Source organism: Bradyrhizobium sp. BRP19, assembly GCF_020194195.1.
Taxonomy (GTDB): domain Bacteria; phylum Pseudomonadota; class Alphaproteobacteria; order Rhizobiales; family Xanthobacteraceae; genus Bradyrhizobium; species Bradyrhizobium yuanmingense.
The window spans coordinates 336,693-562,576 of sequence record NZ_JADYVZ010000003.1; the positions used below are offsets into that span (position 1 = coordinate 336,693).

General features: G+C 65.0%; 218 protein-coding genes and 1 other RNA gene (2 of these 219 cut by a window edge). 79 read left to right on the forward strand and 140 right to left on the reverse strand.

All coding sequences use genetic code 11. The features are described from left to right. A protein-coding gene (locus tag I6F36_RS11870) for a carbohydrate ABC transporter permease (RefSeq protein WP_035998760.1) crosses the window boundary here: on the forward strand, window positions 1–740 show its 3' portion. Its footprint begins 112 nt before the window's first position; only the last 740 of its 852 coding nucleotides appear in the window; its start codon lies beyond the left edge, outside the window; the stop codon is at window positions 738–740. Between the two features lie 96 nt (window positions 741–836). Here I6F36_RS11870 and I6F36_RS11875 read toward each other — a convergent pair whose 3' ends face one another. The 5 genes from I6F36_RS11875 to I6F36_RS11895 all read right to left on the reverse strand — a co-directional run bounded on the left by I6F36_RS11875 (window position 837) and on the right by I6F36_RS11895 (window position 8,202). Next, entirely contained in the window at window positions 837–1,649 is an 813-nt protein-coding gene (locus I6F36_RS11875; RefSeq protein WP_225171486.1) for an ABC transporter permease, read from the reverse strand. A 4-nt stretch (window positions 1,650–1,653) separates the two neighbouring features. Continuing rightward, the gene (locus I6F36_RS11880; RefSeq protein WP_225112931.1) at window positions 1,654–2,568 is read right to left on the reverse strand and encodes an ABC transporter permease; all 915 of its coding nucleotides are present in this window, start codon (window positions 2,566–2,568) and stop codon (window positions 1,654–1,656) included. Then, on the reverse strand, window positions 2,565–3,737 hold the full coding sequence (locus I6F36_RS11885; protein ID WP_225112932.1) for an ABC transporter ATP-binding protein: 1,173 nt from the start codon (window positions 3,735–3,737) through the stop codon (window positions 2,565–2,567). Before I6F36_RS11885 ends, I6F36_RS11880 begins: the two co-directional genes overlap by 4 nt. A gap of 169 nt (window positions 3,738–3,906) precedes the next feature. After that, complete coding sequence (locus I6F36_RS11890; protein WP_225112933.1) at window positions 3,907–5,379, reverse strand: glycerol-3-phosphate dehydrogenase; 1,473 nt, start codon at window positions 5,377–5,379, stop codon at window positions 3,907–3,909. A 138-nt stretch (window positions 5,380–5,517) separates the two neighbouring features. Beyond that, the gene (locus tag I6F36_RS11895; RefSeq protein ID WP_225126277.1) at window positions 5,518–8,202 is read right to left on the reverse strand and encodes an EAL domain-containing protein; all 2,685 of its coding nucleotides are present in this window, start codon (window positions 8,200–8,202) and stop codon (window positions 5,518–5,520) included. Window positions 8,203–8,404: 202 nt separating this feature from the next. On the opposite strand from I6F36_RS11895, the gene I6F36_RS11900 reads away from it, so the two are divergent. Further along, complete coding sequence (locus tag I6F36_RS11900; protein ID WP_036021966.1) at window positions 8,405–9,529, forward strand: NAD(P)/FAD-dependent oxidoreductase; 1,125 nt, start codon at window positions 8,405–8,407, stop codon at window positions 9,527–9,529. Window positions 9,530–9,675: 146 nt separating this feature from the next. On the opposite strand, the gene I6F36_RS11905 is transcribed toward I6F36_RS11900, so the two are convergent. After that, a complete protein-coding gene (locus tag I6F36_RS11905) occupies window positions 9,676–9,858 on the reverse strand; it encodes a YdcH family protein (RefSeq protein ID WP_008546178.1) in 183 nt (60 codons plus the stop codon). A gap of 330 nt (window positions 9,859–10,188) precedes the next feature. Here I6F36_RS11905 and I6F36_RS11910 point away from each other — a divergent pair, with 330 nt between their 5' ends. The 3 genes from I6F36_RS11910 to I6F36_RS11920 all read left to right on the forward strand — a co-directional run bounded on the left by I6F36_RS11910 (window position 10,189) and on the right by I6F36_RS11920 (window position 11,019). Continuing rightward, a complete protein-coding gene (locus I6F36_RS11910) occupies window positions 10,189–10,395 on the forward strand; it encodes a YdcH family protein (protein ID WP_008546179.1) in 207 nt (68 codons plus the stop codon). Window positions 10,396–10,526: 131 nt separating this feature from the next. After that, on the forward strand, window positions 10,527–10,745 hold the full coding sequence (locus I6F36_RS11915) for a hypothetical protein (RefSeq protein ID WP_035998725.1): 219 nt from the start codon (window positions 10,527–10,529) through the stop codon (window positions 10,743–10,745). 22 nt (window positions 10,746–10,767) lie between these two features. Next, on the forward strand, window positions 10,768–11,019 hold the full coding sequence (locus tag I6F36_RS11920; RefSeq protein WP_036021965.1) for a hypothetical protein: 252 nt from the start codon (window positions 10,768–10,770) through the stop codon (window positions 11,017–11,019). Window position 11,020: 1 nt separating this feature from the next. Here the strand turns inward: I6F36_RS11920 and I6F36_RS11925 are convergent, their stop codons facing one another. After that, window positions 11,021–11,728 carry a GGDEF domain-containing protein gene (locus tag I6F36_RS11925; protein ID WP_225112934.1) on the reverse strand — a complete coding sequence of 236 codons (708 nt, stop codon included), beginning with the start codon at window positions 11,726–11,728 and terminating at the stop codon, window positions 11,021–11,023. A gap of 142 nt (window positions 11,729–11,870) precedes the next feature. Here I6F36_RS11925 and purE point away from each other — a divergent pair, with 142 nt between their 5' ends. After that, window positions 11,871–12,359, forward strand: coding sequence for a 5-(carboxyamino)imidazole ribonucleotide mutase (gene purE, locus I6F36_RS11930; RefSeq protein ID WP_036021962.1), 489 nt, complete (start codon window positions 11,871–11,873; stop codon window positions 12,357–12,359). Next, window positions 12,356–13,462, forward strand: coding sequence for a 5-(carboxyamino)imidazole ribonucleotide synthase (locus tag I6F36_RS11935; RefSeq protein ID WP_036021959.1), 1,107 nt, complete (start codon window positions 12,356–12,358; stop codon window positions 13,460–13,462). Before purE ends, I6F36_RS11935 begins: the two co-directional genes overlap by 4 nt. Window positions 13,463–13,504: 42 nt before the next feature. Here the strand turns inward: I6F36_RS11935 and aqpZ are convergent, their stop codons facing one another. Beyond that, complete coding sequence (gene aqpZ, locus I6F36_RS11940) at window positions 13,505–14,227, reverse strand: aquaporin Z (RefSeq protein ID WP_035998714.1); 723 nt, start codon at window positions 14,225–14,227, stop codon at window positions 13,505–13,507. 259 nt (window positions 14,228–14,486) lie between these two features. Between aqpZ and rpsU the strand changes: the two genes are divergently transcribed. Both rpsU and I6F36_RS11950 read left to right on the forward strand, forming a co-directional pair. Continuing rightward, the gene (rpsU, locus tag I6F36_RS11945; RefSeq protein ID WP_008546194.1) at window positions 14,487–14,783 is read left to right on the forward strand and encodes a 30S ribosomal protein S21; all 297 of its coding nucleotides are present in this window, start codon (window positions 14,487–14,489) and stop codon (window positions 14,781–14,783) included. Window positions 14,784–14,884: 101 nt separating this feature from the next. Beyond that, window positions 14,885–15,535, forward strand: coding sequence for a tetratricopeptide repeat protein (locus I6F36_RS11950; protein WP_225171487.1), 651 nt, complete (start codon window positions 14,885–14,887; stop codon window positions 15,533–15,535). A 26-nt stretch (window positions 15,536–15,561) separates the two neighbouring features. Here I6F36_RS11950 and I6F36_RS11955 read toward each other — a convergent pair whose 3' ends face one another. The 12 genes from I6F36_RS11955 to I6F36_RS12010 form a co-directional block, all read right to left on the reverse strand. Next, window positions 15,562–16,467 carry a hypothetical protein gene (locus I6F36_RS11955; protein WP_036021950.1) on the reverse strand — a complete coding sequence of 302 codons (906 nt, stop codon included), beginning with the start codon at window positions 16,465–16,467 and terminating at the stop codon, window positions 15,562–15,564. Window positions 16,468–16,560: 93 nt separating this feature from the next. Then, the gene (locus I6F36_RS11960; protein WP_035998690.1) at window positions 16,561–16,845 is read right to left on the reverse strand and encodes a cupin domain-containing protein; all 285 of its coding nucleotides are present in this window, start codon (window positions 16,843–16,845) and stop codon (window positions 16,561–16,563) included. A gap of 12 nt (window positions 16,846–16,857) precedes the next feature. Beyond that, window positions 16,858–17,955, reverse strand: coding sequence for a calcium:proton antiporter (locus tag I6F36_RS11965; protein ID WP_225171488.1), 1,098 nt, complete (start codon window positions 17,953–17,955; stop codon window positions 16,858–16,860). A 48-nt stretch (window positions 17,956–18,003) separates the two neighbouring features. Then, window positions 18,004–19,431 (reverse strand): sodium:proton antiporter, encoded by a 1,428-nt coding sequence (locus I6F36_RS11970; RefSeq protein ID WP_225139249.1) that lies wholly within the window; start codon window positions 19,429–19,431, stop codon window positions 18,004–18,006. Between the two features lie 4 nt (window positions 19,432–19,435). Continuing rightward, on the reverse strand, window positions 19,436–20,233 hold the full coding sequence (locus tag I6F36_RS11975) for an alpha/beta hydrolase (RefSeq protein ID WP_035998702.1): 798 nt from the start codon (window positions 20,231–20,233) through the stop codon (window positions 19,436–19,438). A 211-nt stretch (window positions 20,234–20,444) separates the two neighbouring features. Next, window positions 20,445–21,842, reverse strand: coding sequence for an NAD(P)(+) transhydrogenase (Re/Si-specific) subunit beta (locus tag I6F36_RS11980; RefSeq protein WP_225171489.1), 1,398 nt, complete (start codon window positions 21,840–21,842; stop codon window positions 20,445–20,447). Between the two features lie 39 nt (window positions 21,843–21,881). Then, window positions 21,882–22,199 (reverse strand): proton-translocating transhydrogenase family protein, encoded by a 318-nt coding sequence (locus I6F36_RS11985; RefSeq protein ID WP_035998681.1) that lies wholly within the window; start codon window positions 22,197–22,199, stop codon window positions 21,882–21,884. Window positions 22,200–22,211: 12 nt separating this feature from the next. After that, window positions 22,212–23,339, reverse strand: coding sequence for a Re/Si-specific NAD(P)(+) transhydrogenase subunit alpha (locus I6F36_RS11990; RefSeq protein ID WP_036021943.1), 1,128 nt, complete (start codon window positions 23,337–23,339; stop codon window positions 22,212–22,214). 140 nt (window positions 23,340–23,479) lie between these two features. Further along, window positions 23,480–23,632: an aa3-type cytochrome c oxidase subunit IV gene (locus tag I6F36_RS11995; RefSeq protein ID WP_035998674.1), complete on the reverse strand. Its 153-nt coding sequence runs from the start codon at window positions 23,630–23,632 to the stop codon at window positions 23,480–23,482. A 97-nt stretch (window positions 23,633–23,729) separates the two neighbouring features. Beyond that, window positions 23,730–24,125: a type II toxin-antitoxin system death-on-curing family toxin gene (locus I6F36_RS12000; RefSeq protein WP_074447732.1), complete on the reverse strand. Its 396-nt coding sequence runs from the start codon at window positions 24,123–24,125 to the stop codon at window positions 23,730–23,732. Between the two features lie 12 nt (window positions 24,126–24,137). After that, the gene (locus I6F36_RS12005; protein ID WP_035998672.1) at window positions 24,138–24,362 is read right to left on the reverse strand and encodes an AbrB family transcriptional regulator; all 225 of its coding nucleotides are present in this window, start codon (window positions 24,360–24,362) and stop codon (window positions 24,138–24,140) included. 81 nt (window positions 24,363–24,443) lie between these two features. After that, a complete protein-coding gene (locus tag I6F36_RS12010) occupies window positions 24,444–26,381 on the reverse strand; it encodes a M3 family oligoendopeptidase (RefSeq protein WP_225126286.1) in 1,938 nt (645 codons plus the stop codon). Window positions 26,382–26,508: 127 nt separating this feature from the next. Between I6F36_RS12010 and I6F36_RS12020 the strand changes: the two genes are divergently transcribed. From I6F36_RS12020 to I6F36_RS12030, 3 genes are all read left to right on the forward strand, one after another. Further along, complete coding sequence (locus I6F36_RS12020; RefSeq protein WP_057028054.1) at window positions 26,509–28,005, forward strand: sigma-54 dependent transcriptional regulator; 1,497 nt, start codon at window positions 26,509–26,511, stop codon at window positions 28,003–28,005. Between the two features lie 347 nt (window positions 28,006–28,352). Further along, window positions 28,353–30,521: a murein L,D-transpeptidase gene (locus I6F36_RS12025; protein WP_225126291.1), complete on the forward strand. Its 2,169-nt coding sequence runs from the start codon at window positions 28,353–28,355 to the stop codon at window positions 30,519–30,521. A gap of 284 nt (window positions 30,522–30,805) precedes the next feature. After that, complete coding sequence (locus tag I6F36_RS12030; protein ID WP_225126293.1) at window positions 30,806–32,398, forward strand: DUF882 domain-containing protein; 1,593 nt, start codon at window positions 30,806–30,808, stop codon at window positions 32,396–32,398. Between the two features lie 49 nt (window positions 32,399–32,447). Here I6F36_RS12030 and I6F36_RS12035 read toward each other — a convergent pair whose 3' ends face one another. The 3 genes from I6F36_RS12035 to I6F36_RS12045 form a co-directional block, all read right to left on the reverse strand. Next, window positions 32,448–34,214 (reverse strand): adenylate/guanylate cyclase domain-containing protein, encoded by a 1,767-nt coding sequence (locus tag I6F36_RS12035; protein WP_035998656.1) that lies wholly within the window; start codon window positions 34,212–34,214, stop codon window positions 32,448–32,450. Window positions 34,215–34,300: 86 nt separating this feature from the next. Then, the gene (locus tag I6F36_RS12040) at window positions 34,301–34,573 is read right to left on the reverse strand and encodes a DUF2312 domain-containing protein (protein WP_018641571.1); all 273 of its coding nucleotides are present in this window, start codon (window positions 34,571–34,573) and stop codon (window positions 34,301–34,303) included. A gap of 195 nt (window positions 34,574–34,768) precedes the next feature. Continuing rightward, window positions 34,769–35,074, reverse strand: a complete 306-nt coding sequence (locus I6F36_RS12045; protein WP_035998652.1) for a DUF1244 domain-containing protein — start codon at window positions 35,072–35,074, stop codon at window positions 34,769–34,771. Window positions 35,075–35,227: 153 nt separating this feature from the next. Here I6F36_RS12045 and I6F36_RS12050 point away from each other — a divergent pair, with 153 nt between their 5' ends. From I6F36_RS12050 to I6F36_RS12060, 3 genes are all read left to right on the forward strand, one after another. Next, on the forward strand, window positions 35,228–35,809 hold the full coding sequence (locus I6F36_RS12050) for a DUF1036 domain-containing protein (protein ID WP_035998649.1): 582 nt from the start codon (window positions 35,228–35,230) through the stop codon (window positions 35,807–35,809). Next, the gene (gene pyk, locus I6F36_RS12055) at window positions 35,806–37,242 is read left to right on the forward strand and encodes a pyruvate kinase (protein WP_036021924.1); all 1,437 of its coding nucleotides are present in this window, start codon (window positions 35,806–35,808) and stop codon (window positions 37,240–37,242) included. Before I6F36_RS12050 ends, pyk begins: the two co-directional genes overlap by 4 nt. A gap of 247 nt (window positions 37,243–37,489) precedes the next feature. Beyond that, window positions 37,490–38,398, forward strand: coding sequence for a DMT family transporter (locus I6F36_RS12060; RefSeq protein ID WP_225126295.1), 909 nt, complete (start codon window positions 37,490–37,492; stop codon window positions 38,396–38,398). A gap of 33 nt (window positions 38,399–38,431) precedes the next feature. On the opposite strand, the gene I6F36_RS12065 is transcribed toward I6F36_RS12060, so the two are convergent. Then, on the reverse strand, window positions 38,432–39,112 hold the full coding sequence (locus I6F36_RS12065) for a TetR/AcrR family transcriptional regulator (protein ID WP_057028549.1): 681 nt from the start codon (window positions 39,110–39,112) through the stop codon (window positions 38,432–38,434). 441 nt (window positions 39,113–39,553) lie between these two features. Here I6F36_RS12065 and I6F36_RS12070 point away from each other — a divergent pair, with 441 nt between their 5' ends. After that, entirely contained in the window at window positions 39,554–41,146 is a 1,593-nt protein-coding gene (locus I6F36_RS12070) for a glycosyltransferase 87 family protein (protein ID WP_225171490.1), read from the forward strand. Between the two features lie 74 nt (window positions 41,147–41,220). Next, a complete protein-coding gene (locus tag I6F36_RS12075; RefSeq protein ID WP_225126299.1) occupies window positions 41,221–42,453 on the forward strand; it encodes a glycosyltransferase family 87 protein in 1,233 nt (410 codons plus the stop codon). Between the two features lie 54 nt (window positions 42,454–42,507). Here I6F36_RS12075 and I6F36_RS12080 read toward each other — a convergent pair whose 3' ends face one another. Then, entirely contained in the window at window positions 42,508–43,737 is a 1,230-nt protein-coding gene (locus I6F36_RS12080; protein WP_225171491.1) for a glycosyltransferase family 87 protein, read from the reverse strand. 168 nt (window positions 43,738–43,905) lie between these two features. Beyond that, a complete protein-coding gene (locus tag I6F36_RS12085; protein ID WP_128264172.1) occupies window positions 43,906–44,070 on the reverse strand; it encodes a Flp family type IVb pilin in 165 nt (54 codons plus the stop codon). A gap of 297 nt (window positions 44,071–44,367) precedes the next feature. Between I6F36_RS12085 and I6F36_RS12090 the strand changes: the two genes are divergently transcribed. The 3 genes from I6F36_RS12090 to I6F36_RS12100 all read left to right on the forward strand — a co-directional run bounded on the left by I6F36_RS12090 (window position 44,368) and on the right by I6F36_RS12100 (window position 48,525). Then, window positions 44,368–45,858 carry a hypothetical protein gene (locus tag I6F36_RS12090; RefSeq protein WP_225171492.1) on the forward strand — a complete coding sequence of 497 codons (1,491 nt, stop codon included), beginning with the start codon at window positions 44,368–44,370 and terminating at the stop codon, window positions 45,856–45,858. Between the two features lie 110 nt (window positions 45,859–45,968). After that, window positions 45,969–47,465: a hypothetical protein gene (locus I6F36_RS12095; protein WP_225171493.1), complete on the forward strand. Its 1,497-nt coding sequence runs from the start codon at window positions 45,969–45,971 to the stop codon at window positions 47,463–47,465. Window positions 47,466–47,529: 64 nt separating this feature from the next. Then, window positions 47,530–48,525, forward strand: coding sequence for a glycosyltransferase family 2 protein (locus I6F36_RS12100; RefSeq protein ID WP_225171494.1), 996 nt, complete (start codon window positions 47,530–47,532; stop codon window positions 48,523–48,525). Between the two features lie 64 nt (window positions 48,526–48,589). Here the strand turns inward: I6F36_RS12100 and I6F36_RS12105 are convergent, their stop codons facing one another. From I6F36_RS12105 to tolQ, 14 genes are all read right to left on the reverse strand, one after another. Then, a complete protein-coding gene (locus I6F36_RS12105) occupies window positions 48,590–50,029 on the reverse strand; it encodes a hypothetical protein (RefSeq protein ID WP_109142505.1) in 1,440 nt (479 codons plus the stop codon). Between the two features lie 121 nt (window positions 50,030–50,150). Further along, window positions 50,151–51,383 carry an APC family permease gene (locus tag I6F36_RS12110; protein WP_225171495.1) on the reverse strand — a complete coding sequence of 411 codons (1,233 nt, stop codon included), beginning with the start codon at window positions 51,381–51,383 and terminating at the stop codon, window positions 50,151–50,153. Window positions 51,384–51,392: 9 nt separating this feature from the next. Further along, complete coding sequence (locus tag I6F36_RS12115; RefSeq protein WP_225171496.1) at window positions 51,393–52,232, reverse strand: universal stress protein; 840 nt, start codon at window positions 52,230–52,232, stop codon at window positions 51,393–51,395. Between the two features lie 251 nt (window positions 52,233–52,483). Continuing rightward, a complete protein-coding gene (gene ftsH / locus I6F36_RS12120; RefSeq protein ID WP_035998585.1) occupies window positions 52,484–54,406 on the reverse strand; it encodes an ATP-dependent zinc metalloprotease FtsH in 1,923 nt (640 codons plus the stop codon). A gap of 276 nt (window positions 54,407–54,682) precedes the next feature. Next, window positions 54,683–55,738 carry a tRNA lysidine(34) synthetase TilS gene (gene tilS, locus I6F36_RS12125; protein WP_035998583.1) on the reverse strand — a complete coding sequence of 352 codons (1,056 nt, stop codon included), beginning with the start codon at window positions 55,736–55,738 and terminating at the stop codon, window positions 54,683–54,685. Between the two features lie 66 nt (window positions 55,739–55,804). Then, complete coding sequence (gene ybgF / locus I6F36_RS12130) at window positions 55,805–56,887, reverse strand: tol-pal system protein YbgF (protein ID WP_109142503.1); 1,083 nt, start codon at window positions 56,885–56,887, stop codon at window positions 55,805–55,807. A 207-nt stretch (window positions 56,888–57,094) separates the two neighbouring features. Further along, window positions 57,095–57,583 carry a peptidoglycan-associated lipoprotein Pal gene (pal, locus tag I6F36_RS12135; RefSeq protein ID WP_035998574.1) on the reverse strand — a complete coding sequence of 163 codons (489 nt, stop codon included), beginning with the start codon at window positions 57,581–57,583 and terminating at the stop codon, window positions 57,095–57,097. Window positions 57,584–57,827: 244 nt separating this feature from the next. Further along, window positions 57,828–58,589: a hypothetical protein gene (locus tag I6F36_RS12140; protein ID WP_035998571.1), complete on the reverse strand. Its 762-nt coding sequence runs from the start codon at window positions 58,587–58,589 to the stop codon at window positions 57,828–57,830. A gap of 167 nt (window positions 58,590–58,756) precedes the next feature. Further along, the gene (locus I6F36_RS12145; protein ID WP_036021865.1) at window positions 58,757–61,078 is read right to left on the reverse strand and encodes a bifunctional diguanylate cyclase/phosphodiesterase; all 2,322 of its coding nucleotides are present in this window, start codon (window positions 61,076–61,078) and stop codon (window positions 58,757–58,759) included. A gap of 36 nt (window positions 61,079–61,114) precedes the next feature. Further along, window positions 61,115–61,258 carry a hypothetical protein gene (locus tag I6F36_RS12150; RefSeq protein ID WP_193760487.1) on the reverse strand — a complete coding sequence of 48 codons (144 nt, stop codon included), beginning with the start codon at window positions 61,256–61,258 and terminating at the stop codon, window positions 61,115–61,117. Between the two features lie 78 nt (window positions 61,259–61,336). Continuing rightward, window positions 61,337–62,683, reverse strand: a complete 1,347-nt coding sequence (tolB, locus tag I6F36_RS12155) for a Tol-Pal system beta propeller repeat protein TolB (protein WP_225171497.1) — start codon at window positions 62,681–62,683, stop codon at window positions 61,337–61,339. Between the two features lie 30 nt (window positions 62,684–62,713). Continuing rightward, a complete protein-coding gene (locus I6F36_RS12160) occupies window positions 62,714–63,673 on the reverse strand; it encodes a protein TolA (protein ID WP_225171498.1) in 960 nt (319 codons plus the stop codon). Window positions 63,674–63,677: 4 nt separating this feature from the next. Continuing rightward, window positions 63,678–64,130, reverse strand: a complete 453-nt coding sequence (gene tolR / locus I6F36_RS12165) for a protein TolR (RefSeq protein WP_036021864.1) — start codon at window positions 64,128–64,130, stop codon at window positions 63,678–63,680. A gap of 43 nt (window positions 64,131–64,173) precedes the next feature. Beyond that, window positions 64,174–64,890 (reverse strand): protein TolQ, encoded by a 717-nt coding sequence (tolQ, locus tag I6F36_RS12170; RefSeq protein ID WP_008546343.1) that lies wholly within the window; start codon window positions 64,888–64,890, stop codon window positions 64,174–64,176. A gap of 421 nt (window positions 64,891–65,311) precedes the next feature. On the opposite strand from tolQ, the gene I6F36_RS12175 reads away from it, so the two are divergent. Further along, a complete protein-coding gene (locus I6F36_RS12175) occupies window positions 65,312–65,830 on the forward strand; it encodes a DUF2231 domain-containing protein (RefSeq protein ID WP_035998550.1) in 519 nt (172 codons plus the stop codon). A 7-nt stretch (window positions 65,831–65,837) separates the two neighbouring features. On the opposite strand, the gene I6F36_RS12180 is transcribed toward I6F36_RS12175, so the two are convergent. Next, window positions 65,838–66,608, reverse strand: coding sequence for a DapH/DapD/GlmU-related protein (locus I6F36_RS12180; RefSeq protein ID WP_225126320.1), 771 nt, complete (start codon window positions 66,606–66,608; stop codon window positions 65,838–65,840). A gap of 255 nt (window positions 66,609–66,863) precedes the next feature. On the opposite strand from I6F36_RS12180, the gene I6F36_RS12185 reads away from it, so the two are divergent. Continuing rightward, window positions 66,864–68,027, forward strand: a complete 1,164-nt coding sequence (locus I6F36_RS12185; RefSeq protein WP_057028073.1) for a fatty acid desaturase — start codon at window positions 66,864–66,866, stop codon at window positions 68,025–68,027. A gap of 33 nt (window positions 68,028–68,060) precedes the next feature. On the opposite strand, the gene I6F36_RS39675 is transcribed toward I6F36_RS12185, so the two are convergent. From I6F36_RS39675 to I6F36_RS12210, 6 genes are all read right to left on the reverse strand, one after another. Continuing rightward, window positions 68,061–68,195, reverse strand: coding sequence for a hypothetical protein (locus tag I6F36_RS39675; RefSeq protein WP_271542926.1), 135 nt, complete (start codon window positions 68,193–68,195; stop codon window positions 68,061–68,063). Further along, entirely contained in the window at window positions 68,192–68,449 is a 258-nt protein-coding gene (locus I6F36_RS12190) for a hypothetical protein (protein WP_057028074.1), read from the reverse strand. The genes I6F36_RS39675 and I6F36_RS12190 overlap by 4 nt, the downstream gene beginning before the upstream one ends. Window positions 68,450–68,703: 254 nt before the next feature. Next, window positions 68,704–69,195: a DUF2852 domain-containing protein gene (locus tag I6F36_RS12195; protein ID WP_035998538.1), complete on the reverse strand. Its 492-nt coding sequence runs from the start codon at window positions 69,193–69,195 to the stop codon at window positions 68,704–68,706. A gap of 121 nt (window positions 69,196–69,316) precedes the next feature. Continuing rightward, complete coding sequence (locus I6F36_RS12200; RefSeq protein WP_057028075.1) at window positions 69,317–70,057, reverse strand: TetR/AcrR family transcriptional regulator; 741 nt, start codon at window positions 70,055–70,057, stop codon at window positions 69,317–69,319. Between the two features lie 212 nt (window positions 70,058–70,269). Then, window positions 70,270–70,635 carry a YciI family protein gene (locus I6F36_RS12205; RefSeq protein WP_036021849.1) on the reverse strand — a complete coding sequence of 122 codons (366 nt, stop codon included), beginning with the start codon at window positions 70,633–70,635 and terminating at the stop codon, window positions 70,270–70,272. A 48-nt stretch (window positions 70,636–70,683) separates the two neighbouring features. Continuing rightward, on the reverse strand, window positions 70,684–71,088 hold the full coding sequence (locus I6F36_RS12210; RefSeq protein ID WP_035998515.1) for a YciI family protein: 405 nt from the start codon (window positions 71,086–71,088) through the stop codon (window positions 70,684–70,686). 416 nt (window positions 71,089–71,504) lie between these two features. Here I6F36_RS12210 and I6F36_RS12215 point away from each other — a divergent pair, with 416 nt between their 5' ends. The 4 genes from I6F36_RS12215 (at window position 71,505) to I6F36_RS12230 (ending at window position 75,557) form a co-directional block, all read left to right on the forward strand. Beyond that, entirely contained in the window at window positions 71,505–73,169 is a 1,665-nt protein-coding gene (locus tag I6F36_RS12215) for a PAS domain-containing methyl-accepting chemotaxis protein (RefSeq protein WP_225126322.1), read from the forward strand. Between the two features lie 300 nt (window positions 73,170–73,469). Beyond that, a complete protein-coding gene (locus tag I6F36_RS12220; RefSeq protein ID WP_225126324.1) occupies window positions 73,470–74,258 on the forward strand; it encodes an SDR family NAD(P)-dependent oxidoreductase in 789 nt (262 codons plus the stop codon). Between the two features lie 114 nt (window positions 74,259–74,372). After that, window positions 74,373–74,810, forward strand: coding sequence for a hypothetical protein (locus tag I6F36_RS12225; protein ID WP_035998510.1), 438 nt, complete (start codon window positions 74,373–74,375; stop codon window positions 74,808–74,810). 396 nt (window positions 74,811–75,206) lie between these two features. Beyond that, complete coding sequence (locus tag I6F36_RS12230; protein WP_036041329.1) at window positions 75,207–75,557, forward strand: hypothetical protein; 351 nt, start codon at window positions 75,207–75,209, stop codon at window positions 75,555–75,557. A gap of 197 nt (window positions 75,558–75,754) precedes the next feature. Here I6F36_RS12230 and I6F36_RS12235 read toward each other — a convergent pair whose 3' ends face one another. The 4 genes from I6F36_RS12235 to I6F36_RS12250 all read right to left on the reverse strand — a co-directional run bounded on the left by I6F36_RS12235 (window position 75,755) and on the right by I6F36_RS12250 (window position 78,508). Further along, window positions 75,755–76,168, reverse strand: a complete 414-nt coding sequence (locus I6F36_RS12235) for a VOC family protein (protein ID WP_035998505.1) — start codon at window positions 76,166–76,168, stop codon at window positions 75,755–75,757. 30 nt (window positions 76,169–76,198) lie between these two features. After that, entirely contained in the window at window positions 76,199–76,738 is a 540-nt protein-coding gene (kdpF, locus tag I6F36_RS12240) for a K(+)-transporting ATPase subunit F (protein WP_225141147.1), read from the reverse strand. Window positions 76,739–76,856: 118 nt separating this feature from the next. Further along, entirely contained in the window at window positions 76,857–78,143 is a 1,287-nt protein-coding gene (locus tag I6F36_RS12245) for an RNA polymerase sigma factor (RefSeq protein WP_225139268.1), read from the reverse strand. Continuing rightward, window positions 78,140–78,508, reverse strand: a complete 369-nt coding sequence (locus tag I6F36_RS12250) for a YciI family protein (protein ID WP_035998498.1) — start codon at window positions 78,506–78,508, stop codon at window positions 78,140–78,142. Before I6F36_RS12250 ends, I6F36_RS12245 begins: the two co-directional genes overlap by 4 nt. A 140-nt stretch (window positions 78,509–78,648) precedes the next feature. Between I6F36_RS12250 and I6F36_RS12255 the strand changes: the two genes are divergently transcribed. Further along, on the forward strand, window positions 78,649–79,614 hold the full coding sequence (locus I6F36_RS12255) for a glyoxylate/hydroxypyruvate reductase A (RefSeq protein ID WP_225139269.1): 966 nt from the start codon (window positions 78,649–78,651) through the stop codon (window positions 79,612–79,614). Between the two features lie 15 nt (window positions 79,615–79,629). On the opposite strand, the gene I6F36_RS12260 is transcribed toward I6F36_RS12255, so the two are convergent. Continuing rightward, the gene (locus I6F36_RS12260) at window positions 79,630–80,310 is read right to left on the reverse strand and encodes a TetR/AcrR family transcriptional regulator (RefSeq protein ID WP_225139270.1); all 681 of its coding nucleotides are present in this window, start codon (window positions 80,308–80,310) and stop codon (window positions 79,630–79,632) included. Between the two features lie 106 nt (window positions 80,311–80,416). Between I6F36_RS12260 and I6F36_RS12265 the strand changes: the two genes are divergently transcribed. Further along, window positions 80,417–81,061 (forward strand): glutathione binding-like protein, encoded by a 645-nt coding sequence (locus I6F36_RS12265; protein ID WP_225139271.1) that lies wholly within the window; start codon window positions 80,417–80,419, stop codon window positions 81,059–81,061. 36 nt (window positions 81,062–81,097) lie between these two features. Here I6F36_RS12265 and I6F36_RS12270 read toward each other — a convergent pair whose 3' ends face one another. The 12 genes from I6F36_RS12270 to I6F36_RS12325 all read right to left on the reverse strand — a co-directional run bounded on the left by I6F36_RS12270 (window position 81,098) and on the right by I6F36_RS12325 (window position 96,258). Then, window positions 81,098–81,865, reverse strand: coding sequence for an ABC transporter substrate-binding protein (locus I6F36_RS12270; RefSeq protein ID WP_225139272.1), 768 nt, complete (start codon window positions 81,863–81,865; stop codon window positions 81,098–81,100). 17 nt (window positions 81,866–81,882) lie between these two features. Next, window positions 81,883–82,197, reverse strand: coding sequence for a cytochrome c (locus I6F36_RS12275; protein WP_225112963.1), 315 nt, complete (start codon window positions 82,195–82,197; stop codon window positions 81,883–81,885). Window positions 82,198–82,311: 114 nt separating this feature from the next. Continuing rightward, complete coding sequence (locus I6F36_RS12280) at window positions 82,312–84,030, reverse strand: PQQ-binding-like beta-propeller repeat protein (RefSeq protein ID WP_035998486.1); 1,719 nt, start codon at window positions 84,028–84,030, stop codon at window positions 82,312–82,314. A gap of 323 nt (window positions 84,031–84,353) precedes the next feature. Next, window positions 84,354–85,658 (reverse strand): TRAP transporter large permease, encoded by a 1,305-nt coding sequence (locus I6F36_RS12285; protein ID WP_225126333.1) that lies wholly within the window; start codon window positions 85,656–85,658, stop codon window positions 84,354–84,356. A 31-nt stretch (window positions 85,659–85,689) separates the two neighbouring features. Beyond that, window positions 85,690–86,283 (reverse strand): TRAP transporter small permease, encoded by a 594-nt coding sequence (locus I6F36_RS12290; protein ID WP_225126335.1) that lies wholly within the window; start codon window positions 86,281–86,283, stop codon window positions 85,690–85,692. Window positions 86,284–86,292: 9 nt separating this feature from the next. Further along, window positions 86,293–87,291, reverse strand: a complete 999-nt coding sequence (locus tag I6F36_RS12295) for a TRAP transporter substrate-binding protein (RefSeq protein ID WP_225126337.1) — start codon at window positions 87,289–87,291, stop codon at window positions 86,293–86,295. Between the two features lie 33 nt (window positions 87,292–87,324). Next, on the reverse strand, window positions 87,325–88,983 hold the full coding sequence (locus tag I6F36_RS12300; RefSeq protein ID WP_225126338.1) for a hydantoinase B/oxoprolinase family protein: 1,659 nt from the start codon (window positions 88,981–88,983) through the stop codon (window positions 87,325–87,327). A gap of 2 nt (window positions 88,984–88,985) precedes the next feature. Next, complete coding sequence (locus I6F36_RS12305; RefSeq protein ID WP_035998471.1) at window positions 88,986–91,070, reverse strand: hydantoinase/oxoprolinase family protein; 2,085 nt, start codon at window positions 91,068–91,070, stop codon at window positions 88,986–88,988. A gap of 140 nt (window positions 91,071–91,210) precedes the next feature. Next, a complete protein-coding gene (locus tag I6F36_RS12310; protein ID WP_225171499.1) occupies window positions 91,211–92,032 on the reverse strand; it encodes an NAD-dependent protein deacetylase in 822 nt (273 codons plus the stop codon). Window positions 92,033–92,106: 74 nt separating this feature from the next. After that, window positions 92,107–93,906 (reverse strand): cation:proton antiporter, encoded by a 1,800-nt coding sequence (locus I6F36_RS12315; RefSeq protein ID WP_035998463.1) that lies wholly within the window; start codon window positions 93,904–93,906, stop codon window positions 92,107–92,109. Window positions 93,907–94,037: 131 nt separating this feature from the next. Next, entirely contained in the window at window positions 94,038–94,874 is an 837-nt protein-coding gene (locus I6F36_RS12320; RefSeq protein WP_225171500.1) for a glucose 1-dehydrogenase, read from the reverse strand. A gap of 70 nt (window positions 94,875–94,944) precedes the next feature. Then, window positions 94,945–96,258, reverse strand: a complete 1,314-nt coding sequence (locus I6F36_RS12325; RefSeq protein WP_225171501.1) for a solute carrier family 23 protein — start codon at window positions 96,256–96,258, stop codon at window positions 94,945–94,947. 126 nt (window positions 96,259–96,384) lie between these two features. Between I6F36_RS12325 and I6F36_RS12330 the strand changes: the two genes are divergently transcribed. Continuing rightward, complete coding sequence (locus I6F36_RS12330; RefSeq protein ID WP_109142485.1) at window positions 96,385–97,719, forward strand: dicarboxylate/amino acid:cation symporter; 1,335 nt, start codon at window positions 96,385–96,387, stop codon at window positions 97,717–97,719. A 192-nt stretch (window positions 97,720–97,911) separates the two neighbouring features. Here the strand turns inward: I6F36_RS12330 and I6F36_RS12335 are convergent, their stop codons facing one another. The 10 genes from I6F36_RS12335 to I6F36_RS12380 form a co-directional block, all read right to left on the reverse strand. After that, window positions 97,912–99,525: an ABC-F family ATP-binding cassette domain-containing protein gene (locus I6F36_RS12335; RefSeq protein WP_225112967.1), complete on the reverse strand. Its 1,614-nt coding sequence runs from the start codon at window positions 99,523–99,525 to the stop codon at window positions 97,912–97,914. A 172-nt stretch (window positions 99,526–99,697) separates the two neighbouring features. Continuing rightward, entirely contained in the window at window positions 99,698–100,045 is a 348-nt protein-coding gene (locus I6F36_RS12340) for a RidA family protein (RefSeq protein ID WP_028138431.1), read from the reverse strand. A gap of 13 nt (window positions 100,046–100,058) precedes the next feature. After that, complete coding sequence (locus I6F36_RS12345) at window positions 100,059–101,180, reverse strand: FAD-binding oxidoreductase (protein WP_225171502.1); 1,122 nt, start codon at window positions 101,178–101,180, stop codon at window positions 100,059–100,061. After that, window positions 101,177–102,595: an NAD(P)/FAD-dependent oxidoreductase gene (locus I6F36_RS12350; RefSeq protein ID WP_225171503.1), complete on the reverse strand. Its 1,419-nt coding sequence runs from the start codon at window positions 102,593–102,595 to the stop codon at window positions 101,177–101,179. The genes I6F36_RS12345 and I6F36_RS12350 overlap by 4 nt, the downstream gene beginning before the upstream one ends. Next, the gene (locus I6F36_RS12355; protein ID WP_025034065.1) at window positions 102,592–102,888 is read right to left on the reverse strand and encodes a (2Fe-2S)-binding protein; all 297 of its coding nucleotides are present in this window, start codon (window positions 102,886–102,888) and stop codon (window positions 102,592–102,594) included. Before I6F36_RS12355 ends, I6F36_RS12350 begins: the two co-directional genes overlap by 4 nt. Before the next feature lie 31 nt (window positions 102,889–102,919). Further along, window positions 102,920–104,056 (reverse strand): FAD-binding oxidoreductase, encoded by a 1,137-nt coding sequence (locus I6F36_RS12360; RefSeq protein WP_109142480.1) that lies wholly within the window; start codon window positions 104,054–104,056, stop codon window positions 102,920–102,922. 8 nt (window positions 104,057–104,064) lie between these two features. Next, window positions 104,065–104,871, reverse strand: a complete 807-nt coding sequence (locus I6F36_RS12365; protein ID WP_109142479.1) for an ABC transporter permease — start codon at window positions 104,869–104,871, stop codon at window positions 104,065–104,067. Beyond that, window positions 104,868–105,743 carry an ABC transporter permease gene (locus I6F36_RS12370; RefSeq protein WP_225151200.1) on the reverse strand — a complete coding sequence of 292 codons (876 nt, stop codon included), beginning with the start codon at window positions 105,741–105,743 and terminating at the stop codon, window positions 104,868–104,870. Before I6F36_RS12370 ends, I6F36_RS12365 begins: the two co-directional genes overlap by 4 nt. Then, on the reverse strand, window positions 105,740–106,780 hold the full coding sequence (locus I6F36_RS12375; protein WP_035998437.1) for an ABC transporter ATP-binding protein: 1,041 nt from the start codon (window positions 106,778–106,780) through the stop codon (window positions 105,740–105,742). Before I6F36_RS12375 ends, I6F36_RS12370 begins: the two co-directional genes overlap by 4 nt. Window positions 106,781–106,803: 23 nt before the next feature. Continuing rightward, window positions 106,804–107,838 (reverse strand): ABC transporter substrate-binding protein, encoded by a 1,035-nt coding sequence (locus I6F36_RS12380; RefSeq protein WP_035998434.1) that lies wholly within the window; start codon window positions 107,836–107,838, stop codon window positions 106,804–106,806. 276 nt (window positions 107,839–108,114) lie between these two features. On the opposite strand from I6F36_RS12380, the gene I6F36_RS12385 reads away from it, so the two are divergent. Next, on the forward strand, window positions 108,115–109,035 hold the full coding sequence (locus I6F36_RS12385; RefSeq protein ID WP_225126351.1) for a LysR substrate-binding domain-containing protein: 921 nt from the start codon (window positions 108,115–108,117) through the stop codon (window positions 109,033–109,035). On the opposite strand, the gene I6F36_RS12390 is transcribed toward I6F36_RS12385, so the two are convergent. Genes I6F36_RS12390 through I6F36_RS12425 form a run of 8 tightly spaced genes read right to left on the reverse strand, consistent with a single transcriptional unit; the run spans window position 109,025 to window position 117,117 of the window. Next, window positions 109,025–110,398, reverse strand: coding sequence for an amidohydrolase family protein (locus I6F36_RS12390; protein WP_225171504.1), 1,374 nt, complete (start codon window positions 110,396–110,398; stop codon window positions 109,025–109,027). The genes I6F36_RS12385 and I6F36_RS12390 overlap by 11 nt on opposite strands. Further along, the gene (locus I6F36_RS12395; protein ID WP_225171505.1) at window positions 110,395–111,978 is read right to left on the reverse strand and encodes an ABC transporter substrate-binding protein; all 1,584 of its coding nucleotides are present in this window, start codon (window positions 111,976–111,978) and stop codon (window positions 110,395–110,397) included. Before I6F36_RS12395 ends, I6F36_RS12390 begins: the two co-directional genes overlap by 4 nt. Further along, on the reverse strand, window positions 111,978–112,862 hold the full coding sequence (locus I6F36_RS12400) for a polysaccharide deacetylase (protein ID WP_225171506.1): 885 nt from the start codon (window positions 112,860–112,862) through the stop codon (window positions 111,978–111,980). The genes I6F36_RS12395 and I6F36_RS12400 overlap by 1 nt, the downstream gene beginning before the upstream one ends. After that, the gene (locus I6F36_RS12405; protein ID WP_035998422.1) at window positions 112,849–113,664 is read right to left on the reverse strand and encodes an ABC transporter substrate-binding protein; all 816 of its coding nucleotides are present in this window, start codon (window positions 113,662–113,664) and stop codon (window positions 112,849–112,851) included. The genes I6F36_RS12400 and I6F36_RS12405 overlap by 14 nt, the downstream gene beginning before the upstream one ends. 16 nt (window positions 113,665–113,680) lie before the next feature. Next, window positions 113,681–114,445 (reverse strand): amino acid ABC transporter ATP-binding protein, encoded by a 765-nt coding sequence (locus I6F36_RS12410; protein WP_057028105.1) that lies wholly within the window; start codon window positions 114,443–114,445, stop codon window positions 113,681–113,683. Continuing rightward, window positions 114,442–115,299 (reverse strand): amino acid ABC transporter permease, encoded by an 858-nt coding sequence (locus I6F36_RS12415; protein ID WP_036021759.1) that lies wholly within the window; start codon window positions 115,297–115,299, stop codon window positions 114,442–114,444. The genes I6F36_RS12410 and I6F36_RS12415 overlap by 4 nt, the downstream gene beginning before the upstream one ends. After that, window positions 115,296–116,123, reverse strand: coding sequence for an ABC transporter substrate-binding protein (locus I6F36_RS12420; RefSeq protein ID WP_225136341.1), 828 nt, complete (start codon window positions 116,121–116,123; stop codon window positions 115,296–115,298). The genes I6F36_RS12415 and I6F36_RS12420 overlap by 4 nt, the downstream gene beginning before the upstream one ends. 37 nt (window positions 116,124–116,160) lie before the next feature. Then, window positions 116,161–117,117: an N-carbamoyl-D-amino-acid hydrolase gene (locus I6F36_RS12425; protein WP_225171507.1), complete on the reverse strand. Its 957-nt coding sequence runs from the start codon at window positions 117,115–117,117 to the stop codon at window positions 116,161–116,163. A 151-nt stretch (window positions 117,118–117,268) separates the two neighbouring features. Here I6F36_RS12425 and I6F36_RS12430 point away from each other — a divergent pair, with 151 nt between their 5' ends. Beyond that, the gene (locus tag I6F36_RS12430; protein ID WP_225171508.1) at window positions 117,269–118,195 is read left to right on the forward strand and encodes a LysR family transcriptional regulator; all 927 of its coding nucleotides are present in this window, start codon (window positions 117,269–117,271) and stop codon (window positions 118,193–118,195) included. A 28-nt stretch (window positions 118,196–118,223) separates the two neighbouring features. After that, entirely contained in the window at window positions 118,224–118,931 is a 708-nt protein-coding gene (locus tag I6F36_RS12435) for a type 1 glutamine amidotransferase (protein WP_225151187.1), read from the forward strand. Between the two features lie 194 nt (window positions 118,932–119,125). Here I6F36_RS12435 and I6F36_RS12440 read toward each other — a convergent pair whose 3' ends face one another. The 7 genes from I6F36_RS12440 to I6F36_RS12470 form a co-directional block, all read right to left on the reverse strand. Then, window positions 119,126–119,593 carry a nuclear transport factor 2 family protein gene (locus I6F36_RS12440; protein ID WP_036021747.1) on the reverse strand — a complete coding sequence of 156 codons (468 nt, stop codon included), beginning with the start codon at window positions 119,591–119,593 and terminating at the stop codon, window positions 119,126–119,128. Window positions 119,594–119,671: 78 nt separating this feature from the next. Then, window positions 119,672–120,121, reverse strand: coding sequence for a tol-pal system-associated acyl-CoA thioesterase (gene ybgC / locus I6F36_RS12445; RefSeq protein ID WP_225171509.1), 450 nt, complete (start codon window positions 120,119–120,121; stop codon window positions 119,672–119,674). Window positions 120,122–120,189: 68 nt separating this feature from the next. Then, a complete protein-coding gene (locus I6F36_RS12450) occupies window positions 120,190–121,110 on the reverse strand; it encodes a metallophosphoesterase (protein ID WP_225171510.1) in 921 nt (306 codons plus the stop codon). A gap of 128 nt (window positions 121,111–121,238) precedes the next feature. Further along, window positions 121,239–122,273, reverse strand: a complete 1,035-nt coding sequence (gene ruvB / locus I6F36_RS12455) for a Holliday junction branch migration DNA helicase RuvB (protein ID WP_157283837.1) — start codon at window positions 122,271–122,273, stop codon at window positions 121,239–121,241. A gap of 155 nt (window positions 122,274–122,428) precedes the next feature. Next, on the reverse strand, window positions 122,429–123,046 hold the full coding sequence (ruvA, locus tag I6F36_RS12460; RefSeq protein WP_035998377.1) for a Holliday junction branch migration protein RuvA: 618 nt from the start codon (window positions 123,044–123,046) through the stop codon (window positions 122,429–122,431). Beyond that, the gene (gene ruvC / locus I6F36_RS12465) at window positions 123,043–123,570 is read right to left on the reverse strand and encodes a crossover junction endodeoxyribonuclease RuvC (RefSeq protein WP_225112981.1); all 528 of its coding nucleotides are present in this window, start codon (window positions 123,568–123,570) and stop codon (window positions 123,043–123,045) included. Before ruvC ends, ruvA begins: the two co-directional genes overlap by 4 nt. A 79-nt stretch (window positions 123,571–123,649) precedes the next feature. After that, complete coding sequence (locus I6F36_RS12470; protein WP_035998371.1) at window positions 123,650–124,396, reverse strand: YebC/PmpR family DNA-binding transcriptional regulator; 747 nt, start codon at window positions 124,394–124,396, stop codon at window positions 123,650–123,652. Window positions 124,397–124,611: 215 nt separating this feature from the next. Between I6F36_RS12470 and I6F36_RS12475 the strand changes: the two genes are divergently transcribed. The 4 genes from I6F36_RS12475 to I6F36_RS12490 all read left to right on the forward strand — a co-directional run bounded on the left by I6F36_RS12475 (window position 124,612) and on the right by I6F36_RS12490 (window position 130,036). Next, window positions 124,612–126,360, forward strand: coding sequence for a methyl-accepting chemotaxis protein (locus I6F36_RS12475; protein ID WP_225171511.1), 1,749 nt, complete (start codon window positions 124,612–124,614; stop codon window positions 126,358–126,360). A gap of 140 nt (window positions 126,361–126,500) precedes the next feature. Further along, the gene (locus I6F36_RS12480; RefSeq protein WP_225171512.1) at window positions 126,501–127,925 is read left to right on the forward strand and encodes a methyl-accepting chemotaxis protein; all 1,425 of its coding nucleotides are present in this window, start codon (window positions 126,501–126,503) and stop codon (window positions 127,923–127,925) included. A 282-nt stretch (window positions 127,926–128,207) separates the two neighbouring features. Beyond that, a complete protein-coding gene (locus I6F36_RS12485; protein ID WP_225171513.1) occupies window positions 128,208–129,344 on the forward strand; it encodes a DSD1 family PLP-dependent enzyme in 1,137 nt (378 codons plus the stop codon). A 104-nt stretch (window positions 129,345–129,448) separates the two neighbouring features. Continuing rightward, complete coding sequence (locus tag I6F36_RS12490) at window positions 129,449–130,036, forward strand: N-acetyltransferase (protein ID WP_085971997.1); 588 nt, start codon at window positions 129,449–129,451, stop codon at window positions 130,034–130,036. A 163-nt stretch (window positions 130,037–130,199) separates the two neighbouring features. Here I6F36_RS12490 and I6F36_RS12495 read toward each other — a convergent pair whose 3' ends face one another. The 5 genes from I6F36_RS12495 to I6F36_RS12515 all read right to left on the reverse strand — a co-directional run bounded on the left by I6F36_RS12495 (window position 130,200) and on the right by I6F36_RS12515 (window position 132,883). Then, window positions 130,200–131,024, reverse strand: a complete 825-nt coding sequence (locus tag I6F36_RS12495; protein ID WP_225171514.1) for a TIGR00282 family metallophosphoesterase — start codon at window positions 131,022–131,024, stop codon at window positions 130,200–130,202. Beyond that, window positions 131,002–131,598, reverse strand: a complete 597-nt coding sequence (locus tag I6F36_RS12500) for a 5-formyltetrahydrofolate cyclo-ligase (protein WP_225171515.1) — start codon at window positions 131,596–131,598, stop codon at window positions 131,002–131,004. Before I6F36_RS12500 ends, I6F36_RS12495 begins: the two co-directional genes overlap by 23 nt. A 170-nt stretch (window positions 131,599–131,768) precedes the next feature. Continuing rightward, window positions 131,769–131,929: non-coding RNA, 6S RNA (gene ssrS / locus I6F36_RS12505), on the reverse strand. Window positions 131,930–132,212: 283 nt separating this feature from the next. Beyond that, a complete protein-coding gene (locus tag I6F36_RS12510) occupies window positions 132,213–132,596 on the reverse strand; it encodes a cell division protein ZapA (protein ID WP_035998340.1) in 384 nt (127 codons plus the stop codon). Next, window positions 132,593–132,883: a DUF4164 domain-containing protein gene (locus I6F36_RS12515; RefSeq protein ID WP_011084341.1), complete on the reverse strand. Its 291-nt coding sequence runs from the start codon at window positions 132,881–132,883 to the stop codon at window positions 132,593–132,595. The genes I6F36_RS12510 and I6F36_RS12515 overlap by 4 nt, the downstream gene beginning before the upstream one ends. Before the next feature lie 398 nt (window positions 132,884–133,281). On the opposite strand from I6F36_RS12515, the gene tkt reads away from it, so the two are divergent. From tkt to I6F36_RS12555, 8 genes are all read left to right on the forward strand, one after another. Continuing rightward, window positions 133,282–135,267, forward strand: a complete 1,986-nt coding sequence (gene tkt, locus I6F36_RS12520; protein ID WP_225171516.1) for a transketolase — start codon at window positions 133,282–133,284, stop codon at window positions 135,265–135,267. Window positions 135,268–135,417: 150 nt separating this feature from the next. Further along, window positions 135,418–136,425, forward strand: coding sequence for a type I glyceraldehyde-3-phosphate dehydrogenase (gene gap, locus I6F36_RS12525; RefSeq protein WP_035998321.1), 1,008 nt, complete (start codon window positions 135,418–135,420; stop codon window positions 136,423–136,425). Window positions 136,426–136,607: 182 nt separating this feature from the next. Then, the gene (pgk, locus tag I6F36_RS12530) at window positions 136,608–137,804 is read left to right on the forward strand and encodes a phosphoglycerate kinase (protein ID WP_109142460.1); all 1,197 of its coding nucleotides are present in this window, start codon (window positions 136,608–136,610) and stop codon (window positions 137,802–137,804) included. Between the two features lie 39 nt (window positions 137,805–137,843). Then, the gene (gene fba, locus I6F36_RS12535) at window positions 137,844–138,911 is read left to right on the forward strand and encodes a class II fructose-bisphosphate aldolase (protein ID WP_035998315.1); all 1,068 of its coding nucleotides are present in this window, start codon (window positions 137,844–137,846) and stop codon (window positions 138,909–138,911) included. 218 nt (window positions 138,912–139,129) lie between these two features. Beyond that, entirely contained in the window at window positions 139,130–140,155 is a 1,026-nt protein-coding gene (locus I6F36_RS12540) for a class I fructose-bisphosphate aldolase (protein ID WP_225171517.1), read from the forward strand. A 3-nt stretch (window positions 140,156–140,158) separates the two neighbouring features. Then, window positions 140,159–140,863, forward strand: a complete 705-nt coding sequence (locus I6F36_RS12545) for a thiamine phosphate synthase (RefSeq protein ID WP_225171518.1) — start codon at window positions 140,159–140,161, stop codon at window positions 140,861–140,863. 8 nt (window positions 140,864–140,871) lie between these two features. Beyond that, window positions 140,872–141,945 (forward strand): tetratricopeptide repeat protein, encoded by a 1,074-nt coding sequence (locus tag I6F36_RS12550; protein ID WP_225171519.1) that lies wholly within the window; start codon window positions 140,872–140,874, stop codon window positions 141,943–141,945. Between the two features lie 85 nt (window positions 141,946–142,030). Next, window positions 142,031–142,822, forward strand: a complete 792-nt coding sequence (locus I6F36_RS12555; RefSeq protein ID WP_225111697.1) for an inositol monophosphatase family protein — start codon at window positions 142,031–142,033, stop codon at window positions 142,820–142,822. Between the two features lie 143 nt (window positions 142,823–142,965). On the opposite strand, the gene I6F36_RS12560 is transcribed toward I6F36_RS12555, so the two are convergent. The 3 genes from I6F36_RS12560 to I6F36_RS12570 form a co-directional block, all read right to left on the reverse strand. Beyond that, complete coding sequence (locus I6F36_RS12560; protein ID WP_035998301.1) at window positions 142,966–146,127, reverse strand: multidrug efflux RND transporter permease subunit; 3,162 nt, start codon at window positions 146,125–146,127, stop codon at window positions 142,966–142,968. Window positions 146,128–146,311: 184 nt separating this feature from the next. After that, on the reverse strand, window positions 146,312–147,469 hold the full coding sequence (locus tag I6F36_RS12565) for an efflux RND transporter periplasmic adaptor subunit (protein ID WP_035998298.1): 1,158 nt from the start codon (window positions 147,467–147,469) through the stop codon (window positions 146,312–146,314). A 266-nt stretch (window positions 147,470–147,735) separates the two neighbouring features. Next, window positions 147,736–148,755, reverse strand: a complete 1,020-nt coding sequence (locus tag I6F36_RS12570; protein WP_035998295.1) for a cyclopropane-fatty-acyl-phospholipid synthase family protein — start codon at window positions 148,753–148,755, stop codon at window positions 147,736–147,738. Between the two features lie 168 nt (window positions 148,756–148,923). Between I6F36_RS12570 and I6F36_RS12575 the strand changes: the two genes are divergently transcribed. The 3 genes from I6F36_RS12575 (at window position 148,924) to I6F36_RS12585 (ending at window position 151,559) form a co-directional block, all read left to right on the forward strand. Further along, window positions 148,924–149,937, forward strand: a complete 1,014-nt coding sequence (locus I6F36_RS12575; protein ID WP_036021706.1) for a hypothetical protein — start codon at window positions 148,924–148,926, stop codon at window positions 149,935–149,937. Window positions 149,938–150,084: 147 nt separating this feature from the next. Next, window positions 150,085–151,113, forward strand: coding sequence for a peptidoglycan -binding protein (locus I6F36_RS12580; RefSeq protein WP_036021776.1), 1,029 nt, complete (start codon window positions 150,085–150,087; stop codon window positions 151,111–151,113). Then, a complete protein-coding gene (locus I6F36_RS12585; protein WP_225126377.1) occupies window positions 151,113–151,559 on the forward strand; it encodes a GNAT family N-acetyltransferase in 447 nt (148 codons plus the stop codon). The genes I6F36_RS12580 and I6F36_RS12585 overlap by 1 nt, the downstream gene beginning before the upstream one ends. Before the next feature lie 31 nt (window positions 151,560–151,590). Here the strand turns inward: I6F36_RS12585 and I6F36_RS12590 are convergent, their stop codons facing one another. Next, window positions 151,591–153,441 (reverse strand): ABC transporter ATP-binding protein/permease, encoded by a 1,851-nt coding sequence (locus I6F36_RS12590; protein WP_225171520.1) that lies wholly within the window; start codon window positions 153,439–153,441, stop codon window positions 151,591–151,593. Between the two features lie 197 nt (window positions 153,442–153,638). Between I6F36_RS12590 and rpmE the strand changes: the two genes are divergently transcribed. Next, window positions 153,639–153,866 carry a 50S ribosomal protein L31 gene (gene rpmE, locus I6F36_RS12595; RefSeq protein ID WP_027573780.1) on the forward strand — a complete coding sequence of 76 codons (228 nt, stop codon included), beginning with the start codon at window positions 153,639–153,641 and terminating at the stop codon, window positions 153,864–153,866. Window positions 153,867–154,071: 205 nt separating this feature from the next. Here rpmE and I6F36_RS12600 read toward each other — a convergent pair whose 3' ends face one another. Together I6F36_RS12600 and I6F36_RS12605 are read right to left on the reverse strand one after the other, a co-directional pair. Next, entirely contained in the window at window positions 154,072–154,581 is a 510-nt protein-coding gene (locus tag I6F36_RS12600) for a DUF1465 family protein (RefSeq protein WP_035998279.1), read from the reverse strand. Window positions 154,582–155,056: 475 nt separating this feature from the next. Further along, on the reverse strand, window positions 155,057–155,248 hold the full coding sequence (locus I6F36_RS12605) for a DUF1192 domain-containing protein (RefSeq protein ID WP_036021698.1): 192 nt from the start codon (window positions 155,246–155,248) through the stop codon (window positions 155,057–155,059). 119 nt (window positions 155,249–155,367) lie between these two features. Here I6F36_RS12605 and I6F36_RS12610 point away from each other — a divergent pair, with 119 nt between their 5' ends. Both I6F36_RS12610 and I6F36_RS12615 read left to right on the forward strand, forming a co-directional pair. Further along, window positions 155,368–156,366 (forward strand): NAD(P)H-quinone oxidoreductase, encoded by a 999-nt coding sequence (locus I6F36_RS12610; RefSeq protein ID WP_225171521.1) that lies wholly within the window; start codon window positions 155,368–155,370, stop codon window positions 156,364–156,366. A 153-nt stretch (window positions 156,367–156,519) separates the two neighbouring features. After that, window positions 156,520–159,396, forward strand: a complete 2,877-nt coding sequence (locus I6F36_RS12615) for an EAL domain-containing protein (RefSeq protein WP_035998272.1) — start codon at window positions 156,520–156,522, stop codon at window positions 159,394–159,396. A 159-nt stretch (window positions 159,397–159,555) separates the two neighbouring features. Here the strand turns inward: I6F36_RS12615 and I6F36_RS12620 are convergent, their stop codons facing one another. Then, a complete protein-coding gene (locus I6F36_RS12620) occupies window positions 159,556–159,819 on the reverse strand; it encodes a hypothetical protein (protein ID WP_035998268.1) in 264 nt (87 codons plus the stop codon). A gap of 143 nt (window positions 159,820–159,962) precedes the next feature. On the opposite strand from I6F36_RS12620, the gene I6F36_RS12625 reads away from it, so the two are divergent. After that, window positions 159,963–161,459, forward strand: a complete 1,497-nt coding sequence (locus I6F36_RS12625; RefSeq protein WP_225171522.1) for a diguanylate cyclase — start codon at window positions 159,963–159,965, stop codon at window positions 161,457–161,459. Window positions 161,460–161,571: 112 nt separating this feature from the next. Here I6F36_RS12625 and I6F36_RS12630 read toward each other — a convergent pair whose 3' ends face one another. After that, the gene (locus I6F36_RS12630; RefSeq protein ID WP_109142449.1) at window positions 161,572–162,447 is read right to left on the reverse strand and encodes a UTP--glucose-1-phosphate uridylyltransferase; all 876 of its coding nucleotides are present in this window, start codon (window positions 162,445–162,447) and stop codon (window positions 161,572–161,574) included. Between the two features lie 199 nt (window positions 162,448–162,646). Between I6F36_RS12630 and I6F36_RS12635 the strand changes: the two genes are divergently transcribed. Continuing rightward, entirely contained in the window at window positions 162,647–164,032 is a 1,386-nt protein-coding gene (locus I6F36_RS12635) for a lytic murein transglycosylase (protein WP_225171523.1), read from the forward strand. A gap of 162 nt (window positions 164,033–164,194) precedes the next feature. Further along, window positions 164,195–165,919 (forward strand): DUF459 domain-containing protein, encoded by a 1,725-nt coding sequence (locus tag I6F36_RS12640; RefSeq protein WP_225171524.1) that lies wholly within the window; start codon window positions 164,195–164,197, stop codon window positions 165,917–165,919. 163 nt (window positions 165,920–166,082) lie between these two features. On the opposite strand, the gene I6F36_RS12645 is transcribed toward I6F36_RS12640, so the two are convergent. After that, a complete protein-coding gene (locus I6F36_RS12645; protein ID WP_035998251.1) occupies window positions 166,083–166,457 on the reverse strand; it encodes a CsbD family protein in 375 nt (124 codons plus the stop codon). A 64-nt stretch (window positions 166,458–166,521) separates the two neighbouring features. Continuing rightward, entirely contained in the window at window positions 166,522–167,259 is a 738-nt protein-coding gene (locus tag I6F36_RS12650; protein ID WP_225126391.1) for an SDR family NAD(P)-dependent oxidoreductase, read from the reverse strand. A gap of 100 nt (window positions 167,260–167,359) precedes the next feature. On the opposite strand from I6F36_RS12650, the gene I6F36_RS12655 reads away from it, so the two are divergent. Together I6F36_RS12655 and I6F36_RS12660 are read left to right on the forward strand one after the other, a co-directional pair. Continuing rightward, entirely contained in the window at window positions 167,360–168,139 is a 780-nt protein-coding gene (locus I6F36_RS12655; protein ID WP_225171525.1) for an SDR family NAD(P)-dependent oxidoreductase, read from the forward strand. 96 nt (window positions 168,140–168,235) lie between these two features. Beyond that, window positions 168,236–169,123: a TauD/TfdA family dioxygenase gene (locus I6F36_RS12660; RefSeq protein ID WP_035998242.1), complete on the forward strand. Its 888-nt coding sequence runs from the start codon at window positions 168,236–168,238 to the stop codon at window positions 169,121–169,123. Between the two features lie 152 nt (window positions 169,124–169,275). On the opposite strand, the gene I6F36_RS12665 is transcribed toward I6F36_RS12660, so the two are convergent. Next, the gene (locus I6F36_RS12665) at window positions 169,276–169,920 is read right to left on the reverse strand and encodes a YqgE/AlgH family protein (protein WP_036021679.1); all 645 of its coding nucleotides are present in this window, start codon (window positions 169,918–169,920) and stop codon (window positions 169,276–169,278) included. Window positions 169,921–170,062: 142 nt separating this feature from the next. Here I6F36_RS12665 and I6F36_RS12670 point away from each other — a divergent pair, with 142 nt between their 5' ends. Then, entirely contained in the window at window positions 170,063–170,902 is an 840-nt protein-coding gene (locus I6F36_RS12670) for a protein-disulfide reductase DsbD domain-containing protein (protein WP_035998237.1), read from the forward strand. Between the two features lie 85 nt (window positions 170,903–170,987). Further along, window positions 170,988–172,346, forward strand: coding sequence for a flippase (locus tag I6F36_RS12675; protein WP_225171526.1), 1,359 nt, complete (start codon window positions 170,988–170,990; stop codon window positions 172,344–172,346). Window positions 172,347–172,502: 156 nt separating this feature from the next. Here the strand turns inward: I6F36_RS12675 and I6F36_RS12680 are convergent, their stop codons facing one another. From I6F36_RS12680 to cysG, 12 genes are all read right to left on the reverse strand, one after another. Next, window positions 172,503–173,291 carry a 3-hydroxybutyrate dehydrogenase gene (locus I6F36_RS12680; RefSeq protein WP_057028138.1) on the reverse strand — a complete coding sequence of 263 codons (789 nt, stop codon included), beginning with the start codon at window positions 173,289–173,291 and terminating at the stop codon, window positions 172,503–172,505. A gap of 1 nt (window position 173,292) precedes the next feature. Beyond that, entirely contained in the window at window positions 173,293–174,468 is a 1,176-nt protein-coding gene (locus tag I6F36_RS12685; protein WP_035998231.1) for a patatin-like phospholipase family protein, read from the reverse strand. A gap of 79 nt (window positions 174,469–174,547) precedes the next feature. After that, window positions 174,548–175,051, reverse strand: a complete 504-nt coding sequence (locus I6F36_RS12690) for a CAP domain-containing protein (protein ID WP_035998228.1) — start codon at window positions 175,049–175,051, stop codon at window positions 174,548–174,550. A 108-nt stretch (window positions 175,052–175,159) separates the two neighbouring features. Beyond that, the gene (locus I6F36_RS12695) at window positions 175,160–176,194 is read right to left on the reverse strand and encodes a sulfate ABC transporter ATP-binding protein (RefSeq protein ID WP_225171527.1); all 1,035 of its coding nucleotides are present in this window, start codon (window positions 176,192–176,194) and stop codon (window positions 175,160–175,162) included. After that, on the reverse strand, window positions 176,184–177,095 hold the full coding sequence (gene cysW / locus I6F36_RS12700; protein WP_225149272.1) for a sulfate ABC transporter permease subunit CysW: 912 nt from the start codon (window positions 177,093–177,095) through the stop codon (window positions 176,184–176,186). The genes I6F36_RS12695 and cysW overlap by 11 nt, the downstream gene beginning before the upstream one ends. 9 nt (window positions 177,096–177,104) lie before the next feature. Next, complete coding sequence (cysT, locus tag I6F36_RS12705; RefSeq protein ID WP_074447692.1) at window positions 177,105–177,941, reverse strand: sulfate ABC transporter permease subunit CysT; 837 nt, start codon at window positions 177,939–177,941, stop codon at window positions 177,105–177,107. A 37-nt stretch (window positions 177,942–177,978) separates the two neighbouring features. After that, a complete protein-coding gene (locus tag I6F36_RS12710) occupies window positions 177,979–178,980 on the reverse strand; it encodes a sulfate ABC transporter substrate-binding protein (RefSeq protein ID WP_225146403.1) in 1,002 nt (333 codons plus the stop codon). Between the two features lie 120 nt (window positions 178,981–179,100). After that, the gene (locus I6F36_RS12715) at window positions 179,101–179,826 is read right to left on the reverse strand and encodes a phosphoadenylyl-sulfate reductase (RefSeq protein ID WP_225171528.1); all 726 of its coding nucleotides are present in this window, start codon (window positions 179,824–179,826) and stop codon (window positions 179,101–179,103) included. Continuing rightward, window positions 179,823–180,338 (reverse strand): DUF934 domain-containing protein, encoded by a 516-nt coding sequence (locus tag I6F36_RS12720; protein WP_225171529.1) that lies wholly within the window; start codon window positions 180,336–180,338, stop codon window positions 179,823–179,825. The genes I6F36_RS12715 and I6F36_RS12720 overlap by 4 nt, the downstream gene beginning before the upstream one ends. Continuing rightward, on the reverse strand, window positions 180,325–181,980 hold the full coding sequence (locus tag I6F36_RS12725) for a nitrite/sulfite reductase (protein WP_225171530.1): 1,656 nt from the start codon (window positions 181,978–181,980) through the stop codon (window positions 180,325–180,327). Before I6F36_RS12725 ends, I6F36_RS12720 begins: the two co-directional genes overlap by 14 nt. 11 nt (window positions 181,981–181,991) lie before the next feature. Next, complete coding sequence (locus I6F36_RS12730) at window positions 181,992–182,309, reverse strand: DUF2849 domain-containing protein (protein WP_036021663.1); 318 nt, start codon at window positions 182,307–182,309, stop codon at window positions 181,992–181,994. Further along, window positions 182,306–183,730, reverse strand: coding sequence for a siroheme synthase CysG (gene cysG / locus I6F36_RS12735; protein ID WP_225171531.1), 1,425 nt, complete (start codon window positions 183,728–183,730; stop codon window positions 182,306–182,308). Before cysG ends, I6F36_RS12730 begins: the two co-directional genes overlap by 4 nt. A gap of 244 nt (window positions 183,731–183,974) precedes the next feature. On the opposite strand from cysG, the gene cysD reads away from it, so the two are divergent. The 4 genes from cysD (at window position 183,975) to I6F36_RS12755 (ending at window position 189,615) form a co-directional block, all read left to right on the forward strand. Continuing rightward, window positions 183,975–184,769 (forward strand): sulfate adenylyltransferase subunit CysD, encoded by a 795-nt coding sequence (gene cysD, locus I6F36_RS12740; protein ID WP_035998209.1) that lies wholly within the window; start codon window positions 183,975–183,977, stop codon window positions 184,767–184,769. A gap of 14 nt (window positions 184,770–184,783) precedes the next feature. Further along, window positions 184,784–186,700: an adenylyl-sulfate kinase gene (cysC, locus tag I6F36_RS12745; RefSeq protein ID WP_225171532.1), complete on the forward strand. Its 1,917-nt coding sequence runs from the start codon at window positions 184,784–184,786 to the stop codon at window positions 186,698–186,700. 354 nt (window positions 186,701–187,054) lie between these two features. After that, on the forward strand, window positions 187,055–189,220 hold the full coding sequence (locus tag I6F36_RS12750; protein ID WP_225126400.1) for a malate synthase G: 2,166 nt from the start codon (window positions 187,055–187,057) through the stop codon (window positions 189,218–189,220). A gap of 194 nt (window positions 189,221–189,414) precedes the next feature. Continuing rightward, window positions 189,415–189,615 (forward strand): CsbD family protein, encoded by a 201-nt coding sequence (locus I6F36_RS12755; protein ID WP_008546815.1) that lies wholly within the window; start codon window positions 189,415–189,417, stop codon window positions 189,613–189,615. A gap of 129 nt (window positions 189,616–189,744) precedes the next feature. Here the strand turns inward: I6F36_RS12755 and I6F36_RS12760 are convergent, their stop codons facing one another. The 3 genes from I6F36_RS12760 to I6F36_RS12770 form a co-directional block, all read right to left on the reverse strand. Continuing rightward, window positions 189,745–189,900 (reverse strand): Thivi_2564 family membrane protein, encoded by a 156-nt coding sequence (locus I6F36_RS12760; protein WP_008546817.1) that lies wholly within the window; start codon window positions 189,898–189,900, stop codon window positions 189,745–189,747. A gap of 164 nt (window positions 189,901–190,064) precedes the next feature. Further along, complete coding sequence (locus I6F36_RS12765; protein WP_225171533.1) at window positions 190,065–190,715, reverse strand: DUF2865 domain-containing protein; 651 nt, start codon at window positions 190,713–190,715, stop codon at window positions 190,065–190,067. A 13-nt stretch (window positions 190,716–190,728) separates the two neighbouring features. Then, a complete protein-coding gene (locus I6F36_RS12770) occupies window positions 190,729–191,544 on the reverse strand; it encodes a L,D-transpeptidase (protein WP_035998178.1) in 816 nt (271 codons plus the stop codon). Window positions 191,545–191,752: 208 nt separating this feature from the next. Here I6F36_RS12770 and I6F36_RS12775 point away from each other — a divergent pair, with 208 nt between their 5' ends. The 5 genes from I6F36_RS12775 to I6F36_RS12795 all read left to right on the forward strand — a co-directional run bounded on the left by I6F36_RS12775 (window position 191,753) and on the right by I6F36_RS12795 (window position 195,894). Continuing rightward, a complete protein-coding gene (locus I6F36_RS12775) occupies window positions 191,753–192,865 on the forward strand; it encodes an AI-2E family transporter (RefSeq protein WP_035998174.1) in 1,113 nt (370 codons plus the stop codon). Between the two features lie 78 nt (window positions 192,866–192,943). Then, window positions 192,944–193,315 carry a YqjD family protein gene (locus I6F36_RS12780; protein WP_225171534.1) on the forward strand — a complete coding sequence of 124 codons (372 nt, stop codon included), beginning with the start codon at window positions 192,944–192,946 and terminating at the stop codon, window positions 193,313–193,315. Between the two features lie 88 nt (window positions 193,316–193,403). Further along, window positions 193,404–193,859 carry a hypothetical protein gene (locus I6F36_RS12785; protein ID WP_057028148.1) on the forward strand — a complete coding sequence of 152 codons (456 nt, stop codon included), beginning with the start codon at window positions 193,404–193,406 and terminating at the stop codon, window positions 193,857–193,859. A gap of 187 nt (window positions 193,860–194,046) precedes the next feature. Beyond that, entirely contained in the window at window positions 194,047–195,195 is a 1,149-nt protein-coding gene (locus I6F36_RS12790) for an OpgC domain-containing protein (protein ID WP_225171535.1), read from the forward strand. Window positions 195,196–195,285: 90 nt separating this feature from the next. Further along, window positions 195,286–195,894 carry a TetR/AcrR family transcriptional regulator gene (locus tag I6F36_RS12795; protein ID WP_197424438.1) on the forward strand — a complete coding sequence of 203 codons (609 nt, stop codon included), beginning with the start codon at window positions 195,286–195,288 and terminating at the stop codon, window positions 195,892–195,894. On the opposite strand, the gene I6F36_RS12800 is transcribed toward I6F36_RS12795, so the two are convergent. The 15 genes from I6F36_RS12800 to urtA all read right to left on the reverse strand — a co-directional run bounded on the left by I6F36_RS12800 (window position 195,891) and on the right by urtA (window position 209,878). Beyond that, the gene (locus tag I6F36_RS12800; RefSeq protein ID WP_225171536.1) at window positions 195,891–197,549 is read right to left on the reverse strand and encodes an HWE histidine kinase domain-containing protein; all 1,659 of its coding nucleotides are present in this window, start codon (window positions 197,547–197,549) and stop codon (window positions 195,891–195,893) included. The genes I6F36_RS12795 and I6F36_RS12800 overlap by 4 nt on opposite strands. 299 nt (window positions 197,550–197,848) lie before the next feature. After that, window positions 197,849–198,472, reverse strand: a complete 624-nt coding sequence (gene ureG, locus I6F36_RS12805; RefSeq protein ID WP_025033975.1) for an urease accessory protein UreG — start codon at window positions 198,470–198,472, stop codon at window positions 197,849–197,851. A gap of 39 nt (window positions 198,473–198,511) precedes the next feature. Further along, window positions 198,512–199,240, reverse strand: a complete 729-nt coding sequence (locus tag I6F36_RS12810) for an urease accessory protein UreF (RefSeq protein ID WP_109142435.1) — start codon at window positions 199,238–199,240, stop codon at window positions 198,512–198,514. Then, complete coding sequence (locus tag I6F36_RS12815; protein ID WP_225171537.1) at window positions 199,221–199,832, reverse strand: urease accessory protein UreE; 612 nt, start codon at window positions 199,830–199,832, stop codon at window positions 199,221–199,223. The genes I6F36_RS12810 and I6F36_RS12815 overlap by 20 nt, the downstream gene beginning before the upstream one ends. Window positions 199,833–199,845: 13 nt before the next feature. Further along, complete coding sequence (locus I6F36_RS12820) at window positions 199,846–200,145, reverse strand: putative quinol monooxygenase (protein ID WP_035998129.1); 300 nt, start codon at window positions 200,143–200,145, stop codon at window positions 199,846–199,848. A 128-nt stretch (window positions 200,146–200,273) separates the two neighbouring features. After that, window positions 200,274–201,989: an urease subunit alpha gene (ureC, locus tag I6F36_RS12825; protein ID WP_225171538.1), complete on the reverse strand. Its 1,716-nt coding sequence runs from the start codon at window positions 201,987–201,989 to the stop codon at window positions 200,274–200,276. A gap of 34 nt (window positions 201,990–202,023) precedes the next feature. Further along, window positions 202,024–202,563, reverse strand: a complete 540-nt coding sequence (locus I6F36_RS12830) for an HD domain-containing protein (protein WP_225127141.1) — start codon at window positions 202,561–202,563, stop codon at window positions 202,024–202,026. A 57-nt stretch (window positions 202,564–202,620) separates the two neighbouring features. Then, window positions 202,621–202,926 (reverse strand): urease subunit beta, encoded by a 306-nt coding sequence (locus tag I6F36_RS12835; RefSeq protein WP_026202067.1) that lies wholly within the window; start codon window positions 202,924–202,926, stop codon window positions 202,621–202,623. A gap of 9 nt (window positions 202,927–202,935) precedes the next feature. Next, window positions 202,936–203,238, reverse strand: coding sequence for an urease subunit gamma (locus tag I6F36_RS12840; protein WP_007605424.1), 303 nt, complete (start codon window positions 203,236–203,238; stop codon window positions 202,936–202,938). Window positions 203,239–203,276: 38 nt separating this feature from the next. After that, window positions 203,277–204,107, reverse strand: a complete 831-nt coding sequence (locus I6F36_RS12845) for an urease accessory protein UreD (protein ID WP_225171539.1) — start codon at window positions 204,105–204,107, stop codon at window positions 203,277–203,279. Window positions 204,108–204,145: 38 nt separating this feature from the next. Continuing rightward, window positions 204,146–204,841, reverse strand: coding sequence for an urea ABC transporter ATP-binding subunit UrtE (gene urtE, locus I6F36_RS12850; protein WP_035998115.1), 696 nt, complete (start codon window positions 204,839–204,841; stop codon window positions 204,146–204,148). A gap of 88 nt (window positions 204,842–204,929) precedes the next feature. Beyond that, window positions 204,930–205,691 carry an urea ABC transporter ATP-binding protein UrtD gene (gene urtD / locus I6F36_RS12855; protein ID WP_036021617.1) on the reverse strand — a complete coding sequence of 254 codons (762 nt, stop codon included), beginning with the start codon at window positions 205,689–205,691 and terminating at the stop codon, window positions 204,930–204,932. 6 nt (window positions 205,692–205,697) lie between these two features. Further along, window positions 205,698–206,867: an urea ABC transporter permease subunit UrtC gene (gene urtC / locus I6F36_RS12860; protein ID WP_225171540.1), complete on the reverse strand. Its 1,170-nt coding sequence runs from the start codon at window positions 206,865–206,867 to the stop codon at window positions 205,698–205,700. Next, on the reverse strand, window positions 206,864–208,471 hold the full coding sequence (gene urtB / locus I6F36_RS12865) for an urea ABC transporter permease subunit UrtB (protein ID WP_035998106.1): 1,608 nt from the start codon (window positions 208,469–208,471) through the stop codon (window positions 206,864–206,866). The genes urtC and urtB overlap by 4 nt, the downstream gene beginning before the upstream one ends. An 84-nt stretch (window positions 208,472–208,555) precedes the next feature. Beyond that, window positions 208,556–209,878 carry an urea ABC transporter substrate-binding protein gene (gene urtA / locus I6F36_RS12870; protein ID WP_035998103.1) on the reverse strand — a complete coding sequence of 441 codons (1,323 nt, stop codon included), beginning with the start codon at window positions 209,876–209,878 and terminating at the stop codon, window positions 208,556–208,558. Between the two features lie 480 nt (window positions 209,879–210,358). Between urtA and I6F36_RS12875 the strand changes: the two genes are divergently transcribed. The 3 genes from I6F36_RS12875 to I6F36_RS12885 all read left to right on the forward strand — a co-directional run bounded on the left by I6F36_RS12875 (window position 210,359) and on the right by I6F36_RS12885 (window position 212,724). Beyond that, window positions 210,359–211,942: a DEAD/DEAH box helicase gene (locus I6F36_RS12875; protein ID WP_225171541.1), complete on the forward strand. Its 1,584-nt coding sequence runs from the start codon at window positions 210,359–210,361 to the stop codon at window positions 211,940–211,942. A 23-nt stretch (window positions 211,943–211,965) separates the two neighbouring features. After that, window positions 211,966–212,253, forward strand: coding sequence for a translation initiation factor IF-1 (infA, locus tag I6F36_RS12880; protein ID WP_035998101.1), 288 nt, complete (start codon window positions 211,966–211,968; stop codon window positions 212,251–212,253). A 258-nt stretch (window positions 212,254–212,511) separates the two neighbouring features. Then, a complete protein-coding gene (locus I6F36_RS12885; RefSeq protein ID WP_035998097.1) occupies window positions 212,512–212,724 on the forward strand; it encodes a cold-shock protein in 213 nt (70 codons plus the stop codon). A gap of 93 nt (window positions 212,725–212,817) precedes the next feature. Here the strand turns inward: I6F36_RS12885 and I6F36_RS12890 are convergent, their stop codons facing one another. The 4 genes from I6F36_RS12890 to I6F36_RS12905 all read right to left on the reverse strand — a co-directional run bounded on the left by I6F36_RS12890 (window position 212,818) and on the right by I6F36_RS12905 (window position 215,824). Then, window positions 212,818–213,432, reverse strand: coding sequence for a TadE/TadG family type IV pilus assembly protein (locus tag I6F36_RS12890; protein ID WP_036036873.1), 615 nt, complete (start codon window positions 213,430–213,432; stop codon window positions 212,818–212,820). A 23-nt stretch (window positions 213,433–213,455) separates the two neighbouring features. Further along, complete coding sequence (locus I6F36_RS12895; protein WP_036021610.1) at window positions 213,456–214,037, reverse strand: TadE/TadG family type IV pilus assembly protein; 582 nt, start codon at window positions 214,035–214,037, stop codon at window positions 213,456–213,458. Window positions 214,038–214,242: 205 nt separating this feature from the next. Continuing rightward, window positions 214,243–214,746 carry a pilus assembly protein N-terminal domain-containing protein gene (locus I6F36_RS12900; RefSeq protein ID WP_057028157.1) on the reverse strand — a complete coding sequence of 168 codons (504 nt, stop codon included), beginning with the start codon at window positions 214,744–214,746 and terminating at the stop codon, window positions 214,243–214,245. A gap of 250 nt (window positions 214,747–214,996) precedes the next feature. Further along, window positions 214,997–215,824 (reverse strand): sterol desaturase family protein, encoded by an 828-nt coding sequence (locus tag I6F36_RS12905; RefSeq protein WP_225171542.1) that lies wholly within the window; start codon window positions 215,822–215,824, stop codon window positions 214,997–214,999. 272 nt (window positions 215,825–216,096) lie between these two features. Between I6F36_RS12905 and I6F36_RS12910 the strand changes: the two genes are divergently transcribed. From I6F36_RS12910 to I6F36_RS12955, 10 genes are all read left to right on the forward strand, one after another. Next, on the forward strand, window positions 216,097–216,261 hold the full coding sequence (locus I6F36_RS12910; protein ID WP_025033956.1) for a Flp family type IVb pilin: 165 nt from the start codon (window positions 216,097–216,099) through the stop codon (window positions 216,259–216,261). A gap of 77 nt (window positions 216,262–216,338) precedes the next feature. Continuing rightward, a complete protein-coding gene (locus tag I6F36_RS12915; protein ID WP_225111714.1) occupies window positions 216,339–216,479 on the forward strand; it encodes a hypothetical protein in 141 nt (46 codons plus the stop codon). 122 nt (window positions 216,480–216,601) lie between these two features. Continuing rightward, window positions 216,602–217,126 (forward strand): prepilin peptidase, encoded by a 525-nt coding sequence (locus I6F36_RS12920; protein WP_036021607.1) that lies wholly within the window; start codon window positions 216,602–216,604, stop codon window positions 217,124–217,126. A gap of 129 nt (window positions 217,127–217,255) precedes the next feature. Next, window positions 217,256–218,053 (forward strand): Flp pilus assembly protein CpaB, encoded by a 798-nt coding sequence (cpaB, locus tag I6F36_RS12925; RefSeq protein WP_036021604.1) that lies wholly within the window; start codon window positions 217,256–217,258, stop codon window positions 218,051–218,053. Next, a complete protein-coding gene (locus tag I6F36_RS12930) occupies window positions 218,050–219,540 on the forward strand; it encodes a type II and III secretion system protein family protein (protein WP_085974449.1) in 1,491 nt (496 codons plus the stop codon). Before cpaB ends, I6F36_RS12930 begins: the two co-directional genes overlap by 4 nt. Window positions 219,541–219,560: 20 nt before the next feature. Next, window positions 219,561–220,295: a CpaD family pilus assembly protein gene (locus I6F36_RS12935; RefSeq protein WP_225139315.1), complete on the forward strand. Its 735-nt coding sequence runs from the start codon at window positions 219,561–219,563 to the stop codon at window positions 220,293–220,295. Beyond that, complete coding sequence (locus tag I6F36_RS12940; RefSeq protein ID WP_035998070.1) at window positions 220,292–221,560, forward strand: AAA family ATPase; 1,269 nt, start codon at window positions 220,292–220,294, stop codon at window positions 221,558–221,560. Before I6F36_RS12935 ends, I6F36_RS12940 begins: the two co-directional genes overlap by 4 nt. Before the next feature lie 21 nt (window positions 221,561–221,581). Next, the gene (locus I6F36_RS12945; protein ID WP_035998067.1) at window positions 221,582–223,051 is read left to right on the forward strand and encodes a CpaF family protein; all 1,470 of its coding nucleotides are present in this window, start codon (window positions 221,582–221,584) and stop codon (window positions 223,049–223,051) included. A gap of 16 nt (window positions 223,052–223,067) precedes the next feature. Continuing rightward, the gene (locus tag I6F36_RS12950) at window positions 223,068–224,045 is read left to right on the forward strand and encodes a type II secretion system F family protein (protein ID WP_057028159.1); all 978 of its coding nucleotides are present in this window, start codon (window positions 223,068–223,070) and stop codon (window positions 224,043–224,045) included. Window positions 224,046–224,054: 9 nt separating this feature from the next. Beyond that, window positions 224,055–225,029 carry a type II secretion system F family protein gene (locus I6F36_RS12955; RefSeq protein WP_036021591.1) on the forward strand — a complete coding sequence of 325 codons (975 nt, stop codon included), beginning with the start codon at window positions 224,055–224,057 and terminating at the stop codon, window positions 225,027–225,029. A 48-nt stretch (window positions 225,030–225,077) separates the two neighbouring features. Here the strand turns inward: I6F36_RS12955 and I6F36_RS12960 are convergent, their stop codons facing one another. Next, window positions 225,078–225,884: the 3' portion of a tetratricopeptide repeat protein gene (locus tag I6F36_RS12960; RefSeq protein WP_036021589.1), read on the reverse strand. 21 nt of this gene lie beyond the right edge of the window; only the last 807 of its 828 coding nucleotides appear in the window; the start codon falls outside the window, past its right edge; its stop codon occupies window positions 225,078–225,080.

The following is a 225,884-nucleotide window of genomic DNA, read 5'->3' on the forward strand; positions in this document are numbered from 1 at the left end:
TCTCCCCGAAGGAGGACGCGTTCTCGGGCAAGCTGTGGCCGGACCATCCGACGCTGCACAACTTCGAAATCGTGTTCAAGCAGCAGCACTACTTCCTGCGCGACTTCTACGCCCAGTTCTGGAATTCGACGCTGATCGCAGTCTCCGTGGGCGTGCTCACGCTGTTCATCGCGACCGCCGCGGCGTTCGCGATTTCGCGATTGAAGGTGCCGGGCGGCCGCGCCGTGCTGAACCTCGCGCTCTTCACCTATTTCATTCCCGCGGCGTTTCTCGCCGTGCCGATGTATCGCACGATGGGCAATTACGGCCTGCTCAACAATCACTGGTCGCTGATCCTGGCCATGGTGACGATCGCCTCGCCTTACGCGATCTGGGTGCTGAAGCAGGCCTCGGACAAGCTGCCGGTGGAGCTGGACGAGGCCGCGGTGATGGACGGCGCCACCACGCTGCAGATCTTCCGCCTGGTCTATTTGCCGCTGATGATGCCCTCGCTGGTCGCGATCGGCACCTATGCGGTGCTGCTGGCCTGGAACGAGTATCTCTACGCGTTCCTGCTGCTGTCGAACGACCGCGACATCACCCTTCCCGTCGCGCTCGGCAACTTCCTCGCCGCCGACGACTCGCCGTGGGAGCTGCTGATGACGACGGGCTTCATCTACGCGCTGCCGCCGGCCGCGGTCTATTACGCCTTCCGCCGCTACATGGTGGGCGGGCTCACGGCGGGTGCGGTGAAGTCGTAAGCTCTTCTTTCGTCATTGCGAGCGAAGCGAAGCAATCCAGACTACCTCCAGACTGGATTGCTTCGTCGCAAGAACTCCTCGCAATGACAGCAGAGCCTACAGCGGCGCAGCGCTCTCACCTCGCGAGCTCGACAGCTTCGAGGCGAGCGAGGCAATGACGATGACGACCGCGATCAGCGCGATCACCAGCGTGCAGATCGCGTTGATCTCGGGCTTCACGCCGAGCCGCACCTCCGAATAGATACGGATCGGCAGCGTCGCCGAGCCTGGGCCGGTGGTGAAGCTCGCGATCACGAGGTCGTCGAGCGACAGCGTGAACGCCAGTATCCAGCCGGCGACGATTGCAGGGGCGATCAGCGGCAGCGTTGCGGCAACGAACGCACCGACGGGATTGCAGCCGAGATCCATCGCCGCCTCCTCCAGCGAGCGATCGAGCGAGCCGAGGCGCGACTGCACGACCACCGTGACGAAGCACATGGTGAGCGTGGTGTGGGCGATCGTCACCGTCCAGAAACCGCGCTCGGCGTTCAGCGCAACGAACAGCAAGAGCAGCGACAATCCGGTGATCACCTCCGGCATCACCAGCGGTGCGTAGAGCATGCCTGAGAACAGGGTGCGACCACGAAAGCGTTCACCGCGCGACAGCGCCACCGCTGCGAGCGTGCCGAGCAGCGTCGCGATCGTCGCGGAGGCGACAGCGACCCGCAGGCTCATCCAGGCCGCCTCGATCATGGCGCGATCGTTGAACAACTCATGATACCAGCGCAGCGACCAGCCGCCCCACACCGTCACCAGGCGCGAAGCGTTGAAGGAATAGAGAACGAGGATCAGGATCGGCAAATAGAGGAACGCCAGCCCCAGCGCGAGCGAGGCGATGTTGAAGCGGGACAGGCGGAAGACCTTGCGCATCGCGCTACCTTCCCTGTTCCAGCTGCCGCTTCTGCAGCCGCTCGTACAGCAAGAGCGGCACCAGCAGCACGACCAGCAGCACGATCGCGGCAGCCGAGGCAACCGGCCAGTCCTTGTTGGTGAAGAATTCGAGCCACAGGGTCTGGCCGATCATCAGCGAATTGGAGCCGGCCAGAAGGTCGGGAATGACGAACTCGCCGACGATCGGGATGAAGCACAAGAGCACGCCGGCGCCGACGCCGGGCAGCGACAGCGGGAAGGTGACGAGCCAGAACACCTGCCAGGGCGGCGCGCCGAGATCGGCAGCCGCTTCCTCCAGCACCGGCTCCATCTTGGCGAGCGTCGCGTAGAGCGGCAGGATCATGAACGGCAGATAGGAATAGACGATGCCGATATACATCGCGGTGTCGGTGGAGAGCCACACTACGGGCTGGCTGACCAGATGCAGCGCCAGCAGGACCTGGTTCAGCAGGCCGTCGTGCTGGAGGATGTTGATCCAGGCGTAGATGCGGATCAGGAACGAGGTCCAAAACGGCACGATCACCAGCACCATCGCCACCGCCTGCCAGCGCTGCGGCAGCCGCGCCATCCCGTAGGCGATGGGATAGCCGATCAGGAGCAGTAGCGCGGTGGCCGTGAGGGCGACGGTGAGGCTGCGGACATAGGCGAAGACGTAAATGTCGTCGGAGGCGAGCAGCTTGAAATTGTCGACCGAGAGCGCAGCGAACGCTGCCTTCAGCGCGTCCCATCCCGCCGTGAGGTCGAACACCGGCTCGTAAGGCGGCTGCGCGATCGCGGTCTGCGACAGGCTGATCTTGAGCACGAAGCCGAACGGCACCAGGAAGAACAGCACCATCCAGACATAGGGCGCGATGGCCGCGAAGCGCGCCGGCTTTGCGAAGATGCGGCGCGAGCTCATGATTGCAGCACCACGCAATCGTCGGGCGTGAACCAGGCGACGACATGCTGGTTCAGGCTGTAGGCGTCGACGTCCAGCCGCGCGCTGTTAGCGACCGACGCCTGCAGCATCCCGCCGGTGTCGAGCTTCACCTTATAGGTGGTGGTGCCGCCGAGATAGCAGATGTCCGCGATCACGCCCTCGAGGGTGTTGATCGCCGTCTCACGACCGGCCTCGTTGGCCGGGCCGCGGCGCGACAGCTTGACCTTCTCGGGGCGGATCGCGACCGCCAGTTTTCCGGTGCCGACCGCCTCACGCGGCTCGGCCACCACCAGCGCCCCCGCATCGCGCGTGCCGATGACCAGACGACGACCGTCGCGCAATTTTGACTCGCCGTCGAACAGGTTGACGTCGCCGACGAACTCGGCGATCCAGCGCGAGCGCGGCGCCTCATAGAGCTCGCGGGGGTTCGCGACCTGGGCGAGCCTGCCTGATTTCATCACGCCGATCCGGCTCGCCATCGTCATCGCCTCCTCCTGGTCGTGGGTGACGATGATGAAGGTCATGCCGAGCCGCCGCTGCAGCTCCATCAGCTCGGCTTGCGTGTTTTCGCGAAGCTTCTTGTCGAGGGCTGCGAGCGGCTCGTCGAGCAGCAGGAGCTGAGGGCGGCGCGCCAATGCGCGGGCGAGCGCCACGCGCTGGCGCTGACCGCCGGACAACTGGTCCGGCTTGCGCTTCTCCAATCCCTCGAGCTTGACCAGCGCCACCATCTCCGCGACGCGCGTGGCGATGTCGGCACGCGGCATGCCGGCGCGCTTCAGGCCGAAGGCAATGTTGTCGCGTACCGACAGATGCGGGAACAGCGCATAGTTCTGGAACATCATGTTGATCGGGCGGTCGTGCGGCAGCGCCTGCGCGATATCCTTGCCGCCGAGCAGAATACGCCCCTCGTCCGGCGCCTCGAAGCCCGCGAGCATGCGCAAGAGCGTGGTCTTGCCGCAGCCGCTCGGGCCGAGCAGCGCGAAGAACTCGCCGGCCTTGATATCGAGCGACACGCCGTCGACGGCGCGGAACGTGCCAAAGGTCTTGGCGACGCCCTCGATGCGCAGCAGCGGCTGGCCGGCCGCCGGACATGCGTCTCCGCCAGCCGGTTCAGCCGCAACGTTCATCCCGGGCAATTCTTCCGCCATGGTCCCTGCCAACCCCGATTCCGCCGCACGCTAGCGGCCGATCGTGTTTAGCTCAACCGGTTCGGGGAAAACTTACATCGCGCCGCCGTAGCCCGGATGGAGCGAAGCGGAATCCGGGGCTGTTCGCCGGCGCAGAGACTCTCCCGGATTTCGCTTCGCTCCATCCGGGCTACACCAGTGACCGGCTCAGATCCGCCATGAACGCCGCCAGCGCCTCACGGTCCGCCGCAGGCATTGTCAGGCCCAGCTTGGAACGGCGCCACAGAACGTCATCCGGAAAACGCGCCCACTCGCAGGTCATGAGATATCGCACCTCCGCGCCGGTCAGTTCGGGACCGAAGGCTGGGCCAAGCTCTTTGCGCGTCCTTGCTTCACCGAGCACGGCCGCCAATCGCGAGCCGTAGGCCGCGACCAGGCGCTGGGCTTCCGGCTCGGACAGAAAGCGCCAGCGCTCGCGTGCGAGGTCGACCTCGGTGTCGAAACGATCCCAGGCGAAATCTCCACCTGGCAGCGCTGCGCCGGCGGTCCAGGGCGGCGACATCGGATAGAACGGCGTCAGCCTCGTCACCGCCCGCTCGGCGCGCCGGCGCGCGGTGGTGAGGTCGCCGCCGAACATCGTGATCAGCGGTGCCTTGCGCCGGCGCGCGTGGAACAGGGTTGTGCCCTCGCGTTGCCGCGCGGACGCCGGTCTCAGATTGACGCCGCAGACCGCCCGGACCACGTCGGTCGGGGCGACGCGCTCGCGGAAGTAGCGGCTCGCCGCTTCGCAGAGATAACCGACATCGGCCCCTCGCACCGCCACGATGGCGGGGTCGCCGGTGAAATCGTGCGTGACTGTGCCGATCAGCGTGAACGCGCGCTCAAACGGGCTTGCGAAGATCAGTCGGCCGTCGCTGTTCTGGAACACGTAGACATTGTCTGAATCGAACAGCCTGGGCACGATGATCTGGCTCATCTGCATGGCCGTCGCGGCGGGCTGCGGCTGGCGCAGGACGGTCTCCGCGACGATCGAGGTCCAGCCGCCACTGGTATTGGCCAGCGCCCTTGCTGTAACGGAGCGGCGGTGGCCGCGATCGACCACGGCGAGCCGCCAGATGTCGGTTCGGTCGGCACGTACGCAGCGCGCCCCGGTCCGGATCGTCGCACCACGCTCGGCGGCGTCCAGCGCCGTGAGCACGACAAGCCGGGAATCGTCGACGATACAGTCCGAATATTCGAACGCCGTGCCGAACGGGCGCTTCAGCGCGTTGCCGACCGGGTGATGGGTGATATCGAGGGTCGTCGATCCAGGCAGGCCGCTCCGGCCGGCGAGGACGTCATAAAGAAACAGGCCGGCCCGCAGCAGCCACGGCGGACGCTCGTCCACATGTGCAGGAATCACGAAACGCATCGGCCGCACCAGATGCGGCGCGATGGCGAGCCAGGTCCGGCGCTCGGCCAGTGCCCGGCGCACCCGCCAAAAGCCGCGGCGCTCCCGCACCGAGAGATCGCCGTGGATCAGCCGCGGTGTGGCCGACGACGCCGCGCCGCCGAGATCGCCCTGCTCGAACAGGATCACCCGCAGGCCGCGGCCCGCCGCATCGCGGGCGAGGCTGACGCCGTTCAGGCCGCCGCCGATGATCGCGAGGTCGTAATCCGCCATGAAGCCGTCGAATGGGAGCGAAGCACTCCCATCCACTAGAGCGATTTCCGTTCCGATGAAATCGGAACGGTGGCTCTAGATTCATATTCTGACGCGTTTTCTTGACGCGAGCCGCTGTCCACTTCGCTCGAAAACGCTCTAACCGGTCTTCAGCGCAAGCTCCATGGCTTCGGCGCGGCCGACGAGCCCGGCATATTTGCCGATCGGCAACGGCTTGCCGAGCAGATAGCCCTGCACCCCGTCACAGCCTTCCTTGGCGAGGAAGGCGAGCTGGTCGAGCGTCTCGACGCCCTCGGCGATGATCGACATTTCGAGGCCGTGGCCGAGGTCGATGACGGCGCGCACGATCGCCGCCGATTGCGGGTTGCGGCCGAGATTGATGATGAAGGCGCGGTCGATCTTGATCTTGTCGAACGGGAACGCCTGGAGATAGCTCAGCGAAGAATAGCCGCTGCCGAAATCGTCCATGGAGATGCGCACGCCGAGCGCCTTCAGGCGGCGCAGCAGCGCAAGGCCGCGATCGAAATCCTCGATCAGAACACCTTCGGTGATCTCGAGCTCGAGCCGGCCGGGTGCGAGGCCCGTCTCGATCAGGATCGAATGGACGAGGCCGACCACGTCGCCGTGCATGAACTGCGCCGGCGACAGATTGACCGCGACCTGCAGCGGCTTCGGCCAGGACGCCGCCTCGCGGCAGGCCTCGCGCAGGATCCACTCGCCCATCTCGACGATGAGGCCGCTCTCCTCGGCGATGGGAATGAATTCGGCCGGCGAAACCTGGCCGCGCACCGGATGCTGCCAGCGCGCCAGCGCCTCGAAGCCGATGATCTCGCTCTCGGCGACGCTGTGGCCCGCGGCCCCCTGCGGCTGGAAGGCGAGCGAGAGCTCGCCGTTCTTGACCGCCATGGAGAGGTCCTGGTGCAGCACGCGGCGGTCGCGGATCTGCTGGTCCATCTCGGGCTGGTAGAGGCTGATCGTGCCGCGCGACTTCTGCTTGGCGCGGAACAGCGCCGCGCCGGCATTGGCGAGCAGCGAGGCGCCATCGGTGCCATTGTGGGGAAAGACCGACATGCCCGTGGTGATGCCGGCGCGGACCGGGCGGCCGTCGATCTGGAAGTCCCTCGCGACAGCTTCGCCGATCTGCTGCGCCAGCGCGAGGCCCGCCTCGGGCTGCTTGCCGTCGATGATCAGGCCGAACTCGTCCCCGGACAGGCGCGCCACCACGCCGCCGCGTGCGGAATCCTGCAGCCGATGGGCGACCTCGATCAGGAGCTTGTCGCCCAGCGCATGGCCGAAGACGTCGTTGACCTCCTTGAGGCCGTCGAGGTCGACGCAGAGCACGGCGAACTCCTCGTCCGTGCCCTCGCAAGCCTCGATCATCTGAGTCAGCGCCTGCAGGAAGGCCGCGCGATTCGGCAGATCGGTGAGGCCGTCGTGATAGGCCATGTGCGCCATGCGCGACTCGGTCTGCCGGCGGTCGGTGACATCCTCGTGGGTCTTGATCAGATATTGCGGCTCGCCGGCATCATTGACCACGGTGGCGCGGCGGGTGAGGAACAGCCGCAGGCCGTTCTTGGTAGAGATCGGATGCTCCTCGGTGATCATCCCGCGCTTCTTGATCGCGGCCTCGTCGCGCGCGACGATCAGCCTGGCTTCCTTGGCGTTGAAGATGTCGGACGCGGTCAGGCCGGTGGCTTCCTCGCGCCTGCGGTTGAGGATCGTCTCCGCGCTGCGGTTGGCGAGCAGATAGCGGCCGTCCTTGACCTGCTCCACGATCAGCGCAACCGGGATGTTGTCGACCACGAGCTCGAGGAACTTCTTGGTGCTCTCCAGCTCCTGCGACAGCGAGCGGCGGTCGGTGATGTCCTCGAACAGGATGAGCAGAAATTCGGGCTTGTTGCTCTCGTTGCGGACCACGATCCGGATCGAGGCGACCATGCGCCGCGCGCCGGCACGATCCACCTCGAACTCATTGCGGTGCTGGCCATCCGGCGAATTGAGCGCGGCCTGGTCAGCGGCCTCGATGCTGGCCGCCGAGGCCGACGCAAACAGCTCCCGTGCATTCCTGCCGACGGCGAAGTCCCGCGACAATCCCCAGAACTTCTCATAGGCGCTGTTGGCGAAGATGTAGCAGCCGTCCTCGATGTTCTTGGCCGCCACGCAGGCCGGCACATGATCGAGCACCGATTCCAGGAACTGCTTGGTGGAGGCGAGCTGCCGCGACAGGTTGCGCTGCTCGGTGACGTCGAGATGGGTCGCCACCGAGCCGCCGTTCGGCAACACGAAATACTTCACCAGGATAGCCCGTCCGTCCGGCAGTTCCGTGGTCAGGCCATTGGCGCTCGATGCCTTCCGGTAAAATTCGTCATCGGTGACGCCGAGCACTCCGCGCTCGCGGCGCAGCCTCAGGATGTCGCAACCGGTCATGTTGGGCCGGAGGTCGGATCGCGTCAGGCCATAGATCTCGAGATAGCGGTCATTGCAGAAGATGACGCGGCGCTGCGCATCCGTCATCACCACACCCTGGTTGAGGTTGTTCATGGCGGAGGAGATGAAGGCGTTGCGACGCAGCTGCAAACGGCTGGACCGGCGCAGCGAGGAATGGATCCACAGCCCGATCGCGGCGAGGAACGAGCAGACCACGATGCCCGCGATGAGGGCTTCCCAGATCACGCCGGGATCAAGCCTGGTGAGATCGCCCGGAACGGCAAGGCTGTCCGATGCCGCAAAGGCGCGCGCAGGCGCGCCCGTAACGGCCAGGCATAGGAGGGCGTGCACAGCAATCCAAAGCGTGCTGCCCACGTGCCAGTTCTTCTCAGCCATCAGCCACCCGCGATTTCAACGTCGGATTGTCTGGCTTCGCGGGTTTGGATCGGGTAAACGCCTGTGGGCACAACAGAATAATGTGACATAAAATGCGGCAATTGCCCTGACATGATAAACGACTTCTTAACGGAAGCCCCGCCTGCGCCGCCGCATCCGGACCGTGCGCCACCGGTGCTTCCAACTGGTATCCTGCACAACCATGGATAGGGTCGATTGCGTCGTCATCGGAGCCGGCGTGGTCGGGCTCGCGGTGGCCCGGAAGCTCGCCCAGGCCGGGCGCGAGGTGATCGTGCTGGAGGAAGCCGAGGCGATCGGCACCGTCACCTCCTCGCGCAACAGCGAGGTGATCCATGCCGGCATCTACTACCGGGCCGGGAGCTGGATGGCGCGCATGTGCGTGGCAGGCAAGCACGCGCTGTACCGCTACTGCGCCGAGCGCGGCATCCCGCACAAAAATTGCGGCAAGCTGATCGTCGCGACCAGCCCGAAGGAGACCGAGAAGCTGCAATCGATCAAGGCGCATGCCGAGGCCAACGGCGTGCTCGACATGCAGCTGCTCTCGGGCGAGGCCGCACGCGCGCTGGAGCCGGCGCTCGCCTGCGACGCCGCGCTGCTGTCACCGTCGACGGGCATCATCGACAGCCATTCCTACATGCTCTCGCTGCGCGGCGAAGCCGAGGACGCCGGCGCAGCTTTCGCGTTTCACACCCCGCTGATCCGTGCCAAGGCGGCGGCCGGCCTCATCGAGATCGATGCCGGCGGCGAGGCACCGATGACGCTGCAATGCAGCCTCCTCGTCAACGCCGCGGGGCTGTCGGCAACGCATGTGGCGCGCAGCATCGACGGCATGCCGCTGGACCGGATTCCGCCGGCCTATCTCGCCAAGGGAAACTACTTCAGCTGCAACGCCAGGGCGCCGTTCTCGCGCCTGATCTATCCGGTGCCCGAGCCCGGCGGCCTGGGCGTGCACCTGACGCTGGACATGGCAGGACAGGCGCGCTTCGGGCCTGACGTCGAATGGATCGAGACGATCGACTACGAGGTCGATCCGTCACGCGCCGAGCGCTTCTATCCCGCGATCCGCAAATACTGGCCGACGCTGCCTGACGGCGCGCTGATGCCGAGCTATTCGGGCATCCGCCCGAAGATCGTGCCGCCGGCCGTGGCCACGCAGGATTTCTTGATGCAGGGCCCGCGCGATCACGGCGTTGCAGGCCTGATCAATCTGTTCGGCATCGAATCGCCGGGACTGACGTCCTCGCTCGCGATCGCCGATCACGTCGCCGAGCTCGCAGATATCGACAGTGTTTCGAGAAGCGGATAGGTGTGCGCGTCGAGAGCCACGGGTCCAAGCAAGAGTGAGCGCCGCACAACCGTGTTGCACGGTACACACCTTGCAGCAGGGATGAGCACGGATGCTCTCATCCCTGCGTGAAGGACGTGATCAACTCTACACTGTCACGGGGGTTACTAGTGGAGCGTGTCGCCAGATTGCTTCAGACGCTCGATCTGGTCCTTGACCATCAACTTCCGGCGCTTCAACTCAACAATTTGCAGGTCGTCTGTTGAAAGGTGCACGAGAGCTTCGTGCAATTCGTTTTCGAGAAGTTTGTGCTTCCGTTCCAATTCAACGAGATGTGCCTGAATTGTCATTCGAAACCTCCTCGGTAGGGTTGAACCTTTAGGATTCGATCCGGACAACCAAGTCTACATCACCGATTCGTCCTGTCGATGGGTATCCGTCGTTGCAGCGTCATTTTTGAAAGTTCATATGTAACGAAGCGTGACTAAGGGAACCACGCCGGAAAAATCCATGATATCAATACGCCGACGCACCGCCGCAGCTCCCTGCAGAAATATGTTGCTGGAGATCGGGGACGAGGGATCGCAGATCGCTTGCGATCACGCGGCGCAAGGACGATAATTTCCACAGGGCATCCACAGCCCGGATCTCACGCCTATCGGTTTTCGGCCACCGCAGACATGACCAATGAAGATGAGCGTGAGCTCGAAGCCGAGCTCACCCGGTTGCAGCAGGAACACCGAGATCTCGATGCGGCGATCGATGCATTGCATCAATCGCCCGCCCCCGACCTGTTGCGGTTACAGCGCCTGAAGAAGCGCAAGCTGTTGTTGCGCGACCGCATCGCGTTCATCGAAGACCAGATCACCCCCGACATCATCGCCTGACCGTGAGCCGGTCTTGCGCGGCGCCCCGCCGCTTCCGAATCCGCTTGACTCAATAAGAACAAAATAGGAACATTCGCGGGCGCCCCAACACCTCAGAGAACGCTCAAGGACAACACACGAGGACAACGCAGATGTCGGCAACCGCCCTTTTCGACAACAGCCATTACGAACAGGCCTGCGATCAGGCGATCGCGATGTGCGACGGCAATCTGCGCAGCACCATCAAGGCGCTGATCATGGCCAACGAATATCTGGAAGCCGAGCTGGAGGAATTGCAGGCGGCGATTTCAGCCGGCTGCATTCCGGAGATCTCGCGCAGCAAGATGCGGAGCAAGAGCAGCGCCGCATAATCTTCAACCTTGGAGCAACGCCATGTCGGATGTGACCTATTACGTTGCAATGCCCTTCTTGATCGATGACGACGGATCACCCGTCGCAGGCGCTGCAGAGGAGTGTCAGTCCTCGACGGCGGCGCTGCGACGCGCAGAGATGCTGGCGCGCGGCGCCGGCCATATCGGCGCGATCGCGTTCAGCCGCAGCGGCGATCCCATGACCGGCGAATTCGGCGACGCGACGCTGCTGCGCAAGTTCGGCAACGTGCCGGAAGATCTTGCCACCCTCTAGACTAGCGCTCGCCGCCGACCAGCCTGATCCGCGGCTCGTGCCGGCGGCTCGCCTTGCGCACATACATGGCGGCATCCGCCTCCTCCAGGGCGCGGCCTGCAGCGGATTGCGGACCGAGCAGCGCGACGCCGGCCGAGGCGCCCGCGGCCACGTGCTGGCCGCGAAAAACGAATGACAATTCGTCGATCGCCTGCTCCAAGGCCGCAGCCTTGACCTTCGCATCGGTCTCGCTGAGATTCCAGAGCAGCAGCGCGAACTCGTCGCCCCCGAGCCGGCCGACCACGTCGGAGGCGCGGATCTGTCGCGTCAGCGTGGCGACAATCGCCTTGAGCACCTCATCGCCGGCGGCATGACCGAAGGAATCGTTGATCGGCTTCAGCCGATCGACGTCGAGCACGATCAGCGCCCCGCTGGCGCGGTAGCGCTTCATATAGGCGATGGCGCGCGCGAGCTCGCGCTCGAAACCGCGCCGGTTGGGAATCCCGAGCAGGAAATCGGTATCGGCGGCCGCCTCGAGCTCCGAGATCCGCAACAGGGCCGCCTTGAGCTTGCTCCTGAGGCCGCGGATGATCGCCTTGCCGTCATCGGCAGCCGGCGCTCTGCGCAAGGCCGGTTTGGCCGCGCGGCTCGAAACGGCTTTGGATCGGGCGGCGCTCATGTTCCGGCCCTTTCTGGCCTTCGCAGGGCTCGCCCTTTTCGGTTTCTTCATGGGCATCGTGCTCAATGAAGGCTTGCGGGGATTCACCAAGACAGGATAGTGGATTCCCTTCTCCTTGCCACCGCCTTGCGAGCCGCCGGCCGGAATCATTAATCTGGCCTATCTCTCTGTTTTTCTGGGCACAATTGACGTCATGACCGCGCCGATCGCCATCATCATGGGAAGCCAGTCGGACTGGGACACGATGCGGCACGCCGCCGACACGCTTGACGCGCTCGGCATTGCTGCCGACAGCCGCATCGTCTCGGCCCACCGCACGCCCGACCGGCTGTTCGCATTCGCCAAGGGTGCCAAGGCCGCAGGCTACAAGATTATCATCGCCGGCGCCGGTGGCGCGGCCCATCTGCCCGGCATGGCGGCGGCGCTGACGGAACTCCCTGTGTTTGGTGTTCCCGTCGAATCCAAGACGCTCAGGGGCGTCGATTCGCTCTATTCGATCGTCCAGATGCCCGCGGGCATTCCGGTCGGCACCCTCGCCATCGGCAAGGCCGGCGCGATCAATGCCGCGCTGCTGGCAGCCGCCGTGCTGGCATTGTCCGACCCCGCCCTGTCGGATCGCCTCGCCGCCTGGCGCAAGGCCCAGACCGAGGCGGTCGCCGAGCGGCCGGAGGACAAGGCGTGACGGACACCAGGCACGTGAAGCTGAAGCCCGGTGACACCATCGGAATCCTCGGCGGCGGACAATTGGGCCGGATGCTTGCCATGGCCGCGGCGCGACTCGGCCTGCGCTGCCAGGTGTTCTCGCCCGATCCGGATTCACCGGCCTTCGACGTCGTGCTGAACGCGACCTGCGCCGAATATGCCGACGTCGAGGCGCTCGAATTGTTCGCGCATGATGTCGACGTCATCACCTACGAATTCGAGAACGTGCCGGCGGCAGCCGCGCTGGTATTGGACGCGCGCCGCCCGGTGCTGCCCAACCGCAAGATCCTCGAGACGACCCAGGACCGGCTCGCCGAGAAGGATTTCGTGACGAAGCTCGGGATCGGCACTGCCGCCTACGCCGACGTCACCTCCGTCTCCTCGCTGCGCGAGGCGATCGCCAGGATCGGCCTTCCAGCGGTGCTGAAAACCCGCCGCTTCGGCTATGACGGCAAGGGCCAGGCCATCATCCGCGAGGGCGACGACATCGCGAAGGTGTGGACCAGCCTCGCCACCAAATCGGCGATCCTGGAGGCCTTCGTGCCCTACGAGCGCGAGATCTCCGTGATCGCCGCGCGCGCGGCCACGGGCGAGGTCGAGTGCTTCGACGTCACCGAGAACGAGCACCGCGACCACATCCTGAAGATATCGCGTGCGCCCGCGCCGATTCCTGACGCGCTCGCCGAGGAGGCGCGCAGCATCGCGAGCAAAATCGCAAGCGCGCTCGACTATGTCGGCGTGCTCGCGGTCGAGATGTTCGTGCTGGCAGGCGGCACCGGACCGAAGGTGCTGGTCAACGAGATCGCGCCGCGCGTGCACAATTCCGGGCACTGGACGCTCGACGGCGCCTCCGTCTCACAGTTCGAGCAGCACATCCGCGCCATCGCCGGCTGGCCGCTCGGCAAGCCGGTGCGCCACGGCGAGGTCGTCACCATGACCAACCTGATCGGCGACGAGATCAACGATTACGAAAAGTGGCTGAGCGTGCCGGGCGCGACCGTGCACATCTACGGCAAGGGCGCGCCGCGCCCCGGCCGCAAGATGGGCCACGTGACAGAAGTCAGGCCGCCCCGGGACAAGTGACGGGATCGCAGCAAGAGCTGCAATCCCGCCGGGTGATTGTGACTACGCCGTCTTCACGCCCGCAACGACGCCGCTGGGCTCCTCGCTGAGCCAGCGATAGATCACCCCGCCGAGCGCGCCGCCGATCAGCGGCGCGACCCAGAACAGCCACAGCTGCGACAGCGCCCAGCCGCCGACGAACAACGCCGGGCCGGTGCTGCGCGCCGGGTTCACCGAGGTGTTGGTGACGGGAATGCTGACGAGGTGGATCATCACCAGCGCGAGCCCGATCGCCAGCGGAGCGAAACCCGCCGGCGCGCGCCCATGGGTCGCCCCCATGATGATGAACAGGAACATCATGGTCATCACCACCTCGGTGAGGAAGCCGGCCATCATGCTGTACTGACCGGGCGAATGCGCGCCATAGCCGTTGGAGGCGAAGCCCTTGCTGACGTCGAAGCCGGGCGCCCCACTCGCAATGACATAGAGCAGCGATGCGGCGACAATCGCGCCCGCCACCTGGGCGATCACATAAGGCAGGATCTGGCCGGCCGGAAAGCGGCCGCCTGCGGCGAGACCGACCGTGACGGCCGGATTCAGATGGCACCCGGAGATGTGGCCGATCGCGTAGGCCATGGTGACGACGCTCAATCCGAAAGCCAGGGACACGCCGACCAACCCGATCCCGACCTGCGGGAAGCCGGCGGCGATCACCGCGCTTCCGCAGCCCGCGAATGTCAGCCAGAAGGTGCCGATGGCTTCGGCAGCATATTTTTTGATGTCCATTGTAGTCCCTCATTGCAAAGATTCCGGAACAAAGCTCCGGTGCGGCCCCGTCCTCGGCGCCAAATCGCCCAAATCGGGGCCGCATGGAGGTATTTTCGCCGCATTTAATGGCCGAACTTGGCCCGAAAATCCGCTTGGCCGGTGGACATCTGCGGTTTTGTCTGATACATCCGCGCGCTCAAGGTTAAGGGCTTGCGCGTTTCGCCATCCCCTTTGACTTACCAGAATTCAAATCCGATCCACCTGAAGAGGATGCCGCGTGCAGGTTCTCGTTCGCGATAACAATGTTGATCAAGCCCTCAAGGCGCTGAAGAAGAAGATGCAGCGCGAGGGAATTTTCCGCGAGATGAAGCTCCGCGGTCATTACGAGAAGCCCTCCGAGAAGAAGGCCCGCGAAAAGGCCGAGGCCGTGCGCCGCGCGCGCAAGCTGGCCCGCAAGAAGCTGCAGCGCGAAGGCCTGCTGCCGATGAAGCCGAAGCCGGTGTTCGGCGCCGGCCCGGGCGGTGATCGCGGCGGTCGTGGCGGCCCCGGTGCAGGTCCGCGCGGACCGCGCTGAGCCGATTCAGCAAGACTTTAGTTTTCGATGACGCGGGCCCCGGGCCCGCGTTATTGTTTTGAGGACTTGTCGGATCAAGCTCTAGCGCGAGCCAACCGTAGATGGCCTCCCCTTTCTCCCAGCGCGGCCTTCCGCGACGGCGCCGGATCTGGCAGCCGCCGCTCGCGGCGGCCCTGACGGGGATCGTGCTGGGCGGCTGCTCGTTCGATCTGGGATCACTGATGCCGGAGAAGGACAAGCCGCAGGAGGCCCCCAAGGCCGCCGCGCCGGCCGAGAGCGCGGTGAGCGCCGGCAACGTCACCGAAGCCCAGGCCCATACCGCGAAGGCTCAGTCTCTGGCGAAGTCAGGCGAGGCCGCGGCAGCGCTCGACGAGTTCAATCGCGCGATCGGCCTCGATCCCTACAATGCGCAGGCGCTCTATGGCCGCGCCCTGATCTACCAGGGCAACAACCAGCACGACTTCGCGATCGCCGATTTCAGCGCCGCCAGCGGACTCAACCCGCAAAAGGCCGAGCCGCTGCTGGGCCGCGCCAACAGCTATCTCGCGCTCGGCAAGGTCAAGGAGGCCACAGCCGATCTCGACGAAGCCTCCGAGGCCGATCCGAACAATGCCCAGGTCTGGACCGCGCGCGGTCAGGTCTATGAGCGCTTGGGCGACAAAGCCAAGGCGGCGGCGTCCTACACCAAGGCGGTTGCGCTTCGTCCACGCGACGAACCCGCTCGCAGCGGTCTCGCCCGCGTCGGCGGCTGACGGTTTGGCGGAGGCTGAGCGGAGTTCTAGTCGGGCGTGGCGCTCTTGGGCAGAACGGCGTTGAACATCGACTTCATGCCCGACAGCATCTCGTCGGCGACATTGGTCTTCTTCGGCCGCGGCAGGGCGGCGCCCGCATCGGCACGCAGGTCGAGCGGCGGTGCGATGACCGGCACGGGAATGTCGGCCGGCGGCGTCACCCGATTAGGATCATCGTTGCCGATCGAGGCCGTGTAGGGCGGATTGGAGCCCCCATTGCCATAGGCCTCGGGTGAGGGCGTCGAGACATTGATCGGCGGCGGCAGCGGACGGACTGGAGACGGCTCCACATTCACGACACGCGGAGCCTCCGGCGTGCGGGCGGCGTCCCGCACCGCAGGCTCAGCCGGCTTGGTCTCCGACGCGCGAGCCTCGGCAGGCTTGGTTTCCGACGACCTGGCCTCGGCAGCCTTGCCCTCGGGCGACTTGCGCAGGCGCTCGATCGCAGCACGCGCCAGATCGTTGGCGTCGGGAGCCGCGGAAGCCGCCGTCGGGGCCGAATTGGCCTCAACCACGGGAGCAGAAGCCGCCGGTGCGGATTTCGCCGCGGCCTTGTCGCGGGCAGAGGGACGTCCGCGCGGACCGGTGTCAGCGGGAGCGACGTCTGCGGCCTTGGTCTCGGCGGCCGGCGGATGATCGACCGGCTTCTCGACCGCCGCCTTATCCGTCACGCTCTTCTCGGGGATGCCCTTGGCCTTGACGCCGGAGGCGGGAAGGTTGGCGGTATCGGTGGGTTTGCCGTCGCTGCCGGTCTGGGCAGGCGCGGTCACGGCGGCTGGGGTGTCGGCGGCCGGCTTGGCGTTGATGTAATGATTGACGATGTAGGCCCCGATGATCGTCGCGAGCACCGAGGGGAAAATATCCATCGAAATTTTTGCGAGGTATTTCAGCATTCCGACCACACTCCCCGCGCGACCTGATGCGGGAACTTTAGGGCATTGTGAGGGATCAACTGCGACGGATCGATGGCAAACGGTGGCGCGACCCTAGCGTTTCAGCTCAATTTCAAGGAACACGATCTCAGTTGAGGTTTCGTTAAGTACGTCATGCTGGACGCCGGCCTTGCGGAAATAGGATTTCCCGGCGGCAAGCTGCGCCTTGGACCTTTCGCCATTGGGCGCGACGATGGTCATCTCGCCGGCGGCGAGCGGAACGATCACATAGTCCATGCCATGGGTGTGATGGCCGGTGGCGCTGCCGGGGGCAAGCCGCCATTCCGTCACCCGGACCTCTTCGTTGTCGACCTGAACCTCGGACTGGGCGGCAAGCACCGGGAGCTCCTTCTAGGGTACGAAAACCATGAACACGTAGACGGCAAATACCACCATATGCACCAGGCCGAACAGGACATTGGTCCTGCCCGTGCCGAAGGTCAGCATGCTCAGGAAGAAGGTCAGCAGCAGGAGCACGCTGCCCTGGGCGCCGAGGCCGAGCTCGAGCTCCTTGTCGAGCGCGTAAGTGGCGACGCCGACGGCAGGAATGGTCAGGCCGATGGTCGCCAGCGACGATCCCAGAGCGAGGTTGATGCTCTTCTGGAGGTCGTTCTGGCGGGCCGCCGAGACGGCCGCGACGCCTTCCGGCATCAGGATCAGAAGCGCGACCAGAAGCCCGGCAAAGGCCGGCGGCGCGCCAATCTTGGCCGCGACGGCGTCGACCACCAGCGAGAATTTCTTGGAGAGCAGCACGACCGCCAGCAGCGCGATCAGCAGCAGCACGACGCTGAGCACCAGCATCCTGCCCGACAGATGCACCTCGCCGCTGCCGGCGTACGCCCGCTCGTGGACGAAGTAATCCTTGTGCAGGACCGTCTGGGTGTAGAGAAACACCGCATAGAGCGCCAGCGTGACCACGTCGACGAAGCCGAGCTGGACCGCCGAATAGACAGGCCCCGGCGTGGTGGTGGTGTAGTTCGGCAGGATCAGCGTGATGGTCGCGAGCGCGAACAGGACGCTGAGATAGACGTTGGCGCCGGAGAGCTGAAAACCCTGCTCGCGATAGCGCAGGCCGCCGATGAAGATGCAGAGCCCGACGAGGCCGTTGCAGACGATCATGACCACGGCGAACACGGTGTCGCGCGCCAGTGCCGGGGCAGGCTTGTCGCCCAGCATGATCGTGGTGATCAGCGCGACCTCGATGATGGTCACCGAGAGCGTCAGCACCAGCGTGCCGTAGGGTTCGCCGACCCGCTCCGCGATCACCTCGGCATGATGAACCGCCGCGAACACCGTGCCGAACAGGATGACCAGAAGGACGACGGTGAAGAGAAGACCGCCAAACGACAGCGTGAAGACGTGATCCGTGGCGCTGACGGCTGCGAACAACAGCAGGGCCAGCGCCGGAAAGACCCAGGCCGACCGGGGCATCGGATCATGCGCGCTCATCATCGGCTCCAACTACGAAAGCGAGCAATAGCAAATCGGCCGGCGGATTCAATGCCAGTGCAGGATCGGTGCGACCGGCAGGAACGTCAGCAACAGGAACAGCGGGATCAGCACGGCGCCGGCGCGCAGGAGATAACCGAAGAAGCTCGGCATCGCGACGCCGTTCTCGCGGGCGATGCTGCTCACCATGAAGTTCGGCGCGTTGCCGATATAGGTGAGTGCTCCCATGTAGACCGCTCCCATGGAGATCGAGGCGAGCGTGCCCGAGAGCTGATGCATCAGCACCTGCGGATTGCCGCCGGCGAGCTCGAAGAACAGCAGATAGGTCGGCGCATTGTCGAGGAACGCGGACATCAGGCCGGTGAACCAGAAATAAACGACCTCGCGCGGCGCGCCATCCGGCGCCGTCACCGCCGACAGCAGCCAGGCGAACGCGCCGTGATGGCCGGCATTGAGCATGGCAATGACCGGGATGATGGCGACGAAGATGCCCGCGAACAGTTTTGCGACCTCGCGGATCGGCTCCCAGGTGAAGCCGTTGGCCTGCCTGTGCTCGTCGGGCGTCAGCCACACCGACAGCGCCGCGATGGCCAGCAGCGCCAGGTTGCGCGCGACGTCCTCCAGCTCCAGCTTGGTACCGAAAATGTCGAAGGCAATGTCGGGCCTCCACATCGCCGAAGCGAGAAGGCTGGCGACGATGGCTGCGATCAGCACCAGATTGACGAGGCCGCGGATGCGCAACGGCTCTCCCCGGCCTGTGTCGGCGGGCGGCGGCTCACTGCGAAAGCGCCAGACGTCGACGACGGCGAAGATCGCGAGCAGCAGGACGGCGACGAGTGCGGTCTGCAACCAGATGGTCCGCGTGGTCCAGAAGAAGTCAACGCCATGCAGGAAGCCGACGAACAGCGGGGGATCGCCGAGCGGGCTCAGCGCGCCGCCGACGTTGGCCACCAGGATGATGAAGAAGATGACGACATGGGTGTTGTGGCGCCGCTGCCGGTTGGCGCGGATCAAGGGGCGGATCAGGATCATCGCGGCACCCGTGGTGCCGACGATGCTCGCCCCCAGCGTGCCGAGCGCGAGGATGCCGACATTCGCCGCCGGCGTGCCCTTGATGTCGCCGGTGATGAGGATGCCGCCGGCCACGACATAGAGAGCGAACAGCAGCACGATGAAGCCGAGATATTCGGCGAGCATGGCATGGACCAGCGCCGCCAAGGTCGCCGCGCCGCCGGCAAAGACGACGAGCGCGGCGAGCGCCAGCAGCGACCAGGCGGCGGTGATCTTGCCGTAGTGGTGATGCCAGATCTTCGGCAACAGCAGCGGCCCCATTGCAATCGACAGCAACAAGCCGGCAAAGGGCAGCGCATAGGGCCAGCGCATCGCCGCACCATCGAGGCCGGTCGCGGCAAGCGCATTCTGCGGCAGAAGCGTCAAGCAGGAGGCAGCGAGCGCGGGGATGTAACGTTGAGCCAAGCCGTCAGCCGCCAATGAAGCCTCTCGCCGTTTCGATCGCGCCATATTGATCGAGATCGTCGTGCCCGCCGCCCTCGATGCGAACGAACCGCTTGGGCTCGCGGGCGAGCGCGAACAGACGCTCTCCGAAGACGATCGAAATGACAAGGTCATTGGTGCCATGCATGACGAGCAGCGGCACCGTGACGCGCGACATGCGCTGGTCCGAATGGAACGGGTCGCGCATCAGAAGGCGGACCGGAACGAACCAGAACGATGACCCCGCAATGTCGGCCGTCGACGTATAGGGCGCCTCCAGGATGAGTTTTCCAACGCGATGCTCCGAGGCGAGCGCGACCGCGACGCCCGTCCCGAGCGAAAAGCCCCAGGCGACGATTCGTTCCGCCGCATAGCGCGCGGTGGTGAACGCGTAGGCGGCTGCAGCGTCGCGCAGCAGGCCCTGCTCGCTCGGCATCCCGCTCGAGCCGCCATAGCCGCGATAGGACAGCGCAACGAGGCCGGTGCCGTCGGCAGTCATCGCCTTGAAACGGCCGACGCGGCCGGCGAGAAAATCGCCATTGCCGTGGAAGTAGAGGATCACGGAACGACCGGGCTTGGCCGGCACGTGCCAGACGATGACCTGCTCGCCATCAGACGTGGTCAGGACATGCTCTTGCGCCTCGGGAAGGCCCGCAGCATCGGGTGCGGTGCGGCCGGCGGGCGGGATCGGAAACAGCATCTCGCGCTGGCGGACGTACAGCACGAGGAGACCGGCGCAATAGACGGTCAGGAGCACGATGGCGATCCACTTGACAATGCTCATCATTGCGCGGCCGCTCCCTCGCTTGAGACTAGGGCTTGCGACGGCTCCGCAGCAATTTCATGACGTCGGTCGCAGGCTCGCCGGAACGTCGCGGCAGCTGCACGCCGCCTTGTGGGCAGCGTGCCAGGCGACGCGCTGCTCGCGCACGCCTTGGGCGGCATGCGATCGGACTGGTGCCATTCCTAATTGATGGCCACGGTCCCTCCCCCCGTCACATCGCCTTGACGATGTTCTCGGTGACCTTCTTGGCGTCGCCGAGCAGCATCATGGTGTTGTCGCGGTAGAACAGCGGATTGTCGATACCGGCATAGCCCGACGCCAGCGAGCGCTTGATGAACATCACCGTGCCGGCCTTCCAGACCTGGAGCACCGGCATGCCGTAGATCGGCGAAGTCTTGTCCTCTTCGGCCGCCGGGTTGGTGACGTCGTTGGCGCCGATCACGAAGGCAATGTCGGCCTGCGCGAATTCGGAGTTGATGTCCTCGAGCTCGAACACCTCGTCATAGGGCACGTTGGCTTCGGCCAGCAGCACGTTCATGTGGCCGGGCATGCGGCCGGCGACCGGGTGAATGGCGTATTTCACCTCGACGCCTTCCTTCTTGAGCATGTCCGCCATCTCGCGCAGCGCGTGCTGGGCCTGCGCCACCGCCATGCCGTAGCCGGGCACGATGATGACCTTGGAGGCGTTCTTCATGATGAAGGCCGCATCGTCCGCCGAGCCGAGCTTGGCGGGCTTCTGCTCGCCCGTGGCGCCGCCGGCCGCCGTGGTCTCACCGCCGAAGCCGCCGAGGATGACCGAGATGAAGGACCGGTTCATCGCGTGGCACATGATGTAGGACAGGATCGCGCCCGAGGAACCGACCAGCGCGCCGGTGATGATCAGCGCGGAGTTGCCGAGCGTGAAGCCGATGCCCGCGGCGGCCCAGCCGGAATAGGAGTTCAGCATCGAGATCACGACCGGCATGTCGGCGCCGCCGATCGGGATGATCATGAGCACGCCGAGCGCCAGCGCGATGATGGTGATCATCCAGAAGTCGAACGCGCCGCCGGTGAGGACGAGACGGACGATGAAGAACACCAGCGCGACGGCCAGCGCGATGTTGATGATGTGGCGGAACGGCAGGATGATCGGCGCGCCGCTCATGCGCGCGGACAGCTTCAGGAAGGCGATCACCGAGCCGGTGAAGGTCAGCGCGCCGATGGCGACACCGAGCGACATTTCGACCAGACTTGATGCATGAATGGCGCCAGGCTTGCCGATGTCGAAGGCCTCAGGCGCGTAGAACGCGCCGGCAGCGACCAGCACCGCGGCCATGCCGACCAGCGAGTGGAAGGCGGCGACCAGTTCCGGCATCGAGGTCATCGGCACGCGGCGGGCGATCACCGCGCCGATGCCGCCGCCGATCGCGACCGCGAGGATCACGAGGACCCAGGCCACGCCATCCGCCGGCGGATGGCTCGCCAGCGTGGTGGCGACCGCGATCGCCATGCCGATCATGCCGAACAGATTGCCCTGGCGCGAGGTTGCCGGGCTCGACAGCCCGCGCAGCGACAGGATGAACAGCACCCCCGCCACGAGATACAAGAATGCAGAGAGATTGGCGCTCATCTCAGGTCCCCATTGATCCCTTCAGCCCGAGGTGGCCGCTTACTTCGACTTCTTCTTGTACATCGCCAGCATGCGCTGGGTGACAAGGAAGCCGCCGAAAATGTTCACGCAGGCGAAGACGAGCGCGACGAAGCCAAAGCCGCGCGCCCAGCCCGAGCCGCTCGAAACCATGCCGACGCCGACCGCGAGCAGCGCGCCGACCACGATCACCGAGGAGATCGCGTTGGTCACGCTCATCAGCGGCGTGTGCAGCGCCGGCGTCACCGACCACACCACGAAATAGCCGACGAAGACGGCGAGGACGAAGATCGACAGCCGGAAGATGAAGGGGTCGACGACCTGTGCAGCGTGCTCCATGGCAATCTCTCCTTAAGCTTTCGGCTGGAAGTTCGGGTGGATCACGGCGCCGTCCTTCGTCAGCGCGGTAGCCTTGACGAGTTCGTCGTCCCAGTTGACGGCGAGCTTCTTCTCTTTCTTGTCGACCATGGTCTCGATGAAGGAGAACAGATTGCGCGCGTAGAGGCTGGAGGCCGAGGCCGCAACGCGACCCGCAACGTTGGTGTAGCCGACGATCTTGATGCCATCGAGGTCGACGACTTCGCCGGCCTTGGCGCCCTCGACATTGCCGCCGCGTTCGACGGCGAGATCGACCAGCACCGAGCCGGGCTTCATCGACTTGACCATGTCGGCACTGACGAGCTTCGGCGCCGGGCGGCCCGGAATCAGCGCGGTGGTGATGACGATGTCCTGCTTCTTGATGTGCTCGGCGGTGAGCGCGGCCTGCTTGGCCTGGTATTCTTTCGACATTTCCTTGGCGTAGCCGCCGGCGGTCTGCGCGTTCTTGAACTCCTCGTCCTCGACAGCGAGGAATTTCGCGCCGAGGGATTCCACCTGCTCCTTGGTGGCGGGCCGCACGTCGGTCGCGGTCACGACGGCGCCGAGACGGCGCGCGGTCGCGATCGCCTGGAGGCCGGCGACGCCGACGCCCATCACGAACACCTTTGCGGCAGGCACGGTGCCGGCTGCGGTCATCATCATCGGAAAGGCGCGGCCGAAGGCTTCGGCGCCCTCGATCACGGCGCGGTAGCCGGCGAGGTTGGCCTGCGAGGACAGCACGTCCATCACCTGCGCTCGGGTGATGCGCGGCATCAATTCCATCGCGAAGGCGGCGATGCCGGCATCGGCCATCGTCTTCAGCGCGGCATCGTTGCCGTAGGGGTCCATGATGGCGATGACGAGGGCGCCGCGCTTGTACTGCGCCAGCTCGGATGCCTCAGGGCGCTTCACCTTGATGATGATGTCGGCGTCCTTGAGCGCGTCAGCGCTGACGGTGGCGCCGACCGCGGTGAATTCGGAATCCGGCAGGCCCGATTTGATGCCGGCACCCGGCTCGACGGCGATCTCGGCGCCCAACGCCTTGAACTTCTTCACCGTATCAGGCGAAGCGGCGACCCGCGGCTCCGACGGATCTATTTCTTTGGCAACGGCGATCTTCATAGGCCCTCCGGCGACGCGGACAAAAACGCGCACGCGAACTTAGCGTTACTCCCGCAACGTTTGGATACCGGTTTTGAAACCGGCTTGTATGCAAATTTAATGAGCAGCCGCCGGCGTTGGCGGATGCAGCCGACGATGGATCAGGTCAGAAAGACCGCCATCAGGATCACGATGAGCGCGACCGAGACCGTGCCGTACTTCACCAGCTTGATGAAGCCCTCATAGGTCTGCTCGTGGGCAACGTAGTCGTTGCCGTCGGCGGTGGTGTACGCCACTTCGCTATGGTCAGCCATGGAATGTCCCCAGTCGAACGTCGAATTCTCGGGCTGGGATACCTGAAAGATTTAGACAGGGCAACGGCACCGAGGCGGGGTTTTCCCGCAAATCGGGTCATTTGGAATTCCAATTGTCCCGGATCCATCGCGTCAGACTCTCCTCACTGACTTCGCCGGCGGCGAGGGAGAGGATGATCGTTGTCGCTTCCGCGGGATCGGGGCTGAAAGCTACGCCGTTCTTGCGAAGAAAAGCCATCATGGCCATGAAGGCGATGCGCTTGTTTCCATCGACGAATGCATGATTTTTCGCGAGGCCGAATGCATAGGCTGCAGCGAGTTCGTCCAACGGCGCCTGTTCCGAGCGCCATTTGTTGATCGGGCGCTCCAGCGCCGAGCGCAGCATGCCTTCGTCGCGCAATCCCGGCGCACCGCCGAAGCGCCGGAGCTGTCGACCATGAATTGCGACAGCCTGCTCGTAGGTGACCCAGAGCGGCTCCTGAGGATCGCTCATGCGCATCGCCAGCTATTTTGCGAGCGCAGCGAGCGTGTCGCGATACTTATCCATGATCTCGTCGGCGATCTCCATCGTCCGCTCGAAATCGGGGTCGTAGGGCAGCAGCTGAAAACCACCACCAGGCAATTCCACCACATGCAATTGCTGGCCGCGCTTGAGATCGAGGCGCTGCATCAGCTCGCGTGGCAACAGCAAACCATCCGAATTGCCGATCTTCTTGATCTCAATTTTCATGGCCGACCTCCGGCGCGTTATACACTTGTATAACACAACCAACGGGTCGGTTCAACGGATGTTTTACGGATGGCGAATGCGTCAGCCCATCGCCTCCAGCTCGTCGATCATTCCGGCGATGACGCTGAGCCCGCCGTCCCAGAACTTTGGGTCCTTCGCATCTAACCCGAATGGCCGCAGCAGCTCGGAATAGTGCTTGGTGCCGCCGGCGGCGAGCATGTCGAGATAGCGCTCGGCGAAACCCTCGGCCGCGTTCTCGTAGACGGCATAGAGCGAGTTCACGAGACAGTCGCCGAACGCGTAGGCGTAGACATAGAACGGCGAATGGATGAAGTGCGGGATGTACATCCAGTAGTTCTCGTAGCCCGCCTTGATCTCGATCGCCGGTCCAAGGCTCTCGCCCTGCACCGACAGCCAGATCTCGCCGAGCCGCGTCGCGGTGAGCTCGCCGTTCTTGCGCTCGGTGTGGACCGCACGCTCGAAGGAATAGAACGCGATCTGCCGCACCACGGTGTTGATCATGTCCTCGACCTTGCCAACGAGCAGCGCCTGGCGCTGCTTCGCGCTCTTGGTCTGGGCCAGCAGCCGCTTGAAGGTGAGCATTTCGCCGAACACGCTTGCGGTCTCCGCCAGGGTCAGCGGCGTCGGCGCCATCAGCGCGCCGTTCTTTGCCGCGAGCACCTGATGGACGCCATGGCCGAGCTCATGCGCGAGCGTCATCACGTCGCGCGGCTTGCCCTGGTAGTTCATGAGAACGTAAGGGTGCGCTGACGGCGTGGTCGGATGCGAGAACGCCCCGGGCACCTTGCCCGGCCGGACCGGCGCGTCGATCCAGCGGTCGGTGAAGAAGCGCTCGGCGATATCGGCCATTTTGGGCGAGAAGCCGCGATAGGCCGTCAGCACCATGCTGCGCGCCTCCGGCCAGGCGATGACATCGGTCGCCGCGAAAGGCAGCGGCGCGTTGCGGTCCCAATAGGCCAGCCGCTTCTTGCCGAACCATTTCGCTTTCAGCGCATAATAGCGATGCGACAGTTTCGGATAGGCTGCGCGGACCGAGGCGACCAGCGCATCGACGACCTCGCGCTCGACACGATTGTTCAGATGGCGGGAATCGGCCACGTCCTTGAAGCCGCGCCAGCGGTCGGAGATGTCCTTGTCCTTGGCCAACGTGTTGGTGATCAGCGCAAAGGTGCGCTCATTGGCCTTGAAGGTCTTCGCCAGTGCCTCCGCCGCGCTCTTGCGCTTGGCGCCGTCGCGATCCTGCAGCAGATTCAGCGTCGGCTCGATCGCGAGCTCCTTGGCGCCGACCTTGAAGCGGAGGCTGGAGATGGTCTGATCGAACAGCCGGTTGAAGGCTGAATAGCCGGTCTGCGCCTTCTCCAGGAAAAGCTGCTCCAGCTTGTCGTCGAGCTGGTACGGCTTCTCCTTGCGCAGATCCTCGATCCAGGGACCGTAGTGCGCGAGCTCGGCGGCCTGCATCGCGCGATTCAAAATATCGTCATCGATCCGATTGAGCTCGAGCGCGAAGAACAACAGATGCGTGGACGCCGCCGTCAGCCGCTCGGACACGTCGCCGTAAAACTTTGAAATCGCAGGGTCCACACTGTCGCCGGCATGGACGAGCCCGGCATAGGAGCCGAGACGGCCGGCGAGATCGTCGATCGCCTCATAGCGTCGCACCGCCTCGGCGAGCCACTTTCCGCCATCTTCGTTTGCTGTCCCTGTCGCCAGCTTGCCCCTGTAGTCCGTCTCGAAGGCGACGCAGTCGGCATCCATTCTCTCGAGGTCGCGCGCCACCTCCGGCGCCTCGATCCCGGAATAGAGGTCGGCCAGGTTCCACTCCGGAAGCTTGCCGGTCTTGCTCGCAGCTTTGGAGGGTGCAGCTTTGGAGGGCCTTGCCTTGGGGGCGGATTTTTTGGTGCTTGGCTTGCGGAGAGCGGGCTTGCCGGGAGCGGACTTCTTGAGAGCGGACTTGTTCAAGGCAGATTTGTTCAAGGCGGACTTGGAGCGCGAATTCATTGTGTGGGAAACCTGTGTTCAACAATCGCGGCGGCAGGCGGGGGCATCAAGGTTTAAGCGTGCGTTAATCGGCTTCGGCCAGAGTGCCCCGATTCGAGACAGATAGTAGTAGCGTGCGGGGAACACCATGGCTGCCAGTATTTTGATCGCCGACGACGACGCTGTAGCCCGCCGGCTGGTCGAGAACATGGTGCAGAAATGCGGCTATGAGACGGTCGTCGTGGACTCCGGTGACGCCGCAATTGCCGCCCTCACTGCCCCCGACGGACCGGCCATCGACGCCGTCATCCTCGACCTCGTCATGCCCGGCCTCGACGGCATGGGCGTATTGGCGAAGATCCGCGAAGCCGGCCTGAGCGTCCCCGTCATCGTGCAGACCGCTCATGGCGGTATCGACAACGTGATCTCCGCGATGCGCGCGGGCGCGGCCGATTTTGTCGTCAAGCCGGTCGGCGTCGAGCGGCTCCAGGTCTCGCTTCGCAACGCGCTCAACACGTCCGCGCTCAAGGGGGAATTGCAGCGCATCCGTCACAGCCGCGAAGGACGGCTCACCTTCTCCGACATCATCACCCGCTCCGAAGCGATGACGGGCGTGATGCGCGCCGCCCAGAAGGCGGCAAACTCCGCGATCCCCGTGCTGATCGAGGGCGAGTCCGGCGTCGGCAAGGAGATGTTCGCGCGCGCCATCCATGGCAGCGGCGAGCGCAAGGCCAAGCCGTTCGTTGCGGTCAATTGCGGCGCAATTCCCGACAACCTCGTCGAGTCCATCCTGTTCGGCCATGAGAAGGGCGCCTTCACCGGGGCCACCGAGCGGCACACGGGCAAGTTCGTCGAGGCTCATGGCGGCACGCTGTTTCTGGACGAGGTCAGCGAGCTGCCGCTGACGGCGCAGGTAAAGCTGCTGCGTGCGCTCCAGGAGGGCGCCGTGGAATCGGTCGGCGGCCGCAAGCCGCTCAAGGTCGACGTCCGCATCATCTCGGCCACCAATCGCAAGCTGCTGGAGCGGGTGAAGCAGGGACAATTCCGGGAAGACCTGTTCTACCGGCTGCACGTGCTGCCGCTGACGATCCCCTCGCTGCGCGCGCGGCGTGAGGATATCCCGCACCTGCTCAGGCATTTCATCGCGCGCTTTGCCGCCGAGGAGAACCGCCCGATCACCGGGATCAGCGGCGAGGCGGTGGCCCATCTTGCCCAGCTCGACTGGCCCGGCAACATCCGCCAGCTCGAGAACGCGGTCTATCGCGCCGTGGTGATGAGCGACGGGGACCAGCTTGGTCTCGGCGACTTCCCTCTGCTCGCCTCGCAGGCGCATCCCGTCACGGATATTCCGACCGCTCCGTTGCTGCTCGAGCCGGCGGCGACGCCCTCCGTAGTGTCGGGTAATGAAATACCAATCGCCCCGCTCCCCGCGGTGGGAACGCTGTCTATGCTCACTGCGACCGGGGATGTCCGCCCGCTGGAGGACATGGAGAACGAGATCATCCGTTTCGCGATCTCGCATTATCGCGGCCAGATGTCCGAAGTGGCTCGCCGACTCAAAATCGGCCGCTCGACGCTCTACCGCAAACTCGACGAGGCCGGGGTTCCCGGGCATGGCGGCAAAAGCGGCGAGGAGACGCATTGAGCCCAGTGCGAACGAAGCTTCGCGCGGCGGTGCGAGATCGCTCTAAGCCGTTCGCGTGACGACGGAATTCGTCTGCGATTTGAACCGTGACTTGGAAGTGACAGACAGAGGGAAAAGCGCGTGGCAGAAGCGTACAATCCGTTGCCAAGAGGCTCCCTTGAAGTCAGTTTGTCGTGAGTTGCCCCGGGCAGCGCTGGCCGCAAAATCGGGGCCTGTATATCGTCTGCGTCAGAATCGTTGCGTGCAGGCGTGCAACTTTCGAGAGGCCGGCGCGGTTTAGCCGAAACATCAATAAGCGATAACGAGCTGTTCCATGAAGGAACAGTTCACCCGAGGGGTGCGACACAATGCGTGACCGTTTGAACCACCGTGTGGGCTTTGACCGTGTCTTGATGACGGTCGCGGCGACCTTCCTCACGGTGTCGGCCAGCTCGGCCCTGGCGCAGGATCTGCCGCGCAGCAGCGCCGCGGAACTCGCGATCGAAGCCGCGATCCCGCGCCCCGAACCGGCAAACGTCCCGCCCCCGACTGCAGCCGACATCAAGCTCGACACCACCGCCACGGTGCAGGATTCCACGAAGGACGTCGCAAGGGATTCCGCCAAGGTGAACGTCCCGCCCACGGCGGACAAGGTGGAGACCAAGCCCTCCGACCTTGCCACCACACCCGCGCCGGAAGCGCCGAAGAGCGAGACTGCAAAAACCGAGCCGGCCAAGGCCGACACCGCAACGGCCACGCCGGCGGCTCCCGCAGCACCGGCCGCCGAACCGGTGAAGGCCGCAAGCAACGTGCCCACCGCCGACCAACCGGTCGCGGACAAGCTCAAGGACATCATCGGCGCTAAGACCTCGCGCCATTTCGACCGCAAGAACGAGCGTGCAGCGATTGAGAAGTTCTACGGCGCGCGCGACTTCGCGCCGGTCTGGACGCAAGGCGGCAACCTGACTGCTGCGGCCAAGGGCGTGATCGCACGGCTCAAGGACGCGGCGTCCGACGGTCTCAATCCCGCCGACTATCCGGTGCCGGATTTCGCCGCCACGACCCCCGATGCGCTGGCTGATGCCGAGCTCAAGCTCACCGCCAGCATGTTCGACTATGCCCGCCACGCCCAGAGCGGCCGCATGCATTGGTCGCAGGCCGGCGGCGACATTCTCTATCCCGAGCATCCGGTCGATCCCGGCGAAGTGCTCGCCAAGATCACGACGGCGGCGGACGCCTCCGCGGCGCTCGAGAGTTACAACCCGCCGCACAAGCTCTACAAGGAGCTGAAGGCCAAGCTCGCCGAGCTGCGCGGCCAGGGCAGCGGTCCGGTGATCGAGATCGCCGACGGCCCTGCGCTGAAATACACCCCTGCCGGCAAGAAGCAGGCTGAGATCGTCGTGGAAGATCCGCGCGTGCCGCAACTGCGCGCCAAGCTCGGCCTCGCCGAGAATGCCAGCGACACCCGCTACGACGCTGCGGTCGCCGAAGCCGTGCGCAAGTTCCAGACCGGCGCCGAGCTGAAGCCGACCGGCATCCTAGACGACAAGACGGTCAAGGCGCTCAACACCCCCAAGCGCGACAAGCAGATCGACGTGGTGCTGGTGAACATGGAGCGCTGGCGCTGGCTGCCGCGCGATCTCGGCGCGCCGGCGCTGGGTGACGCCTATGTCATCCTCAACATTCCCGATTTCACTTTGAAAGTGATGCAACGCGGCCAGCAGGTCTGGACCACACGCGTCGTCACCGGCAAGCCGGGCAAGCAAGCCACCCCGCTCCTCACCGAGACGATGAAGTACATCACGGTGAACCCGACCTGGAATGTGCCGCCATCCATCGTTTACAACGAGTACCTGCCGGCATTGCAGCAGGACCCGACCGTGCTTCAACGCATGGGCCTGAGGCTTGAGCAAAACCGCGACGGCTCGGTGCACATTTCGCAGCCGCCGGGCGAAGCCAACGCGCTCGGCCGCATCCGCTTCAACTTCCCGAACAAGTTCCTCGTCTATCAACACGACACGCCGGACAAGCATTTGTTCGCCAAGGAAGAGCGCGCCTTCAGCCATGGCTGCATGCGCGTGCAGAATCCGGATCAGTACGCCTCCGTTCTGCTCAACATCGTCATGCCGAACGAGAAGTACACGCCGGAGCGCATCCGCAGCATGTACGGCAAAAGCGAGATCGACCTGAAATTCCCGACCCCAATCCCGGTCAACATCACCTACCAGACCGCGTTCGTGGATGAGGCCGGCAAGCTGCAATTCCGCAAGGACGTCTATGGTCGCGACGCGGCCATGATCAACGTCCTGAAGAACAACCGCGGCAAGGACCTCGAGGCCGTCGTGGCGCATTCCCAGCCGAGCTATTCGCGTCCGGCAACGACGCTGCCCTCCGGAGTGGCCGTGGCCAACAACGGCAGCGGCTTCGGCTCGTCCGGGCCGAACTTCTTCGAGCGGCTGTTCGGGGCGCCCACCCAGGCCGTGCCCCCGGCACCGGTCGGCCGCCGTCCGCAACAGCAGCGGGTGTTTACCCGCTGACGCCCGTCCCGCACTCGTTTTCCTGAAATTCTGCAAGGAAATCAGCGACCCCGTCCCCAGGATGGGGTCGTTGACGTTAACCATGCTGCGAACTGCGATGGGGCGGCGGGCGTTTTTTTGCCACAGTCAACCGCTTAGGATCGTAATCTGACTTGGTTTGGGGGCGAGAAGGTCAACCTCAAATTAACCTTCTCGCTTTAAGAAAGCGTTCATCCTCTTTCGCGCTGCTAACGGGGTTGGCGGGAGAGTCCATTTGAACGCTCGTCGACTGGGTGGGCTCATACGTGCTGACTGGTCTCGCACGCCAATTCGTTGTGCTGTCGTTGTCCCATGCGGGCGTGAAGGCCGGATCCCGGATCGGCCTTGCGGCTGCATTGCTGCTTGCGGCCGCCGGTTCGGTTCATGACGCCGCCGCTCTGAACGAGACCAAGACGCTCTCGTTCCACCACACCCATTCCGGCGAAGACCTCACCGTCACCTTCAAGCGCGACGGGCGCTACGACGAGGCGGCGCTGAAGCAGCTCAACCACTTCCTGCGCGACTGGCGTACCCAGGAACAGACGGTCATGGACCGTCGCCTGTTCGACATCCTCTGGGAAGTCTATCGGGACGTCGACGGCAAGCAGCCGATTCAGATCATCTCCTCCTATCGCTCCCCCGCCACCAACGCCATGCTCCGCCGCCGCTCCTCCGGCGTGGCGCGCGCCAGCCAGCACATGCTGGGCCATGCGATAGACTTCTTCATCCCCGGCGTACCGCTGGAGCAGATCCGCTTCGCCGGCCTGCGTCTGCAGCGCGGCGGGGTCGGCTTCTATCCGACATCCGGCTCGCCTTTCGTGCACCTCGACACCGGCAGCGTCCGGCACTGGCCGCGGATGACGCATGACCAGCTCGCCCGCGTCTTCCCGGACGGCAAGACGGTGCATCTGCCGACCGATGGCGTGCCGCTGAAGAACTATGAGCTCGCCAAGGCCGAGATCGAGCGGCGCGGCAGCGGCGATGACGCCGGCAGCAAGCCGAATTTCTTCGCAGCCTTGTTCAGGAGCAAGCCGGCAGCTCCGGCCGCCAGCGACGAGGATGACGAGGGCGCGCCCAGCCCGGCCGCGAAGCCGGCGGCACCGACCGTCGTCGCAGCCGCCGCCAAGCCCGCCGAGCCGGTGCCGACGCCGCGCGCCAAGCCGCAGATCGCCGCCGCGATCCAGCTCGCGTCGGCCGATGCGCAGATCGTCGCGCCGCCCAAGCCGAAGCCCGCGCCCGTGGCTGACAAGCCCGCTGCCAGCAAGCCGGAAACCCCGGCCGACATCATCAATGCGCGCGGCTTCTGGGATGACGTTCCGGCCATGCCGCAGCAGGCGACGCCGGCGCAGGTCGCCGCGCTGAAGGCGCGCCAGGCGCTGGCCGCGGCCACCGATCCGCAACCGACCGCGAGCGTGTCCAACGCGGCCCTGCAAGCCCTGGCTTACGCGCCGGCGGCGTCCCCGGTCGACCGCGGCAATGTCGTCGCCGCCTCGGCGCCGATCCCGCGCACCACCCGCCCCCGTAGCGTGGCTCAGGCGCCGGAGATCAACAGCGTGGTCGGCAAGAGCGTCGACGGCAGGGTCGCAACCGCGACCCGCCTGTCTGCGGCCAAGGGCGAGAGCATCTGGCTCAAGATCGTGATGCTGTCGCCGAGCGCCAGCCACGCGATGTCGGTGACGCTGATGGGCGAGCTCGATACCGCGGCGCTGCGCGGCTATTTCGTCAAGCCGCGCTCCGTGATCGCGATGGGCTTCTCCGACGACCCGATGCAGGGCCTGTCCTGCGACAATTTCTCGGGCAGCGCGACCGCAAAGCTCGAGACGACGTCGTTCGTCGTGCGCACCGCCGCGCTGCGCTGAGTCCTCTGTGCCAGCAAAGCTCTCTCTGTTCGTCCTTGCCCGGGGTCGATCAAGCCGGCAAGCCGGCCGCGATGAGGCCGGCCTCGTGACGCTGCCGGTCGGGCTCGCGCTTGTAGTGCAGCGTCGCAAGATAAGCTGCCACCGAGAATCCCGGTTCGCGCTTCAAGACCTCGGCGGCGTGAGCGCCGGCCGCGATCGCGTTCTTCATCTGCGCGAATGTCGCCGCCAGGAACGCATGATGGGTATAGTCGGGGCGCGTGATCCTTGAAAACGCCTCGGCGGCCTCGGCGTATTTCTCCGCGCAATAATAGGCGCGGCCCAGATGGCTCCAGAAGCGCTCGGGATGATAGGGGTTGAGACGCATCGCTTTCCTGATCCAGTCGATGCCTTCCTCCGGCAGGCCCAGCCAGGTCAGAAGCTCTCCCTGTTGCACGACGACGAGGTCGTAGTTCGGATTGAGGGCGAGTGCACGCTCCTGGTGATAGGTGGCCTTTTCGTAGTCGTGTCGCGTCAGATTGAGCGCGGCGAGAATTCGGTGCACGTCCGCGTCGTTGTCGTCGAGCGCCAACGCAATTTCCAGCTCCGAAGCAACCTGCTCGAAGGTCGCCTCGCGGTCGGCGCACCAGCCATAGATCCAGCACTGACCGAGCACGCATGCCTTCCAGGCATGAGCGTGGGCATAGTTCGGATCCATCGCCAGCGCGCGGTTGAGCAGCGTCTGCGCCTGAGCGTTGTCGTCGCGGGTTGACCGATGATGCAGGAGCTTCGCAGCCAACACGCATTCGTAAGCGGGCATGTTGTCGGTCGGCTTGCGCTTGGTGCGGTCGTGCGTTGCGGCTTCTACCCGACCCGGCAACGTCGCCACGATCGCGCGGGTCATCTCGTCCTGGATGGCGAAGATATCCCGGAGCTCGCGGTCGTAGCGTTCCGCCCAGATATGGCGGTCGGTCTCTGCATCGATCAGCTGCACGGTGACGCGGACGCGCTCGCCGGCCTTGCGAACGCTGCCCTCGATGACATAGTCGACTCCGAACTCACGGCCGATGTCCTGGACCTTTACGGCCTTTCCCTTGTAGACGAACGTCGAGTTGCGGGAGATGACGAGCAGGTCGTGGAAGCGCGAAAGCTCGGTGATGATGTCCTCGGTGAGACCGTCAGCGAAGAACTCCTGCTCCGGATCGCCGCTCATATTGGCGAACGGCAGCACGGCGATGGACGGCTTCTTCGAAACACCCGGCGGCGTCAGAGCACGATTGGACCCGTCAGGCAGGCTTGCGGGCCCCTCCGCCAGCCGAATGCGGAAGATGCGGATTGGACGGGCGATGTTCTTGACGCTCTGTTCACCGAGATCGTCGAACTGAACGCCGTCGAGCCGGTCGCCGACCTGATCGCGCACCGCGCCGGAGACGCAGATTCCTCCGGGCTCGGCCAGCGTCTCCAGCCGCGCCGCGACGTTGACGCCATCGCCGAATATGTCGTTCTGATCGACGATGACGTCGCCGAGATTGATGCCGATGCGGAATTGGATCCACCGCGGCGGCGGGACGTCGGCATTGCGCCGCGCCATGCGGCGCTGAACCTCGGCCGCACATAGCACGGCATCGACGACGCTGTGGAATTCCGCGAGCATGCCGTCGCCGGTCGTCTTGATGATACGGCCGCGATTCTTGGCAATGGCAGGATCGATGAGCTCGACACGATGGGTCTTGAGGCGCGCAAGAGTGCCGGCCTCGTCGACCTCCATCAGCCGGCTGAAGCCGACCATGTCGGCAGCGAGAACCGCGGCAAGCCTGCGCTCTGGTCCCGGCACATCCATCGCTCGGTCCCTTCACCGAGCAACCTAGCAGATGCCGAGATTTTGCCCAAGCTTGGTGCGCTGCAACGCCGACCGGGCGGGGCGCCTCAGAGCATCCCCAGCGCCTGCATGTAGGTCTCGAGGATGGTCTCTGCCTCGGCGCGCTCGTTGGGGTCCTGCTTGCGCAGGCGCACGATGGTGCGCAGCGCCTTGACGTCGTAGCCGTTGCCCTTGCTTTCGGCATAGACGTCGCGGATGTCGTCGGAGATCGCCTTCTTCTCTTCCTCCAGCCGCTCGATGCGCTCGATGATGGATTTGAGCTGGTCCTTGGCGAATTTCGTCGCGGGCTCGTCGTCGCGGACGGCGGCGGAGGTGGCCATCTTGGTACTCCCAATGGAACTGGCAAAACGAGGTGACGCCGGCATCCCTCACCGCGCGTGCTGGGTAGACCCTTAGGGTCGGCGCTCCCAGCGTTCAAGCAAGCATCACGCTCGTCCACAGCGCGCCCACACCTTCCTGCGCTGACGCACAGAAAGCTGTTGTGTGGTGCGACTCAGGGCTCGGCGATGGGCCGTTCAATGCCCGTGGGGATGGACCTTCTTCATCGCCTCGAGCTGCTCGGGCGTGGCCGTGCCCTGGTGCTTCGCCTTCCAGGTCTCATAGGGCATGCCGTAGACGGCCTCCCGGCTCTCGTCCTTGCTCAAGGCGACGCCCTGGGCGTCCGCGGCGTCCTTGAGCCAGTTGGACAGGCAATTGCGGCAGAAGCCGGCCAGATTCATCAGGTCGATGTTCTGGACGTCGGTGCGGCTCCGCAGATGCTCGACCAAGCGCCGAAAAGCGGCCGCCTCGAGCTCCGTTCTGGTTTTGTCGTCGATTGCCATGGCTGTCTTCCTCAAGGTCCGTTCCGGGGCAGGGTTACGGGATCAGGTGGGTCTTGTCACAGATTTTGCCATATCGCGGCGCAAAGGGGCCACTGCCCGGCTGCCCCCGGCCCAACGCCAAATCGTCAATGATCTGGTATAGCTTCCGCGACAATGACTGCCGAATCTCCCCGCTCCCCGCTTTACCTGCTCGCCCGGTTGGTCCCGGTGCTGGTGGTCGCCCTGGCGTGCCTCTACGCCGGCCCGGCCTCCGCCGATTTCCGCCTCTGCAACAACACGTCGAGCCGGGTCGGGATCGCGCTCGGCTACAAGGACGCCGAGGGCTGGACCACCGAGGGCTGGTGGAACATCTCGTCCCGTTCCTGCGAGACGCTGCTGCGCGGCACGCTGGTCGCCCGGTACTACTACATCTACGCCATCGACTACGACCGCGGCGGCGAATGGTCGGGCCAAGCCTTCATGTGCTCCCGCGACAAGGAGTTCACCATCCGCGGCACCGAGGATTGCCTGGCCCGCGGTTATGACCGCACCGGCTATTTCGAGGTCGACACCGGCGAGCAGCGCGCCTGGACGGTGCAGCTGACCGACGCCAACGAACAGCCGGCGCAGCAGCGCGTGCCTGGCCTGCCCGGCCCGGTGGGCCCGGGCGGCGTTCCGGGTTTGCCCAATAGCCCGCCCGGTGCTACGCCCCCGGGCTCGCCCGGCCTGCCACCCCCGTCTGGAAATAAGCCATGAGGCGCCTTCGCCGTATCAAGATTCTCGCGACCCTGGGACCAGCCTCTTCAGACCTCGCGATGATCCGTCGCCTGTTCGAGGCCGGCGCCGACCTGTTCCGCATCAACATGAGCCACACCCCGCATGACAAGATGCGGGAGCTGGTGGCGACGATCCGCAACGTCGAGAGCAGCTACGGCCGGCCGATCGGCATCCTGGTCGACCTGCAGGGTCCGAAGCTGAGACTGGGCTCCTTTGCCGAAGGGGCGATCCAGCTCCAGAACGGACAGACCTTCACGCTGGATTCCGACAAGACGCCCGGCGATGCCACGCGCGTCCAGCTCCCGCATCCGGAGATCCTGGCGGCGCTCAGGCCCGGCCATGCGCTGCTGCTCGACGACGGCAAGGTGCGGCTGATCGCGGAGGAGACCTCGAAGGAGCATGCGGTGACGCGTGTCGTGGTCGGCGGCAAGATGAGCGACCGCAAGGGCGTCAGCCTGCCCGACACCGACCTGCCGGTCTCGGCGATGACGCCCAAGGACCGCGCCGACCTCGAGGCCGCCCTCGTCACCGGCGTCGACTGGATCGCGCTGTCCTTCGTGCAGCGCGCCGACGACGTCATCGAGGCCAAGAAGATGATCCGCGGCCGGGCCGCCGTGATGGCCAAGATCGAGAAGCCGCAGGCGATCGACCGCCTCGCCGACATCATCGAGGCTTCCGATGCGCTGATGGTGGCGCGCGGCGACCTCGGCGTCGAGCTGCCGCTGGAGCGGGTGCCGAGCCTGCAGAAGCAGATGACGCGGATGGCGCGCCGCGCCGGCAAGCCGGTGGTGATCGCGACCCAGATGCTGGAATCGATGATCCAGTCGCCGGTGCCGACCCGCGCCGAAGTCTCCGACGTCGCCACCGCGGTCTATGAGGGCGCCGACGCCATCATGCTGTCGGCGGAATCGGCGGCCGGCAAATTCCCGGTCGAGGCGGTCTCGACCATGAACCGCATCGGCGAGGAGGTCGAGCGCGATCCGACCTACCGTTCGGTGATCATGGCCCAACGTCCGGCGCCGGAATCCACCGCGGGCGATGCCATCGCCGACGCCGCGCGGCAGATCGCCGAGACGCTCGACCTGCCGGCCTTGATCTGCTGGACCTCATCGGGCTCGACCGCCGTGCGCGTGGCGCGCGAGCGGCCGAAGCCGCCGATCGTGGCGATCACGCCGAACATCACCGCCGGCCGCCGGCTCGCGGTCGCCTGGGGCGTGCATTGCGTGGTGGCGGAGGACGCGCGCGACCAGGATGACATGGTGAGCCGCGCCGGCCAGATCGCCTTCCGCGACGGTTTCGTCCGCGCCGGCCAGCGCGTCATCATCGTCGCCGGCGTGCCGCTCGGCATCCCCGGCACCACCAACATGGTGCGCATCGCCTCGGTCGGCCCCGAGGGCGACGCCAACATGTGAGGACCGGCGGGCCGGCCAAACACAAAGTCGAAAAACAACCCCATGCACAGTAGCCGGGCGCTTGGCCGGACCTTGCCCGGGTTTCGCGAAAAAACACGCTCGGGCAATGACCTGAGCGCAATCAGGTCGCCTCTTGGCTCGCGGCGCGATTTCTTCAGGTCCCAACCAGCGCCTTGTTCGCCGGCGGCAGCGTCTGCCGCACCAGGCCGCGGGGGCGGCGAGAAGTTGTTCGAATGGAATCGGTCGCATGGCCACCGTAGAATCCGAAGCCCGCGCCCGCCCGACGCTGGGCATCGTGCTCATGGCGGCCGCGATGCTTTCGATCCCGCTGGTCGATGGGATCGCCAAATATCTGAGCGCCGACTATTCGCCGCTCTTCATCGCCTGGGCGCGCTACGCCGTGGCAAGCGCCGTCGTCCTTCCGGTGGCCGCGATCAGGTACAAAGGAGAGGTCTTTCCCGCCGAACGGCGCGCCTCCCATATGCTGCGGACGGTGTTCCTCGTCTCCGGGATGACGCTTTACTTCCTGTCCATCGCGACCGTTCCGCTGGCTACAGCCGTCAGCGCCTATTTCGTGGGGCCGGTCATCGCGGTCGCGCTCGCCGCCATGGTCCTGAAGGAGCGTTTGACGCAACGAAAGCTCGCGAGCCTGGCGCTGGGCTTCACCGGCGCCATCGTCATTCTGCGCCCGGACGGCGACATCGAGCCCGGCATTCTGCTGGCGCTCGGCGCCGGGCTAACGTTCGCGCTCTATCTGATCGCAACGCGGCAGGCTTCTCTGGTCAGCGATCCCGTCAAAACGCTCGCATTCCAGTCTGTCGTCGGCATGGTGCTCCTGACGCCACAAGCCATCTTGACCTGGACCACACCGGCTTGGGACGCTGTCATGTTCTTTCTGGCTTTGGGTGCGCTCTCTGCTGTCAGTCATGTCCTGTCCATCGCGGCATTTCGCTTCGCCGAAGCGTCCACCCTGTCGCCGCTGGTCTATCTCGAACTGCTCGGTTCCACAGCCATCGGCTATCTTGTCTTCAAGGATATCCCGCAAGGCTCCACGATCGCCGGAGCCGTCCTCATTGTGACCGCCGGGCTCATTCTTCTGAAGCGTCCCACCGGGGTTGATCAGTCCGGCCGGGAAAATGCTGATGTAGCAGGATAACAGCGGGCCCGGGCGATCCCGGTGGCGGTCGGCTCAGGCGCCGACCAGTGCCTTGGTCGTCGGCAGCAGCGTCTGCTGCACCACGAGGCCGCGGGCGCGGGCGTCCATGACGCCGACGGCGCGCAGCGCCAGCAGCGTCACGGTCTGCACCGCATCGCGCATCTTGACGGGATCATCGAGATTATCGGGCGCGAGCGGCCCGACCAGGGCCTCATGCAGCGCGCCGAGCAAGGCGGTGGCGGCGAGCGCGGTGTCCTGCGCCGGCAGATGGCCGGCACGCACGGCGGCGTCGATCCGCGAGGCGATCTCGCCGGCGATCTCGCGCCGGCTGGCGAGACGGGAGGCGCTGACATCGACATCGACAGGCTCGGCCAGGATGCCCCAGGCCAGCCTGCGCTGCGACAGCGTATGCACCGCCACGGTGGTGACCGCGGCCGCCAGCGCCGAGGACGGCCCCGGCGCGGCATCTGCCGCTCTTCGGATCGCCGCGAGCTCGTCGCGGGAGACCTCGGCAATGAGCTCGGAGATCAGCTCGGCCTTGGAGGGGAAATAGCGATAGACGGTGCCGGCCGCGACATTGGCCCGTACCGCGACCGGCGCGATCTGCACCGCCGCCATCCCGCCTTCCGCCGCCGCCTCCCGCGCCGCCGCCAGTATGGCGCTGCGCCGCGCCGCAAGGCGCTTCACCACTTGATGCGTCCGCCGATAAACCATGGCGCGCTTCCTGTCCCACACGCCGGCCGCACGCCCTGCGGCCGAACGCTTCTCACGCAATAGATGCAAATCGCCCCGCAAGGACTGAACAACTATTCAGGGTGAATGACAAGATGCAAATGCGTGGGGCGTCATGGTGGGCGGACGGAGGCGTCAAGCTGCGTCGGCGGGCGCGTGGGCTTCGTTCTGCAACGCACTCCGCCCTCGTTCCCGTTTCCGACATCCACAATCTCTAGGTGTCAAATCAGAAAATTCTCGCAAAGATTCATGCAACCTTAACTGGCTACCCGTAGTCCTACGGTTGTAAATTGGAATTCGGCAATGCGTTTCACGAGCGGGCTTTCTGCGGTTCAGCGACCCGGCTCTGCTCGTGATGTTCCCGGCGCATATGGCGCCTTGATGCTGGAACGCGCGGCGATTTCTTCCGATCCGCGAGAGGTCATGTCCCTTCCCGCGGCCGACAGGCTGCGGCGGTCGTGGAGGGCGAAGCAGCGCGGCAATGCGCTTGCAGCGATCGCCGTTGTCGTCTGCTCGATGCTGGCAGGCGCGCTCTACACCCTGGCCATGGGAGAGGACGTCAACTGGGATTGGCAGAACTACCACGAATACAATGTCTGGGCCGTTCTCAACGGCCGCTATGGCGTCGATGTGGTCCCGCCGGGCTTTCAGACCTACTTCAATCCGCTCGTCTATTTCCCCGTCTACTATCTCCGCCACGTGCTGCCGGCGCCCTATGGGCTGATGATCATCGGCGCTGTTCACGGCCTCAACCTTGCGCTGATCTGCCTGTTCGCGCGGCTGCGCCAGGCCGCAACCATCGCGTCGGTCGCAGCAGTGGTCGTCATCGCTGCCTCGGGTCCGATGACGCTCTCGGAAGTCGGCACGAGCTTTTCCGACGTGCTGCTGGCCTTGCCCGTGATCGGCGGCTGCCTTCTGATCCTGGTGGCGGATCGCCGACCGGCGATCTGCGTCCTGCTCGCGGGATTGCTGATCGGTGCCGCCGTCGGGCTGAAGCTGACCAATGTCGTCTACGCGATCGGCGCTGCCGCGGCGCTGATCGTCTCCGCGCGTCCGCTGCGGGCGATCACGCTTCTTGGCATCGGCGGAATGGCCGGCGCGGCGCTCACCGGCGGGGTATGGTGCCTGATCACGTGGCGCGACACCGGCAATCCGATCTTCCCGCTGTTCAATGCACTGTTCCAGTCGAGCGAGGTGGCCGGCGTCAACCTGATGGATGCGCAGTTCATGCCTCATGGCGTGCTCGACGCATTGGCCTACCCCTTCTACTGGCTGATCGGCGACCACCGAGGCGCGGAGCATCCGTTCCGCGACGCGCGCTTCGCGGTGGTGATGGTCCTGCTCGTGCTCGGCCTGTGGGTCCGCGCGAGGCGCAAGAGCGCGATCCTCACCCGGGGTGACGTGCAGCTGGTGGTGCTGTTTGCGGCCTCTTACCTCGCATGGCTCGGCTTGTTCTCGATCCAGCGCTATGCGGTGGTTCTGGAGCTCCTGTGCGGTCCGCTGATCGTTCTCCTGCTCACGCGCCTCGCCGCGAGCACCGGACCGTCATCGCTGACGGCGTCCCCTCGTCCGCTCGCCGTGTTGACGGTGACGCTCGCAGTCGCGATCGCAGCGTGGTCGCAGCCGGCGGACTGGTGGCACCGCCCCTGGTCCGACGTCTACCGGCCGAAGATCGCCCACGAGCTCGATCAGCCCGCGACCTATTTCATCCTCGGCAAGCCACTGGCCTATATCGCGCCGCAGCTGCCCTCCCAATCGCGCTTCTACCTGCTCGCCGATATCGCCGTGCCGATCGTCCCCGGCGGCATCTTCGACCAGCGCATTCGCGCCGGGCTGAAGACGCCGCTGCCCGGCGGCGTCCGCGAATTGCACATGCGCGGCGATCCGGACCGCAGCGCGCTGCTGGATCGCTACGAGCTCACCATCGATCGCTCCCGGCCCTGCGTCACCATTGAGGGCGCCCGCCCCGGCACGGTGATCGAAAGTTGCCCGCTGATCGCGCGGACTGCGCATTAGTCGCCGTCCGCGCGGAACTCAAACTTGAGAACCATCGCGCCTCTCGAACAGAGGCCTTACCCTTTGAGCGTACAATGAGTCATGGCAAGCTTGGCACAGGCAATCCAGCATCAGTAAGGATCTACGCGTCCCTCACCGTGGTCGCTGCGGCCATTCTGCTGGCGGTTGTCATATTTGACTTCCAACTGGCAGCATCCCAGTCGTTCCCATCGTTCGTAGTTGACCCAGGCGGCTTTCCGGTTGGTCGAGATTTTCTGAACACTTGGATAGGCGGCCGATCGGCTTTTTCCGGCGGCCCTGCGGACTGGTTTGATTCCAGCGCCTACATGGCTGCGATAGCGAAGGTGACCGGCATTCCCGATTTGGCACCTCTGTATTGGTCGTATCCGCCGCATCTTCTGTTCGTCATTTGGCCCTTTGGTTTGCTCGGTTTTCTGCCGTCGTACATTGTGTGGTGCGTCACCGGGCTCGCCCTGTATGTTTGGGCGGCAACATCATGTGGTGTCGAACGAAAATACTGGGTGTTTCTGGCCGTCGCACCTGCCGTCACGGTTAACGTATTCCTCGGCCAAAATGGCTTCTTGACCGCTGCGCTCTTGATCGGCGGTCTGGCAAACCTCGAGCGGCGGCCGATACTCGCTGGAATTTTGTTTGGTATGCTGACTATCAAGCCGCAACTCGGTCTCCTGCTTCCGATCGTGCTGGTGCTGGGAGGGCACTGGCGAGTCATTGGTTCAGCCGTCGTCATGACGGTGTCGCTTGTCGCCGCGACTGCAGCATGGTTTGGGCCAGAAATCTGGATCGCATATTGGCATAAAGTTTTGCCGCAACAGCACGAACTGCTCGACGTGGCAGGTATCATGGGCTGGCCGATCGTTGCCTCAGCCTTGATCAACGCCCGCCTTGCGGGTCTTCCGGCTGATTTGGCCTGGGTAGTGCAAGGAGCGGCGTCGGTATGCGCCGTCGGTGCAGTGGTTTGGACATTCTGGCGCAAGCGCGATCCGGTCCTCTCACTAGCGCTCTTCGTTACCGCCACCTTCTTGTTTTCGCCCTGGATCATGAACTACGACATGGTCGTATTCGGATGGATTGTCGCGCTCCTGCGTCAGCGCGGAAACGAAACGTTCGTGGATCAAATTCTTTCGCTTGCGTTATGGGCGTTGCCTATTCTGATGTTCCCATTCGGCTTCGCGCAAATACCGATTGCTTTACTGATCCTCCCCTTGTTCGCCGCGCGTCTCCTATGGCGGTTGTCCAATGGCAAAACAAAGCAGGCCTCGTCAGTGGCATCGCCAGCTTTAGCTTGAGTGGCGACATTTCCCATCTGACGTCTGACCAGTGCCTGTGCCCGACCGAGCTTCTCAGCTCGTTCGTGTGAGAGCGACCTGCGTTGACGCGGCCTCGGCACTCCGCCAGGCTGCGCAGCGTCCGAGGATCAGCCCGAACACGATCAGGATCGCCGGGAAGCCGACCGGCTGCCCGAGAAACAGGAAGCTCGCAAGCAGCGCGAAGACGAGCGCCAGCGCCATCACCTCGTGGCGTGCGAAACCTTCATCGAGCCCGGCGCGGATGAGGAACGCCACCGCGATGCCCAGCACGACCAGATCGTACATGAAAAGATAGGGCGTCGTGAGCAGCGTCGCCGTGGCGAGCATCGCCGCCTTGAGGGCGTAGGGCAGCCGGCTCCGCCACACCACGACCAGCGCCACGGCCACAGAAGCGGTCAACACCCACTGGAAGATCCATGCGAGCTGCTCGGTGCCGCCGACATAGCGCACCAGCGCGAAGATGCTCTGCATCTTGAACCAGGGCGCCCTGCCTTCGGTCAGGAAGGCCTGGGAGAACATCGGAATCCAGTGGAAGAACGCCTGCCAGCTTTCGGTGCCGAAGGCGAGCCAGGACATCGCGGCGATCGCGACGGTGACGATCGCGGCGGTGAACAGCACGGTCCATTCGGCGGCGGCGAAGAGAACCAGCGGAAACAAGAGACCGTATTGCGGCTTGTAGCTGAGAAGGCCGAGACAGATGCCGGCCAGCACCGGCCGCGTCGGCAGCAGATAGAGCATGCCGCCGATCAGCGAGGCCGTGAGGAAACCGTTCTGCCCGACCAGGATGTTGAGGAAGGCTGCCGGAAATCCAACCGCAATCACAAGGCCCGCATTGCGTCCGATGATCGCGCGCATCACGGCGAGATAAGGCACCATGCTGAAGGCGGCCCAGCCGATGAAGGCGATCGCATAGGGAAATTGCGCGAGGAAGGACGCGACGAACAGGAAGGGCGGCGGATAGTGCCAGGCGAAATGGCCGACGAAATCCTGCTTGAGCAGCGCAAGCTCGACCTGCTTCTGAATGTCCCAATCCCAGGCCTGCGCGGGGTGCCCCTCGAGCGCCAGTCTTCCGGCCGCCCAGACGTTGACGAAATCAGTGGGGATGCCGCGCCCGTCGGCGTCAAAGATCCAGAGATGGGCGAGATAGGCCGTCGGAAAATACGCCAGCGTGACGATCGCCAGCACGAAGGAGATGTTGACGAGGATCGCTGGGACCGCACCGTGACGGCCGATTGCAGGCGGAACGGAGGAGGCTTCGGCCATGCGGCTTCCTTACGCGATCATGTGAGGCGGATGCGTCCAAGCCATACACCCGAGTGACTTGAAGGAGGCTTAAGCCCGATCGTCCAACGCCCCGCGCCGAATTCCCGGGCAAAGCAAAAGAGCCCCGTCGATGACGGGGCTCCTCGCTATTCCGCTGGTCGTCCAGCCTTACTTGAGGCTGGTCGAGATCGAGCTGAACTTGGCGTTCAGCGTGGTGCCGAGGTTGTTGACGACGGTGATGATCGCCAGCGCGATGCCGGCAGCGATCAGGCCGTATTCAATGGCGGTGGCGCCGGATTCATCCTTCATGAAACGCGCAACGAGGTTCTTCATAGAGTGCTCCAAATGAGTACACGAGGCTACAACTGATCTGGTCTCTTCGGCTTCCCAGCGCCGCCCGACCATGGCAACGGAACGTAGAGGCAAAGAATTGCACCGCAGTTAATTCGGCTGCGTAAACACCGAGCGGATTGCGTGTATCGGCCCATGGTAAATCCAAGTTCGAAACAATCCGTTAAATTGTAAGCATCTGACGCCGGCCTGGCGCGGCCGGTTTACCCGAAGTTATGACCGGCGTGGTCCAATGCCGCCCGCTCGGGCCGGCAAGAACAACCAGGACGACGAGACGGCATGTCCCTTTCCTTCGCCAACAGCATCGCGGTGCAGGGCCGCGCGCGTGCCCTGGTGCCGTTGTGCGTCGGCGCCGGCGCCTATCTGTTCTTCCTGTTCCTGGGCGACACGCTGCTTCAGGATTCCGACTCGTTCTGGCAGATCAAGATCGGGCAATGGATTCTCGATCACCGCGCCATGCCCATGATCGACTTCTATTCCTTCACGCGGACGGGCGCGCCGTGGATCTCGACGTCCTGGCTGTCGCAGGTCGCGTTCGCCTTCTCGCATGCGCACTGGGGCTGGGCAGGCCCCGTCATCCTCACCGCGGCCGCCGTCGCGCTCACCGTCGCGATCTTCGTCCATCTGCTCGAGGCGCATATCGGAGCCCCGCGCGCGGTGCTGTTCGCGATGCTGGCGCTGCTGCTGTCGATCCATCACGTGCTGGCGCGGCCGCATATTCTGGCGCTGCCGGTGATGGTGGCGTGGGTCGGCTTGCTGATGGCGGCTGCGAGCCGCCGGAGCGCGCCGTCCTGGACCTGGCTGCCGCTGATGGCGCTGTGGGCGAACCTGCACGGCGGCTTCGTGCTCGGGCTCGCGCTGATCGGCCCGATCTCGCTCGAAGCGGTCGAGCATGCCGGGAAGGGACGGCGGCTCGCCCTGTTCATGCGCTGGGTGCTGTTCGGGTTCGGGGCGCTGATCGCGAGCTGCTGCACGCCGTACGGCTGGCGAACGCTGCAGGGCGCGACCAACATCCTCAGCCTCGGCGAGCTGCTGACACTGATCGTCGAATGGATGCCGGCGAACTTCGCCACGTTCACCCCGTTCGAAGGCGCCCTGCTCGCCCTGATCGCATTCGGTTATTATCGCGGCCTGGTGCTGTCGGCACCCCGGATCTTCCTGATCCTCTTCCTGACCTGGAGCGCGCTGAGCCACGTCAGGAGCATCGACGCATTTGCATTCCTGGTGCCGCTGGTGCTGGCAAAGCCGCTCGGCGAGATGTTCCCGCAGCCGGCGCTTGAGCCCGCCGGTGCCGACAGCTGGCCGGGCCGCTATGTCACGGCGCTCGGCGCGCTGATGATCGTGGCGGCAAGCTGGACCTCGACCTCGCTCTATCTGGGGCACCACCGCTTCACCTTCACGATGACGCAGACGCCGGTCGCGGCGGTCGACCTGCTCGAGCAACGCAAGGTGCAGCGCGTCTTCAACGCCTACCAGTTCGGCGGCTATCTGATCTCGCGCGATATCCCTGTTTTCGTCGACGGCCGCGCCGAGCTCTACGGCGAGAAATTCATCATGGACTTCTTCAAGGCGACCGAGGGCAAGAAGCCCGAGCTGCTGCCACGCCTGCTCGACGAGCACAAGATCGATGCGACGCTGCTGGGCGCGGATGCGCCGGGCCCGCAGATCCTCGACCAGCTCAAGGGCTGGAAGCGGATCTATGCGGACGACATCGCCGTGATCCACGTGCGCGACGCCGCAGACGGCGCGACCGCGGCGCCTTCGAAGTGACGACCCGCTCCAGCGCGCGTCTTCGACCTCAGCAACTTCATCAGATGGTTCCTTCCAGCAAGCCGATCCTGACAGATCCGGCGCGTTCCGCCCCGGACCGAGCCGTAGCGATGATCGTGCTTGCGATGCTGGCTGTGGTCTCGTTTATTCCGGTGCTACTGGCGCCCATTCCGGCGATGGTCGATTATCCCAATCACCTCGCCCGCATGTCTGTTCTGAGCCAGAACGGCACCGCGGGTGCAAATCCGTATTACGAGGTGAGGTGGGCCTTCTATCCCAACCTCGGAATGGACCTGCTGGTCCCGCAGCTGGCGCGCCTGATGAGCGTCGAGAACGCGACGCGGCTGTTTCTGTTGCTGAGCCAATGCCTGATCGTCACCGGTGCGCTTCTGCTCGAATGGGTCAGGAAGGGACGCATCCATCTCGCCGGTTTCGCCGCGCTCGCTTTCCTCTATTGCCTGCCGTTCAGCTGGGGTTTCGTGAACTTCGAGTTCGGGCTCGGCCTCGCGCTCTGGGGCATCGCCGTCTATCTGATGCTGGCGGAAGGCCCCTGGCCGCTGCGCTTCATGGCCAATCTGATCTTCGTCGCCGCGCTCTATGTGGCGCATTTCTTTTCGCTCGGCATCTATGGCGCAACGCTCGGCCTTTTCGAGCTGTCGCGCGTCCGCCAAGGGCGGGTCGCGTATTCCGTCGCGGCCGCGCGGCTTGGCGCGCTAGCCCTACCGGCGCTTGCGCTGCTTGCGATCATGCATGTCACGGCAGGCGCGATCGGAAGCCAAGGCAATGACTGGTTCCTCGCATTCAAGCCGGTCTGGCCGCTCCGCATCATGAACGGTTACAATCTGACGGCCGCGGCGGTGACGGGGCTGACCCTCATGACCGCGTTGCTGTTCGCCGCAAGGCGCGGCTTGCTCAGGCTCGAGCCCGCCGGGATTTGGATCGCGCTCGGTCTTGCGCTCCTGTACGTGGCCATTCCCTCGAGGCTGTTCGGGACTTCTTTCGCCGACCTCCGCGTGTTTCCTGCTGCGGCGCTGATCCTGCCGGCGTTCTGCTCGCTGTCGCTGCCAAGCCGGGCTTGGCGGATGGCTGCACTCGCTGCGATCAGCGGCATCACGCTGATCAATCTCGCCGTTGTCTTCACGGTATGGCTGCCCTACCGCACTGACTACGCGGCCATTGTCGAGTCGTTCCGCAAGGTCGAACGTGGCTCGCGCGTCCTCGTCAGCAATGCGGACGAAGCTGGCGACCCGCCCTTCGCCGATCTCACGGCGTATCCGATGTATTATGCGCCAACGCTGGCGGTGCACTATGCTAATGCGTTCGTGCCCAATCTCTTCACGGAGGCGGGCAAGCAGCCTGTTCGGGCCGTCGAGGCCGTGCGCCATCTTGCCACTCCGGATGGCGGACTGGTGTCCTCAGGCCTGCTCACCGCGATAGCAGCGGGCCACCCGCCGGCGGACTCGCCGCGCTTTGTCCGCACCTGGTACCGGGATTTCGACTACCTCTATGTGCTGGGACCGCGGGCCGCAAACCCGCTGCCGGATCTGCTGGAACTATTGGAGACCTCGGATCGGTTCGTGCTCTACAGGATTCGCCGCAAGTCCTGAGAAAGGCGACCTTAACCACCTGCCCATAAACTTCCGTCCCTGCAACCCAGCTGGACTCCTTCGCATGGCGGCCAATTCCGGACCGATCCGCTACAGCCTCGTCATTCCCGTCTTCAACGAGGAAGCCGTACTGCCGATATTGTTACGCCGGCTCGACTTCCTGCTGTCCCGGCTCGACGGGCCGGCAGAGGCGATTTTCGTCGACGACGGCAGCAGCGATTCCAGCTCGATCGTGCTACAGGCACTTGCTGTGCGCGACGCCCGCTTTCGCTATATCGGCCTGTCGCGGAATTTCGGCCATCAAGTCGCCATCACCGCCGGCATGGACGCCGCGCAGGGCGACGCGATCATCGTCATGGACGCCGATCTGCAGGATCCGCCCGAAGTGATCGAGCAATTGATCGCAAAATGGCATGAAGGCAATGACGTCGTCCACGCCCGCCGCCTGTCGCGCGAGGGCGAAAGCCGATTCAAGCGCGCGACCGCACACCTGTTCTACCGGCTGCTCGGCAAGATGTCCTCCGTCGGCATCCCCGCCGACGTCGGTGACTTCCGCCTGATCGATCGCAAGGTGCTGGACGCGCTCAGGCAGATGCCGGAGCAGGATCGCTTCGTACGCGGCATGATCGCCTGGCTCGGCTTCCGCCAGGCCGAGGTCACCTTCCATCGCCTCGAGCGCGCCGCGGGCGAGACCAAGTACCCCCTGTTCAAGATGATCCGCCTAGCGGTGAACGCCGCGCTCGGCTTTTCTGATCTGCCCTTGCGCCTGGCGATCTGGTGCGGATTGACCGTCTCGGCATTCGCTCTGCTCTACGGCGGCTGGGTCGTCGTGATGTGGCTGAGCAACGACGCTCATCTCGTGACCGGCTGGTCCTCGACCATCGTCCTCCTCTCGCTGTTGTGTGGAATGAACATGCTGATGACGGGGATCGTGGGCCTTTACGTCGGCCGCATCCATGCCGAAGTAAAGCGCCGTCCACTGTACGTGGTCCAGAAGCGAGCCGGCTTCGATCGCAACGAGGCGGCGACCCTACCCGCCAAGCACGCAATCAACGAGTGATCCGCCGCAATCACCTCGGACGTGAGGCCAACACCTGGTCTTCGATGATGCTGCCGAGCTGTTGTTACTGCATCTCCCGACGCTTGTGGACGACCGCCACATCGTCGCTGTACACGCGCTGCCAGTGCGGCAACCGATCAAGCATCGCTGTGGCGGGCGTATTCGGTGCGAGCAGCGTCGCGCTGATCTTGTAGTCGTCGAGCAGCTTGAGAAAATCTCCGAGGTCAATCAGCGCCAGGGCGCGATTGTAGCGGTCGATGAACGGTCCGCCGAACAGTTCCGCGCGGCCGTCGATGAAGGTTGGAATGCCGGCAAAGACCAAATAGCCGCCGAAGGAATAATCGTTGAGCAGCGGCCCCGCCTTGGCGAGGTCGGCACGGGCGACCGCCGCCTCGGGGGTGATGAGGGGAGCCGGCCGGATGTCGCGCGCCAGCGCCAATCCACTCATCGCGGCCAAGATGCCGAATGCCGCCAGGTTCAAGCCACGCGAGGAGCGGTCGGTCTCGTTCCCGCTCGGCCCGCCGAACCTCCGGGCCAGCGGGGCCGCGAGGTAGAGCGGTGCCAGCATGGCCAGCAGATCCGCATTGCGCATCTGCGCCAGCGCGAAATGGAGCAAGCCGATCACCACGAGGGTCCGCACGATCGGCAGCGTGACGCCGCGCGAGAGCGCGAAGATGCCCCCCAGCAACAGCAGCTCGAAGCCGCCGATGCGGCTGAAATCCTGCGGCCGCCATTCCGCGATCCAGGCGAGCGCGGGACCGAGGCCGAGTGTCGTGATCGGCATCAGCAGCGGTTCCGGCCCATGCGGCGTCAGGCAGGATGCGGCGACGGCAAGCAGTGTGAATGGCACCCAGCGCAGCAGCACGCGTGGCCATTGGCTTCGCTCCTCGCGCAGCAGCGCCTCGAGCACCACGGGTCCAATCAAGCCAAGCGCCAGCACTCCGCTGCCGTGCAGATTGCCCCACACGACCAGCAGCGGCAGGGCCCAGTATGGTGGCGGCCTGCCGTGATCCATGCAACGCACCAGGGCAGCCGCCCAGATCACCATGATGGGCATCACGAGCACGTGTGGCCGCGCCAGCATGTGCGGCGCCGTCAGGATGACGGCCGCGATCACCATGACCAGCGTCTGGGTCGGCGACAGCTCGCGCAGCAGGAAGTATGTGAGCAGACCAAAGGCGAGTGCGATCGCCGCGGCCGCGACGACGACGACGCCGGACCAGCCTGACAGGACGTAGGCTCCGGCATAGATGACTTCCGACAGCCATTCGAACGTGATCCAGGGCGCGCCATGCTTCGAAAACGAAAATGGATCGCTCGTCGGCAGGGTCCCATGCGCCATGATCCAGCGCCCGAGCTCGACGTGAGAATAGCTGTCGGGATCTCCGAGCAGCTTCGGGCCGACAGCCAGCAACACAGCGTAGACGGCGAGCCCCACAGCCCAAGGGAGCACTGCACGCGCCGAAAACGGTTGAACCGCGCTGGAGACGACCTGATCAGTCATGGCGGGCCAAGCTAGGCCTTAATTGTTAAGGTGTTCTTTAATGTTTCACCGATCGCGCGTGCGGAAGCGAGAGAACCGCCATCGCAACGTCCGGGTCCTCCGCCGAAACGCCACGCGGGCGCTATCGCACGAGATCGATCAGGAGCAACGCGGCGCTTGTGAACAGTCCTGCGATCGGCACCCAAATGGGCACGAAGAACACGCCGGCGGGAGGCTTGGATTCTCTCGTCTTGATGCGAACAAGCGCCAGGTTGACCAGGACGAAGATCCCGAGCGTCAGGCGCGAGGTCCATTCGGCCAATCCGGTCAAGGGAATGCCGAGGGCGAGGATCAGGATGGCGCCCACGCCGAAGAGGGTTGCAACCACCGGCGCGCCGCTTCTGGCGTTCACCCGGGCCAGAAAGGCCGGAAGGCTGCCTTGGTCCGCAAGCCCGTACAGCACACGTCCGATCATCAGCATGTGAACGATGATCCCGTTGACCGTCGCAACGATCGCGATGACGCTCAACACCGAGAGGGGAAGACCGGTCAGCCGCTGAAACACCAAAGCAAGCGGAGCCGAGGCGTGCGCGAGTTCGGCCGGGGGCACCGCGACCACCGCAACCCAGACGACGATCATGTAGAGGAGCGCCGTCACGCCGAGGGTGATGAAGAGCGCCCAAGGCAGCGTTTGGGACGGATTCTTCATTTCCTCGGAGATGTTCACGAGGTGCTCGAACCCGATGAATGCAAACACGGCGAGCAGCGATGTCTGTGCGATCCCGGTCCACGCTGCTTTATCGTTCAGGGGAGCCAACAGTTCGGGCAGCCGGGAGACCAGGGCGTCGCCCTCAAACAGCCCGGCTCCGACAATGAGGACCAATCCTCCGATCTCCACGACCGTCATCAAGCCGGCGAAGCTGATGGACTGAACCGCGGACAGGCAGGCGATCGCTCCCATCGCGAGCACAACGCCGGCGATGATCCAGCTGGCAGGCAGCGGCAGGAACACGCTGATATAGCCGGCGCTCCCCACGGTGATGGTCGCGCCGGAAATCGTCGCTGCAGCCACCACGAGCAACCCTGTGGCACCGCTGAGCCATTTTCGATGAAACGCGGCCTGGACATAGGCGGCCTCGCTCGCCGCGACCGGCAGTCGCGTGCCCAGTTCGGCAAAGCTCCCGGCCGTCACGCCCATCACGACCGCGGCAACGAGGAACGCCAGAGGTGCATGCATTCCGCTCCGGGCAGCGGCCGCGCCCACCAGGACGTAGATGCCGGCGCCGATCGTCACGCCGAGCCCATAGAGGACCGCGTGCGTGAGCGTCAGCGATCTGACCAGTTTCGTAGACCCGAGCGGCGCCACCTCCTGCATCACCAAGCGTCAATGCGAAAACAGGATCGGCACCGGCGGCTTGGACAGCAGGCCCCTGGTCGCGCCGCCGAGCACGAATTCCCGCCACCTCGGCGTTCCGTACGCGCCCATCACGAGGACGTCGATGCCGTGGGACAGCACGTAAGATGTGAGGACCTCGTCGATCGGCTTGCTCTTGGCATCGATCTCATCCAGCACGACCTCGATGCCATGACGAGCGAGGTTCTTCGCCAGTCCTCGGCCGGAATATCTGGAATCCAGGGGCTTTTCATTGGTGACAGTCACGAGGCGCACACTTCTTGCGCTTTCAAGCAAAGGAAGTGCGTCGGAAACCGCTCGCGCAGCGGTACGGCTGAAGTCCCAAGCCACGCAGATGGCATCGAGCCGCAACGGACGCGACCGCGGGCCGGTGGGCAGGATCAGCGTCGGCCTGCCGGATTCGAAGATCACCTCCTCGGCGTACCCCAGATCATGGGAGTCCGGCACCGCCATGATCGTGAGATCCCGAAGCCTTGCATAGTCAACCAGCAGCGCGGCCTCGCTGGCGGTTGCACAGTGCTCGAAGATGGTCTCATGCCGGACGCCGGATTTGTCAGCGGAGGCTTCGAATGCGGCAAGCAGGGCTTTCGCATTCTCGCGGCTCTTGGCGGCCTCGCGCGCAATAAGCGCGGGTATGTCCAGGATGACATCCCCGAGCAGGCTTGCGCGCACCTCCGCATGGACCTCGCAGGAAATGGCTGCGAGGTGCGCCCCCAGGGTGGCGGCCACCGAGACGGCATCGTCGATCACTGAAACCGGCGTCGGCTCCGGGTAGCTCGCCAGGGTCAACAGAACATCCTTGAAAGCCATGTGTGCCTCCTTTGACGAGTCGGAACCTAACGCTGTCGAGATGCTCCTTCTTGACCCACCGCAACCGATTCAGCCGGATGGCTGTGGCAAAACGGCCCAGGCTCGAACGATGCGCCGGAACAGAACGCTTTGGTTCGGCGGCGCCTGCCTTGCGGGAGGGGCCAGCGCAATGCCAGCTCGCGAAGCGCGCTCGGACAATAAAAAACGCGGCGTCACCGCCGCGTTTTTCGATTCTCAGCTGCCGCTTGGAATTACGCCTGCGGCTGCGGCTCGAGGCCGGGATCCGGATCGGGACGCGGGCGCGGCTTGCCGGCCGGGGGCACGGCGGAGGCGCGCGGTGTGGTCGGCTCGAGCACGGACTCACGGTTCGGCTTCTTGCCCTTGAGCAGGTCGACGATCTCGTCGCCGGTCAGCGTCTCGAACTCGAGCAGGCCCTTGGCCAGCGTCTCGAGATCGGCGCGCTTCTCGGTGAGGATGCGCGTCGCCTCCTTGTAGCCTTCCTCGACCAGACGCTTGATCTCGGAATCGATCTTCTGGACGGTGGCTTCGGAGGCGTTCTGCGTGCGCGACACCGACATGCCGAGGAAGACCTCGTCCTGGTTCTCGCCATAGGAGACGGTGCCGAGCTCTTCCGACAGGCCCCAGCGCGTCACCATCATGCGGGCCAGGCGCGTGGCCTGCTCGATGTCGGACGCCGCGCCCGAGGTCACCTTCTCGCGGCCGAAGATCAGCTCTTCGGCGACGCGGCCGCCCATCATGATGGCGAGGCGCGAGGTCATCTGCTCCAGCGACATCGACAGCTTGTCGCGCTCGGGCAGCTGCATGACCATGCCGAGCGCACGGCCGCGCGGGATGATGGTCGCCTTGTGGATCGGATCGGTCGCGGGCACGTTGAGGCCGACGATGGCGTGGCCGCCCTCGTGGTAGGCCGTGAGCAACTTCTCTTCCTCGGTCATGACGAGCGACTTGCGCTCGGCGCCCATCATCACCTTGTCCTTGGCCTCCTCGAACTCGGCCTGCGTCACCATCCGCTTGTTGCGGCGGGCGGCGGTCAAAGCGGCCTCGTTGACGAGGTTCATCAGGTCGGCGCCGGAGAAGCCCGGGGTGCCGCGCGCGATGGTCTTGAGATTGATATCGGGCGCCAGCGGAACCTTGCGAACATGCACCTTCAGGATCTGCTCGCGGCCGACGACGTCGGGGTTCGGCACCACGACCTGACGGTCGAAGCGGCCCGGACGCAGCAGCGCGGGATCGAGCACGTCGGGACGGTTGGTGGCGGCGATCAGGATCACGCCTTCGTTGGCCTCGAAGCCGTCCATCTCGACCAGCAGCTGGTTCAGCGTCTGCTCGCGCTCGTCATTGCCGCCGCCGAGACCGGCGCCACGGTGACGACCGACGGCATCGATTTCGTCGATGAAGATGATGCAGGGCGCATTCTTCTTGGCCTGCTCGAACATGTCGCGGACGCGGCTCGCGCCGACGCCGACGAACATCTCGACGAAGTCGGAACCGGAGATGGTGAAGAACGGCACGTTGGCTTCGCCCGCGACCGCACGCGCGATCAGGGTCTTACCGGTGCCGGGAGGGCCGACCAGCAGCACGCCGCGCGGAATGCGGCCGCCGAGGCGCTGGAATTTGCCGGGGTCGCGCAGGAACTCGACGATCTCCTGCAGGTCCTGCTTGGCTTCGTCGACGCCGGCGACGTCCTCGAAGGTGACGCGGCCATGGGCCTCCGTCAGCATCTTTGCACGCGACTTGCCGAAGCCCATCGCCTTGCCGGCGCCGCCCTGCATCTGCCGCGACAGGAAAATCCAGACGCCGATCAGCGCGATGAAGGGCAGCCAGGAGACCAAGAGCGAGACGAACCACGGCACGTTGTCGCCGGGCGGCTTCGCGGTGATCTGCACCTTGCTGTCATAGAGGCGCTTCACCAGCGTCGGGTCGTTCGGCGCGTAAGTCTGGAAGCTGGAGCCGTTGGTGAAGGTGCCGTGGATGTCCGGCCCCTGGATCACGACGTCGCGCACATTGCCGCGGTCAACTTCGCTCAGCAGCTGCGAGAAGGCGATGTCCTGCGAGGAGGCCCGCTGACCCGGATTCTGGAAGAGCGTGAACAACGCCAACAGCAGCAAGACAATGATGACCCAGAGGGCGAAATTGCGCAGATTGGCGTTCATCGATCTTCCTTCGTGGTCGCGCGGATCGCGGCCGTGATCCTTGGGCAGTTGATTTGGTCAATGCGAGGAAATCCCAAGGAATCCTCATCGTTAGACGGATACAATTTAGGTGCCGCCCCGGTCGCTGCCAAGGGAACGAGATGGGACTATTTATCCCATCTTAGCGCGATTCCCGCTGAAATCATGGCGTCCGAACCCGGGTTTTTCCTGCCTGGTTAAGGTGGCCTGACGGCACGGACGCGAATTGACCGGTGTCATGATCCGCTCTCGTCGCGCTCATCTGCCCTTGCGCCGCCGGGCCGGCGCCGGCGCGATCTGGATACGCCCGCCGGCAAGGCTGATCAAGGCTCCCGCGAGGGTCTGCTTCAGAACCGGCCGGCCATTTGCGGCTGCACCGGGGCCGGCGATCGCCCGATCAAGCACCGACATCAGGGTTTCGACCTTGCCGAGTTCCGCCGGCCCTTCATGGCCGAGCGCGTTGATGGCCCGCAGCAGGAGCCGCAGCCGCACCTCCTCCGGCAGGGCGGCAAAGGTTGCGGCCTCGAAGCTCCTGACACTCGCCTGCGGCGCATCGCCGCGATCCCGCAGGCGGAGGAAGCGCTCGGCGCCGTCGGCAAGCACCTCGACCGCCGCATTGGCCCGCGCCAGCCTTGCCGCGAGCCGCGCCAGATTTCTGGCGTCGCCGCCCTCGGCCGCGAGGAGCGGCAGCAGCGCGCGCAGCCGCGGCCGTGTGTAGGCGGTGTCCCGGTTGGTGGGATCCTCGGCAAAGCCGATCCTCGCCCGCCGCAAGGTCGCGATCAGCTGCGATTTCGGAACGTCGAGCAACGGACGCGCCAGCACGATTCCGTCGCGCTCGGTGAATGGAGCCATGGCCGAGAGTCCGGCAAGTCCGCTGCCGCGGAACAGGCGCATCAACAGGGTCTCGGCCTGGTCGTCGCGGGTGTGTGCCGTCAGCACATGGCTCGCGCCGGCGGCACGGGCGGCCTGTGCGAGCAGGCGGTAACGGGCCTCGCGCGCGGCGGCAGGCAGCCCCGTCTTCGGCTTTTCACCGCGCCAGCGCAAGGTCCGGTGCGGCAATCCGAGCGCCGCGGCGAGCCGCTTGACCTCGCGCGCCTCACGGGCGGCCTCCGGGCGCAGGCCGTGATCAATCGTGACGACCGTGATTTGCGGGCCTCGCGCGAGGCTGCGCTGCCAGCGCGCTGCAAGCCACATCAGCGCAACCGAGTCGGGCCCGCCGGAGACCGCGAGCACCAGCGCCGGGGCATCTCTCAGGCCCGCGAAGAGCCGCCTCGCCTCGCGCGCCGAGATCGGTGAATCGTCGTCGTCTGACATGACGCTGCAATCGTCCGCGGGAATGGACCGAATGTTTAGCGCAACGCCATCCGCTTTGTCAGCGGATCAGCACTTCACCCGCTTCTGCTCGCGATCGACGGCGGCTTTGACGCCGGCGGAGGCGCGAGGATATTTGCGGCCGATCTCGCCGAAGGCGGCGCAGGCGGCCTCCTTCTCCTTCAGCGCGGCGAGCGACTGGCCGAGCCGCAGCAGCGCATCCGGCGCCTTGGCCGATTTCTCGTATTTGGTGGTGACGGCGAGGAACGCTTCGGCGGAATCGCGATATTGCTGGCGCTGGAAATAGCTCTCGCCGAGCCAGTATTGCGCGTCGCCGACCAGCGGGTCGCTCGGAAATTTCTGCGTGAAGTTCTTCATGGTCTGCTCGGCCAGCGCGTAGTCCTTGCGCTGCATGTAGCCGATGCCGAGGTCGAACTCGTCGCGGGGCGTCGCCGACGGCGGCAGGGTGGCCAAGGCAGCGCCACCGGCCGGTGCGGGATAACCGGATTGTGCCGGCGGATAGCCGGGCTGCGCGGCCGGCGGCACACCTTGTTGGTAGCGCGGGCTGGTGTTGGCGAGATCGAGCGGCTCGCCCGCATTGCGGCCGCCGCCAGGCGTGACCGCCGGCATCGGCTGCTGCCCGCCGCCGAGTGCGCGCGGCGCGCCGGGTGCATTCGGGTTCTGGTTGGGGTCGAAGGCATCGCCGCGGCGGCGTGTGCCGGGAGCGCCGGGCGCCGGCTGCTCCTGAACGATCGGCGCGGGCGCGGCGATCTGCGGCTGCTCGTAGCTCGGCTGCGCGGCTTGCTGTTGCGGCGGCGGCTGGCGATAGCCGGGCGCGACCTGACCTGGTGCAATCTGGCTGGGTGCGATCTGCGCGGGCGGCATCGCCGCGACGTTGGGTGCCTGCCCGGGCGCCCCTTGCGCGCCGCCCTCAAGCGCCCGCAGGCGCTCTTCGAGCTGGCGGTTGCGATATTGCAGCTCCTCGTTCTGGCCGGTGAGCTGGCGCAGCCGGTTCTCCAGCCGCTCGATCCGCATCTCAGGGTCGACATCATCCGACTGCCCGTAGACCGATTGCGCAAGCGCGGGCGAGCACAAAGAGAGCAGCGCGGCGGTCGCCGCGGTACCGGTAAAAGCCTTAAATCTGGATGACATCTTGCCCTGACGACGAAAGCGAAATGGCCTGCGACGGAACCCTCGACGCGCCACACATCGAAGTGGAGTACGCCAAAAATGTGACTGATACCAAGGGGTTTTCAGTCACAGAATGCTGAAACGAAACCGGCGCCCGAGAGGGCGCCGGCATCATCCAATTGCAAAGCTGAACGGGGCCTGACTGACCACCGGGGACCTGACCGAGCGTCAGGAGCTGGCGTTCAGGACAGTGACGGCGCGGCGGTTCTGCGACCAGCAGGAGATGTCGTTACAGACGGCGACCGGCCGTTCCTTGCCGTAGGAGATCGTGCGCATGCGGTTCGGGTCGATGCCGCGCGAGGCGAGGAACGAACGGACCGACTGGGCACGGCGGGCGCCGAGCGCGATGTTGTATTCGCGGGTGCCGCGCTCGTCGGCATGACCTTCGATGGTGAAGGAGTAGCGCGGATAGGTCTGCAGCCACTGCGCCTGCTTCTCCAGGGTCACGATCGCCTGCGGGGTCAGATCGGTCTGGTCGCTTTCGAAGAACACGCGGTCGCCGACGTTGACGACGAAGTCCTGCTGGCTGCCGGGCGTCGCCGCATTGGCCATCGCATCCGTCGCGGCATTCTTGTTGGCGCAGGCGCCCATCGACAGCGCGACGGCGAGCACCGCGGCCAGCTTCAATCCCTGGAGGATACGCATAGGATGTCTCATTCCGGAGCCTCCACGCTCACGTTAGTCCACTGCTGTCCGGTCTACAGGGGGTTGGTTAAGCGAACGTTCCGTCAACCTTGACGGAACCTTGCCTCAGCCGGTCAAATGCCCCCAACCAGCGAAAAGCAAACGTCATGGTTAATGGGTTGTAAATGTGGCGCGAGGGTGAAGGCAAGCCGCGTCGGCCGGCAAAAGAGCCGGCACTTGCTGGAATTTTGGGCCGAAATGACCGGGGAGCGCCCGCCTAGACCGAACCGAGCGCTTGAGAGGCCACGTCCAGGGTCCGCGGCGTGGTGAGCAGAATCGGCCGCGTGGCGGCCTGGCGGGGGATGCTGCGTTCAAACAGCATGCGCCGCTCGAACGCGCTGGAGCGCATGATCGGAAAGCGCGCGAGCACCTTGTCCCGCTGCCGCCGGACGTCGGTGGCCATCAGGACCGCCTTCTTGGTGGGCCAGCCCGGAAAGCCCCGCGGCTCCGGCGAAATGGTCTCGTGCAGGAAGATGCGGCGATAGAACGCCTGATGATCGGTCCGGATCATGGCAAGACCGGTGTCGGCGTTGAAATGATCGCACGCGACAAAGGCGAGGCGGACGGTCAAATAGGGCAGCTCGGGAAAACGGTGGTGCTTGTCGGGATCTGCAACGAGCCGGCATGGATCGACAAAAACCTCGCCGCGATCGAGGCGGGGATGCAGGATGTCGCCGAACACCTCGGTGGTATAGGACATCCGCCATTCCGACGTCAGCAGATGGATGCGGACGGAGCTGCAAAGCTCTCCGTCAACATAGACCCCGAAATTCCAGGTGTTGGGCGTTTCGTCGAAACGATCGCTGACGCGCAGCGAAGGTGATGGCTCGATCAGACCGGCCTGCAGATACGCGCGGTAGCGCATCAGATACAGGTTGTCCTTGTCCTCGGGCGTTTCGATGAGCCGATAATCGATGCGGTCAAACAACGCGGCGCCTCGTGGAAGGAGCGCCGTGTTCGGTTCGGCTCCGGACTTCATCTGCAACCTCTGACTCCAAGCAACTTCCACGAGTAGCCAGACCTTAATGGTTCCTTAACGGAATTGCAAAGCTATAGAATCGTTAGGGTTAACCTTTGCGAGCCCGCAAGACTACGGTGCACACGGGAGCCGATTGCGAGAGTGGAGCTGCCGGGAAGGGATCGGGCCTATCGCGACGACACGAGGGCGAGCTGGTCGTCGGGCACGCGACGACCATGCGAGGCGTTGAGCAATTGCCGGATCCGCACCGCCGGTACGGGCCGGCTGAACAGGTAGCCCTGCCCTTCGGTCACGGTGCCGTCGGCGCTGATCAGCTCGAGCTGCTCGTTGGTCTCGATGCCTTCGACCACGACGGCCATGCCGAGGTCGGCGGACAGCCGCGCGACACCGCGCAGCAGCGTCAGCGGCCGGTCGGAATCGATGCCTTCGAGGAAGGAGCGATCGATCTTCACCTTCTGCATCGGGAAATTGTGCAGGTAGCTGAGGCTGGAGTAGCCGGTGCCGAAATCGTCGAGCGAGATGCGCACGCCGAGCGCATGCAATTGCGACAGGATGTCGTGGGTGAGCTGGGTGTTGCGCAGCAGCGAGGACTCGGTGATCTCGATCTCCAGACGATGCGCCGGCAGGCCCGACACTTCGAGCGCGTAGCGGATTTCGCTCAGGACGTCGCGCTGGTGGAATTGCTGCGGCGAGAAGTTGACGGCGACGCTGACACCCTCCGGCCACTTCATGCATTCCATGCAGGCGCGGCGCAGGATCCAGCGGCCGAGATCGACGATCAGGCCCATGTCCTCGGCGACCGGGATGATGTCGACCGGCGAGACCGTGCCGCGCACCGGATGATTCCAGCGCAGCAGCGCTTCGCAGGTGGTGATCTTGCCGGACCTCAGATTGACCAGGGGCTGGAAGAACAGCTCGAATTCCTCGTTGGCGAGCGCCTTGCGCAGGTCGAGCTCGAGGATGCGGCGCGCCTCGACGGTCGCGGCCATCTCGTCGCGGAAGAAACAATAGGTGCCGCGGCCGTCGGCTTTGGCGCGGTACAGCGCCATGTCGGCGTTCTTGAGCAGCGTGTCGGCGCTGGTGCCCTCCGGCGAGGTCAGCGCGATGCCGACGCTGGCGCCGATCTCGACCAGATGATTGTCGATGCGGTACCGCTCGCTCAACCGCTCGACGATGCGGCGGGCGAGTGCCGCGGCATCCTCGGGCGACGTGAGGTTCTGCTGGAACACGACGAACTCGTCGCCGCCGAACCGGGCGACGAAATCCTCGGGGCGCAGCATCTCGCGCAGGCGGTTGGCGACGGCGCACAGGAGCTGGTCGCCGCAGGGATGGCCCAGCGTGTCGTTGACCTGCTTGAACTGGTCGAGGTCGATGAACAGCAGCGCGGAGAGCTGCGCCGCATCGTGGGAGACAGCCAGCAGGTGCTCGATCTGGTCGCGGAAGTTGACCCTGTTCGGCAACGCCGTCAGGTCGTCGTATCGCGCAAGATGGGTGATCTTGGCCTCGGCGTTGCGCCGCTCGGTGATGTCCTCGAGCAGCAGCACCGCCCCTCCGTCCGCCATCGGCTGAACGGTCCAGCACAGCGACCGATTTCGCTCCAGGTTCGCCTCGGCGGTGATGATCTCCTTCTCCCGCGAACTTTCGATGCCGGCGACGATATGCTCGCCGTCCGCGCTCGAGATGGATCTTGCCTGCACGCATGCCGCGATGATGTCGCGCGCGCTGGCGCCGCTCCGAGGCAGATGGTCGGGCAGGTTCATCATCGCCGCGAAGCGGTGATTCATCACCGCGAGCTGGCCATCGCGATGGAACATGCAAAGACCGTGCGGCATGTTGTTGAGGGCGGTATCGAACTGGCCCGCAAGTGCGGCTTCGCGCTCGCGCGCCACCACGGCGCCCATGAAGATCCGGTGCAAGTTGACCGAGAGCTGCATGATCGCCAGCAGGAAGGCCGCGCTCACAACGGCCATCGCGATGTAGTAGGGCGTGCCGCGCCACGCCAATGCCAGCACCGCCGGCGCGAAAATGAGCAGCGCCTGCAGATGGAAGATCGACGGTCGTCCGTACGCCCTTCCCGCTCCCCCTGCGGCAATGCCTGTCGTGACCGACAGGGCAATCATATGCGCGACCGCGTCGTCGGTGGCGAGCAGAGTCGTGCCGCACCAGATGCCGATCGCCGCGGCCTGGATCTTCGCGCCGATCTGATACCGCGCCTGCCAGCGTTTGGCCGCCTCCGCGGTCACGCTCGACTTGCGTCCCTGATAGCGACGCAAATCGATCGCCCGCACCGTTCCGGCCAAGACGAGCAGCGCCACGCACGCCCAAATCAGGGGCTCACCTGTCTTCAGCGCAGTCAGCGCAGCACCGATCGACACGAAGATGAGACCGGCCAGCAGCGGTCCGGGCGCTTCAAAGAGCGAATCGATCTGCGCCGCCGGATTGACCGGCGGCGGCTGCCCCTGCTCTCCGCTCTGGCTTGCGAACTGCATTTTGGTTTGTACGCGCGTCCTGTTCAGCGCGTAGTCTTACCCAGCCGAGATGAAGCTTTTCTGAGGGAACATCGTTAAAGTCGGGTTGTTTTTCGGCAATAGCGAAATGATTTCTGCTGGAATATCAAGCAGGTAGGCAAGCCTTGCCGGGCGCAAGGTGAAGGAAGTGTTGCCGTTCACGGCAAACTCGGAAAAAATCGGCGCGGTTTTTCGAAAACATCGCGCGTCTGAACGCGCGATGTTTCAACTGCGCCGTTGTCAGCCCGAGGTCGAGGACAACAGCGGCGACCATGCCGGGTCCGAGGCAAAGCCCGGCGTCGGCACCTTCAATTCGTTGCGGCCGGAGATGTCGACCGAGTACAGCGACGGCCCGCCATTGCCGCCGGGATCGCGGAAGAACATCAGCACGCGGCCGTTCGGCGAGAAGGTCGGGCCTTCGTTGTGAAAGCCGGAGGTGAGCAGCCGCTCGCCCGAGCCGTCGGGCTTCATGACGCCGATCGCGAACTGCCCGCCGCCCTGCCGGGTGAAGGCGATGTAGTCGCCCTTCGGCGACCACACCGGCGTCGAATAGCTGGCGTTGGTGTCATCCTTGGAGAAGGAGATGCGCTGCGCCTGTCCGCCGCCCGCACTCATCACGTAGATCTGCGACCTGCCGCCACGATCGGACTCGAAGCAGATGCGGCTGCCATCGGGCGAATAGGACGGCGAGGTGTCGATCGCCGGCGTGTCGGTGAGACGCGTGGTCGAACGCGAGCGCAGATCCATCACGAACAGGTTGGAATTGCCGCCCTGCTGCAGGCTCATGATGACGCGCTGGCCGTCCGGCGAGAAGCGCGGCGCAAAGGTCATGCCGGGGAAGTTGCCGACGATCTCGCGCTGGCCGGTCTCGATGTTGTAGAGATAGACCTTCGGATCACCCTGGCCGAACTCCATGTAGGTGATCTCTTGCGAGTTCGGCGAGAAGCGCGGGGTCAGCACGAGGTCGGAGCCGCGGGTCAGATAGCGCACATTGGCGCCGTCCTGGTCCATGATCGCGAGCCGCTTGACGCGGCGCTCCTTCGGCCCGGTCTCGTCGACGAACACGACTCGGCTGTCGAAATAGCCCTTCTCGCCGGTCAACTTCTCATAGATCTGATCGGAGATGATGTGGGCGATGCGGCGCCAATATTCCGGCGAGGTGAAATATTGCTGGCCCGCGAGCTGCTGTCCGGAGAGGACGTCCCACAGGCGGAATTCGGCCTTCAGGCGGCCGTCCGGCTGCCGCGTCATGCGACCGGTGACCAAAGCCTGCGCGTTGATGGTCTTCCAGTTCTCGAATTGCGGCGCGACGTCGATGTTGCTGATGCGCTCAATGAAGGCGGCCTGGTCGATCGGCGCGAACAGGCCCGAGCGCTTCAGGTTGTTGGTGATGACCTGCGTGACACCGTTAGCGACGTCGCTGTCGGAGGGCGAGCCGGGCACGAAGTTGCTGATCGCGATCGAGATGGGCTGAAATCCGCCGGGACTGACTTGAAGTCGCCCCTGCGCTGTCGCGGCGCCTCCGGCCAGCAGGGTGACTGACGATCCCGCGGCCGCGATGAATCCACGTCGCGTCAGAAATGGCATCTTGTTCACCTGAGTTAATTCATGTCTCATCTACTGCTGATCTTTCATATCGAAAGTCAGCGCAATCGTTTTCCAAGTGTCGTACTGAGCTTTGGGCAAGAACGTGTAGGCCTGACACTGTTGGATCGCACGCTTGGCACTCTCCGCCATCGCATTTGCAATTGCCCGAGACGGTCCTCGAATCGCGACAATCACAGGCGCTGATGCGAGCGTGCCGTCGGGGCGCATCTGAATGTCTATGTCGGCCGTAAACTGATCCCTGTCCTGAGCATCATAAGGGAAATTGAAGCAGTGCTTGACGGCAGCGACGAAAGCTCCCTGCCAAGTCGCGACGTTGTTGGCGGCCGTCCCTGTCGCTGTGCCCAGCGAGGCTGATGCATTCAACGCCGAGCCGGTCTGCTCGTGCCGGGTCGCGGCGCGCTTGTCGAGGTCGCGCTGGATCTGCGCGGGGTCGAAGGTGCGCTCCTTGGGCTTGGGCTGCTGCTGCGGCTGCACCGCCGCGACCTTCTGCTCCACGGGCTTCGGCGGCGGCTTCTTGGTCTCCATCTTCTTCTGCAGCTCGGCGATCGGATCTTCCTTGGCCGGATCAGGCTTCTTTTCCTGCGGCTTCGGCTCTTCCTTCGGCTTGGCCTCCGCCACGGGCTTCGGCGGCTCCGGCTTCTTCTCCACCGGCTTCTCGACCGGCTTCGGCGGCGGCTCCGGCTGGGAGTTGGTCTTGATCAGCTCTTTCTTCTCGGTGACCTTGCCGACGGCGTCTTCCTCGGGCTTGGGCTCCGCGATCTTCTCGACCTTCGGCTTCGGCTCCTCCTTCTTGCCGGTCTTCTGCCCCGCCATCATCTTGGCGAGCTGATCGGAGGAGATGATGTCGATCGGAAGCGATTCCTGCGTAGCGATGTAGGCCTTGCTGCTGAAGGTGACGAGCCCCCATCCCAGCACGAGGACATGCAGGGCAATCGACGCAACGAGTGTCTTGTCGACGTTCACCTTCACGGCCTCAAGACCCCTGATCCGCTTCCGTGACGAGCGCCAGCTTCTTGAATCCGGCGCCCGAGAGCTGGCCCATCACCTTGGCCACGGTGCCGTAATCCGCCTTCTTGTCGGCGCGCAGATAGATGCGTTCCTCGAGGCCGCCGCGCGCATCGGTGATCGCCTTCAGCTTCGGGATCAGCTCGTTCAGCGCAATCTCGGTGTCGTTGATGAACACCTTGCCCTTGATGTCGACCGACATCTGGATCGGCTTCTGGTCGTTGTTTTCGAGGCTCTTGGCACTGGTCTGGGGCAGGTCGAGCGGGACGCCGACCGTCAACATCGGTGCCGACACCATGAAGATGATGAGCAGCACCAGCATGACGTCGACCATCGGCGTGACGTTGATCTCGGCCACAACCGGCTTGCGCCGGCCGCGGCGCCCGCCGCCGCCGGACGAACTCGCAACGTTCATGGCCATGATCGCGTGCCCAGATTGCCCTTCACACTATACATGCCGTCCGTCAGCCCCGCTCGTCGATCTGACGAGACAGAATGGCTGAAAATTCATCAGCAAAGCCCTCGAGCCGCTGGGCCTGCCGGTTCACCTCCGAGGTGAACTTATTGTAGAAAATAGTGGCAGGAATGGCGGCGATAAGGCCGACGGCGGTCGCAAACAGCGCCTCGGCGATACCGGGGGCGACCACCGCCAGAGAGGTATTTTTCGACGCCGCGATCGACTGGAAGCTCGACATGATGCCCCAGACCGTGCCGAACAGGCCGACGAAGGGGCCGGCGGAGCCGACGGTCGCCAGCACCAGAAGGCGCCGTTCCAGCCGCTCGACCTCGCGCGCGATCGAGACGTTCATCACCTTGTCGATGCGCATCTGCAGCCCTGCGACCGAGCGGGCATGGCTCTCGAACGAGCGCTTCCACTCGCGCATCGCCGCCACAAAGCACGCCGCCATTGAATGCGTCGGCTTGGCCGATAGCGTGCGATAGAGCTCCTCGATCGACTCGCCGGACCAGAACGCCTGCTCGAACCGGTCCATCGAGCGGCGCGTGCGCGCGTAGAGAAAGATCTTGTCGATGGCGATCGCCCAGACCCAGACCGAGCAGGCCAGAAGCCCCAGCATCACCGCTTTCACGATCCAGTGAGCCTGCCAGAACAGCGCGATCAGCGACACGTCGGCGGAGGCAGCAACCGGAAGGGCTGACTGAGCCAATTCGGCCGGATTCATAAGCAGTATCCTCTCAAGGCGATCGTTACCTAATGTCCTTCGGCCAGCAAATCGCGGCCGGTGTTCCCCAACAGCCGCGCTGGACCCGCGCGGCGGGCAAGCCCGCTCAAAGCCTTGTCTTTCTGGGGTGCAGGGCTCGTCCAAAGGCTCGTCAAAGCCGGCCGCCTGCATTCCCCGCCAAGATGTCAAAACTAAGGGGCCTCGACCCCAGGCCTTGACGTCGGGCTCCGGGCACGCCTGTCCGCACATACCAGAGCCCGCCGATGGTTAATGCGGGGTTACCGGCGGCGCATTTGGTTGCAGGAAAGACAGTCCGTGCAGGGGGATGGACCCCGGATCCCGTGTTCCGGACGCACCGGCCGGAGGAACCTGCTCTCGTGCCGAAAATTGTCCGGAAAATCACTCTCAGCGAGGTCCTGCCATGTCCATCAACCCCAAGACGACCGCCGCGATCGGCGATCACCCGCTCCACCCCATGCTGATTCCGTTCCCCGTCGCGTTCCTGGTCGGCGCTCCCATCGCCGATCTGGCCTTCATCGGAACCGGCGACGGTTTTTGGGCACGCGCCGCGATGTGGCTGATCGGCGCCGGCATCGTCATGGCGCTGGTTGCCGCCGCAGCCGGCTTCACCGACTTCTTCAGCGAGCCACGCATCCGCCGCCTGAACGATGCCTGGTACCACATGGTCGGCAATCTCGCGGCGGTGGTGCTGGCCCTTGTCAATTTCTATCTCCGCTACGCCCAAGGCGCGGAGGCGGCGATCAAGCCCTGGGGCGTCGTGCTGTCCCTGGTCGTGGTCGGCATCCTCCTGTTCACGGGATGGAAGGGCTGGGAAATGGTCTATCGCCACCACGTCGCGGTGCTGGATGCGCCGGGCCAGACCAGCTCGGAGCCGGTCAACCCGCATCATGGCGGCGAAAGCCACCGCCGCGCCGCCTGAGCGACAGTCAAGCGGACGAAGCGGCCGCAAGGCAATTGGTGAGCCGCGCGGGATTGCCGATTGCGGTGCAGCCGCCAGGCACGTCACCGGTCACGACAGTCCCGGCGCCGATCTTGGCGAAGTCGCCGATCTCGATGTCGCCGAGGATGGTCGCGCCGGAGCCGATGAACACGCCGCGACCGATGCGAGGCGAGCGCATCGGCAGGTCGCCATGGCGTCCGATGCTGACATTCTGAAGGATGGTCACCTCGTCGCCGATGACGACATTGGCACCGATCACGATGCCGGTGGCATGATCGAGATAAACCGACGAGCCGAGGCTCGCGGCCGGATGAATGCTGACCTGCAGGACGTTCGAAGCCTCGTTCTGCAACAGCAGCGCCGCATCACGATGATCATGACGCCATAGCCAGTGCGAGACGCGCCAGGACTGCAGCGCGACATAGCCCTTGAAGTGCAGCAGCGGCGGCAACAATCCGGCGATGGCGGGATCACGGAGCACGATGGCGCGCAGATCGCGGCCGGCCGCTTCGACCAGATCCGGTTGGCCGCGAAAGGCATCGCGGGAAAACGTCGTGAAGCGCTCGCGATCGGCGGCGCTGCCGCCCAGCCGACGCCCGATCAGATCGGCCAAGGCAGCGGTAAAATCGTCATGGGCAAGGATGGCATCGGCGACAGCCTTGCCGAAGACGGGATCCGCCGCTGCGGCGCGCCGCGCCTCGCCGCGTATCTCCTGCCAGAGGATGTCGCTCGCCACGATCGCAGTCTCCGTCCGCATTGCCGCCTGCGGTGTTTTGACGCTTGCTTCTCGCTGTCGAATATAGGACGCAGGCCGCCTGCGCGCCAATTGGCGTCGGCAACACGCGCGGCCACCTGTGCGCCATGCTCCCCGTAAGGCTACGGGCTTGCTTGCCAGAGAGCTGCGGCCAGCCTTCGGCCGAAGCCCGCGGTGGCATCCGCGGGTTTTGGTACCCGCCGGACGTCAAGCTGCCGGCCAGTTCCGAATCCACGTCATCCGAGGTCACGCTCAAATATGCCGCTCAACGCCCCCGCCGACGACCAGCACGACGACATCATGTATCCATCCGCCCTGCCGTTCCTGCTGGTCCATCTCGGCTGCCTTGCGGCAATCTGGTCGGGCGTCACCTGGGAGGCGGTCGCGATCTGCGTCTCACTCTATTGCTTGCGGATGTTCGCGATCGGAGCCGGCTACCATCGCTATTTCTCGCATCGGGCGTTTGCGACCAGCCGGGTGTTTCAGTTCATCCTGGCCTGCCTTGCGCAAAGCAGCGCCCAGAAGAGCGTGTTGTGGTGGGCCGCCAAGCATCGCCACCATCACCTGCATTCCGACACTGAAAACGACGTGCATTCACCGCGTCACCGCGGCTTCCTCTATAGCCATCTCGGCTGGATCTTTTACCGGCAGCACGACGCAACCGACCTCGTGAAGGTCGGCGATCTCGCCGCCTATCCCGAGCTGATGTGGCTGCATCGGCTGGAGCTGCTGCCGGCCTTCGTGCTGGCAGGGCTCTGCTTCCTGGTCGCAGGATGGTCGGGTCTGGTGGTCGGCTTCCTCTGGAGCACGGTGCTGGTCTATCACGCGACCTTCTGCATCAATTCGCTTGCCCATGTGCACGGGCGCAAGCGCTACGTGACCGGCGATGATTCCCGTAACAACTGGCTGCTGGCATTGGTCACGCTCGGTGAGGGCTGGCACAACAATCACCACGCCTATCAGAGCAGCGTGCGACAGGGCTTTCGCTGGTGGGAGGTCGACGTGACCTATTACATCCTGACGCTGCTGTCGTGGATCGGCGTCGTCTGGAACATGAAGGCGCCGCCCGAACAGGTGCTGCGCAACGAGCAGCCGCTCGGCGCGCGGGTCATCCAGCGGGCGGCCCGCGAGCTCGCCGGACGGTTCGATGCGCAAACCCTGGCGCATGCGATCTCGTCGGCACGCCGCCGGGCCGATCTCGCCCAGTTGCAGCTGCCGACGCTGCACGACATCCTCAATCGCGCGCATGAAGGTGTCGACGCGCTGACGCATCTGCATCTGCCGAAGATCCCGACACGCGAGGAGTTTCTCGCGGAAGCCAAGGCGATGTTCGCGCGAACGCGTTCGCTCAACGAGATCGTCGACCACGCCTACGAATACTTCCTGGCCTCGGTTCACGCGCAACTCGCCACGGCGCGCTGAAGCTTCACGCCATGCGACACCGGCCGGCAGCGGTCATGCTGCCGGGGCGCGTCCATCGCGGGCGCGGCCGGGGTCAGCCTGCTTGCGGAGGCTGAGCGCATAGAGCCAGCCGCCTGCGGCGATCAGCACGGGCAGGACGAAAAGCGCGAAATCGCGGAGCAGGATCATGGGACGATACTTCCCTTCGCGAACGACACCGCGCGGCTGAGTGCGTACGATGCGCCCCAATATAGATAGGCGCTAAGAAACAACCGCCAGGACTCACCGAGCTGCCACTCCGGGTAGAGCTGAACTTCCGTGGGCCATCCATTGAGGAACGCGATCGCCACCGGGACGACCGGGCCGAAGCGCTCGAACAACACGGCCGCGCGCTCGAACAATGCGAGGCGCTGGCTGATTTGTTTGCGTTCAATATTGGTCATGATCGTGCCCGTCGGCGCCGCGGAGGCGCAGTCAAGGCTTGGTCGGTGCTCGCGCGGTCCGGGTTCTATCGATCCTGCACATCTGCGTGATGGGCCTCGCAAAGCCCTCGCAGGCGCTTCGCATCGCCAGGACGACCATCGAAGTGTGACATAAGCCAAACCGCCCGCCTGCGGATTGCGCAGACGGGCGGCTCGGGGCCATCAGGACTTTGGGGGCATGCGCCTGAAGGCTTTGAGAGGTGTAATTCTTCGGATCAGCCCTGCTGCTGGTCGGTCGGCGGCGGGGTCGGACGCGTCTTGTGCTGCGCCATGAACTGATCGAACTCTTCCTTGTCCTTGGCGTGACGCAGGCGGTCGAGGAAGTTCTTGAACTCGACCTGCTCTTCCTCGAGCCGGCGCAGTGTCTCACTGCGATACTCGTCGAAGGCGCGGTTGCCGGAGGACGGCGGGCCGAAGCCAAAGCCGAAGCCGCGGCGCTCCATGCGGTCGCGCATGCGATCCATCTTGTACTGCATCTTTTCCATCTTGTTCTGCCAGCGATCCTGATTGCTCCAGCACGACATTCTTCTGCTCCCGAGTGTGAAAAAGAGGAGGGCAAGTCCGATCGGCCACCAGATGATGAAGCCGAGAATGGTCACGGCGATCCAGCCGGGATGCCAGGGCGTGTCCAGCATGCGGGGGCGCTCGTAATATTGCTGTTGGTCCGACGGGCCGCGCCAGCGATTGACATCAGCGGTGTAGGCCATTTCCCTTCTCCATCACGGCACCAGCGCCGTTGTGAATGTAAATAACATTTACATAGCTAGACCATCCCGCGATTTTGTCAAGCTGGCAGCAAGACACGCCCGCGTGATTACTTGCGCAATCTTATTTCGGCTTGCCCCAGGGGCTGCCGGGCGGCAGGCCCGAACCGGAGGGAGCCTCCGGCGGCACCGGCGGCGGCTCGGCGCCCCTGGCCGGAGGACGGCGGTCGATCGGGAAGCCGAGGCCGCGCAGATAGATCAGCACCTCGGCCTCCAGCAGCTCGTCCGGCGACATCGGCAGCTTGCGTCGCGCAGCATCGCCGCGGGAAAACAGCGAGGCCACGCCATGCGACATCGACCAGATGTGCAGCGCCATCATCATCGCCGGCGGGCGGGGTGTGCCGGGCGGCGTCAGTGCGGCGAGCCGCTCGGCTGCGGCTCGAATGATGTTGAAGGCGCGTTCGCTGGCCGCCTGAAGTGCGGGATTGGCATCGACCGGCACGCCCGATTCGAACATCGCGTTGTAGAAGGCCGGCTCCGCGCGGGCAAAGGCGAGATAGGCCTTGCCGACGCGCTCGAAGGCGGTGACGGTGTCGGGCCGCCCGTCGTCCCAGGCCGCCGACAGGCGCGCCTCGAACTGCTCGAAACCGCGCTGGGCGATCGAGGACAGCAGCTCGTCACGGTCGCGGAAATGCCGGTAGGGCGCCGCCGCACTGACTCCGGCCATGCGCGCGGCATCGGCGAAGGTGAAGCCGGCCGCCCCCTTCTCGGCGATCAGCCCGAGGGCCGCCTGCAACAGGGCTTCCTTCAGATTGCCGTGGTGATAGCCGCGCTCGGCGCGGCGCTGCTCCTTGCGCCAGCTCATGTGAACGAGCTTTACATGAGCCGGGCTTCAAGGTCACTAGCGGGAATCGCTCGTGATTAACCCGTATTCTCCGCAGTCATTCCGGGCGGCTCACAGAGCCGAACTATGGTGCGCGCTTGCGCACCTGAGAATGTCGAGATTCCGGGTTCGGTCCTGCGGACCGCCCCGGAATGACGGCCCACTTGGCCGCCCGGATACCTATTCGTTCAGGGCTACATCTCCGGAATCGGCAGCACGGGCATGACTTCGATCGCCTCGCCCGGGAAGATCGCAAAATGCGGATGGTTCTCGAACAGCTTTGCAGCGTCCTCCTGCGAGGCGGCGCGCACCACCGTGAAACCGGTCAGCGCGTTGCTGACCTCGGTGATGCCGCTCCCGTCGATCCTGCGGGTCTTGCCGAGCGGGCCGCCCATCTCGACGATCACGGACTTGTGCTTCTCGACCCAGCCGTGCCAGGCGGCCATCCCCTCCTGCTCCTTCGCCTTCCGCTCGGCCTCGGGCAGCGCGCGCCACGCCGCCATTTTCGATCCGCTCGTGCTGCCGAGATAGACGGCGAGAAATTTGTGTTCGGTGCTCATGGGTTTTCTCCTCAGGGTTGATTGGGAATCGCGCAGCCGCCGTCTCGTCTACGTCTTCAGGTCGCCAAACCCGGCGACGATCTCCTGCACTTCGGGCGAGTAGTCGGCCATCTCCTGCACCTGGCGGACCTCGATGATCTCGTTGGCTGAAGCGGGACATTTCTTGGCCCAGGCGATCGCCTCGGCGCGCGAGGCGACCTCGATCATCCAATAACCGCCCAGGACTTCCTTGGCTTCCGCGAAGGGCCCGTCGGTGACGATGGGCTGGCCGGTCGCAAACGAGACGCGCGCCCCGGTCGACGGCGGGTGCAGCCCATCGAGCGTGATCAGCACGCCTGCGTCCTTCAGCGCCTCGTTGTAGCGCATCATCGCGGCGACGCGCTCGGGATCGAGCTGCAGCTCCGGCGGCGCGTTCTCGTAGCCGAGCGGGATCATCAGCATCATGAATCGCATGGGAGTTCCTTGCCTTCATTGTCGGGGAGAGCGCGGCAAAGCCGTCTGCCCTCCCCTCCAAGACGAACGGACTTTCAGGGAAGCGACATGCGACGTGAGAAAATTTCCGGGGCCGACCCGGCTGCGCCAGGTGATTTCACGACGCCCTGTCGGCCATTCGCGCGGGCCCGGCAGCAAGGGCGCGAAAAATCATGCGCGTTTCATTCCCGTAGGAATACGGAAGACGATATGTATCTCAACGTGCATACATGGCTAGAAACCGTTTTGATTGAAGGAGATAGCCCAAACACGTGAACTCGCCCGAATTCATAGGGCGCATGAGGGTTTACAGATGGTCAAGACGCGCATGCAACTTTTCGATTGGAGAAAAGGTCGCCAGTCCTCCCAATTGCCACCTGTAATATTGCGGAGCTCACGTGTTCAATTTCCAAAGCAAGAAGGTCAGGCACGCCCTCGCGGAAGTCGAGGCGCTCGATCAGTCGCAGGCCGTAATCGAATTCGGACTCGATGGCACCATCCTCGATGCCAACGAAAACCTATTGAAAATGAGCGGCTATACGCTCGCCGAGATCAAGGGCAAGCACCACAGTATCTTCGTCAGCCCGGCCGAGCGCGAGAGCGCCCGCTATCGCGACTTCTGGGCCAGCCTCAACCGGGGTGAATTTCAGACCACCCAATACAAACGTTTCGGCAAGGGCGGCAAGGAAGTCTGGGTCCACGCCTCCTACGCCCCGCTACGCGACGAGAACGGCAAGGTGGTCAGCTTCATCAAGTTCGCCACCGACATCACCGCGTACAAGATCAAGACCATGGAGGATTCCGGCAAGATCGCCGCGATCAATCGCGCGCAGGCGGTGATCGAGTTCAACATGGACGGCACCATCGTCACCGCAAATGAAAATTTCCTGAAGGCGGTGGGTTACTCGCTCGACGAGATCAAGGGCAAGCACCACAGCATGTTCGTGACACCCGAGGACCGCGCAAGCCCCGCCTATGCGGCGTTCTGGGCCAAGCTGAACCGCGGCGAGTTCGAGGCGGCCGAATACAAGCGGCTCGGCAAGGGCGGCAAGGAGATCTGGATCATCGCCACCTACAATCCAATCCTCGACGAGAACGGCAAGCCGTTCAAGGTGGTGAAGTTCGCAACCGACGTTACCGCGCAGAAGATGCAGGCCGCCGACAATAACGGTCAGCTCGCCGCGATCCAGAAGTCGCAGGCCGTGATCGAGTTCAACATGGACGGCACGATCCGCACCGCCAACGACAATTTCCTGAAGGCGATGGGTTACTCGCTGGCGGAGATCAAGGGCCAGCACCACTCGATGTTCGTCGACCCGAGCGAGAAGAATTCGGCGGCCTATCGCCAGTTCTGGGAGACCCTCAATCGCGGCGAATATCAGGCCGCCGAATACAAGCGTATCGCCAAGGGCGGGCGAGAAATCTGGATCCAGGCCTCCTACAACCCGATCTTCGATCTCAACGGCAAGCCTTACAAGGTGGTGAAGTACGCCACCGACATCACCGCGCAGGCGATCGGCCGCAAGAAAGCCGACAATGCCCGCGGACTGATCGAGGCTGTCGCGGCCGGCAGCGAACAGATGAGCGCCTCGATCCGCGAGATCTCGGAGACCATGGCGAAGTCGCGCGAAACCTCCAAGGTCGCGACGACGCGGGCCGAATCCGCAGACAGTCAGGCTCAGAAGCTTGCCGCAGCTGCGCAAGCCATGAGCGGCATCGTGGAGATGATTTCGGGCATCACCGGCCAGATCAACCTTCTCGCACTCAACGCCACGATCGAATCGGCGCGTGCGGGCGAGGCCGGCCGCGGCTTTGCGGTGGTCGCCTCAGAGGTGAAGAACCTCGCGAACCAGGCCAAGCAGGCGACCGACACGATCACCTCCGAAATCGAAGCCCTGAACGTCATCTCGGGCGACGTCGCCAACTCGCTCACCGCGATCAAGGCCGCGATCGCCGGCGTCAACGAGTTCATCGCCTCCACCGCCGCCGCCGTCGAGGAGCAGAGCATCGTGACATCGGACATGTCCGCCAACATGCAGCGGGCCTCGGCGGAACTGGCCTAGGCGCCCGCTTTATCCCCATCCTGAGCGCTCGCTGTCTGCACAGAGTCATTGCGAGCGCAGCGAAGCAATCCAGAATCCCCTCCGCGGCGGCAATCTGGATTGCTTCGCTGCGCTCGCAATGACGGAGCAAGGAGCGAGGCCGTTTGTTCCCTCACTCCTATCTCGACTACAGGTAGGCCTTCGCGGCCTCCGGGCGTACAAGCGACCGGCTCGACCAGCATGGGGCTTTCGCCCTCGGACAAAAGCGCAGTAGAAGGAGCGCAAGCTCAAGCACGCCCTTTGCCCGAGGACAGATTCTCCATGTCGCAAGCCCCGCAAAAAGTTGCCCTCGTCACCGGCGCCGCCCGCGGTATTGGGCTGGCCACGGCGAAGAAGTTTCTCGCCGAGGGCTGGCGCGTGGCGCTGCTCGACATCGATGGCGACCTGCAGGCAAGCGCGGTAGCCGCGCTGGAAAATCGCCATGACGCGCTGGCGATCACTTGCGACGTAGCCGACGCGGCGGCCGTCAGCACCGCAATGACGACGATCGAGCGGCGGTTCGGCCGGCTGGACGCGCTGGTCAACAATGCCGGCATCGCGGTGTTCGCGCCGCTGATGGAGACGTCGGATGCCGACTGGCGCCGCGTGCTCGAGGTCAACCTCACCGGACCGTTCCTCTGCACCAAGGCGGCGGTGCCCCTGATGCGCGACGGTGGTGGCGGCGCCATCGTCAACATCACCTCGATCTCAGCCGTGCGCGCTTCGACGCTGCGCTCGGCCTACGGCACCAGCAAAGCAGGCCTTGCACACCTTACCAAGCAGCTCGCGGTCGAGCTCGCCTCCCTCAACATCCGCGTCAACGCGGTCGCACCGGGGCCGGTCGACACCGCGATGGCGAAGCAGGTGCACACCAAGGAGATCCGCGCCGACTATCACGACGCCATTCCGCTCAACCGCTACGGCCTGGAAGAGGAACTCGCGGAAGCGATCTATTTCCTGTGCTCGGGCCGCGCGAGCTACATCACCGGCCAAATTTTGGCCGTGGACGGCGGCTTCGATGCGGCGGGCATCGGCCTGCCGACGCTGCGCGGGCAAAGGCGCAACGGGTAGGCGCAGGATTTGTAGGGTGGGCAAAGGCGCAACGCGCCGATCCCAAATTTGCGGTGCGGATGGTGGGCACGCTACGCTTTGCCCACCCTACGAAAGCGAGTTGGTGGAGAGTTCATGCAACGCATCACCTTCCTCAAAGCTCTGATGCTTGCATCCGCGCTGCTCGCCGCCGCGCCTGCGGCGGCCGAGATCCGCATCATCCAGTCCCCGGGCGGACAGGTCGGGCCGTTCCTCGATCTGTTCGAAAAGGTCCGCGACAGTGGCGAGCGCGTGGTGATCGACGGCCCCTGCCTGTCCGCCTGCACGCTGGTGCTGAGCATCGTGCCGGGCGAGCGCATCTGCGTCACCAAGCGCGCCGTGCTCGGCTTCCATGCCGCACGCTCGGTTGACCGGCGCGGCCGCTTCTATGCCGAGCCGGAAGCATCGGTCGCGGTGCTTGCCGCCTATCCCGGTCCGGTGCGCGACTGGATCAGCCGACGTGGCGGTCTGACCTCGCGGTTGCTGCTGTTGAAGGGGCGCGATCTCGCCGCGATCTATCCGCGTTGCCGCTGATACAGCCGGCAGCCGCCACCGCTTTCAAAAAAGCGTCTGGATCACTGGCGCCAGCTTCGCGCTGGCGCAAATGAGCATTCCCCAAAGAGCAAAGTTGATCTGTAGCGCCGCCGCCATCGGTCGCTCCCCTTGCAAGTGACGTCCATCCCAGTTTGTAGCTTTTATGACTCACCAATAACGATTCTGACGTGCAGAGCACAGCCCAATCTTGCGCCAATTGTTGTGCGATGCAGCTCGCTTCACGAAGCGGCCTCACTGCGTCCGCAAAGTGATGCGAAAGCACGACTCATATTCGGCCATGCCGGCAAGTTTGTTTTGCCTTTGAGTTCCATTGAACCGACGATGCGCGTGTCTCACGCAGATTCTGCGCGCCGATTGTGGAGGCAAAAGCCCGGCATGATTCGACACGGCTTGATCGTGCTCACTTTTTGCACAGCGCTGATCGGATGCGCAGAGGCGCCAGCGCAGGAACGCCGCGCCATTGCATGGGATGGCCTCGGCAAGGATCCGAACCGTCCGCATGTGGCCAAGCGGCGCGTCACGACCGGCGCGCCGGCGGCAAGTGATCCCAATCAGGAGCGCGAAAAAGTGCTCGGCACATTGCGCCCCTATTCCGAGGCGTGGTGGGCGGTCCAGGACGAGATACAGGCGGAGAACGACAGGAAGCTGGGCGCCAAGCTCGTGATCTGTCCTCGCTGCGTGGAATCGTCGCCGCCGCCCGAGGACGTCACCGGATCAATCCGGTGAAAGGACAACGGCTGATCGGCGCCTGACGTAACGAAACGTACGTCCCCTCTCCCGCAGCATTGGAGAGAGGGGATCGCAACGTGACGGTCGCGCCCAAAGCGCGATGCGATAGGATAAATCGTCATCGCGCTTTAGGTTGTTGTTTGAGCATGATCTTTTCGGAAAACCGCTTCACACTTTTCCGGATCATGCTCCTATCACATGCCCTCGGCCGGGCAATTCACCATCCAGGGAATGCCGAACTTGTCGACACACATGCCGAAGCCCTTGGCCCAGAACGTCTTGCTGAAGGGCATGGTGACGCTGCCGCCGTCGGCAAGCGCGTTGAACTTGCGCTCACCATCCGCGGGGTCCTTGACCGTAAGCGAGATTGCAAAGCCCTGCGGCTTCTGGAAATGCTCGGCCGGCGAGTCGGAGGCCATCAATACCGTGCCGTCCGGCAGTGACATCCGCGCATGCATGATCATCTTCTCGCGGCCGGGCGTAGCCGGCACCTCCGGCGGAGCATCCGATGCGCGCATCATCGCGTCGATCTTGCCGCCGAGAACCTTGGCGTAATAGTTGAACGCTGCTTCGCAATTGTCCTGGTAGAACAGATAGGGATTGAGCATCGTTTCTCTCCTCTTCGTTTGCAGTGAGGCTTATTGCTTCTCGGTGAGCTTCTTCAGGCCGGCGAGGCCGGTCTCGAAATCCTTGCCGATCATGCTGTCCATGTTGAAGAACACCTGCATCAGCTTGGACAGGAACGGGGCCGGACCGTACATTACCCATGTGACGAGTGTGGCATCGCCTTGCGGCACAAAGGTGAACTCGGCGGTGTTGTGGCCTTCGAACGGCCGCTCGAAATCAAGCTTGATGCGGAGCTTGGAGGGGCCGTTCGCCTCCAGGATCTCCATATGGCCGGCGCCGACCTTGTTGTTGCCTTCCCAGGCATAGGTCGCACCCTTCCCTGCCGCGGTTCCGCCGAACGTCCGCTTCATGGCGGGATCGCGGGTCTCATACGGCGACCAGGCGGTCCAGCGATGGAAATCGGCAACCAGCGGATAGATCACAGCGGCCGGTGCCCTGACGGCCAGCGAGCGTTCCACACGGAACGTGTCGGGTTTCGTCAGGGCGAAGACGAGGACCGCGGCAAGGCCGGCGGCGAGAACGATGGCGATGACGGCAATGGCTTTCAGCATGGATGGCTCTCCGTGGATACGGAGCCTAGGACGAACGGGGGAGGCCCCGGCCCGACAATGGGACAGAAATTCTTTGGCGCACTGCGCACCCCACGTCCTGGCGTGGAAACAGACGGGCCTACTTCGCCTTGGCGCTTTCCTTTGCCTTCGGCTGGCTGTCCCGGATCAGGCGATCGAGATGCATGCGGATGTGGGCGGCTTCGGCCGAGGTGTTGGCGAGCGCGATGGCGCGGTCGAAGGCGATTCGGGCTTCGTCGTTGCGGCCGAGCTGCATCAGGAAGGCGCCGCGCACGCCGTAGAAATGGAAATAATTGGCGAGCTTCGGCGCCAGCGGCTCGATCAGCTCGAGCGCGGCCTGCGGCCCGCGCACCTTGGAGACCGCGACCGCCCGGTTGAGCGTCACCACCGGCGAGGGCTGCACCACTTCGAGCGCGCCGTAGAGCAGGTCGATCTCCGTCCAGTCGGTCTCCTCCGGCGTCGCCGCGCGCGCATGCAGGGCGGCGATCGCGGCCTGAATCTGGTAGGGCCCGCTGCGGCGGTGGCGCATCGCCTTGTCGATCAGCGCGAGGCCCTCCGCGATCATGGTGCCGTTCCACAAGGAACGATCCTGATCGTCCAGCAGGACCAGCGAGCCGTCCGCGGCAAAGCGCGCCGCGCTGCGCGCGTGCTGCAACAGGATCAGCGCGGTCAGGCCCATGATCTCCGGCTCGCTCGGAAACAGCCGCAGCAGCAGCCGCGCCAGCCGGATCGCCTCCTCGCACAGCGGCTTCCTGATCTCCGCGGTGTCACCGCTCGCCGAATAGCCTTCATTGAAGATCAGGTAGATCATCGCCGCGACGCCGGCGAGCCGTTCAGAGCGCTCGACCGCGCCCGGCGCCTCGAACGGCGTCCCGGCCTCGGCCACCTTTGCCTTGGCGCGCGTGATGCGCTGCTCCATCGCCGCTTCCGAGACCAGGAACGCGCGGGCGATCTGCTTCACCGTGAGGCCCGAGACGATGCGCAGCGCCAGCGCGATCTGCTGCGTCGCCGGCAGTCCTGGATGGCAGCAGATGAACATCAGCCGCAAGATGTCGTCGCGATAATGCGAGCCGTCGAGCCGCTCGGCCAGCTCGCCTTCGGCGTCGTCGAGATCGGAGATCGCCTGGTCGTCCTCAGGCAGCGGCTGCTGCCTGCGCGCGCGTCGCACTTCGTCGATCGCGACGTTGCGGCCGACCATGATCAGCCAGGCCGCGGGATCGCGCGGCGGCCCATTCTGCGGCCAGGTCTTGAGCGCGCGCAGGCAGGCGTTCTGAAACGCCTCCTCGGCGGTGTCGAGATCGCGGAAATAGCGCAACAGCGCGCCGACCGCCTGGGGTCGCGCCGAAGTCAGCGCAGTCTCGATCCAGGCGGTATCGGCCTCGCTCACGTCAGGTTTCCTCCGGGCCGGAATACGCCGACGGGACGCACCTCATAGGCGCCGCCGGGATTGGCGGCACCCAGCTCGCGTGCGACGTCGAGCGCGTCGTCGAGATTCTTGCAGTCGACGATGTAGAAGCCGAGCAGCTGCTCCTTGGTCTCGGCATAGGGGCCGTCGAGCACCAGCGGCGGATCCTCCTTGCGCAGCGTCGCCGCCGCGGTCGTCGGCAACAGCCGCGCCACCGGCCCGAGTCGACCCTGCCTGGTGAGCTTCTCCTGCACCACGGTGAGCTTCTTCATCACGGCCTCGTCCTGTTCCTTGCTCCAGGAGCCGACGAAATCCTCATCGTGATAGCAAAGAATGGCGTAAAGCATGGGCAGCACTTCCCTCGTCTGTTCTGAAGACGCGCCAATATGCCCCGCCCCGACAGCGCTGCGGAAAAAATTTGCAAGAAAAATCCGGCAGATCGTGCCAAGGAGGGCCTTCTTGCGCGGAACCTGAAGAGGCACTTCGAATGACCATGGGCACACTGGCCGTCCTGATCAACAGCACGCAGCAGAACTGGCTGCCGGAGCGCTGGAAGGCCCGCTTCGACGCGGTCTGCGGGGGACGCCGCGTGGTGCTGCTGCCGGACGCCGGGCTCGATCCGGCGGAGGTGCATTATGCGGCGGTGTGGAAGCCGGTGCCCGGCGATCTCGGTGCGTTCCCCAATCTGCGGGCGATCTTCAACCTTGGCGCCGGCGTTGACGCGCTAATGGCGGACAAGAGCCTGCCCGAGGTGCCGCTGGTGCGCGTCGCCGTGCCCGATCTCACCAATCGCATGACCGAATATGTCATGCTGCACGTGCTGATGCATCACCGCCAGGAGCTTTACCTGCGGCAATCGCAGCGCGAGAAGCGCTGGGAGCCCAGATATCAGTGGCCGGCCAGCGCGGTCACGGTCGGCGTCATGGGATTGGGCACGCTAGGCGCCGATGCGGCCGACGTGCTGCGGCGGCTCGGCTTCCGCGTCGCCGGCTGGAGCCGCAGCCCGCGCACGATCGAGGGCGTCGAATGCTTCCATGGCGCCGCCGGAATGGACGCGTTCCTGCGCAAGACCGATATCCTGGTCTGCCTGCTGCCGCTGACATCAGACACGCACGGCATCCTCAACCGCGAGGTCTTCGCCAAGCTCAATCGCACCAGCCCGCTCGGCGCGCCGGTGCTGATCAATGCCGGCCGCGGCGGCCTGCAGAACGAGGCCGATATTCTCGCCTGCCTCGACGACGGCACGCTCGGCGCCGCCTCGCTCGACGTCTTCGTGCAGGAGCCGCAGCCGAAGGACAGCCGGTTCTGGACCCACCCCAAGGTGGTGTTGACGCCGCACAATGCCGCCGACACCGACGCGGATGCGATCTCGGCCTATGTCGCCGAGCAGATCGCCCGGTTTGAGGCGGGCGGCGCGCTGGAGAACGTGGTGGATCGAACGCGGGGATATTGAAGCTTCGCTTCCAGCTTATCCTTTGGCGCCGATCATCACGTCGATCGCGCCCTTGACGATCGCCTCCAACTCCTTGCGCGGCACGCGGGCGCGGGAGCGGATGGCGATGGTGTGGATGGTGGCCGATGCGATCTGTGCCAGCGCGAACGGATCGGCGCTCTCCGGCAGCTCGCCTTTCTCCTTGGCGCGGCGGAAGCAACTGGCAAAGGCCTTGTCGAGCCCGGTGAGGCCGTCCAGCACCATGGCGCGGATCTCGGGATCGCCGACCGCCTCGGAGGCCGCGGTGACGACCGTGAAGCAACCGCGCGGTCCGGTGTCGCCGGACAGATAGATGTCCAGCGCGGCTGCGTAGATGCGCTCCAGCCGCTGGCGCAGCGGCATCTCCTCGCGGAAGATCGCGACCATCGCCGCGCCCGCCTCGTCGCGATAACGCTGGTAGCTCTTGATGTAGAGCTCGCGCTTGTCGCCGAAGGCGCCGTAGAGGCTCGGCCGATTCATGCCGGTGGCGGCGCTGAGATCGTCGAGCGAGGTGGCCGCGAAACCCTGCTTGCGGAACAGATCGAGCGCCTTGCCGAGCGCGACATCGGGCTCGTAGGCGCGCGGACGGCCGCGGCGCTTAGGCCCACCGCGACGCTCGGGCTCGCCGCGGCGTTCGGGCTGATTGGCAGCAGCTGGCGGCTTCGATTTTTGTACCATTCCGCAAGTTATTCCTTGACCTCACCCATATTATGCAAGATGGTACAAAAATCAATCTGGCCAGGTTGAGCGACACCCACAGAGGAATTGCCCAAGGAGGCTACAGATGGATCTCTATTTCTCGCCGCTTGCCTGCTCGATGGCGACACGCGTCGCGCTGTATGAAGCCGGCGCCGAGGCGAACTACCTCGAAGTCGATCCGCCGACCAAGAAGGTCTTGAGCGACGGCTCCGACTTCCGCACCGTGAATCCGATCGGCCTCGTGCCGACGCTGCGCACCGAGGACGGCATGGTGCTGACCGAGAACGCTGCGATCCTGCAATATGTCGCGGATCGTTTCCCGCAAGCCGGCCTCGGCGCGAGCGCCGGCATCGAGCGCACGCGGCTGCATCAATGGCTCTGCTTCATCGGCACCGAGCTGCACAAGGGCCTCTTCATCCCCATGCTCGACCGCAAGGCGCCGCAGGAAGCCAAGGCCTATGCCCTGGAAAAGAACCTGTCGCGGCTCGACTATCTCGACAATTACCTGAAAGGACGCGAGTTCCTGCTCGACCATTTCAGCGTGGCCGATGCCTATCTCGTCACGGTCATCAACTGGACCATGGCGACGCCGCCGATCGAGCTTGCGAAATGGCCGAACCTGAAGGCGTATCACGAACGGCTGCGTCAGCGACCTTCGATTGCCAAGGCGATCGCGGAGGAGTTCGAGCTGTACAAGGCCGAGCTCGCGCGGAAGAAGGCCGCGGCCTGAGGCCGCACGCGAGCTCCGTAATCGCGCGGCAGCGCGCTATCTCGGCGCCTGCAGCGCGATGCCGTAGCGGCGGTAGATCCGGTCGATCGTGCCGTCGCTGCGCAGCCGCGCCACGGCTGCGTCGATGGCTTCGCGCAACGCATCGTCCGGGCGGACCATGCCGACGCCGACGTTCCAGTTCAGATCGGCCGTGCTCTCATCGCGATCGAGGATCCGGAGCGGATTGTCCGGATGGGTCAGATTGAAATAGCTCGCCGCAGTGGGCGTCACCGCGGCGGCGTCGATCTCGCGGTTCAACACAGCCTCCAGGCTGTCGCTCTCGAAGCCGAAGGTCGAGATCGGCACCCGCCGCCGGCCGATGATCATGGCTGCGATCGATCCAACCTGCACGCCCACCTTGGTCGATTCGTTGAGGCTGGCGAAGGACGTGAGCGTGCTGGATGACGGCACGGCGAGCGCGACGCCTGTGCGATAATACGGTTTGGAGATTCTCAGGCGGGTTTCGCCTTGCGCTTCGCGATCGGCGATGACGTCCAGAAGGATGTCGCAGCCGGCGCTGCGCATCTGGTACTGCGTGATGATCCAATCGAGCCTCAGCGAGACACCGAGCTCGCGTGCCAGCACCCGACCGAGCTCGACCTGGAAGCCGGGCGGATCGCCGGTCTTGTGCGCGAAGGGAAGCGAATTGGGATGTGCGCAGAGCCCGATCACGCCGCTGGAGCGGATCGCCTCCAGGGGGCGCGCCGCCGCCTGCCCGGACAGAGCGATGGCGGCAGCGACGATGACCGGGGCAAATGTCTTCATTCCACACTCTATGCTAGTCAGCCGTCGCGCGGTTTCAGCGCGCGGATGTACTTGACCATCTGATCGATCTGGGCGTCGGTGAAGGCGCCGTCAAAGGCCGGCATCGCTCCTTGCTTGCCGAGCTTGATGCGACTGCGGATATAGTCGTCGTCGCGCGGCGAATTCATCAGTTGCGGCCCCTTCCCAGCGGCCCGGCCACCGTCGGAGTGACAGAAGCCGCAAGTCCCCGCAAACACCTGCTCGACCTCGAACGCCGCGTTCTCCGGCGCGGGTGTGGCGGATTGGGCCTGGGCCATCGCAGCCCACAGCAACGAGGCGCCCAGCCCCGCCAAAATCGTCTTGCAAGACAGTCTCAACAGCTACGCTCCATTCCTGAGCCACGCGGCCGCGACATCGATCGAGGAGCGGGCTTGCGCCCGCTCCAGGATCGGAACATCTGCGGCAGACTATTTCAGGCTGAAGACGACCAGGGCGCCGTCGTCACGCGGCATGCTCTTGTAGACGCCGCCGAAGTTCGGCGCATATTCGTCCGCCAGCATCCCGCCGAAGCCCGCCGTCACCGCGATATATTGCTTGCCGCCGACGGAGTAGCTGACGATGCCGCCCTGATGGCCGGTGCCGTTGTTGTGCCTCCATAGCTCGGCGCCAGTTTCGGCATCATAGGCGTGCAGCACGCCACGCGAATCAGGCACGAAGACGAGGTTGCCTGCGGTCGACAGCACGCTTCCGAGCGGAGGCTCGGGATAGCGAACCTCCCATTTCTTCGCGCCCGTGATGGGATCGCGCGCGTCGAGATGTCCGTAGATCTCGCCACCCGGAGGAGGCACCATCTTGAAATCGGCACCGATGTTGAGCTGGACCTGCGGCGTGGTGACCGGCGTCGTCTTCTGGATATCCAGCGTCATGCACCATTCCTGTCCGATCTTGTAATAGAGACCGGTCTTGGGGCTGTAGGAGCCGGCGTTCCAGCTGATGCCGCCGCCGATGAACGGACACAGCGGCGGTTCGGTGACCTTGCCGACCGGGAAATCGCGACGGCCGATCAGGGCGCCGGTCTTGGGATCGATGTCCTTGACGAAGTTGATGTTCTCGACCAGCCGCCAGACGTTCTTCACTTTGAGATTGCGGTCGTAGACGAAGACAAAGCCGCCCTTGTTCGGATGGACGACGTATTTCTGACCGTCACGCTCGAGCATCACGAATTCGCCGACCGAGCTGTCGAAGTCCCAGGCATCGTGCGGCAGTTCCTGATGGTAGAATTTCAGCTTGCCGGTATCGATGTCGAGCCCGATCACCGAGCTCGTATAGAGGTTATCGCCGGGACGCGCCCCCTGGGTCTTGTAGTCCGGACCCGACCAATCGTAGAGCGGCGCCGGATTCGCAGTGCCCCACAGGACAGTGTTGGTCTCGGAATCGTAGGTGCCCGGCATCCAGCCGCCACCACCGCCGGTGCGCCAGGACTCGTTGCCCCAGGTCTTCATCGCCTCTTCGGTGCCTGCGACCGTGAGGAACTCCCACTTCTTCTTTCCGGTTGCGGCATCGAGCGCGAAGATCGGGCCGCGGCCCGGCCATTCGCCGCCTTGCGCGCCGATGATCACGCTGCCCTTGGCGTAGAGCGGCGCGCCGGTGAAGCCGACCGTCAGCTTCTGCGAGTCGATCAGCCTGGTCTCCCAGAGAACCTTTCCGGTCTTGGCGTCCAGCCCGAAGACACGACCGTCCATGGTGCCGACGAAGACCTTGCCTTCGCCGAGAGCGACGCCGCGGTTATAGGGCGAGTGGGTCTGGCGGCTGATCAGCGCTTCATCCAGCTCCGGAAAGAACGACCAGATCACCTCGCCGCTGGCGCCGTTCAGCGCGAAGACCCGGCTGTAAGAGCCCGAATAGTACAGCACGCCGTCGGCGACGAGCGGCATCGACTGCAGGCCGCGCGTCGATCGCCCGGGAATGTGCATCCATGCCACGCCCAGATTGCCGACATTGCTCGTATTGATCTGTGTAAGCGGGCTGTAGTGATGGGATTTGTACGAACCGTGATAGGTGAGCCAATCGTTCTGGCCGGCGGCCTCGATCCGGGCCGTATCCACGGACTGAGCCAATGCCGCCGTCGCTGCAAGTGTCGCAACGACAACGACAGCCAAGGCCGAGCTGAGCCACTGTTTCCTCATTTGCACTTCCTCCCGCTCTTGTGTTTGTTGATTGCGTCTCGTGAATGCGGCTTGCGAGGGGTATTTGCAGTTCAGTGTGCGTCGATCGTCCTCCATCGGACCGAATCGTCAACAGACGTCCCCTTCCTCGGCGCATCGCGCCGAGGAGCCACGTTCACCGGAGTGGTTGCTGTTGTACTTCTGCTTGCCGTCACACTGTACGACGGATCACAGGGCCTGCAAATATGGAATGCGCGCCGAAGTCGCTTCGATGCAGGGGGACTTGAAACGGCAGCGGCGCTGACCGTTTTGCTTTCGATCCGCCGATCCCGGAACAAGTTGTCTTATCCGTAAAGCACCTTCGGCAGAATCGTGACGATGCCCGGCCACAGCGTCAGCAGCAGCACGAACCCGATCATGATCATGAGGTACGGCATCGTGACGCGGGCGATATAGCCGAGACCGTCGTCGGTCAGCCCCTGGATCACGAACAGGTTGAAGCCGACGGGCGGCGTGATCTGCGCCATCTCCACGGCGAGCACAAGGAAGACGCCGAACCAGACCTCGTCGAAGCCGGCACCCTTCACGATCGGCAGCACGATCGGCAGCGTCATCACGATCATCGAGAAGCCGTCGAGGAAACAGCCGAGCACGAGATAGAAGACGATCAGCGCCACGATCAGCATGAAGGGCGACAGGCCGAGGCTCTTGACGAACGCGGCCACCGCCTGCGGGATGCCGAGGAAGGCCGCGGCATTGCCGAGGATCGAGGCTCCCAGCACGATCAGCGCGATCATCGAACAGGTGACGACCGAGCCGATCAAGACGTCGCGGATCACCTGCTGCGACATTGCGCCTTGCACCCAGGCAACCAGGGCCGCGCCGAGCACGCCGACCGCGGCAGCTTCGGAGGGCGTTGCGAGCCCGCCATACATCGAGCCGAGCACGCATGCGATCAGGAACAGCGCCGGCGCGAGATCCTTCAGTGCTGCAAAGCGCTCGCTCCACGGCACCTGCGAGAGCTTGGCTTCGGTCTCGGGCACCATCGCGGGTTTGAGGGTGGTGTGCAGCATCACCCAGGCCATGAACGTCGCGGCCAGCAGGAAGCCCGGCAGCACGCCGGCGGTGAACAGCTTCAGGATCGAGACGTCGCCGAGCACGCCGTAGATGATCATGATGTTGGAGGGCGGGATCAGGAAGCCCAGCGTGCCGGCGCCGGCGAGCGAGCCGATCGCGATGTCACGGGAATAACCTCGGCGCGTGAGCTCGCTGAGCGACATGCGGCCGATCACCTGCGTCGTCGCGGCCGACGAGCCCGAGATCGCCGCGAAGATGGTGCAGCCGATCACGTTGACATGCAGCAGGCGGCCGGGCAGCAGCCCGGCCCACGGTGCCAGTCCCTGAAACAGCGAGCGCGACAGGCGGGTGCGGAAAAGCAACTCGCCCATCAGAATGAACAGCGGCAGCGCCAGCAGCTCCTGCGTGGTCAGGATGTTCCAGGCGTATTGCGGCAGCAGTTTTTCAAGCGGGATCGAGCGGAACATCGCGAGCAGCAGCGTCGCGGTCAGCGCAAGCGTGAGGCCGATCCAGACGCCGCAAGCCAGCAGCACAAACAGGATCGCGAACAGGGCGACGACTTCGACGGTCATGCGAACTTGGATCCGGATGCGGGCAAGGCGGTCATTCGACGGGCGAGGCCTTCATGCGATGGTCCTCCAGCGGCAGGCCGAGCGCGGCCTGGATCGCACGCGCGAGGAACTGCAGCGTCAGCAGCAACATGCCGAAGGTGACGATCGCTTGCGGAAACCACAGCGGCGTGTCGCTCGAGGTCGAGACCTGGCCGCGCACGAAGGCGCTCCAGGCGAATTTCGCCATGGCCATGGTCAGGAACGCCATGAAGGCGAAGCCGGCCGCCGCCGAGAGGATCTCGAGCGCGCGCTGCACCGGCACGGGTGCGTTCTTCAGGAGCAGCACGACGCGGATGTGGCCGCCGACGCGCAGCGTCATGGCGGCGCCGAAAGTGAAGGCCGCCGCCATCAGATAGGAGGAATATTCCCACGCGATCGAGATGGTCGGCGGGAAGAACGGCAGGAAGTTCGAGAGGAAGCGGGTTGCGACCTCGCACAGCATCAACAGCGTCAGCATCAGGAGACAGAAGCCGCCGATCCAGCCGTCGAGCCGGCCGAGGCGATCGATGGCGTCGAGGACGATGCGCAGCGGCGCGGGCGCCGCTGCGTTGAGGCTTTGCGATGCTTCGGGCGAAAGGCTCACCACGTCTCGCCCTCAGCCGCGCTTGATTTCGGCGAGATAGGCCCGCACCGGCTTGTCCGCCGCCGGCACGCGCTTGAGGAAGGCGTCCAACTGCGGCGCGGTCTTGGCCCGGATGTCCTTCATCATGGCGTCCGAGACCGGCACCACCTCCATGCCGCCCTCCTTGAGGCGGTTGAGGCTGTCGACATCGGCCTTGAGCGAATTGGCCCAGAAGCCGGGCTCCATCTTCGCCGCGATGTCAGCGACCAGCTTCTGTTGATCGGCGCCGAGCGCCTTCCAGGCATCGAGATTGACGGTGAGCATCTGCGACGACCAGACATGGTTGGTCGGGTAGACGTATTTCAGGAACTCCCAGAACTTGCCGTCGACGCCGGACACCGACGAGGTGGAGACCCCGGCCACCGCGCCGGAGGCGAGTGCGGGGATCGTTTCGCCCCAGGGGATCATCACCGCCGCCATACCGATGGCATTGAGCATCTCGACCGCATTCTTGTCGGGCACGCGGATCTTGATGTTCTTGAGGCCCTCGACCTCGGCGACCTTCGCCTTCAGATGCAGATATTGCGTCGGCCACGGCACGATGTAGAGGATCTTCTGGTTGTTGCGCGCAGCGATCTTCTCGTATTCAGGCCGCACATATTTGTGCAGCACCTTGAGCTCCTCCACGGAGCCGCAGAGGAAGGGGATGCTCTCGACGCCCATGAAGGGCTCGTCGCCGACCTGCTGGATGTTGAGGACGTCGGCGAGCGGCACCAGGCCGTCGCGCACGGCCCGCAAGTGCTCGGGCCCCTTGAAGCCGAGCTGGCCGCCGGCCTTCACGGTGATGGCGACCGCACCATTGCTCTGCTTCTTCACCTCCTCCGCAAACGCCATCGCGTTCTGGGTGTGGAAATTGCCGTCGGGCCAGACCGTCGACATATCCCAGCTCGTTGCCGCCCGTGCGCGAGTCGAGATGTGGCCGGCGGCGAGCAGCGTCGCTGCGCCCACAGTGAAGTTCCGTCGCGTAATCATTGCTCCCCTCCGTTTACCGAGCGCGTTGATGCATCAACGCGCGTACCCATAGACCTTGACTGCGTTCTCCGAAGACACGAGACCGCTTGCGACGTCGTCGTTGACGGCCGCGCGATCGCGCTCCCTGGGATCGCCGATGCCGGCACCGCCGGGCGTCAGCACCACCAGCCGGTCGTCCGGCGGCACCTGCTGAAAGCCCTTGCCGCGCAGCTTCTTGCCGGACTTGAGACCGACATAGCCGGCCTCGCCGTTCTGGCCGCCGTCCCGCCCGCGCGGCGGGTGGTCGATGCGGTCGAACGCGGCGAGGATGTCGAACGGCGCATCGACCCCGCTGCCGACTTCGATGATCTGGCCGAGGCCGCCGCGGGTGCGCCCTGCCCCGCCGGAATCCGGGCGCAGCTCCTTGCGCCAGAAGATCAGCGGCGTCTGCGTCTCCGCGATCTCGACCGGCGTGCCGCGCACGCCGCTTGGGTAAGCGGTCGCCGACAGCCCGTCCTTGCCGAAGCGCGCACCGGTGCCGCCGTTGGAGGTGACTGCCATCGAGAACCCGTAATTGCCGCCGGCGCCGGAGCGGGTCTGGCCGCGCACGTTGAGATTCCACAGGCAGGAGGTGCCTTCCGCAGGCACGCGCTCGGGAATGATCTGGCGCAGGCAGCCGAACACGACGTCCGGCAGCATCTGGCCGATGACGTGGCGCGACGCCACGGGCGCCGGCTTCGGCGCATTGAGGATGGCACCGGCCGGCGCAGACACCGTCAGCGGCGAGAGCGAGCCGGCATTGTTGGGGATCTGCGAGGCGACGACGCAGCCGAGGCCGAACACGGTATAGGCGGTGGTGTAGGACAGCGGCACGTTGATGCCGAATTTTGACGCGGCGGACGTGCCGTCGAAATCGACGTGGATGCCGGTATCCGAGATGGTCAGCGTCGCCGCCAGCGTCACCGGGGCATCATATCCGTCGACCACCATGGTGTTGCGCCAGCTGCCCTTCGGCAGCTTTGCAATCTCGGCCAGCACGGCCTCGCGCGAGCGGTCGCAGATGTAGTCGCCGAGCTCGTCGAGCGTCTCGATGCCGAACTCGCTCATCATCTCGACCAGGCGCTCGCAGCCAACGTCGTTGCAGCCGGCGAGCGAATAGGTGTCGCCCTCGGTGTCGATCGGAAGCCGCGTGTTGGTGCGGATCATCGCCATCAGCGTCTCGTTGACGACGCCCTGGTCGATCAGCTTCAGCATGGGGATGTAGAGCCCCTCCATGAACACGTCGGTGGCATCGGGCCCGAAGCCGATACCGCCGATGTCCATGAGATGGCTGGTGCAGGAGAACAGTGCGACGACCTTGCCGTCCTTGAAGCAGGGCGTGGTGACGACGAAATCGTTGAGATGACCGGTCCCCATCCAGGGATCGTTGGTGATGTAGGCATCGCCCTGCTTCATCGTCTCGATCGGGAAGTGAGCGATGAAGTGCTTGACCGATTCCGCCATCGAATTGACGTGGCCGGGCGTGCCGGTCACCGCCTGCGCCAGCATCCGGCCCCTGAGGTCGAACACGCCGGCCGAGAGGTCGCCGCATTCGCGCACGATCGGGCTGAAGGCGGTGCGCAAGAGCACCTGCGCCTGCTCCTCGACCACGGCGATCAGCCGGTGCCACATGATCTGAAGGTCGATCAGGCTCGCGCCATTTGCCTTGCTCATGATCAGGCCGCCTTTCGTTCCATGACGATGCTGCCGGCACCGTCGATATGGGCGTCGAAACTGGTGGAGACGAAGGTCGAGGTTTCGTCTTCCGCGATCACGGCGGGGCCTGCGATGGTCGCCCCTGGCGCCATGTCCTCGCGCCGATAGAGCGGGATCTCGATCACTTCGCCGGCCCGGCCGTCGAAGAATTTTCGGCTGCCGGACGCCTTGGCCGCGGGCTGGCGCGCCACGGAAGCGACGGCGGGCGGATTGCGCGCCTCGGTGGTCGCGAGCACCGACCAGCTCAACACCTCGATCGCCGCGCCCGGGATCGGTCGCTCGAACATCGCCGAATAGTCGGCCTCGAACTTTTGCCGCAGACCGGCGAGATCGGCCGTCGTCAGCGGACGGTTCGGCAGCTCGACGGTGATCTCGTGGCCCTGGCCGACATAGCGCATGAAAGCCGCGCGGCGCTCGCGCACCGGCGCGCCGGCCGCGCCCGGCTCGACCAGCGCGCGCGCTTCGGTCACCATGTCCTGAAGCAAGTCAGAGACCGCCTCGGTATCGAAATCATCGAGCCGGACGTGACGGCTGCGCACCAATTCATACGCGATGGGAGCCGCCAGAAATCCGACCGCCGAGCCGACGCCGGCGTTCGAGGGCACGATCACGCGGGAGACGCCGATCTTCTCGGCAACGCGCGCCGCATGCAGCGGCGCGGCGCCGCCGAAGGCGATCAGCGTGTGCTGGCCGACCACCGCGCCGCGCTCGACAGCGTGCACGCGCGCGGCGCTCGCCATGTTCTCGCAGACCACCTCGTGCACGGCATAAGCCGCTGTTTCCGCCGACAGGCCGAGCGGCGCACCGACATCGCGCAGCAGCGCCTGTTTCGACAGCTCCGGATCGAGCTTGATCGTGCCGGCCGCAAAGGCGTCAGGATCGATCATTCCGAGCGCAACGTCGGCATCCGTCACCGCGGGGCGCTGACCGCCGCGGCCATAGCAGGCCGGTCCCGGCTCCGACGAGGCGCTCTCCGGGCCGACGGTGACGCGCTTCATCGCGTCGACATGGGCGATCGAACCGCCGCCGGCGCCGATCTCGACCATCTCGATCACGGGGATGCGCACCGGCAGGCCGGAGCCCTTGAGGAAGCGCGCGGCGCGATCGACCTCGAACACGCGCGAGGTCTCGGGCTGGTATTTCTCGATCAGGCAGATTTTCGCGGTGGTGCCGCCCATGTCGAAGGACAGCACCTTGCTCTCCCCGAGTCGCGCCGCGATCTGCGCCGCGAAGATCGCGCCGCCGGCCGGACCGGATTCGACGAGACGCACTGGAAAGCGCCGCGCGGTCTCGATCGAGGTGACGCCGCCGCCTGACGTGACGAGGTAGATCGCGCCGCGGAACTGCTCGACCTGCAGGGCGTCGGCCATGCGGGCGAGATAACCGTCGATCAGGGGTTGCACATAGGCGTTCGCGACCGCAGTCGATGTGCGCTCATACTCGCGAATTTCGGGACAGACGGCGGAAGACACCGTCACGGAGATGCCGGGCATCTCCTCGGCCATGATCGCCGCTGCGCGTCGCTCGTGCTCGGGATTGGCGTAGGAGTGCAGGAAGGCGACCGCGACGCTCTCGACGCCGAGTTCACGCAATTTCGGCGCGAGCGCGCGCACGGCCGTCTCGTCGAGCGGGAGGCGGACGGCGCCGTGGGCGTCGATGCGCTCGGGCACGGTGAAGCGGAGGCCGCGCGGCGCCAGCGGCTTCGGCTTGTCGATGCTGAGATCGTACTGGTCGTAGCGGCTCTCGGTGCCGATATCGAGCACGTCGCGAAAGCCTTCGGTTGCGATCAGCGCCGTCTTGGCGCCGCGCCGCTCGATGATAGCGTTGGTCGCAAGCGTCGTGCCGTGGATGAAGACGTCGATATCGCTGATATGCGCGCGCGCATCGGCAAGAATGAGCCGCATGCCGTCCAGCACCGCCTGCTCGGGCCGCTGCGGCGTCGTCAGCACCTTGCGGGTTTTGCGGTCTTGTCCCACGTCCAGCACGATGTCGGTGAACGTGCCACCGATATCAACGGCAAGCCGCACCTCGGCTCCCTCGAGCATTCCAATTTCTCCGTGCTGATCGTCAAGTTCGGGTCCAAAAGCACAGCAATTCCCGTGCCATGAGGCATGCCTGCAACGCTGTGCCCGGCTATTTTGCGCGGCACCTATGCAATAGGCAAGGCGTGTTCGCGCCTGAGCGATCAGAGCAGGAACGCAAGCGCCGCTTCACAGCGCTCCTCGACCTTCAGCGTCAGGAGATCGTCGGCGCGGGTGCGGCCGAGATTGACCGCGGCGATGGGGATATTGCGCCGCGCGGCGGCTTGGACGAAGCGGAAGCCGGAATAGACCATCAGTGACGAGCCGACGATCAGCATGGCATCGGCTTCTGCCAGATGATCCTGCGCCGTGGCCACCACCTCGCGCGGCACGTTCTCACCGAAGAACACCACGTCGGGCTTGAGGATGCCGCCGCAGGCTTCGCAAGGAGGCACCTCGAAGGAGGAAAAATCCTCGTGCTCCAGATCGGCGTCGCCGTCGGGTGCATCCGCGGCATCGAGCGTCAGCCATGCCGCATTGGCGCGGCCGAGCGCGTGCTGAAACTCCTCGCGCGGCGTCTTCGCCCCGCAGCCCATGCAGCGGACCAGATCGAGCCGGCCGTGCAGGTCGATCACCTGCCGATGGCCGGCCGACTGATGCAGCCGGTCGACGTTCTGGGTCAGCAGCATCCCGCACCGGCCGTTCGCCTCGAGCCGGGCCAGCGCGCGATGCGCATCGTTGGGCCTCGCCCGACCGAACCGCCGCCAGCCGATCAGGCTGCGCGCCCAATAGCGCCGGCGGGTTGGCTCGTCCGACATGAAGGCCTGGAAGTTGACGGGCTGGGTCCGCTTCCAATTGCCCTGGCTGTCGCGATAGTCGGGAATCCCGGAATTGGTGCTGCAGCCGGCGCCCGTCAGCACGAACAGGCGTTCGTGCCGGCCGATGAAATTCTGGAGCGGAGGTTTTGCCGGAGGGGCATTCGTCATGGCGCATGATGTAGTTCGCGCCGGCCCGTTTTGCCAGATGACGACAATCCCGGCGCATGGCGGCCGCATAGCCGCTATCGCGGCGACCGCCGTCCCGTGAGATCGAGCGGACGAGCTTTCTCTTGTCCCGCGATCCGCGCGGCCTGCTGCAGCGTCAGCCTGAACTCGTCCCGCTTCTCGTGCACCGAGGCGATCGCATGCCCGACCGCAACGCCGAGGCCGACCAGTGCGGCTTCGGAGAGCTGCAGGCTCGCCTCGATGGTCTCCGGCACCGCATCGGTTGCGCCGATCGCGTAAAGGTGCCGGGCATGATCGGCGTCTCGCGCACGCGAGACGATCAGCACGTCCGGCCGCACCGCCCGGATCCGCTCGACGACGGCATCGATCGCCGGCCGCGACTGGATGGTGATGATCACGCCGGTCGTCTGCATCAAGCCGCAGGCTTCGAGGAAACCCGGCTCTGTCGCATCGCCAAAATAGACCTTGTGACCGTCGCGGCGATCACGCGCCACGTCGACGGCCGCGTGATCGACCGCGATGTAGTTCAGGCCATGGCTGGTCAGCAGGGAGCAGACCACCTTTCCAACGCGGCCATAGCCGACCACGATGGCTTGCGCCCGGTCGCCGGGCGGCCGGACCGCGAGCTCGGGATCGGGCGTGCGTTCGCTGCTCAGCTTCGCGGCCAATCGTCGCCCGAGCATGCCCAGAAGCGGCGTCAGGGCCATCGTCACGGCGGTGACGGCGACGGCAAAGCTCGACACGGGGGGCTCGATCATGCCTCCGGCCGCCGCCATTCCGATGCTGACGAAGGCGAATTCGCCGACGGGGCCCAGCAGGAAGCCGATCTCGATCGCCGCCGGCCATGACAGCCTGAAGAGGCGTCCCAGGATGATGAGCACGATCGCCTTGCCGACGAGAATGCCGACGACGGCGGCCAGCAGCCAGCCGGGCTCGCGCAGGAACACACGGACGTCGATCGCCATCCCGACTGTGAAGAAGAAGATGCCCAGCAGCAGGCCCTTGAACGGCTCGACGGTGGCCTCGATGGCCTTGCCATATTCGGTTTCCGCCAGCATCAGTCCTGCAACGAAGGCTCCGAGCGCCATCGACAGGCCAGCCTGGTGGGCGGCAAGGCCTGCGCCGACGATGACGAACAAGGTCGCGGCAACGAACAACTCCGTCGAATGGGTGCCTGCGACCATCTGGAAGAGCGGACGCATCAGCAGCCGTCCGACCAGAGTGAGGAAGGCTACCGCCAGCACAGCCTTCAGGACCGCACTGGAGATGTGCGCCACGACCGAGCCACCGCTTCCCGCGCCGAGCACCGAGACGAAAACCAGAATGGGGACGACTGCGAGGTCTTGAGCCAGCAGCACCGAGAAGCTGGCGCGCCCGGCCGAGGTGGAAAGCCGCCTCTCGGCGGACAGGAGCTCGAGCACGATCGCCGTCGAGGACAGCGCAAGGCTCGCGCCGAGGATCACGGCCGTATCGGAGCTCTGCCCGAAGAGAAGCGCCACGCCGAAAATCATGGCCGACGTCGCGAGGACTTGCAGGCCGCCGAGCCCGAACACCAGACGCCGCATCGTCATGAGCCGTCTGAAAGACAGCTCGAGCCCGATCAGGAATAGCAGGAACACGATGCCGAGATTGGCGATACCCTCGACGTTCTGGGCGTCCGTCACGGTGAACCAGTACAGGACCGGGACGTCCTTGACGAGCGAGCCGAGCCCGAGCGGACCGAGAATGGCGCCGGCCCCGAGATAGCCCAGCACGGGATTGATGCCCCAATGCCGGACCATTGGCACCACCACGCCGGCAGTCCCGAGCACCACCAGCGCGTCACTATAGGCATTGATGTTGATGGTTGTGGTCACGGGCCCTTCACGTGTCGGCGCCCGCCAATAGCGGCAGCGCCATCCACGGTCGATAGCACACGGCGCCGCAGATCCCCAACCGGTCGCGCCCCTCTATCCCACGCGAGGCGCGCGCAACCCCAAGCCGGTTTTCAGCTTGCCCAGTTCTCCCGAAACTCTGGAAACAGCGTCAGGCCCCCGCAGGCATAGATGGTCTGCCCGGTGATGTAGCTGGCGTCGTCCGAGGCGAGGAAGGCGAACACCGCGGCGATCTCTTCCGGCGTGCCGACGCGCCCCATCGGAACGTGGGAGGTGACGACGCCGCGCTTCTCCGGATCGCCGGTCCAGGCCGCATTGATCGGCGTGTCGATCGCGCCGGGACCAACCGCATTGACGCGGATGCGCTGGCCGGCGAATTCCAGCGCCAGCGTGCGCGTCAGATTGGCCATGCCGCCCTTGCTGATCGAGTAAGCGAGATAGCCGGGTTTGGGGATGATCTGGTGGACGCTGGAGCAGTTGATGATGCTGCCGCCTGCCCCGCGCGCGACGAAATGCGCCAGCGCCTTCTGCGCACACAGCACGGCGCCGTTCAGGTTGACGTCGATGATGCGGCGATAGGTTTCGACGTCGAGCGCCTCGCTCGGCGATTCCCGCTGGAAGCCGGCATTGTTGACGAGACAGTCGAGGCGCTTGAAACGCGCCAGGACCGTCTCGAACATCGCGGCGATGTCCTGCTCATTGCCGATATCGGCCTTGACGACGATATGGTCGAGCCTGCCGTGGCCGCGATCGCTCGATGCGGTTCGTGCGAGCGCGAGCGTCTCGTCCGCCCCCTCGGGACTGCCGAAATAATTGATGGCGACGGTCGCGCCTTCCTGGGCGAGCCGGATGGCGACGGCACGGCCGATGCCTTGTGAGGCGCCGGTCACCAGCGCGTACTGGCCGACGAGGCGCGAGGGAAACGGGGTCGAGCGTTCGGTTTGCGGCATGTGTTTTCTCCGGGATGCATCATCATGGATGGAACCGGCGTTTTGTTCCATCCCTCGCAGATGCCGGGATCTAATCAGCTCGCTGCGCGCGCGGCGAGGTCAAGATCTGATAGAGGATGATCGCGCCGAAGGTCGCGGTGCCGATGCCGCCGATCGTGAATGCACCGAATTTGAGCGTGAGATCGCCGGCCCCTGCGATCAGCGCCACCGCGACCGTGATGAGGTTCGCAGGATTAGCGAAGTCGACCTTGTTCTCGACCCAGATTCGTCCGGCCATCGCCGCGATCAATCCGAACAGCACGATCGAAAGCCCACCGATGACCGGACCCGGGATGGACAGGATGAGCGCGCCGAATTTCGGCGAGAAGCCGAGTAGGATCGACACCAGGGCTGCGAACGCAAACAGCAGGGTCGAATAGACCTTGGTCGCCGCCATCACGCCGATGTTCTCGGCATAGGTGGTGACGCCGGTGCCACCGCCGAACGCCGCCACGATGGTAGCTAAGCTGTCGGCGAACAGGGCGCGGCCGAGATAGGCATCGAGGCTTCGGCCCGTCATGGCGCCCACGGCCTTGATGTGCCCGAGATTCTCGGCAACGAGAATTACGGCAACCGGCGCGATGAGGAAGATCGCATCGGCATGGAAGCTCGGCGCAGTGAAGTTCGGCAGCCCGAGCCACGGCGCGGCCGACAATTGCGTGAAGTCGATCGGCTTGCCAAAGCCGAGGCCGTTCGCGAACAGCAGGTAGAGGAGATAGCCGCCGACCGCCCCGAGGATGATCGGTAGGCGGCGCCACAGGCCTGGTGCTGCAACGGCGACCACGCCGATGATCAAGACGGTGGCGAGGCCGATCCAGGTGTCGAATGCATTGGCGCTCACCGCCTTGACCGCCACCGGCGCGAGATTGAGGCCGATCGCGGCGACGACGGCGCCGGTAACGGCCGGCGGCAGCAGCCGCTCGATCCAGCCGACACCGGACCACATCACGACCAGCGAAATCAGGCCATACAGCACTCCGGCGCCGACGATGCCGCCGAGCGCAACCGACAGGTTCGGGTTCGGCCCCTGCCCGGCATAGCCGGTGGCGGCGATGACGACGGCGATGAAGGCGAAGCTCGAGCCGAGATAACTAGGCACGCGCCCGGCGACGATGACGAAGAAGATCAGCGTGCCGACGCCGGAGAACAGAACTGCAACGTTGGGATCGAACCCCATCAACAGCGGCGCGATGATCGTCGCACCGGACATCGCGACGCAATGTTGAAGACCCGAGACGATGGTCTGGCCCCAGGACAGCCGCTCCTCCGGCATGATCACGCCCGAGGTCTTGAGCTTCCAACGTGGAAAATAGCTCTGCTCGTCCGAGCCTGTTGCGATCGTCATGTTTCCACCCAAGTTCGACGCAACGACCGATGGTCGTGCCAACAGACAAAAATGTGATTGTCGCTTCTGCGGCGCCCATCACATGATGCAAATCATCCACGATCAATCCGTTCCCGAGCCTACATTATGACACAGATTGCGATCCCGTCAGCCATCCAGCGCCGGCACCAGCCCTGGTACAAGATCCTCTACGTCCAGGTGCTGATCGCGATCGCACTCGGCGTGCTCATCGGCTATCTCTATCCCGATCTCGGCAAAGCCTTGAAGCCGCTCGGCGACGGCTTCATCGCGCTGATCAAGATGATGATCGCGCCCGTGATCTTCTGCACCGTGGTGCACGGCATCTCCTCGATGGGCGATCTGAAGCGGGTCGGCCGGGTCGGGCTGAAATCGCTGATCTATTTCGAGACGGTCTCGACCGTGGCCCTCGCGGTCGGCCTTCTGGTCGGCGAGATTCTCCAGCCCGGGCGCGGCTTCAACATCGATCCAGCCACGATCGACCCGAAATCGGTGGCGACCTACGTCACCAAGGCCCACGAAGAGGGCATCGTAGCCCACCTGATGGCGATCATTCCCGACAGCTATCTCGGGGCGATCGCGCGCGGCGACCTCTTGCAGGTGCTGCTGATCTCGATTCTCTCCGGCTTCGCCATCGCCTTTCTCGGCAAGGCCGGCGAGCCCATCGCGGACGCGATCGACAAGGCGGCGAAGATGTTCTTCGGCATCATCCGCATCATCGTGCGCGTCGCGCCGATCGGCGCCTTCGGCGCCATGGCGTTCACCGTCGGCGCCTACGGCCTCGGCTCGCTGCTCAATCTCGCCGCGCTGATCGGCACGTTCTATCTGACCAGTATCCTGTTCGTGCTGATCGTGCTGGGTTCGATCGCCCGGCTCGCCGGCTTCTCGATCCTGCGCTTCATCGCCTATATCAAGGACGAGCTCTTGATCGTGCTCGGCACCTCGTCCTCCGAGACCGTGCTGCCGCAGATGATCCAGAAGATGGAGCATCTCGGCGCCTCACGCTCCGTGGTCGGCCTCGTCATCCCGACCGGCTACAGCTTCAACCTCGATGGGACCAACATCTACATGACGCTCGCGACGCTGTTCCTGGCGCAGGCGACCAACACCCATCTGACCATCTGGCAGGAGCTCGGCATTTTGGGCATCGCTATGATCACCTCCAAGGGGGCCTCGGGCGTGACCGGCGCCGGCTTCATCACGCTCGCTGCGACGCTGTCGATCGTGCCTGATATCCCGATCCAGTCGATCGCGATCCTGGTCGGCATCGACAAGTTCATGAGTGAATGCCGCGCGCTCACCAACCTGATCGGCAATGGCGTTGCCTGCGTGGTCATCAGCATCTCCGAAGGCGAGCTCGACCGCGACGCGCTGCACGAGACCATGGCGCATCCGCTGGAGATCGGCGAGGCGCTGGAGCCGGGTGGAGGCGCGGCATCCTAGGCCGCGCAATCGGTGGGCAGACGAAGCCTGGTTCCGATGCGGTAGTTTCCCGGAGTAGAAAATCGATGCGGCCCGCGTCACAACAATGGCGTTGGGATCACGGATTTATACTCATTTTTTTCCGCCCGACGCGCTGGGGGCAGGGCGTCGGGCTTTTGAAAATCACAGCCAGATCCAGAGCGCCAGGCGGGATCAGACGATCCCGCCATCGATGCGCGGCAAATTGGCGGCAAGTTCGATCCGCCGCGTGATCCCGATCGCCTGCAGGAACGCCTCGTCATGGCTGACGACCAGCAGTGCGCCGTCATAGGCCCGCAAGCCGGCCTCGACGGCTTCGATGGACTCGAAGTCGAGATGATTGGTCGGCTCGTCCAGGATCAGCAGCGACGGCGGCGGCTGCCCGCCCAGCACGCAAGCGAGGCCCGCGCGGAAGATTTGCCCGCCGCTCAGGCTCCCGGCGATTTGCAAGGCGGCATCGGCGCGAAACATGAACCGGGCCAGCGCGGCATGGCACTCGTTCGCACCGGCCTTCGGATTGAGACGCCGAAAATTGTCCAGGATGGAGCGCGCCGGGTCGAGCAGGCTGACCTTCTGGTCGAACAACGCGAAATCCGGCCTGAGCCGCACGATGCCCGCAAGCGGACGCAGCTCGCCCACGATGAGCTTCAGCAGCGTCGTCTTGCCGGAGCCATTGGGCCCGACCAGCGCGACGCGCTCCGGCCCGACCACCGCAAATGAGAGGTCGCGCACGACAGGCTGCTCCGGCCAAAAGCCAGCGCTGACACCGTCAAGCCAAAGCACCTCCCTCCCCGCCGGCAGGTCGGTTGCGGGCAATTTGACCGAGAGCGGCTGAAGAACCTCGACGCGCCGGCGCGCCGTGTCGATGGCTTGAAGCGCTTCCGCGCGCTGCCGCTCGGCGATTTGTGCATTCTTGCCGCCGGTGTCCTCGCTGCGATCCTTGCGGGCGCCGGCCAGGATGCGCGGCATGTCGCCCTTGGCGCGCTTCTTTCTGCCGCCGCTGTCCTTGCGCGCTTTCTTCTCCGCGGCCTCCCGCGCCCTCCCGTCGATCTCGGACAGCCGGTTCTCGGCAAGCGCGAGATCGTGCCTCACAGCCGCGAGCTCGATGGCCTTCTGCGTTCGAAAGCTGCTCCAATTGCCACCATATCGCGTCGCGCCGAGCGACGTCAGCTCGACGATCGCATCCATGGTGTCGAGCAGTGTCCGGTCGTGGCTGACGATAATCGCGCCGCCGCGCCAGGCAGCCAGCAGATCGGTGACGGCCTTGCGTCCGTCCTGGTCGAGATTGTTGGTGGGCTCGTCCAGCAGCAGGAAGTCAGGCGCAGCGAACACCAGCGCGGCGAGACGAACCCGCGTGATCTGGCCACCGGACAGGCACGACAGCGCCGTATCGGGAGACGGATCGAACCCGAGGCGCGCCAACGCGGCCTCAAGCCGCGTCTCGAGCGTCCAGTCGACCGCAGCGACCTCGTCGGCGGAGGCGTCGCCCCGCTCGGCACGGCGCAGCAACTCGAGCGCCGGCCGCACGCCGAACAGATCCGCCACGGTCCCGCCGGCAAGAACCTGCACGTCCTGGCGTAACAAGCCGATAGTGCCGTTGATCAGAACGCGTCCCGACTGAGGAATATGTTCGCCGAGCATCGACGCAAGCAGCGTCGTCTTGCCAACGCCGTTACGGCCGACGAGACCAGTTCGCTCGGCGCCGAATGTCAGATCGAGGTTTGAGAAGAGAGAGCGCCCGTCAGGCGTGGACAGCGACAGGTTCGACAGGATGATTGAAGCAGGCATGGAATTCCCCGTGAGCAAGGCGGATGGGCGTTGCGGTCGGGGTGAAATCCATGGCTGCGAAGATCCTGATTGAGGAACTCTCTAACTAGTCCCATCAAAGGGCGAGATCAAGGCGCGGCACGAGGAGACAACAGGCGTGATGGGCGCTGTCGTCCTTCCTCGCCGTGCACCATCAGCCCTTGAGCGCGGTCACCACCACCTCGATTAGCGCACCGCCGCCGAGATCGGCGACGCCGACGGTGGCGCGGGTCGGCAGGTTGTCGCCGAAGAATTCGGTCCAGGCCGCGTCCATCTCTTTCTTCTTGGAGAGATCGGTGACGAAGATCGAGGCGCTGACCACGCGGCTCTTGTCGGTTCCCGCCTCTTTCAGATAGCCGGCGATCTTGCCGAGGATGTTGCGGGTCTGCTCGCCCATCGAGACCGAGGTGTCGTCGGCGATCGTGCCGCCGAGGAAGACGAAGCCATTGGCTTCGACGGCGCGGTGCATGATGGGCGTGCGGATGCTGCGGGTGATGCTCATGATATCCTCTTGTTTAGAGCGTGGAAGCGTGGAAGCGGTCGATGCCGAGTTCGCCGATACGGGTCTGGGTGCCGCCGTTGACGATCAGCTCCGCCATCACGGCGCCGGCGCCAGGGCCGAGCTGGAAACCGTGCAGCGAGAAGCCGAACTGGTGATAGAGGCCCTTGTGACGCGAGCTCGGCCCGAACACGGGAATGTCGTCCTTCATCTTGGCTTCAATGCCGGCCCAGGCACGGACGATGTTGGCGCTGCGCATCACCGGAAACAGCTCGAACACGGTCTGCGCACTGGTCGCAAGGCTCTTCCAGTCCAGCACCGTCTCGTTGCGATCCTGATAGGGCGTCGCCAGATGGCCGCCGCCGATCAGCACGGTGCCGTTCTTGAACTGCTTGAAGGACAGCTTTCGACCACGAAGGATCACGACGGGGTCGATGAAGTGCGGCACGCGCGAGGTGATCATCAGCATCGGCGCCACGGTTTCGACCGGGACGGGCTCGCCGAGATGAGCCGCGATCCTGCCGGCCCAGGCGCCGGCAGCATTCACCAGCACCGGCGCGGCAAAGCTCTCCGACCCGGCATCGACGTGCCAGAGGCCGTCACGGTGCCGGATGCTGCCGGCAGCTACGCCTTCGCGCACAGTTGCGCCCAATTGCTCGGCCTTGCGGCGGAACGCCGTCGTCGTCTGCGCCGGATTGGCCGCCCCGTCACGCCGAGAAACCACACCGCCGGGACAGGTCTCGGCCACCGCCGGCACCAGCCGGCGCAGTTCGGCGGCGTCGATCAGCTCCTCGTGGGTGAAGCCCAGCGCATTGAGCTCGGCGACGCGCGCGCGGCAGAGGGCGAGTTCTTCCTCGTTCTCGGCGACCAGCACCTGGCCGTAGCTCTCGAAGCTGCAATCGTCGTCGACGAGATCCGTGATCTTCTCCCAGATGTCCATCGAGCGGATCGACAGCGGAATCTCGGGAATGTGCCGCGCGAGCTGCCGGACGCCGCCGGCATTGACGCCCGAGGCGTGACGGCCGGCATAGTCCTTCTCGATCAGCACCGGCTTCAGGCCGGCGAGACACAGATGCAGCGTGGTCGAGCACCCGTGGATGCCGCCGCCAATGACGATCGCATCCACATTTGTGCTCATCCGCGCACCACAGCCTTGACGTCGGCCTCGCTCTTGGGAACGGCGGCGAGTTCGGCCAGCGTGATCGGCTTCACCGGCGCGCGCAGCCGGTAGTAACCGATCTCCTGCGGGGTCTTGCCGCGCGCCCGCGCCATCAGCTCGGTGACGGTGAGGCCGCAGAGCCGGCCCTGGCACGGGCCCATGCCGGTGCGGCGATAGGCCTTGAGCTGATTCGGCCCGGTCGCGCCGATCGCGACGGAATCGAGAACGTCCTTTGCCGTGACCTCTTCGCAACGACAGACGATGGTATCGCCTGAAGGAATCCGGAACTGCGGCGCGGGGCGGAACAGCGTGTCGAGGAACAGGCGACCACGCTCAGCCTTGGCGAGGTCGGAACGGAGCGTCGCCATTGCGGGAAGTTTTGCGGCAGAAGCGGGCGCCAGTGCTTCGACGGCGGCGCGCGCGGCAATGCGACCGCGCACCACGGCTGCACTCGCGCCGCCGATGCCGGCCCCGTCACCGGCGATCGCGATGCCGGCGACCGACGAATTGCCGCTCGCGTCGAGCACTGGCGACCAGCACAATTGCAGATCATCCCAGCGATGCTCGATGCCGGCTGACATCGCCAGATTGACGTTGGGCACGACGCCCTGATGCAGCAGCAACAGGTCCGCAGCGATGGTCTCGCGCTTGCCGCCGGCGACGTAGCTCACGCTGGCAAACTGGCCATCACCGGAAGCCGCAAGCTCGGTGACGCCGGAGACGACCTGCACCTTCGCCCTCACCTCGCGCATCATCGACAGGCCCTTGGCGAAATAGGGCGAGGTGAGGAAGGCGAAAGCGTGCGGGAGCGCGGCGAAATAATTGCCGCGCTGGGTGGTGTCGAGGATGCGATCGATGCGGCCGCCAAGCCGCAGTATCTGCGCGGCGAGCAGCCAGAGCAGCGGCCCCTGCCCTGCGATCACGGTGCGTCCGTCGGGCACCAGCGCCGAGGACTTCAGCATGGTCTGCGCCGCGCCCGCGGTCATCACGCCCGGGAGCGTCCAGCCGGGAATTGGGAACGGCCGCTCCAGCGCACCGGTCGCGAGAATCACGCGTTTCGCCTTGACGAAGGCCGAGGCGCCGCCGATCGAGACGGCGATATCGAGATTGCGGTCGAGGCTCCAGACGGTGGCGCGGTGGATGACCTCCGCATTGCTCGCGCGCAGCGACTGCACGAGATCGGCCCCGACCCAATAATCGGCGCCGAGCTGATTGCGCTCGGTAACCGGCGTCGAGGCGATGGCGCGAAACACCTGGCCACCGGGGCCGATGTTCTCGTCGAGCAGCAGCGTCGAGAGGCCGGCCTCGGCGGATGTTGCGGCAGCAGCAAGGCCCGCGGGCCCGGCGCCGATCACCACGACGTCATAGTTTGCGCGCTTGGGAGCCACGCTCATTTTCCGATCTCCCGCTTGCCCTTCTGGATTTCGATCTGCATGCCCTCGGCGACGGGCACGAGGCACCCTTGCCGGTTGCCGACGCCGTCGATGGTGACGAGGCAGTCGAAGCAGACGCCCATCATGCAATAAGGCAGACGCGGCGCGCCGCTCACCGCGGTGGAACGCCGTGCGTCAACGCCGGAGGCCAGCAGTGCGGCGGAGACGGTGTCGCCCTGGCGCGCTGCGACCGCGACGCCATCGACGAAGATCTGCACCTGTGGCCGCTTGTCCTGTTCGGATCGCTTGAACATGGGGATGCCTCTTGGCTCCTTCTCAGAATCTCTAGTAGCCGCTGCTGTTCGCAGCACCTGCGCCGCCAAAACGGCTGGCCGAGAACGCGCCGACCAGCTCCGGCTCGAGCGCGCCCTGCGCCACCATGCGCGCGATCTCGAAGGCGTGGTTGGAGGCGAGCGTCACGCCGGAATGGCAGCAGGCGACGAAGGCACCGGGATGCGTCTCCGACTGATCGTAGATCGGAAAGCCGTCCTGCGGCATGACGCGGATTCCGGACCAGCTCCTGACCACGTTGAGCCGCGCCAGATGCGGAAACATGCGCTGCGCGCGATCGGCCATGACGCCGCTGATCGACGGCTTCAGCGTGCGATCATCGAGCTCGTCCTCCTTGCTGTCGCCGATCATCACCGTGCCCTCGTCGGTCTGGCGGATCGTGGTCAGCGGATGCGGCAGGAACGGCATGGTGCGCTCGGTCACGACGACCTGGCCGCGAGTCGGGCCCATCGGCGCAAAGAGGCCGACCATCGGCGCCAGCGTCTGGTTGGCGTTGCCGGCGGCGAGCACGATCTTGGCGGCGCGCAGCTCGCCCTGCGGCGTGATCAGCCGAAATTCGCCCCCGCTCTTGCTGATCGCCGAGACCGGACGCTCCGGAAAATAGTCGATGCCGAACGCAATGAAGCCGGTGTGGAAGGCGCGGAAGGTGCGCAGCGAATTGACGTGGCCGTCGAGCGGACAATAGCTGCCGCCGGAGACCTCGGGGCCGACCAGCGGCAGCGCCTCCTTCACCTCGGACGGCCGCAGCATCTCCATCTTGTAGTCGGCCGCGCCGACCTGGTTGTGCATGCGCTTGACGAGCTCGGTGCGCTGGCCGAATTCGTCCTCGCCGAGCGTGAGATGAAAACCGCCGTTCTGCTGCAGGGCGACGTCGAGGCCGGTCTGCTGCTTCAGCTCGGAGGCCAGCCGGCCCCACGCCTGCGAGGCCTGCACGGTCCACCGCGTATAGGCCGGCATGCCGAGCCCTTTGCTCTGCACCCACACCAATGCGAAGTTCGCGCGCGAGGCGCGCTTGGTGATGTCGCCTTCGTCGAGCACGGCGACCTTCTTGCCGAGCCGGCCGAGGCCCCAGGCAATGGCGGAGCCGAGCAGTCCGCCGCCGACGACGGCGACGTCGTAATCTCCTGACATGAGTTCTCCTATCGTCCCGTATCGCCCTTGCCAGCGAGCACACGGTCGAGCCCGTAGAAGCGGTCGAGCAAAATGAGGGCGGCCATGGTGATTGCGATCACGCAGGCCGAGACCGACGTCACGAGCGGATCGATGTTGTCCTGGATGTAAAGGAACATGCGGACCGGCAACGTCTCGGTCCCGGGCGCCGCAAGGAAGACGGTCATGGTGAGATCGTCGAAGGACTGGATGAAGGCGAGCGCCCAGCCGCTGATGACGCCGGGCAGGATCAGCGGCAAGGTCACGCGGCGGAACAGCGTCCAGCCGCCGGCGCCGAGCGAGACCGCCGCCATCTCGACCGTGCGGTCCATGCCGGTCGCCGCCGCCAGCGTCAGCCGCAGCGCGAACGGGAACACGATGATGACATGCGCGACGATCAGCGCCGCGAAGCTGCCGCCGAGACCGGCCGAAGTGAAGAAGCGCAGGAAGGCGATGCCGAGCACCACATGTGGGATCATCAGCGGCGACAGGAACAGCGCCGCCAGCACATCACGACCACGGAAGCGATAGCGCGCGATCGCCAGCGCCGCCGGCACCGCAAACAGCAGCGCCACGAGGGAGGACAACGCGCCAAGGCCGAGGCTGACCCAGAAGGCGTGAATGAATTCGGGATAGTTCGCAATGGTCCTGAACCAGCGCAGCGAGAAGCCGTTGGTCGGCAGCGACAGGTATCCCTCAGGCGTGAAGGCGACGAGGCAGACCACCAGGATCGGCGCCACCATGACGATGACGAAGATGGTGTGAAAGATCAGCGCGAGCGGACCGTTCCGGCTCATCGGAACACCTCCGCATAGCGGCGTTCGATCAGTGCGTTGCTGCCGACGACGATCAGCACCAATGCGGCCAGCAGCAGCGTTGCGACCGCAGCGCCCAGCGGCCAGTTCAGCGTGTTGAGGAATTCGTCATAGGCGAGCGTTGCCGCGACCTTGAGCCGGCGGCCGCCGATGATCGCAGGCGTTGCGAAGGCGCTGGCCGAGAGCGAGAACACGATGATGGCGCCCGACAGCACGCCCGGCATGATCTGGGGCATGATGATGCGGCGGATGATGGTCGCAGGGCCCGCGCCGAGCGACATCGCAGCATTCTCGATCTGCGGATCGAGCCGCTGGAGGGCGGCCCATACCGACAGCACCATGAACGGCATCATCACATGCGCGAGCGCGATCACCACGCCTGTTTCGGTGAACATGAAGGGAATGGGGGAGCCGATCAGCCCGAGCGAGATCAGGAGCTTGTTGACGAGGCCGTTGTTGCCACCGAACAGCAGGGCCCAGCCCAGCGTTCGCGCCACCACTGAGATCAAGAGCGGCCCGAGAATGACCAGTAGGAAAAAACTCTTCCAGCGGCCGCTCATGCGGTTGAGGATATAGGCTTCGGGCGCGCCGAGCAGCGCGGTGAGCAGCGTGGTCAGAATCGCGATGCGAAAGGTCCGCGAGAACATCTCGGCGTAATAGGGATCGGTCGCGATCTCGTGCCAGTTCTTGAGGATGAAGACCGGCTCGATGCCCTTGTACTGGCCCCAATCGTGGAATGACAGCATTACCGTCATCGCCAGCGGAATCAGCAGCACGCCGACGAACAGCATCAAGGCGGGTGCGGTCAGCACCCACGGCGCGCGCAGGCTGCGCTCCTCGGCCGCCATGCTCATGCGCCGGCCCTCACGCGAACGCTCATGTCTTCGGGCCGCCAGGTGAGGCGAACCGCGTCCCCTTCGGCCGGCTGCGCTTTGCCGTCGTTCTGGCGGATCACGATCGCCGGGCCGCATTCACTGTCGCACTGGAACAGCCAGTGATTGCCCTGGAAGATGCGCGTGATGATTTTTGCGCTGAGCCCTGTATCGCCAAAGCCGATTCTTTCGGGGCGAACGCTGACGGTGACGGGACCGCCGAGCCCAGCCGGCGCCGGTGCGCGCCAGGAGCCGGCCACCAACTGCGTCGGCGCGACGGTCCGGTCGATCGTTCCGGCAAAATCGTTGGTCTTGCCGAGGAATTGCGAGACGAAGGCCGAGGCCGGCCTTTCATAGGTCTCTTGTGGCGTGCCGATCTGCTCGATCTTGCCCTGGCTCATGACCACGATGCGATCCGACAGCGACATCGCCTCGTTCTGGTCATGCGTGACCAGGATCGTGGTGGTGCCGACGGTGCGCTGGATCTGGCGCAGCTCGATCTGCATCTCCTCGCGCAGCTTGGCGTCGAGGTTCGACAGCGGCTCGTCGAGCAGCAGCACGCTGGGCTTGATCACCAGCGCACGCGCCAGTGCCACGCGCTGCTGCTGGCCGCCGGACATGCGGCGCGGATGGCGATCCTCGTATCCGGCGAGGCCCACCATCGCGAGTGCGGCGCGGACGCGTTCGGACCTTTCAGCGCGCGGCACGCCACGCATCTCCAGGCCGAAGGCGACGTTCTCCGCCGCGGTCATGTGCGGAAACAGCGCGTAGCTCTGGAACACGATGCCGAGGCCGCGCTTTGCCGGATGGATCGCGGTCAGGTCCTTGCCCTCGAGGCGGATCGCGCCGCGCGTCGGATCGAGGAAGCCCGCGATCATCTGCAGCGTCGTGGTCTTGCCGCAGCCGGACGGGCCGAGGAAGGAGATGAACTCCCCCTTCCCCACCGACAGGCTGAAGTCATCGACCACAGTCTGCGTGCCGAACTGCTTTGCGACCCGATCGAGCTCGAGATAGGCCATGACGCTGTCTCCGCGGCGACCGATCAGCGTTCGACCTCGCGATTCCAGCGCTTGGTCCACTCCTCGCGCTTCTCGTTGATCACGGTCCAGTCCGGATTGTAGAGCTTGGCCGCGCGCTCGCCGATCGGCGCCATCTTGCCGAGCTCGGGCGGGATCACCAGCGATTTCAGCACCGGGCCGTAGCCGTAATCCTTCAGCATCACGAGCTGGGTTTTCGGATCGAGCAGCATCTTGACGAAGCTCGCAGCCAGCGGCGAAGCATTGGGCTTATTGATCGGGCACGCCGTGGTCAGCAGCGTCGCTGCGCCTTCCTTCGGGTAGACGAAGTCGACGGGGAAGCCGGTATTGGCGAAGCTCTGCACGCGGCCGGTGCCCCATACCGCGATCACGGCCTGGCCGGACTGGAACAGCTCGGTCATCTTGCCCGGCGACGGCTCATAGGCCAGCACGTTCGGATTGATCTGCTCCTTGAAGATCTTGAAGCCGGACTCGACGTTGGTCTCGCCGCCGCCGTTCATCTTCGACAGCATCACCAGCGCTTCGAGACCGTAGGTGTTGTTGATCGGTGGAATCACGAGCTGTTTTGCGTATTTCGTGTCCTTCAGGTCGTTCCACGAGGTCGGCGGCGCCCAGCCTTTCTCCTTGAACACTTTCGTGTTGTACATCAGCCCGGTGGCGACGATGCCGATCGCAACCGCGCGATCGTCCTTGAAGCGTGCAGTATCGTAGAGATCGGCGGGCAAGCCGTCGAGCTTGCCGCAGAAGCCGAGCTGGATGGCCTGGTACATCGGGCCATCATCGACGATGGCGACGTCGATCTGCTGGTTGCCTTTCTGCGCCTGGAGCTTGGCCAGCGTGTCGGTGGAATTGCCGGCGACGTATTCGACCTTGACGCCGTTCTCCTTCTCGAAGGCCGGGATCACCTCGTCGCGGATGGTCTTCTCGAACGAGCCGCCATAGCCGGCGACGTAGAGCGTTTTCTGCTGGGCCGAGGCGACCGAGGGGACGGCAATGAGCGCTGCGATGCTGACCGCGGTCAGAAGGCGAAAAGTCTTCATGTGGACCGATCTCCAATACCGGAATGAGGTGACGTGCCGACGAGTCTCGCTGGCTGAAGCGCGTTGCCGCATTCCCTTCCGCGCCAATCCGCTTCCGATCAGGGCTCCGGCCCCCATTCGGCGGGTTTTGGCGCGATCTGGAGGTTTGAACCCCTCCAATCTGCCGAAAAAGCGGGCTGTCTCCAGTCCTGATGAAAAAGATCGCAGACCTATACTTCCATCGTCCAATGAATAATGGCACCCTCTGCATGCCGAAATGTTATGGATGGAGTTGGAATGGCGCGTATCAATTCGCGGCAGGTGGAGGCCTTCCGCGCGATGATGCTGACCGGCAGCGTGACGGAGGCGGCGGCGCTAATGAAGGTGACGCAGCCGGCCGTCAGCCGGTTGCTGCGCGACCTCCAGGCGCTGCTGAAGATGGAGCTGTTCGAACGGCGCGGCACCGGCCTGGTGCCGACCGCCGCGGCGATGGCGCTCTACACCGAGGTCGAGCGCTCCTTCGTCGGCCTCGAACGCATCACTGCGGCAGCAGAAGAAATCCGGGGACGCCGCACCGGCTCGCTACGCATCGCGGCACTGCCGGCGCTGTCGAACGGCTATCTGCCGCGGCTCACCGGTCACTTTCTGAAGGAGCGGCCAAACCTCAACCTCGCCTTCTTCGGTGTCATCTCGCCGATCGTGGTTGACTGGGTGCTGAACAATCAATGTGACGTCGGCTTTGCCGAGGTGCCGATCGCGCATTCCGGTCTGCCGAGCCAGAGACTGCCGGCGCCGGCGCGCGTCGCAGTGCTGCCGACCGGTCATCGCCTCGCGGAGAAGGAAGTCCTGGAGCCGCGCGATTTCGAGGGCGAGACCTTCATCTCGCTGTCGGCGGGATCGTCGAGTCGGCATCTCGTCGACCAGGTCTTCCACCGCCACGATGTCCGCCGCGTGCTGCGCGTTGAGACCACGCTGTCGGAAATCATGTGCGGCATGGTGTCGTCAGGCCTCGGCGTCGCGATCTGCGATCCCTTCACGGCGCAGGAATTTGCAACGCGCGGCGTCGTCGTGCGCCGCTTCCTGCCGCGCATCGATTTCGAATTCTCCGCGGTCTTTCCGGCGCAGCGCAGCCCGTCCCCGGTGGCGCTGGACCTAGTCGAGACCATGCGCAAGGCGCTGGTGGAGTTCGAGGACGACGAAGCCGGGGTCAGCCGTTGAACGCGGCCTGCGCCTCCGGCAGATCCCAGATCTTGCCGATCGCGGCGGTGCCGGCCGCCGTAATCGCGGCTTCATCCGCGCCGAGATAGCGTCCCTCATCGACCAGGACCCGGCCATCGACCATGACCTGATCGATATTGGCGCGGTTGGCGAGTGCGATCAGCGCGCGGCGCGGGTCGAACAGCGGCTGCAGATGCGGATGGGTGAGATCGACGACGGTGAGATCTGCGGTCGCGCCCGGCTCGATGCGGCCGAGATCGGGCCGCTTGATGACGTCGGCGGCGACCGTCGTGTTCGCCTCGATCAGCTCGGGTGAGTTCGCGACGTCAGGGCGCGCCGAAATGATCTTGGAGATCAGCGACGCCGCATTGAGCTCGCCGAGCAGGTCCATGTTGTAGCCGTCGGTGCCGACCACGGTGCGCACGCCGTGCTCGGCGAAGCGGCTGAACGCTGCGGTGATGCCGGCACGCGCGAACACGCGCGGGCAGTTCAAGACGGTCATGCCGCGCGCGGCCATCAGCTTGAGATCGTCATCGCTGCTGAACATGCAATGCGCCGCCATGAGGTCGGGCGCGAGCAGGCCGAGCCAGTCCAGATATTCTGCCGGCGTGCGGCCGCCATAGCGCCTGCCGATGGTCTCGACCTCGGCGCGGCTTTGCGCCATGTGCGTGGTGATGGGAACGCCGAGCTCGCGCGCCCGCGTGGCGCAGGCTTTCAAGAGATCGGGGCCGCAGGTGTCGGTGGCATGCGGGCTCATGGCGAGGCTGATGCGGCCGTCGCCGCGATTATTCCAGCGCTGATAGAGCGCGTCCCACGCCGCCATATCCGCAGCGCCGTCATCGCCGGAATATTGGACCACACCATCTAGCCCGGCCTTGGCGTCGGAGGTCGAGAACAGATAGGGGGCGCCGTAGAAGCGGATGCCCATCTCCTCCGCCGCGTCGAACATCTCGGGGATCGCGTTGCGGAACGGCTCCATCACCGTGGTGGCCCCGCCCTTGAGCAGCTGGAGGATGCCGAGCCGCGCCACCGCAAGGCGCTCTTCCGCCGACAGGATATCGGCGCCGCGCTTGGTCAGCGGCAGCAGCACCGTGTAGACGATGCTCTGGTTGTTCTTGCGGCCGTTGCCGTCCTCGGTGTGGCTGCGCGCCACCGCTTCAGAGAAGCAATGATTGTGCAGATTGAGCAGGCCCGGCAGCACGAAGCGGCCGGGGCGATCATAGACCTGATCGGCGCGCGGCTTGTCGCGGGTGATCGCCGCAATCTTCTTGCCTTCGACCAGAACCCAGTGGTCGCGCAAGACATCCTGCGCGCCGTTCTTGCGTGACAGCACATGGCTGCCGAAGATGGCTGTGGTGCTCATGCGGGGCGCACGTTCCAGAACACGGCGGTGCCGTCGAGAATGCCGGTGAGCGCCTTGCGATAGGCCGTCGGCTGCTTGTAGAGGCCAATCGGAATATAGGGGATTTCCTCGAACGCCACCCTCTGGACTTCGCGGCAGATGCGCTGCTGTTCGGCGAGTTCGGAGGCCGCCAGCCACTGGCTGCGCAACTCGCCCATCTTCGTGCTCGCGTACCAGCCGGCGACCTTGCCTTCGCCGCGAATGTTGGTGTTGCCGGCCGGGTTGAGCCAGTCGATGCCCTGCCAGTTGCCGACCTCGGCGCTCCAGCCGCCCTGCGGAAGCGGATCCTTCTTCAGCTGGCGCTGCAGCACCATGGCGAAATCGAGGCCGGCATATTCGACGTTCATGCCGGCCTTGCGCAACGAGTCCACCGCGATCTCGCCAAGCGGCTTTTGCGCCAGCGAGTTGGTCGGAACGAGCAGCACGATCTTCTCGCCGTTGTAGCCCGCGGCTTTCAGGTCGGCCTTCACCTTGGCGTAGTCGCGTGGACCGCGGAACACGTCGAGGCCGACCTCATTTGCCATCGGGGTGCCGGGTGCGAAATAGCCGACCGGTGAGACCTGGAACGCCGGATCGGTGCCGGCGACGGCGGTCATGAATGCGGACTGGTCGATCGCACCTAGGAGCGCGCGGCGGATGGCGGGATTGTCGAACGGCGGCTGCAGGTGGTTGAGGCGCAGCATGCAGGCGTAGCCTCGGGGATCGAGGATGCGCGTCTCGATATCGCCGGCCGCCTTGATCACCGGAAGCAGATCGTGCGGCGTAGTCTCCTGCCAATCCTGCTCGCCGGTCTGGAGCGCGGCGACGCCGGTGCCGGCATCGGGCGTAGTGGTCCAGACCACGCGATCGTAGTGCACGATCTTCGGCCCCGCAGTCCAATCCGGCTTGCCGTCGGTGCGCGGCTGATAGCGCTCGAACTTGGCATAGGCATTGCGCGCGCCCTGCACGCGCTCGTCGGCGAGATAGCGGAACGGGCCGCTGCCGATCACCTCGGTGAGCGGCTTGAACGGATCCTGGCTCGCCAGCCGCTCCGGCATCATGAAGCAGGCATTGATGGCTGCCTTGCCGAGCGCCTGCGGCAGCAGCGGAAAAGGACGCTTCAGACGGAAGCGGATGGTGCGGTCGTCGGCAGCCGAGAGCTCGGCGGTCGCCTCCATCAGCTCGCCGCCAAAGCCGTCGCGCGCGGCCCAGCGGCGGATGCTGGCGACGCAGTCGCGCGCCAGCACGCGCTCGCCATCGTGCCAGAACAGGCCGTCACGAAGCGTGAGGTCCCACTGCAGCTGGTCGGCGGAGATGGCGTGGCCCGACAGCATCTGCGGCGAGACCTGGAGCGAGGCGCTCATGCCGTAGAGCGTGTCGTAGACCATGAAGCCGTGGTTTCGCGACACCTGCGCGGTCGAATAGATGGGATCGACGAAGGCGAGATCGATGACGGGGATGAAGCGCAGCGTGGATTGCGATTCAGCGCGGACGATGCCCGGCAGCGACAGCGCCGGCAGCGCCGCGCCGGCCTTGAGGAGCGAACGGCGGGAGATGGACATTAGCGGTGACCCGCTTCGTGGCGCAGGAAGTTCTCCGCGATGTTCTCGCCGGTGGTGATCCAGAGATCCGGGCACGACTTCGCGTAGGTCAGGAACTCGCGCAGCAGGCGCAGCCGCATCGGGCGGCCGCTGCATTGGGGGTGCAGCACCGTCGTCACCATCGCGCCCCAGTCGCGGACCTCATCCAGCTCGTCCTTCCACATCGAGAGGACGTGCTCCCTAGGGAAGATCGAGCGCGGACTGAAGCGCGCCGAGAGACCGTGCATCCAGTCGTCATAGCTCGCGGTCACCGGCAGCTCGATCGTGCCGGGCTTGCCGTCGGCGAGGCGATGGCGATAGGGCCTGACGTCGTCGCGGAACGAAGACGTGTAGACGATGCCGTGCCGCACCAGCGCGACGCGCAGCTCCTCCGTGAACTCGCCATAGGGCGCGCGATAGCCGGTCGGCTTGACGCCGAGCCGGCGCTTCAGCGCCTCGAAGCCGCGCTCCAGCTCCTCCTCGATCCAGGGATCGCCGGGATCTGGCAGCAGATGGTGATAGCCGTGATGGCCGATCTCGTGACCGGCCTTGAGGATGGACTCCGCCATCGCCGGATGCGCATCGACCGACCACCCCGTGACGAAGAACGTCGCCTTGAGATCGAGCTGGTCGAGCAGCTCCAGGAGTTTCGGCGTGCCGACGCGCGCCTCATAGCCGCCATAGCTCATGGTGATGAGCCGCTGCGCATGACCTGCGTCCTTGCTGGTCCAGGCACTCTCGGCGTCCACGTCGAACGACAGGAACATCGCGGATGTGTACGGCTTCGGCCACGGATAGTCGGGCGCGGGATCCGCGGTGTTGGCCGGAACGAGCGGAATGCTCTGGAGTGCCTTACTGTCCAGCATTGATGGTCGCCTTCTCGATTGCGTTGTCGCTCAATTTCCACTTCGCCAACAGCGTCTTGTAGGTGCCGTCCGCGATCAGCGCGTCGACCGCCTCCAGCATTGCCTGCTGCAATGCCTTCTCCTTCACCGGCAGAGCAATGCCGGTAAATTGCTGTGCGATGGGCGCGCCCACGGTCGCATAGGTGTTGGGCTCGAGGTCCATGATGTAGGGCAGCGTCTCGTTGCCCTGGGCGGCGGCATCGATGCGGCCTTGCCTCAGCTGGGTGCGTGCATCGGCCGAGCCGTCGGTGCCGACGAACTGGATCGGAGAGCTGCCGCAATTCTTCTCGCTCCACGCCGCAATCTGGGCCGGGAACATGGTGCGTCGGCTGGCGCCGACCTTCTTGCCGCACAGCGACGTCGCATCCTTGAATTCCGCCTTGCGTGACGCCTGCACGAAGAACTGCGGGCCGCTGCGCAAATAATCGACGAAGGTCGCGACCTCGTGCCGGCTCGCATAGTCGGTGAAACCGGACAGGATCGCATCCACCCGCCCCGTCGAGATCGAGGGCATGAACTCGGCAAAGCTGGTCTCGGTCCATTCGATCTTGACGCCGAGCTTGCGGCCGATCGCCTCGCCAAGATCGACGTCGAAGCCGGAGAGCGCGTTGGTGGCGGGATCGCGGAACTCCATCGGCGGATAGTTCGGCACCACCGCGACCTTGATGCTGCCGCGCTTTACGATCTCAGGCGGCAGTTCGGCCGCCATTGCCGACACGCTCATGGCGCCCAGGAACGCCGCCGCAAGCAAGAATCTCTTCATCACCATACCCCCAATGTCAGATCACTGCCGAAAGAAATGCCTTGGTGCGCTCCTCGCGCGGCGCGCCCAACACGTCGGAGGCCCGGCCCTGCTCGACGATCGCGCCCTGGTCCATGTAGACGACGCGGTCGGCGACCTCGCGGGCGAAGCCGAGCTCGTGCGTCACCACCATCATGGTCATGCCGCTTCGCGCCAGCTCCTTCATGACCGCGAGCACCTCGCCGACCAGCTCGGGATCGAGTGCGCTGGTGGGCTCGTCGAACAACATCAGCATCGGCTTCATGGCGAGCGCCCGCGCGATCGCGACGCGCTGCTGCTGGCCGCCGGAGAGCTGCGCCGGATACCAGTCGGCCTTGGCCGACAATCCGACGCGCCGAAGCAGCTCGGTCGCCTCGGCGCGCACCTCATCCGGCTTCCGCCCCTGCACCTGGGTCGGGCCTTCCGTGATGTTCTCCAGCGCGGTCTTGTGCGGAAACAGGTTGAAGCGCTGGAACACCATGCCTGTCTTGAGCCGCTGCCGCCCGATCTCGCGCTCGCTGAGGCGATGGAGCTTCCCGCCTTGCTCGCGCACTCCGAGCAGTTCGCCGTCGAGCCAGATGCCGCCGGCATCGATCGTGGCGAGCTGATTGATGCAGCGGAGCAGCGTGGTCTTGCCGGAGCCGGAGGCGCCGATCAGGCACATCACCTCGCCGGGCCAGACGTCGAGCGAGACGTTCTTGAGAGCCTGAAACTCTCCAAAGTTCTTGGCTACGGAGCGGATCGCGACGAGCGGCTTTGTCATCGCGCCAGCCGCAATGTGCCGCGCGCAAAGCGGCGTTCGAGCAACATCTGGAGCGGTGTCAGGATCGAGACCGCGAGCAGGTACCAGAGCCCGGCGACGATCAGGAGCTCGATGACGCGGGAGTTGGCGTAGTAGATGTTCTCGGCATTGTGCAGCAGCTCCGGATACTGGATCACGCTGGCGAGCGAAGTCGCCTTCACCATGCCGATGAACTCGTTGCCGAGCGGCGGGATCACCACGCGCATCGCCTGCGGCAGCACGATCCGGCGCAGCGCGCGCAGCCGTCCCATGCCGATCGCCTGCGCCGCTTCATATTGCCCGATATCGACCGACAGCATGCCGGCGCGCATCACTTCGGAGGTGTAGGCGCCCTGGTTGATGCCGAGCCCGAGCAGCGCGGCAAGGAACGGCGTCATGACATCGACGGCGCGCGCGGACCACAGGCCGGGGATACCGATGGTCGGAAACACCAGCGCGAGGTTGAACCACAGCAGCAGCTGCAGGATCAGTGGCGTGCCGCGGAACAGCCAGGTGTAGCCGGCGGCGACCGACTTCAGCACCGGATTGGGCGACAGCCGCATGATCGCGACGACGATGCCAAGGAAGATGCCGAGCATCATCGCCAGCACCGCCATCACCATGGTGTTGACGATGCCTTCGAGGATGACCTTTGCGGTCAGGAAGCGGCTGACATAGGACCATTCGATCTGGCCGTTCGCAAAGGCGCGCGCGATCGCCGCCAGCACGAGGACGATCAGGGCCGCGCTGATCCAGCGAAACCAGTGCGGCTCGCGCGCGATCCGCATGCCCGACAGATCGGGAAATCCTTGCGCGAGTGCCGGCGCCTGCTTCATTGCGGCGCCGCGTTCAGCATGGGCTGGGCGACTGCATTTGTCCCTAGGCCCCATTTGTCGAGAATGGCCTTGTACGAGCCGTCAGCGATCATCGCCGCGAGTTTCTCGGTCACGACTTCGCGCAAGGCGGCATCGTCCTTGCGGAACATGATGCCCTGATAGCCCCTGGCAAAGGGCTCGCCGACGATGCGATACTTGCCGGGCTCCTGTTGCTGCGCATAAGGCAACGTCTCGCTACCCTGCACGGCGGCGTCGATGCGGCCCTGCTTGAGCTGGTTGCGGACGTCGATGGAATTCTCGCCCGGAACGTACTGGATCGCGAGCTTGCCGGCCGGCTCGCAATTCTGCTTGCTCCACTTCTCGATCTCGACCGGGAAGCTGGTGCTGCGGGTCGTGCCGACCTTCTTGCCGCAGAGATCGGTGGCGTCCTTGGCCGCGCTCTCCGCCATCACGAAGAACTGCGGCCCGGTTGCGAGGTAATCGACGAAATCCGCCGTCTCGCGCCGCGAGGCACGATCGGAGATGCCGGAAATGATGAAGTCGGCCCGCTTGGTCGTGAGCGAAGGGATCAGCTCGGCGAACGGCGTCTCGCTCCAGACGATCTTCAGCCCGCCGAGCCGCTTGGCGAGCTCCTTCGCCAGATCGATGTCGAGCCCGACCAGCTCGTTGGTTGCGGGGTCGCGATATTCCATCGGCGCGTAGGTGGAGTTGACCGTGAGCTTGAGCGTGCCGGCCTGCTTGATCTCCGCCGGCAGCTCGGCGGCTCGCGCCGACGTCACCGCAGCCAGCGCTGCGCAGGCAAGCAAATACGAGAGGCGTGTCATGTCAGCTCCTTTTGCCAATGCCGCGACCGGCCGTTATTCAATCCGCGTCGAGAACGGCCGGCTCGATGATGCCGGCACGCTCGGTGATCACCCTGTATTGGTCGGGCCGCCGGTGGGCGGCGAAGTTGAACATCTTGTCCTTGCCCTGGCGGCAGAGGTCGAGATCGATGTCGGCGACGATCAACTCGTCGGCCAGCGTCTGCGCTTGCGCGACGATGCGGCCATTGGGATCGACGATGCAGGAGCCGCCGATCAGGCCGGACCCGTCCTCCTCGCCCGCCTTCGCCACCGAAATCGCCCAGGTCGCGTTCATGTAGGCGTTGGCCTGCGTCACCAGCGTCGAGTGGAAGGTGCGCAAGGCTCCGTCTTCGGTCGTGCCGCCGTTGGGATCGTAGGCCGCCGAATTGTAGCCTATGCAGACGAGCTCGACGCCTTGCAGACCGAGCACGCGCCAGGATTCCGGCCAGCGACGATCGTTGCAGATCATCATGCCCATGATGGCATGGGCCCAGGACGAGCCGGCGCGAAAGGCGGGAAAGCCGAGGTCGCCATATTCGAAGTAGCGCTTCTCGAGTTGCTGGTAGCGCGCGCCCGGACGCGGCTCGACCGAGCCCGGCAGATGCACCTTGCGATAGCGGCCGAGAACCTCGCCGTCGCGATCGACCAGGATGGAGCAATTGTAGCGCCGCCCCTCCGGCGTCAGCTCGGCATAGCCGACATAGAAGCCGACGCGCAGCGCACGTGCGCGATCGAATAGCTTTTCCACCGCGGGGTTCGGCATGCTGCGCTCGAAATACCGGTCGAGGGCCTCGCCTTCGAGCAGCCAGCGCGGGAAGAAGGTGGTGAAGGCGAGCTCCGGAAACACCACAAGGCTCGCACCCCGACCGGCCGCCTCCTCCAGCATGTCGAGCATCCGCGACAACGTGTGTTCGCGCGTATCGGCTTTTTGCGTCGGCCCCATCTGAGCGGCTGCGGCGCGAAGGACACGAACCAAGATTGCCTCCAATCTGTGCGCAGTGCTGCCTCAATGGGCGAACGAACCCTTTGATGCGACGTGCAAATCCGCTGCCATTACGGGCGAGCGGTGCTGCAAAATCAATTCGCGTTGCTATGATGTTTTGGCCCTGACTATAATCGGCAGTGATATGAACCTGCGTCAGCTCGAGATCCTTCGCGCCGTGGTCCGCCACCGCACCACGGTGGCGGCGGCGGACGAGCTGGCGCTGTCGCAGCCGGCGGTCAGCAACGCGCTGAAGACGATGGAGGCGCAGGCGGGCTTTGCGCTGTTCGAGCGCGTCAACAACCGGCTGTTTCCAACCGCCGAAGCGATGGCGCTCTACAAGGAGAGCGAGGCGATCTTCGCGCTGCACGCCAAGCTCGAGAACCGCGTGCGCGATTTGCGCGAGAACCGGTCCGGGCATCTCGCCATCGTGGCGACGCCGCCGCTCGCGTACAGCATCATTCCGTCCGCGCTGTCGGGCTTCCTGCGCCGTCGCCCGGAGACGCGGGTGTTCTTCGACGTACGGCGCTATGAGGGCATCATCGAGGGTGTGCTGAGCCGCGTCGCCGAGCTCGGCTTCGCGCTCGGCCTCACGCATCATCCAGGGATCGCGCACGAGGTGGTGCACACCGGCGAGATGGTCTGCGTGCTGCCGCCACAGCATCCACTCGCCGACCGGCCGATGATCTCCGCTTCCGATCTCTCCGGCCTGCCCTTCATTGGGCTCGAACGCGGCACGCGGCTCGGCGAAGCCGTGCGCGACAGCTTTGCCCGCGCCGGCGCGCCGTTCCGGCCGACGGTCGAGGTGCGCTACTGCAACACGGCCTGCGTGCTGGCCGCCGCCGGCGTCGGCGCGGCGGTGGTCGATCCTTTCTCGCCGCGGCAGAACGGCGGCAGCGGCCTCGTCGTCCGTCCGTTCACGCCGACGACGCAGGCGGTCGCCTATATGCTATGGTCTGAAGCCGAGCCGCTGTCGCGTCTGGCCAAGGCCTTTCTCAACGAGATCCGCAAGGAGAGCGCTCTGCTCGAGCGCACAGCGCCGCACCAGCAACATGGGGCAGAAAGCGGCTGAGCTTCGCAACCTTTTGACCGGGAGGCCCATGGCACGCATCACCATCATCGAGACCGGAGAGGTGCCGCAAAAATACCGCGAGCGCCACGGTTCATTTCCGGACATGTTCGCGCGCATGATCCGCGCCGAGGAGCCGGCCGCGACGATCGAGGTCGTCAGCATCCCCAGCGGCGATGCGCTGCCCGATCCGAGCAAGCTCGAGGCCATCCTCATTACCGGCGCGGCGGCCGGGGTCTATGACGGGCTCGACTGGATCGCGCCGCTGGAAGATTTCGTGCGAACGGCTTACGCCAACAAGACACCGATGGTCGGTGTCTGCTTTGGCCACCAGCTGATCGCGCAGGCGCTCGGCGGCACCGTGCGCAAATCGGAGCATGGCTGGGGCATCGGCCGGCATGTCTATCAGGTGCTGCCGGAGAACGGCGTCATCGACGGTGAAGCGGTTGCGATCGCCGCCTCGCATCAGGACCAGGTGATCGAGCCGCCAAGCGATGCGCTGACGATCCTCTCCTCCGAATTCACCCCGCATGCCGGCCTGCTCTATGCCAATGGCGCGACGCTGACAGTGCAGCCGCATCCGGAATTCGATGTCGGGTTCGCGCAAGTGTGCTGCGATCTGCGTGACGGGAAAGCGCCGGAGGATGTCGTTGCCACAGCAAGGGCGTCGCTGGCGGAGCCGATGGATAATGCGAAGCTCGGCGGGGCGATTACGCGGTTTTTGGCTAAGCGCACCTGACTACGAAGCTCGAGACGCACTCGTCTTCCCTTCTCCCCTTGCGGGAGAAGGTGGCGCGAAGCGCCGGATGAGGGGTTCTATCCATTCGCCGGACTGCTCGTGAGGAGAGAGACCCCTCACCCGTCTCGCCGCTATGCGGCGAGCCACCCTCTCCCGCAAGGGGAGAGGGTGAAGCAGCGGTCGCTTTGTTAATTTCAGAACGGCTCGCTTCCCAGCCCCGGCACATCGGCCGGCCGCGGGCCCGGCGCCGCCCAGTGAAACCGGCGATCCTTCTCCGCAATGGCGATGTCGTTGATCGAGGCCTCGCGCCGCTTCATCAGGCCGTGCTCGTCGAACTCCCATTGCTCGTTGCCGTAGGAGCGGTACCACTGGCCGCTTGCATCGTGCCATTCGTACTGGAAGCGCACCGCGATGCGGCTGCCGTCGAAGGCCCAGAGGTCCTTGATCAGGCGGTAATCCTGCTCCTTCTCCCATTTGCGGGTGAGGAAGGCGACGATGGCCTCGCGGCCCTGAAACACTTCCGAACGGTTGCGCCAGCGGCTGTCCTCGGTATAGGCGAGCGAGACCCGCACCGGATCGCGTGAATTCCAGGCGTCCTCGGCCATCCGGGCCTTTTGCGCGGCGGTCTCGCGGGTGAAGGGTGGAAGCGGCGGGCGCGACATGGTGGCCTCATCGGTGATCGGGACCGCGAATGTATCGTCGCAATTGGCGGAGTCGATAGGCTATCCGCTATCGAGCGATCACGAAACCAGATCGGCCTTCATCAGTTGGCGGATCGATCTCGGGATCGGCTGGGCGCGGCCGCCGCTGATGAAGGCAACGCGGACCTCGGCTTTCACCAGCACGTCATCACCGCGCCGCACCTCCTGCGCCAGCATGATGGATGCCCCCTTCACCGCGACCGGCCAGGTCACGACGTCGAGCACGTCGTCCATTCGCGCGGGCTTCAGGAAGTCCAGATGCATCGAGCGCACCACGAAGGCGAAGCCGGCGCCGTCCGTCTCGGCCTGCTCGAACAGCACCTGCTGCTCGGCGCCCATCAGCCTGAGATGATTGGTGCGTCCGCGCTCCATGTAGCGCAGGTAATTGGCATGATAGACGATGCCGGAAAAATCCGTGTCCTCGTAATAGACCCGGACCTGCATGTGGTGGCGGCCGTCGCGGATCTCGCCGTCGAGATGAGCTGTCACGTCCGGAGCCTCTTCGCTGGTCGGTAACCGGCACGTTTTGCGCAAAAACAGCCGGACGCGCAAGCGTGTTAGGACACGACCGGTCCTGACCTTCCCAGCGTCACCTCGACGATCTCAGGCGGCACACCGAAGCGGAGCGGCATGATGCTGCAACCGAGGCCGCCGGAGACTATGAGATCGCATTTCAGGCGAAAATGGCCATAGGCGAGCCGCAGGCCGTTCCTGGGCGCGACGGCCGGCGACCAGCCGAGCAGGCGGACCTGGCCGCCATGGGTATGGCCGGACAATTGCAGCGCGACGCGCGCGGGCACGAGCGGCGCGATATTGGGCTCGTGCGCGAGCAGGATGACCGGCGCATCGTCGGTGATCTTGGCCAGCGTGGCGTTGAGATCGTCGGCACCGAAGTGCGCCATGCTCCGGAAGCGCCGCGCCGGCAGGAAGGCCAGTTGATCGCCGAGGCCGGCAAGCCAGAACGGACGGCCGTCCTTGGTAAGACGCACAGCATCGTTCTCGTAGACGGGGATGCCGGCCGTCTCCAGCGCCCGATGTGCGATGGTCGTCCCGTGCCCGGCCCGCTGCACGGTTCTGTCATCCCAATAGTCGTGGTTGCCCATAACGGCATGAACGCCGAGGGGCGCCTTCAGGCGCGCCAGCACCCTTGCCCATTCGCTCGACGGAATGAAGCGCGTGACATGGTGAAGGCCGGCGACATAGTCGCCGAGCAGCACGATGAGATCGGCGTTGAGCGCGTTGGTCCGGTCGACGATGCCCTCGATGCGCTCCAGCGACATCCAGGGATCGCAGGCATGGATGTCAGCGATGGCGGCAATCTTCAGCGGAAAATCCGCCGGCCACTGCCGCGGCATCGGATGATAGCGCGTGACGCGAAGGCGCAGCACCGGCTCGACACCGACGCCGTAGGCTGCGGTCGAGACGCCGAGGGCGGACAGACCGCCGATGGAACGGATGAGATGACGGCGCGTGATCATGGAAGCCCGATGATGATGCGGCGCCTTGATGATATCCGATTGGAGCGGAATTGGGGTGCGTTCGTGCAGATCGTCTGCACGAGGTTAACGGAAATTCATCAAGCCGGAACAGCGCGAGGTTCGGCAGATCACTCGTCGCTGTCATCAGTGCCGAACAGGCCGAACTGCGCCGCCGCATCGCGCGAGGGCTCGGCGAGACCGAGATGGCGGAAGGCGTGCGAGGTCAGCAGGCGGCCGCGCGGCGTGCGCTGCAGATAGCCGCACTGGATCAGATAGGGCTCGATGATGTCCTCGATGGCATCGCGCGGCTCCGACAAGGCCGCAGCCATGGTCTCGACGCCGACCGGTCCGCCGCCATAGTTGAGCGCGATGGTCGAGAGATAGCGTCGATCCATGGCGTCCAGCCCCGCGGCGTCGACCTCGAGTGCGCTCAGCGCATGGTCGGCAATCTTGCGGTCAATCTTGTCGGCATCGGCCGCCGAGGCGAAATCGCGCACGCGGCGGAGCAGGCGGCCGGCGATGCGCGGGGTGCCGCGGGCGCGGCGCGCGATCTCGTTGGCGCCGTCCGCGCTCATGCCGACGTTGAGCACGCGCGCGCCGCGGCTGACGATGCTCTCCAACTCCTCGATCGTGTAGAAGTTGAGCCGCACCGGAATGCCGAAGCGATCGCGCAAGGGATTGGTGAGAAGGCCGGCGCGCGTGGTGGCGCCGACCAGCGTGAATTTCGACAGCTCGATCTTCACCGAGCGCGCCGCCGGGCCCTCGCCGATGATGAGGTCGAGCTGAAAGTCCTCCATCGCGGGATAGAGCACCTCCTCCACCGCGGGGCTGAGGCGATGGATCTCGTCGATGAAGAGCACGTCGCGTTCTTCGAGGTTGGTCAAGAGGGCGGCAAGATCGCCGGCCTTGGCGATCACGGGCCCCGAGGTGGCGCGGAAACCGACGCCGAGCTCCTTCGCCACGATCTGCGCCAGCGTGGTCTTGCCGAGCCCCGGGGGACCTACGAACAGCACGTGGTCCAGCGCCTCGCCGCGCTTGCGCGCCGCTTCGATGAAGATCGAGAGATTCTTGCGCGCCTGCGCCTGGCCGACGAAGTCGGACAGCGATTGCGGCCGCAGCGCGGTGTCGCCGACATCATCGCTGCGGCGCTCGGGCGAGACCATGCGGCTGGCCTTGGGATCGCTCACTCAGCGAACTCCATCGGATCGTAGGGTGGGCAAAGGCGCACTTCGCGCCGTGCCCACCATGTCGATGCTCGCTTTGTAGATGGTGGGCACGCTTCGCTTTGCCCACCCTACGAGACTGACCATTGAGGCACTCACTTTGCCAATTCCTTCAGCCCGAGCCGGATCAGCTGCGCCGTCTCGGCGCCCTCACCCGCGCTGCGCGAGGCCGACGCGATCGCCGCGGCGGCCTGCGGCTGGCCATAGCCGAGATTGACCAGGGCGGAGATCGCATCAGCGACGGGGCGCGGCGCGCGCTGGTCGTCGACGGCGCCGGCAAGATGCACGACGGCGGGATCGACGTTGGCGAAGGCCGGCGCCTTGTCCTTCAATTCGGTGACGATGCGCTCGGCGACCTTGGGGCCGACACCGGGCGTTCGCGCCACCGCGGCCTTGTCGCGCAGCGCGATGGCATTGGCGAGATCGGCCGGCGACAGCGTGCCGAGCACGGCCAGCGCGACCTTGGCGCCGACGCCCTGCACGGTCTGGAGCAGGCGAAACCATTCGCGCTCCTGATCGGTGCGGAAGCCGAACAGCTTGATCTGGTCCTCGCGGACATAGGTCTCGATCGACAGCACGGCCGCCTCACCGGGCGAAGGCAAATGCTGCAAGGTGCGCGAGGAGCAGTGCACCTGATAGCCGACGCCGCCGACGTCGAGGATGACGAAATCCTCGCCGTAGGAATCGATCAAGCCCTTGAGCTTGCCGATCATATCCCCACCACCTTCAGCCGGAGCGCCGTGCTCTGGCGGTGATGGGCGTGGGTGATGGCGATGGCGAGCGCGTCGGCGGCGTCCGCGGACGGCGGCTCGGCCTTCGGCAGCAGGATCTTCAGCATCATCGCGATCTGTTGCTTGTCGGCGTGGCCGGCGCCGACCACGGTCTTCTTGACCTGGTTCGGCGCGTATTCGGCGACAGAGATGCCGAACATTGCCGGCGCCAGCATGGCGACGCCGCGGGCCTGGCCGAGCTTCAGCGTCGCAACGCCGTCCTTGTTGACGAAGGTCTGCTCCACCGCCGCTTCCACCGGCCGGTGATTGGACAAGACGGAAGCGAGCCCTTCATGGATCGCGAGCAGCCGGCTCGCCAGCGGTAGATCGTCCGGCGGTTCCACCGAGCCGCAGGCCACATAGATCAGGCGGTTGCCCTCGGCCTCGATCACGCCCCAGCCGGTGCGGCGCAGGCCGGGGTCGATGCCGATGATGCGAACGGGGCCACGAATCGGGAGCGCGGTCATGCGCCAGTGATAGCGGCTGGCTGCCCTGGAGGAAACAGAAACAGAACGGAAGTAACAAGGGAAGTAGGGCCGTCGAGCCCTAGCCGCCCATCTTCGCAACAAGCGCGTCCGACACCTCGAAATTGGCGTAGACGTTCTGCACGTCGTCATGCTCGTTGAGCAGGTCCATCAGTTTCAAGAGCTTCTCGCCGGTCTCGTCGTCGACCGCAACCGTGTTCTGCGGCTTCCAGATCAGTGCGGCCTTGCGCGGCTCGCCGAACTTGGCTTCCAGCGCCTTGGCGACATCGCGATAGCTTTCCGTCGAAGCGTAGATCTCGTGACCGTTCTCGCCCGAGACGACGTCGTCGGCGCCGGCCTCGATCGCGGCATCCAGCACCGCATCGTCGGAGGCGACGCTGCGGTCGTATTCGATGATGCCGGTGCGGTCGAACATGAAGGAGACCGAGCCGGTTTCGCCGAGATTGCCGCCGGACTTGGTGAAGAAGGAGCGGATGTCGGAGGCGGCGCGGTTGCGATTGTCGGTCAGTGCCTCGACGATGACGGCGACGCCGCCGGGGCCGTAGCCCTCGTAGCGGATCTCGTCATAGTTCTCACCGTCGCTGCCGAGCGCCTTCTTGATGGCGCGCTCGATATTGTCCTTCGGCATGTTCTCCTGGCGCGCAGCGATCACGGCGGCGCGCAGGCGCGGGTTCATGGCGGGGTCGGGGGTGCCCAGCTTGGCAGCGACGGTGATTTCCCGCGCCAGCTTGCCGAACAGTTTCGACTTCTGGGCATCCTGCCGCCCCTTGCGGTGCATGATGTTCTTGAATTGGGAATGTCCGGCCATGCGTGGTCTCTTGAGAAATCGTCAGCCAAAGTGAGCGTGGGAAGCGCGGCCTTATAGGCCGCCAACCCACCGGAATCAAAGGGCTCGGCTGCGCCTGAGGTAGCACTGTAAAGGTAGCCGCCGTAACGGCGCCTGCCTAGATGGGCACCGTTAACCCTGATTTCATTCCGGACTGCGAAAATAGCGCCCGACCGTCCCCCGACAAGAGAGACCCGATGGCGTTCGGATTATTTCGGAAGCGTCTGCCGGACACGGCCGCGCCCGCGGCAGCCCCGGAGGCTGCGCAGCCGGCGGCCCCTGCCGCACCCGCCCCGACCGCCGAAAGTGATTCGGCCCGGGAAATCCTGGAATTGCTGGAACTCGAGCTCGGCGCCATGATCCGCCAGCTTGAGCGCGCCGCCAATTCGGTGGCTGGCGGCGCCGAGGCGACCGCGGCGACCCTCGCTGCCATTCGCGACCGCACCGACGCCCTGACCGGCCGGACCAACGCGGCGCAATCCACCGCCTCCACCTTCGCCCATGCCGCCGACAAGTTCACCCAGTCCGCGCAAGGCATCGGCGCACAGGTTCGCGCGGCCGGCAAGCTCGCCGACGAGGCCAGCGCCGCCGCGCAGGAAGCCCGCGCCAATGTCGACCGCCTGCGCGAATCCTCCGCCGCCATCGGCAACGTCGTCAATTTGATCGCGCAGATCGCGCGGCAGACCACGCTGCTCGCGCTCAACTCGACGATCGAGGCCGCGCGCGCGGGCGCAGCCGGAAAAGGCTTTGCCGTCGTTGCCACCGAGGTCAAGGCGCTCGCGGTGCAGACCCAGAGTGCGACCGAGGAGATCACGAAGAAGATCGACGCATTGCAGCGCGACGCCGCCGGTTCGGCGGACGCCGTGCACCGCATCTCGCAGGCGATCGAGGCGATCCGTCCGGTGTTCGACACCGTCAACGGCGCGGTCGCCGAGCAGAATGCCACGACCAGCGAAGTCTCCGGCAATGCCGCCAGCGCCTCGGAGTTCATCATCTCGGTCGGCGAGAGCGCGGCCGAGATCGACGCGGCGACCAAGGCGGCCGAGACCCATGGCGAGAGCGTCGCCAGCGCCGGCAAGGCCGTCACCACCTTCGCCCAGAAGCTGAAATCGCGCTGCGCGGTGCTGCTGCGCCAGAGCGAGCACGACGACCGCCGCAAGACCGAGCGGCTGCCCTGCCACCTCAAATTCGAAACCGCGCGCGCCGTGATGCCCGTCTATGAAATCGCGATGGAAGGCGTGCTGATCGGCGGCGCGGACGCAAGCCGGCTGGCAACGCAAGCGACGATCGAAGGCAGCTTAGAGGACATCGGCGCCTGCCGCCTGCGCGTGATCGAGCAATCCAAGGCCGGCGCCCGCGCGCAATTCGTCGGCGCCACCGCCGCTCTCAACGAGAAGATCGAGGACAAGCTCTGGTCGATCCATGAGGAGAACACCGAGTTCGTCACCCGTGCCATGGAAGCCGGCAATGCGCTGACGCAGATATTCGAGAAGGCGGTTGCGCGCGGCGAGGTCAAGCTCGACGACCTCTTCGACACGGACTACGTCGAAATCGCCGGCACCAATCCGCAGCAATACCGCACCAAATATCTCGACTGGGCCGACCGCGCCCTGCCGCCGTTCCAGGAAGCCTTTCTGGCGCGGGAGTCGCGGATGGCGTTCTGCGCCATGGTCGATCGCAACGGCTTTTTGCCGGTGCACAATAAGATCTATTCGCATCCGCAGCGGCCGGGCGATGTCGCCTGGAACACGGCCAACTGCCGCAACCGGCGCATCTTCAACGATCCGGCGGGGCTGGCCGCCGCGCGCAACCTGCGATCGTACCTGGTCCAGAGCTATGCGCGCGACATGGGCAACGGGAACACGGTGATGATGCGGGAGATCGACGTCCCGATCCGCGTGCAGGGCCGGCACTGGGGCGGCTTCCGCACGGCCTACAAGCTGTAGCGCTCCCGCGCGTGCACGCACCTGCACGCACCTGCACTCCTGGGCAAGACGCCGGGCGCGAATCATCCTCTAAGGTCGGATCTGGAATCGGAATGCCGCCAAGGAGCCGATCAACGGCTCCGACTGGAGAGAGCCCGTACATGTCCTCTGCACAACTTGCCGTATTGGACACTGCCTCCAACCGGACGCTGGCCGAACGCCTGATCGACCAGCTCGCCGACCGCATCGGCGGTCTCGGCGTCGAGCTCGCCGACATCGCCGGCAACGTCCAGGGCGTCGCCAACCGCGTCGCGAGCCAGTCGGAACGGTTTCACCATCTGCAGAAGACGGCCGAGAGGATGGTCTCTGCCAACCACGACATCGCCAACGCCTCGCAGGCGGTGCAAACCACGACGTCGGCCGCGGTCGGCGAGATCGCGCAGTCTCGCGGCGCGGTCGACACCGCGGTCAGCCACATCTCCGAGCTCGTCGCCGCGGTGGAGCGGATCGAGGCGCGCCTGTCCGCGGTCGGCGCGGCTTTGGCGCAGGTGGCGAAGGTCTCCGGCTCGATCGAGGCGATCGCCAAGCAGACCAATCTGCTCGCGCTGAACGCCACCATCGAGGCGGCGCGCGCCGGCACTGCCGGCCGCGGCTTCGCGGTAGTCGCGAGCGAGGTCAAGAGCCTCGCGGAGGCCACGCGCCAGGCCACGCATGAGATCTCCGACACGGTGCGCGATCTCGACGGCCAGATCGAAGGCCTGATCGGCGAGAGCAGCGACGCCTCGCAGCGCGCCAAGACCGCCGGCGAAGGCGCGCAAGCGATCTCCGGCATCATCTCGCGGGTCCAGCAGGGCTTCGCCTCGGTCGAAGCCGAGATCGACGGCGTCGCGCGCGCGGCGACCTCCAATCTCGGCCACTGCGACACCGTGATCAGCGAGCTCAACGAGCTCGCCAAGGGCGTCGACCTCTCCTCGCGCGACCTCCGAAGCGCCGACGAGCGGGTGGCAAAGCTGCTCGACGCCTCCGAAGGCCTGATCGCGCTGATCGCCGACAGCGGCGTGGAGACGTCGGACGCGCCGCTGATCCGCATCGTCGTCGACACCGCGAAGCGGATCTCGGCCGAGTTCGAAGCTGCGATCGACCGCGGCGAGATCACGCTCGACCAACTCATGGACGAGACCTACCGCGAGATATCAGGCACCGATCCGAAGCAGTACCTCACCAATTACGTCGAGTTCACCGACCGCGTGCTGCCCGCGATCCAGGACCCGATCCAGAAGACCGATCCGCGCATCGTGTTCTGCGTCGCCTGGGCGCGGGGCGGCTACCTTCCGACCCACAATCCGAACTACCGCCTGCCGCAGGGCAAGGACCCGGTCTGGAACAACGCCAATTGCCGCAACCGCCGCCTGTTCACCGACCGCGCGGTGAAGAAGGTCGCGGCCAACACAAAACCCTTCCTGCTGCAAACCTATCGCCGCGACATGGGCGGCGGGCAGTTCGTGCTGATGAAGGACCTGTCCTCGCCGATCATGATCCGCGGCAAGCACTGGGGCGCCTTCCGGATGGGATTCCGGCAGGGCTGACGGGCGGCGCTAAGGCCTTTGACTCAAAACCTAAAAACAACCCCATGCACAGTAGCCGGGGTGTGCGGAATCAATGGCTTACGCCGGCGGGCCCCGGCGCAACGTTGACTCGTCGGGCAAAACAGGGGCAAAATGCTATTATTCCGAAATTGTGAGAGGCGTGCGGTTCTCCCCGCCGTCCGCCGAGCACAAAAGCCGACTGCACTGGTGCGGCGGCCGACGTTGCCGTAGAAATGCCGCCGCGCATCCGCGCGAACCCGAACACAGCAAGCGGGCTTTTCGATGTCCTGTCCACCCGCCCAAATCGGCGCGTCGTTTTCCGAGATCGATACACCGGCGCTGATCATCGACCTCGACGCCTTCGAGCGCAATCTCGACACGATGGCGGCGGCGGTGAGCAAGCTCGGCGTTCGCTTGCGTCCGCATGCGAAGACCCACAAATCACCGATCATTGCGGCCAAGCAGATAGCGCGCGGCGCAATCGGCATCTGCTGCCAGAAGGTCGCCGAGGCCGAGATCCTGGTTGCGGGCGGGGTGAGTGACGTGCTCGTCAGCAATGAGGTGGTGGGCCTGCGGAAGCTGGAACGGCTCGCAGGCCTCGCGCGCCACGCACGCATCAGCGTTTGCGTGGACGATGCGATCATGGTCGAGCAACTGTCGCACGCCGCGGAGCGGGCAGGATCGCAAATCGAAGTCCTGGTCGAAATCGACGTCGGCGCCGGTCGCTGCGGCGTCAGGCCGGGGCCGGCGGCGGCCACCCTGGCGCGGCAGGTGGCGGCTTCACGCTTCCTATCGTTCGGCGGCTTGCAGGCCTATCACGGCTCTGCCCAGCATTTGCGCACGCCGGAGGAGCGGCGCGCTGCCATCGCCGGTGCCGCGAACGCGACCGCGGAGACACTGCGCGTCCTCAAGGACGCGGGCTTTCAGTGCCGGACGATTGGAGGTGCGGGAACCGGCACATTCGAGCTCGAAGGCGCGAGCGGCATCTGGAACGAATTGCAGGCGGGCTCCTATATCTTCATGGACGCCGACTACGCCAAGAACCTCGCCGACGGGGCGCGCAACGCCAATCCGTTCGAGCATGCGCTGTTCGTGATCGCGACGGTGATGAGCACAGGCGCCGGCGAACACGCGGTCATCGATGCCGGCCACAAGGCTCTGTCGAACGACAGCGGATTTCCGGTCGTGCTCGGCCGGCCCGATCTGCGCTATCATCGGCCCTCTGACGAGCATGGCTTGCTCAATTTCGACAGCGCTTCGTCGCGACTGGCGATCGGCGACAAGGTGACGCTGATCCCCGGCCATTGCGACCCGACCGTCAATCTCTACGACTGGTATGTCGGCGTGCGCGGCTTCAACACGCCGGATGCCCGCGTGGAGGCACTTTGGCCAGTCGCGGCGCGGGGCGCGGTCACCTGAGATTGACGCGTGATTGCGCGCGACGCCGTAGCGCCCGGCCACTATCCTGTGCTGCATCTTAGAATGAATGTGGCCGACGCCATCGACGACTTGGAGACGATATCATGAGCGCAGACTCGGAAATCAAATCTGCGGGCGCCAACATTCAGGCAAGCACTATCAGCACCATTGTACTTGGCTTTGCAGCCGATCCGATGGCGCGCTGGGTTTGGCCCGATTCATCCGAATATCTCAGGATTATGCCTCAATTCGTCAAGGCATTTGGCGGACGGGCATTCGAGCATGGCACAGCTTACATCACAGAAGGGGCTCGCGCGGCCGCCCTGTGGCTGCCGCCCGGCGTCGAGCCCGATGAAACGGCCATGGACGCACTCATGGCGCAATCCCTGCGTCCGGAGATCGCCGATGATATTGGACACATGCTCCAGGGAATGGCCGAACATCATCCCCACGAACCCCATTGGTATCTGCCTCTCATTGCCTCCGATCCGAACTGGATCGGCCAAGGTCTCGGCACATTGTTGATGAAGCACGCTCTTCGACGATGCGACGAGGAGGGCATCGCCGCCTACCTCGAAAGTTCGAATCCGCGAAACATCTCCCTTTATGAACGCCACGGCTTCAAGATCATCGGCGAGATACAACATGGTTCTTCGCCGACGATGACACCAATGTTGCGGACAGCTTCTTGAACGGAATCCAATCTGTCGAAGAGAAGGGCTCGCAGCCGCCAATGACTGTTGACTTCCGCTTGTAGCCCAAAGCGGAGTTCCCTTGTTGCGCGTCGATGTCCGCTGCTGAGGGCAAAGTTGATATAATCGTCCGGGGACGACACCGGGTGATTTCGCTCGCGCTTCAGCTCAACCAGAATTTCGGCGTCGTCGGCTCCAGCCTTCCACCCACGCGCACCGGCGCGATCTTGAGCGCGAGCCCTGTCGCATCGTCCGTTTCCACGGCGACGCCGCTGAGCGTCGCGGCGCCTGCGGCCGGCTCGAAGCGGCCGGACGGAATTCCTGATGTGAACCTCCGCAGCGGCTCTTCCTTCTGCATGCCGATGATGGAATCGTAATCGCCGGTCATGCCGGCGTCGGTCATGTAGGCGGTGCCGCCTGACAGGATCTGGTGGTCGGCGGTCGGCACATGCGTGTGCGTGCCGACGACGAGGCTGGCGCGGCCGTCGCAGAAGAAGCCGATGCCCTGCTTCTCGCTTGAGGCCTCGCAATGGAAGTCGACGACGATGGCGTCGGCGGCGACACCGAGCGGACAGGCGCCTAGCTCGCGCTCGAGCGCGGCGAAGGGATCATCGAACGGGGTCATGAAGACGCGGCCGAGCGCGTTGACGACGAGGGCGTGCTTGCCGTTCTTGGCTTCCACCAAGGCGGCGCCGCGGCCGGGCGTGCCGCGCGGATAGTTGGCGGGACGCACCAGGCGGTCGGCGCGCTCGATGAAGACGAGGGCCTCGCGCTGGTCCCAGGAATGATTGCCGAGCGTCACCGCATCGGCGCCGGCCTCGAGAAACTCCTGGTAGATCGCTTCCGTGATGCCGAAGCCGCCGGCCGAATTCTCGCCGTTGACGACGACGAGATCGAGCGACCAATCCTTGACCATGCCGGGGAGATATTCTGAGACGGCCTCGCGCCCGCTACGGCCGACGACGTCACCCACGAAGAGAATGCGCAACTTCAGAACTCCGGAAATCGAACACGTCCGATTCCGTTAGCACATAATCCAGCGCCACGTCGTGGGATAGTGCCGGAACCGCCTCGATCTCCTGCACTGCAAACGCAAGGCCGATGCCGACGATGTGCTTGGCTTTGCGCAAATGCGCAAAGGTGAAATCGTAATGCCCGGCGCCATAGCCGATGCGATGGCCGAGGCGGTCGAAGGCGGCGAGCGGCGTCAGCATGATGTCGGGAATGACTTCGGCCGCAGCAGGTGAAGGTTCGGGAATGCCGAGCGGGCCGAGCATCAGGCGGTCGTTCGGATGGAAGATGCGGAAGATCAGCGACTGGCCGCGCGCGGTAACGCAAGGCAGCGCCAGCCTGGCGCCCTCTTCCGCGAGCTTTGCGAGCAGCGGCATCGGATCGATTTCGCTGCGGATCGGCGAATAGCCGGAGACGATGCTGCCGGGCAGCAGCTTGAACGGTAGCCCGCGCTTGGCGAGCTTTGCGGCGGCCGCGATGCGTTTCTTCTCGCTCAGCGCATCGCGCTTGGCGAGGGCTTTGGCACGGAGCTCGGCTTTGGAGTTGGACATGTGCTTTGGTCCCCACGTCATCACCCGCGAATGCGGGTGATCCAGTATTCCAGAGGCGGTGGTGATTCACACAAGGGCCGCGGCGTACTGGATTCCCCGCCTTCGCGGGGAATGACACCTGTTGAATTGGCCGCAGTCGTTTCAACAAGCACAAACGAAGCAAACGAAAGTGCGAAGCCGCGAACGCCGTTGAAGCACTCGATCCCGGAGTTCCCTACGAAAGTAGGTGGGCACCATATGTCCGAGCCCACGGGCCCGGCCAGGGACAGTTCCCTAAAGGATCGATAAGGCCCCGGGGATATATGGCTCCTGACGCACGTCGCAGCCTCGCGCATGCAATGTAACAACTGTACTGACGAATCGCCAGTGCGACGAGAGTGCGGCTTCCGCTGCGCGCTTTCTTACCCTCCCCTGGAGGGGTCCGGGACGAGCGAAGCTCGCCCGTGGGTCGGCTCACATGGAGCGCAGCGAAATGTGAGACGGGGTGGGGTGATCTCTCCCCACGGGCACTGTCCGTGTGGAGAGATCACCCCACCCCGCTCGCGCTACGCGCGATCGACCCTCCCCCTCCAAGGCCCTCCAGGGGAGGGTAAGGGCACGGCTCCTATCGAGCTTCAGCCGATCGCGATGCCGTTCCCCACCGTCCGGTTCAGGACCTGGGTCGATTTCTCGATGCGCTCGGCGGCGGCGTTCAGCGCGTTGACCACCGCGGTCTGCGTCATCCTGGCGCGCTCGACGGCGGCATTGCGGAAATCCCTGAGCTCGGTCAATTCCTGCTCAAGGGTGCGGACGCGGTTGGTGGTGTCGATCAGCTCATCGCACACGGTGAGCGCAGCCATGACGGTGAGGCGCGCATCGCCGATCTCGCCGAATTTTCCGCGCAGCGACTGGATGCGCGTCTCCAGCGTCTCGGCGAGCTTGAGCAGCCGCACCTCCTGGCCCTCCTCGCAGGCCATGCGATATTGCCGGCCGTTGATGGTGACGTTGATGTGGCTCATCCGTCCTCTCCGGTATCGAGCACCGAGCGTATCGTCACGATCGCGGAATCCAGCCGGTCAGAAATCTCGCGATTGGTGCGCTCGAGCTTGCGTGCCTTCACCAGCGCGCCGTCGAGCTCGTCGGCAAGACGCGAGCGATCCGCGCCGAGCGCCTGGATGCGCGCCGCAAGCTCGTTCTCGTCGCGATCGGCATCGCGACGCCGCTCCACCGCACTTTCGAGCGCATCGAGCGCCGCCATGAGTCTGCGGGTCGCAATCTCGATCTCGACGGCGGACGACTCCGTCATGGCGGAACTGTTGGATACGCGATCGTTCATGCAGTCAGCGGCGGAACCTGGCGGCCTTTGCCCAGTGGCCTTTCCCTGGAGCTTGCCGTCCGGCAAAAGACTCGGTTCGGCAAGCGGTTAGAAGCAGAAATTTACAAAGCAAGCTAGCCAAGCGCAACGCCGCCGCAAAACTATGCACTGTTCAATCGGGACGACGTGTCGCTGCGTCGCTTCCGCCCGGCGCGATCCCGGCGGAAAACCGATGTCCACACAGGCAACTTTTGCGGCCAAACCGGCGTTCGATTGCCTTGGACTCCCGGAACCGAGGTGCTATCCCAGCGCCAACCTTCAGTGGCCGCCAGGCTTCTCCCCGCGCGGGCAACCATCGCCAAGCGCTTCATTTCAGACGGATTTCAGACATGACGCAGGTCGATCACACCCGTATGGCCAACGCGATCCGCGGCCTTTCGATGGACGCTGTCGAGAAGGCGAAATCGGGCCATCCCGGCCTGCCGATGGGCGCCGCCGACATCGCCACCGTGCTGTTCACGCAGTTCCTGAAATTCGATGCCACTGCGCCCGCCTGGCCGGACCGCGACCGCTTCGTGCTCTCGGCCGGCCACGGCTCGATGCTGCTCTATTCGCTGCTGTATTTGACCGGCAATGCCGAGATGACGCTGGACCAGATCAAGCAGTTCCGCCAGGTCGACTCGCTGACCCCCGGCCACCCCGAGAACTTCCGCACCAAGGGCATCGAGACCACCACCGGCCCGCTCGGCCAGGGCATCTCGACTGCGGTCGGCATGGCGCTGGCCGAAAAGATGCTCGCCGCCGAATTCGGCAAGAAGATCGTCGACCACCACACCTATGTGCTCGCCTCCGACGGCGACCTGATGGAAGGCGTGTCGCAGGAAGCGATCGCGATGGCCGGCCACTGGAAGCTCAACAAGCTGATCGTGCTCTACGACGACAACGGCATCTCGATCGACGGCCCGACCTCGATCTCCGATTCCGTCGACCAGGTGAAGCGCTTCAAGTCGGCGGGCTGGGCCGCCGAGAAGATCGATGGCCACGACCAGGCCGCGATCGCCGATGCGATCACGCGCGCGAAGAAATCCAGCAAGCCGACGCTGATCGCCTGCCGCACCACGATCGGCTTCGGCGCGCCGCACAAGCAAGGCACCTCGAAGGTGCACGGCGAAGCACTCGGCGCCGACGAGCTCAAGGCTGCCAAGGAAAATCTCGGCATTTCGCTAGAGCCGTTCGCGGTCGCCGACGACGTGCTGAAGGCATGGCGCGCCGCCGGCAGCCGCGGCGCCGCGGCACGCCAGGAATGGGAAGCGCGGCTCGGTGAGCTCGGCAGCCGCAAGCGCGCCGAGTTCGAGCGCCGCCTGCGTCATGAGCGTCCGGCTTCGCTCGCCAAGGCCGTGCGCGCCTACAAGAAGGAGCTGCTGGAAAAGCCGATGACCGCGGCCACCCGCAAGTCGTCGGAAGCGGTGATCGAAGTGATCGCCGGCGCCATGCCGATGGAATTCCTGGCAGGCTCGGCCGACCTCACCGGCTCCAACAACAACAAGGCGAAGTCGGCGACCGCCTTCTCGGCCAAGACGCCGAAGGGCCGCTTCATACATTACGGCATCCGCGAGCACGGCATGGCGGCCGCGATGAACGGCATTTTCCTGCACGGCGGTTTCGCGCCGAACGGCGCGACCTTCCTCGTCTTCACCGATTATGCGCGTCCGGCGATGCGCCTTGCCGCGCTGATGGGCGCCGGCGTCGTCTACGTCATGACTCATGACTCGATTGGCCTCGGCGAAGACGGCCCGACCCATCAGCCGGTCGAGCATCTCGCAGCGCTCAGAGCCATTCCCAACATGCGCGTGTTCCGTCCCTGCGATGCCATCGAGGTCGCTGAGTGCTGGGAGCTCGCGCTCAACCGCGTCGATGGCCCGACCGTGCTGGCACTGACGCGGCAGAACCTGCCGCAGCTGCGGACCACCGCACCGAACGACAATCCCTGCGCGGCTGGTGCCTACGAGTTGGTCGCCGCCCAGGGCGAAGCCAAGGCGACGCTGTTCGCCTCGGGCTCGGAGGTCGAGATCGCGGTCGCGACCCAGAAACAATTGGCGGAACGCGGCGTCGCTTCGCGCGTTGTCTCCGTTCCCTCGCTGGAGCTGTTGTTAGCGCAACCAGAGGCCAAGCGCGCCGCCATCATCGGCAACGCGCCGGTGAAGATCGCGATCGAGGCCGCCGTGCGCTGGGGCTGGGACGCCGTGATTGGCCAGGATGGCGAATTCATCGGCATGCATTCGTTCGGCGAAAGCGGCCCTGCCAAGGAGCTTTACAAGCATTTCGGCATTACCGCCGAGGCCGCGGTTAACGCTGTGCTGAAGCGCGTTTCCTGAGAGTTGAGCTTGCCGCAAAAAAGGACTACCTAATCTCCCATATGATCAAGCACCGCCCGGCCGAACCGGGCGTCCGCCCCTAAAAAACCCTCGCAGGCGCGCTATCCGCGCGTTGTGCGGGATGACAACGGTCATTGAAGGAGACGAAACATGGCAGTCCGCGTCGGAATTAACGGTTTTGGCCGCATCGGCCGCAACATCCTGCGGGCTATCGCCGAGTCCGGCCGCAAGGACATCGAGGTCGTCGGCATCAACGACCTCGGCCCGGTCGAGACCAACGCTCATCTCCTCCGCTTCGACAGCGTCCATGGCCGCTTTCCCGGCACCGTCACCGTCGACGGCGACTCCATCAGCCTCGGCAACGGCAAGATCAAGGTGACCGCCGAGCGCGATCCCTCGAAGCTGCCCTGGAAGGATCTCGGCGTCGACATTGCGATGGAATGCACCGGCATCTTCACCTCGAAGGACAAGGCTAGCGCGCATCTGACCGCCGGCGCCAAGCGCGTGCTGGTCTCCGCGCCCGCCGACGGCGCCGACGCCACCATCGTCTACGGCGTCAACCACGACACGCTGACCAAGGATCACCTCGTCGTCTCCAACGGCAGCTGCACCACCAACTGCCTTGCGCCGGTTGCCAAGGTGCTGAACGATCTCGTCGGCATCGAGACCGGCTTCATGACCACGATCCACGCCTATACCGGCGACCAGCCGACGCTCGACACGATGCACAAGGATCTCTACCGCGGCCGCGCGGCGGCGATGTCGATGATCCCGACCTCGACGGGTGCTGCGAAGGCGATCGGCCTCGTGCTGCCCGAGCTGAAGGGCAAGCTCGACGGCGTCGCGATCCGCGTGCCGACCCCGAACGTCTCGGTCGTCGACCTCAAGATCGTCGCCAAGCGCGCCACCGACGCCAAGGAGATCAACGCGGCGATGAAGCGCGCCAGCGAGCAGCAGCTCAAGGGCATCCTCGGCTACACCAATGCGCCGAACGTCTCGATCGACTTCAACCACGACCCGCACTCCTCGACCTTCCACGAGGACCAGACCAAGGTGCAGAACGGCACGCTGGTGCGCGTGATGTCCTGGTACGACAACGAGTGGGGCTTTTCGAACCGCATGGCGGACACCGCCGCCGCGATGGCGAAGGTGATCTGAGGGAAGCCAAGGTGCTTCCTCACTGGATTGGCATCCCTGGCGTCATACTGTTGATCGCGTTGATCGCGTACGGATTTCGCCGGGGCCTCGCAGTGAAGTCTCCGAAAGACGGTGGAGGGAGCGGCGACCACGGCCATTCGCCTCCCCCCGATTCCGACACTCCGACGCACGGATGATGAACGATGCCCGCTAAATTCCGCACCCTCGACGACGTCGACGTGAAGGGCAAGCGCGTGCTGCTGCGCGTCGACCTCAACGTGCCCATGGAGAGCGGGCGCGTCACCGACGCCACCCGGCTCGAGCGCGTGGCGCCGACCATCACCGAGCTCGCCGACAAGGGCGGCAAGGTCATCCTGCTCGCGCATTTCGGCCGGCCGAAGGGACGCGACGCCAAGGACTCGCTCAAGCCCGTCGCGGAGGCGCTGGCGAAGGTGGTGAAGAAGCCCGTCGCGTTTGCCGAGGATTGCATCGGCGAGCCCGCGGCCAAGGCGGTCGCCGGCCTGAAGGATGGCGACATCCTGTGCCTGGAAAACACCCGCTTCCACAAAGAGGAAGAAAAGAACGATCCCGCCTTCGTCGCGGAACTCGCGAAGCTCGGCGACATCTGGGTCAATGACGCGTTCTCGGCCGCGCACCGCGCCCACGCCTCGACCGAAGGTCTCGGCCACAAGCTGCCGGCCTATGCCGGCCGCACCATGCAGGCCGAGCTGGACGCGCTGGAGAAGGCGCTGGGCTCGCCGAGCAAGCCCGTGATCGCCATCATCGGCGGCGCCAAGGTCTCGACCAAGATCGACCTGTTGGAAAACCTCGTCACCAAGGTCGACGCGCTCGTGATCGGCGGCGGCATGGCCAACACCTTCCTGCACGCGCAGGGCGTTGCGGTCGGCAAGTCGCTGGCCGAGAAGGATCTTAGCCCCACCGCGCTGCGCATCATGGAGAAGGCGGAAGCCGCCAATTGCGCCATCATCCTCCCGGTCGACGCCACCGTCGCCTATCACTTCGCCGCCAACGCGCCGTCGCATGCCTATGGACTCGATGCGATCCCGGCCGACGGCATGATCCTCGACGTCGGCCCGCAATCGATCGCGCGCGTCCATGCCGCGATCGACGATGCGGCGACGCTGGTCTGGAACGGCCCCCTGGGCGCATTCGAGATGCAGCCGTTCGACCGCGGCACGGTCGCGGCCGCCAAGCACGCCGCCGAGCGCACCAAGGCCAAGAAGCTGATCTCGATCGCGGGCGGCGGCGACACCGTCGCGGCGCTCAACCAGGCCCATGTGGCCGGAGACTTCACCTATGTGTCGACGGCCGGTGGCGCGTTCCTTGAATGGATGGAAGGCAAACCCCTGCCCGGCGTTGAAGTTCTGCGTAGCAAGTAATCAAGCGGCCTTTGAGGCCCCAACGGGAGACAAAGACAGATGGCTCGGATCACGTTACGTCAATTGCTCGACCACGCGGCGGAGAACGATTACGGCGTACCGGCCTTCAACATCAACAACATGGAGCAGGCGCTGGCCATCATGGACGCGGCCAACCAGGTCGACGCGCCCGTCATCATCCAGGCCTCGCGCGGCGCGCGCTCCTACGCCAACGACGTCATGCTCAAGCACATGATGGACGCGGTGACCGAGATCTATCCGCACATTCCGGTCTGCGTTCATCTCGACCACGGCAACGAGCCGGCGACCTGCATGACCGCGATCCAGGCCGGCTTCACCTCGGTGATGATGGACGGCTCGCTCAAGGCCGACGGCAAGACCCCCGGCGACTGGGGCTACAATGTCGGCGTCACCAAGACCGTCACCGACATGGCCCATCTCGGCGGCATCTCGGTCGAGGGCGAGCTCGGGGTGCTCGGCTCGCTCGAGACCGGCATGGGCGACAAGGAAGACGGCCACGGCGCCGAAGGCAAGCTTAGCCACGACCAGCTCCTGACCAATCCGGACGAGGCCGTGAAGTTCGTCCAGGAAACCAAGGTCGACGCGCTCGCGATCGCGATGGGCACCTCGCACGGCGCTTACAAATTCACCCGCAAGCCCGACGGCGACATCCTCGCCATGAACGTGATCGAGGAGATCCACCGCAAGCTGCCGAACACGCATCTCGTCATGCACGGCTCCTCCTCGGTGCCGCAGGACCTGCAGGACATCATCAACGCCTATGGCGGCAAGATGAAGCCGACCTGGGGCGTGCCGGTGGCCGAGATCCAGCGCGGCATCAAGAACGGCGTGCGCAAGATCAACATCGACACCGACAACCGCATGGCGATGACCGGCCAGATCCGGAAAGTTCTCAAGGACAACCCGGAAGAGTTCGATCCGCGCAAGTACCTGAAGCCGGCGATGGAGGCGATGACCAAGCTGTGCAAGCAGCGCCTGCAGGAGTTCAACACCGCAGGCCAGGCCTCCAAGATCAAGAAGGTGCTGACCACCGCCGAGATGGCCAAGCGCTACGCCAAGGGCGAGCTCGATCCCCGGGTCGCCTAAGGCCTCCGTCACATCCTCCCGTCATTCCGGGACACGCGAAGCGTGGGCCCGGAATCCATAACCACAGCCTGGGGTTATGGATTCCGGGCCTGCGCCTTTCGGCGCATCCCGGAATGACAGAAAGACCCTTTACCCTGCGACGAACGATAACTCGGCAATTGCCCGAGAACGGTCTATTTTCCCGGGCAAGGGCAGAATCGTTTTGGGAGGACCTCTCGATGAATCTGACTGAGCTCAACAAGATCGCGACCGCCATGGTCGCGTCCGGCAAGGGCATCCTTGCTGCCGACGAATCCTCCGGCACCATCAAGAAGCGCTTCGACGCCATCGGCGTGGAATCGAGCGAAGAGAACCGCCGTGACTATCGCGAAATGCTGTTTCGCGCCAAGGACGCCATGAGCCAGTACATCTCCGGCGTGATCCTCTATGACGAGACGATCTGGCAGAATGCCAAGGACGGCACGCCGCTGGTCAAGCTGATCGAGCAGGCTGGCGCCATTCCAGGCATCAAGGTCGACGAAGGCACGCAGGCCTTGCCGATGTGCCCGGGTGAAACAGTCACGGTCGGGCTCGACAAGCTCGCCGAGCGCCTAAAGAAATATTACGAGCGCGGCGCGCGCTTTGCCAAATGGCGCGCGGTGATCGACATCGGCAGCGGCATTCCCTCCATGACCGCGATCAGCGTCAACGCCCACGCGCTGGCGCGCTATGCTGCGCTGTGCCAGGCCGCGCAGATCGTGCCGATCGTCGAGCCGGAGGTGCTGATGGACGGCGACCACGACATCGAGCGCTGCTACGAGGTGACGAGCCGCGTGCTCAACAAGACCTTCCAGGAATTGCGCGTGCAGCGCGTGGCGCTGGAAGGCATGGTGCTGAAGCCGAACATGGCGATATCAGGCAAGAAATGTCCGAAGCAGGCCTCGGTCGAGGAGGTCGCGGAGAAGACGATACGGCTGCTGAAGGCCTGCGTGCCGGCGGCGGTGCCCGGCATCGCCTTTCTGTCCGGCGGCCAGACGGACGAGGAGGCGACCGCGCATCTCAACGCCATGCACAAGCTCGGTCCGCTGCCCTGGGGCCTGACCTTCTCCTACGGCCGCGCGCTGCAGGCCGCGCCGCAGAAGGCCTGGTCGGGCAAGCCTGAGAATGTCGCGGCCGGCCAGCGCGCCTTCAGCCATCGCGCCCGCATGAACGGCCTCGCCTCCAAGGGCGAATGGCAAAGCAGCCTGGAACAGAAGGCAGCCTAGACCTTGTCGAACAAACCGCCTCCGCCGCGCCCGGCGCCGCGTCTCTATCTCGCGACGCCCGTCGTCGATGATCCCGCGACGCTGGTCGCCGCGCTGCCGGGGCTGATCGCGTCCGCCGACATCGCCGCCGTGCTGCTGCGGCTGAAGGAGACCGATCAGCGCGGCATGATCTCGCGCGTCAAGGCATTGGCGCCGCCGGTGCAGAAGGCGGGCGCGGCACTCCTCGTCGACGGCCATCCTGATATCGTCGCGCGCGGCGGCGCCGACGGCGCGCACCTGCCCGGGATCGCCGCGCTGAAGGAGGCACTGCCGTCGCTCAAGCCAGATCGCATCGCCGGTGTCGGCGGGCTGACGACGCGGCACCATTCCATGGATGCGGGTGAGATGGGCGCGGATTACGTGCTGTTCGGCGAGCCCGATGCGAAAGGCCAGCGGCCGTCGTCGCAAGCGATCGCCGAGCGGCTCGACTGGTGGGCCGAGCTGTTCGAGCCGCCCTGCGTCGGCTTTGCCACCGCGCTGGACGAGGCCTACGATTTCGCCGCCAGCGGCGCCGATTTCGTGCTGGTCGGCGACTTCATCTGGGCCGATCCGCGCGGGCCCAAGGCCGCCCTGATCGAGGTCGATGCCGCGATCAAGAAGGCTCATGCGACGGCACCGGCCGGCCAAGATCCTGCGAGCCAAGATCCTGCGGGCCAGGAGCACGGCTAGCGCCCGACATGAAGCTCCCGTGCATCACCATGCTCGCCACGCTGCTGCTGACAGTGCCCGCGGCCGCGCAGCTGCAGATCACCCCGCCGGCGACGACGCCGAGCGCACCGGCAGAGAAGCAGAAGCCAAAGCCGCCCGCCCCTGCCAAGAAGAAAGAGGCAGCACCGGCGCCGAAGCCTACGGCATCTCCCAAGCCGTCCCCCTCGCCAAAGCCTGCAACCGTGATCCCCGCGCCGCCGTCCGACGATCCCAACGTCGATCTGGTGTTCGGCGCCTATCAGCGCGGGCAATACAAGACCGCGTTCGAGCTCGCCACGGTGCGCGCACAAGCGGGCGATGCCAAGGCGATGACCATGCTCGGCGAGCTCTATTCCAACGCCATGGGCATAAGGCGCGACTACGTCAAGGCGGCCGAATGGTACAAGCGCGCCGCCGATGCCGGCGATCGCGAGGCGATGTTCGCGCTCGCCATGCTGCGCATCTCCGGCCGCGGCGGCCCGGTCGACAAAAGCGAGGCGGTCAGGCTGATGGCCTCCGCCGCCAAGCTCGGCGAGCCCAAGGCGGCCTATAACCTCGCCCTGCTCTATTTGGACGGCCAGACGCTGCCGCAGGACGTCCGACGTTCGGCGGAACTGCTGCGCCAGGCCGCCGATGCAGGCCTGCCCGAAGCGCAATACGCGCTCGCGACCTTCTACAAGGAGGGCACCGGTGTGCCGAAGGACCCCGAACGCGCGGTGCGACTGCTGCAGGCCGCCGCGATCGCCGACAATGTCGATGCCGAGGTCGAATATGCCATCGCGATGTTCAACGGCACCGGCACGCCGAAGAACCAGCCTGCAGCCGTCGCCCTGCTTCGCAAGGCCTCACGCCAGGGCAGCGCGATCGCGCAGAACCGGCTGGCCTGGGTGCTGATCAACGGCGTTGGCACGCCCGTGGACAAGATCGAGGGCTTCAAATGGCACCTGGTGGCCAAGACGGCCGGCAAGGGCGACCCCGAGCTCGACAAGCAGCTCTCCGATCTGCCGGCCGATGACCGCGCCAAGGCCGAGGCCGCCGCCAGGAAGTGGCTCGGGTCCAAATGACTTGACGCGGGGCCCCTCACGGGGCACCCAATCCCCCAAACAGGCGCGTTTCCGCGCCCCTCTCCCCGATCAAGACCAGAAGCATATGCTGTATTCCGCCACTATCAACGTCATGGTCAAGGCGGCGCGCCGCGCCGGCCGCAGCCTCAAGCGCGATCTCGGCGAGATCGAGCATCTCCAGGTCTCGCTGAAGGGGCCGGCCAATTTCGTCTCGCTCGCCGACAAGCGCGCCGAGGAGATCCTCTACCAGGACCTCGCCAAGGCCCGGCCCGGCTACGGCTTCATCGGCGAGGAAGGGGGCAACCGCGAGGGCACCGACAAGAGCCACACTTGGATCGTCGATCCCTTGGACGGCACCACCAACTTCCTGCACGGCATCCCGCAATTCGCGATCTCGATCGGGCTTGCGCGCGAGGGCACCGTGATTGCGGGCGTGATCTACAACCCCGCCAATGACGAGCTCTACATCGCCGAGCGCGGCAAGGGCGCCTTCCTCAACGACCAGCGCCTGCGCGTCGCCGGCCGCCGCCAGCTGAGCGAATGCGTGGTGGCCTGCGGCCTGCCCCATATCGGCCGCGGCGACCACGAGGAATTCCGCCGCGAGATGACCGCGATCCAGGACCGCGTCGCCGGCTTGCGCCGTTTCGGCGCTGCCTCGCTCGATCTCGCCTTCGTCGCCGCCGGCCGGCTCGACGGTTATTGGGAGCGCGATTTGCAATCCTGGGACATCGCCGCCGGTATGCTGATGGTGCGCGAAGCCGGCGGTACCATCAGCGATATCGCAACGCCGGGCGACCCGCTGGTCACCGGGCACGTCGTGTGCGGGAATGAGTACGTGCACGGGGAGCTGGTGAAGATCTTGCGGAAGCCGGCTTAAGGCGGAAGCTCGCGCTCCACATTCCCCTGTCATTCCGGGGCGCGCCTCTTGGCGCGAGCCCGGAATCCATTGATCCTCGTCAATGGTGGCCCGCTGGATTCCGGGCTCGTGCTTCGCACGCCCCGGAATGACGGACCGGTACGTCAGTGGCCTGTGTGCGCCCGCGCCGGTCGGCCGTGCGCTTCAGCTTCCCGCGCCGCCTTCGGCTCGCGATCACCCGCCAGCACGCGCTGCACCGAGACGAAGAACACCGGCACCATCAACAGCGCCAGGATCACCACGGCGATCATGCCGCCCATCACCACGCTGCCGAGCGCCTGCTGGCTGGCGCCGCCGGCGCCGTGGGCGATGGCCATCGGCAGCACGCCGCAGATGAAGGCAAGGCCGGTCATCAAGATGGGGCGGAAGCGCAGGCGGCAGGCTTCGATGGTGGCTTCGACCAGCGGCTTGCCTTCTTTCCGCAGATCCTTGGCGAACTCGATGATCAGGATCGCGTCCTTTGCGGCGAGGCCAATGATCGTGATCAGGCCGACGGTGAAATAGACGTCGTTGGGCAGGCCGCGCAGCATAGCGGCAGTGACCGCGCCGACGATGCCGAGCGGCACGGTGAGCAGCACCGCGAGCGGAATGGTCCAGCTCTCGTAGAGCGCGGCGAGGCACAGGAACACCACGAACACCGACAGGGCGAGCAGGAACGGCGCCTGCGAGCCCGACAGCTTCTCCTGCAGCGACTGTCCGGTCCATTCATAGCCGAAACCGCGCGGCAACCGGTCGGCGAGCCGCTCCATCTCGGCGATGGCGTCGCCCGAGGTGAAGCCGGGCCTGGCCTCGCCGGAGATGCGCACCGCCGGATAATAGTTGAAGCCGGCGATCTGTGTCGGGCCGCGCGCCCATTCGATCGTGGTGAAGGACGAGAACGGCACCAGCTGGCCGCGGCTGTTCTTGACGTTGTAGTTGAGGATGTCCTCGGCCCGCATGCGGTCGCGCGCGTCCGCCTGCACCACGACGCGCTGCATGCGACCGCGGTTCGGGAAGTCGTTGATGTAGTTCGAGCCGAGATTGGTCGAGATGGTGTTGTTGATGTCCTCGAAGGTGACGCCGAACGCGCCGGCCTTCTCGCGGTCGATCATGAGATTGACCACGCCCGCCTCGGGCAGGCCTTCGATATAGACCTTCTGCAGCACCGGGCTGGCATTGGCCTCCGCGATCAGCTGGTCGGCGGCGCGCATCAATTGCTGATAGCCCTTCTGGCCGCGATCCTGGAGGCGGAACGAGAAGCCGGACGAGTTGCCGAGATTGTCGATCGGCGGCGGCTGCAGCGCCGAGATTTTTGCGTCGCGGATCGACGAGCCCAGGTCGCGGTTGACGTCGTTGACGATCGCGGCAGCGGAGTCCTTCGGCCCGCGCTCCGACCAGTCCTTCAGCGTGATGAAGGCCTGGGCGGTGTTCATGCCCTGGCCGGAGAAGCTGAAGCCGGTGAGGAAGGTGACGTTGTCGACGCCCGGCCGCGCGGCGAGATATTTTTCGACCTTCTCGATCACGGCCTCGGTGCGGGCATAGGACGAATCCGAGGGCGTCTGCACGTCGGTGGTGATGAAGCCCTGGTCGTCGACGGGCAGGAAGCCGCCGGGCAGGTTGACGAAGGCCCAGGACAGGCCGACCAGCAGCGCGGCATAAACCAGCATCAAGCGGCCGGTGCGATTCAGCGAAAAGCCGACGGTGCGCGAATAGCGTTCCTTGACGCCTTCGAGCATGCGGTTGAACCAGCCGAACACGAAGTTGGTCGAATGACCGTGCCCCTTTGCCACAGGCTTCAACAGCGTCGCGCACAGCGCCGGCGTCAACGACAGCGCCAGGAAGGCGGAGAAGCCGATCGCGGCGACCATGGTGACGGAGAACTGGCGGTAGATGATGCCGACCGAGCCCGGGAAGAACGCCATCGGCACGAACACCGCCATCAGCACCAGCGTGATGCCGATGATGGCGCCGGTGATCTGCGACATGGCTTTCCGCGTCGCTTCCTTCGGCGGCAGGCCTTCCTCGGCCATGATGCGCTCGACGTTCTCGACCACGACGATGGCGTCGTCGACGAGGATGCCGACCGCCAGCACCATGCCGAACATCGAGAGCATGTTGATGGAATAGCCGGCGAGCAGCAGCGTGGAGCAGGCGCCCAGCAGCGCCACCGGGACCACGATGGTCGGAATGATGGTGTAGCGGATGTTCTGCAGGAACAAGAACATCACCACGAACACCAGCACCACGGCTTCGACCAGCGTCGTCAGCACCTTTTCGATCGAGGCCTCGACCACAGGCGTGATGTTGTAGGGGATCTCGTAGGTGATGTTGGCCGGGAAGAAGCGCGACAGCTCCTTCATCTTCGCTTCGACCGCGCTGGCGGTCGCCAGCGCATTGCCGGTCGGCGACATCAGGACCGACAGGCCCGCCGTCGGCTTGCCGTCGAGGCGCGTGTTGAACTGATAGCTGAGGCCGCCGACCTCGATCCGCGCGACATCGCGCAGGCGCACGGTCGAACCGTCGGCGTTGGCACGCAGGATGATGGCGCCGAACTCGTCGGGCGAGGAGAGCTGGCCCTTGACCAGCACCAGTGCCGAGGTGCGCTGGTTCGAGGTCGATGGCTCGGCGCCGATGCTGCCGGAAGCGACCTGCGCGTTCTGCGCGGTGATGGCCTTGTTGACGTCGTCGGCGGTCAAGCCATAGCCGACCAGCTTGGCCGGATCGACCCAGACACGAAGCGAGCGCTCGGTCGAGTACAGCGTGGCGCGGCCGACGCCGGGAATGCGGCGGATCTCGCCGAGCACGTTGCGGATCATGAAGTCGCCGAGGCCGACTTCATCCAGGCTGCCGTCAGTCGAGTTCAGCGTGATGATCTGCAGCACTGCGCTCGAGGCTTCCTCGATCAGGATGCCCTGCTGCATCACCGCGCGCGGCAGGCGCGCCTCGACGCGCTTGATGCGGTTCTGGACCTCGACCGAGGCGGCACTGGTGTCGGTGCCCGGCTGGAAATTGGCGATGATCTCGACCTGGCCGAGCGAGTCGCTGGTCGATTCGAAATTGAGGATGTTGGCGGCGCCGTTGAGCTCCTCCTCGATCAGCCGCGTGACGCTATTGTAGAGGTTTTCCGGCGAGGCGCCGGGATAGCTGGTCGAGACCGAGATCGAGGGCGGCGCGATGATCGGATATTGCGCGATCGGCAGCAGCGGCACCGCGATCGCGCCGATCAAGCAGATGAACAGCGCGACCACCCAGGCGAAGATCGGCCTGTCGATGAAGAAACTCGGCATTGGCCGTTTTATCCTCGTTGTTCGGTTAGACCCTCATGGTGAGGAGCGCGGAACGCGCGCTCCGGACGATGCCGCGCATCGCCGCGAGAACCATGAAGGCCCGGCTCTCTCCCGCGGCCATCCTTCGAGACGCCCGCTTGCAGCGGGCTCCTCAGGTTAAGGACGACACTTGCTGCGCGGAGCGTTACCGCGTGAGCTGCTGAGCGTGCCGGTTGTCTGCGGTCGCTTCCGCCTCCGACCAGGATTGCGGCTTGACCTTGTCGCCGGCCGCGAATTTCTGGAAGCCTTCGACCACGACCTTGTCGCCGGACTTCAGGCCTTCGGTGATGAACCAGAGGCCGTCCTGCACCGAGCCGGTGCGCACCGGCTGCACCGCGATGTGATTGTCGTCCTTGACGACGAACACCTCGCTGCCGCCGCCGCCATTGCGCTGGATCGCCTGCTGCGGCACCGCGATCGCATCGGAATCGAGACCCTGGTCGATGCGGACCCGGACATACATGCCCGGGAGCAGCTCGCGCTTGGGATTGGGGAACTCGCCGCGCAACGTCACCTGCCCGGTGTGGGCGTCGACCTTGGCGTCGGAGAACAGCAGCTTGCCGTCGAGCGAATAGATGGTGTTGTCGTCGAGCACGAGGCGCACCTTGGCGGCATCGGCGGCGATGCGATCGAGGTCGCCGGTCTCGAAGGCGCGGCGGAGCTGGTTGAGCTCGGTCACCGACTGGGTAAAGTCGGCATAGATCGGATCGAGCTGCTGGATGGTGGCGAGATTGGTCTCGTTCTGCACGGCGAGCGCGCCCTCGCTGACGAGGGCCGCGCCGACCACGCCGTCGATCGGCGCACGCACGGTGGCGTAGTCGAGATTAAGCCTGGCCCGCGCGAGCTCGGCCTTGCGGCCCTCGACCTCGGCATGGGCCTGGCGTTCGGCCGCAATCGCCTTCTCGTTCTCGGCTTCGGGCGCGGCGCGATCCCTGGTCAGGGTGGCGATACGATGCGCCTGCTGCTTGGCCTGCGCCAATGCCGCTTCGGCCTTCGCCAGCGCGGCCTCGTTGGCCATGACCTCGACCTCGAACGGGCGCGGATCGATGCGGTAGAGCGGATCGCCGGCCCTGACCTCGCTGCCCTGGCGGAACAGGCGCTCTACCACGATGCCGGACACGCGCGGCCGGACTTCGGAGACCCGGGTCGGGGCGATGCGGCCCGGCAGCTCGCGCACCACGGCGCGCGGCTGCGGCTTGACGATAACGATGCTGACGTCAGGGGCAGGCGGCTGGGCGGCGGACACCGCGGAACTGGATTCCTCGCAAGCACCCAGCAGCGGCGCAAGGGCCGCGAGCATCATTGCAACGCATGCCGATCGCGCTCGAATTCCAAACATGAAGTGGGATGCCCCGATTGTTGAAACTGATCATGCTCGCGCGAAGCCCGTTCTGGACCTTTTGCACGCGGCTGATGCCGCCAAAATAGAATGCATCTGCTGCGATGCAACGCATGGCGCGGGCGGCTCATTGTCACACAGCTTATCCCGTTGAAATCAGAAGGCTTTTGCGGTGTAACTTGATTGTGAATCTAAGTTCCACCGGCGCGTGCTGCGGCGGAACACCGCAATTACTCGGCGGCCTTCATCCGGTAATGGCTGACGCCCCATTCTGTTCCGTCGGCGTAACCGAACAGGCCCGAGGTCGCGAGCAGGAACCAGCGCCAGCGACGCATCCAGAGAGCGGTCTCCTCGCCGTGGACCCCGTGCAAGGAGGCTTCGATGGCCTCGCGATGGGCATCGAAATTGGCCAGCCAGTCGTTGGCGGTGCGCTGGTAGTGCGTGCCGCTCCAGCACCATTCCTTCTCGATGGCAAAGATATCGTCGAACTGCCTGACGAGGTGATGGCTCGGCATCAGCCCGCCTGTGTAGACGTATTGCGCGATCCAGTCGTCGCGATCGGCCGGGTCAGGCAGATGCGAGCCGGACCGGTGGGTGACGACGTGCATGAAGAACCGTCCCTCCGGCGCGAGCCATGACCGCACGCGCGTCATCAGCTTGCGCCAGTTGCTCATCCGCTCGAACATCTCGACCGAGACGATGCGGTCGAACTGGCCATCGGGCGCGAACACGTTCATGTCGGCCGTGACCACGCGGAGATTCAGCAGCCCGCGCCGCCGCGCCTCCTCCTCGACGGAGGCGCGCTGCGCCTGCGAGGCCGCGACCGCCGTCACCGTCGCGTGCGGAAATTGCCGTGCCATCCACAGCGACAGCGAGCCCCAGCCACAGCCAAGCTCCAGAATGGCCTGGCCGTCGGTCAGGCCGGCATGCTCGACGGTCTGGCGCAGCGCCTCCTCCTCCGCCTCCCGCAAGGTGGTCGCGTCGGTCTTGTAGAAGCAGGAGGAGAATTTGCGTTTGGGGCCGAGCAAGTCGGCGAAGAAGGCCGCGGGCACCTCGTCATGCCCCGCTGCCGCGCCCTCGGCGATCGGCCGCAGCATCATCCGCCCGGCGAAGGCGGCATCGTCGCCGAGGCCCAGCCCGGACAGGCGCGTCGCCATGCGGGAGCACAGGCGCTGGATCGCGGCGCGGATCACCACGTCCGGCAGCGGCACACGCTCGGCAGTCCCGATGATCGCGGAAACGACGCTCATGCGCCCCCCGAATGGCGAACTTCTGCAGAGACCTGCTTATCAAAGCACCGCTTCCGGTCCGGGTTCCCCGAGCTGTCCCCGAAATCGGCGCATCCGGCGCTTTTTTTGGGCCGGCGCTGTGCCATAGTGCGCGCCGCAAGCAAGCTTTACGTAACGGATGATACCGGCATGCGGTCTGGCACTTCCCGATCCACCATGGACATCGAGTACACCAAACTGTCCTCGCCCAGCGTCTTCCTGGTGCGGATGCTGGTCTTCCTGGTGCTGTGCACGCTGGTGAGCGTGGTGCTCTACAAGCAGATCGTCCAGGCCTTCTTCGCCAATCCCGGGCTCAACGCCCTGATCGGGGGGGTGCTGTTCATCGGCATCATCCTGGCCTTCCGCCAGGTCATCCGGCTCTATCCCGAAGTCTCCTGGGTCAACAATTTCCGCGTCGCCGATCCCGGCCTGGCGCCGGCCCGCCACCCCAAGCTGCTGGCGCCGATGGCTGCGATCCTCGGCGGGGAGCGTTCAGGGCGGATGACCATCACCCAGACCACGATGCGGCACCTGCTCGATTCGATCGCGACCCGCCTGGACGAGGCCCGCGACATCTCCCGCTACATGACCGGCCTCTTGGTTTTCCTCGGCCTGCTCGGCACCTTCTGGGGCCTGATCGAGACGGTGGGCTCGGTGGGCAAGGTGATCGACGGGCTCAAGGTCGGGAGCGATTCCGGGGCGCTGTTCGACACGCTGAAGGAAGGTCTCGCCGCCCCGCTCGGCGGCATGGGCATCTCCTTCTCCAGCTCGCTGTTCGGCCTTGCCGGCTCGCTGATCCTCGGCTTCCTCGATCTGCAATCGAGCCAGGCGCAGAACCGCTTCTACACCGATCTCGAAGACTGGCTCGCCACCACAGTGCGCGAGTATGGCAACGGCGAGGCGCCTGTCGCGACCGGCGGCGGCGTCGCCAGCGGCGAGCTTCAGGCCGCGGTCGAACGGCTGCGGTCCGTGCTTGAGGAAGGCAGCGCCGGCCGCGGCACCACCGCGGCGATGGCGAGCCTTGCCGAAGCCATCCAGGCGCTGGTCTCGCACATGCGCACCGAGCAGCAGATGATCCGCGAATGGGCCGACGGCCAGGGCGAGCAGAACCGCGAGATCCGCCGCCTGCTGGAGCGGATCGCGCGCCAGCCCGAGAAGAGTTGAGACGGTGTTGTGCCCCGGACGCGACGCAGCATGAAATGATGCATCGCTGAGCGGGGGCCCAGCGTCAGGGACAAGATGGGTCCCGGCTCTGCGCAGCAGCGTTGCACGCTGCACCGCGTCCGGGACACAAGAGTGGAGACGGATGACATGGCCCTTGCCCGCGCCCGCCGCAGCGAAGGCGGTCTCAACTACTGGCCCGGCTTCGTCGACGCGCTGTCGACGCTGGTGCTGTCGATCGTGTTCCTGCTGTCGGTGTTCCTCGTGGTGCAGTTCTTCCTGTCGCAGGAGGTCACCGGCAAGGACAAGGCGCTGGAGCAGCTCAACGCCAAGATCGCCCAGCTCAACGAGCTGTTGTCGCTGGAGAAGCTCGGCAAGCTCACCCTCGACGACCAGGTCTCGTCGCTGAAAGCCGGGCTCGCCTCGGCCGAGTCCGAGCGCGACCGCATCAAGGGCCTCTATGACGGCTTGGCTGCCGCCGGCAACGATGCGCAAGGCAAGACCGCCGAGCTCGGCAAGGCATTGGACTCGGAGAAGGCGGTTTCGGCGCGGGCGCTGGCGCAGATCGAGGTGCTGAACCAGCAGATCAGCGCGCTGCGCCGGCAATTGGCGGCCCTGGAGGAGGCGCTCGATGCCTCCGAGAAGCGCGACAAGGAATCGCAGAACCGCATCGCCGACCTCGGCTCCCGCCTGAACGTGGCACTGGCGCAGCGCGTGCAGGAACTGTCGCGCTACCGCTCGGAATTCTTCGGCCGGCTGCGCGCCATCCTCGGCAACCGCCCCGACATCCGCATCGTCGGCGACCGCTTCGTGTTCCAGTCCGAAGTGTTCTTCGACACGGGACAGGCGGTGCTGCTGCCCGAGGGCCGCGCCGAGCTCGACACCTTGGCAGCGGCGCTGATCGAGCTCGACAAGAAGATCCCGAGCGACATCCCCTGGGTGCTGCGCGTCGACGGCCATACCGACGTGCGGCCGGTGAGCGGCGCGAACTTCAGGTCGAACTGGGACCTGTCCGCGGCGCGCTCGATCTCAGTGGTGCAATATCTGGTCTCGCTCGGCGTGCCCGCCCAGCGCCTCGTCGCGGCCGGCTTCGGCGAATTCCAGCCGCTCGATACCGGCAACACCGAGGAGGCCTACAAGCGCAATCGCCGCATCGAGCTGAAGCTGACGGAGCGGTAGTGAGCGCGCTCCACCTCCGCCTTTACCGACCCGAAGACGAAGCCGTCGCGATCGATCTCTGGCATCGCACCTGGCAGCAGGCCTATCCGCAGATCGACTTCGCCGCACGGCTCGAATGGTGGCGCGAGCGCTGGCTGAGGGATCTGGTGCCGAAGGCCCAGATCGTGGTGGCGGAGCAGGACGGCGCGCTGGTCGGTTTCGTCACCATCGACGGCGAAGGCTATCTCGACCAGCTCGTCGTCGATCCCGCGCATTGGGGCTCCGACGCGGCAAGGCTGCTGGTGGACGAGGCCAAGCGCCTGTCGCCCTCGGGCGTCACGCTGCTCGTCAACAAGGACAATGCCCGCGCGATCCGCTTCTACGAGCGTAGCGGCTTCGCCCATGCGGGCGACGACGTGAACCCGACCTCGGGGCGGCCGGTGTTGAAGATGGTGTGGAAGGCGTGAGGTCCCCGGTACTTTCCGCCGTGTGAGGCGTCTACGCGCCCTCGAACTGCAGCCGCGCCAGCCGCGCATAGAGCCCGTTCGCCGCGACGAGCTCGGCATGCGTGCCCTGCTCGACGATCCGGCCCTGGTCCATCACCAGGATGCGGTCGCAGGAGAGCACGGTGGCGAGGCGGTGGGCGATGACGAGCGTGGTGCGGTGGCGCATCAGCTCTTCCAGCGCGGTCTGCACCAGCGTCTCGCTTTCGGCGTCGAGCGCGGAGGTGGCTTCGTCCAGCAGCAACAGCGGCGCGTCGCGCAGGATGGCGCGTGCGATCGCAATGCGCTGGCGCTGGCCGCCGGAGAGCGTCACGCCGCGCTCGCCGAGCGCAGTCTCGAAACCTTCAGGCAGGCGGCGGATGAATTCGGCGGCATGGGCGAGCTCGGCGGCGCGCTCGACCTCGGCATCGGTCGCATCGGGCCGGCCGAAGCGGATGTTCTCGCGGGCGCTCGCGGCGAACACCACGGATTCCTGCGGCACCAATGCGATGCGCGCGCGGAAATCGCCGGGGTCGGCGGACTTGATTGGCACGCCGTCGAGCGAGATCGTCCCGCTGCGCGGATCGTAGAAGCGCAGCAGCAGATGAAAGATGGTGCTCTTGCCGGCCCCGGAGGGACCGACGATCGCGACCTTCTCGCCGGGGCGCACGGTGAACGACACCGCGTCGAGCACCTTGACGTCGGACCGCGCCGGATAGGCGAAGCTGACCCGATCGAAGCCGACCTCGCCGCGCGCCGGCGCCGGCAGCGCAAGCGGCGTCGCGGGCGCGGTGATCTCGGGCTTGACGTGGAGGATCTCGAACAGGCGCTCGGCCGCGCCCGACGCCGCCGAGACCTCGCCCCAGACCTCGCTGAGCTGGCCGAGGCCCGCTGCGGCAAACACCGCATACAGCACGAACTGGCCGAGCCGGCCCGGCGTGATCGCACCGGTGAGCACGTCATGCGAGCCGATCCAGAGGATGGCGACCACGCTTGCGAACACGATGAAGATGATGATCGCCGTGAGCACGGCGCGGGCCTGGGTCGAGGTGCGCGCGGCTTCATAGGCCTGCTCGACCTCGCCGCCGAAACGCTTCTCGGCAAATTGCTCGCTGGTATAGGCCTGCACGGTGCGGATCGCGCCGACCAGCTCGCCGGCATAGGCGGAGGCGTCGGCGAGCGTGTCCTGCGCATTGCGCGACAGGCGCCGCACCCAGCGCCCGAACGCCACTAGCGGCAGCACGATCAAAGGGATGGCCAGCAGCACGAAGCCCGACAGCTTCGGGCTCGTGATCACCATCATCGCCGTCGCGCCGAGGAACATCATCAGGTTGCGCAGCGCGATCGAGACGGAGGCACCGACCGCCGATTTCAGCTGGGTGGTGTCGGCAGTGAGGCGCGAGATCAATTCGCCGCTGCGGGCGGAATCGGAGAAGGCGGGAGAGAGCGACAGCAGATGGGCGAAGACGTCGCGCCGGAGATCGGCGACGATGCGTTCGCCGATCGTCATCACGAGGTAGTAGCGCGCGGCACTGGCGATCGCGAGCACGGCGACGACCGCGAGCATCACCGAGAAGTAGCTGTTGATCAGCTCGATGCCCTCGGGCGTCAGGCCGAAATCGATCATCCGGCGCACCGCGACCGGCACCAGCAGCGTGGTCAGCGCGGCGATCGTGAGCGCGACGAAGGCCAGCGCCGCGCGACCGCGATAGCGGATCACATACGGCGCGAGCGCGAGCAGCGGCCGCAGCTTGGCGCGGCCCTTGGCCGGCGCTTCGATCAGCTCGGCCTCGATCGAGGGATTGTCCGCGGCGTTCATTGCGGGCCGTTCGACATCGTGGTCATCCAGCCGTTCCACTGCGCTCATGAGATCCGACCCGTTGCATTGATCTGCTCCCAATAGGCCGGTGCATGAGTAGTGGCAAATCCGGGAAGTCCCTTAGGGGCAAACCCGGTCCAGCGCGCCGGCATGGCTTGTTTTGCGGGGTTTCGTGAGGTATAGAGCCGCCCAAATCCGTCATTCGCGAGCCACTCAAGAAGGCGCCGGAGCGCCGAGGAATTGCCATGAAAGCCGAAATTCATCCGAATTATCATACGATTAAGGTCGTCATGACCGACGGAACCGAGTACCTGACCCGCTCCACCTGGGGCAAGGAAGGCGACACGCTGAACCTCGACATCGACCCGAAGTCGCACCCGGCCTGGACCGGCGGCTCCGCCCAGATCATGGACCGCGGCGGCCGCGTCTCGCGCTTCCAGAAGAAGTTTTCGGGCTTTCTCAAGAAGGATTGAGCCGGCCACAAGGCTGGAGATGAAAACGCTCCCGGGGAGACCGGGGGCGTTTTTTGTTTCTAGCCGTCATTCCGGGGCGCGACAAAGTCGCGAGCTACGATGCGCAATTGCGCACTGAGAATCTATAACCACGATCGGGAGTATGGATTCCGGGCCCGCGCCAAGAGGCGCGTCCCGGAATGACGATTGGAATTGTTGATAGACCCTACCGCTCGAACGCGGCCTTCAGCGCGTTGAGGTGCGGCACCAGCGGGTTGCCGATCGTGGCCTGCTCGGCCGGCGGGGTGTGGATCGTGCTGTCGAGGCGGCGGACGCGGGTCTGCAGGCTCATCGAGCGATGGATCAGGTCCTGAAGCTGCGCGGGCAGCTTCTCGATGGTGTCGGCGGGACCGGGATCGGCGGCGGTGAGCTTGACCTTGGTCTTCTCGCGATTGGCCTGGCTTAGCGTCATCTCGCCTTCCTTGACCGCGCGGTGCAGCAGCAGCCAGGAGGCGAGCTGCATCAGGCGCGTGGTGAGGCGCATGCTCTCGGTCGCATAGGTGAGGCTGACGGCGCGGTCGAGCGCCTTGGCCTCGACGCGGCCGGCGCCGTCGAGATAGGCGGCGGTCTCCTCGACGAGGTCCATGCCCTCACGGAACAAATTGCCGAACGCCGCAGAATTGGTGAATCGCTCACTGAGCTGAACGAGCGCGCCGTCGGCCTGCAAACGTTCCATGGTTAACGCCTCTTACGCAACTGTTTGACTGCCCGGCTTTGCCGCCGGCTTATGATGAACAAATCATTGCGCGGGCGGGACGCGGAGTCCAGTGACAAGCGCGGATATGGTTTCTGCGGGTCAATCCTTTCGAATGCAACCGGGATGAGAGGTGCAAACCGGGCAGTGAACGCAAAAAAGAGCCGCCGGAGACCGGCGGCTTTGAAAGTTGATAACAGGGAGGCGTCAAACAGAGTGGACAGGAGCCACTCGGTGTCCAAACGAGGACAGTTCCAGTCATAAACCCGAAAGCTTAATCTGAAGTAAACGAGCTAATTTTTTCAGAGTTCATTAGTCATGTGAGCCAGTGGCCGAGTGTGCTAGGAACAGACTCTCCGTCGTCATTCCGGGGCGCGACGAAGTCGCGAGCCCGGAATGACGAGGCGGGGAAAGTTCGGCCCACGCGTCCGGGACGACAGTCGCTGTGTGGCGACCACTAAGACTTGAAAATACTGTTCGCCGCATCGCGCGAGGCGCGCTTCTTGGTGGCGGCTTCTTCCAGTCTTGCGATCTCGGTCTTGAGCAGCGCCACGCGCTCGGTCAGTTCCTCCACTGACAAAAGTGAGAGGTCCTGCCCAATTTCATGGCTGATCTTCTTGCGTGGGCGATCGTCGTCTTCGATCGGCATCGTCGTTGCTCCTCTCCGTCCGCGGGTCGGACCACACGGCCTAAGGCGGTTGCCAGCCTGCACCGCGCTGGCTAAGCAAGGGCCTCGTTTCCTCCCGCACTTTTGCTCAAGGACACATCATGGACAAGCTGCCCGCGCAAATGACCGTGGTCGCCATCTCCAAGCCCGGCGGGCCGGAGGTGCTGGTGCCGGAGCAACGCAGTGTTCCGCAGCCAGGCCCCGACGAGATCCTGGTCAAGGTCGAAGCTGCCGGCGTCAACCGGCCCGACGTGGCGCAGCGCTCCGGCGCCTATCCGCCGCCGCCCGGCGCCAGCGACCTGCCCGGCCTCGAGATATCAGGCGAAGTCGTCGCGGTCGGCAGCAACGCCAAGCGGCACAAGGTCGGCGACAAGGTGATGTCGCTGGTCGCCGGCGGCGGCTATGCGCAGTACTGCATCGCCCAAGACGCCCAGGCGATGAGTGTGCCGCCGGCGCTGTCGATGAAGGAAGCCGGCGCGCTGCCGGAAACCCTGATGACGGTCTGGCACAATGTGTTCGAACGCGGCGGCCTCAAGGCCGGCGAGACGCTGCTGATCCATGGCGGCTCGTCCGGCATCGGCACTATGGCCATTCAGCTTGCCAAAGCCTTCGGTGCGAAAGTGTTCGTCACCGTGGGATCGCAGGACAAGATCGACGCCTGCCTCAAACTGGGGGCCGACCGCGCCATCAACTACAAGACCGAAGACTTCGTCGCCGTGGTGAAGGCGGAGACCAACAACGTTGGCATCAACCTGATCCTCGACATGGTCGCCGGCGACTATGTCGACCGCAACTATGATGCCGCCGCGGTCGACGGCCGCATCGTCCAGATCGCGACCCTCAACGGCCCCAAGGTCAGCGTCAACATCGCCAAGGTGATGGTCAAGCGCCTGACCCATACCGGCTCGACCTTGCGCCCCCGTAGTAATGCGGACAAGGCGGCGATGGTGGCCGCGATCGAGCAGAAAGTGATGCCGCTTTTGCGCGAAGGCCGCGTCAAGCCGGTGATGGACAGCACTTTCCCGCTGGAAAAGGCGGCAGACGCCCACCGGCGCATGGAAACGAGCGCACATATTGGCAAAATTGTGTTGGAGGCCTAGGCCGCTGGCCGACAGGGCAAGCCGGAAACCCTTTGATTTTCCTCGCTTTCGTGGCATCTATCGCGACGCACCGAACCGCATCGGTCCGGTCTGAAATCGCCTTTTAGATTTGCCTTGCACTGACGAGTTTGCGTCGAACGCGGAGAACTGACCTTGCGTCTGATCAGGTGCCTCGCGCCCATCGCGCTGGGCCTCATGATTCTTGTCGCCGCGTATCCTGCGCGCGCGCTCGACGCCGTCAGCGTCCGCAGCGACGCGCCCGCGATCGACCTCACCGGCGTGCTCGAGCATCAGCGCAGCGATGCCGATCGTATCCAGGTCTCCACCGCACCCGGCACCGACGGCATCGTCCGCCGCATCGAGGTGCGCGCCCGCGAGGGCGGACAGAACTGGGTGGTGTTCGCGCTCGCCAACAACACCGACGACCAGCTCGACCGCCTGATCGTCGCTCCGCATTACCGGATCGTCTCCTCGGGATTGCTGTGGCCCGACCTCGGCCTGTCGCGCATCGCGACCATCACGCCCTCGATCGGCGACCGGCCGGAACGGCAGGAAAGCGCCACCGCGGACGTGTTCCGCATCACGCTCGACCCCGGCGCCGTCGTCACCTTCGTCGCGGAACTGCGCACCGACAAGCTGCCGCAGCTCTATCTGTGGGAGCCGGAAGCCTACAAGGACAAGGTCAACTCCTTCACGCTGTACCAGGGCATCGTGATCGGCATCTCCGGCTTGCTTGCCTTGGTGCTGACCATCCTGTTCGTGGTGAAGGGCAGCATCATGTTCCCGGCCGCGGCGGCGCTGGCCTGGGCGGTGCTGGTCTATATCGGCGTCGATTTCGGCTTCTGGGGCAAGGTGCTCGACATGTCGAACAACGCCGAGCGCATCTGGCGCGCGGCGGGCGAAGCGATCCTGGCGGCGACACTCCTGGTGTTCCTGTTCGCCTATCTCAATCTCAGCCGCTGGCACGTGCGCTATTCGCACATCACCGTCGGCTGGCTCGCGTTCCTCGGCTCGCTGGTGGCGCTCGCGCTGTTCGACCCGGCGGTGGCCTCCGGCATCGCCCGCATCTCGCTGGTGCTGATCGCCTTCGCCGGCTTCGCGCTGATCGTCTATCTCTCCACCCACGGCTTCGACCGCGCCGTGCTCTTGATCCCGACCTGGTTCCTCCTCGTGGTCTGGGTGGTCGCGGCCGGCATGACGGTGGCGGGCTCGGTCACCAATGACATCGTCGGCCCTGCCCTGCTCGGCGGCCTCGTGCTGATCGTGATGCTGATCGGCTTCACGGTGATGCAGCATGCCTTTGCCGGCGGCGGCGCCAGCACGGGCGTCGTCTCCGACATCGAGCGGCGCGCTTTGGCGCTGGCCGGCTCCGGCGACCTGATCTGGGACTGGGACGTCTCCGCCGACAAGGTGTTCACCAGCCCCGAGACCGAAGCCCTGCTCGGGCTGAAGCGCGGCACGCTGGAAGGCCCGGCGGCGTCATGGTTAGAGGTGCTGCATCCGCTCGACCAGGACCGTTTCCGCGCCGCGCTCGACAGCGTGCTCGACCAGCGCCGCGGCCGCCTGGTGCAGGATTTCCGTCTGCGCACGCCGGACGGCCACTTCATGTGGTTCGCGCTCAAGGCGCGCCCGGTGGTCGGCTCGGACGGCGAGGTCTCGCGCGTGGTCGGCACGCTGACCGACGTCACCGAGCTGCGCAACGCCGAGGAGCGCCTGCTGCACGATTCCGTGCATGACAATCTCACCGGCCTGCCCAACCGAAAACTGTTCATGGACCGGCTGGGCGCGGTCGCGCATTTCGCCAAGACCATGCCGACGCTGCGGCCGACGCTGATGGTGATCGACCTCGACCGCTTCAAGCAGGTCAACGATTCCGTCGGCATCGCGGTCGGCGATTCCATCCTGCTCACGCTGGCGCGCCGCCTCACCCGCATCCTGAAGCCGCAGGACACGCTGGCGCGGATGGCCGGCGACCAATTCGGCCTGATCCTGCTGTCGGAGCAGGACCCGGCCCGCATCACCGCTTTCGCCGAGACCATCCGCAAGACCATCCGCGCGCCGATCGCCTTCAACGACCGCGAGATCTTCCTCACCGCGTCGATCGGCCTCGCGCTGTCCGATCCGCAAACCCAGCTCACGGACGAGATCATCAAGGACGCCGAGCTGGCGATGTATCACTCCAAGCGGATCGGCGGCGACCGCATCGACGTCTACAAGCCGGCGATGCGGGCGCGTAAGACCGACCGCCTGACGCTGGAGAGCGAGTTGCGCCGCGCCATCGAGCGCCAAGAGATCACGATCCTGTACCAGCCGATCGTGCGGCTGGAGGATCGCTCCATCGCCGGTTTCGAGGCCCTGGCGCGCTGGGACCACCCGAAGCTCGGACGCATGGCGCCCTCCGAGTTCATCACCATCGCCGAGGAGACCGGGTTGATCGTCGACCTCGGCATGTTCGTGCTCGACCAGACCGCCAAGCAGCTTTCGGTGTGGCAGCGGGCGATGCGCTCGCGCGAGCCGATCTTCGCTTCCGTCAACGTCTCCTCGCGGCAGCTGCTGCGCCACGATTTGATTCACGATGTCCGTACCGTGCTGTCGCGCTCCTCGGTGGCGCGCGGCACGCTCAAGCTCGAGCTGACGGAATCGCTGGTGATGGAGAATCCGGAGCACGCAGCCCAGATGTTGACCCGGATCCGCGAGCTCGGCACCGGGCTGTCGCTCGACGATTTCGGCACAGGCCACTCCTCGCTGGCCTATCTGCAGCGCTTCCCGTTCGACACTATCAAGATCGACCAGTCGTTCGTACGCACCACCAGCCGCGGCACCCGCCCCGTGATCCTGAAGTCGATCATCGCGCTCGCGCATGACCTCGGCATGGACGTCGTCGCCGAAGGCGCCGAGACCGATTCGGACGCCGTCGAGCTCTACCAGATGGGCTGCGAATACGCGCAAGGTTTTGCCTTCGGCGAGCCGATGGACGCGGACGCGGCGATGCGTCTGCTCACGGAAGTGCGGCTGGAAGCTGCGAGTTGATCTTCCCCTCTCCCCTTGCGGGAGAGGGTCCGCTCGCAAGCGAGCGGGGGTGAGGGGTATCTCTCCCCACGTCCAAATCCATCTGAATGCGCGGAGACATACCCCTCATCCGGCGCTTCGCGCCACCTTCTCCCGCAAGGGGAGAAGGGAAGTCACGCACTAGCGCCGCCGCTCACCCTTCTGCTTCCTGAACCGGACGCTCTGGCCGTCCGGCATGCGTGTCGCCACGAAGCCGGCGGCGAGGCAGGCTTCGCGTTGCGGCATCTGGATGTCGGGGCTGCGAAGGCTGTCCCACCATGAGGCACGCTGGGCCGCGCGCGGCAGCGCCGCGCCGATGATCTCCTCGATCTGCTCAAAGCTCAGCACGAGCTCCTCCTGCTTCTGCCGCAGCAGATAATCGCGCAACGCGTCGTAGTCGTTCACACTCGTCCTCTCGTCCGGGGCGAAGTCAGGCTGCTCAAAACCGTCAGCCGCATAAACCGATTCTTAACTCATTGCGGCAGCGCCGTCGCGGCTTAAACACTACGCAAGCTTTCGGGCGCATCCACTATGGACAGGAGCGAAAAATGTTCTCTGGATGGCGCGACGTTGCGGCCCGCCGGCCGTGGCGGATTTCGGCGAAGCTGCTGATCATCTCGTCCGTGGTGACGGTGATCGGCTTTTCCGCCATTTGCGTCAACGTCATGCTCGACATGCGCCGCGGCGAGGAGGCACTCGCCCGCCAGACGCTGGAGAACCTCGCGACCACGATCGAGTCCGACGTCAGCCGCAACGTCGAGATCTACGATTTGTCGTTGAAGGCGGTGGCCAGCAACATGCTGCTGCCCGAGCTCGCGACGGTCTCCAAGACGATCCGTCACCTGATCCTGTTCGACCACGCGACCACCGCCAAGCATTTCGGCGCCATCCAGGTGTTCGACGCCGAGGGCCGGCTGACCATCGATGCCTCCACGCTCGATCCCCTGCCCGAGGACCGCAGCGAGGAGCACTACTTCAAGGTCCACCGGGATAATCCCGGCGCAGGCCTGTTCATCAGCCGTCCCATGCTGTTTCGCGGCGCCTACTCGATCGTGCTGAGCCGGCGCATCAGTGACGCTGACGGCGGCTTCATGGGCGTCGTCGCCGGCTCGATCCGCTTCAGCTATTTCCACGAGCTGTTCGATCGGCTCACCCTCGACCCTGAGGACACCATCACCGTGCTCAAGCGCGACCGCACCATCATCATGCGGCGACCGTTCGATCTCGACATCATCGGCACGAACCTGAACGACCGTCAGAACTGGAAGGCCGACAATCTCAGGGTCGGCGCCGCCTATTCGGGACAGGGCCCGGTCGATGCGACCCCGCGGCTCTATGTCCGCAGCAAGAACAATGGTCCGCTGTTCGTGGTCGCCGGCAAGCCTTTGTCCGCGGTGTTCGCACTCTGGCAAAGGGAGGCGCTCCGCATCGGCACCGTGGTGCTGGCGCTCATCCTGTTCGTGCTAGGATCGACCCTCGTGCTCGCGCGCGAGATCGGCCGGCGCGCCGAGGCCGAGCGCAAGCTCGAGGAGTTGGCGACGACCGACGCGCTCACGGGCTTGAAAAACCGCCGCAAATTCGATTCCGTCATCGACGTCGAATGGCGGCGCGCCATGCGCCAGAAGGCGCCGATCGCGCTGCTCATGATCGATACCGATCACTTCAAGGCCTACAACGACACGTTCGGCCATCAGGCCGGCGACCAGGTGCTGGTCGGCATCGCCATCTGCATTTCCGATTCGGTGAGCCGCGCCGGCGATTGCGCGGCGCGCTATGGCGGCGAGGAATTCGCCGTGCTGCTGCCGAACACCTCCGCCGCCGAGGCCTTCAAGGTGGCGGAGACGATCCGCCGCAAGGTGCAGGGCTGGTCCGACGAGCAGGCGATGTCGACCGTGTCCTGCGGCATCGCCAGCCTGGTCCCGAATGCCGGCATGGATTGGCCGATGCTGGTTGCCGCCGCCGACAAGGCGCTCTACGCCGCCAAGGCCGGCGGGCGCAACCAGTCGGTGGTGGCGAGCCTGCCGCAGCTGTCGTTGGTGGCGTGAGGCGGTCTCTCGCTCTCGTCATTGCGAGGAGCTCTTGCGACGAAGCAATCCAGACTTCCTCAGCGGAAGGATTCTGGATTGCTTCGCTTCGCTCGCAATGACGAGCGGCCCGCTACTGCCCCAGATACTTCTTCATCTCCGCGACCAGGCCGTCGCGCAATTCCGGGCGCTTCAAGCCATAGGCGATGTTGGCGCGCAGGAAGCCGGGCTTGGAGCCGCAATCATGGCGCTCGCCCTCGAACTCGACGCCGTAGAATTTCTGCGTCTTGGCAAGCCCGATCATGGCGTCGGTGAGCTGGATCTCGCCGCCGGCGCCGCGCTCCTGGGTCTCCAGGATCTTGAAGATCTCCGGCTGCAGGATGTAGCGGCCGGTGATCGAAAGGTTGGAGGGCGCGGTGCCCTTGGCCGGCTTCTCGACCATGCCGTCGACCTCGAACATCTTGCCGTTGCGCTTGCCGACGCCGCAGATGCCGTATTGATGGGTCAGGTGATCGGGCACGGCCTCGACCGCGATCAGATTGGATTTCTCGCCGAGCGAGGACGCCATTTCGATCATCTGCTTCAGGCAGCCGGGCGTGTTGAGCACGAGCTCGTCCGGCAGCACCACGGCGAACGGCTCGTTGCCGACGATGTCGCGCGCGCACCAGACCGCGTGGCCGAGGCCGAGCGGCGCCTGCTGGCGGGTGAAGCTGACCGCGCCGGCCTCGGGCTGGTTCTGCGCCAGGATGTCCTGTTCCGCTTTCTTGCCGCGCGCGGCCAGCGTCGTGTCGAGCTCGAACATCCGGTCGAAGTGATCCTCGATGACAGCCTTGTTGCGGCCGGTGACGAAGACGAAGTGCTCGATGCCGGCTTCCTTCGCCTCGTCATAGACGTATTGGATCAGCGGCTTGTCGACGATGGTCAGCATTTCCTTCGGCATCGCCTTGGTGGCAGGCAGGACGCGGGTGCCGAGACCGGCGACGGGGAATACGGCTTTGCGAATCTTCATGGGATCGATCGAATACCTTGGGGGGGACGGGAGCAATGGCATCCTTGCTAGCCTGTTTGCAGCCGCCAACAAAGGCGGATGTGGGGCCTCGCCCCGACGGAGTTAAGAAAAAGGCCGCCACCAAAATTTCACCTTTGTTAAGCTATTGGCAACGCTAACCAGGCCTCCTGTGGCGGGTTTTTAGGCCGACGGGTGGAATATGACGCAATCAATGGCAGGACTGGCGAGACGGGCTGGCGGAGCAATCGTTGCGGCCGCTTTGCTGCTGCCGGCCGGCGCGCACGCCCAGGCGCAGAACGGCCCGTCCAACCTGTTCGGCGGCATCTTCTCGGGATCGAACCCGGCACCGGCGCAACCCACACCTGGCCCGAGTGGCGCGCCGACGGGTCCATTGCCGTGGAGCGGCGAGGACGGCGCCTCCGGCCATCCCTTGATGACGGCCGCCGCGATCCGCGAGGCTGCCGGCAATTTCAACAATTGCGTCGCTGCGATGTGGCCCGATGCCGCACGACGCGGCGTCACGCAGGAGAACTTTCAGCGCTTCACCGCCGGGCTCTCACCCGACCTGCGCATCATGGACCTCATGGATTCGCAGCCGGAATTCACCAAGTCGATCTGGGCCTATCTCGACATCCTGGTGAACGACAACCGCCTCGCCAAGGGCCGCGAGGTCCTCGCCAAATACAAGACGCAGTTCGACGCCACCGAAAAGGCCACCGGTGTCGACCGCTACATCATCGCCTCGATCTGGGGCATCGAGTCCAATTACTCGACGCAGATCGGCGATCGCAGCGTGCTGCAATCGACCGCGACGCTCGCCTGCATCGGCCGCCGCCAAGCCTATTTCAAGGACGAATTCCTCTCCGCGCTGGAGATCCTCAACCGCGGCGATTTGCGTCCGGAGCAGCTGCGCGGCTCCTGGGCCGGCGCCTTCGGCCCGACCCAGTTCATGCCGACCGCGTTCAAGCGCTTCGCGGTGGACGGCGACGGCGACGGCCGGCGCGACGTCGTCGACAATCCGACCGACCTGATCGCGTCGACCGCCAACAATCTGAAGAAGGACGGCTGGCAGCCAGGCCAGAGCTGGGGCTACGAGGTCGTGGTACCGCAAGGCTTCAACTACATGCTGGCCGACCGCGCCAAGGCGATGCCGATCGCGCAATGGGAGAAGCTCGGGCTCAAGCGTCCGAACAACCAGGCCTTCCCGCATCCTGCGGACAAGGCTTACCTGCTGGCACCCGCCGGCGCGCAGGGACCGGGCTTTTTGATGCTGCAGAATTACCGCGTCATCATGAAGTACAACCCGGCGGAAGCCTATGCGCTGGCGATCGGCCATTTCGCCGACCGCCTGCGCGGGGGACAGCCTTTCGTGCAGCCCTGGCCGCGGCAGGAGCGCGAGCTGTCCCGCACCGAACGGCTGGAGCTGCAGCAGCTGCTGGCTCAGCGCGGCTACTACAAAGGCACCCCGGACGGCCAATTCGGCGGCCTGACCAGGGAGGCTCTGCGTAATTTCCAGGCCTCGATCGGGGTCCCCGCCGATGGCTTTGCCTCCTCCGACGTGCTGGACCGGCTGCGCGGGCGGTAAAATCGCGCTCGAAGTAACCTTGAAGGGGGATTTTGGCTGACAGCCTTGACCTGGACTGGTGTTACCCGGTCTATGGACAAGATGGAATTTGCCCGTTTGGCGCCTGATTCCGTTATTATATTGAGCTAACTCCGATCCCCCATTGCGCGTGCCCGAGATCGCATGTCGAAGAAGTCCCTGTTCAAGGCGCTGACCGAGACCGGCCCGTTGATCGCGCTGGGGACGGCGCTTGCGATCCTGGTGTCGGTGGCGGCACCCGCTTCGGCGCAGTTCTTCAACTTCCCTGGCTTCGGCGGTCCGCCGCAGCGTTCGGCCCCACCACCGCCACCACGGGGCGGCGGAGGTGGCGGATGGTTCGGCGGCGACTTCTTCGCACCCTTCCAGCCGCCGCCGCAGGCGCCGCGCCAGGATTTTTCGCGCGCGCCGGCACCGGCCAAGCGCGACACGATTCCTGAGAAGAACGTGCTGGTGATCGGCGATGCCATGGCCGACTGGCTCGCCTATGGCCTCGAAGACGCCTACGCCGAGCAGCCCGACATGGGCGTGATCCGCAAGCACAAGACCACGTCCGGCCTGATCAGGTACCAGCCCAAGGGCGAGCCTGCGGACTGGGCCGCGGCGGCCAAGGGCATTCTCGAGACCGAAAAGCCCGACGTGATCGTCGTCATGCTCGGCCTCAACGACCGTGTCGCAATCCGCGAGCCGGCCGCCGACAAACCCGACAAGCCGGCCGCGGAGAAGGACAAAGATAAGAAGAACGACAAGGGTGCGCGCGCAAAGCCGCAAGGCAAGCCCAGCGACGCCAAGCCCGGCGACGCAAAGCCCGGCGACAGCGCCGCCAAGCCGGACGATAGGCCTGCCGACGCCGACCTGCCGCAGGACGACGCCGACAATGCCGACACGCCGGCAGCCGCGCCGGAAAAGACCGCGCGCAATCCGAACGGCCTCTACGAGTTCCGTGACGAGCGCTGGGTCGAGCTCTACGGCAAGAAGATCGAGGAGCTCGCGGCCGTCCTCAAAACCAAGGGCGTGCCGGTGCTCTGGGTCGGCCTGCCCGCGGTCCGCGGACCGAAGGGCACCGCGGACACGCTTTTCCTGGATTCGCTGTACCGTGAGGGCGCGGCCAAGGCCGGCATCACCTATGTCGACGTATGGGACGGCTTCGTCGACGAAGCCGGCCGCTTCCTGCAGAAGGGCCCGGACTTCGAAGGCCAGATCCGCCAGCTCCGCAGCTCCGACGGCATCTATTTCACCAAGGCCGGCGCGCGCAAGCTCGCGCATTATGTCGAGCGCGAGATCACGCGCCTGCTTGCCGGACGCTCCGGCCCGATCGCGCTGCCGAGCGAGCCCGCGACGCCCGACACCAGCGCCGAGCCGGGCAAGCCCGCGCCGCGTCCGCTGGCCGGGCCGATCGTGCCGCTGGTTGCAGCCTCGATCTCGACCGATCAATTGCTGGGCGGACCGGGCACGCGTCCCGCCGCTGTCGATGCGCTCGCCGCCAAGACCATGGTAAAGGGTGAACCGCTGGCAGCCCCGGCCGGCCGCGCCGACGATTATGCCTGGCCGCGCCGGGAAGTCGGCCGCGAGCAGGCCAAGGGCGATACGCCGATGGCGGCAACGACGCCGGAGGGCGGGGCGGCTCAGGGCGCACCGGGCGCCGCCGCCGCGATCGCACCGCCAAAGCTCGCGCCGAAGAAGCCGCAGGTCGCCCCGCAACTGCCGGCCCAGGCAACGCCCACATTCCGTGATTTCTTCGGCTTCGGCTCGCCGCAGCCCCCGCCGCCGCGCCAAATGGCGCCGCCGCCCGGGCCGCGCAATCCGAATCCCAATCCTGGGATCCCGCGTCCGCCGGCTAACGTCGGCCGTTCCGCCGAGATGTTCCGGTAAGGTAAGATCTCGTGTCCCGGACGCAACGCTGCACCTTCTGGTGATGCGGCGCAGAGTCGGGACCCAATTCGTGCGGCATTCAGAAAAGATGGCCCCGGCTCAGCGATGCAGCGTCTCACGCTGCATCGCTGAGCCGGGGCACGCGTGACAGGCGTTTCGGCAACTAGCCGTAATAGCGCCAGCGTGACGGCGGGCGGCGGGCGGGACGCGACATCAGCAGCGCCAGCGCGAAGCCGATGCCGCCGGCAACCAGCAGCGCGCCGAGCGGATTGTCCTGCACCTTCTGCGCAATGGCCTTCGAGCCGTCGCGGAAAGTCTCACCACTGTTCTCGTAGGCGTCCTTGGCATAGCCCGCGGCGGTGTCCGTGGCGTCGCGCACGGCATCCTTGGCCTGGCCGTAGAGATTCTGCACCGTGCCCGCGGCTTCCCGCGCCTTGCCCGACGCCTGCGTCTTGGCATCGCCTGCCATGTCTCCGATCGCGCCTTCCGCGCGTCCGGCATATTCCTTCGCCGATCCAACAATCCGATCCGTGTCCATGATGATCCTCCTCGGGGGTCAGCCGAAGTAACCGATCAGACGCAGCGCGGTTCCTTAGGCTCTCCTATAGAATCAGGCCGCCATCGACGACCAGCGTCTGGCCGATGATGTAGGACGACAGCGGCGAGGCCAGGAACAGCGCCGCGCCCGCCATGTCGGCCGGCGTGCCCAGCCGCCGCAGCGGGATGCGGGCGAGCGCGCCTTCGAGCCGCTTCGGATTGTCGGTCGTCACCTTCGTCATCTTGGTGTCGACGAGCCCTGGCGCGATGCCGTTGACGCGGATGCCGTCCTCGGCCCAGGCCTCGCCCAGCGTCCGTGTCAATCCGACCGCACCGGTCTTCGAGGCGTTGTAGGCGGGATTGCCCATGGTGGAATGATAGGCCGCGGTCGAGGACACGATGATCAGCGCGCCCTTCGCGTCCCGCAACATGGAATGAAAGCGCGTCGCGCAGGCCATCAGGCTCATCAGATTGACCTCGACGACCTTGCGGAAGCCCGCCATCTCGAATTCGCCGCGGCGGTAGATCACCGCGCCCTGCGCGAGCACCAGGATGTCGAGACGGTCGAACGGCGGCCTGAATGCTTCGATGGCATTGGGATTGCTGACGTCGAGCTGCGCGTAAGCAAGACCTTCGAGATCGGAGCCTTCGTCGGCTGAATATTCCGTTGCGTGAGCACGCGTGCCGCAGACGGCAACAGCTGCGCCCTTTGCGCGAAAGGTCTGCGCGATGCCGTTGCCGATGCCGCTGGAACCGCCGACCACCAGCACCTGCTTGCCTGAGAAATCGAGCTCGTTTGCCATTGTCGGCCTCCCCTTTTGTTTTCTGCTTGTTTGACCTGTCTGCGGATCGATGCCAGCCTTGTCAATCACAACAAGAACCAGCTCGGCGCGAGGGAACAGCATGTCCGACGTCAGGGAGCTCAGCCGGTCCGTGAAGGGGCTCACCGTGCTCGTCACTGGCGCAGCCAGCGGCATGGGGCGCGCCACAGCGCGCGTGTTCGGAAACGAAGGTGCGAACGTCGCCGTCACCGATTTCGACGAGCAAGGCGCGCAGGACGTCGCCAGGGAGATTGCGGCAAGCGGAGGCCCGGCAAGGGCGTGGAAGCTCGACGTCGCCGACGGCGGCGAAATCAAACGTGTGGTCGGCGATGTCGCCGCGCATTTCGGCGCCCTCGACATCGTCGTCAACAATGCCGGCATCTCCGTGCGCGTCGCGATCGACGATGAGGGCTACGAGGACGCCTGGGCGAAGGGCATCGCCGTGATGCTGACGGCGCACCCACGCATCATCCGCGCCGCGCTGCCGCACTTGCGCAAGTCGAAGAGTCCCCGCATCGTCAACATCGCCTCGACCGAGGCGCTCGGCGCCACCGCATTGCACAGCCCGTATTCGGCCGCGAAGGGCGGCGTCGTGAGCCTCACCCGCTCGCTGGCGGTGGAGCTCGGCCGCGAGGGCATCACCGTCAACTGCATCTGCCCCGGACCGATCCGCACAAAAATCACCGACCGCATCCCGGAGGAGCACAAGACCATCTACGCCAAGCGCCGCACCGCACTCGGCCGCTACGGCGACCCTGAAGAGGTCGCGCATATGACGCTGAGCCTGTGCCTTCCGGCGGCGTCCTTCCTCACCGGCGCGGTGATCCCGGTCGATGGCGGGCTGATGGCGCGGAACGCGTGAGAGCCATGCGCGCGGCGCGTTGACATCGCCGGATGCGGGAGTCATTTTTTCCACAAACAGAGCGGGGAAACCGCTCGTAGATGCGGGAGGAACGCAATGACCATCGCCATCCGGCAGCTTCAGAAACATTTCGTCGGCGAGGTGTCCGGCCTCGACTTGCGCAAGCCGCTCACGCCGGATCAGGCGCGCGAGATCGAGGCCGCCATGGACAAGTACGCGGTGCTCGTCTTCCACGACCAGGACATCACCGACGAGCAGCAGATGGCATTCGCGCTGAATTTTGGCCAGCGCGAGGAGGCGCGCGGCGGCAACATCACCAAGGCGGATGAACACCGCCTCACCTCAGGCCTGAACGACGTCTCCAACCTCGGCAAGGACGGCAAGCCGCTGCCCAAGGACAGCCGCGCCAATCTGTTCAACCTCGGCAATTGCCTGTGGCACTCGGACAGCTCGTTCCGTCCGATCCCCGCAAAATTCTCGCTGCTGTCGGCGCGCGTGGTGAACCCGAAGGGCGGCAACACCGAATTCGCCGACATGCGTGCAGCCTATGACGCGCTCGACGACGAGACCAAGGCGGAGATCGAGGACCTCGTCTGCGAGCATTCGCTGATGTATTCGCGGGGATCGCTCGGCTTCACCGAATACACCGACGAAGAGAAGGAGATGTTCAAGCCGGTGCTGCAACGGCTGGTGCGCACGCACCCCGTGCATCGCCGCAAGTCGCTGTATCTGTCATCGCATGCCGGCAAGGTCGTCGGCATGAGCATGCCCGAGGGGCGGCTATTGCTGCGCGATCTGACCGAGCACGCCACGCAACCCGAGTTCGTCTACGTGCACAAATGGAAGCTGCATGACCTCGTGATGTGGGACAACCGCCAGACCATGCACCGCGTCCGCCGCTACGACCAGTCCCAGCCCCGCGACATGCGCCGCGCGACGGTGGCGGGGACGGAGCCGACGGTGCAGCAGCAGGCGGCGGAGTAGGCCGGGTCGGAGTAGCCACAAATTCGGTCGTCGTCCCGGACAAGCGGAGCGCTGGGCAACGCGTAGCGTTGTCCGGCGCGAAGCGCCGATCCGGGACGACAGCGGAGAATAACTGAGGGCAGTGGAGAGTGTGGCAATAGCGGCCGATAACGCTACGCGTGCCCGGCCTCGTTCGAGAGCATGCCGGGGTCGATACCGATCTTCTGCAAAGCACGGTTGTACTTGTCGTCGACGTCGTCGCCGAAAATCAGATCCGCGTCCGCGTCGCAATGCAGCCAGCCGTTGCTCTGGATCTCCGTCTCGAGCTGGCCCGGCGCCCAGCCGGCATAGCCGAGCGCGAGGATGGCGTGCTTGGGGCCGGAGCCGTTGGCGATGGCGCGCAGAATGTCGACCGTCGCGGTCAGGCAGACGCCGTCATCGATCCGCAGCGTGGCGTTCTCGATGTAGAAGTCGCTGGAATGCAGCACGAAGCCGCGCCCGGTGTCGACCGGCCCGCCCCGCAGCACCTTCATACTTTCGGCATTCTCCGGCAGCTTGATGTGCTCGCCCTTCTTGATGATGCCGAGCTGCTGCAAGAGCTCGGGGAAATCGATGCTGCCGGCGGGGTGGTTCACGATGATGCCCATCGCCCCCTCCGCCGAATGGGCGCAAAGATAGATCACCGAGCGCTCGAAGCGGGAATCGCCCATCACGGGCATTGCGATCAGGAGCCGGCCGTCGAGATAGCCGCCGGAACTGGGCAGCGCGGCGCCCGAGCTGCGGGTGCTTTCGCCCGTCCTCTTGCCTGTGGGAGCCATCGCTCGAGCACTCCGGTTTCAATTCCTATCCTGATGTCGGGCCGGGCGGCTGTCAAATCAAGGCTTGCGGCGAGTTGATTCGAGTGCATCCATCACAAGCAATTCAATGGTTTGGCCCTAGGTGACCCTGTAAAGACGTGCCATGTCCAGCATTGTTCCCCTGCGTGCGGCGATTGGCGTCGCGACAACCCTGCTCGCGTCGTCGTTGGCTATCGCGGCCCGTGCCGATGACGCATCGCCTTGGCAGCGCGATGGACATTCCGCGGTGCGGCTCCTGGCGGGCTCGCGCAGCGGCGCGGTGCTGCTCGGCGGTATCGCCTTCCAGCTGCAGCCCGGCTGGAAGACCTACTGGCGGTCGCCCGGCGATTCCGGCGTTCCACCCCGGTTCGACTTCTCCAAGTCCGACAATGTCGAGGCGGTGACGGTGATGTGGCCGGCGCCGCTGAAGTTCGACGACGGCGCGGGCGGCCATTCCATCGGCTATCGCGACCAAGTCGTGCTGCCCCTGCGCATCGTCGCCAAGGCTGCAGACAAGCCGGTGACCTTGAGGGCCGAGATCAACTACGCGGTGTGCGAGAAGCTCTGCATTCCCGTAGAGGCCAGCGCCGAGCTCGGCTTCAACAGCGTCGCCTCGACCGAGGACGCGAACTTGCGTGCCGCGCTCGACACCGTGCCGAAGCCCGCCAATATCGGCGACCCCAATCCGCTCACCATTCGCGACGTCAAGCGGGACGGGCCCAAGAACGTAGTGGTCGATGTGGTGGCGCCGGACAGCCGCAAGGTCAATCTGTTCGTGGAAGGCCCGACACCCGATTGGGCGCTGCCGATTCCGGCGCCGGTGCAGCCCAGCCCGCCCGGGGTCGTGCGCTTCTCGTTCGAGCTCGACGGATTGCCGCCGGGCGCCAAGCCCGAGGGCGCCGCGCTGAAGTTCACGCTGGTCGGGCCGGAGAAGGCGTACGAGTTCAACACGAATTTGAACTAGCGTCCGCCCAACCGAATCTTAACGAATGGTTGCTAATCCCTCGCCTGCCGCTGCAGGTCGCTGGGGATTGTTCGAATTGGCCGTGATGGATGCACCACCCGCAACGACCGGACGGGCCGGGCTGATCGCGCGGCTGCGCGCCAGGCTCGCGGGCGGATCGAGCGAGGCGTCGCTGACGCGCCGGCTCGCCGGCACCATCTTCATCATCCGCGTCATCAGCGCCGGCCTCGCTTATGTCTCGCAGGTGCTGCTGGCGCGCTGGATGGGCACGTCCGATTACGGCATCTACGTCTATGTCTGGACCTGGGTGCTGCTGCTCGGCAGCATGATGGATTTCGGCATCTCGGCCTCCGCGCAGAAAATCATTCCGGAGTACCGCGCCAACGGCGCGCACGCGCTGCTGCGCGGCTTCCTGTCCGGCAGCCGCTGGCTGACCTTTGCCGTGTCCACGCTGACGTCGCTCGGCCTTGCTGGCATCGTCAAATTGCTGTCGCCCTGGATCGATCCCGCCGAGGTGCTGCCGCTCTATATCGGCTGCATGACGCTGCCCGCTTTCGTGGTCGCCAACACCCAGGACGGCATCGCGCGCTCGCACGACTGGATGCAGCTCGGCCTGATGCCGCAATTCATCATCCGCCAGGCGCTGATCATCGGCATCACGGCGCTCGCCTTCCTGCTCGGCTATCACCTCGGCGCCGTCGCCGCGATGGTGGCGAGCCTTTGCGCGGTATGGATCGCGATGGCCGGGCAGATGGTGGTGCTGAACCGCAAGCTCGCCGATCACATCACACCGGGACCGAAGGCCTATGACGTCAAGGGCTGGCTCGCCGTCTCGCTACCGATCCTGCTGGTCGAGAGCTTCTACCTGCTCCTGTCCTACACCGACGTGCTGGTGCTGCAGCAATTCCGTCCCTCGGACGAGGTCGGCGTCTATTTCGCCGTGGTGAAGACGCTGGCGCTGGTCTCGTTCATCCACTACGCGATGTCAGCTACGACGGCACACCGCTTCGCCGAATACAATGCCAGCGGCGACAAGGCGCGCCTGTCGGCCTACGTCGCGCATGCCATCACCTGGACGTTCTGGCCGTCGCTGGCCGCGACCATCGTGCTGCTCGCGCTCGGCAAGCCGCTGCTCTGGCTGTTCGGACCACAATTCGTGATCGGCTACGACATCATGTTCGTGGCCGCGATCGGCCTCGTGGTCCGCTCTGCGATCGGGCCGGTCGAGCGCCTGCTCAACATGCTCGGCCAGCAGAAGATCTGCGCGCTCGCCTATGCGCTAGCCTTCATGATGAACCTCGTGCTTTGCATCGCGCTGGTGCCGCGCTACGGCGGCCATGGCGCGGCGGCCGCGACCTCGATCTCCCTCACCTTCGAGACGGTGCTGCTGTTCTGGATCGTGCGGCAGCGGCTGGGGCTGCACGTGCTGGCGTTCGGCAAATAGACGACGATCGAAAACGCCGATCCACTCTCGCTGTCATCGCCCGGCTTGACCGGGCGATCCAGTACTCCGAGGCGGCTGTGATTAACCGAGAGGCCGCGGTGTACTGGATGCCCCGCCTTCGCGGGGCATGACCGAGAGTTGTCAGGTCGGCACGAATTACTCCGCGGTCCAGCCGCCGTCGATCGAGAGGTTGGTGCCGGTGATCTGGGCGGCGTCGTCGCTGCACAGGAACAGGGCGAGCGCGGCGACCTGCTCGGAGGTGACGAACTCCTTGGTCGGCTGCGCATCGAGCAGCACGTCGTTGATGACCTGCTCGCGCGTCAGATTGCGCGCCTTCATCGTGTCGGGGATCTGCTTCTCGACCAGCGGGGTCCAGACGTAGCCGGGGCTGATGCAGTTGCAGGTGATCTTGTGGGTCGCGACTTCCAGCGCCACGGTCTTGGTGAGGCCGGCGATGCCGTGCTTGGCCGAGACGTAGGCCGACTTGAATGGCGAGGCCACCAGCGAGTGCGCCGACGCCGTGTTGATGATGCGGCCCCAGCCCTTCTTCTTCATGCCGGGCACCGCGGCGCGGATGGCGTGGAAGGCCGAGGACAGATTGATCGCGATGATCTGGTCCCATTTCTCCGGCGGGAATTCCTCGATCGGCGAGACGAACTGGATGCCGGCATTGTTGACGAGGATGTCGACCGAGCCGAACGTCTTCTCGCCGAGCGCGATCATGCCGGCGACCTCGGCGGGCTTGGTCATGTCGGCGGGCGAGTAGACCGCCTTGACGCCGAAATCGGATTCGATCTTGGCGCGCTCCTTCTCGATGTCCTCCGGCGAGCCGAAACCGTTGATGACGACGTTGGCACCGGCGCCGGCGAAGGCGCGCGCGTAAGCGAGCCCGATGCCGCTGGTCGATCCGGTCACGACGGCGTTCTTGCCTGACAGAGTACCCATTCTATTCGCTCCTTTTTGCCGGGGGCGCGGTGACGTCCCCCGTGAGATCGTAGGTCACCATGGTCTCGCCGGATTGCGGCCGCTCCAGCCAGTCCTTGTGGCGCATCGACAGGTGCACGTCACGCACGCCGGCCTCCCAATGCTCGACCATGGCAATGTGCGAGAAATCGTAATCCTTGGACGAGGATTCGTAGTTCTTGCTGCGGTAGATCAGATGCACCACGGTGACGGTGCTTTCGCGCGACACTTTCGCCAGGAATTCGACGGAAGGATCGTTCTTGAGATAGTCCGGCAATTTGCCGATCAGATCGCGCACGGCCCTGCGGGCGTTGTGCAGCTGCTTGTTCTTGTCGGTGTTCATCCGCGTGCGGCTGGAATAGCGGATGTCCTTCTCGCGCTCGGCCGCCTCCAGCAGCGAGTTCGGCAGGTCGCCGCGCGCGGAAAACAAATCGACCTGAAAGATCAGCATGTCGCGTTCGACCTCGGCATCGAGCACGTAGTCGAGCGGAGTGTTGGAGGCGATGCCGCCGTCCCAATAATGCTCGCCGTCGATGACGACGGAGGGAAAGCCCGGCGGCAGCGCGCCGGAGGCCATGATGTGCTCGGGGCCGATCTTCTTGCCGAGCTTCTTGAACGCGTAATTGTCGAAATATCTGAAATTGCCCGAGGTGACGCCGACCGCGCCGACCGACAGGCGTGTCTTCAGATCGTTGATGCGGTCGAAATCGACGAGTCGCTCCAGCGTCTTCTTCAGCGGCGAGGTATCGTAATAGCTTTCGGCCTCGCGATGCCCCGGCGGCCACAGCGGCGCCGGCGGAATGCGTGGCGTGAAGAAGCCGGGCACGCCGAACGTCGCAATCAGCGCGGCACTGGTGGAATTGAACAGCTCGCGGCTGCGGTCGCTCTTGCCGACCGGCTTCCACGGCACCGGGGCCGACACCATTTCCCAGAATTCCTTGAGCCGCTCGACGCGGGTGTGCCCCTCGTTGCCGGCGATGATGGCGGCATTGACCGCGCCGATCGAGATGCCGGCGACCCATTCCGGATCGAAGCCGTAGCCACACAGCGCCTGGAAGGCGCCAGCCTGGTACGAGCCGAGCGCGCCGCCGCCCTGGAGGACCAGGACGCGTTGCGCATTCGTGGGGATTGTTGCGGTTTCCGGACTATGATCGGTCATGCGGGAACAATAGCAAAAGGCTCGCCACCGTGGCGACACTCCGCCGCGACGTCAATGCATCCCCGGGATCAAGTCTGGCTTATCGAGGCTCGGTGGAGGCCAGGATCATGGTCCAGAACACCTTGTATTTGGTGCCTGGAGCATAGCTCGCCGCAATGCCCAATTTTGTGACACCGCTCTTGAGCATGTTGGCGCGGTGCGGAGGCGAGTCGCGCCAGCCGGAAAACGCTTCCGCCAGCGTATGATAGCCGGCCGAGATGTTCTCGACCGCCACGGTGGCAGGATAACCGCCAGAGGCCAGACGCTTGGCGAGCGGCGCGCGGACGTCGTGGTCCATCTTGTTGGCCGCCGCCATCGCGCCCGATTGGGATTCGGCGAGCCGCGTCAAATCCGGGTCGACCACGACCGTACCGAGCCCGTTGTTCTGGCGGTATTGCGAGATCATGATCGCAGCTGCCTGGACGTCGAGCTTGGAGCCCGGGACCGCCATGTCGGCATACATCGACGGCTGCTGGACCGGCGCTTCGTTGCCGGCACAACCGGCGAGCAGCAACATGATGAGAATTGCGGCCGCAGCGCGCATGAATCGGGGCCCCCAAATGAGGGGCTGTTGTTGCATACCAACAATGGCTGAAAGGTGAATTTTGAAGAGAATTTGAGCCGTCATTCCGCGGCGGAATGACGGCGGGGCTCAGCCCGCAAAAATCCGGTAGCGGCGCGGATTGAGGCCGATCGTGTCGCCGGCGCGCAGTTCCTTGTCGCGGGGGGCGTCGATCTCGATGGTCTCGCCACCGGACAAGGCTACTTCCGCCCGCTGCACCGGGCCAAAATTGCGGACGTGCTGGACCGCCCCCTCGAGGGCGCCGCTGCCGGGCGGGCCGACCAGCATGTCATGTCGCCGCACGAACAGCTTCGACGCGCCAGGCGCGAGCCCATCGGCCGCCAGATCGAGCTGGCGGTCGCCGAGCCGGATCGCGCCATCGCCGATCTGGATCGGCAGCACGATGGATTCGCCGATGAAGCCGTGCACGAAAGCCGTCGCCGGATTGTCGTAGACATCGTCGGGCGAGCCGATCTGCTCGATCCGTCCCTTGTCCATCACCACGACGCGGTTGGCGACTTCCAGCGCCTCCTCCTGGTCGTGCGTGACGAAGATTGAGGTGACGTGGATCTCGTGATGCAGTGAGCGCAGCCATTTGCGCAGCTCCTTGCGCACCTTGGCGTCGAGCGCGCCGAAGGGTTCATCGAGCAGGAGAATGCGCGGCTCGATCGCGAGCGCGCGGGCGAGCGCGATGCGCTGACGCTGGCCACCGGAGAGCTGGCTCGGATAGCGGTCGGCGAGCCAGTCGAGCTGAACCAGATCGAGCAGCTCCTTGACGCGCGAGCGGATCGCAGCTTCGTCCTTGCGGACCGCGCGCGGCTGCACGCGCAGGCCGAACGCGACGTTCTCGAACACCGTCATGTGGCGGAACAGCGCATAATGCTGGAACACGAAACCGACGTGGCGCTCGCGGGCTCCTTGCGCCAGCGCGTCCTCACCGTTGAACGAGACTTCGCCCGAGTCCGGCCAGTCGAGGCCGGCGATGATCCGCAGCAAGGTGGTCTTGCCGGAGCCGGACGGGCCGAGCAGCGCCAGCAGCTCACCGTCATTGACCTTGAGATCGACGCCGTCGAGCGCTGCAAAACTGCCGAATTTCTTGACGAGATTCTTGACTTCAATGGTCACTGGCGTCTTGTCCTTCGTCGAGATGACGTTCGAGAACGGTTTTTGCGATCAGCGTGATCAGCGCCAGCATTGCGAGCAGCGAGGCGATCGCGAAAGCGGCGACGAACTGGTATTCGTTGTAGAGGATCTCGACCAAGAGCGGCATGGTGTTGGTCTCGCCGCGGATGTGGCCGGAGACGACGGAGACCGCACCGAACTCGCCCATCGCGCGCGCGTTGCAGAGCAGGACGCCGTAGAGCACGCCCCATTTGATGTTGGGCAGGGTGACGCGGAAGAAGGTCTGCAGGCCGGAGGCGCCGAGCGAGATCGCAGCCTCCTCCTCCTGCGTGCCCTGCTCCTGCATCAGGGGGATCAGCGCGCGCGCCACGAAGGGGAAGGTCACGAAGGTGGTGGCGAGCGCAATGCCGGGGACCGCGAACAGGATCTGGATGTCGTGCTCGCGCAGCCAGCTGCCGAGATAGCCTTGCGCGCCGAACAATAGCACGAAGACGAGGCCCGAGATCACCGGGCTGACCGAGAATGGCAGGTCGATCAGCGTGATCAGGAAGGTCTTGCCCGGAAACTCGAATTTTGCAATCGCCCAGGCGGCGACGAGGCCGAACACCAGATTGAGCCCGACCGAGATCGCCGCGACGATCAACGTTAGCTTGATCGCCGCCATCGCCTCCGGCTCGGCGAGCGCGGCGAAATAGGCGAGGATGCCGCGCGAAAATGCCTGCGCGAACACGACGACCAGCGGCAGCACGACGAAGACGGTGAGAAACAGCAACGCCAGCGTGATGATGACGATGCGGACGGCGCGCGGCTCGGTGCGCAAATTGTTCCGCGCCGCCGCCGCGTGCGCGCGTGCCTGCGAGTCGGAGGCCGAGAGCGACACGGAATCTGCGATCTGCATCGTCATGGTCCGCCCTCAGCGCGCCGGGATCCGGCTCTGCGCCCAGCGCTGGAGCCGATTGACCGCGAAGATGATGACGAAGGAGACGACCAGCATGACCACCGCAATCGCGGTCGCATCGGCGTAACGGAATTCGGACAGGCGTATCACGATCAAGAGCGGCGCGATCTCGGAGACGTTGGGCAGATTGCCGGCGATGAAGATCACCGAGCCGTATTCACCGACCGCGCGGGCGAAGGCGAGCGCGAGGCCCGTGAGCAGCGCCGGCGCGAGCGAAGGCAGGATCACGCGAACGATGGTCTGCAAGCGGCTGGCCCCCAGGCTGCCCGCGGCTTCCTCGATTTCAGGGTCGAGATCCTGCAGCACCGGCTGCACGGTGCGGACAACGAAGGGAATGCCGATGAAGATCATGGCGACGAAGATGCCGACCGGCGTGAACGCCACCTTGAGGCCGAGCGCGGCGAGCGGCGCCCCCAGCCAGCCCTTCTCGGCGAACAGCGCCGTCAGCGCGACGCCGGCCACCGCCGTCGGCAGCGCAAACGGCACGTCGACGATGGCATCGAAGATGCGGCGGCCGGGGAAGCGGTAGCGCACCAGCGCCCAGACGATGATGCTGCCCATCACCAGATTGACGCAAGCCGCCGCAAAGGCGAGGCCGAACGAGACGCGGAGCGCGTTCAGGGTGCGGCGGCTGGAGAGGATGTTCCAGAACTGCTCGGGGCTGAGCTCAAGCGATCTCAGGAACAGGCCGGCGAGTGGAATCAGGATGATCACGGACAGCCAGGAAAGCGTCAGTCCCATGGTGAGACCGAAGCCCGGCAATGTCCGGCGTCGTGCTGCGAGTGCGCTCACCAGGCCCCCTGCTAAAGCCCCCTACGACAGCGCCCGATCAGTTCTTGTAAATCTGATCGAAAACGCCGCCGTCTGCAAAATGTTCCTTCTGTGCCTTGGTCCAGCCGCCGAAGACGTCGTCGATCGTGAACAGCTCGACCTTGGCGAAGGAATTTTCATACTTTTTGGCGGTCTCGGCATCGCGCGGACGGTAGAAATTGCGCGCGGCGATCTCCTGCCCTTCCTTGGTGTACCAGTATTGAAGGTAGGCGTCAGCCGCATTGCGGGTGCCCTTTTTGTCGGCAACCTTGTCCACGATCGCGACCGGCGGCTCGGCGAGGATCGACTGCGGCGGTGCAACGATCTCGAACTTGTTCGCACCGAATTCCTTCAGGGCCAGGAACGCCTCGTTCTCCCAGGCGAGCAGCACGTCACCGACGCCGCGCTCGACAAAGGTCACAGTGGCGCCCCGGGCGCCGGTATCGAGCACCGGCACCTGCTGGAAGAGCTTCCCAACGAAGTCCTTGGCCTTGTCGGCCGAACCGTATTTCTTTTGCGCAAAGCCCCAGGCGGCAAGATAATTCCAGCGCGCGCCGCCCGACGTTTTCGGGTTCGGGGTGATGATGGCAACGCCCGGCTTGATCAGATCATCCCAGTCCTTGATGCCCTTGGGATTGCCCTTGCGCACCAAGAACACGATGGTCGACGTGTAGGGCGACGAATTCTGTGGCAGCCGTTTCTGCCAATCCGTCGCGGTGAGGCGCTTGCTCGCGATGGCGTCGATGTCATAGGCCAGCGCCAGCGTCACCACATCAGCCTGCAAGCCGTCGATCACCGCGCGCGCCTGCGAGCCGCTGCCGCCGTGCGACTGCTTGATCTCGACGCTCTTACCGGTTTCCTTCTGGTAGGCGCTCGCGAACGCCTTGTTGAACTCGACATAGAGCTCGCGCGTCGGATCGTACGACACGTTCAGCAAATTGATGTCGGCGGCCAGAGCCGAGCCTGCCCAGAACCCCGTCGCGAGCAATCCTGCGGCGAGCGGAACGATACGGCGCATCATGTCCATCTCCATTCACCTCGACGACATCGGCGTCGTCGACGGCAGGCATAACTCGTGGCGAAACGCTCTTGTGTCAACGGAACCCGATTTTCTTGTTCGCTAGCTTGCAGCGCGACTGTGCTACGAAGTCTTCATCGTATGGATGCCGCATTCTGTCTTGGCCCGGCCGCGCCACCGGCCGGCGCGTGCATCCTCGCCCTCAGTCGTTCTGCTGGTGCAAGGCATACACCCAACCGACAGGAATCCTGACACAACCAGAGGGTGCCGCGGCAATTTAGCGCGGGTGAAGATCGCCTCGATCTCCTCGCGCGAGACGTTGGCGAAGGGATTGAATTTCAGCCGCGCGCCATCGTCCTCGACGACCGGAATGTCGGCGCGCGCATTGCCCTGAAAGCGCTTGCGGCCGTTGAGCCAGGCGCCGAACGGCTTCAGCGCACGCGCCAGCGGCTCGACCTTGCGGATGCGGCAGCAGGCGTCGGGATCGGAGAACCAGAGGTTGCGGTCGGGGTCTTCGCGCGACAGCGTCTCCTCGGCCGGCTTGATCGAGCGGACGTCCTTCAGGCCCAGCGTCGCAATCAGCGTATCGCGATAGGCCAGCGTCTCCTCGAACAACCAGCCGGTGTCGAGAAAGACCACGGGGATCGCCGGATCGACGTCCGCCATGACCTTCAACAGCGTCGCCGATTCCGTGCCGAAGGACGACACCAGCGCAAGCTTGTCGCGCCCGACCGTCTTCAGCGCCGCGGCAATGACCTCCGCAGGCGAGGCATCGCGCAAGGCGCGATCGAGCTCGTCCGCCGAAGGTAGCGCAGACACGGCTGAAACCTGAGGCGCGATCGCGTTCACGTGCCGACCCCTTCGGAGTGGCGCAGCTGCATGCGCCGGTGCAGCGCGGTGATGCGGCCATCGCCGGTCGGCTGGTAGAACACCGAATAGCGCTTCGCGGTCTGCATGAAGGCTTCCGCGTCGGCCTGCTTCTTGACCTCGAAGGCATCGAAGCCGGCACGCAGCATGAACACGAACTGGTCGCGCAGCACCTGACCGGTCGCGCGCAATTCGCCGCGGTAATTGTAGCGCTCGCGCAGCAGCCGCGCCTGGCTGTAGGCCCGTCCGTCACGGAAGGTCGGGAACACCAGCGCGACGGCGGCGACCTGGCCGAGATACGGCACGAGCTCGGCGATGTCGCGGTTGTTGGGCCAGATCACCCCGACCTTTCCGGCACGCTTGAGCAAGCCCTCGGCCTCGCCGAGGAAGCGCTCGGCGGGCACCAGGATGTCGCCGCCTTCGGGCAGCGGCGTGTCGACGGCGAGCTTGACGAAGCGGTCGTCCGTGATCTTTCCGCCGTTAACGAGTGGCATAGACGCGCTCCTTGAAGGGTTCGACGCCGAGGCGCTTCACCGTGTCCATGAACAGCTCTTCAGGCCGCTCGCGCAGCGCCAGATAGGCTTCCACGATGTCCTCGACGACGTCGGCGACCTCGTCGAACTTGACGCCGGGACCGATCAGGGTGCCGAGCGCGGCGTTCTCGTCGGCGCGGCCGCCGATGGTGATCTGATAGACCTCCTCGCCGTTCTTCTCGACGCCGAGAATGCCGATATGGCCGACATGGTGATGGCCGCAGGCATTGATGCAGCCGGAGATGTTGATGTGCAGACGGCCGATCAGGTTAGCGAGCTCGTGATTGGCGAAGCGCCGCGTCAGCTCCTGCGCGATCGGAATCGAGCGGGCATTCGCCAGCGAGCAATAATCGAGCCCGGGGCAAGCGATGATGTCGGTGATCAGGTTGACGTTGGGCGTCGCCAGCCCGAGCTTGTCGAGCGCCTTCCACAGTGCCGGCAGGTCGCGCTTGGCGACGTGCGGCAGCGCCAGGTTCTGCTCGTGGCCGACGCGGATCTCGCCGAAGGAATATTTGTCGGCAAGATCTGCCAGCGCGTCCATCTGCTCGGCGGTGGCATCGCCCGGAGGCCCGCCGGTCGGCTTCAGCGAGATCGTGACGATGGAGTAACCCTGCACCTTGTGCGGGGCCACCGAGTTCTTGCGCCATGCCTCGAAATCGGGGTCGGCCGCGGCCTGGCGCAGCTCGTCCGGCATATGCGGCAGCTTCTCGTAGGCCGGATAGGTGAAGCGCGAGCGGATGTCCTCGATCACCTCCTCGTCGATCTGGAGCGAGGAGTTGCGAATGTGCTGCCACTCCTCCTCGACCTCGCGCGAGAATTTCTCGATGCCGAGCTCGTGCACCAGGATCTTGATGCGCGCCTTGTAGATGTTGTCGCGGCGGCCGTACTGATTGTAGACGCGTAAGATCGCCTCGATGTAGGTGAGGATGTCGCGGCCGTGCACGAAGTGCTTGATGGTCTTGGCGATGAACGGCGTACGGCCGAGACCGCCGCCGACCAGAACCTCGAAGCCTGTCTCGCCCTTCTCGTTCTTGATTAGCCGCAGGCCGATGTCGTGGATCCTGATCGCGGCGCGGTCGTGGTCCGAGGCGGTGATCGCGATCTTGAACTTGCGCGGCAGGAACGAGAATTCCGGATGCAACGTGGTGTGCTGGCGGATCAGCTCCGACCAGATGCGCGGATCCTCGATCTCGCCCGGCGCGACGCCGGCCCACTGGTCCGAGGTGACGTTGCGCATGTTGTTGCCGGAGGTCTGCATCGCGTGGATGCCGACCTTGGCGAGGTCTTCGAGTGCATCCGGCAGCTCGGCGAGCTTGATCCAGTTGAACTGGATATTCTGCCGCGTGGTGAAGTGGCCGTAGCCGCGATCGTATTTGCGCGCGACATGGGCGAGCGCCCGCATCTGGTTCGTCGCCAGAGTGCCATAGGGAATCGCGACGCGGAACATATAAGCGTGCAGCTGCAGATAGACGCCGTTCTGCAAACGCAGGATCTTGAACTCGTCCTCGGTGAGCTCGCCGGAAAGGCGCCGCTTCACCTGGTCGCGGAACTCCGAGACGCGCTCGTTGACGAGCGTGCGGTCGATTTCGTCGTAAGCATACATAAGTGGGTGCCTTAAACCTGAGCCGGCTGTCCGATGGTGACGCCGGTGCGGCGAATCTGCTCGCGCAGATTGCCGGGCTGGACCTTGCCATCGTCGCCGATCTGCACCGGCGCGATATAGGGGCCGATGGCGCCGACGTCATCGGCCACGGCTTCCGCAAGCAACGCCTTGGCCTCGTCGGAGTTGCGCACGATCGCGGCTTCCGACAGCTCGGCGGACCAGCTGTTGGCGGCGGTGCGGTAGACCACGATGCCGTCCCAGGTGCGGTTGGCGGTCACGACCGAGGGGCCAGCGATACGGATCTTCTTTTGTTCGAGCGGAGAGGTCATTCGGCTGCATCCAATAGGTCAGAGATGATTTGTTTGGGTGTCTGGCGGCGAAGCGAGCCGGCATGCCGGACCACGTCGCCGATGATGAGGATGGCGGGACCGCCATGGATCCGCCGCACCAGTTCCGGCAGATCGCGCAGCGTGCCAATTGCGCCTTGCGCATCCGGCCGCGTGACGCGGGCGAACACGCCGACCGGCGTCTCCGGCGAGCGGCCGGCCGCGAACAAGCCTGCGCGCACGGCGGGCGCTGCGGTCATGCCCATGTAGACCACGACGGTCATCTTGGTGTCGGTCAGTGTCGACCAATCCACGTTCTCTGCATCGCGGGCCTTGTGTGCGGTGAGGAAGGTGATGCGGGTCGCTTCGTGGCGGTAGGTGAGCGGCACCTCGAAATCGGCGGCGGCGCCGAGCCCTGCGGTGATGCCGGGAATGATCGAATAGGCGATGCCGGCGGCGCGCAGCGCTTCCACTTCTTCGCCGCCGCGGCCGAACACGAAGGGATCGCCGCCCTTCAACCGCACGACGCGCTGGCCCGATTGCGCGGCCTCGATCATGCGCTTGTTGATGGCGTCCTGGCCGATGCCGGGCTTGCCGACGCGGCGGCCGACCGCAACGCGCGTGGTGTCGCGGCGAATGCGGTCGAGAATCTCGGGCGAGACCAGCTCGTCATGGAAGACGATGTCGGCGTCCTGCAAAGCGCGCAGCGCCTTGATGGTGAGCAGATCGGGATCGCCGGGTCCGGCGCCGACCAGTGCGACGGAGCCTTCCGGCTTGTCGGCGCGCGCGAATGCGGAAAGGTCGGCAATCGCCTTGAGCGATGCATCGGCTTCGCTGTTGCGGCCGGCGAGCACGGCGGCGCCGATCGGACCGTCGATGACGCGCTCCCAGAAGCGGCGGCGCAGCGGAAACTCGGCGATGCGCTCGTTGATCGACTTGCGGAAGGTGCCGATGAACTCGGCGAGTTCGCCAATGCGCGCCGGCAGCAGCGCCTCGATCTTCTCGCGCACACGCCGCGCCACCACCGGAGAGGTGCCGCCGGTGCCGACGGCGACCACGACATCGCCGCGATCGACGATCGCCGGAAAGATGAAGCTGGAATGCTCGAGGTCGTCCATGACGTTGACGGGCAGGCCAGCCGCCTTGGCGCGAGCCGACATGGCCACACCGACATCGCCTGCGCCCGCGCAGACGACGGCGATGACGCCGGAAATATCCACCGTGAGCGGATCGCCTGCCGCGATCTCGATGCGCGCCAAGTCTTCGGAGCCGAGGCCAAGGTCGTGATTGCCATCGATCGCATGCACGCGCAGGCGCGCGCCGGCAGCGGCGAGCACGCGCAGCTTGGCGCGCAAAAGCTCGCCCGTCCCGATGAGGACCACCGGGCCGGCCTTGAGATCGAGAAACACCGGCAAGAACCGCATGTGATACTCGCTTCCCCACAAACGGGGTTGACTGGAATTATTTTCTATATATGTCTCGTTTCGAGCGCGCAAAGAGAAAATTTTTTCTTCTCTTCCGCACCGCAACTATAGAATTTTCGCCTCCAAACGCAAAGTGGCAGAGATGCATCTTCTCAAGGACGATTCCGCTGCTGATCGACTGAGCAATCCGGCGCTGGCTGAGCGCGTGCGCGCGCAAGAATTTGCTGCCGAACTTGCCTCGAGCATGGACCATCTCGACCAGCTCGAAGCGCAGAGCATCTACATCTTCCGTGAGGCCTTTGCCCGGCTGAAGAAGATTGCCCTGTTGTGGTCACTCGGCAAGGACTCCAACGTCATGATCTGGCTGGCGCGGAAAGCCTTCTTCGGCAAGATGCCGTTCCCGGCCCTTCACGTCGATACCGGCAAGAAGTTTCCGGAGATGTATCGCTTCCGCGATCATTACGGCAAGGAATGGGATCTCGATCTGCGCGTCGAGCCCTGCCCGCCGATCGATGCCGTCGACCCAACGCTGCCGCCGGCCGCCCGGTCCGCCGCGCGCAAGACCGAGGGCCTCAAGATGGCGCTCGCAAAATATGGCTTCGACGGCCTGATCGCCGGCATCCGCCGCGACGAGGAAGCAACGCGCGCCAAGGAGCGCGTGTTCTCGCCGCGCGGCTTGGAGGGCAATTGGGACGTGCGCGACCAGCCGCCGGAATTCTGGGATCATTTCAACGCCTCGCCGCCGCAAGGCGCGCATCTGCGCATCCATCCGATCCTGCATTGGACCGAGGCCGACATCTGGGCCTACACCAAGCGCGAGAACATCCCGATCATTCCGCTGTACCTTGCCAAGAACGGCAAGCGTTATCGCTCGCTGGGTGACCAGGACATCACCAATCCGGTTGCCTCGAATGCCTCGAACATCGACGAGATCCTGATCGAGCTCGAACAGACCAAGGTGCCGGAGCGCTCGGGGCGCGCGCTCGACCACGAGACCGAGGACGCCTTCGAGCGCCTTCGCGTCGCCGGCTATCTCTGATCAAGGACGCGGCCATGAACATGATCGTCACGTCAGCCTCGCCCGGCACGCCGAACGGCACCACGCGTCCCCAGGTCCGCATCGTCATCGTCGGCCATGTTGACCACGGCAAGTCGACCCTGGTCGGCCGCCTCCTGCATGAAACCGGCAGCCTGCCCGAGGGCAAGCTCGAAATGCTCAAGGCCGTCAGCGCGCGGCGCGGCATGCCGTTCGAATGGTCGTTCCTGCTCGACGCGCTGCAGACCGAGCGCGACCAGGGCATCACCATCGACACCACGCAGATCCGCTTCCGCACCAATTCGCGCGACATCGTGCTGATCGATGCGCCCGGCCACGCCGAATTCCTCCGCAACATGATCACCGGCGCCTCGCAGGCCGACGGTGCGGTGCTGATCATCGACGCGCTGGAGGGCGTGCGCGACCAGACCAGGCGGCACGGCTATCTCCTGCATCTGCTCGGGGTGAAGCAGGTCGCCGTCGTCGTCAACAAGATGGACCGCGTCGATTTCTCCGCCGCACGCTTCAAGGACATCAGCGACGAGATCTCCGCGCATCTGAACGGCCTCGGCGTGACGCCCACGGCCGTGATCCCGATTTCCGCGCGTGACGGCGACGGCGTTGCGATGCGCACCGACCGCATCTCTTGGTACAAGGGACCGACCGTGGTCGAGGCGCTTGATCACCTCGAGCCGGCGCGTCCGCTGGAAGCGCTGGCGATGCGGCTGCCGGTGCAGGCGATCTACAAGTTCGACGACCGCCGCATCGTCGCCGGCCGCATCGAATCCGGCAGCCTGATTGCCGGCGACGAGATCGTGATCATGCCGGCCGGTAAGATCGCCAAGATCAAGACGGTCGAGAGCTGGCCGGCGACGCCGGTAGCGGGCCGTCAGGGCGCCGGCCGCTCGGTCGGCATCACGCTCGACCGCGAATTGTTCATCGAGCGCGGCGACATCATCGCGCATGCGGGCAGCGCCCCGCGCGAGACGCGGCGGCTGCGGGCGCGCATCTTCTGGCTGCACGACAAGCCGCTTGCCAAGGGCGACCAGCTTTTGGTGCGCTGCGGCCCCAAGGAAAGCCGCGCCACCGTGGTCGCCATCGAGAAGGCGGTCGATCCCGGCGAGCTCTCAAGCAGCGAGAACAAGGCGATCGGCCGCAACCATGTCGGCGAGATCGACATCTCCCTGTCCAATCCGATCGCGACCGATCCCTACACCGAAAATCCGCGCACCGGCCGCCTCGTGATCGAGGTGTCCGGGCGCATCGCCGGCGGTGGCCTGGTGCTGTCGGTCGATGCCGGTCAGCGTGCCGTGCCTGTCGACATCGTGCCGGTGGAATCGGCGCTGCGCAGCGACGAGCGCTCGGCCCGCTACCGCCACAATGGCGCCGTGGTCTGGCTTACCGGCCTGCCGGCTTCCGGCAAGTCGACGCTGGCGCGGGCGCTGGAGCGGCGTCTCTTCACCAATGGCGGCTCGCCGATCCTGCTCGATGGCGACACGCTGCGCGCCGGGCTCAACAGCGATCTCGGCTTCTCCGCCACTGATCGCAGCGAGAACATCCGCCGCCTCGCCGAGGTCGCGACGCATCTCGCCCGCAACGGCCACATCGCCATCGTCGCGGCGGTCTCGCCCGCGCGCGAAGATCGCGCCGCCGCGCGTCGCATCGCCGACACCGCGTTTCGCGAAATCCATGTCGCGACGCCCGCCGAGGTGTGCGAGGAGCGCGATCCCAAGGGCCATTACAAGAAAGCCCGCGCCGGCGCACTCGCCTCGTTCACCGGCATTGGCAACGACTACGAGAAGCCTGAGGCCGCCGAGCTCGTGATCGATACGTCGAAGCGGACGGTTGCGGAAGCGGCCGACGAGATCGAGCAGATGCTGAAGGCATCAGGCGTGCTGTTCGACGAGCTCGTGGACCTCGCTGCGAATATTTGAGGCCGCCCTAGTCGTCGCCCGGCTCGGCCGGGCGACCCAGTATTCCAGAGACAGCGTTGGAATACGAAGAAGCCGCAGCGTACTGGATTCCCCGCTTGCCGCCTTCGCTAAAGCTTCGGCGCCCCTAGACCTCAACCTCGGCGAAGCCTTAGCGTAGCCGGGTCGCGGGGAATGACACCGGTGCGTGGGACCGTCTCCCACCTCTCCTTGACATTTTGACAAGCTCCCGGGGGTCTTCTCACGGCCTCTTTTTTGGGGCTAATAGGCCCCCGAAAGCCGCCCCGCGTGGGCGCATTTTGCTGCTGTCGGGTCAAAAGCAGCCAAAAACAGCCATTTCCAACAAGAAAGCCCATCATGAAACGCGTCGACGCCCACGGATTGAAGATCGCACCCGTCCTGTTTGACTTCATCGCCAAGGAAGCGGCCCCGAAAACCGGGATCGCGCCGGATGCGTTCTGGGCCGGGCTTGCCGGCATCATCAAGGAGTTGGGACCGAAGAACCGCGAGCTGCTCGCATTCCGCGACAATCTGCAGGCCAAGATCGACGACTGGCACCGCGCGGGCAAGGGCAAGGCGTTCGACCTCGATGCCTATACCGCCTTCCTCAAGGAGATCGGCTATCTCGTCCCGGAGCCGGCGACGCAGAAGGTCGAGACCGCCAATGTCGACGAGGAGATCGGCAAGATCTGCGGCCCGCAGCTCGTCGTGCCGCTCACCAATGCGCGCTACGCGCTGAACGCGGCGAACGCACGCTGGGGCTCGCTCTATGATGCGTTCTACGGCACCGATGCGATCCCGCACGACCCGTCCGAGAGCGGCAAGGGCTACAACAAGGCGCGTGGCGACAAGGTGATCGCCAAGGCCAAGGCGTTCCTCGATAACGCCGTGCCGCTCGCGACCGGCAGCCACACCGACGTGACCGGTTATAGCGTCGTCGCGAGCCAGCTCGCGGTGAAGCTGAAGAGCGGCAACGCCACCGCGCTGAAGAATGCCGCGCAGTTCGCGGGCTTCCAGGGCGATCCAGCCGCGCCGAGCGCCGTGCTGCTCGTCAACAACGGCCTGCATATCGAGGTCAAGATCGACCGCAGCAGCGCGATCGGCAAGGACGATCCGGCCGGCGTCGCCGACATGATCATGGAGGCTGCGGTCTCCACCATTCTGGACATGGAGGACTCGGTCGCCGCGGTCGATGCCGAGGACAAGGTGCTGGTCTACCGCAACACGCTCGGCCTGATGAACGGCACGTTGTCGGCCGATTTCGAGAAGGGCGGCAAGACGCTGACCCGCTCACTCAACGCCGACCGCAGCTACAAGACTCCCGACGGCAAGGGCGAGCTCAAGCTGCACGGCCGCAGCCTCCTCCTGATGCGCAATTGCGGTCACCACATGTTCACCGACGCCGTGCTCGACGAGAAAGGCGAAGAGATTCCAGAAGGTCTGCTCGATGCCGCGGTCTCTGGCCTGCTCGCGATCCACGACCTCAAGGGCAATTCCAAGGTCAAGAACAGCCGCACCGGTTCTGCCTACATCGTGAAGCCGAAGATGCACGGCCCGGACGAGGTCTCGCTGACCTGCGAGATTTTCGACCGCGTCGAGAAGATGCTCGGCCTGCCCGAGAACACGCTCAAGGTCGGCATCATGGACGAGGAGCGACGCACCACCGTCAACCTCAAGGCCTGCATCCAGCGCGCCTCCAAGCGCATCATGTTCATCAACACCGGCTTCCTCGACCGCACCGGCGACGAGATCCACACCTCGATGGAAGCGGGTCCGATGATCCGCAAGAACGAGATGAAGGCGCAGGCCTGGATCAAGGCCTATGAGGACTGGAACGTCGACATGGGCCTGATCGATGGCCTGCCCGGCCACGCCCAGATCGGCAAGGGCATGTGGGCCGCGCCCGACAAGATGGCGGACATGCTGGCCCAGAAGCTCGGCCATCCGCAGGCCGGCGCCACCACCGCCTGGGTGCCCTCGCCGACCGCGGCGACGCTGCACGCGCTGCACTACCACCAGGTCAACGTCATCGCGCGCCAGGAGGAACTCGCCAAGGGCGGACCGCGCGCAAAGCTGTCCGACATCCTCACCATTCCGGTGTCGAAGTCGAACTGGGCGCCCGATGACGTCAGGCAGGAGATCGACAATAATTGCCAGGGCATCCTGGGCTATGTCGTGCGCTGGATCGACCAGGGCGTCGGCTGCTCGAAGGTGCCCGACATCCACGACGTCGGCCTGATGGAAGACCGCGCCACCTTGCGCATTTCCAGCCAGCACCTTGCCAACTGGCTGCATCAGGGCGTCATCACCGAGGCGCAGGTGATGGAATCGCTTAAGCGCATGGCCGTCGTCGTCGACAAGCAGAACGCGGATGATCCCATCTACAAGCCGATGGCGCCCGCCTTCGACGGCGTCGCCTTCAAGGCCGCCTGCGACCTCATCTTCAAGGGGCGGGAGCAGCCGAACGGCTACACCGAATACATCCTCACCGCGCGCCGCCGCGAGGCCAAGGCTCTTGCATAAAAAGGCTCTTGCATAAAGAGGCTCTTCGATAAAAGAGGCTCTTGGATAAAGAGGCGCTCGGCTGAGCAGAGTCACGGAACATCGAAAGCCCCGGCCGAACCCGGGGCTTTTTTGTTGGGGAAACGTCGCGCTGTGTCACGGAACAGGCTGCGTGCGCCTCGCGTTGTCGGGCCATCAACCAACGGGAGATGGTCATGGACTGGAATCGGATCGAAGGAAACTGGAAGCAGTTCAAGGGATCGGCCAAGGAGAAATGGGGCAAGCTCACTGACGACGACCTCCAACTGATCGAGGGCCGCCGCGAGCAGCTTGAGGGCCGGTTGCAGGAGCGTTACGGCAAGGCCAAGGACCAGGTCCGTCAGGATGTCGACGACTGGCTGAAGTCGCTGCACTGAAGCAGCACGAACGAAGCCCCGGCGAAAGCCGGGGCTTTTGATTTGAGGTGTAGCCCCGGATGGCGTGAAGTGCGATCCGGGACCTTCGCTGCGGCCCGGATACCGCTTCGCTTGTCCGGGCTGCGATTGCTAGAACACCGCCAGGTATTTCAGCAGCGAAACAATGCCGATGATGATGACGATGACGCGCGCGATCTGCTTGGCGCGGCCGTCCATTGGCAGCATGTTGATGAGATAGAGCACAAGAATGACGACGAGAAAGGTGACGAGTACGCCAACCAGCATCGCGAGGCCCCCTTCAGGCAATTGCTACGCTGTTCTAACGCGCTGCACCCAAGCCGGTTCCATCTCGGAAACCCTCCGCGCGATCTCATGAGGCCGTCTCCGCGGCAGGCCAATCCGGCATTTGCCGTCCGACAAGGTTCGGAGGCCGACAGATGCGGCGTTTCCTACTCTTTCGCTACCACGGGGACCTGGCGGAATCTCGCGCGCACTGAATCCGGCAGCGGCGAGAAATTCATCGCAACGCCGCGGCGGTCGTTGGCATTGCGGCTGGCGACCACTAAACCATTGGCGCCGGCGACGATATCGCCCTTGCGCAGGGTCGGATCGTCCTCGACCTTGACGGATGCGAGCCCCACCGGGTTCTTGCCGTTGCAGGTGCAACCCGCGACGATCTCATTGCGATAGCGGTATGCGTTGGGCAGATCCGAATAGGATTTTCCCTTCTCCGTCGTGGCATCGTCGATGTTGCCGCCGTAGACCAGCGAGGTTTCCGAGGCAGGGCAGAAACTCTTGCAAGATTGCGCCTTGCTCTCGGCATCATTGCCTTGTGCCGGGAAGTAGCGACCGTCGCAGCTGCGCACGCAATAGGCGGTGCCGCCGCCGTAGGACGCGCGCTGGCGTGGCGCCTCATAGCGCGGCATATCGTCGGTGGGGAAAGGCATCCGGATTTCCGGCGGTGGCCTCATCCGAAAGCCGCCGAACAGGCCCGAGAAGAAATCCTGCGCATGCGCCGACGGCGCCATCGCCAGCCCGCTGGAGACGACGACGACAATCGCCACTCCGCCCGCCAGTTTGTCAATCAGCCGTCTCGCCATAGGACCTCGCAGACTAATTCACGGCCGACGTGGTCATGTTCAGCGCCTGCCGACCCGAAGGCAGTGTCGTCACGGCCGGACGCTTGCGCACGGGATCACCTCCCTTCGCCATTAACGGCGCGTTCTTCGGCAGCACCACGACCTTGGCGCCGACATTGACGCGGCTATACAGGTCGACGACGTCCTCGTTGGTCATGCGGATGCAGCCGGACGAGACGAACTTGCCGATGGTGGAGGGATCATTGGTGCCGTGGATGCGGTATTGGCTCGAGCCGAGATACATCGCGCGCGCACCGAGCGGGTTGCCGGGCCCGCCGGCGACGAAGCGCGGCAGATAGGGCTGGCGCGCGATCATCTCGGCCGGCGGATGCCAGTCCGGCCACTCGGCCTTGCGGCTGACGCTTTGCACGCCCGACCAGGTAAAGCCCTCGCGGCCGACGCCGACGCCGTAGCGGATCGCGCGGCCGCCTCCGAGCACGTAATAGAGATAGGTGCTGTTGGTATCGATGACGATGGTACCGGCCGGCTCGCTCCGGTCGAAGCCGACGATCTGCCTGCGCAGCCGGTCGGGCAATTGGGCATCCTCATCGGCGACCTGCGGCGCCTCGTTGATGTCATCCTGCGAATAGCCTTGGTCCTGCAAGTGTTGGCCCTGCAAGTATTGGCCCTGCGAGTAAAGGTCCTGCGGATACACCCGCTGCATCGGCGCATAGCCGAAGGTTTGGGCGCTTGCGGTGCCCACCGGCACTGCGAGAAGAGCGGTTGCGAAGGCGAACGCGCCGACGGCGCGCGGCGAGAAGCTGCGACGGACTGCAAACAACTTTGTCATGAGCTGCCCCGTTGGATGTGCATCAGGTGATGCGCTGCCTCAACAAACTCCGCCGCCTCGATCGAAGTTCCGGCGCAGCGTGCGGCAGCGACGTCACAGTCAAGCGAGCATCCGTTCACGAAGCCGCGATGGAACCAGCACGCCGCCCAAGCATTAGTCACGTCATCAATGGGCGCGCGGATCACGGATTCCGTGCGGGAGAGATATTGTGCGCGTCCTACCCAGTGAACGTTTGATTTCCGGCAACAGCGAAGGCGATCCGCTTCCCGAGAGCCATGTCGAGCTGCCGCCGGTGATCCGCCGCACTGAATTCGTCGCGTTCGCGCTGGCCGGGCTGTTGCTGATCGCCATCGTCGCCGTGCTCTATGTCGGCCGGGCGTTCTTCCTGCCGGTCGTGATGGCGTTCGTCATCGGGACCATGCTGTCTCCGGCGGCCACCTTCCTGGAGCGAAGCAAGGTCCCACGCAGCGTCGGCGCCGTGCTGATCGTGGTCGCAGTGAGCGCGGTGGTCGCTTTCGCCGTCGCGTTGATCGCTTCGCCGGTCATGGCGTGGAGCACGCGCCTGCCAGAGCTCGGCGCGCAATTGAAGGACAAGCTGCACGTGTTCGACCGGCCGCTTGCGCTCTGGCGGGAGCTGCAAGCCATGCTCGGCGGCTCGGAGGGATTGCCGAGCCTGCACATGCCCAAGATCGAGTGGGTGCAGCCGACGCTGGAATTCCTGTCACCGACCTTTACCGAATTCCTGCTGTTCTTCGTCACCCTGATCCTGTTCATCGCAAGCTGGCGCGACCTGCGGCGGGCCATGATCATGACCTTCAGCAATCACGACGCGCGGCTGCGCACGCTCCGGATCCTCAACGAGATCGAGGTCCATCTCGGCAATTATCTGCTGACCGTCACCCTCATCAATGTCGGCGTCGGCGTCGCCACCGGCCTGATCTGTGCGCTGACCGGAATGCCCAATCCGGCCGGGCTCGGCGCACTGGCGGCCACGCTCAACTTCATCCCGATCATCGGGCCCGTGGCGATGTTCGTGGTGCTGGTCGTGGTCGGGCTGATCGCCTTCCCGACCCTCGGCGGCGGCCTGATGGCCGCGCTCGCCTTCGGTGGCCTCACCTTTCTTGAGGGTCACTTCATCACGCCGACGATCATCGGGCGGCGGCTCGCCCTGAACGCGCTCGCCGTGCTGCTCGCGCTCGCATTCTGGACCTGGCTGTGGGGGCCGATGGGCGCGTTCCTGTCCTCGCCGCTCCTGATCGTGGCGCTGATCCTGAAGGACCACCTGCTGCCGGAGAATTCGCCGCAGCTGCCGCAAGCCTGACCGGTTTCAGCGAACGGAACTTACCCGGCGACGAAACGTTCTCCGCCCATCTCAGCCGTCAACAGTTCGGAGCTCCCGATGTCCACGCCCAATGCCGAAGCCGGGATGAGAGACTGGACCGACAAAGCCACCCGAGACCGCCTCGAAAAGGATGTAGCAGCCGTGAAAAGCGATATCGCCGCCCTCACCGACCAGATCACCGACGCGCTCAATACTTTCGCCAACTCCACCAGCAAGCAGGCTCGCCGCGGCTATCGCCAGGCGCGCGAGAACATGGACTCCGCGATGGACGACATGTCCGAGCGCGGCAGCGCGATGATGGAAGCTGCACATAACGCCTACGGCTCGATCGAGGAGACGCTGGAAGAGGCGATCACGCAGCGGCCGCTGGCGACCGTCGGGCTGGCGCTCGGCATCGGCTTCCTGATCGGCGTCGCCTGGCGTCGCTAAGGATGTCGACGCCCATTTGATACGGCGGCGGCACGCCGCCGCTGTTGGCTCGTGACCATTCGGCTGGCGGGGATTGAGGAGCAAGGCCATGTTTCAGCGCATCATCGACGGCATCAGCGCATCAACCGGCACGACGGTTCGGCTGACCTCCCTTGCCGCGGGCGCTGCCTTCGCGCTGCTCGTGACCACAGGCTTCCTCTGTGCCGCCGTCTTCATTTGGGTGCTGCAGAAATATGGCCCGGTGCAGGCTTGTCTTGCCGGCGCCGGCATCTTCTTCCTATTGACCCTGGCCGCGGCAGGCTCCTATTGGAGCTACAAGCGCGAGGTGCAGAAACGCGCCCAGATCGCGGCCGAGCGCGCCGCGAAATCGGCCGCGCAGAGCATGCTTGCAGATCCGATGCTCCTCGCCACTGGGCTCCAGATCGTTCGTGCCATCGGCGTCAAGCGGCTGCTGCCGATCCTGGCGATCGGGGGCGTCGCCCTGGGCATCCTGGCGAGCCGCGCCGGCGTGTCCGACGAGGTGTCGGCCGAACCTGCCGAGTAGCGATCGGAGCTGGGTAGAAAATTTCGTCGTAAGTCCTTCCGGCGCATCTATCCTACTTCGATAGTAGGCGAGGGCCGCAGTCTGCGCCGTTCGGCGCGATTGCCTTGCCGCTCACGCAAACGCTACTCGGACGAGCAGGCGGTTGCCGTTAAAAGCATCATCCTGATTCCCAAAGCTATTTTGCTCAATGAAACCGTCCGTCAAGGCGAACCTCGCCGCATTCCAGCATGACGCCAGGCTCTATCTGACGCTCGGCATCGCCAATTGGTCCATATTCGTCGACCATATTCCCAACAACGTCGTCAACCTGCTGACGCTGCGCAATTTCGGCTTCAGCGGCGCGGCGGACCTGTTCGTGTTCGTGGTGGGCTACGGGGTCGCCATCATCCATGGCAGGATGGCGCTGGAACGCGGCTACTTGGTCGCGGCGACGCGCATCTTTCGCCGGGTCTGGCGGCTCTATGCCGCCTATGTCGTGCTGTTCGTGATCTATATCGATGCCATCGCCTATGTCGCCAGGCAATCGATGGCGCCGGAGATCATCCACCAATACAACATCTCCGGAATTCTCGAGCATCCACTGCGCATCCTGGTCCGCGGTCTCGTGCTCCAGGAAGAGCCGCTGAACCTCGACCTGCTGCAGCTGATGGTCCCGCTGATGGCGTTCTTTCCGTTCGCGTTGTGGGGCCTGCTGCGGGGCCCGAACCTGACGCTGGCGGCATCGGTCGCGCTGTATCTCGCCGCACGCTGGTTCGACTGGAATTTTCGGATCTATCCGGACGGGGAATGGACCTTCAATCCGCTGTGCTGGCAGATGTTGATGGTGCTGGGCGGCTGGTTCGCCGTGACGGGCGCTCCGGGACGTGCGCTGCACGGCATGTCCTGGCTGCGGATCCTCGCCGGCGCCTACCTGGTCTTCGCGATGGCCGTCACCTTGATGCGCCATTCGCCGGCGCTGTCGGCTTACCTGCCCGATCTGCTCCTCAACAGCATCGCTCCGACCGACAAGGAAAACCTCGCTCCCTATCGGGTGGTCCACTTCCTCGCCCTCGCATTCATTGCCACCCATCTCATTCCGGCGGATCACCCCGGCCTGAGATGGAAACCGCTGCAAGCGGTGATCGCATCTGGTGAGGAATGGCTCGCGGTATTCTGCGTCGCCGTGTTCCTATCCTTCGCTGGCCACCTCATCCTGATCACCGGGCCGAACCTGGCGGTGATGCAGGTGGCGGTGAGCATCACCGGCTTCGCGGCGATGACCGGGCTCGCCTACTACATCGCCTGGTCAAAACGGCAGGATCTGCCGGCAGCCCTGCGGCAGCAGGCCCAGAGCTGATCGCTTCGCGATGAAATCGTGCGATTCTGCTAGGCCGAATGCCGCCCCTGGGCTATGCCGGGACCCTGCGTGAGGAGACCGGGCGTGGCGATGGCGAAAGACGGGCGTGAAGAGGCGGAGCGCGCGCCCCGGCGCGGCCGGCCAAGGTCGATCGAGACCACCAACGCCATCCTCGAAAGCGCCTATGCACTGATGGCGACCACCGGCCTTGCCGCCACCACCATCGATGCGATCGCACGGCACTCCAGCGTGTCCAAGATGACGATCTACAAATGGTGGCCGTCGCGGGAAGCGCTGCTGATCGACGCCTTCCTCCACCATGCGTCGCAGATGCTGCCGCTGCCGCCCGCGAGCGCCGGCACGCCCGCGGCGCGCGCGCGGCGCCACGCCGCTGCCTATGCCGAGGCGCTGCAGGGCGAGTTCGGCAAGGTCCAGCTCGCCGTCGTCTCCGAATGCATCTCCAAGACCGGGTCGGCCGAGCTGTTCTACGCCCGGTACCTGCAATTCCGCCGCGACGCGCTGGTGGACATGATCGCCGCCGGCCAGAAGGACGGCAGCATTCAGGCCGAGGGTCCCCCCGAAAATCTATACGACGCGATCTATGGCAGCCTGTTCTACCGCTATATCTTCGGCATCGCGCCGATCACACCCGGCTACGCGCGCAGCCTCGTCGATCTGGTGTTACGGCCGAAGGGCTAGCTTCGCACCGGCCTGACCGGCGCCGAGATTTTGTCCGTGCGGTCGCGCTCGGTCATGTCGACCACCGTCTCCATCGGCGCGGTCAATTCATAGACGTAGGAGACGTCGGTGAAGAAGCGCTTGGCGGTCCCCCCCAGCGCCTCGGGCGCGACGCGGTCGAGCAGGATCAGGCCGAAATCGGAATCGGGCCGGCGCGTCGCCTCGCTGGTGTTGAACTCCTCCCAGCGGAAATGGAAGACCTCATCGCCCTCCTCGCCGGTCACCGTCCAGTTGGCGGTGATGTGCGGATGCTTGCCGACCAGCGACAGGCCCTCGTCGGAATGCGAGGCGAGCTCGAAGAACAGCAGCGACAGGCTTTGTGCGGCACGCGCGCTGACCGCGATGTCGGGGCCGGTGACGGCGATGCGATCGGCATGCGGAATCGCGCGCGCCTCGAACAGGCCCTTCAACTTGACGCCCTGCCACTGGCTCTCGCTGAGCAGCGAGACCACATTGGACATGGCGTGGATGCGCCCGATCAGGAGCTCGCGCGCGATGTCGATGTCCGAGCCGTGGCGCAAAGTGCGCGTCACGATCGACTGGATCACCGCCAGGATGTTCTTGACGCGGTGGTTGAGCTCGTCGATCACCGCGGTCAAACGCCGCTCGAAGCCGATCCTGACCTGAATCTCCCGGCTGAGCCGCAGATTGTTGTAGGCGACGTAACCGAACAGGCCGCACACCATTGCGGTGATGGCAAAGCCGATCGCCGCCACGATGATGGCGGTCTGCTCGGCGCGGCGCACCGAATTGGTCTTCGCGTAATAGCCGAGCTGCCAATCGCGGCCACCGAAGCTCACCGTGCGCGTCGCCGACGGCGCCCCGTCCGCCGCCGCGATCCGCGTCGAGACCACGCCCTCATCATTGGCGATCAGCTCGCCGCCGTCCTTGCGCGGATCCCTGAGCGCCACCGCGAACAGCGACATGTCGTCATTGGCCAGCATCAGCGAGGCGAGCTCGTAGGAAAATGTGACGAAGCCGGCCGGCTCCGTCGCACCCTCGGGAACGACTGGCGCGGCCACGATGATGCCGATCGGCCCGTTTCCGCGGATCAACGGCACCGGGTCGGAGGCAACCGACCTCTTTTGGGCGCGCGCCCGCGTGAGCATCGCGCTGCGAACCGGATCCTGATCGTAGCTGCGGCCGGGCAAGGCCGTGGTCTCGTTGCTGCGCGGCTCGAGATCCAACAGCACGTCGATCGGCTGGGTGACATCGGCAGGATTGATCGGCTTGTCGTCAAACGAGCGGATCTGCGGATTCGGGAAGCCGGCGCTGGCGATGGCGGCTTGCGCGTCCGCAAGCTCGTTCGGCTTCAGCCGGGCGATCCAGCCGGCCACCACAAAGTCGGTCTTGAAGGCGTAGATCGCCGAGCGCAGCGGCTCCAGCATGTTCGGCTTGATCACCGACGGCGCGCGGAACAGGCCCGAGGCGACACGCGCGAGCAGCTCCCGCTCGGTCAGGCGGTCCTGAACCAGGCTCGCATGCACGTCGATCGCACGCGCCAGCGCGATCCGGTCCAGCGCCAGCTCCTGGTCGTGGACGCGATAAGCCGCAAGCCCGGAGAGCAAGGCCCCGAGCAGAGCGATGAAGCCGATGATGAAACCCAGCCTGACCACGCGATTACTCAGGCGAAAGCAGGAAGTCGGCAATGAACACGGAGCACATGAACGCCGCTCGAACGGCCAGAGGCCGAAGCAGGGTAAACCCCAGTGGCGGAGATAATGAAGGAGGAGGCATCAGTACGCAACTTGGGTCGCCTGAAAAGCTTAATCCGCCCGGCCGATGGTCTGGCCGGGATGATCTTCGCCCCGGGCGCCGGAGGTAGTTAATCGCCGTGTGCGAGATTTGTTCCGCGGTTGCGGCATGGCCCAGGCGTTAACGGCGAAAAACGCCTGCGCCAACTGGTCGCGTCCGGTTAGCCGGCCCGTTTCAGGCCGCCTTTGGCCTCGATGAAACCGACGATTCGGTCGAGCCCCTCGCTCTTCTTGAGGTTGGTCATGACGAAGGGCCGCTCGCCGCGCATGCGCCTGGCATCCGTCTCCATCTTCTCCAGGGAGGCGCCGACATGGGGCGCAAGGTCGGTCTTGTTGATGACCAGGAGGTCGGACCGGGTGATACCCGGGCCGCCCTTGGACGGGATCTTGTCGCCGGCGGCGACGTCGATGACATAGATGGTAAGGTCGGCCAGCTCCGGGGAAAAAGTGGCAGCGAGATTGTCGCCGCCGGATTCGATCAGCACAAGGTCAAGTCCGGGAAACTTGGCGCGCATGTCCGCGACCGCAGCGAGATTCATCGAGGCATCCTCGCGGATCGCCGTGTGCGGACAACCGCCGGTCTCGACGCCGGCGATGCGATCCGGCGTCAGCGATCCCGAACGCACCAGGAACTCCGCATCCCATTTGGTGTAGATGTCGTTGGTGATTGCCGCAATGTCATAGCGCTCGCGCATGGTCTTGCAGAGCAGGTCCATCAGCGCGGTCTTGCCCGATCCGACCGGACCGCCGACGCCGACACGCAAGGGACCGTGAGATTTCGCCATGTGACTCGTTCTCTCCTGATGACTTGACGGCCGCACCGCTCACGACCGAAACAAGCGGGTATATTGCGTCTCGTGCCGCAAGCTGGCGAGATCGGCCCGGAACGTCGCGCTGCCGAGATCATCCAAGGTTGCATTCAGCGCGCGATTGGCGGTGGCGGCGACGGCGGCTTCCAGCTTCACCAGCACACGCTGGCTATCGGTCTGGCCGAGCGGAATGAGCCGGCTGGCGGCGGAAATCCAGTTCGAGACCAGCGCATGCAGGAAGGCGTGCAGCGTCGGCGCCAACGGCACGGCGTGCATCGCGGCAACCACACCGACCGCGACCGGATAGACCAATGGCGCGCTGCATGCCGCGACCGTCGCGTCCAGTCCGTCGGCATCCCACGCGGCGCGCGAGATGTCGATGAAGGCGCGGCCCTGTGAGGTCGTCTCCAGCTGCCGCTCGCGCGACGGCACGAAGGCGCTCGCGAGCTCGGCGATCTCGTTCAATGCGGCCGTCTCGCCCGATTCCGTGGCGCGATAGGCGTGGACCAGAAACGTCGCGTCACAGAAGCCGGAGCCGTCGCCGAGCATCGCATCGAGCCAATCCGCCAGCGTCGTCGTGTCGGTGACGTCGCCCGCCTCGACCGCCCATTCGATGCCGCTGGAGTAGGAGAAGCCGCCGACGGGAAATGCCGGCGAAAGCCAGGTCATCAGCCGGTACAGCGCCGCCGCCTCGCCCTCGGCAAGATCACCGGCGCCGACCGGCTCATTTGTGGTCATGAGCATGCTTGTGGCCGTGGTGATGGTCGGGATGATCGCAATGCTCGTCGTGGTGATGGTGGTGCTCGTGGCTATGGTCGTGCGAGCCATGATCATGGTGGTGGCCATGGTCATGGTGATGATGGCCGTGATCGTGATGCGCATGGTCGTGTCCATGCGCATGGCCGGCATCGGCGTAGGCGCCGCCTTCGGGATCGAACGGCGCCTCGATCTCGATCACACGCGCGCCGAGGCCCTTCACCATCGCCTCGATGACGTGATCGCGGCGGATGCGCAGGGCCTTGGCCAAGATCTGGGTCGGCAGATGACGGTTGCCAAGATGCCAGCCGACGCGGACGAGGTGGTGCGGATCGCGGCCGCGGATTTCGAGCAGCGGCTCGGGCGCCGCGACCACCTCGATCAGCCTTCCATCCTCCAGCACCAGCGCATCGCCGCCGCGCAGCGCGACGGCATGTTCCAGGTCGAGCAGGAATTCGAGACCACGCGTTCCCGTCATCACCATGCGACGACGGTGCCGATCGTCGAAATCGAGCACGACCGTGTCCACTGGTGCTTCCGTGAAGCGGTGCTGTCCCCTGACCTGCGTCGCCCGGATCATGCGTCTTACCTCTTTACCGTGTCTCGACCTTCTCGGGCGTGATGTATTCGATCTTCGGCGGCGCCGTGAAGCATTTCACAGCAACACGGCCGAACGTCTTCATGTGCTCGGCAGCGCGATGCGGCCCCAGCGCCTCCATATTCTCCCACTGCTCGACGAACACCATCTTGGCAGGGTCGGTGACGCTCTCATGGAGGTCATAGGCGATATTGCCGGGCTCTTTCCGCGTCTCCTTGATGCAGGCGGTGGCGGCTGCAATGAATTCGGCGCGCGTCTCGGGCTTGATGGTCAAGGTTGCAACGACGTAGATCACGAGAAATCCTCCCGGCTTTTCTTCTGAGGGTTACGATACCGGGCGGGACATTAGACCAGGCGGGACCGAACGCAAAACCGCAAAAAGCCGTCCCCGGACACCGCCGGGGACATGCGTCGAGCGCTATTTCAGTACATGAAATATCGCTGCGCCATCGGCAGCACCTCCGCCGGAGCACAGGTCAGGAGCTCGCCATCGGCGCGCACTTCATAGGTCTCCGGATCGACCTCGATATTGGGCGTCGCGTCGTTGTGGATCATGCTCTTCTTGGAGATCTTGCCGCGGGTGTTCTGGACGGCATAGAGCTTCTTCTCGAGGCCGAGCTTTCGCGCGAGGCCGCCGGTGACCGCGGCCTTGGAGGTGAACACCACCGAGGATGCCGTACGCGCCTTGCCGAACGCGCCGAACATCGGCTGGTAATGCACCGGCTGCGGCGTCGGGATCGAGGCGTTGGGATCGCCCATGGGCGCCGCGACGATGGTGCCGCCCTTGACGATGCAGTCCGGCTTGACGCCGAAGAAGGCCGGCGACCACAGCACGAGATCGGCCATCTTGCCCTTCTCGACCGAGCCGATCAGCTTCGACACGCCGTGCGCGATGGCGGGATTGATGGTGTACTTGGCGATGTAGCGCTTGACGCGGAAATTGTCGTTGTCCTTGCCCTTGTCCTGCGGCAGCGAGCCGCGCTGCTTCTTCATCTTGTCCGCGGTTTGCCAGGTCCGGATGATGACCTCGCCGAGGCGGCCCATGGCCTGCGAGTCCGAGGACATCATCGAGAGCGCGCCGAGGTCGTGCAGGATGTCTTCGGCCGCGATCGTCTCCTTGCGGATACGGCTCTCGGCGAACGCCAGATCTTCGGCGATGGACGGATCGAGATGGTGGCACACCATCAGCATGTCCAGATGCTCGTCGATGGTGTTGCGGGTGAACGGCCGCGTCGGGTTGGTCGACGACGGCAGCACGTTCTTCAGCCCGGCCACCTTGATGATATCAGGGGCATGGCCGCCGCCGGCGCCTTCGGTGTGGAAGGCGTGGATGGTGCGGCCCTTGAACGCCTTGATCGTGTCCTCGACGAAGCCGGATTCGTTCAGCGTGTCGGTGTGGATCATCACCTGGATGTCGTGATCGTCGGCGACCGACAGGCAATTGTCGATCGCGGCCGGCGTGGTGCCCCAATCCTCGTGCAGCTTCAGCGCACAGGCGCCGGCCCTGATCATCTCGACCAGCGCGGCGGGCCGCGAGGCGTTGCCCTTGCCGGAAATGCCGAGATTGACCGGGAAGGCGTCGAACGACTGGATCATCCGCCCCATGTGCCACGGCCCCGGTGTGCAGGTGGTCGCGAAAGTGCCATGGGACGGTCCTGTTCCTCCGCCCAGCATCGAGGTGACCCCTGACATCAGCGCGTGCTCGATCTGCTGCGGACAGATGAAATGGATGTGGCTGTCGAAGCCGCCGGCGGTGAGGATCTTGCCTTCGCCGGCGATCACGTCGGTGCCGGGGCCGATGATGATGGTAACGCCAGGCTGGATGTCGGGATTGCCGGCCTTGCCGATCGCCGAGATCATGCCGTCCTTGATGGCGACGTCGGCCTTCACGATGCCCCAATGGTCCACGATCAGCGCATTGGTGATGACGGTATCGGCCGCGCCCTGCCTGTTGGTGACCTGCGACTGCCCCATGCCATCGCGGATCACCTTGCCGCCGCCGAACTTCACCTCCTCGCCATAGGTGGTGAAATCCTTCTCGACCTCGATGATGAGGTCGGTGTCGGCCAGCCGCACCTTGTCGCCGGTGGTCGGGCCGAACATGTCGGCATAGACGGAACGCTTCATCTTGACGGACATCACAAGCCCCGTTTGCGATTGAATGTCTGGTTGGTCACAGCAAGGCCTTTGCTGCTTTCACGGCGTCATCGAATTTTTCGTCGAGCCACGCATTGCCGCCGCGGCACCCCGCCACGACCTGCGTGGCCCAGGCGATATAGTCGGCGAGATCTTCGCGCTCCCCAGCATTCGGATCGGTCTGAATGCGCGCGCCCGTATTGCTGATCTTGTCGGCGATCTTGATCAGCTTGGCGCCCGGCGATTTGTGGGGCGCGTCCTCGATCTGCTTCTGCCGCCGCTTCGCTTTCGGCAAGCTCATGTCGTCGGTGCACTCGGCAACGAGGGACGCGACCCGATCGGAAAATCTCTGCGCGAGCTCCTCGCGCGTGGTGTCGGTGTCCTCGATGGTGTCGTGCAGCCAGCCGGCCGCGACCAGCTCGGCATCGGCGCCGTTGGTCGCGGTCGCGAGCAGGTTCGCGACCTCGGCGAGATGATTGATATAGGGCTCATTGCCGCGGCCCTTGCGCGCCATGCCGTTATGGCGCTGCGCGGCGAGCTCGGCAGCTTCCGAGACGAGGCGGATTGGTGAAAGCATGGAAAATACCTCCGTTTCCGCCTCAACCATGCCGCGCCGTGCTCGTTCCTGCGGAGGTCACAGCTTTCCCATCACGTCGCCGCGGAAGCCGTAGATCGTCTTCTTCCCCGCCATGGCGACGAGCTGGACGTCGCGGGTCTGGCCGGGTTCGAAGCGGACGGCGGTGCCGGCGGCGATGTCGAGGCGCATGCCGCGCGCCTTCTTGCGGTCGAACTTCAGCGCGGGGTTGGTCTCGAAGAAATGGTAGTGCGAGCCAACCTGGATCGGGCGGTCGCCGGTATTGGCGACCGTCAGCGTCACGGTCTTGCGGCCGGCGTTGAGCTCGATCTCGCCGTCCTGGATGAAGAGTTCGCCGGGGATCATGCTCTGCTCCTACCTGATCGGCTCGTGCACGGTGACGAGCTTGGTGCCATCAGGAAAAGTTGCCTCGACCTGGATGTCGTGGATCATCTCGGGAATGCCCGGCATCACCTGGTCGCGGGTCAGAACTTGCGCGCCTGACTGCATCAGCTCGGCGACGGTGCGGCCGTCACGCGCGCCTTCCAGAATGAAGTCGGAGATGATCGCGATCGCCTCGGGATGGTTGAGCTTGACGCCGCGGTCCAGCCGGCGGCGGGCCACGATCGCCGCCATCGAGATCAAAAGCTTGTCCTTTTCGCGGGGAGACAGATTCATGCGACATCTCTTCCGTTCAACACGTCAATTCAACCAGTCTAGTTCAGCCAGAGCCGCGGCAGGGCCGCACCGGTGCGCGCCAGCACCGTCATCATGTCGGCGCGCAAGCGCGCCGCATCTTGGGCACAGAACCGCGCCATTGCAAAGCCATTCCAGGCCGAGATTCCGACTTCGCCGGAGAACGATTCCGACGCCTCCCGGATGCGCTCGACCAGGGCTTCGTCGCCGGGCACGATCAGGGCTGTGCCGATCGCCGCGCCACCTTTGGCGACGGCGGACCGGCCGAGCTTGGCACCAATATCGCCGTCGAGCCGGACCGTCTCGGCGAACACCAGCCGCCCGCCGCGGCGTAGCCGCCAGCGGTCGACGAACTCGCCCTGCTCCATCCGCTCGCCCATGGCGGTGCGGCCGAACACCACGATCTCGCAGAGCAGGAGCGAGGCCGCCTCGTCGAGGTCGATGTCGAAGCGGCGCTGGACGCGGGCACGGTCGAACAGAATCGTCTCCTGGGGCAGCCAGGCAAGATGCGCGTCCGCGCCGACCTTCAGGGCGATGTTGAGCTGCGCTGCCGCTCCGGGCGTGCGATAGACCTTTTCGGCGGCCGCTGTGGTCAGCGTCAGCCGCGCTGCATCCGCCGCCGCTATCTCGATATCAAAGCGATCACCGCCGGCAACACCGCCGGCCGTGTTGACGAACACGCCGGACAGACCCTGATCTTCCGGCGAGGGAAAGCGGACGCGGAGCGAACCGGATTCATGCAAGGTGCCGCGCCGTGTCACCCCGTCGCGCGCATGCACGTCGAAGCGCACGGTGCCACGGGCACGGTTGGCCTCGAACAGCGTGGACGTGGCTGACAATTCGCTGCGCATCCGTCTCCCCCAACCGGTCGCGGCAGGTCTGTTCCGGCTTACAGCGCCATCTGGCGGCTGATCTCGCCCGGATCGAGATTGGAGCGGTCGCAGGTGAACTTCACCGCGCCGCGATCCATCACCGCGAAACTGTCGCCGAGTTCGCAGGCAAAGTCGAGATATTGTTCGACCAGCACGATGGCGATGTTGCCGAGGTTGCGCAGATACGAAATGGCGCGGCCGATGTCCTTGATGATCGAGGGCTGGATGCCTTCGGTGGGCTCGTCGAGCAAAAGTAGTTTCGGCCGCATCACCAGCGCGCGGCCGATCGCGAGCTGCTGCTGCTGGCCGCCGGAGAGGTCGCCGCCGCGCCGGCCCAGCATGGATTGCAGCACCGGAAACAGCGAGAACACGTCGTCCGGAATGTGCTTGTCCTCGCGCTTGAGCGGACCGAAGCCGGTCTTGAGGTTCTCCTCAACCGTCAGCAGCGGGAAGATCTCGCGGCCCTGCGGCACGAAGCCGATGCCTTTGCGCGCTCGCTCATACGGCCTGAGGCCGGTGATATCGCTGCCGTCGAACACGATTGCGCCCGAGGAGATCGGATATTGCCCGACCATCGCGCGCAGGAGTGAGGTCTTGCCGACACCGTTGCGCCCGAGCACGCAGGTCACCTTGCCGGGCTCGGCCGAGATCGAGACGCCGCGGAGCGCCTGCGCCGCGCCGTAAAACAGGTTGATGTCTTTCACTTCAAGCATCGGAAACACCTTTGCGGGCGAATAGCGAATGGCGAGTAGCGAATAGGAGAAGCGGCCAGTCCATTCGCCATTCCCTATTCGCCATTCGCTACCTTCCCAAATACACTTCGATGACCCTCTCGTTGGACGAGACCTGGTCGATGGTCCCTTCCGCGAGCACCGTGCCTTCGTGCAGGCAGGTGACCTTGACGCCGAGCTCGCGCACGAAGGTCATGTCGTGCTCGACCACCATGACGGTGTGGGTCTTGTTGATTTCCTTCAGCAGCTCGGCGGTGAGATGCGTCTCGACGTCGGTCATTCCCGCGACGGGCTCGTCGACCAGCAGCAGTTTCGGATCCTGCGCCAGCAGCATGCCGATCTCCAGCCATTGCTTCTGGCCGTGGCTGAGGCTGCCGGCGAGACGATTGCGAGCCTCGGTGAGGCGGATCGTCTCCAGCACCTTGTCGATGCGTTCGGCCTCCGCCTTGCTGCCGCGCCAGAACAGCGTGCCGCGGACCGAATGGTCGACATTGAGCGCCAGCAGGAGGTTGTCCTGCACGGTCTGGCTCTCGAACACGGTCGGCTTCTGGAACTTGCGGCCGATGCCGAGCTCGGCGATGCGGGTCTCGTCGAGGCGCGTCAGGTCGGTGACGCCGTCGAACAGCACGGTGCCTTCATCCGGCTTGGTCTTGCCGGTGATGATGTCCATCATCGTGGTCTTGCCGGCGCCGTTCGGGCCGATGATGGCGCGCATCTCGCCGGGCTCGAGCGTCAGCGACAGATTGTTGATGGCGTGGAAGCCGTCGAACGAGACGTGCACGCCGTCCAGATAAAGCATCGCGGAGGTCGCGCGGGTGTCCATGACGTTCATGACCGCTTACTCCGCCATCTTGGGTTCGGTGACGCCGTCTTCGGCCGCGGCACTCATGGAGGTGGCGGAGGTGCGTCTTTCCTTCGATTGATCCCACCAGGCATTGAAGGTGCCGACGATGCCCTTGGGCAGCAGCAGCGTCACCAGGATGAACAATGCGCCCAGCATGAACAGCCAGTACGGCGCGAGCACGCCCGAGGTGAAGAACGTCTTGGCGTAGTTGACGACGACGGCGCCGAGCGCCGCGCCGACCAGCGTGCCGCGGCCGCCGACCGCGACCCAGATCACCGCCTCGATCGAATTGCCGGGGGCGAATTCGCTCGGGTTGATGATGCCGACCTGCGGCACGTAGAGCGCGCCGGCAACGCCGGCCATGCAGGCCGACACCGTGAACACGAACAGCTTGTAGGATTCGACGCGGTAGCCGAGGAAGCGCGTGCGCGATTCCGCGTCGCGCACGGCAATCAAGACCTTGCCGAGCTTGGAGGAGACGATGGCGCGGCAGATCAGGAAGCCGATGATCAGCGCCAGACAGCTCAGCGCGAACAACGCGGCGCGCGTCCCCTCCGCCTGGACGTTGAAGCCCAGGATGTCCTTGAAGTCGGTCAGGCCGTTATTGCCGCCGAAACCAAAGTCGTTGCGGAAGAAGGCGAGCAGCAGCGCGTAGGTCATCGCCTGCGTGATGATCGACAGATAAACGCCGGTGACACGTGAGCGGAAGGCGAGCCAGCCGAAGCAGAAGGCGAGCAGGCCCGGTACGACCAGCACCATCAGCGCCGCGAACCAGAACATGTCGAAGCCGTACCAGTACCAGGGCAGCTTCTCCCAGTTCAGGAACACCATGAAGTCGGGCAGGATCGGATTGCCGTAGACGCCGCGGGTGCCGATCTGCCGCATCAGGTACATGCCCATGGCGTAGCCGCCGAGCGCGAAGAAGGCGCCGTGACCGAGCGAGAGGATGCCGCAATAGCCCCAGATCAGGTCGATCGACAGCGCCAGGATGGCGTAGCAGACATACTTGCCCCAGAGCGCGACGAGATAGGTCGGCACCTGCAGGAACGAGCCCGCGGGAAGCAGCAGGTTGGAGAGCGGAATGAGGATGCCGCAGGCCGCGACGACGGCAAGGAAGATCGTCGCGCTGCGGTCCAGCGATCGCGTCAGCATGTGAGGGGTCATGCTTCCACCGCACGGCCCTTGAGCGCGAACAGGCCGCGCGGCCGCTTTTGAATGAACAGGATGATGAGAACCAGGATCGCGATCTTGCCGAGCACGGCGCCGGCGACCGGCTCCAGGAACTTGTTGGCGATGCCGAGCGTGAAGGCGCCGACGAGCGTGCCCCAGAGATTGCCGACCCCGCCGAACACCACGACCATGAAACTGTCGATGATGTAACTCTGGCCGAGATTGGGGCTGACATTGTCGATCTGCGACAGCGCCACGCCAGCGATGCCGGCAATGCCCGAACCGAGGCCGAAGGTCAGCGCGTCGACGCGCGAGGTGGCGATGCCCATGGAAGCCGCCATGCGGCGGTTCTGCGTCACGGCGCGCATTTCGAGGCCCAGCGCGGTGTAGCGCAGCATCGCGAGCAGGATCGCGAACACGGCGAGCGTGAAGAGAAGGATCCAGAGCCGGTTATAGGTGATGGTGATCTGGCCGAGCTCGAACGCGCCGCTCATCCAGGAGGGGTTGCCGACCTCGCGATTGGTCGGGCCGAACATGGTGCGTACCGCCTGCTGCAGCACCAGCGATAGGCCCCAGGTCGCGAGCAGCGTCTCCAGCGGGCGGCCATAGAGGAAGCGGATGATGCTGCGCTCGATCAAGACGCCGATCGCGCCGGCGACGAGAAAGGCGAGCGGCACGGCGATCAAGAGCGAATAGTCGAACAGGCCGGGATAGCGGGTGCGGATCACCTCCTGCACCACGAAGGTGGTGTAGGCCCCGATCATCACCATCTCGCCATGCGCCATGTTGATGACGCCCATCACGCCGAAGGTGATGGCGAGCCCGATCGCGGCGAGCAGCAGCACCGAGCCGAGCGAGAGGCCGTACCAGGCATTCTGCACCATCGACCAGACCGCGAGCGAATTCTGGATCGAGCCGATCGCGCTCGCGGCGGCCTTGGTGACCGAGGCCGGCTGGTCGCCCATTCCGGTGAGCAGCGCCAGCGCATCCTGGTCGCCCCGCGCCTTGAGGGTTGCGACCGCTTCGAGCTTCTCGACCTCGGTGGCGTCGGACTTGAACAGCAGGATCGCGGCTCGGGCCTCAGTGAGCGCCGCCTTGACGGATTTGTTGGCTTCCTTGGCAAGCGCGGCATCGACCGCCTCGAGCGCGGTCTCCTCGTGCGACTTGAAGACGGACTGCGCGGCTTGCAGGCGCGTTCCCAGATCCGGAGACTGCAGCGTCAGGCTCCCGAGTGCGGCGTCGACGCTGCGGCGCAGGCGGTTGTTGAGGCGAACCGCGCTCGCACTGTCGGGAACGCTGGCAACGGCCTCGCCGGTCGCAGCGTCGATCGACTTGCCGTCCGCATCGGTGACGTAGACCTTCTTACTGTCGGGATCGGCCATGAGGCGACCGTCCTGAAGCGCATTGATGATCGGAAAAGCCAGCTTGCTGCCGCTGCCCGCGATCACACCGATCGCCTCTTCCGTGTCGGAAAAATCATCGTTGGCGAATTTGGCGACCGCATCCTCGAACGGACCGGCGAAGGCCGGCAGCGCGAACGCAATCAGGAACAACGAGAGTGCAAGCGAACAGAGACGAGCGGACAAATGGGCTGGCACTGTGAATGACCCCGGCAGAAATGAGTGGAGAAGGCGGCGGGATCGCCGCCCTCTCCGGTCTTGCAATGGAGCGTCAGATCGGGATCAGGAGCCCGAGCCGAGGCACTTGTTGGACTTGGTGTTGAAGTTACCGCACTTCTTGCCGACCCAGTCGCCGATCAGGTCCTTGGAGCCGTCGAGCTCCTTCGACCAGGCGTCGCCGGGGACGAGGCTCGGGGTCTTCCAGACCACGTCGAACTGGCCGTTGCCCTTGATCTCGCCGATGAACACCGGCTTGGTGATATGGTGGTTCGGGAGCATCTTGGAGGTGCCGCCGGTCAGGTTCTTGGCTTCGATGCCCGGGAGAGCGTCGATGACCTTGTCGGGATCGGTCGACTTCACCTTCTCGACCGCCTTGACCCACATGTCGAAGCCGATCACGTGCGCTTCCATCGGATCGTTGGTCACGCGCTTCGGATTCTTGGTGTAGGCCTGCCACGCCTTGATGAACTTCTCGTTCTCCGGCGACTTGATCGACTGGAAGTAGTTCCAGGCGGCGAGGTGGCCGACCAGCGGCTTGGTGTCGATGCCGGCGAGCTCTTCCTCACCCACCGAGAACGCCACCACCGGGATGTCCTTGGCCTTGATGCCCTGGTTGCCGAGCTCCTTGTAGAAGGGAACGTTGGCGTCGCCGTTGATGGTCGAGACCACCGCGGTCTTCTTGCCGGCCGAGCCGAACTTCTTGATGTCGGCCACGATCGTCTGCCAGTCGGAATGACCGAACGGCGTGTAGTTGATCATGATGTCTTCCTGGGCGACGCCCTTGGACTTCAGATAGGCCTCCAGGATCTTGTTGGTGGTGCGCGGATAGACGTAGTCGGTGCCCGCGAGCACCCAGCGCTTCACCTTCTCGTCCTTCATGAGGTAGTCGACGGCAGGGATCGCCTGCTGGTTCGGCGCAGCCCCCGTGTAGAACACGTTACGCTCGCTCTCCTCACCCTCGTATTGCACGGGGTAGAACAGGATGCTGTTGAGCTCCTTGAACACCGGGAGCACCGACTTACGCGACACCGAGGTCCAGCAGCCGAACACGACCGAGACCTTGTTCTTGGTGATCAGCTCGCGCGCCTTTTCGGCGAACAGCGGCCAGTTCGATGCGGGATCGACGACGACGGCCTCCAGCTTCTTGCCGAGCACGCCGCCCTTCTTGTTCTGCTCGTCGATCAGGAAGAGGATGGTGTCCTTCAGCGTGGTTTCGCTGATTGCCATGGTGCCGGACAGGGAGTGGAGTACACCCACCTTGATGGTGTCGTCGGCGGCCTTTGCGCCAGTCAATGAAGCCAGACCGAGCATCAGTCCGGCGGTCGCAGCGAGCACGCCGCGGCGGCTAAATGACGCCGCTATATCGTGAGTGGATTTGTTAAACATGAGTGCCTCATCTCCCTGACGCAGACGTGAAAAACGCTGCGAAACGGCCCCACGGCCGCCTGCGGTTAACGGAATCGCAAGAACCATGCCATGGGCTGGGCACCCATCAACTTATTGAATTTGCAAAACTAATTGGCAGAAATCGAAGTTTCTCCGCAGTCTTGCAGCCTAAATCATAGGCAACATAAATGTATGCGAAAGCGGCAGTCAGACTACTTTCTAAGCAAATCGCCAATTCTGGCTAAATTTCTGGCAGCAGTATTTTTGCATCGCACCCGCTGTTTCGGAGGCAAGTGCCTTGAAAGCGCCCCCTCGATGTTCCATATGAGCGTCCGAGACCTCTTGCGAATCAAGGGGTCGTAGCGAGCCGCGTGTTCTTAAGCCCTCTACGGGCCTCTGGCTTGCCCCATCTCTCCCAAGCCATCCGACACCCCAAACACGCAGGTGTCTTCTCGACACCCTTTTGCGCGCGCCGCGCTGATGCGCCGGGCGTTCGCTTTTGACATGGAAAGAACCCCTCTTTTGACTTCGTTTCAGGACTTCGGCCTCGCCGAACCCATCGCGCGCGCTCTTCGTGAAGAGAATTACGTCACCCCAACCCCGATCCAGGCCCAAACCATCCCGCTGGCATTGACCGGCCGCGACGTCGTCGGCATCGCCCAGACCGGTACCGGCAAGACCGCGTCCTTCGCGCTGCCGATCCTGCATCGTCTGCTCGAGAACCGCATCAAGCCGCAGCCCAAGACCGCCCGCGTGCTGGTGCTGTCGCCGACCCGCGAGCTGTCCGGGCAGATCCTCGACAGCTTCAACGCCTACGGCCGCCACATCCGCCTGTCCTCGACGCTCGCGATCGGCGGCGTGCCGATGGGCCGCCAGGTCCGCGCGCTGATGCAGGGCGTCGACGTGCTGGTCGCCACCCCCGGCCGCCTGCTCGACCTCGTGCAGAGCAACGGCTTGAAGCTTTCAAGCGTCGAGTTCCTCGTGCTCGACGAAGCCGACCGCATGCTCGACATGGGCTTCATCAACGACATTCGCAAAATCGTCGCCAAGCTGCCGATCAAGCGGCAGACGCTGTTCTTCTCGGCCACCATGCCGAAGGACATCGCCGAGCTCGCCGATTCCATGTTGCGCGACCCCGCCCGTGTCGCGGTGACCCCGGTGTCCTCGACCGCCGAGCGGATCAACCAGCGCATCCTGCAGGTCGACTTCGCGGCCAAGCCGGCCTTCCTGACCAAGCTGCTGCAGGACGAGGCGATCAACCGCGCGCTGGTCTTCACCCGCACCAAGCACGGCGCCGACAAGGTGGTGAAGACGCTGGCCAAGGCCGGGATCGCCGCCAACGCCATTCACGGCAACAAGTCGCAGAACCATCGCGAGCGCACGCTGGCCCAGTTCCGATCGGGCGAGATCCGCACCCTGGTCGCCACGGACATCGCCGCCCGCGGCATCGACGTCGACGGCATCAGTCACGTCATCAACTTCGACCTGCCGAACGTGCCGGAGACCTACGTCCACCGCATCGGCCGCACCGCACGCGCCGGCGCCGACGGCACCGCGATCTCGCTGGTCGCGGGCGGCGAGGAGCTCGGCTATCTGCGCGACATCGAGCGGCTGATTCGCGTCGCCCTGCCGCGGGAGGACCACCGCACCGACGCCGGCCGCCGCGACCCCGGTCCCGCCCCGTCACAGCAACGACAGGGCCGGCCGGGCGGCCGTCCGGGCCAGCGCCCGCAAGGCGCACGCCACGGTGACGGACGTCGCGCCGACGAACGGCATGCCGACGGGCGCCACCATAGTGCCGGTAAGCAAGGCGACGGCAGGCACGGTGAAGGCCGGCACGCCGAGGCGAGGCATGCCGACGGACGGCCCGGCAGTGGCCCGAATGCTTCCAAGGGTTCTCGCCGCCGCCGCTCCGGTGGTAAGATGCATTCATCGCCTGTCGACCGTCCGGAACAGCGTTCCGCGCATAGCGCCGGGACCCCTGATGGGATACAAGGCGTTGCCTTTTTGCGCCGCCAGAGTCGGCCAAACAGCCAACCGAACCGCAAACCCTATTCGCACTAGCCGTCCACGACCTGGAGATATCAATGGCTAAGGAAGAGCTGATCCAGTTCGAAGGACTGGTCACCGAAATCCTCCCCGATGCCCGCTACCGCGTGCAGCTCGACGCCGGACACGAGATCGTTGCCTATACCGCCGGCAAGATGAAGAAGAACCGCATCAAGACGCTCGCGGGCGACCGCGTGACGGTGGAGATGTCGCCCTATGACCTCGAGAAGGGCCGGCTGATTTTCCGCCACAAGGACGAACGTCCCAGCACGCCGGGCGGACCGCCCCGTCCCGGACAGCGCGGCGGCCAATTCCGCCGCCGCTAGTCGGCTGCGGCGCGGGTTCGAATTCCGATCTGTAGATTGATCCGCCGTTGACATCGGCGGATCAAAAAATCGTGCGCGTCCGGATTGTTTCGAACCGTTGCTTCCGATAAAATGAATTAATCGATTTTCGGCCGGACGACATTGGCATCCACCGGTACAGCCGGTTCAGACACGCTGACGACCCTTCCAGAAATTCGATCCTAACCCTGCCCGCGCGAGCGGGCTCCGACATAGTGTTATCTGAGAGGGACTACCCCCGTGAGCATGGGAACCGTGAAGTGGTTTAACGCAACCAAGGGCTATGGCTTCATTCAGCCCGACGATGGCGGCCAGGACGTGTTCGTTCACATCAGCGCCGTGGAGCGCGCCGGCCTCGGCTCGCTCCGCGAGGGCCAGAAGATCTCCTACGAGATCGTGGCCGACCGCCGTTCCGGCAAGTCGGCGGCGGACAACCTGCGCGCTGCGGGCTGAGCCCGCCGGGCGCCGGCCCGATCAGCGAGCCAAAGCACAAAGGCCGTGCGCAACGCACGGCCTTTTTTTCATGTCACGGGCGGCTGACAGATCTCAACACGTCGACGGCACGTTGTTGTAGGGCACGCAGGTGACCTGACGCGGCCGCGTGTAGGAGAGATCGCTCAGGGTTACGCTCGACTTCAACACGTAGCCGATGGTCGGCGTGTAAGTGTAGTTGGCTTCGCTCAGGATGAGATAGCTCGACGGAATCAAGAGTGCCGGGGGAATCATCGTGGTGACCGTGTCGCCGGCGTTCCGAGCCGAGGTCGCAAGCGTGGCTTGCGTCGCGCCGCTCGCAATCGTGCCGGCCCTGCTCCACTGGACCTTGGCGATGCTGTTGGCGTCGATGTAGATCTGGGAGATCGTGCCCTTCACGAGCGCAGCGTCGTAAGGCATGACGACGGAGATGCTTGCCGTGAACGTATCCTTCATGCCGGCATCGTTGAGCGTGGTCGACTGCGAGGTCAAATCGGACAATGTCCGCGCGATCAACGTGATTTTGCGGTCGATCGCCACGGCGGACGAAAATTCGACAGTGCCGAAGAACATCACCAGCATCAGCGGTACGATGATCGCGAATTCGGTCGCCGCCAGCGCGCGCTTGTCGGCGACGAAGCCGCGCACGGAGCCGCGTGCATTCCTCCAGATGTTCGCAATCGCCCGCATCGGTCCGCCCAGATCCATCTGCCTCAGAAGGGTTCGTTCTTGAACGCCACCGTCGCCACCATCAGCCGCTTGTTGCTGCATCCCGCGTTGTAGCCGAGGCCGGTGACGATGAGCGGCCATTGATAGAACAGGCGCACCACGACGACCTGACCGGAGCTTCCGGCACTGTACTGCATCCCGGAGGGATTGAAGGTGCAGGAATTGCCGAAATTGGTGAGGCTGAGCGTCCCGAACGAGCTGGTGCTGACGACGTCGACGTACAGCTTGCTGCAATCGAACAGCGCCGGAATCTTGCTGCAGACGAAGGTCTTGAACGTCGTCTGATCGCATGCAGCGACTGTGTTGGGCGCGGACTGGCAGGCCGCCACCGAGCCGCCCTGCGCCTGAGCCTGGCCGGTTAGAATCGCGCGCGCGGAGTCCTGCGCGATGGTCTCGAGCACCTGGCTGGAGAAGAACATGAGCGCCGTCTCGAGGATCGCGAACAGCAGCGCGAAGAACATCGGTGCGACCAGCGCAAATTCGACGGCTGCGGAGCCGCGGCGGTTGCCGCGAAACCGGAGCAGCGCTTTCCGGAGCGTGAACCTCGTAGGTGCAGGCGATGGCATCTCGTCAAATTCCCCAGCGGCCGGCGATCATCTGCCCGTTCAATAGCGGAAACTGATTGTCTAAGTGTTTCAGACGATCCGCTTCCGGCGGACCGCGCCGTTAACACCGCGTTAACCAGCGCCCGCAAGCGGGAGGAAGCACGGCATGCAACGAGGTGCCGCCCTCGAATCCAGCGGCTTGGCGGGATCGAGGCCCGCCCGTCAGCTAGTTTGGCTTGGCAGCCGCGCCGGCACCCGCACCTCCGCTGGCGCTGCTGCTCAGCGTACCGGCCTGGCTCATCGCGTTGTTGAAATAGGTGTCGCTGTCGCCGAGCGTCACGCGGCGCTGGCAAAGCGGCACGCAACTGTAGGACTCCCGCTCGACCCCGCGATAGACGGTGACGAGCCGGTCGCTCGGACCTTCGACCTGGATCTGGCGGTCCACCAGAATCTCGCCGCCGCGGTCGAGCGCGATGAAGTTGGTGGCCCCGTAGCCCTTTCCGGTCACGACGATCATGCCGCCGGGCTGGAGCGTGACGTCGGCGATCAGGGGATTGCCGACCACGATGGTCGCCACCTTGCCGGGCAGCCGCACCAGCTTGGCCTGGTCGACATTGACGGCGATGGTATCGGCGACGGGCTCGGCAAGGCCGGCGGCCGGCGAGGCCAGCACCGCAGCGGCAACCAGAACACAGACGCGCACATGACGGCGCAGCATTTCTTTACGCATACTCTTACCCCCGGGACGTCACAAACCGGCAGAAGCGACGAATACAGCGGAGCCGGTGCCCGACCCGGCTAACCTGCCTTTAATTCGTGAACGTTCCGCAAACTCGCCGCGTATTGTTTGAACGGACGGACATTTGCGGGGCCCGCCCCCTAAAGCGCGATGAGTTTTGGATGAATCGTCATCGCGCTTTAGGTTGTTGTTTACGCATGATCTTTCCGGAAAACTGCTTCGCACTTTTTCGGATTATGCTTTAGTGCCGGAACGGAAAGGCGAGCTGCCCGCCGATCTCCTTGGGCATGGCCGCTTCGTCCTTGCCGTAGTCCTGCGGCAGCCTGCCCTCCGGCATGCGGAAGGTGCCGAACAGCACGTCCCAGATCGGGAACGTTCCGGCAAAATTGGTGTCGCCGCCCTCTTCGAGCGAGGTGTGGTGCCAGCGATGGAAGACCGGCGTCGCCAGCACGTATTTGAACGGTCCGAAAGTCCAGTTCAGGTTGGCGTGCACAAAGGCCGAGTGGAAGGTGGTGAACGGGCCGACCCAGACCATGACGTTCGGGGAGATGCCTGCCATCAGCAGCACGACGTCGACGCTGATCGTCCCGAGCAAGAGATTGACCGGATGGAAGCGCGCCGCGGAGATCCAGCCGATCTCCTCCGACGAATGATGGATGGCGTGATACTTCCAGAAGCCGCCGTCGTGGAAAAGCCGATGCACCCAGTACAGCATGAAATCGGACAGCACCAGGAACAGCACGGCCTGCAGCCACAGCGGCAGCTGCGCCAGCGGACCGTGGCCATTGTCGTAAAAGGCGATGAGCTCGTCGGCGTCGTGGATGTTGAAGACGACGCTGGCGCCGACGACCAGCAGCCCGATCCGCATGGTGCGGGCGAACACCGGGACGAAGAACCAGTAGCAGATGTCGGTGACGATCTCCCGCTTGCGCCACCACGGCGCACCGGGATTGCAAGCCCAGAAATGCTCCAGCACGGTGAACACCGCCGCGAGCACGAAGGTGACCGGGATCACCTTGACGATGGTCTCGCCGAACATCAAGGCGACTTGCATGGGCAGGCTCGACATCGTCGCCTCTCTCCGCAAATTCCGCTGTAGCTCAAGGCCTACTCCGCGAAATTTAAGGGAGGGTGAAGCACGCGCCGCGTTGGCGGCGCATCCGGAACCGCAACGAATTTGCAGGTGCCGTCTTAAGGCGAAATTCACTCTGGGCAAAAGCATCGTGCCGGACGTGGGATTACCCGGTCGAATTAACTCTCCCGAAAGAGCTCGGCTCTCATGGTCGTCGCGTCAACGACAGCGCCGAACGAGGCGGTCCCCACCCAGACGGAGTTTTGTTCATGAAGAACTTGATTGCGCGTTTCGCGAAGGATGAATCCGGCGCCACCGCCATCGAATACGGCCTGATCGCCGCCGGCATCGCGCTGGCCATCATCACCGTCGTCAACAATCTCGGCACCACGCTGAACGCCAAGTTCAGCTCGATCAGCACCTCGCTGAAGTAAGCGGGTCCACGAACGACGGCAAAAGCCCCGGACCTCCGGGGCGTTTGTTTTTCTGAAGACGGCGAGTTCCAGTGGCGTTGCACGAGTTCAGAACCGATGCCGCGGTCGCGGCGCACGAGGCGGAAGCGGCGCAGGCCGGCTCGCCGGTCTATTGGATCTGCCTTGCGCTGCTGGTTGCGACGATCGCGCTCGCCGCACGTATTGCCAGCTTCTGGTGAAAGCGCGCTCGTGGGCCGAGGCCCGGGCGCGCCCGTGCCGCCGTTGTCGGTTTGTTTAGCATCGCGCGCTAGCATCGCCCGAAGCAGCTCCCGCGACAAACCCAGGCCTCAAGACGCAGCCCATGATTCTCGACCTTGCGCGCCTTCTGCTCTTCCCGGCCCTGATGGCGTTCGCCGCCGCGAGCGATCTCTTCACGATGACGATCTCGAACCGCGTATCGCTGGCGCTGGTGGCGGGCTTCTTCGCGCTCGCCCTCGCCGGGGGCATGGCACCTTACGAGATGCTGAGTCATGTCGGCGCCGGTGCGCTCGTTCTGGTCGTGGCCTTCACCTGCTTCGCCATGGGCTGGGTGGGCGGCGGCGACGCCAAGGTCGCTGCCTCCGTGGCGCTCTGGTTCGGCTTCCCACATCTGATGAACTTCCTGCTCTACGCCTCGCTGTTCGGCGGCGCGCTGACGCTGCTCCTGCTGCAGTTCCGGCAATGGCCGCTGCCTTACGGGCTGGCAGGACAGGCCTGGCTCGCACGGCTGCACGCCAAGGAGAGCGGCATTCCCTACGGCATCGCGCTCGCGCTGAGCGCGCTGATGGTCTACCCGGAGACCGAATGGGTGAAGGCGATCGACCTCGCTCGCCTCGCGCTGCGCTGAACGCTCCGGGTAAACCCGGCGTTAAGGCGATTTAGATACGCCTCATTAACCATGCTTTGACGAATAGCTGGTCAACTGCCGATCACGGCGGCGGCAGCGTCGCGGCGTATTGTTGGAAAGTTGAAGCGTATGAATAGGGCACGCATTGTCGTCCTGACGGTCGCCATCTGCGCCGGCGGCGTCGCCGCGTACCTGGCGAGCGGCTCCGACAATTCTGCGCCGCCTCCGGTTCCGGTCGCGCAGCTGCCGACCGTCGACGTCCTTGTGGCCAAGAACGATATCGGCCTCGGCCAGACCGTGAAGCCCGAAGACGTGCAATGGCAGACCTGGCCGACCGCGACCGCCAGCGCCACCTTCATCCGACGCAACGAGCGCCCCGACGGTGCGACCCAGGTGACCGGCTCGATCGCGCGCGCGCCCTTCATCCAGGGTGAGCCGATCCGCGACCAGAAGCTGGTCAAGGCCGAAGGTTCCGGCTTCATGGCGGCAATCCTGCCCACCGGCATGCGGGCGATCTCGACCGAGATCTCGCCGGAGACCGGCGCGGGCGGCTTCATCCTGCCCAACGACCGCGTCGACGTCCTGCTCACCCGCCGGCTCAAGAACCCGGATCAGAGCAGCGGCGCTCCCGACATCGTCACCTCCGAGATCATCCTGGCCAATATCCGGGTCCTGGCCATCGACCAGGCACCCAAGGAGAAGGACGGGCAGAACGCGGTGATCGGCAAGACCGTCACCCTCGAGCTCAATCCCGCGCAGACCGCAACGCTCTCCGCGGCGCGCCAGAGCGGCACGCTGTCGCTGGCGCTGCGCAGCATCGTCGACGTCAAGATGAGCGAGATCACGCTCGATGACTCCGCGCAGAAGCGCGACGGTGTCTCGATCATTCGCTACGGCATTCCAAGTCAGACGGCTAAGGCACGATGAAGACAGTCGACATCAAATACAGGGCAGATTCGGCGACGATGCGGACCTCACTGGTCCGCGCCCTGTCGTTTTCGGCCGCCCTCGCGCTGGCGCTCAACCCGGCGATCGCCCCGGCGGTCGCCGCCGATTACCGCCCCGTGCCGCAGGCCGCGGCGGACGGCCAGATCAACGCGCGTTTCCTCTCGCTCGGCATCGGCAAGTCGGTCGTGATCGACCTGCCGCGCGACATCAAGGACGTGCTGGTCGCCGATCCCAAGATCGCCAATGCGGTGGTCCGCTCCGCACAGCGCGCCTATATCATCGGCGCCGCGGTCGGCCAGACCAATATCGTGTTCTTCGATTCCGCCGGGCAGCAGATCGCGGCCTACGACATCGCGGTGAAGCGCGACCTCAACGGCGTGCGGGCCGCACTGAAGCAGGTTCTGCCCAATTCGGACATCCAGATCGACGGCCTGGGCGACGGTATCGTCCTGTCCGGCACGGCCGCCAACCCTATGGAGGCGCAACAGGCCAACGAGCTCGCTGCGCGCCTGGCCGGCGGCGTCGACAAGGTGGTGAACTCGATCGTGGTGCGCGGCCGCGACCAAGTCATGCTCAAGGTGACCGTTGCCGAAGTCGCGCGTACGATCGTCAAGCAGCTCGGTATCGACCTCACCGCCAACCTCAACTACGGCACATCGGTGGTGAGCTTCAGCAACTCCAACCCGTTCACGGCCCTCGGCCGTAATCTGGTGGATGGCAACAATCTCACTGCGAGTTTCGGCGCGACGCCTTCGGTGCAGGCGACCCTGCGTGCGATGGAGAGCGCGGGCGTGATCAGGACGCTTGCCGAGCCGAACCTGACCGCGATCTCCGGAGAGTCCGCCACCTTTCTCGCCGGCGGCGAATTTCCGGTGCCCGCAGGTTATTCGTGCGATCCCGTCACGCGCGTCTGTACCACTCAGATCAGCTTCAAGAAGTTCGGCATCTCACTCAACTTTACGCCTGTGGTCCTGAGCGAAGGCAAGATCAGCTTGCGGGTGATGACCGAGGTCTCCGAACTGTCCAATGAGAATGCGATCACGCTGTCGCAGGCGGTGACCTCGAACACGGTCAACTCGCTGACGGTACCCTCAATCAAGACACGCCGCGCAGAGACTTCGCTGGAAATTCCGTCCGGCGGCGCGATGGCGATGGCCGGCCTGATCCAGCAGCAGACCAAGCAAGCTGTCAACGGAATGCCGGGGCTGATGCAGCTCCCGATCCTCGGCACGCTGTTCCGCAGCCGCGACTTCGTCAACAATGCAACCGAGTTGGTCGTGATCGTGACGCCCTATGTGGTCCGCGCGGTGGCGCCGAAGGACCTGTCGCGGCCGGATGACGGCTTCGCCCCGCCTGCGGATCCGCAGGCGCAGCTGATCGGCAATATCAACCGGATCTACGGCGTGCCGGGCCGGACCGAACCGGCCAAGAACTACCGCGGCACCTACGGCTTCATTACCGACTGAGGCGGAACGGGGATTTCACGATGATCACGAGACCACCCCAGCTTCGCAAGCGCGCCATCAGCCTCGGTGGCGCGCTCATCGGCCTCGCGCTCGCGGTCGGGGGCTGCCAGCACGACGACGTCCTCACGGCGTCCATTCCCGACGACTACAAGCAGCGCCATCCGATCGCGGTCGAGGAGCAGAATCGCTCGATCGTCGTCTTCGTGGGTCATGCCCGCGGCGGATTAACCGCGGCCCAACGCGCTGACGTGATGGGCGTGGCATCGGCGTGGTTGCAAGAAGGCACCGGCGCGATTCGCATCGACGTGCCTTCCAATACGCCCAATGCTCGCCCGGTCGCCGATACGATGCGTGAGATCCAGGCGATGCTGGCGGCGGCAGGCGTTCCGCCGCGCGGCGTCAGCCTTCACCCCTACCAGCCGCAAGACAAGCGCTTCCTCCCCCCGATCCGGCTCACCTATTCCAGGATTGCCGCAGTCGCCGGTCCCTGCGGCCTGTGGCCGGAAGACATCGGACCCTCGATGAAGAACAAGCGCTGGTTCGAGAACAAGGACTACTACAATTACGGCTGCGCTTATCAGCGCAACCTCGCGGCCATGGTCGACAATCCGTCGGATCTTGAGCAGCCGCGGCCCGAAACTCCGTCATACACGCCGCGGCGCATCACCGGGTTCGAGAAGTATCGCAAGGGAACGACGACGGCGACCACCTATCCCGAGGCCGACAGGGCCAAACTCAGCGACACCGGCAAATGATCAGTTACGCGCGCCAGACACACGAAGAGCAGCCGGCAGCAGCTCCTCCGCCGGTCGAGGAGCATATTGCGCCCGCGCCGCGCGTCTCGGTTCAGGCCTTCTGCGAAACCGTGGAGACGGCCGCCGCGGTGCAGTCGGCCGGCGAGGATCGCCGTCTCGGCAAGGCTCACCTGAAGATCCAGATGGGCGGCATGGCGGCCGCGATCGAAGCCTACCGCTCGGCTCCCACGCCGAACGTGATCGTGCTCGAGAGCGACGGTCGCAACGACCTGCTGGGCGGACTCGACCAGCTCGCCACCGTCTGCGATGCCGGCACCCGCGTGGTGGTGATCGGCCGCATCAACGACGTCACGCTCTATCGCGAGCTGGTGCGCCGCGGCGTCAGCGATTACGTGCTCGCGCCGGTCGGCGCGATCGACGTCGTACGCTCGATCTGCAACCTGTTCTCGGCCCCCGAAGCCAAGGCAGTCGGCCGCATCATCGCCGTGGTCGGAGCCAAGGGTGGCGTCGGGGCTTCGACCATCTCGCACAACGTCGCGTGGGCGATCGCGCGAGACCTCGCGATGGACGCCGTCGTCGCCGATCTCGACCTCGCCTTCGGCACCGCCGGGCTCGACTACAACCAGGATCCGCCGCAGGGTATCGCCGACGCCGTGTTCTCGCCTGACCGCGTCGACACCGCGTTCATCGACCGCCTGCTGTCGAAATGCACCGACCATCTCAGCCTGCTGGCGGCGCCTGCGACGCTCGACCGGGTCTATGATTTCGGCACTGACGCTTTCGATGCCGTATTCGACACGCTGCGCTCCACCATGCCCTGCATCGTGCTCGACGTTCCGCATCAATGGTCGGGCTGGACCAAGCGCGCCTTGATCGGGGCGGACGACATCCTGATCGTGGCCGCGCCCGACCTCGCCAATCTGCGCAATACCAAGAACCTGTTCGATCTGTTGAAGGCCGCGCGCCCCAACGACCGGCCGCCGCTCTACTGCCTGAACCAGGTCGGCGTGCCGAAACGGCCCGAGATCGCCGCCGCGGAGTTCGCCAAGGCAATCGAGAGCCAGCCGGTCGTCTCGATCCCGTTCGAACCGCAGATCTTCGGCTCGGCGGCCAACAACGGCCAGATGATCGCGGAGATCTCCGCCAACCACAAGTCGATCGAGATGTTCCTGCAGATCGCCCAGCGCCTGACCGGCCGCAGCGAGACCAAGAAGCAAAAGTCGTCCCTGCTTTCACCTCTGATTGAGAAGTTGCGGGGAAGATAAGCCGCCGCATGGAGTTGTTAAGTGTTCGGTAAGCGTAGCGGAACAGACACCGACCTTCGGGCGCCCAAGCCCGGCGCCGTGTCGCTCGAGCCTGCCCCGGCTCAGGCGCCGACGGTGTCGCGCGCTCCGCCTCCGCCGGCCGTCGCCTCGCCGCCGCTTGCGCCCGCCAAGGCTCCGCCGCCTCCGGCCATGGAGAGCCGGCGTTCGGACAATTATTACGAGGTCAAGGCGACCATCTTCGGCGCGCTGATCGAGGCCATCGACCTCGCCCAGCTCGCCAAGCTCGATTCGGAGTCCGCGCGCGAGGAAATCCGCGACATCGTCAACGAGATCATCGCGATCAAGAACATCGTGATGTCGATCGCCGAGCAGGAGGAGCTGCTCGACGACATCTGCAACGACGTCCTCGGTTACGGCCCGCTCGAGCCGCTATTGTCGCGCGACGACATCGCCGACATCATGGTCAATGGCGCCAACACCGTCTACATCGAGGTCGGCGGCAAGATCCAGCGTACCGGCATCCGCTTCCGCGACAACCAGCAGCTTCTCAACATCTGCCAGCGCATCGTCAGCCAGGTCGGCCGGCGCGTCGACGAATCCTCGCCGATCTGCGACGCGCGCCTCGCCGACGGCTCCCGTGTCAACGCCATCGTGCCGCCGCTGTCGATCGACGGCCCCGCGCTCACCATCCGCAAATTCAAGAAAGACAAGCTGACGCTGGATCAGCTCGTCAAGTTCGGCGCGATCACGCCGGAAGGCGCCGAGATCCTTCAGATCATCGGCCGCGTCCGCTGCAACGTGCTGATTTCCGGCGGTACCGGCTCGGGCAAGACGACCCTGCTCAACTGCCTCACCAACTACATCGAGCACGACGAGCGCGTCATCACCTGCGAGGACGCCGCCGAGCTCCAGCTGCAGCAGCCTCACGTGGTGCGGCTGGAAACCCGTCCGCCCAACATCGAGGGCGAGGGCCAGGTCACGATGCGCGAATTGGTGCGCAACTGCCTGCGTATGCGTCCCGAACGCATCATCGTCGGCGAGGTCCGCGGACCCGAAGCCTTCGACCTGCTGCAGGCCATGAACACCGGCCATGACGGCTCGATGGGCACGCTGCACGCCAACAACCCGCGCGAGGCGCTGTCGCGCTGCGAATCCATGATCACGATGGGCGGCTTTTCCCTTCCGTCGCGAACAATTCGCGAGATGATCTGCGCCTCGATCGACGTCATCATCCAGGCCGCGCGCCTGCGCGACGGCTCCCGCCGCATCACCCACATCACCGAGGTGATGGGCATGGAAGGCGACACCATCATCACCCAGGACATCTTCCTCTACGACATGGTCGGCGAGGACGCCAACGGCAAGATCATCGGCCGGCACCGCTCAACCGGCATCGGCCGTCCGAAGTTCTGGGAACGCGCCCGTTATTACGGCGAGGAGAAGCGCCTCGCCGCGGCGCTCGACGCGGCGGAAGTCGCGCCGAAGACGTGAGCGGATTGGCAGCGCCATGAACATGCAGGTCCTCGCCCTCGCCTTCCTCGCCACCGCAGCAGTGGGTGGCATCGCCTGGGTATTCCTCTATCCGGTGCTGTCTGGGGAGCGAAAGGCGGAAAGCCGCCGTGCCTCGGTCGCGCGCGCCGAAGCGCCCACGGCCCGGCAGGCCGAGAAAACCCAGCGCTCTCGCCGCGAGCAGGTCGAGTCCACGCTGAAGGACCTCGAGGCGCGGCGCGCCCAGGAGAAGAGCGCTCCGCTCAGCGTCCGCCTGTCGCAGGCCGGGCTCGACTGGACGCCGCAGAAGTTCTGGACCGTGTCCGCCGTGGTGGCCGGCGTTTTTTTCGCGGCCGCTATGTTCGCGGGCGGGGGCCTGATCGGCGCCGCCGGTCTTGCCTTTGCCGGCGGCTTCGGCCTGCCGCGCTGGGCACTCGGCTTCCTCAAGAAGCGTCGCGAAACCAAGTTCCTGGCTGCACTGCCCGACGCGGTCGACGTGATCGTCCGCGGCATCAAGGCAGGCCTGCCCTTGTTCGAATCGATCAAGGTCGTAGCCGCCGATTCGCCCGAGCCGCTGCGCAGCGAGTTTCTGGCCATCATCGAGACGCAGGCGATCGGCATGCCGCTGGGCGAGGCCTGCGCGCGGCTTTACGAGCGCATGCCACTGCCGGAAGCCAATTTCTTCGGGATCGTGGTGTCGATCCAGCAGAAATCGGGCGGCAACCTCTCCGAAGCGCTCGGTAACCTCTCCAAGGTGCTGCGCGACCGCAAGAAGATGAAGGAAAAGATCCAGGCGATGTCGATGGAAGCCAAGGCCTCGGCCGGCATCATCGGCTCGCTGCCGCCGATCGTGATGTTCCTGGTCTATCTCACGACGCCGCAATACATCTCGGTGCTTTGGACTCATCCCACCGGCCAGCTGATGCTGGTCGGCTGCGTCGTCTGGATGTCGATCGGCATCCTGGTGATGAAGAAGATGATCAACTTCGATTTCTGACGGTGTCGCATGGTCGAATTCCTCGTCTCGAAACTGCACGACGTCCGTTTCATGACCATGCTGCTCGCGGCGATCGCCGCGAGCGCCACCGTCTATACGCTGGTGATGCCGTTGTTCGCCGGCGAGGGCCTCTCCAAGCGCATGAAGGCGGTGGCGAGCGAGCGTGAACGCATCCGGCAGCGCGAGCGTGAGCGTCTCAACAAGAGCGAGAAGGTTTCACTGCGCCAGACGCCGAAGCAACTCGTCTCCAAGGTGGTCGAGGACTTCAACCTGACCAAGTGGCTCGCGCAGGAGGCTGCGCGGGACAAGCTCATCATGGCGGGTTACCGCGGCCAGGCGCCCTACATCACCTTCCTGTTTGCCCGCATGGTCGCCCCGATCGTGTTCTTGATCGGCTCGGCCCTCTACGTGTTCGTGATCGGAAACATGCAACAGGCGATGCCGATCAAGATCGGCATCTGTATCGGCGCCGCCTATCTCGGCCTCCAGGCGCCGATGCTGTTCCTCAGGAATGCGATCTCCAAGCGCCAGCTCTCGATCAAGCGTGCGTTTCCCGACGCGCTCGATTTGCTCCTGATCTGCATCGAATCGGGCATGTCGGTCGAGATGGCATTCCGGAAAGTTGCGACCGAAATCGTGGGCCAGTCGATCGCGCTGTCGGAGGAGTTCACCCTGACCACGGCCGAGCTGTCCTACCTGCAGGATCGCAAGGTCGCCTATGAGAACCTGGCACGGCGCACCGGGCTCGAGGGCGTCAAGTCGGTGTGTCTGGCGCTGCAACAGGCGGAACGATACGGCACTCCGCTCGGCCATTCCCTGCGCGTCATGGCGCAGGAAAATCGCGACATGCGCATGAACGAGGCCGAGAAGAAGGCGGCCGCGCTGCCGCCGAAGCTCACGGTGCCGATGATCCTGTTTTTCCTGCCTGTGCTGTTCGTGGTCATTCTCGGACCCACCGCCATCAAGGTCACCGAGATGCAATGAGCCGGGCTGGACCGTACGGTCCGCCACCAAGGCCAGGAAGTCAGATGATCAGCCGGGCTGGCTCAGCGAAGCGACCGGCGTCCGCTTCGGCGCGCCGCGCGGGGCCTCGCTACGGCTCAGCATCTCCTTGAGATAGGCGACATTGGCCGCAGCCTGGTCCGGCGGCAGGTCCGCCTTGACGATGGTCTCCGCCTCCGCGAAGCGGCCCTGCAGGCCGACGACCAGGCCGAGATTCTGCCGGACCCGGGCGCTGGCACGCGGCGAGGCATGCGCCTGCCGCAGCGCCTCTTCCGCCTTCGGCAGCTCTTTCGACAGCATGTAGGACAGGCCGAGGTTGGAGAGCACGCCGGGATCACCCGGTGCGATCTTGAGCGCGCTCGCGTAATAGGATCGCGCCTCCTCATGACGGCCCATCTGGTCGAGCGCGGTGCCCTGCACGGAGAGCAGGCGCCAGTCCGGATTGTCGGGCGAATGCGCCTTCGACAGCACGTCGAAGGCCTGCTGGAAATTGCCGTTGTCGGCGAGTGCGCGGCCGTACTGGGCAAGCAGCGCCTTGTTGCCGGGGTTGGCGATGGTCGCCTGCTCGAGCACGGCGGCGGCCTGGGCGCGCTGGCCGTTGGCGCGCAAGGCCTGTCCATAGGCGAGCGCGGCGTCGGCATCTTTGGGATTGGCGCGGTAGCGCTCGCCATAGGCTTCGACCGCACGCGCCGGATCGGTGGGCGCGCGATCGGCGGAGGCCGCGTCCGCCCGGGGGCCGACCGAGCCCGTCACCTCCGAGAGCTTCGACATCGCCGTGCAGCCGCCGAGGCTCATCGCCACCGTCGCGACCAGCGACGTCGAAGCAAGTAGCCGGGT

Excerpts from the sequence above, each read along its gene's own strand:
- I6F36_RS11875 (WP_225171486.1), bottom strand. The coding sequence starts at position 1,649 with ATGCGCAAGGTCTTCCGCCTGTCCCGCTTCAACATCGCCTCGCTCGCG.
- I6F36_RS11880 (WP_225112931.1), bottom strand. The coding sequence starts at position 2,568 with ATGAGCTCGCGCCGCATCTTCGCAAAGCCGGCGCGCTTCGCGGCCATC.
- I6F36_RS11885 (WP_225112932.1), bottom strand. The coding sequence starts at position 3,737 with ATGGCGGAAGAATTGCCCGGGATGAACGTTGCGGCTGAACCGGCTGGC.
- I6F36_RS11890 (WP_225112933.1), bottom strand. The coding sequence starts at position 5,379 with ATGGCGGATTACGACCTCGCGATCATCGGCGGCGGCCTGAACGGCGTC.
- I6F36_RS11895 (WP_225126277.1), bottom strand. The coding sequence starts at position 8,202 with ATGGCTGAGAAGAACTGGCACGTGGGCAGCACGCTTTGGATTGCTGTG.
- I6F36_RS11900 (WP_036021966.1), top strand. The coding sequence starts at position 8,405 with ATGGATAGGGTCGATTGCGTCGTCATCGGAGCCGGCGTGGTCGGGCTC.
- I6F36_RS11905 (WP_008546178.1), bottom strand. The coding sequence starts at position 9,858 with ATGACAATTCAGGCACATCTCGTTGAATTGGAACGGAAGCACAAACTT.
- I6F36_RS11910 (WP_008546179.1), top strand. The coding sequence starts at position 10,189 with ATGACCAATGAAGATGAGCGTGAGCTCGAAGCCGAGCTCACCCGGTTG.
- I6F36_RS11915 (WP_035998725.1), top strand. The coding sequence starts at position 10,527 with ATGTCGGCAACCGCCCTTTTCGACAACAGCCATTACGAACAGGCCTGC.
- I6F36_RS11920 (WP_036021965.1), top strand. The coding sequence starts at position 10,768 with ATGTCGGATGTGACCTATTACGTTGCAATGCCCTTCTTGATCGATGAC.
- I6F36_RS11925 (WP_225112934.1), bottom strand. The coding sequence starts at position 11,728 with ATGAAGAAACCGAAAAGGGCGAGCCCTGCGAAGGCCAGAAAGGGCCGG.
- purE (WP_036021962.1), top strand. The coding sequence starts at position 11,871 with ATGACCGCGCCGATCGCCATCATCATGGGAAGCCAGTCGGACTGGGAC.
- aqpZ (WP_035998714.1), bottom strand. The coding sequence starts at position 14,227 with ATGGACATCAAAAAATATGCTGCCGAAGCCATCGGCACCTTCTGGCTG.
- I6F36_RS11950 (WP_225171487.1), top strand. The coding sequence starts at position 14,885 with ATGGCCTCCCCTTTCTCCCAGCGCGGCCTTCCGCGACGGCGCCGGATC.
- I6F36_RS11955 (WP_036021950.1), bottom strand. The coding sequence starts at position 16,467 with ATGCTGAAATACCTCGCAAAAATTTCGATGGATATTTTCCCCTCGGTG.
- I6F36_RS11965 (WP_225171488.1), bottom strand. The coding sequence starts at position 17,955 with ATGAGCGCGCATGATCCGATGCCCCGGTCGGCCTGGGTCTTTCCGGCG.
- I6F36_RS11975 (WP_035998702.1), bottom strand. The coding sequence starts at position 20,233 with ATGAGCATTGTCAAGTGGATCGCCATCGTGCTCCTGACCGTCTATTGC.
- I6F36_RS11980 (WP_225171489.1), bottom strand. The coding sequence starts at position 21,842 with ATGAGCGCCAATCTCTCTGCATTCTTGTATCTCGTGGCGGGGGTGCTG.
- I6F36_RS11985 (WP_035998681.1), bottom strand. The coding sequence starts at position 22,199 with ATGGAGCACGCTGCACAGGTCGTCGACCCCTTCATCTTCCGGCTGTCG.
- I6F36_RS11990 (WP_036021943.1), bottom strand. The coding sequence starts at position 23,339 with ATGAAGATCGCCGTTGCCAAAGAAATAGATCCGTCGGAGCCGCGGGTC.
- I6F36_RS11995 (WP_035998674.1), bottom strand. The coding sequence starts at position 23,632 with ATGGCTGACCATAGCGAAGTGGCGTACACCACCGCCGACGGCAACGAC.
- I6F36_RS12000 (WP_074447732.1), bottom strand. The coding sequence starts at position 24,125 with ATGAGCGATCCTCAGGAGCCGCTCTGGGTCACCTACGAGCAGGCTGTC.
- I6F36_RS12005 (WP_035998672.1), bottom strand. The coding sequence starts at position 24,362 with ATGAAAATTGAGATCAAGAAGATCGGCAATTCGGATGGTTTGCTGTTG.
- I6F36_RS12010 (WP_225126286.1), bottom strand. The coding sequence starts at position 26,381 with ATGAATTCGCGCTCCAAGTCCGCCTTGAACAAATCTGCCTTGAACAAG.
- I6F36_RS12020 (WP_057028054.1), top strand. The coding sequence starts at position 26,509 with ATGGCTGCCAGTATTTTGATCGCCGACGACGACGCTGTAGCCCGCCGG.
- I6F36_RS12025 (WP_225126291.1), top strand. The coding sequence starts at position 28,353 with ATGCGTGACCGTTTGAACCACCGTGTGGGCTTTGACCGTGTCTTGATG.
- I6F36_RS12035 (WP_035998656.1), bottom strand. The coding sequence starts at position 34,214 with ATGGATGTGCCGGGACCAGAGCGCAGGCTTGCCGCGGTTCTCGCTGCC.
- I6F36_RS12040 (WP_018641571.1), bottom strand. The coding sequence starts at position 34,573 with ATGGCCACCTCCGCCGCCGTCCGCGACGACGAGCCCGCGACGAAATTC.
- I6F36_RS12045 (WP_035998652.1), bottom strand. The coding sequence starts at position 35,074 with ATGGCAATCGACGACAAAACCAGAACGGAGCTCGAGGCGGCCGCTTTT.
- I6F36_RS12050 (WP_035998649.1), top strand. The coding sequence starts at position 35,228 with ATGACTGCCGAATCTCCCCGCTCCCCGCTTTACCTGCTCGCCCGGTTG.
- pyk (WP_036021924.1), top strand. The coding sequence starts at position 35,806 with ATGAGGCGCCTTCGCCGTATCAAGATTCTCGCGACCCTGGGACCAGCC.
- I6F36_RS12060 (WP_225126295.1), top strand. The coding sequence starts at position 37,490 with ATGGCCACCGTAGAATCCGAAGCCCGCGCCCGCCCGACGCTGGGCATC.
- I6F36_RS12065 (WP_057028549.1), bottom strand. The coding sequence starts at position 39,112 with ATGGTTTATCGGCGGACGCATCAAGTGGTGAAGCGCCTTGCGGCGCGG.
- I6F36_RS12070 (WP_225171490.1), top strand. The coding sequence starts at position 39,554 with ATGTCCCTTCCCGCGGCCGACAGGCTGCGGCGGTCGTGGAGGGCGAAG.
- I6F36_RS12075 (WP_225126299.1), top strand. The coding sequence starts at position 41,221 with ATGAGTCATGGCAAGCTTGGCACAGGCAATCCAGCATCAGTAAGGATC.
- I6F36_RS12080 (WP_225171491.1), bottom strand. The coding sequence starts at position 43,737 with ATGGCCGAAGCCTCCTCCGTTCCGCCTGCAATCGGCCGTCACGGTGCG.
- I6F36_RS12085 (WP_128264172.1), bottom strand. The coding sequence starts at position 44,070 with ATGAAGAACCTCGTTGCGCGTTTCATGAAGGATGAATCCGGCGCCACC.
- I6F36_RS12090 (WP_225171492.1), top strand. The coding sequence starts at position 44,368 with ATGTCCCTTTCCTTCGCCAACAGCATCGCGGTGCAGGGCCGCGCGCGT.
- I6F36_RS12095 (WP_225171493.1), top strand. The coding sequence starts at position 45,969 with ATGATCGTGCTTGCGATGCTGGCTGTGGTCTCGTTTATTCCGGTGCTA.
- I6F36_RS12100 (WP_225171494.1), top strand. The coding sequence starts at position 47,530 with ATGGCGGCCAATTCCGGACCGATCCGCTACAGCCTCGTCATTCCCGTC.
- I6F36_RS12105 (WP_109142505.1), bottom strand. The coding sequence starts at position 50,029 with ATGACTGATCAGGTCGTCTCCAGCGCGGTTCAACCGTTTTCGGCGCGT.
- I6F36_RS12110 (WP_225171495.1), bottom strand. The coding sequence starts at position 51,383 with ATGCAGGAGGTGGCGCCGCTCGGGTCTACGAAACTGGTCAGATCGCTG.
- I6F36_RS12115 (WP_225171496.1), bottom strand. The coding sequence starts at position 52,232 with ATGGCTTTCAAGGATGTTCTGTTGACCCTGGCGAGCTACCCGGAGCCG.
- ftsH (WP_035998585.1), bottom strand. The coding sequence starts at position 54,406 with ATGAACGCCAATCTGCGCAATTTCGCCCTCTGGGTCATCATTGTCTTG.
- tilS (WP_035998583.1), bottom strand. The coding sequence starts at position 55,738 with ATGTCAGACGACGACGATTCACCGATCTCGGCGCGCGAGGCGAGGCGG.
- ybgF (WP_109142503.1), bottom strand. The coding sequence starts at position 56,887 with ATGTCATCCAGATTTAAGGCTTTTACCGGTACCGCGGCGACCGCCGCG.
- pal (WP_035998574.1), bottom strand. The coding sequence starts at position 57,583 with ATGAGACATCCTATGCGTATCCTCCAGGGATTGAAGCTGGCCGCGGTG.
- I6F36_RS12140 (WP_035998571.1), bottom strand. The coding sequence starts at position 58,589 with ATGAAGTCCGGAGCCGAACCGAACACGGCGCTCCTTCCACGAGGCGCC.
- I6F36_RS12145 (WP_036021865.1), bottom strand. The coding sequence starts at position 61,078 with ATGCAGTTCGCAAGCCAGAGCGGAGAGCAGGGGCAGCCGCCGCCGGTC.
- tolB (WP_225171497.1), bottom strand. The coding sequence starts at position 62,683 with ATGCCATTTCTGACGCGACGTGGATTCATCGCGGCCGCGGGATCGTCA.
- tolR (WP_036021864.1), bottom strand. The coding sequence starts at position 64,130 with ATGGCCATGAACGTTGCGAGTTCGTCCGGCGGCGGCGGGCGCCGCGGC.
- tolQ (WP_008546343.1), bottom strand. The coding sequence starts at position 64,890 with ATGAATCCGGCCGAATTGGCTCAGTCAGCCCTTCCGGTTGCTGCCTCC.
- I6F36_RS12175 (WP_035998550.1), top strand. The coding sequence starts at position 65,312 with ATGTCCATCAACCCCAAGACGACCGCCGCGATCGGCGATCACCCGCTC.
- I6F36_RS12180 (WP_225126320.1), bottom strand. The coding sequence starts at position 66,608 with ATGCGGACGGAGACTGCGATCGTGGCGAGCGACATCCTCTGGCAGGAG.
- I6F36_RS12185 (WP_057028073.1), top strand. The coding sequence starts at position 66,864 with ATGCCGCTCAACGCCCCCGCCGACGACCAGCACGACGACATCATGTAT.
- I6F36_RS39675 (WP_271542926.1), bottom strand. The coding sequence starts at position 68,195 with ATGATCCTGCTCCGCGATTTCGCGCTTTTCGTCCTGCCCGTGCTGATC.
- I6F36_RS12190 (WP_057028074.1), bottom strand. The coding sequence starts at position 68,449 with ATGACCAATATTGAACGCAAACAAATCAGCCAGCGCCTCGCATTGTTC.
- I6F36_RS12195 (WP_035998538.1), bottom strand. The coding sequence starts at position 69,195 with ATGGCCTACACCGCTGATGTCAATCGCTGGCGCGGCCCGTCGGACCAA.
- I6F36_RS12200 (WP_057028075.1), bottom strand. The coding sequence starts at position 70,057 with ATGAGCTGGCGCAAGGAGCAGCGCCGCGCCGAGCGCGGCTATCACCAC.
- I6F36_RS12205 (WP_036021849.1), bottom strand. The coding sequence starts at position 70,635 with ATGAGCACCGAACACAAATTTCTCGCCGTCTATCTCGGCAGCACGAGC.
- I6F36_RS12210 (WP_035998515.1), bottom strand. The coding sequence starts at position 71,088 with ATGCGATTCATGATGCTGATGATCCCGCTCGGCTACGAGAACGCGCCG.
- I6F36_RS12220 (WP_225126324.1), top strand. The coding sequence starts at position 73,470 with ATGTCGCAAGCCCCGCAAAAAGTTGCCCTCGTCACCGGCGCCGCCCGC.
- I6F36_RS12225 (WP_035998510.1), top strand. The coding sequence starts at position 74,373 with ATGCAACGCATCACCTTCCTCAAAGCTCTGATGCTTGCATCCGCGCTG.
- I6F36_RS12230 (WP_036041329.1), top strand. The coding sequence starts at position 75,207 with ATGATTCGACACGGCTTGATCGTGCTCACTTTTTGCACAGCGCTGATC.
- I6F36_RS12235 (WP_035998505.1), bottom strand. The coding sequence starts at position 76,168 with ATGCTCAATCCCTATCTGTTCTACCAGGACAATTGCGAAGCAGCGTTC.
- kdpF (WP_225141147.1), bottom strand. The coding sequence starts at position 76,738 with ATGCTGAAAGCCATTGCCGTCATCGCCATCGTTCTCGCCGCCGGCCTT.
- I6F36_RS12250 (WP_035998498.1), bottom strand. The coding sequence starts at position 78,508 with ATGCTTTACGCCATTCTTTGCTATCACGATGAGGATTTCGTCGGCTCC.
- I6F36_RS12255 (WP_225139269.1), top strand. The coding sequence starts at position 78,649 with ATGACCATGGGCACACTGGCCGTCCTGATCAACAGCACGCAGCAGAAC.
- I6F36_RS12260 (WP_225139270.1), bottom strand. The coding sequence starts at position 80,310 with ATGGTACAAAAATCGAAGCCGCCAGCTGCTGCCAATCAGCCCGAACGC.
- I6F36_RS12265 (WP_225139271.1), top strand. The coding sequence starts at position 80,417 with ATGGATCTCTATTTCTCGCCGCTTGCCTGCTCGATGGCGACACGCGTC.
- I6F36_RS12270 (WP_225139272.1), bottom strand. The coding sequence starts at position 81,865 with ATGAAGACATTTGCCCCGGTCATCGTCGCTGCCGCCATCGCTCTGTCC.
- I6F36_RS12280 (WP_035998486.1), bottom strand. The coding sequence starts at position 84,030 with ATGAGGAAACAGTGGCTCAGCTCGGCCTTGGCTGTCGTTGTCGTTGCG.
- I6F36_RS12285 (WP_225126333.1), bottom strand. The coding sequence starts at position 85,658 with ATGACCGTCGAAGTCGTCGCCCTGTTCGCGATCCTGTTTGTGCTGCTG.
- I6F36_RS12295 (WP_225126337.1), bottom strand. The coding sequence starts at position 87,291 with ATGATTACGCGACGGAACTTCACTGTGGGCGCAGCGACGCTGCTCGCC.
- I6F36_RS12300 (WP_225126338.1), bottom strand. The coding sequence starts at position 88,983 with ATGAGCAAGGCAAATGGCGCGAGCCTGATCGACCTTCAGATCATGTGG.
- I6F36_RS12305 (WP_035998471.1), bottom strand. The coding sequence starts at position 91,070 with ATGCTCGAGGGAGCCGAGGTGCGGCTTGCCGTTGATATCGGTGGCACG.
- I6F36_RS12310 (WP_225171499.1), bottom strand. The coding sequence starts at position 92,032 with ATGACGAATGCCCCTCCGGCAAAACCTCCGCTCCAGAATTTCATCGGC.
- I6F36_RS12320 (WP_225171500.1), bottom strand. The coding sequence starts at position 94,874 with ATGCCGCAAACCGAACGCTCGACCCCGTTTCCCTCGCGCCTCGTCGGC.
- I6F36_RS12325 (WP_225171501.1), bottom strand. The coding sequence starts at position 96,258 with ATGACGATCGCAACAGGCTCGGACGAGCAGAGCTATTTTCCACGTTGG.
- I6F36_RS12330 (WP_109142485.1), top strand. The coding sequence starts at position 96,385 with ATGACACAGATTGCGATCCCGTCAGCCATCCAGCGCCGGCACCAGCCC.
- I6F36_RS12335 (WP_225112967.1), bottom strand. The coding sequence starts at position 99,525 with ATGCCTGCTTCAATCATCCTGTCGAACCTGTCGCTGTCCACGCCTGAC.
- I6F36_RS12340 (WP_028138431.1), bottom strand. The coding sequence starts at position 100,045 with ATGAGCATCACCCGCAGCATCCGCACGCCCATCATGCACCGCGCCGTC.
- I6F36_RS12345 (WP_225171502.1), bottom strand. The coding sequence starts at position 101,180 with ATGAGCACAAATGTGGATGCGATCGTCATTGGCGGCGGCATCCACGGG.
- I6F36_RS12350 (WP_225171503.1), bottom strand. The coding sequence starts at position 102,595 with ATGAGCGTGGCTCCCAAGCGCGCAAACTATGACGTCGTGGTGATCGGC.
- I6F36_RS12355 (WP_025034065.1), bottom strand. The coding sequence starts at position 102,888 with ATGTTCAAGCGATCCGAACAGGACAAGCGGCCACAGGTGCAGATCTTC.
- I6F36_RS12360 (WP_109142480.1), bottom strand. The coding sequence starts at position 104,056 with ATGTCAGGAGATTACGACGTCGCCGTCGTCGGCGGCGGACTGCTCGGC.
- I6F36_RS12365 (WP_109142479.1), bottom strand. The coding sequence starts at position 104,871 with ATGAGCCGGAACGGTCCGCTCGCGCTGATCTTTCACACCATCTTCGTC.
- I6F36_RS12370 (WP_225151200.1), bottom strand. The coding sequence starts at position 105,743 with ATGAGCATGGCGGCCGAGGAGCGCAGCCTGCGCGCGCCGTGGGTGCTG.
- I6F36_RS12375 (WP_035998437.1), bottom strand. The coding sequence starts at position 106,780 with ATGGCCTATCTCGAGCTCGATCGGGTCGCAAAGCAGTTCGGCACGCAG.
- I6F36_RS12380 (WP_035998434.1), bottom strand. The coding sequence starts at position 107,838 with ATGAAGACTTTTCGCCTTCTGACCGCGGTCAGCATCGCAGCGCTCATT.
- I6F36_RS12385 (WP_225126351.1), top strand. The coding sequence starts at position 108,115 with ATGGCGCGTATCAATTCGCGGCAGGTGGAGGCCTTCCGCGCGATGATG.
- I6F36_RS12390 (WP_225171504.1), bottom strand. The coding sequence starts at position 110,398 with ATGAGCACCACAGCCATCTTCGGCAGCCATGTGCTGTCACGCAAGAAC.
- I6F36_RS12395 (WP_225171505.1), bottom strand. The coding sequence starts at position 111,978 with ATGTCCATCTCCCGCCGTTCGCTCCTCAAGGCCGGCGCGGCGCTGCCG.
- I6F36_RS12400 (WP_225171506.1), bottom strand. The coding sequence starts at position 112,862 with ATGCTGGACAGTAAGGCACTCCAGAGCATTCCGCTCGTTCCGGCCAAC.
- I6F36_RS12405 (WP_035998422.1), bottom strand. The coding sequence starts at position 113,664 with ATGAAGAGATTCTTGCTTGCGGCGGCGTTCCTGGGCGCCATGAGCGTG.
- I6F36_RS12410 (WP_057028105.1), bottom strand. The coding sequence starts at position 114,445 with ATGACAAAGCCGCTCGTCGCGATCCGCTCCGTAGCCAAGAACTTTGGA.
- I6F36_RS12415 (WP_036021759.1), bottom strand. The coding sequence starts at position 115,299 with ATGAAGCAGGCGCCGGCACTCGCGCAAGGATTTCCCGATCTGTCGGGC.
- I6F36_RS12420 (WP_225136341.1), bottom strand. The coding sequence starts at position 116,123 with ATGACACGCCTCTCGTATTTGCTTGCCTGCGCAGCGCTGGCTGCGGTG.
- I6F36_RS12430 (WP_225171508.1), top strand. The coding sequence starts at position 117,269 with ATGAACCTGCGTCAGCTCGAGATCCTTCGCGCCGTGGTCCGCCACCGC.
- I6F36_RS12435 (WP_225151187.1), top strand. The coding sequence starts at position 118,224 with ATGGCACGCATCACCATCATCGAGACCGGAGAGGTGCCGCAAAAATAC.
- I6F36_RS12440 (WP_036021747.1), bottom strand. The coding sequence starts at position 119,593 with ATGTCGCGCCCGCCGCTTCCACCCTTCACCCGCGAGACCGCCGCGCAA.
- I6F36_RS12450 (WP_225171510.1), bottom strand. The coding sequence starts at position 121,110 with ATGATCACGCGCCGTCATCTCATCCGTTCCATCGGCGGTCTGTCCGCC.
- ruvB (WP_157283837.1), bottom strand. The coding sequence starts at position 122,273 with ATGGTCTCGCCCGAGCGCCGCAGCGATGATGTCGGCGACACCGCGCTG.
- ruvA (WP_035998377.1), bottom strand. The coding sequence starts at position 123,046 with ATGATCGGCAAGCTCAAGGGCTTGATCGATTCCTACGGCGAGGATTTC.
- ruvC (WP_225112981.1), bottom strand. The coding sequence starts at position 123,570 with ATGACCGCGCTCCCGATTCGTGGCCCCGTTCGCATCATCGGCATCGAC.
- I6F36_RS12470 (WP_035998371.1), bottom strand. The coding sequence starts at position 124,396 with ATGGCCGGACATTCCCAATTCAAGAACATCATGCACCGCAAGGGGCGG.
- I6F36_RS12475 (WP_225171511.1), top strand. The coding sequence starts at position 124,612 with ATGGCGTTCGGATTATTTCGGAAGCGTCTGCCGGACACGGCCGCGCCC.
- I6F36_RS12480 (WP_225171512.1), top strand. The coding sequence starts at position 126,501 with ATGTCCTCTGCACAACTTGCCGTATTGGACACTGCCTCCAACCGGACG.
- I6F36_RS12485 (WP_225171513.1), top strand. The coding sequence starts at position 128,208 with ATGTCCTGTCCACCCGCCCAAATCGGCGCGTCGTTTTCCGAGATCGAT.
- I6F36_RS12490 (WP_085971997.1), top strand. The coding sequence starts at position 129,449 with ATGAGCGCAGACTCGGAAATCAAATCTGCGGGCGCCAACATTCAGGCA.
- I6F36_RS12500 (WP_225171515.1), bottom strand. The coding sequence starts at position 131,598 with ATGTCCAACTCCAAAGCCGAGCTCCGTGCCAAAGCCCTCGCCAAGCGC.
- I6F36_RS12510 (WP_035998340.1), bottom strand. The coding sequence starts at position 132,596 with ATGAGCCACATCAACGTCACCATCAACGGCCGGCAATATCGCATGGCC.
- I6F36_RS12515 (WP_011084341.1), bottom strand. The coding sequence starts at position 132,883 with ATGACGGAGTCGTCCGCCGTCGAGATCGAGATTGCGACCCGCAGACTC.
- tkt (WP_225171516.1), top strand. The coding sequence starts at position 133,282 with ATGACGCAGGTCGATCACACCCGTATGGCCAACGCGATCCGCGGCCTT.
- gap (WP_035998321.1), top strand. The coding sequence starts at position 135,418 with ATGGCAGTCCGCGTCGGAATTAACGGTTTTGGCCGCATCGGCCGCAAC.
- pgk (WP_109142460.1), top strand. The coding sequence starts at position 136,608 with ATGCCCGCTAAATTCCGCACCCTCGACGACGTCGACGTGAAGGGCAAG.
- fba (WP_035998315.1), top strand. The coding sequence starts at position 137,844 with ATGGCTCGGATCACGTTACGTCAATTGCTCGACCACGCGGCGGAGAAC.
- I6F36_RS12540 (WP_225171517.1), top strand. The coding sequence starts at position 139,130 with ATGAATCTGACTGAGCTCAACAAGATCGCGACCGCCATGGTCGCGTCC.
- I6F36_RS12550 (WP_225171519.1), top strand. The coding sequence starts at position 140,872 with ATGAAGCTCCCGTGCATCACCATGCTCGCCACGCTGCTGCTGACAGTG.
- I6F36_RS12555 (WP_225111697.1), top strand. The coding sequence starts at position 142,031 with ATGCTGTATTCCGCCACTATCAACGTCATGGTCAAGGCGGCGCGCCGC.
- I6F36_RS12560 (WP_035998301.1), bottom strand. The coding sequence starts at position 146,127 with ATGCCGAGTTTCTTCATCGACAGGCCGATCTTCGCCTGGGTGGTCGCG.
- I6F36_RS12565 (WP_035998298.1), bottom strand. The coding sequence starts at position 147,469 with ATGATGCTCGCGGCCCTTGCGCCGCTGCTGGGTGCTTGCGAGGAATCC.
- I6F36_RS12570 (WP_035998295.1), bottom strand. The coding sequence starts at position 148,755 with ATGAGCGTCGTTTCCGCGATCATCGGGACTGCCGAGCGTGTGCCGCTG.
- I6F36_RS12575 (WP_036021706.1), top strand. The coding sequence starts at position 148,924 with ATGCGGTCTGGCACTTCCCGATCCACCATGGACATCGAGTACACCAAA.
- I6F36_RS12580 (WP_036021776.1), top strand. The coding sequence starts at position 150,085 with ATGGCCCTTGCCCGCGCCCGCCGCAGCGAAGGCGGTCTCAACTACTGG.
- I6F36_RS12590 (WP_225171520.1), bottom strand. The coding sequence starts at position 153,441 with ATGAGCGCAGTGGAACGGCTGGATGACCACGATGTCGAACGGCCCGCA.
- rpmE (WP_027573780.1), top strand. The coding sequence starts at position 153,639 with ATGAAAGCCGAAATTCATCCGAATTATCATACGATTAAGGTCGTCATG.
- I6F36_RS12600 (WP_035998279.1), bottom strand. The coding sequence starts at position 154,581 with ATGGAACGTTTGCAGGCCGACGGCGCGCTCGTTCAGCTCAGTGAGCGA.
- I6F36_RS12605 (WP_036021698.1), bottom strand. The coding sequence starts at position 155,248 with ATGCCGATCGAAGACGACGATCGCCCACGCAAGAAGATCAGCCATGAA.
- I6F36_RS12610 (WP_225171521.1), top strand. The coding sequence starts at position 155,368 with ATGGACAAGCTGCCCGCGCAAATGACCGTGGTCGCCATCTCCAAGCCC.
- I6F36_RS12625 (WP_225171522.1), top strand. The coding sequence starts at position 159,963 with ATGTTCTCTGGATGGCGCGACGTTGCGGCCCGCCGGCCGTGGCGGATT.
- I6F36_RS12630 (WP_109142449.1), bottom strand. The coding sequence starts at position 162,447 with ATGAAGATTCGCAAAGCCGTATTCCCCGTCGCCGGTCTCGGCACCCGC.
- I6F36_RS12635 (WP_225171523.1), top strand. The coding sequence starts at position 162,647 with ATGACGCAATCAATGGCAGGACTGGCGAGACGGGCTGGCGGAGCAATC.
- I6F36_RS12640 (WP_225171524.1), top strand. The coding sequence starts at position 164,195 with ATGTCGAAGAAGTCCCTGTTCAAGGCGCTGACCGAGACCGGCCCGTTG.
- I6F36_RS12645 (WP_035998251.1), bottom strand. The coding sequence starts at position 166,457 with ATGGACACGGATCGGATTGTTGGATCGGCGAAGGAATATGCCGGACGC.
- I6F36_RS12650 (WP_225126391.1), bottom strand. The coding sequence starts at position 167,259 with ATGGCAAACGAGCTCGATTTCTCAGGCAAGCAGGTGCTGGTGGTCGGC.
- I6F36_RS12655 (WP_225171525.1), top strand. The coding sequence starts at position 167,360 with ATGTCCGACGTCAGGGAGCTCAGCCGGTCCGTGAAGGGGCTCACCGTG.
- I6F36_RS12660 (WP_035998242.1), top strand. The coding sequence starts at position 168,236 with ATGACCATCGCCATCCGGCAGCTTCAGAAACATTTCGTCGGCGAGGTG.
- I6F36_RS12665 (WP_036021679.1), bottom strand. The coding sequence starts at position 169,920 with ATGGCTCCCACAGGCAAGAGGACGGGCGAAAGCACCCGCAGCTCGGGC.
- I6F36_RS12670 (WP_035998237.1), top strand. The coding sequence starts at position 170,063 with ATGTCCAGCATTGTTCCCCTGCGTGCGGCGATTGGCGTCGCGACAACC.
- I6F36_RS12675 (WP_225171526.1), top strand. The coding sequence starts at position 170,988 with ATGGATGCACCACCCGCAACGACCGGACGGGCCGGGCTGATCGCGCGG.
- I6F36_RS12680 (WP_057028138.1), bottom strand. The coding sequence starts at position 173,291 with ATGGGTACTCTGTCAGGCAAGAACGCCGTCGTGACCGGATCGACCAGC.
- I6F36_RS12685 (WP_035998231.1), bottom strand. The coding sequence starts at position 174,468 with ATGACCGATCATAGTCCGGAAACCGCAACAATCCCCACGAATGCGCAA.
- I6F36_RS12690 (WP_035998228.1), bottom strand. The coding sequence starts at position 175,051 with ATGCGCGCTGCGGCCGCAATTCTCATCATGTTGCTGCTCGCCGGTTGT.
- cysW (WP_225149272.1), bottom strand. The coding sequence starts at position 177,095 with ATGACGATGCAGATCGCAGATTCCGTGTCGCTCTCGGCCTCCGACTCG.
- I6F36_RS12710 (WP_225146403.1), bottom strand. The coding sequence starts at position 178,980 with ATGATGCGCCGTATCGTTCCGCTCGCCGCAGGATTGCTCGCGACGGGG.
- I6F36_RS12720 (WP_225171529.1), bottom strand. The coding sequence starts at position 180,338 with ATGCCACTCGTTAACGGCGGAAAGATCACGGACGACCGCTTCGTCAAG.
- I6F36_RS12725 (WP_225171530.1), bottom strand. The coding sequence starts at position 181,980 with ATGTATGCTTACGACGAAATCGACCGCACGCTCGTCAACGAGCGCGTC.
- I6F36_RS12730 (WP_036021663.1), bottom strand. The coding sequence starts at position 182,309 with ATGACCTCTCCGCTCGAACAAAAGAAGATCCGTATCGCTGGCCCCTCG.
- cysG (WP_225171531.1), bottom strand. The coding sequence starts at position 183,730 with ATGCGGTTCTTGCCGGTGTTTCTCGATCTCAAGGCCGGCCCGGTGGTC.
- cysD (WP_035998209.1), top strand. The coding sequence starts at position 183,975 with ATGGACCATCTCGACCAGCTCGAAGCGCAGAGCATCTACATCTTCCGT.
- cysC (WP_225171532.1), top strand. The coding sequence starts at position 184,784 with ATGAACATGATCGTCACGTCAGCCTCGCCCGGCACGCCGAACGGCACC.
- I6F36_RS12750 (WP_225126400.1), top strand. The coding sequence starts at position 187,055 with ATGAAACGCGTCGACGCCCACGGATTGAAGATCGCACCCGTCCTGTTT.
- I6F36_RS12755 (WP_008546815.1), top strand. The coding sequence starts at position 189,415 with ATGGACTGGAATCGGATCGAAGGAAACTGGAAGCAGTTCAAGGGATCG.
- I6F36_RS12760 (WP_008546817.1), bottom strand. The coding sequence starts at position 189,900 with ATGCTGGTTGGCGTACTCGTCACCTTTCTCGTCGTCATTCTTGTGCTC.
- I6F36_RS12765 (WP_225171533.1), bottom strand. The coding sequence starts at position 190,715 with ATGGCGAGACGGCTGATTGACAAACTGGCGGGCGGAGTGGCGATTGTC.
- I6F36_RS12770 (WP_035998178.1), bottom strand. The coding sequence starts at position 191,544 with ATGACAAAGTTGTTTGCAGTCCGTCGCAGCTTCTCGCCGCGCGCCGTC.
- I6F36_RS12780 (WP_225171534.1), top strand. The coding sequence starts at position 192,944 with ATGTCCACGCCCAATGCCGAAGCCGGGATGAGAGACTGGACCGACAAA.
- I6F36_RS12785 (WP_057028148.1), top strand. The coding sequence starts at position 193,404 with ATGTTTCAGCGCATCATCGACGGCATCAGCGCATCAACCGGCACGACG.
- I6F36_RS12790 (WP_225171535.1), top strand. The coding sequence starts at position 194,047 with ATGAAACCGTCCGTCAAGGCGAACCTCGCCGCATTCCAGCATGACGCC.
- I6F36_RS12795 (WP_197424438.1), top strand. The coding sequence starts at position 195,286 with ATGGCGAAAGACGGGCGTGAAGAGGCGGAGCGCGCGCCCCGGCGCGGC.
- ureG (WP_025033975.1), bottom strand. The coding sequence starts at position 198,472 with ATGGCGAAATCTCACGGTCCCTTGCGTGTCGGCGTCGGCGGTCCGGTC.
- I6F36_RS12810 (WP_109142435.1), bottom strand. The coding sequence starts at position 199,240 with ATGCTCATGACCACAAATGAGCCGGTCGGCGCCGGTGATCTTGCCGAG.
- I6F36_RS12815 (WP_225171537.1), bottom strand. The coding sequence starts at position 199,832 with ATGATCCGGGCGACGCAGGTCAGGGGACAGCACCGCTTCACGGAAGCA.
- ureC (WP_225171538.1), bottom strand. The coding sequence starts at position 201,989 with ATGTCCGTCAAGATGAAGCGTTCCGTCTATGCCGACATGTTCGGCCCG.
- I6F36_RS12830 (WP_225127141.1), bottom strand. The coding sequence starts at position 202,563 with ATGCTTTCACCAATCCGCCTCGTCTCGGAAGCTGCCGAGCTCGCCGCG.
- I6F36_RS12835 (WP_026202067.1), bottom strand. The coding sequence starts at position 202,926 with ATGATCCCCGGCGAACTCTTCATCCAGGACGGCGAGATCGAGCTCAAC.
- I6F36_RS12840 (WP_007605424.1), bottom strand. The coding sequence starts at position 203,238 with ATGAATCTGTCTCCCCGCGAAAAGGACAAGCTTTTGATCTCGATGGCG.
- I6F36_RS12845 (WP_225171539.1), bottom strand. The coding sequence starts at position 204,107 with ATGCGCAGCGAATTGTCAGCCACGTCCACGCTGTTCGAGGCCAACCGT.
- urtE (WP_035998115.1), bottom strand. The coding sequence starts at position 204,841 with ATGCTTGAAGTGAAAGACATCAACCTGTTTTACGGCGCGGCGCAGGCG.
- urtD (WP_036021617.1), bottom strand. The coding sequence starts at position 205,691 with ATGAACGTCATGGACACCCGCGCGACCTCCGCGATGCTTTATCTGGAC.
- urtC (WP_225171540.1), bottom strand. The coding sequence starts at position 206,867 with ATGACCCCTCACATGCTGACGCGATCGCTGGACCGCAGCGCGACGATC.
- urtA (WP_035998103.1), bottom strand. The coding sequence starts at position 209,878 with ATGTTTAACAAATCCACTCACGATATAGCGGCGTCATTTAGCCGCCGC.
- I6F36_RS12875 (WP_225171541.1), top strand. The coding sequence starts at position 210,359 with ATGCGCCGGGCGTTCGCTTTTGACATGGAAAGAACCCCTCTTTTGACT.
- infA (WP_035998101.1), top strand. The coding sequence starts at position 211,966 with ATGGCTAAGGAAGAGCTGATCCAGTTCGAAGGACTGGTCACCGAAATC.
- I6F36_RS12890 (WP_036036873.1), bottom strand. The coding sequence starts at position 213,432 with ATGCGGGCGATTGCGAACATCTGGAGGAATGCACGCGGCTCCGTGCGC.
- I6F36_RS12895 (WP_036021610.1), bottom strand. The coding sequence starts at position 214,037 with ATGCCATCGCCTGCACCTACGAGGTTCACGCTCCGGAAAGCGCTGCTC.
- I6F36_RS12900 (WP_057028157.1), bottom strand. The coding sequence starts at position 214,746 with ATGCGTAAAGAAATGCTGCGCCGTCATGTGCGCGTCTGTGTTCTGGTT.
- I6F36_RS12905 (WP_225171542.1), bottom strand. The coding sequence starts at position 215,824 with ATGTCGAGCCTGCCCATGCAAGTCGCCTTGATGTTCGGCGAGACCATC.
- I6F36_RS12910 (WP_025033956.1), top strand. The coding sequence starts at position 216,097 with ATGAAGAACTTGATTGCGCGTTTCGCGAAGGATGAATCCGGCGCCACC.
- I6F36_RS12920 (WP_036021607.1), top strand. The coding sequence starts at position 216,602 with ATGATTCTCGACCTTGCGCGCCTTCTGCTCTTCCCGGCCCTGATGGCG.
- cpaB (WP_036021604.1), top strand. The coding sequence starts at position 217,256 with ATGAATAGGGCACGCATTGTCGTCCTGACGGTCGCCATCTGCGCCGGC.
- I6F36_RS12930 (WP_085974449.1), top strand. The coding sequence starts at position 218,050 with ATGAAGACAGTCGACATCAAATACAGGGCAGATTCGGCGACGATGCGG.
- I6F36_RS12935 (WP_225139315.1), top strand. The coding sequence starts at position 219,561 with ATGATCACGAGACCACCCCAGCTTCGCAAGCGCGCCATCAGCCTCGGT.
- I6F36_RS12940 (WP_035998070.1), top strand. The coding sequence starts at position 220,292 with ATGATCAGTTACGCGCGCCAGACACACGAAGAGCAGCCGGCAGCAGCT.
- I6F36_RS12950 (WP_057028159.1), top strand. The coding sequence starts at position 223,068 with ATGAACATGCAGGTCCTCGCCCTCGCCTTCCTCGCCACCGCAGCAGTG.
- I6F36_RS12955 (WP_036021591.1), top strand. The coding sequence starts at position 224,055 with ATGGTCGAATTCCTCGTCTCGAAACTGCACGACGTCCGTTTCATGACC.